Origin of the sequence: Ruegeria sp. HKCCA0235A (assembly GCF_013033235.1) — a bacterium.
Taxonomy (GTDB): Bacteria; Pseudomonadota; Alphaproteobacteria; order Rhodobacterales; family Rhodobacteraceae; genus Ruegeria.
Genome location: NZ_WQDQ01000004.1, coordinates 56,753 through 285,356, shown reverse-complemented (window position 1 = coordinate 285,356; position 228,604 = coordinate 56,753). Strand labels below are relative to the sequence as shown.

The window sequence follows — 228,604 nt, the reverse complement described above, 5'->3', positions numbered from 1 at the left end:
GGCGTTTGCGCTTGATGAGTCGGATGGGTTCGCCCCCTGTCGCCAGGCTGCGCCGGATTGTTTTGCGGAAATGCAGTCGATCGCCCTTGCGGGCAGCGATGCGGCGGCGGGAGCGGCGGTCGCGCAGCGCTTGTCCGAGGCGGCGAGCAACTTCTTCGGCCTCGGCAATCTTTTCTGCCCGTACCAGATCACGTAGATCGCGCCGGGACAGGTTGCGCATTTCGGTGGCGATCAGCTTACCGTCGCCATCACTTTCGGCATCACCGTCACCTCCGTCTGGCGCTGTCGCATCGCCAGCGCCTCCAACGTCTTCTCCTTTGGCATCTCGTGACGAATGTACGCTGTCGTCGCCCTTGGGGTGGGTCGACATTTTCGGCGTGACCTTTGTTCGCACGCGACCGGCATCCATCCAGAAACTATCAAACAGCAAATCAAACCTCTGCGCGTCGTCCTTGCATCCCGTGCAGACGGCCTTGAGTGCGCAACGCGCCTCTTCAGGGTTGGCTGCCTCAATATAGGTCAACGCCGTCAGAGCTGCTTCGGTTTCCTGGACGCCAAGGCGCAGGCCATTCTCCCGCAAATGGGCCACGAACCCTGCCATGCGCGCCGTGGCGCCGGGATCGCGGCCAGCAAAGCGGGTCACGCGGGTCATGCGGCCTTCCCCGCGATGCGTTGTGCCACTTCGCGGGTTATATGTGCGCGATCGCTCTGCGTTTTTAGAAGTGTCGTGAGTGTGGCTTGGAGGGCTGCCGGGTTTTCCGTCAGATCAGCAATCCCTAACCCCATGAGCGCGGCGGCAAAATCCAGTGTCTCCGCGATTCCGGGCACCTTCTCAAGCTCTTCCTTGCGCAGCGTCTGGACGAACCCGATCACCTGATCGGCCAGCTGCGCTTCAATCCCAGCACACCGGGCTTTTAGGATCGCGAGTTCCGTTGTCCGGTCGGGATAATCGACATAACTGAAAAGGCAGCGACGCCTCAGCGCGTCCGACAAGTCGCGGGTGCCATTCGAGGTCAGTATAACTGTTGGCACGGCGGTGGCTTTGATGGTGCCAAGCTCCGGAACGGTGATTTGGTAATCAGCGAGGATCTCGAGCAGGAAAGCTTCGAACTCTTCGTCTGCGCGGTCGATTTCATCGATCAATAAAACCGGAGAAACGTCTTGCGTGATCGCCGACAGCAAGGGGCGCTCCAACAAATACTCACGCGAGAATATCCGATCCTCGACCGCCTTGCCGGCCTCGCCTGCTTCAGAAGACGCACGGATCGCCAGCAGTTGCCGTTGGTAATTCCACTCGTAGATCGCCTGAGAGGCGTCCAGACCTTCATAGCATTGCAGGCGGATCAACTGCGTGTTCTGGGCCGCAGCCAGTACTCGTGCAACCTCGGTTTTTCCTACGCCCGCTGCGCCTTCCAGCAGTAGAGGGCGGCGCAATGACAAAGCCAAATGCAGCGAAACCGCCAGATCGTCTGAGGCGACGTAGTTCTGTTCTACAAGTGCAGATTGGAGATCGGTCCAGGTCATCAGAGCCTCAAGTGGTTTATGAGGCGCGCGCCGCCATCCCTGCCGCGCGCGCCGGAAGCTTAGCCGTGAAGGCCCAGTTCGTTTGCTGTCTTCCAGATCCGCCAGTGATCGTGCGGCATATGGGTGTGACGCAGGCCAAACGCACGGAAGGCATCATTCACCGCGTTAGAGAAACAGGGCACGCCGCCCACATGGGGGCTTTCGCCGACTCCTTTGGCGCCAATTGGGTGGTGCGGGCTGGGGGTAACGGTGTGATCGGTCTCGTAATTCGGCACTTCCCATGCGGTCGGCAGGAAGAAATCCATCAATGTGCCGGTCTTGACGTTGCCCATCTCGTCATAGGCGATCTCTTGCCCCAGAGCGACGGCCAGCGCCTCGGTCAAACCACCGTGCACCTGGCCCTCGATGATCATCGGGTTTATGCGCGTGCCGCAATCATCCAGCGCATAGAAGCGGCGAATGTCGGTCACACCGGTGTCCACATCGATGTCCATCACGCAGACGTAGGCGCCAAAGGGATAGGTCATGTTCGGCGGGTCATAGTAGCTGACCGCCTCCAGACCCGGCTCGATGCCCGGAATGGCCTGATTGTAGGCGGCAAAGGCGATTTCCTTCATCGTCTTGAACTTTTCAGGCGCGCCCTTGACCACGAAACGATCCACGTCGAATTCGACATCATCGTCATGCACTTCCAGCAGGTAGGCCGCGATCATCTGTGCCTTGGCGCGGATCTTGCGCCCTGCCATCGCGGTCGCGGCACCCGCTACAGGCGTCGAGCGCGAGCCGTATGTTCCAAGACCGTAGGGCGCGGTATCCGTATCACCCTCTTCGATGGTAATACTATCCGCCGGCAGGCCGATCTCGGTTGCGAGGATCTGTGCAAAGGTCGTGGCATGGCCCTGGCCTTGCGAGATGGTGCCAAGGCGTGCGATCGCTGAGCCGGTCGGGTGAATGCGGATTTCACAGCTGTCGAACATGCCAAGACCAAGGATATCACAATTTTTGACGGGTCCAGCACCGACGATTTCGGTGAAATGCGTCAGGCCGATGCCCATCAGCTTTCGGGTTTTGCCCGCCTTGAAATCCTCGATCCGTTGAGCTTGTTCTGCACGCAGCCCTTCGTAATTGACGGCCTTTAGTGCCTTGTCCCACGCAGTGTGATAGTCGCCGGAATCATACTCCCACCCAAGCGCGGACTGATAGGGAAACTGCTCTTTCTTGATGAAGTTGATCCGGCGCAGCTCGGCCGCGTCCATGTTCAACTCTATCGCCAGAACCTCGATCATACGTTCGATGAAGTAAGCGGCTTCGGTTACACGGAAGGAGCAGCGATAACTGACCCCGCCCGGCGCTTTGTTGGTGTAAACGCCGTCCACTGCCAAATACGCAGTCGGAATATCGTAAGACCCGGTACAGATGTTCATAAACCCAGCCGGAAACTTGGTCGGGTCGGCACAGGCGTCAAAGCCACCATGGTCTGCGGTCGTGTGGCACCAGAGACCGGTGATTTTACCCTCTTTGGTGGCACTCATCTTACCTTTCATCCAGTAGTCACGGGCAAAAGCGGTGGTCATCAGGTTTTCCATACGGTCCTCGACCCATTTCACCGGAACGCCGGTGACAATCGAGGCCACGACCGAGCACACATAGCCGGGGTAAGCCCCAACCTTGTTGCCAAAGCCGCCACCGATGTCGGGCGAGATCACGCGGATATTGTGCTCTTCAATGCCCGAGATCAGGCTGACCACTGTGCGAATAGCGTGAGGCGCCTGGAACGTGCCGTGCAGCGTGAGCTTGCCGTTGACCTTGTCCATCGAAGCCACGCAGCCACAAGTTTCGAGCGGACATGGGTGCGTGCGATGGTAATACACCATCTCTTCAGCGACCACGTCAGCCTCCCCCATTACCTGCTCGGTCGCATCCTTCTCGCCAACCTCCCAGGTAAAGATGTGGTTAGGGTGTTTGCGTGGGCCGTGGGCCCCATCTGGAATCGCTCCACCTTCGCCCATCAGGTCTTCGCGAAGAACCACGTCGGATTCCAATGCTGCGTGGGGATCGGTCAAAACGGGGAGTTCTTCATACTCCACTTCGACCAGCTCGACTGCATCGGCTGCAATATAACGGTCCTTTGCCACCACAAATGCCACTTCCTGACCTTGGAAGAGCACCTTGCCGTCAGCCAAAACCATCTGCTTGTCGCCCGCCAGCGTCGGCATCCAGTGCAGACCAAGGGGGGCGAGGTCTTCGGCGGTCAGTACGGCAATCACACCGTCCAGCGCCAAAGCGGCCTCGGCATTGATCGACACGATCTTGGCGTGGGCATAGGGCGAACGCACGAAATCACCATGCAGCATGCCGGGCAGTTTGATGTCGTCAACGTAATTGCCTTTGCCTTGGGTAAACCTGGCATCTTCAACGCGCTTGCGTTTGCAACCCATTCCTCCCAGTGCGTCGGCGCGTTCTTCGCGGGTCAGTTCCTTGTTCATTGTGCCGCCTCCTTCGCAGAGTTCATCTCGGCCGCGGCGGCGAGGATAGATTTGACGATGTTCTGATACCCGGTACAGCGGCAGAGGTTACCCGCCATGCCAAAGCGCACCTCTTCTTCAGTTGGGTTCGGGTTTTCTTCCAAAAGCTTAGATGCGCGGGTGATCATACCCGGTGTGCAGAAGCCGCATTGAAGACCGTGGTGTTCTTTGAAAGCTTCCTGCAGCACGTGCAGGCTGTCCGGGTTACCAAGCCCTTCGATCGTGGTGATTTCGGCACCGTCAGCCTGTGCTACGAACACGGTACAGGACTTCACCGATTTGCCGTTCATGGTCACGGTGCAAGCGCCGCAATGCGAGGTCTCGCAACCAATGTGCGGACCGGTCTTGCGCAGTCGTTCGCGCAGGGTGTGGATCAGCAGTTCGCGCGGTTCAGCCAAGAACTCTTGCTCCTCGCCATTCACTGTTAGAGTGAAGTGTTTCTTCTTTGACATGATCTCTCTCCTCAGGCTCTGGCCCAGGCGTTTTCGATCGCACGGCGCAAGATAATCGCCGCTGCGTGACGTTTGAATTCAATGGGACCGCGGTTGTCCTGTGTGGGGTCAATGTCGCCCAACATCGCGTCCACCGCCGCTTTGATTGCCGCATCATCCAGGGACGTGCCGACAAGCGCAGCGCCAGCTTTTTCAGAATGAACCGGTGTATCGCTCAGATTGGTCATCGCGATGGAAGCCGAGGTGCAAGTCCCATTTTCTTTAGTTAAGAGGACCGCAGCAGCCGCAGTGGCGTAGTCGCCGATTTTGCGCTTTTGCTTTTCGTAGGCGTACCCGCCCTTTGGCGCATTGAACTCCACCGCTGTCAGGATCTCTTCATCCTCTCGATCAGTCATATAAGCCGCTTCGTAGAAATCACGGGCCGCCACTTTGCGTTCGCCATCCGGCCCGACCAAAGTGAAAGTCGCGTCCAGACACTGCATCAAGCCCGGCATGTCATTACCCGGGTCGCCGTTTGCAACGTTGCCGCCAACCGTGCCCATGTAACGCACTTGCGGGTCTGCGATCTGCAAAGAAGCCTCGCGCATGATCGGAGCAGCCAACGCCAATTGAGCGTTGTCGATGATGTCATGTTGCGTCGTCATCGCGCCGATGCGGATGCTATCCCCCTCAATGGAGATGCCGCTCAATCCCTCCACATCCTGCAAGTCGATCAGATGTGGCACTTCGGCCATGCGGAGCTTCATCATGGGTATCAGACTGTGCCCCCCTGCGAGCACGCGCGCGTCATCTCCGTGCTCCACAAGTACGGAAAGTGCGTCCGCCAAATCCTTAGGTCTATAATATTCAAAGGCAGCTGGAATCATTGCCTCTCCTCCCTGCAGCAACTGTTCTGGCTGTTAGAGAAGCTCGCGCGATGCCGGGTTGTAGACCCGAGAAAACACTTTGTTTTCGCTAATTTTGCACGAAATGCGCTTCAGGACGCACGAGTTGCGCTGCCTGAATTACCACGCGTTACCCAAAGGCGGTCAGTGCTGCTTTCAGGTTTGATCGGCTGACCGGAACCGGGGGAAGATCGGCCTCACCAAAGGTGCATTGTCCCTTGTCTTTGGTCCGTTCAAACCGCGCGACTTTTTTGGGGTTCACGATATAGCTGCGATGCACGCGCAAAAAGCCAGTTGGCTCCAGCCGTTTGACCGCTTCAGTGATCGGCCAGACGCAAAAGTACTTTTCTGTGCGGGTGTAGACCTGCGTGTAGTGACCATCCGCCCTGACGAATGCAACGTCAGGCGCGGCAATAAAGACCTTGCCTCCGTCTCTTTCACAGGGGATGCGAATAGGTGGGGTCTGATCTGGTGAAGGCTCGTCTTGGGCCACGCCTGTCATCGGGATCTCTGTGGCTTGCATAGGCACAAGATAAGTTGTGCCGACCCACAAAAATGCGCCGAAGATAACAAAGCTCGACAGGATCACCCCAACGGCCATGACTTCGTTGCTGATGACGGGCCCAAACTCTCGGATATCTTTCAAGGCTACAAAATTGGTTCCTGCCATGGCCAGGAAATGCACTGAAAAGACAGCTACGCCAAAACACAGCGTGCCGATCGCGATGGTCCTGTTGGAACGCTCATTATAGGCAATGCCGATCGCGAGAATGCACAGGACAATAGCCAATACCGATGACCCGAGCACACCCTGCAAAGTATAAACGGGTTTGCAAAGCTGCATGCCTGCCATTCCGACATAGTGCATCGCCAAGATGCCCGCGCCTACGATTGCTCCGGCAGCAATGATGATCCCCCTGGAACGCTCAGTGAAATGCAAGAGCACAAGCGCTAAGGCGACCATAAGGATCGCAATAAGCGCAGATGCGAGCGTGATTGCGGCATCATAGTAAAACAGGATGGGCAGCCTTAGGCCAAGCATAGCCACGAAGTGCATTGACCAGATCCCACCACCCAAAGCAACGGCACCCAACGCGATGGCCAACCTGCGTTGTGACAGCGATTTTTCTGACAAATCTCTCGTCAAAGACAATCCCGTGGCCCCAGCAACTAGCGCCACAACGAACGATGTAACCACCAACCAAGGGTTATGTCCGAAGTCCAGAAATTCCATGGGCCGGACAATGCCGCAGCGGATTTCTTAATTCAATCTTTGCCTTTACCTAGCAGAGGTACATCCGGTAGAAACAATTCCTGCACAGCCATTGCAAGCAAGGACCAGAGTCTACCTCAGCGTTTATTGCTCGTTGGGCAGGACTGCTGTGAGATGAGTCATCGACGGCTTTGGGCTCTAACCAGCTTAATGTTCATATTCACACTATAGTCGAACATCCGGTCCAAACCGCCGCTCAAACCCGGCGAGTTAAAGGCGTTCCATCATGACTTTCAGTTTCGGAACCGCTGGAAGGAATAGCCGCAAATTCAATCGGATTCTGATGGCCCGCCGGGACTGTATACCGTAAACAACTCTTTCGGCTCATTCACGCCGCGCAGCATGTAGCGGCCGACCGAGACAAGCTCCTGCGCGCAGGGCTGTGCAGCGCGGGCGACATCGTCCGAGATCAGGATCCTCTGACCCAAAGACCGGTGCATTCCCGCGATGCGGGCGGCCTGGTTGACGGCCGGGCCGATCACAGTGAAGTCCAGCCGGGTCTCGGACCCGATATTGCCATAGAGAATCTCGCCCGAATGTAGGGCCAGCGTATAGTTGGCCACCGGCAGATCTTGCGCGCGGCGCCTTGCGTTCAGTTCATCCATGCGGGACTGCAACAAAGGCACGGCATCAAGCGCGGCACGGGCGTCTTCGTCGATCTCTCCGACATCAAACATTGCCATCAGCCCGTCACCCATGAATTTCAGGATGTTACCGCCCTTGTCATGCACCACACCCACCGCGACGGCCAGATAGTCGTTCAGCATGTCGATGATCTCATGCCCTGGCAGGTCTTCGGACAGCGTGGTGAAGCCTTCGAGGTCGAAATTCCAGATCACAGCATCGATTTGCTGCAAAGACCCGCGCCGAATTTCACCCGACAGAACCCGGCGACCGGCATCCCGTCCCAGATAAACCCGCATCAAATCCTTGGCCAGATCCTGGTTCTTGGCGGATTTGAGCGCCAGCCCCAGATGCGGCAGTACAGATTGTATTTTGTTCAGATCGCTGTCTTCGAATCCGTTCGGTGCGTCGCTAGTCCAGGACATCAGAACACCATCGCTGACCTTCTTCGTGCCGTCGGGGCGCAGTTGACTGGCCCCTTCATATGACAGGCCGGTGGCATAATAGTCTGTCGCTCCGATTTCACGCAGATCATTCAACAAGGGAAAGCGGCTGGGTTCATTATGGTCGACCAGTTTGACCCGGATTTCATCCAGATCTTCATTCAGCAGCGCATAGAGTGGGCTTTGCTGCCAAACTTCGCTGGGCGTTTCCGTGTATTCAAACTTCTCGGATTCACCGCCCGCGCCGTTGTACCAGCTGTAACCGGTACCTCCGTAAACCGGATGCAAGGTCGACTGCGCCGCATGAAAGCGCATCAACGGAATACCCATTTCCACCAATCGGGCACAAAACCCTTCCAACAGCTCTTCTTGCCCGGCGCCCTCTAGCCCCTTGTTGACCAGCCATTCGATCAGGGAATGTGAGAAAACTGAAGCGGAATCTGGCAATGTCATTTTGTTGTCCGTATCAAGTATGATCCCCATTTGGGGGCAGGCCGCGTCAATTGCCATAGGTCAGTCCAAACCAGCCAACCTTTGCAGCATTTGTCGCAACAACGCGGCCTCTTCCGGTTTGAACAGGCCTGACAGTTTCGCATCGTAATTAGCAGCAACGCCGCGCAGGTCACGATACACAGCTTGCCCTGCTGGTGTTAGTGTCAACCATTCCGCCCGCCGATCCGCTTCGTCCCGTGTGCGTTTCAGGTATCGACGCTGTTCCAGCTTGGCGACCGCACGGCTGATTTTGGTTTTGTGCATTCTGGCGCGCTCACCGATTTCCTTGGCGGTCATCTCGCCAAACAAACCCAAATGGAACAATACCCGCCATTCGGTTCTGAGCATCCCATAACGGCCCTTGTAAACTGCCTGAAACTCTAGCGAAGCCCGTTCGGCCGCCTGATTCAGCAGGAAGGGCAGAAAATTTTGCAGATAAAAGTCATCATTTTTTTCGGATTCATCGTGTGTCATGCTTGTTAGTTACAAAATCAACTATTAACCGACAAGCAGCAAACGGAGGAAAACGCAATGAATCGTCCGACTGATCCGCATACGCTGACACAGGCTGCGACGCCTGTCGGAACTCATGCAGGCTATATGCCAGGCTTTGGGAACGACTTTGAAACCGAGGCCCTGCCCGAGGCCCTGCCGCAAGGGATGAACAGCCCGCAACGGTGCAACTATGGTCTTTACGGAGAGCAGCTGAGTGGCACGGCCTTTACCGCCAACCCACCCGAGCGCACCTGGTGCTATCGTATTCGCCCATCCGTAAAGCATTCACATCGTTATGAAAAAATTGACCTGCCCTACTGGAAATCGGCCCCCTGCATTGATCCGGATGTGATCAGCCTTGGCCAGTACCGCTGGGATCCCATCCCGCATTCCGACGAAGGTCTGAACTGGATGACGGGTATGCGGACCATGACGACCGCAGGTGACGTGAACACGCAGGTCGGCATGGCAAGCCACATCTATCTCGTCACGGAATCCATGGTGGATGACTATTTCTTCTCGGCTGATTCCGAATTGCTGGTTGTGCCACAGGAAGGACGCCTGCGATTTGCGACAGAACTGGGAATCATCGACTTGGAACCCAAGGAAATCGCGATCATTCCACGCGGTTTGCTGTACCGGGTCGAGGTTCTGGAAGGCCCTGCGCGCGGCTTTGTCTGCGAGAATTACGGTCAGAAGTTTGAACTGCCGGGGCGCGGACCAATCGGTGCCAACTGCATGGCTAATCCGCGCGACTTCAAGGCACCGGTGGCCGCTTATGAGGATCGTGAAACCCCTTCTACCGTGACAATCAAATGGTGCGGGCAATTCCACACAACCAAGATCGGCCACAGCCCACTGGATGTCGTGGCATGGCACGGCAACTATGCGCCCTATAAATACGACCTGCGCAACTATTGCCCCGTCGGCGCGATCCTGTTTGACCACCCCGATCCGTCGATCTTTACCGTTCTAACGGCTCCGTCCGGCCAGCCCGGCACGGCCAATATCGACTTTGTCCTGTTCCGCGAACGCTGGATGGTGATGGAAGACACGTTCCGCCCGCCGTGGTACCACAAGAACATCATGTCCGAGCTGATGGGCAACATCTACGGCCAGTACGACGCGAAACCTCAGGGCTTTGTTCCCGGCGGCACAAGCCTGCACAACATGATGATCCCGCATGGCCCCGACAGGGAAGCCTTCGATAAGGCGTCATACTCCAACCTGGGGCCGGACAAGCTGGACCAGACAATGTCGTTCATGTTCGAAACCCGCTTCCCGCAGCACCTGACCCCGTTTGCCGCCACCGAAGCGCCGTTGCAGGATGATTACATCGACTGCTGGACATCGCTTGAGAAGAAGTTCGACGGAACGCCGGGCAAGAAATGAGCTTGGATATCTGGATCACCTATGTGGCAACGGTCCTGCTGCTGATGAGCACACCGGGACCCAGCCAGTTGCTGATGTTGTCAAACTCAGCAACTAACGGGCTTCGGCGCGGGCTGTTCACCGCTGCCGGAGATCTGACGGCGAACTTTCTGCAAATGCTGGCGGCGGGGCTGGGCCTAGCCGCCCTGATCGCCACATCTGCAACCGCACTGACGGTCATCAAGTGGTTTGGTGTCACCTATCTGGTTTATCTAGGGGTTAAACAGATCCTAAAGGCCCGTATGTCTGAAGCGCAAACCGCGCCCAAGGCCAGCCGCAAATCGCTTTGGATGCAGGGGTTCATTACTTCTGCCGCAAATCCTAAGGCCGTGGTCTTTTTTGCAGCACTGTTTCCGCTGTTCATTGACGCAGCCCTGCCCTTCTGGCCGCAATTCGCCATTCTGTCGTCTACCTATCTGGTCATGGACGGGATGTTCCTGACCGCATATGGCGGCAGCGCAAGCTGGCTGGCTCGCCGTTTGCAAGGCCCGGCAAAGCTGTGGCTTGACCGCATTGGCGGCAGCTTCATGATCCTCGCTGCTATCTTGTTGGGGCTGAAATCCCTTCGCCCTTCTGCTTAACCAACAAAACAGGGACATCGTATGCCTCTAATGACATCCTGGGTGGCGTCGGCCAATGACGCGACACATCCGTTCCCACTGAATAACCTGCCGTATGGTGTCTTCTCGACCGAAGGTGATGATCCCCGCTGCGGTGTGGCCATCGGCGACATGATCCTCGACGTCACGGCAGCCGAAGCCGAGGGGTTGATCACCCTGAGCGACGAGCCGCTTTTCGACATGCCGTTCTGGAACCCTCTGATGGAGGAAGGCCCAGCCGTCTGGACCGCGCTGCGCGCGCGGCTGATCAGCCTGCTGGCCGAGGGTTCAGATGAACAAGCCAAGGTCGAACCGCTGCTTGTCAAACAAGAAGATGCGGAAATGCGTCTGCCCTTTGCGGTCAGCGAATACACCGATTTCTACGCAGGCCGAAACCATGCCTTCAACGTGGGCACCATGTTCCGGGGGCCGGAAAACGCCCTGCCGCCGAACTGGCTGCACATTCCCATTGGTTACAACGGCCGCGCATCTTCGGTCGTGGTTTCAGGCACGGATATTCGCCGCCCCTGGGGTCAGTTGAAAGCCCCCGATCAGGACTTGCCCGCCTTCCTGCCCAGTCGCCGTTTTGACATCGAGCTTGAGATGGGCGCGATTGTCGGAACGCCCTCGGATGGTCCGATCACCGTGCAGGAAGCGGATGACAATATCTTCGGTTACGCGCTTCTGAATGACTGGTCTGCGCGCGACATTCAGGCATGGGAATATCAGCCGCTGGGCCCGTTTCAGGCAAAGGCCACGGCAACCTCGATCAGCCCGTGGATCGTGACCAAGGCGGCGCTGGAGCCATTCCGCTGTGATACGCCGCCCCGCGAGTTCGAGCTGCTGGATCACCTCAAGGATTGCGGCCCGATGCTCTATGACATCGATCTGGCGATCACCATGGCACCTGCCGGACAACCCGCCACGACGATTGCCCGGACCAATTACAACCAGATGTACTATTCCGCTGCGCAGCAATTGGCGCATCACACCACATCAGGATGCCCCATGAACACGGGCGACCTGCTGGGATCGGGAACCATTTCCGGGCCAACCAAACCTGAACGTGGCTCGTTGCTGGAGCTTAGCTGGGGCGGCAAGGAACCTCTGACATTGGACAGCGGTGAAACCCGCAGCTTCATCGAGGATGGCGACACGTTGACCCTTACCGGCGCAGCTCGTGGCGACGGCTACACGATCGGCTTCGGTGAATGTGTCGGCACCGTTTTGCCCGCTCTTGAAAACCCATATTCACGATAAGGAACCCACCATGGCCAAGGCATTCGCGTCCCAGGGGGACATGTCGGAAAAAAAGATCAGCTTTACTGAAGTCGGAGAAGGGCTTTATGCCTTTACTGCTGAAGGCGATCCGAATTCGGGTGTGATCATCGGTGACGACAGCGTGATGATCGTCGAGGCGCAGGCGACTCCGCGTCTGGCAAATAAGGTTATCGAATGCGTGCGTTCCGTCACCGACAAACCGATCACGCATGTGGCCCTGACCCACTACCACGCAGTGCGTGTTCTGGGCGCAAGCGCGTTCGGCGCGCAGCAGATCCTGATGTCGGACATGGCCCGCGCCATGGTTGTCGAGCGGGGTCAGGAAGACTGGGACAGCGAATTCCAGCGCTTCCCGCGCCTCTTTGAAGGGCATGAAAGCATCCCCGGCCTGACATGGCCCACCACCACCTTCAGCGATACGATGACGGTGTATCTGGGCAACCGCCGGATCGACCTGATGCATCTGGGCCGCGCGCATACGGCAGGCGATATCGTCATCCATGTGCCGGATCAGAACGTGATGTTCACCGGCGATATCGTCGAATATCACTCGGCCTGCTATTGCGGTGACGGTCATTTCAGCGATTGGGGTGACACGTTGGACGAGATCAAGTGGTTCGATGTCGACGCCATCGCACCGGGGCGCGGCGATGCGCTGGTTGGCAAGGACATGGTGAATGCGGCCATCGAGAACACCCGCGATTTTGTCGAAAGCACATACCGGCCGGCGGCGAAGGTCGCGGCGCGCGGCGGGTCCCTGAAAGAGGCCTGGGACGCAGTCCGCGCTGAATGTGATCCGAAGTTCGCCGACTACGCAATCTACGAGCACTGCCTGCCGTTCAACGTGGCCCGCGCCTATGACGAGGCGCGCGGCATTGACACGCCCCGCATCTGGACCGCCCAGCGCGACCTCGAGATGTGGGAAGCCCTGCAAGGCTGACGAAAAACGGTCGAGTTTGATCCAGATCGTTTTTTGCGGCGGGATTCGATGAAACCATAAACTAAGACCTCCGGCGCCCGTCGCCGGGGGACAGGACATGCAGCACATCGGTGCATCTGTTTCGGGGGGGAGCCCATGAACAAGATCTTTGAAACGCCGCTTTACGGATATAAACGCAGCCCGGATCAGGACAGCCCGACGCCCGTCAGGCACAAGGTCATCGTGATCGGTGCGGGGCCGGTTGGTCTGGCCGCCGCCATCGATCTGGCCCAGCAAGGGGTCGAAGTTGTGGTTCTGGACGAGAATGACAAAGTCAGCTTCGGCAGCCGCGCCATCTGTTTTTCTCAGCGTACGCTGGAAATCGCAGACCGGCTGGGTTGCGGCCAGCGATTGGTCGACAAAGGCGTGCTGTGGGACCGGGGCAAGGTCTTTTTCGACGACCGTCAGGTCTATGATTTCAACCTTCAGCCGGACGAAGGTTATGCCAACCCGGCCTTCATCAACTTGCAGCAATACCATTTTGAAAACTTCTTTGTGGAACGCGTGCGCGAGTTGCAGGCAAAAGGCGCACCGATTGAAATTCGCGGGCGCAACAAGGTTGACGCAATCGGTACGCACGAAGATCATGTTCGGCTGGAGGTCGAAACCCCCGAAGGCCCCTATACACTCGAGGCCGAATGGCTGATCGCCTGCGATGGTGCCGCGTCGCCCACCCGGCGCATGCTGGGCATCGATTTCGAAGGGCGTGTTTTCGAAGACAATTTCCTGATCGCGGACGTGATCATGGATGCCGATTTCCCCTCGGAACGCTGGTTCTGGTTTGACCCGCCGTTCAATCGCGGGCAATCCGCGCTTTTGCACAAACAACCCGACAATGTCTGGCGTATTGACCTGCAACTGGGTTGGGACATCGACAAGGAACGCGAAAAGCGCCCCGAGAATGTGATCCCGCGCCTCAAGGCGATGCTGGGCGATGACGTCGAGTTTCAGCTGGAGTGGGTCTCAATCTATACGTTCCAGTGCCGCCGCATGGAGAGCTTCCGCAAAGGGCGTGTCCTATTCGCCGGCGACAGCGCGCACCAAGTCAGCCCCTTTGGCGCGCGCGGTGCCAATTCCGGCCTGCAAGACACTGACAACCTGTGCTGGAAACTGAAACTGGTGCTGGATGGGAAAGCCCCAGAAAGCCTGCTGGACAGCTACAACGCGGAACGCGTGCACGGGGCTGATGAGAACATCCAGAAATCCAGCCGCTCCACCGATTTCATCACGCCGAAATCCGAAATGTCGCGGGTTCTGCGGGATGCGGTTCTGGACCTCAGCGAGAAGTACGAATTTGCCCGTCCGTTGGTGAATTCAGGACGCCTGAGTCAACCTTGCACCTATGACGGCTCGACCCTGAATTCTGCCGACGCGCTGGATGGCCCAGCCGAAACGCGCCCCGGCTCGGCCTGCCCGGATGCGCCGCTGGGTGATGCGTTCCTGTTGCCCAAACTGGCAGGCAAATTCACCCTTTTGACGATTGATACGGATGCCCCAGAAGTGCTGGAAGAAGACGGGGTCGAGGTCACGCGGTTGGCGCTGTCGGTCAAGGATGACCAGACCCTGGCGCTGAAACGTCGCTATCTGGGCGACGCAACCAGCGCGGTTTACCTGATCCGTCCTGATCAGCACGTGGCGGCGCGCCGGGACAGTTATGAAGAAAACAGTTTCCGCCATGCAATCCGCAGAGCCTGTGGCAAGGAGTGAGCGCGATGTCTGACCTGATCCTATCCCCGAATATCGACGATGCTGACGACTTCTATGCCGAGCTGCTGGCCGCGCATGAAGGGCTTGAAAAAGCCGGCAGTGACGCGCTGAACGCCCGACTGGTTCTGGTGCTGGCCAATCACATCGGCGACAAGGCGGTGTTGTCTGACGCTATTCGCGCCGCCACCCTGGTCGACAAGTGACGGATTCGAATGTGAGCAAAACCGTCCTTTATGACTATTGGCGGTCCTCGGCCAGCTATCGGGTGCGGATCGCTCTGAATCTGGCCGGGATCGACTATCGCGCGGTTGTCGTCGACCTGGTGGGCGGCGAACACAAGGGCGATGCACATATCGCGCGAAATCCACAAGGGTTGGTTCCGGTGCTGGATATTGACGGGCAGCGGCTGACACAGTCTCTGGCCATTCTCGACTATCTGGACAAGACACGTGAATTGAACCTTCTGCCCGACGATGCAGCAGGGCGCGCGCGCGTGCAGGCGCTGGCCTATGCGATTGCGGTGGACATTCACCCTGTTTGCAACCTTTCAGTTGCTCGCCATGCGACCACCCTCAGCAAAGACCCGACCGACATGCCCGGAGAGTGGATGCGGCACTTCATACGGCCGGGGTTGCAGGCCTTCGAGACCATGTTGGGTGAGTTTGAACAAACCCCCTATTGTGTCGGTTCACAGCCCGGCCTCGCCGACATCTGCCTGATCCCGCAGATCTACAATGCACGCCGGTGGAAGGTCGACCTGTCGGACATGCCGCGTCTGCTGGGTGTCGAAAAGGCCTGCGCCGATCACCCCGCATTTGTCGCGGCGCATCCTGACAGGCACGCACCCCAATAAGCTTGCACAGGTCCTGTGTGCCGGTGTGCCTAGGCGTCCGTCGCAATCGGACTTAGCTTTGTTTCATCAAAGCAAAAGAGGTTCTGATGCCCGAGATCACCGGATACCACGCCCATGTCTATTACGACGCCGACACGCAGCACACGGCGCAACAGGTCTGCGAAGAGGCCGCCCGTCTGTTCCCCGTCCGGATGGGACGCATGCATAGCCGCAATGTCGGCCCCCACCCGCGCTGGAGCTGCCAATTGAGTTTTGCGGCTGATGCCTTCGATCAGGTCACTCCGTGGTTGATGCTGAACCGCCGGGGCCTTACGGTTTTCACCCACCCGGAAACCGGAGACCATCTGGCCGATCACCGCGATCGCGCGATCTGGATGGGTGAAATGCTGGATCTGGACCTGTCGATCTTTGACACGCTTCAGCCCAGCGCCCGCGCCTGATCCCGCAGAACGAATTTCTGCACTTTGCCGGTTGAAGTCTTCGGCAGGGTGCCAAACACCACGGTCTTGGGCGCTTTGAAATGGGCCATGTTGTCCCGGCAAAAGGCAATCAGCTCTGCCTCGGTCGCGGTTGTACCGGGCTTCAGCTCGACAAAGGCACAGGGGGTTTCGCCCCATTTCTCGTCTGGCCGGGCCACAACCGCGGCTTCCATGACTGCCGGGTGTTTGTAGAGAATGCCCTCGACCTCGACGGAGGAGATATTCTCGCCGCCTGAAATGATGATGTCCTTGGACCGGTCTTTGAGCGCGATATAGCCATCCGGATGCATGACGCCCAAATCGCCGGATGCGAACCAGCCGCCCTTGAAGGCCCCATCGGTGGCATCAGGGTTCTTGAGATACCCTTTCATCACCACGTTGCCCTGCATAAAGATCTCGCCCATGGTTTCGCCATCCGCGGGCACGGGCTCCATCGTTTCGGGATCGGCCACCATCAGGCCAGACAACGCCGTATACCGCACGCCCTGCCTTACTTTCAGGGCAGCACGGTCTTCGGGTCCCTTGTCGTTCCATTCATCCTTCCACGCACAAACGACCGAGGGCCCATAGGTCTCGGTCAGGCCATAAACGTGCGTGACCTCGACCCCCATAGCTTCCATCGCTTCGATCACGGCGGCCGGCGGCGGAGCGCCCGCGGTCATAACCTTGATCTGATGGTCAAAGTCTTTCAGTTCATCCGGCGCGTGGGCCAGCATGTTCAAAACGATGGGAGCACCGCAGAAATGGGTGACCTTCTCATCACGGAATGCCACATAGATCGGCTCGGCACGCACGGCGCGCAGACAGACGGACACGCCCGCATTGGCGGCCATGGCCCAGGGGAAGCACCATCCGTTGCAGTGAAACATCGGCAAGGTCCACAGATAGATCGAATGCTTGGGCATATCCCAGTCCAGCAAATCCGATTGTGCATTCAGCGTGGCGCCGCGGTGGTGATAAACCACGCCCTTGGGATTGCCCGTTGTGCCGGACGTATAGTTCAGCGTGATCGCGTCCCATTCATCCTCGGGCAGTGACCAGTCAAATTCGGGGTCTCCCTCTGATATCAGGGCGTCATAGGTCAGGCTGCCAAGCCTTTCACCGCCTTCAAAGCTGGGATCCTCGATGTCGATTACCAGAATATCATGATCAACCTGCTCCAGCGCCTCTTTCACGACGCCGGAAAACTCGGGGTCAACCAACAAGGCCTTGGCTTCGGCGTGGTTCAGGATGAAAGCGACTATCGGAGCATCCAGACGCGTGTTGATGGCGTTCAAAACGGCACCCGCCATGGGCACACCAAAATGCGCTTCGTACATCTCGGGGATGTTTGCGGCGATAATTGAAACGGTATCACCCTTTCCGATACCCCGCGCATTCAGGGCCCCCGCCAGCCGGCGGCACCTGGCATAGGTTTCAGCCCAAGTATACCGCCGCTCACCATAGACGACCGACGGGTAATCGGGATAAACCTGCGCCGTGCGCTCAATGAAAGAGAGGGGCGACAAGGGTGTGTAATTCGCCCGGCATTTGTCCAAATGACGCTCATAGATATTCGTCGCTACCAACTGCTGATCCTCCCTGCACTCGGTTTGCGCGACTTGAGCACAAACTTGGTGCTCTGACAAATCCGTAGTATTACGATACCCTTATTGACTGGCAATACGGGATGGTGCGATCTGGCCCTACTTAGATCCGGCCATTCGCGGTGATCTGAAGCATCTTAAACATATGCCGGGGCACGCCATTTCCGCACCCCGTGCACCGCACCTCACTGAAAGGACTTGTCATGGACGGCACGTTCAACGAAAACGATCTTTCCCGCGTGGTCGAAGCCGACCGCGCCCATATCTGGCATCATCTGATCCAGCACAAACCCTTTGAAACCAATGACCCCCGCATCATTGTCGAAGGCAAGGGCATGCGCGTCTGGGACCAGAAAGGCAAAGAGCATCTGGATGCGGTTTCCGGCGGCGTCTGGACTGTCAACGTCGGCTATGGCCGCGAATCGATCTGCAAGGCCGTTTACGACCAGCTGATGAAGCTGTGCTATTTCGCCAATTCGGCCGGCTCTATCCCCGGCGCGATCTTTGCCGAGCAACTGATCGACAAGATGCCTGGCATGAGCCGCGTGTATTACACCAACTCGGGCTCTGAAGCGAACGAGAAGGCGTTCAAGATGGTGCGCCAGATCGCGCACAAGAAGTACGGCGGCAAGAAGACCAAGATCCTGTATCGTGACCGCGATTATCACGGCTCGACTCTGGCGACCATGTCGGCAGGCGGTCAGGACGAGCGCACCGCACAATACGGCCCCTTTGCGCCTGATTTCGTGCGCGTGCCCCACTGCATGGAATATCGCAAGCACGAACTGGACGGCGCCCCCGAAGAGAACTTTGGCGAATGGGCCGCAGATCAGATCGAACAAGTCATCCTGCGCGAAGGCCCCGACACCGTCGGCGCACTGTGCCTCGAGCCGGTGACCGCAGGTGGCGGCGTGATCGAAGCGCCCGAAGGATACTGGCAGCGCGTGCAGGAGATCTGCAAGAAATACGACGTGCTGCTGCATATCGACGAAGTTGTCTGCGGCGTGGGCCGCACCGGCACATGGTTCGGTTATCAGCAATACGGCATCAAGCCGGATTTCGTGACCATGGCCAAGGGCGTCGCCTCGGGCTATGCCGCGATTGCCTGCATGGTCACCACCGAGGAAGTCTTTGACATGTTCAAGGATGATGCTTCGGACCCGATGAGCTATTTCCGCGACATCTCGACCTTTGGTGGCTGCACTGCCGGTCCGGCGGCTGCGATCGAAAATATGCGCATCATCGAGGATGAAAACCTGCTGGGCAATTGCGCGGCCATGGGTGACCGCATGATGGGCAACCTTCAGGCGCTGATGGAAAAACACAAGGTCATTGGCGACGTGCGCGGCAAGGGCCTGTTCCTGGGTGCCGAGCTGGTCGCAGACCGTACCAGCAAAGAGCCTGTGGACGAGAAACTGGCACAGGCGGTTGTGGCCGACTGTATGAACCAGGGCGTGATCATCGGTGTCACAAACCGCTCGATCCCAAGCCGCAACAACACGCTGTGCTTCTCGCCCGCCCTGATCGCCACGGCTGATGACATCGACCAGATCACCGACGCGGTCGATGGCGCGCTGGGGCGTGTGTTCGGGTGAATTCCCTCAATGAATTTACGAAAACCGGCGCTGAATGCGCCGGTTTTTTTGCGTTCGCGTGGCATCTACGCGGGCTCTCCTGCCATTCGTCTAATTTCTCAGACTTCTGAGAATTCGTTGATAGAACGCGCCGTGTGCATCTTCAGCGGTAGGTTCGGTGATCAATTCCCAATCCAAATCCAGTGTTCCAGCCGGAACTAGTTGCCGCGCGATCTCGGCTGGTGTGGTTTCATCGCTGGTTCCGTTCTCCCAATCGTGAAAAGCCGATGAGTATCGAACGACCGCCCCGCTGGTGGGCAAATCGAGCGAACCTCCCTCGGCAAAAAACGTCAACCCGTCACCCATTTCTTCCCCTATGAGCTTGAGCCTAGGTCCCAATCGATGTTTGAGGATGGCGACAAAAACTATCGCAGCCGAAAACGTGAATTTATCGACAAGCACAACAACCTGCCTGCTTGCGTTTTCAGAGATGGCGTCGATCAAGGGCATCGTTTTGAGAAAGTCGCCACCGGTGTTTCCACGAATGTCAATCAAGAGCGTTTTTTCCGAGCAAACGCTTACTTGTTCTGCTGCACCTGAGATGGCTTTCGGCAGCGCACCTTCTCCTGAATCGAGAAAACTGGGCAACAGTATCGCAAGCCCAAGTCCCCGCCAGCCCTTAGTCTCCACAAGTCTCTCGGGTGTCCAAGCCGGATCGCTCCGGCCATGCTCGTTTCTCGGGTAGAGCGTTGATGCAGGAACCGTATGACCGTTTTCCACTTCGAATTCGGATATCTGACCGTTCTCGTCTTGCACGCGATACTCGGTCGTTTCGTCTTTTGAGGAAAAACCGAGACGAGCCAAAGCATAGGGCCACACGAGTATAATCGATCCGATTACCCGTTTCCTTTGGCGCGTTCCTGCCAGAAATGTTTCTGAGGCGGCTTCGATTTGGCTTAACGGTGTGCCGTTGACTGCAACCAGCTTTCCTCTGGGCGCAGTTGTTTCTGGTGCCGTACCAACTAACTGGATGGCAGTTCCGATGCTCACGAATCTCAGCGGGAGCACCGAGATGGCATCATTCGGAATCAGCCGCGTGTGCCCGTTGTCGGGAAGCGCCAGTAGGCGCATTGTTGAAAACAGAAAGGCCTCTTTTAGACCTTCTGAAGCGTATCTTCGGGCATCACTAATGCAACTGTCTATCGCCGTCTTTTCGATCCGCCGAAAGCTGGGATCGCGTGGCAAGGCAGTTTCCAAAACTTGCTCAAAGTCTTGTATCAGCGACATAGTTTAAGGTGCGCACGACTGCTGGACGATGTCCAGAGTGTGCTTAACACCGACGTCCAATCTATGGAAAACAAAAAAGCCGCCCCAAATGGGACGGCCTTTCTTTCACTGTCTCTCGAAAGAGGGTCAGGCGGTCAGAGCTGCCTGAGCTTTGGCGACGATCGCGCCGAACGCTTCCGGTTCGTGCACGGCCAGGTCGGCCAGAACTTTGCGGTCCACCTCGATACCGGCCAGGTTCAGGCCGTTGATGAAGCGGGAATATGTCAGTGCTTCGTCATGCGAACGGACAGCAGCGTTGATCCGCTGGATCCACAGGGCGCGGAAGTTGCGCTTGCGGTTCTTGCGGTCGCGGGTTGCATACTGGTTGGCCTTGTCTACGGCCTGACGGGCAACCTTGAAGGTGCTCTTGCGGCGGCCATAGTAACCTTTGGCGGCCTTGATGACCTTCTTGTGACGGGCGTGAGTTACGGTTCCACCTTTAACGCGGGACATCTCTTAATCTCCTCTTAGTGGTCGTAGGGCATGTAGCCCTTGACGATCTTGGCGTCGGGGGCGGACAGGGTGGTGTTGCCACGGGCGTCGCGAATGAACTTTTTGGTCCGCTTGATCATGCCGTGCCGTTTGCCGGCCTGGCCAGCAAGGACCTTACCGGTCGCAGTCACCTTAAAGCGCTTTTTGGCGCTCGACTTGGTCTTCATCTTAGGCATTTCCGTCTCCTTTTTCGGGTTCGGTTCCAGACGCGACTCGGCATGCCATCTCGGCCGGTCACGCGATCAGAAGCGCCGTTTACGCAAGTTCGGTCATACTGGCAAGGGGGTTTGGATCAGATTCTGCGCTTTTTGCCGGCTGATCGGGCACTGGGGCGACAAAGGCCGCCCCAGTGATTGGGTTTAGTGTTCGAATTTCCGGATTTCACCGGTTTTCAGGCGCTCGGAATACGAGGCCAGCTCCTGACGCACCACTTTCATCAGGAAGTAGAGCGCAAAGACGTTGACCACCGCCATCGCAAAGATCGCCGCATCCGAGAAGTCGATGACCGGGCCAAGGTTGGCTGCGGCACCGATGACGACGAAGATGCAGAAGATGATCTTGAACACCAGCTCTTTGGTGTGGCCCTCACCGAACAGGTAGGTCCAGGCCTTGAGGCCATAGTAGGACCAGCTGATCATGGTCGAGAAGGCAAACAGGATCACCGCAACCGCCAGGATATACGGGAAGAAACTGAACGCGCTGCCGAAGGCGGCAGAGGTCAGGCTGACACCCGAGTTGCCGTCAACAGTGGCAATCGCCGTGCCGGCCTCATTCAGCATGTAGTTTCCGGTTTCCGGATCGATGATCAATTGCTGGGTGATGATGATGACCAGAGCGGTCATTGTGCAGATCACCACGGTGTCGATGAACGGTTCCAGCAAGGAAACGAAGCCTTCCGTGATCGGTTCCTTGGTCCGAACAGCCGAGTGCGCAATCGCTGCCGAGCCAACACCCGCTTCGTTCGAAAACGCCGCACGTTTGAAGCCCTGGATCAGCGCCCCGACCATGCCGCCTGCAACACCCAGACCGGTGAAGGCGCCGGCGAAGATCTGACCAAAGGCCCAGCCGATCATATCCGCATTCATCAAGATGATGACCAGAGCGGTCAGAACATAGAGAATGCCCATGAACGGTACCACCTTCTCGGTCACCCGTGCGATAGACTTCAGGCCACCAACGATGACCATGAAAACAACCGCTGCGAAGACCAGCCCGGTAATCCAGCCCGGATAGTCACCCACGATTCCCGCGATCTGCTGATGCGCCTGATTGGCCTGGAACATGTTGCCCCCACCCAGCGCGCCAAGGATACAGAAGATAGAGAACAAAACCGCCAGGATCTTGCCACCCGGCAAGCCCAGTTCGTTGAACCCTTTGGACATATAGTACATCGGGCCACCCGAAACGGTGCCGTCTTCGTACTCGTTGCGGTACTTCACGCCCAGCGTACATTCGGTGAATTTCGACGCCATCCCCAGGAGACCCGCCAGGATCATCCAGAAGGTTGCACCCGGTCCGCCGATGCCGACGGCAACAGCAACACCCGCGATATTCCCCAGACCGACCGTACCGGAAAGCGCTGTGGCCAGAGCCTGAAAATGGCTGACCTCGCCCGCATCATTGGGGTCGGAATAGTCACCTTTGACAAGACTGATTGCGTGGCCAAAAAACCGCATCTGCACAAAAGCAAAATACAGCGTGAAAACCGTCGCAGCGATCACCAGCCACATCACGATCCATGGGAAACTGGTCCCGGGGAATGGCGCGAAGATGAAGCTGACGAATGGACCGGTCAGATTAGCGAAAGTCTGGTTGATTTTTTCATCAAGCCCCGGAGCTTCTTGCGCAAAGGCAGGGCTGGCGACAATAGCGGCTGCCATTGAGGCGCCGAGTTGTTTAAGCATTCTCATTTTGTCCCTCCCTTCAGTTCACAACCGTGACCGGAACATCGGCATGCATCACAAGGTTCTGGGTCGAGCTGCCGAAGATACGTTTCTTGATCCCGTCCGCCGAAGACCGGCCGACAACGATCTGCGAGCCGCCCATTTCCATTGTAATGGCGTTCAAGGTCTCGGCCACGTCGCCGTGGCGAACAACACCCTGCGCTTCAAAACCAGCCTCTCTGAGGGCCTCAACGGCAGGTGTCACGATCCGCGACGTTGCCAGATCAACCTCTTCTTCCCGTCGCTTGTGACGCTGCGCGTTTTCTTCCGGTGTCTGAAAGGTGTAAGGGGACCATTCAATCACATAAGCGACCACCAGTTCACACGACCCGATCAACTTTGCCAAATCTTTGGCAAAGGTAATCACGCGCTCACCGGTCTCTGTCCCGTCGAGTCCTATGACAATCTTTGTTGTCATGTCGTTCCTCCATTATTTTTCATTTGGCCGAGGCCCGTGCCCCCGGCAGGGCAGCCGGAACTTGGAACTTTCAATAAGACCGCCCTTTGGTAAGTATCAGGAATTTTCACTAGGAATTGGGGATTTTTTTGGTCTATATTCAGTGGAAATTGTCGTTTTACACTAAAATAACAGGAAGTTTTACTGATTAGTAGAGAATTGGACAATATCGATCAACGCATCCTGCACGAGCTTGAGGCCAATGGCCGGCTCTCAATAGTTGAGCTTGCGGCGCGCGTAAACCTTACAAACACGCCCTGTTCCGAACGTGTGAAACGGCTGGAAAAGAACGGCTATATCAAGGGCTACAGCGCCATCGTCGACAAAGAGAGAATGGGGCTGGCTCTTCTGACCGTCGTACAGGTTTCGTTGACCGCAACGGCCGAGCAATCCCTGGAAAAATTCAACGAGGCCGTACGCGATGTGCCGGAAATCGAAAGCTGCCTGATGGTGGCAGGGTCGTTCGATTATCTTCTGACTGTCCGCACCCGCGATATCGCGCATTTCCGGATGATACTGGGTGAGAAAATCAACAAGCTGCCCGGGATTCACCAAACCAGCTCATTCACGGTCATGGAGGCCGTGAAAGAGTCTGTTGGCCAAAGGGTGCCCGGGCTTTGATGCCCGTTCTGGTTATTCGGGATCCGTGCTGTAGATCAGTCGCTCGTCACAGGGCGCCACGCGCAGAATGTTGGTGGTACCCGGTACGTTGAACGGCACCCCGGCGGTGACAACGATCTGGTCGGTTTCAGTTGCAAAGCCCCCTGCCCTTGCGGCGCGCGCTGCGTTTACAACCGCGCTTTTGAACCGTTCAAGCTCGGGCGTCATGACGCAGTTGCAACCCCAGCTCAGGCAGAGTCTGCGCGCCGTTCCCATCAGCGACGTCATCGCGATAATCGGAACACCGGGACGTTCGCGCGCGGTCAATGCGGCTGTCGTGCCACTTTGCGTAAAGCAGCAGATCGCCTTGATATCGGTTTTCTCGGCTATTTCACGCGCGGCGGCAACAATCCCGTCCGCAACGGTGGTGCCCTTGGCGGTACGCGAGGCCGCGATGATCTGCGTATACGTCGGGTCGGCTTCAACTTCGATGGCAACCTTGTTCATCGTCTGCACCGCTTCGATCGGATACGCACCGGCTGCCGATTCCGCGCTGAGCATGATGGCATCGGTGCCTTCGTAGATCGCCGTCGCAACGTCCGACACTTCGGCACGGGTCGGCATCGGGCTTTCGATCATGCTTTCCAGCATCTGTGTGGCGACGATGACGGGCTTGGCTGCCCCGCGGCATTTACGGACCAGTCGTTTCTGGATCGGAGGCACGGCAGAAACAGGCAGTTCCACGCCCAGGTCGCCGCGTGCCACCATGATCCCGTCCGACGCATCAAGAATATCGTCAAACGCCTCAACTGCCGCAGGTTTTTCAATCTTGGACAGGATCGCTGCGCGGCCATCCGCAAGCGCGCGAGCCTCGAAAACGTCCTTGGCGCGCTGCACGAAGCTCAGCGCCAACCAGTCCACACCCAGTTGGCAGACAAACTCCAGATCCTCTCGGTCCTTGGCCGACAAAGCCGCCAGCGGCAGCACCACATCAGGAACGTTGACACCCTTGCGGTTCGAGATCGTGCCACCCACCTCGACCGTGCAATTTGCAAAATCCTGCCCGCAGTCCTGAACGATCAGTCGGATCTTGCCGTCATTCACCAGCAGGCGCGCGCCCGGCTCAAGCGCCGCGAAAATCTCGGGATGCGGCAGGCAGACCCGGTTGATGTCGCCCGCAGCAGGGTCGAGGTCGAGCCGGAAGGACGCGCCTTCTTCCAGCTCCTCGGCCTCGTTGGCAAAGACACCAACGCGCAGCTTGGGGCCCTGAAGGTCGGCCAGAATGGCAATCGGGCTGTCCAGATCCTTTTCCACCTGCCGAATGATCTTGTGCCGTTCGCGGATCTCATCATGGCTGCCATGGCTCATGTTCAGACGAAAGACATCCGCGCCAGCCTCGTGCAGGGCACGAATCGTGTCATAGTCATTTGACGCTGGCCCCAGCGTCGCCACGATTTTCACATTTCTCAGGCGTCGCATTGGCATAGACCTCCTTACGTCATCTCAAGTTTGCAGATCAGCTTCCGCGAAATGTTACCGCAAACATCATCTCGATGCTTATTGCGCAATTCCCTTTTCAAAGCAACTGCCCTACACCAGCGGCAAACAAGATGACAGGCTCATGACATACACTCCATTTTTCGTCCACGGTGCGGACCGCCCGTCTCGCTGGCTGATTACATGCGACCATGCAACCAACACTGTTCCCCCAGACGTAAATGGCGGCGACCTCGGTCTGCCGCGCGAGGATATGGAACGCCATATCGCCTATGACGTCGGTGCGTATGAGGTGTCGAAACACTTGGGCGAGATCCTGAACGCACCGGTGATTGCCGCCAACTTCTCGCGGTTGGTCATCGACCCGAACCGGGGTGAAGACGATCCCACGCTGTTGATGAAGCTCTATGACGGGTCAATCATACCCGGAAATCGCCATGCAGATGATGACGAGCGCGAACGTCGTCTGAATATGTGCTACCGCCCCTACCACGAGGCACTGGCACAAATGGCGGCCCTGCCCCATGCTGTGATCGTTTCGATGCATTCCTTCACCCGCCAGCTGCGCGGTCGTGAGCCGCGCCCATGGCACATTGGCGTGCTGCACACCTCGGACGAGCGGTTCTCTGGCCCGCTGATCGAAAGGCTTCAGGCCGAGGATGATCTGTGCGTTGGCGTCAACCAGCCGTATACCGGAGTTCTGCCGGGGGATGCGATTGACAAACATTGTACCGCGTTCGGACGCCCCAACGCACTGATCGAGCTGCGCAACGACTTGATCGCAGACCATACAGGTCAAAGGGAATGGGCCGAGCGATTGGCGGTGATCCTGCAAGATGCATTGGAAGCCAGCGACCTTTGACCGCAAGTCCTGCGCGTGCTTTTCCGCGCATCACGCTGTTGTGAGCACGGCCTTCATTTCCCATATCAACTGGGAAAGGGAGTCATCATGACACAAGAGTTTTTGACGACGTTTTTTTTGGTTGGATGGCCGTGCTCAATATCGCGGTGCTTCTGTTTACCACCCTGATGGTTTTGCTTTTGCAGGATTGGATTGCCGACATTCACGGCAGGATGTTTCGGATGGAACGCCCGGATGTGAAACGCGCCTATTTCAGGTATCTTGCGAACTACAAAATCCTGACGCTGGTTTTCTGCATCGTGCCGTGGCTGGCATTGAAACTGATGTGAAAAGGCGCTTCGGCACGTCCGTTTCTTGTAACGGGTCCACTGGATTGTTAGGTCAGAAGCAACTCAATCGCCATCCGGAGCCAGATCATGGACAAGCAAACCGAAATTGAACTTCAGGCTGCCGCATTTCGCCGGTTGCAAAAGCACCTGATGGAAGACCGCACGGACGTTCAGAACATCGACATGATGAACCTCGCCGGGTTTTGTCGCAACTGCCTGTCGCGCTGGTATCAGGAAGCGGCAAACGAAAAGGGAATCGAACTGGGCAAGGATGAAGCCCGCGAGATTTTCTACGGCATGACGATGGATGAATGGAAATCGAAATATCAAACCGAGGCCAGCCCCGAGAAACAGGCCGCCTTCAAGGTTGCGTTCGAAGAAAACGTCGGCACGAAAGACTGACAACGCAGAGCTCAAAAAGGCCCGCCGATCCGGCGGGCCTGTTGATTTGGATTTCCGTTTCAAGCTGTTGTGCCACGCCCGCCATACGCTTATTCGAGGCCCCTGGCCCAGACCGACAGATCAGAAGTCATGCGAAAAGCCCGTTTGCCTTGCCAAAATCAAGGTAGCACCTTTTGCTACGCAGGTTGTCGAGCACGTCTTCGCCGACGGAATTAGTATCTGAATGATACTCGGTAATTCCGGTGCCCTCTAACATACGATTCATCAAGTTGAACAAACCGCAAACTTGTATAGCGTCAAACAGCGCATTCTCGGACCAGCCGGCATCGTAGACTGCTTTTGCATCGGCTTCAGTCATGCGGGAGGGGCTGGTTGTTAATTTCCCGGAATAAGCCAAAATGGGTTTTAGACTGTCGTCGATATCCGCGCTTTCAAGATCATCCATCAAATCCTCGATGGTGCTGACATCAATGCCGAAAGCCTTGGCATGCGCGGTGTGCGCGCCATGACAAAAAGCGCAGGCGTTCAATCCGGAGACATAGGCTGCAATGATCTCTCGTTCCGCGATGCTGAGTTCACTGTCGCCCCGCATGACACGATTTTGGTACTCTGCCAGAGGTCCAAGTTTCTCCGGGAAAGCGCGATAGACGTGGCCCAGATTCGCGTCTTCGGGCAGGGACGGAAACAGGTTTTTCATTTCAACCTCTCGAAAATCAGTATCTTGCATCCTAGCTGGGCTCCGGGCTTTCGCAAACAAGCACCCTTTTGCATGTCGCAAGGCGGCATGGATTAGTTGGTGTTATCCCCGAGTATTGCAGTCAATTGCCGCGTTGCACGGTGTCAGAGTGCGCAAACTGTTGGCTAGCTTTAGGCATGCACGGATTTCCTGAACCTGTTTTGGAAGCTGTGGAAGCCTGTGACTGATGATCCAGCCATTGCCGCAAACACGGGGGTTCCGGGTGGTCACAAGACGTTGGACACCTAGCGTGATTTGGCCTTCAATCCACGCTCCTTGCCCAAAACAGACATCTTTAGCAGTCACATTACGATCCTTCACGAACTCTGGGTTCGGTCAGGTACCGAGCCGCTCGCCCACTATTGGAGCTGCAAAATATCCGGAACACAGAGTTTTCTTTTGGCCGGCATTTTATCCGCACCATCAGATCGTTTCAGCCTTTTCGGCCCATCCTTGACCTTGACGTTCGGCTTGGACAATGGACCCTTCAAAGTCACTGGCCAGGGGCTTTTCGAAAGGGGTTCGCCAATCTTTCGGGGTTGCAGATTCAAATCCAGAGATTTTCCCGCCACATTAACATCGCCAAAAACAACAACCTGGACATGATCTGTTTCCAGGGTGGTTTGTTTGGTCGAAAAATTTCCATTTGAAATATTGATCGGCGCGCGCAAGCATACGATTGGCGCAACCTTTTGTTTTTCTTTTGTAAATACCCAAGGCAAAACCCCAAGCCCCGCCAAATCCAGAAGCTGCGTTTCGATAGAGCCATCCCGCATTGAAACTGTGGCGCTGCCATTCATGGTGTTGGCAAAGTGTTTTGGTGAATCAGTTCCGCCGGTCACCGAAAAATCAGCATAGATCGTACCGCTGGCGCCCTTTTTGAAGTTCAGATTGTGGAGGATGTCATCCAGCTGCCAGCCGCCCGCCTTGCCGGTCAAAGTAAGCAGATGCGCGTCATTCGACAGATCCATTTGCCCGCTGACGTCGAAATGGGCGCCTCCGTATTCAAACTTCAACGGCCCGGCCTTAAGCTCTTCTTCGTTGAGGGTCAGATCACTCTGCAAACTGCTTATGCCTCTGGCGCCTTCGATATGCCGAAGATCAATATCAACATCCATATCCATACCGGACAAGAGAATTGAACGGCCGATAGGTTCAAGCGTCACATCTCTCAGCGGACCGGTGGCACTGTCTTCTTGATCGGCATCTTCCTCGTCCGCCTCTGAACCGCCTAACTTCCTCAACTGTGCGACGGCCTGAATGATGGTACGGATCTGATCTACCTTGATCAGCTCACTTTCAAGAGTACCCCGCAATACAGGGTCACTTGTTGCATCATCAAGATCGGCCACGATTTGCAGGGCAGAGTCGGCTACCTCGACAGCAGCATTTGCGTTCCAATCAGTGCCCTGGCTGACAAGCCCGATTTCAAACCGCGCAGGACCGGTTTCGACACGTTCAAGTGACAGCGCCTCCAACAGATCCGCCCCGGATGGAACATCGACATCAATTGCCAGATCCAGATCCTCGAATTTGAGCACGTTCTTGACCTTGCCATGCACCTCGAGATTCCAGACTTCCGTTTCGCTTGTCCGGCCATCCAGATTCGTTAAAGTCAGCTGATTTATGCCGCCGTTCAAATGAAAGTTGCCGGAAAACCTGCCAAGCTGGTCGTCCGGCCCCAACAACTCTGGAGAGATCAGACTGCTTGCCGGAATATCCATCAGACCTTCAGCTGATATGCCTTGCAACCTCAGCGCATCATCGACCGAGCCGTTCAAAATGACAAACGGATCAGCGGGGTTCCCAATTCTCAGGTTGATGCTTCCAACACGCAAGGCGCCTTCGGGTGTTCTGGATAGCTCGGAAAACTTGATTGGAGGCGGGCCTTCGCCCGAGGTGTCCAATGTGAACCCGTTGGTTTTGATAACCATTTGTCGCTGAGGAACCTGCCCAGGAACACTGTCCATTACCATATCAACCGCAACAAGTTTAAGATCATATCGTGATGCGGCGGGGGCTGGTTCAGCATTTTCCGGGTACAACCGAATACGTGTTGTCAGCGATACATCTTCGGGGTTTCCCAATTCCCCGATTTGCCCGTTCAGCGAGAGGCTTTGACCACCATCCAACTCCGCCAGCACGGCCAGATCATCGATGCGGGAAGTGCCATTCGCCGTATGGAACGTTGCGCCAATACGCCCAGAGCCTTCCAATACTCGATCAAGTTTCAGGATGTCGAGAAGCTGACCAAGTTCCACAATCTCTATAGTCGTCCTCACCTCAAGCCCGGCTTCCTGAGGGACTTCTTCGGCAAGAATAGAGACTTGTTCAAAAACCGCTGTTATCCGAAACGGGTCTTCCGCTGGAAACGTTCCGCTGAGCTCAAACCTCTCGCCGTTCAGCGAACCTTCCCCAGCCGCAGAGGCCGTGTTGGTTTGATCGTCACGCTTCAAAAGCAGTTCAGGAAGCTGCAGATTCAGTTCAATCCCATTCAATTCATTCTGATAAAAAATGGTGATGTCGGTCAGGTCAACTGTGCGGTCCGACAGAATTCCGGCGACCGGTAGCATAGGAGGTTTTGCGGTTTGCGAAGCTGCTGCATTCGGTTGAGAAACAGAGTGCCAATTTCCAACGCCATCCTTGTCAGTGATCAGGTTCAGGTGAAAACCCGAGATAGAAAGGTCACTTAGAGAAAGCTTATTGTTCCAGAGGTCACGCGCGGAAACCTCGAATTCAAGTTTGTCGATTGCCGCCAGCTTCGCATCTGCTTCCGGCGCCCCGGGTAGTACCAACCCCGCCGCTGATATCTGCAACTGCGGCCCCAGACCGAGACGCACTTCATCTTCTATTCTGACGTCCTGACCAAGTTTCTTACTGATCAGGCTCTCAACAAAAGTGGCCCTGACAGAAGAAAACAACGCGGAGGACAGGAATAGCCAGGCCGCAAAGACAAAAACAAGCGCAACAGCGCAACAAATGAAAACACCTTTGACAACGTATCTCACGCTTCTCTCCCACGGCTCCAAGTCAATCCTGAGCATCCTCATCAGACTGGTCCAAGTTGATTGTTAGTGCATCATCGGCCTGTAATCCATTGAGATGATGGATTTAGGGTCAGGATGCATTGATTTTCGCGGCGCTGCGTGATTCACGGCTCCAAAAACGGAGCGGTTACATGAACGACCTTTATTGGCTGACAGACGAGCAGATGGCCAAGCTTTCTCCTTTCTTCCCGAAGTCGCACGGCAGGCCACGCGTCGACGATAGAAGGGTGCTGAGCGGGATTATCTTTATCAATCGCAATGGGTTGCGTTGGCGAGATGCGCCCAAGGAATACGGACCTCACAAAACGCTATACAGCCGGTGGAAGCGTTGGAGCGAGAAAGGCATCTTCGCACGAATGATGGCTGGTCTGGCCGCTGAGCACGGTGAAAAGAAAACGGTCATGATAGACGCCACATATCTAAAGGCCCATCGTACGGCGTCCAGCTTGGGCGTAAAATAGGGGGGCGTGGCCGCCTGATTGGCAGAACCAAAGGCGGCATGAATACAAAGCTGCACGCTATCTGTGATAGCCAAGGTCGCCCGCTCAACCTGTTCGTTACCGCTGGGCAAGTCAGCGATTACATCGGTGCTCGGGCTCTGCTCAGCAGCATACCAAACGTGGATTGGCTGCTCGGAGACCGAGGCTATGACGCCGACTGGTTCCGAGATGCGTTGAAAGACAAAGGAATACGCGCCTGCATCCCCAGTAGAAAGCAACGCAAGACGCCAGTCAAATACAACAAACGCCGGTACAAACGGCGCAACCGGATTGAGATCATGTTCGGCAGGCTCAAGGACTGGAGGCGCGTCGCGACACGCTACGACCGTTGTCCCAAGGTCTTCCTATCGGCCATCGCACTCGCAGCAACCGTCATATACTGGTTATGAATCCTGACCCTAGGGCTGCGATATTTGAGGTCTTCGCCCTAGGAGGCAGTGCTCTGTTCCAATCCGTGGCCAGCGTTTTTCTTGGCTCCAAAAGACATCGCTGTTGGCAGCTGGTTGAAACGCTGTTCCCAATGAACCGGCCTTAGTTCATGCCCAAGGCTTCTTTGTACATCTCGATGACAGCCTCTTGCTCGGCAATATCATCCTTATCTCTTTTTCTGAGAGAAATGATGCTGCGAAGAGCCTTCACGTCGTAGCCGCGCGATTTACTCTCTGCGTACACTTCCTTTATTTGATCCGCGATGTCTTTCTTTTCCAATTCCAGGCGCTCGATACGCTCAACAAATTGGCGCAACTCCCCAGAGGTGACCTTGTAACTTGCTTCTGCTTCTTCCGACATGCTCATCCAATTCTTCCCAATTCTGGATCATCACCGCTAAGAGAATACAGTTCATACCACCTGTATTCGCCTCAAGCTTTGGTTGCTACACACAAAACAGTTCTCGAGAGGCAGAAGCAACGACGTGCCCGGGCCTCGGCCATGGCTTTTTTCCGTTGTTCCACCGGCTTGTATTCACCGCATCCAGCCCCTCAAACCGTTCGATGAACTGGCACGGCTCATCGGCAGTTACGCGATAGTTGGCGGCAGTCTGATCTTTGATGATGCCTTCCATACGCGTCCGTCCCAAGGGCTGAAATCTGATGCAGGAAGCCGGATACAATGCCGCCGCCCGGGTCGCAAGCACCCAATCCCACCCAATCCCCAAGCGCACTTGTACGGCGTGATCCGTTCCGGTAAGCGCGGGGGTAGTTCACGAAGAGATGTAGGGCACCATGTTCGAATTCATCACTTGGGGCGGCGCAGCCCTTTCTCTGACCGGCCTCGCCGGCCTGATCTGGTGTATTCTTCGCGTGATGAAAGCGCGCAAGGCGGGTCTGTCAGACGACGAACTGCGCGCGACCGTTCAGGGCGTTTTGCCCTGGAACTTGGCGTCTTTGTTCCTGTCCGTCCTTGGATTGATGCTGGTCATCCTCGGGATATCCTTTGGATGACCACTTGTTTCAAATCGGCAAGTTGTCGAACTGCGCTTCCATAGCGTCTTCACACAGGGCTGCATCCAGACGCCGCAGGCGGGACGGCACCTGCATCCCCTGCTGTCGCATACGGTCGACAACCTTGCTCACACTCGGCTGAAGCGCCAAACGCGTATCAAGGCACGCATTTCTGAGCTCTTGTTCAAGCCGTTCTGCTTCGGAATAAAGACTTGTCGATGTCATAATACCCTCCCAAGTGTCGCCAGTATCCCAGATATAGGTAACGGGAATAAGACCCGCTGATATTAACCTGAAATTGTGCGGGATATTGCCCAACACATTCGCGTTTTCGGCAATCCGGCGCGGATGGGCTAAAGTTTAAGCTGATTTAATCGTGAATGCCTTGACGCGCATCAAACACAGGTTCGATGTTGCATCACATTCCATTTTACATATATGATAACGACAACCGATACGGAGGAAATCATGACACCCGCAGTGAAAGCGTTTTTTGACGATCAAACCTTCACGGTGTCCTACGTTGTTCATGAACCGCAAGGGCGTGCCTGCGCCATCATCGACAGTGTTCTGGATTTCGATCATGCTTCGGGGCGCACAGAGACAAAATCGGCTGACGCAATCATCGGCTTTGTGCGCACGCACGATCTAAAGGTTGAGTGGATTTTGGAAAGCCACGTTCACGCCGATCACCTGTCTGCGGCCCCCTACCTGCAACAGGAACTGGGTGGCAAAATCGGAATTGGCGCTCAGATCGTCACCGTGCAGGACACGTTCGGCAAAGTCTTCAATGAAGGAACCGAGTTCCAGCGCGATGGTAGCCAGTTCGACGCCTTGTTCTCGGAGGGGGACAGTTTTCACATTGGGCAGATGCGCGGCGATGTACTTCATACCCCGGGCCATACCCCGGCCTGCTTGACCTATGTGATAGGCGACGCCGCCTTTGTGGGCGACACGCTGTTCATGCCGGATTTCGGCACGGCGCGCTGCGATTTTCCCGGAGGCTCCTCAGCCACATTGTTTGAATCGATCCAGAAAATCCTATCGCTGCCGGACGAAACGCGCATTTTTGTCGGGCACGACTACAAAGCGCCGGGCCGAGATGAATACGCCTGGGAGACGACGGTAGGTGAACAGAAAGCGCTGAACGTCCATATCGGACAAGGACGCAGCATCGAAGAATTCGTGGAAATGCGTGACGCAAGGGACGCCACCCTTGCCATGCCGCGCCTGATCCTGCCCTCTTTGCAGGTCAATATGCGGGCGGGGCAAATGCCGCCCGCCGATGAGCAAGGCGATGTATTCCTGAAGCTGCCGGTGAACAAAATCTGACGCAAGTCAAGTCACTCTAAAAAGGATTATCCCACATGAACATCGAGTGGATCTGGGGGCTGTGCGGTGGCCTGCTGATTGGCCTGGGCGCAGCCGTGTACCTGCTTGGAAATGGCAGGATCATGGGTGCAAGTGGCATTTTGGGTGGCCTTGTCGACGGTGAGGCCCGCGACAACAAAGCCGAACGCCTGGCCTTCATCGCCGGATTGATCGGAATGCCGCTTCTGCTGCGGCCACTGATCGCCCCCGAGGCCCAAACGCATCTCACCAGCAATCTGGGCCTTGTTGTTGTGGCCGGGCTTCTGGTCGGTGTGGGAACGCGTATCGCCAATGGCTGCACGTCGGGTCACGGGGTCTGTGGCATCTCGCGATTTTCTCTGCGCGGCATCGTGGCCACCGTATTCTATATCCTTGCCGGCGGAATGACCCTCGTCCTGCTGCGCCATGTTTGGGGGTTGATCTGATGCGCCTTTTGATTGCTTTGCTCGCAGGATCCCTGTTCGGTGCCGGATTGTTGGTTTCGGGCATGACGGACACGACCAAGGTTCAGGGCTGGCTGGATGTTTTCGGAAACTGGGACCCGACCCTGGCCTTTGTGATGGGCGGCGCCATCCTGCCGATGCTTGTGGCCTGGAGGCTGATCTCTGGGCGCAAGGCATTGACCAGAGGCGATTTTCCACCTCCTCCGAGGTCCGAGGTTGATCGCAGGCTCATCATTGGTTCCGTCCTGTTCGGAATGGGCTGGGGCTTGGCCGGCCTTTGCCCGGGACCGGCGATGGCCTCGCTGACATATGGTGGTTTGGGTGGCTTGGTCTTCCTGATCGCGATGGTTGCAGGCATGTTCATCGCGCCAACGCTGGGGGCGCAACTGGACAGAGCCGCAAACGCGGCCTAAGGATTTGGCATGGAGATTCGACCGATCACGCCCCGCTATGCTGTCTCGCCGCAGATCACTGTAGAAGACGTCCCGGCAATTGCCGAGGCAGGCTTCGTCAAGGTGATCTGCAACCGGCCCGATGTTGAGGTTCCCGCGATCATGCAATCCGACGCGATCGGTGAAGCCGTCCGTGCGGCAGGCATGGAATACGAGGTGTTGGAGCTGACCCACCAGACCATGACGCCCGAGATTGCAAAGCAGCAGCGTGACCTGGCAGAAAGCTGCGATGGCCCGGTTCTGGCTTATTGCGCCTCGGGCACTCGGTGTTCGGTGGTCTGGGCCCTTGGTCAATGCGACCGCATGAGCACGGACGACATTCTGGCTGCCACGACAAATGCCGGGTATCAACTGGAAAACCTGCGCCCTGCCCTGGAACACTTCCGCAGCAAGGCAGGCTAGACCCTATTCCGTGCTGGGATTCGTGTCGGTCGCGTCAAGGCCAGCCAATTGCGAAATCTCTGCGACCATGCGTTCGGAATCGTTCAGTGACAGATCGTTGTCCGTCAGGTCCAAACCCGCGTCCTCTTTTTCCGGAGGCATGACATCCACCGCGCCGGAAACCGGTTCGACCAGGCCATCGTGCGGCTGCATTCTCCCTCGGCTCTCGATGAACTCCTGCGCGTCGTCCCCCGACAAGGCGGGCAGGGTCGAATGTTCGTTCAACCGAACGGCGCGCAACCCACCACATTGACCAAGGCGGCCAATACCCGTTGGCTTTCGGTCGATGGTCAATATCTCAGTTCTGTCCAGACGCGCCCCGCGCAATGGCAAAACACATCCAGGTTGAATTTCTAACAGATCGGACAATGGCAGCGACATCCGGCACAAGACGGCGTTCAGTTCCGCCCGCACAACACCCGATGCCTGCTCGAGTCGGGGACCGGCCGGGTCCGAGACCTCCTCTGCCTTTTCCGGGGTGGCAGGATGCTCTGGAAGAAAGATCGAGATCTGTCCCTGCTGCGCCCCGCCGGCCAGATCAACCGTCAGATCGAAGACGCGGTATTCATCTTCAGTCATGGCCAACGACAAGCCGCGCGAATCTTTCGCACGTGCCGCGAACTCATATCCCGTCAGGCAGACCTCCTCGGCCGCAGCGTCTATGGAGCCGGCGGACAAGGTCAGAGCGGTTTCGATAAATGGCACCACCATGGCGGCATCCGTATCCGTGAAGGCCCTTGGGTCGGGATCACCGGGCAGTACGTGACCGATGGTCTGGGTTTGCACAACGGCGGACACCACGTGCGGGCTCAGGCAAATCCCAGCGCGCGCCTCCGGCCCGTCAAACACCAACATCAGCCAATCCTGAGCGACTGATTCCACCATGTCATCCTGCGTGCGGTTGGCCTGTTTTGCCCCGATGACGGCCAAGGGAAGGTTCAATCGCTCACTTGCTGCCCGCGCAAACCCCAAGCGCAGCGCCCGCAGAACCGAACGCGGGCGATCGCCCAGATCTTTTCGTCCAACAGACAGTTTACGCGCCAAAGCAGCGCTGACGGTTTGTGACATGGCGCCCGATCACCAGTTGCTTCAATAACTGGCTATTGGTTTACCCTGCCGAGCGTTACGAAGTTCTTTATGGCCGTGTCATTGCGCGGCCTGCTGGAATGCCAAAGGCAGGCTGACCCGGAATGCCGCGCCGCCCTGCCCGGGCAAGTATGTGATCTCACCGCCCAACCGTTGCATGATCTCGCGGCAAATGGCCAAGCCCAGACCTGCGCCCCCTGCCTTGTCGACCCCGACTCGGGCAAATTTCTCGAACACCATCGAACGCGCGCCGGGGGGAATGCCGCTGCCGTTGTCGATGAAATCGATGATGACCCTGCCGCCGACGTCGTGGGCTGAAATGACCAATACCGGATCTTCCGCGTCACAGTATTTCTGCGCGTTCGAGATCAGATTGATGAACACCTGCCCCAACCGGTCCAGATCCGTATGCAGGCGCATTCGCTCTGCCGTAAGAGTCCGCCGGACCATGATTTTCCGCTCTGCTCCGGCCAGTGCGCTGGACACCGCCCGGTCCAGAACCGAACGCAAACTGTCATCGCTGAGGTTCAGATTGACCTGCCCGTTTTCCAGCACGCTCAAGTCCAGCAGATCGTCGAGAAGCCGGGTCAGGCGCAAGGCCTCATCGTGAATGATTGCAGCATAGCGGGTCTGCTCCTCTCGGCTCAGGCCCTCTGTATCCCGCATGATCTCGGAAAACGCTCGGATCGAGGTCATCGGCGTGCGCAACTCGTGACTGACCTGGCTGAGGAAGCTGTCTTTTTGCTCGGAAATCTGCGTCAGTTTGGTGTTTGCTTCACGCAGTTGGCGCGCCGTGCGGGACAATTCGGACGACTTCTCTTCCAACCTCCCCGAATACTCCAGAAGCTGCGCCGATTCATCCGCCACCGCCAGCAGATCTTCTACGGAAACTGAAGACCCACCGACGATCTGAGCGATCATCGCATGCGCCGTGGCGGTTCCGACCGACCCGCTCAACTCTCTCTCCAGACGGTTGAGGAAACCCGGGGTCGGTTCCGGCATATGCGACCGGCCACCCTGTTTTTCAGCCTCAGCCTGAAAGAACTCCTGCGCCGGGGCGGTGCCCAGAATACGCTGTGTCATGATCATCAGGTCTTCACTTTGCGCCACCGAACCGGACCAGCCACCCGGTGAAACCGAGTGATCAAAAACGTTGACGAACTGCGCGCCCTGCAAACGCTCCAGAGGGCTGGGGAAGCTCAGCAGGGACGCCACGCAAAAGGCAATGGCATTGAGGGACAGAGACCACATCACGGTATGGACCATCGGGTCGATCCCTTCGATCCCGAACAGGGCATGAGGACGCAACCAGGCAAGGCCGAACAGCCCATTCTGCATGACGGCCTCCGGCATCCACGGCGCGCCCATACCCGGCAACAACAACGTATAAATCCACAATGAGAAACCGACGCTCAACCCGACAAGTGCCCCTGTGCGGGTTGCTCCGCGCCAGAACAATCCCCCGACCAAAGCAGGCAGGATCTGCGAGATGCCCGCAAAGGCGATCAATCCGATCGAGGCCAGTGCCGCACCCCCGCCGGACAACCGATAATAGAAGAAACCCAACGCCATGATCACGGCGATGGAAACACGGCGCGCTATCAAAACAATGCTGCGCACATCGCCCGAGACTGACCCTGTTCCTTCATGCGTGCTCAGCCAAATCGGCATGACCACATGGTTCGACACCATCGTCGACAAGGCCATTGCGCTGACGATGACCATCGACGTTGCGGACGAAAACCCGCCGATAAAGGACAGCATGGCCAACCAGTCATTGCCCTGCGACAGCGGTACCGTCAGCACGAACAGGTCGGGATTGGCCCCCTCTGGCAACAGGTCCAGACCAACGACGGCAATTGGCACGACAAAAAGGCTCATCAAAAGCAGATAGAGCGGAAACGCCCAGGCGGCGGTTCGCAGATGGCTTTCGTCATCGTTTTCGACCACCATCACCTGAAACATGCGCGGCAGGCAGATAAAGGCCGCGGCGGACAGGAATATGAAAGTTGTCCAGCGCCCGGCATCGACGTTCCACTGTCCGATTTCCGAGGCATCTATCCGCTCCATCATCGGGCCAACGCCACCGGCAATGCCCCACACCACAAAAACGCCCACGGCGATAAGAGCAAACAGTTTGACAACGGCTTCCACGGCAATGGCGGTGACCACACCGTGGTGACGCTCGTTTACGTCCAAATTACGCGTACCGAAGAGAATTGCGAACACGGCCAGCCCCGCGGCGACCCAGAAAACGCTGGCCCCTTCGCGATACAGACCTGATGGATCGGCTTCGGCGAATATCGAAAATGACAGGGTAATCGATTGCAACTGGAGCGCGATGTAGGGTGTCCCGCCAAGCACGGCAAGAACGGTCACACACACGGCAAGCGTGTTCGACTTGCCATAGCGCGATGACAACAGGTCCGCGATCGAGGTCACCCGCTGACTGCGCCCGACCCTAACCAGCTTGCGCAATCCCCACCACCAACTGACCATCACCAGGGTTGGGCCAAGGTAAATCGTTACAAACTCCAACCCGGACCGCGCGGCATTGCCCACCGCACCATAGAATGTCCATGCCGTGCAATAGATCGACAGCGACAACGTATAGATCAGGGGCGACCGCAGCCACTTGCCCCGCCCTGCCGCAGCCATCCGGTCAGCGGCGAAAGCCACGGCGAACAAGAAAACGACATAGCCAAGGCAGACCAGGATCAGCGTGTTAATGGTTGCCATCACTCAGCGTCCGCGTCCTGATCCTCGCGCACGCCCAAACGGCGGGCGGCAATTCCAAAAAACAACCCAACCACGATCAGCGCACCCCAGCAGACAAAGATGTAGTACATTGCTGAAGACAGGGGGACAGCCTCGCCCTTGCCGGGCTGATCGGGCCACAACAACGGAAGCGCCAGCAGCGCCGCCCCCAAGAACGGCAGCAGCCGCGCCGCATCCGCCAGCCTACGTCGGCGATAGCTTTGACGTTCGAGAAAAAGCGAGGGCCGTGCACCCTGTGGTGCGTCCTTTTTGCCCTCGCCAGACATCATATCCGTGTCGCCTGCGCGTGAAGATCGCGCACGGCCGTCAGAACTTCGGCATTGGAAAACGGTTTGGTCATGAAACGGCTGACGCCTGCGTTTTCCGCCATTTCCCTGTCGCGCGATTGACCGCGCGCCGTCAGCATCAAAACCGGCAAACCTGCCAGCTCTTCCATCTCTCGGATGTCCCGCAGGATATCCATGCCGCTCTTGCCCGGCAGCATGACGTCCAGAATGACCAGATCGGGCTGTGCCCTCTGAATCACCTGAACCGCATCCGTGCCATCGCCATGCGTGTCCACCTGCCATCCCTCGCGGGTCAGCAGAAACCGGATTGCCTCGGCAATGTTCGGCTCGTCCTCGATCAACAGAACCTTACGGCTCATATTTTCAGTTCCTCCCCAAGACCGTTCCTCCATCCTCAGATCGGTCCCCGCCAGATTAAGCCTTCTGTCGGGAAAGTGTCAAAAGCCTTCGCTCAAAATCGACGGTTCGCGGCGGGCCTTGCAAGCATTGCTGGGACAGACGCGGCAGTTCGGCCCGACTTGCGTGACCGGAGCGTCACCTGCCGCCTCGTTGCCCGAACGGACCAGCATAACCGAGCGATAAACGGGATCCTGATCATACCCCAATACCGCATAAGGCCAAGCATAGGCGAAGCATTCGAATTCAGCCGGGGTCCGCCCCATCTGGACAACCTGCTTGCGCACCGGAACAAGTGGGCGGCTCAAAGCCGTGAACAACGGCCACAGCGGGCAAACCTCACCATGCCGCGCCAAAGCAAAGCCCGGGATCGGCTTGATGAACAATACGCTGCCGGATGCATCGCACAGCACCATGCCAACCGGCTGCGGCAACACGTCATCGGGTATGAACGCCAATCGACGCAGAACGGTGGCGACGTCCACGGAAAAGCGATAAGCCAACGCGATGGGATCCGTGTCGCCTTTTTGCAGACTTGATCGAAGAGCATCCAGCGGCAAAGCGATTGCATCATCGCGATACATCTTCAGAACTTCACGCGCCACAGTTCGGGCAGCCGACGTGTTGAGACCGCTCAGATCAACGGCATCCACGTCCTCGCCCTGTTCCAATTCCGGAAAACTGTACCTGCGGGTTTCGAAGAACGCTTCGACCTCTTCAAGCGGAACACCGCGCGGATCAATTGACGAGTCGCTTTCGTCCAGAAAGGTTACAAGTGCCTTTGAACTGCCGGCCAGCCGCTCTGCATCCTGGTGCAGGTTTTTGTGAAATCGCTCTCGCCACTCTGCCTCGATGTCCTCTGTGTCTGCAAGAATTGCCGCTGTTGAACGAATCGCCGCCGCCGTTGACAGCACTTCGTGCATTGATGCCGCAAGATGCGGGTCATGAGTCAGCCGGTCCGACAATATCTCGACATTCCGCTCAAGCGAAACAACCCGGCGGTGCATCTGCGCAAGAACTCCGGCCCATCCGGGAAAGCGCCCGGCAAATTCCTCCAGCCCGTCCACTTCGGCCTGCTGCCCGACGGCGTCATCCGCCGCCTCCCGCAGGGCCGACACAAGGGTTGCCTCGATCCCCTGTGTCAGGACAGAGGGTTCGACGAAAAGCGCAGACGCAATATCCACCAGCAATTTGCCACCGATCCGGCGGCGGTTATGTTCGATCAGATTCAAGTAGGACGCGGATATCCCGGCAAGGCGGGCAAGTTCTGCCTGCCGAAGCCCGGCAATCTGCCGTCTTTCCCGAATACGGCTTCCCGTCAACATATCACGCATGATCGTATTCTCCTGACCAGGATTCAGCCTCTTTTTTCAGAACATATCATGTATTTCTTTGGTTTACCGAGGGATTTTCAAACCATATTTACAATCTTGACAAAAGTGGCAGCCGCCAATGCGCATCACTGGCCACAAGAAACCGCATCTCCCCTTCAATTCCGCGTGGTTTCCCGGCACGATAAGCGGATGAGTGACCCCGCCTTTGAATACGCACCGATCGGGCTTGTTGAGCTGGAAAACCGGATCATCAGACGCTGCAATCTGCAATTCGCCCGCACTTTCGGCGGGGAAGAGGCCGATTACCGCAACATGCCGCTGTTGCATCTCTATCCCTCGGTCGCGGATTGGGAGAGGATCGGGGAACGCAGCCTGCAAGTGATGCGAGACACCGGGTATTATACGGATGAGCGCGTCATGCGGCGGCGCAATGGCGATCTGTTCTGGTGCCGCGCACGTGGCCGCTCTTTGACGCCCGATGACCCGTTCCGCCATGGAATCTGGAGCTTTTCCGACATCTCGGAAGAACGTCCCCTTGTCGAATTGACCGTTCGAGAACGCGAAGTGGCGATCCTGTCCTGCCGTGGCCTGTCCGCCAAGGAAATCGGTGCCGAACTGGGCCTGAGTTACCGCACAATCGAAGCCTATCGCGCCCGACTGCTTGAGAAATTCGGCGCCCGCAAACTGTCTGAGCTTGTCGCCAAATTGTCAGGGATGCCTCTGTAACCTGTCCGCCCCTTTAAATTATACGGGATTCCCGCCTGTGATGGTGCGAGTCGGCGCTTTTCATGCACCGCCGCTTAGCCTATAACCCTGCGTAATTTGATCAGAGCCCGCAAGAAACAGACGGGCCAAAGGGGAACCGTCGAGGACACTCATGACAGACACCAAACACGAAGCGGATGTGGCATTCATCAAGGCTCTGGCCGAGTTGCTGCGTGACAATGACCTGACCGAATTGCAGGTCAAGCGCGAATATGGCGAGGAGGACAGCCTGAACGTGCGCGTAAGCCGCATGACACAGGCCGCAGCCGCACCAGTTCAGGTTGCCGTCCCTGCGGCAGCACCAGCTCCTGCCGCTGCTGCTGCGGCTGCGCCTGCCGTGGCCGAAGCCCCGGCTGCTCAGGAAGATCCGGCCAGCCACCCTGGCGCGGTGACCTCACCCATGGTTGGAACCGTCTACATGCAGCCCGAGCCCGGCGCGCCCGCGTTTATCTCGGTCGGCGCTTCCGTGTCCGAAGGCGACACGCTGCTGATCGTCGAAGCGATGAAGACCATGAACCACATCCACGCGCCCAAATCGGGCACGATCAAGCGTGTTCTGGTCGGCGATGGCGACGCTGTGGAATTCGGTACACCTCTGGTCATCATCGAGTAAGGCGGGCCCATGTTCGACAAGATCCTGATTGCCAACCGAGGCGAGATCGCCCTGCGCGTCATCCGCGCCGCCCGCGAGATGGGGATTAAGACGGTAGCCGTCCACTCCACCGCGGACAGCGACGCAATGCATGTGCGCATGGCGGACGAATCGGTCTGCATCGGCCCCCCGCCCAGCCCCCAAAGCTACCTGTCCGTGCCCGCGATCATTTCGGCCTGTGAAATCACCGGTGCGCAGGCGATCCACCCTGGCTATGGCTTCCTGTCCGAGAATGCCGAGTTCGTGCAGATTGTCGAAGATCACGGCATCACGTTCATCGGCCCCACCGCGGAACACATCCGCGTCATGGGCGACAAGATTACGGCCAAGGACACGATGAAGGCTCTGGGCGTGCCTTGCGTGCCGGGATCAGACGGCGGCGTGCCTGATCTTGCGACGGCCAAGAAGATCGGTGAGGAATTCGGCTATCCGGTCATCATCAAGGCTACCGCAGGCGGCGGTGGTCGCGGCATGAAAGTTGCGATGAACGCTGACGAAATGGAAAGCGCCTTCATGACTGCGCGGGCCGAGGGCAAGGCCGCTTTTGGCAATGACGAAGTCTATATCGAGAAATACCTGACCACGCCGCGCCATATCGAAATTCAGGTGTTTGGCGACGGTAAAGGCAAGGCTGTTCATCTGGGCGAACGGGATTGTTCGCTTCAGCGGCGCCACCAGAAGGTGTTCGAAGAGGCCCCCGGCCCCTGCATCACACCCGAAGAACGCGCCAGGATCGGTAAGATCTGCGCGGATGCGGTCGCGAAAATCAACTATATCGGTGCCGGCACCATCGAGTTCCTCTACGAAAATGGCGAGTTCTATTTCATCGAAATGAACACTCGACTTCAGGTGGAACACCCAGTCACCGAAGGTATCTTTGGCGTCGATCTGGTGCGCGAACAAATCCTTGTCGCAGCGGGTGAACCGATGTCGTTCGGTCAGGACGATCTGGAAATCAACGGCCACGCCATCGAGGTTCGGATCAACGCCGAAAAGCTGCCAAATTTCTCGCCCTGCCCCGGCAAGATCACCGCGTACCACGCGCCGGGGGGCCTTGGCGTTCGAATGGACTCGGCTCTCTATGACGGGTATTCGATTCCACCCTATTATGACTCTCTGATCGCCAAGCTGATCGTGCAGGGCCGTGACCGGGCCGAAGCGCTGGCCCGACTGGAACGCGCACTGGGGGAATTGATTGTCGACGGTATCGATACCACGGTCCCTCTGTTCCACGCACTGTTGCAGGAACCCGATCTGCGCAGCGGCGACTACAACATCCACTGGCTGGAGCGCTGGCTTGCGGAGAACATGGAACAATAGTCACCAAGGACCGGAGGGCCCCTGCCCTCCGGTTGCCTCATACCTGACATGAGCCTGTCCCCCGAACTTTTGTTGCATGGCTATTCCATCGGTATCTTTCCGATGGCCGAGCATCGCGATGACCCCGAGCTGTTTTGGGTCGATCCCAAGTTTCGCGGCGTCTTTCCACTGGACGGATTCCACATTTCCCGAAGCCTGGCGCGCCGTATCCGAAACTGCGGGTTCGATATCTCGATCGACCAGGACTTTTCCGGCGTCGTCGACGGGTGTGCCGACAGGGCAGATACCTGGATCAACGCCGAACTTCATGACCTGTACCGTCAGTTGCACCAAACCGGGCATGCGCATTCACTGGAAGTCTGGGAAGACACCGTTCTGGTGGGCGGCGTCTATGGCGTGACCCTGGGCGCAGCATTTTTCGGCGAAAGCATGTTTTCAAGACGCAAAGACGCCTCGAAAATCGCCCTCGCCTATCTTGTGGACCGCCTGCGGCAAACCGGCTTCCGCCTGTTTGACACGCAGTTTCTGACCGCGCATCTGGCATCTTTGGGCGCAATCGAAATTCCGCGCAGCGCCTACAAGAAAGAGCTGGAAGAGGCCTTGAACCACAGCGCCGATTTCTCGGCACCGCTGAATCAGTCGGCGGCAGGTGTGATACACCGTATGACCCAAACGTCATAACGCGCGTGATCCAGCGCGTTCAACGCGGGGGAGGTTGCGATCATCCAACCGTCAAACAGCTGATCGGCCTTTCCGCTCTCCCAGACGGTCAGATAGGCGAACGCGTCGCCCGTTGGATTGTCAACGGGAAAACGGCAATCTCCCAAGGCAACATCCAGCCCAAAAACCGCTGCCGTCTCGCCGGTTTTCAATTCAACATCGACAGTCTGGCCGTTCACCTTGTCGAGGCCCCGCAACATTGCCCCGGGTCCAGATTGAACTTTCTGCTGCGCAGCCGCACCAGTGGCGGCCAGCAACAAGGCAAGAAACGCGGCGCGTATCATTCGCTGCCGTCTCCGGCTACGAACTTGACCAGAAGAGAAATCAGGCTGACCGCGCCCTGCGTATCCTCGATCTCATCGCCGGGATCAAAGTAGAATGGCGACCCACCGGGCATCACCTCGACGAAATTGCCCCCCAGCAGACCTTCTGAGGAAATGACAATGGCACTGTCGTCCGGCACCAGAATCCCGTCCGCAATCGTGAAAGTCGTGTCTGCGCGGTAGGTTTCAGGGTTCAGGGTGACGCCCGTTACGGTTCCGATCTTGACGCCGGCAAGGCGAACATCCGTGCCGACACCCACCCCCTCCAGAGATCTGAAAGACGCACCCAGTTCATATCCAGCAGCCCCTTGCGACAAGCCCGTCGATTGGCTGGCATAGACACCAAATGCCACAGCACCGGCCAAAACGACGCCGCCGACAAGAACTTCGGTCCAGTTATGGGTCGACATTATCGCCTCGTTTATTCCGGGCTCCAGGCCTCATAGTCCTTACGTTCAACCGGTTCCGCGCGACGCAGAGATCCGGCAGGAGCATAGGCCAGCGCGGTGCCGGTCAGGTTTTCCTGATGTGGTTTTTCCCAGGATTTATGCGGCAGCGGTTTATCTGTCGGAGGTTCGTCCCAAGTGCGATGCAACCAACCATGCCATTCAGGATCAACCCGGCTGGCTTCGGCCTCGCCATTGAAGATAACCCAACGCTTGCTGTCATCGGCATTGCGATAGAACACGTTGCCTTCATTGTCTTCGCCCACTTTCACGCCCTTGCGTGCAGTGTAGATCTGAGTGTTCAAAGTTGACCCATTCCACCAGGTCACGGCTCGCAAAAGACTGTTCAGGATTCCCATCGGGTGCCTCCGGCATTTCGTCGAAGAAAGGTATGGACCAAAGGCCCGCCAAGGTCCAGTGCCCCTGATACCACCTGCGTCACTCCGGCAGAAAGGCGGTCACTTCGATCTCGATCCTGTATTTCGGATCAATCAAACCGCATTCAATCATTGTCGCTGCCGGAGGATTGGTGCCAAAAGTTTCGGCCAGGATCGGCCAGCACGGCTCGAACTCGTTGCGATCGGGCAGCATGTATGTGACCCGAACCACATCGTCAAAGCCTGCGCCCGCCTCGGCCAGCGCCTTGCCGATGATGTCCAGCGCAGACCGGCATTGCGCCACCACGTCCTCGCCCTGCCCGACTGTCCCGGCGACGTGAACCCATCCGCCCGCGACCACCGCACGGCAGTACCCGACCTTGGCTTCGAACTCACCGCCCGAAGAAATGCGCTTCACTGCCATAATTCGTCACCTTTGTGGTTCGAAAACTTGCTGAAGCTTCCGCCGCCTAACTGCGCCGACACCCATGTGCGAGCGACGGATCCACAGCTTCATCTGGCTAAAAATATCCCGGGGGGATGCCCGAAGGGCAGCGGGGGCAGAGCCCCCTGAACCGGTTCAAGTGAAGTCCCACCGTCGCGGCAAATAGCCCGGCCTCAGCCCGCCGAGGCCGATTCCTTGGCCGCATCGGCATAGATGAACAGCGGCTGCGCGTCGGACATCACCGCCTCTTCGTTCACCACAACCTCGCTGACATTTTTCATGCCCGGCAGTTCGAACATGGTGTCCAGCAGAATATCCTCGAGAATAGACCGCAGGCCGCGCGCACCGGTTTTGCGCTCGATGGCTTTCTTGGCAATCGCTTTCAGCGCGTCATCGGTGAATCCCAGCTCAACATCTTCCAGTTCGAACAGACGCTGGTATTGCTTGACCAATGCGTTCTTGGGTTTGGTCAGGATGGTCACCAGCGCGTCTTCATCCAAATCCTCAAGCGTCGCCAGAACCGGCAGACGACCGACGAATTCCGGGATCAGTCCGAATTTCAGCAGATCCTCGGGTTCCAGATCCTTGAATATCTCACCCACACCGCGGTCGTCATTGTCGCGCACATCGGCACCAAAGCCCATGGCCGAGCCTTTGCCACGTTGCGCGATGATCTTGTCCAGACCCGCGAATGCACCGCCACAGATGAACAGAATGTTCGTCGTGTCCACTTGCAGGAATTCCTGCTGGGGATGCTTGCGGCCACCCTGTGGGGGGACGCTGGCCACTGTCCCCTCCATCAATTTCAGCAAGGCCTGCTGCACGCCCTCACCCGACACGTCACGCGTGATCGAAGGGTTTTCGGATTTGCGGGTAATCTTGTCGACCTCATCGATATAGACGATGCCGCGCTGCGCGCGTTCGACGTTGTACTCACTCGCCTGCAACAGCTTGAGGATGATGTTTTCGACATCCTCACCCACATAGCCGGCTTCGGTCAGGGTCGTCGCGTCGGCCATGGTAAACGGCACATCCAGAATACGCGCCAGCGTTTGCGCCAGCAGCGTCTTACCGCAACCGGTCGGACCGATCAGCAGGATATTCGACTTTGCCAGCTCGATATCGCTGCCCGCTTTCTGAGCGTGGTTCAAACGCTTGTAATGGTTGTGAACGGCCACCGACAGAACCCGCTTTGCCGTGGCCTGACCGATTACATAATCGTCCAGTACTTCGCAGATATCCTTGGGCGTCGGAACACCGTCAGATGACTTCAGCCCGCTGGCCTTGGTCTCTTCGCGGATGATGTCCATGCACAGCTCAACACATTCATCACAGATGAAAACTGTGGGGCCTGCGATCAGCTTACGGACTTCATGCTGGCTTTTGCCACAGAAGCTGCAGTAGAGCGTGTTTTTACCATCGCCGCCTGAATTCGTCGCCATGATCTACCTTTCGGGCTTCGTCCCTGCGCCCCTTTTCGGGGGCGCTTACACCTGTGTGTGCAGCTTAGGCCAGCACTCTGGCGGCTACAATCTCAAAATGACCCCCGCGCCGGTGACGCGGGGTATTGGCCTCAGGCCTCTTCCGTATCCATTTTCGCTCGGTTTTCGACGATCTCGTCGATGTGACCCCATTCCTTGGCCTCTTCCGGGCTCATGAAATTGTCACGATCCAGCGCTTTTTCGACGGCCTTTTTCGTCTGCCCCGTATGACGTACGTAGATGTCATACAGGCGATCCTTCAGCTTTTGCGTCTCGGCCGCGTGAATCATGATGTCGCTGGCCTGGCCCTGGTATCCGCCACTGGGCTGGTGCACCATGATGCGGCTGTTGGGCAGTGAAAAGCGCATTCCCTTCTCGCCCCCGGCCAAAAGGACCGAGCCCATTGAAGCCGCCTGACCGATCACCAATGTGGAACATTTTGGCTTGATGTATTGCATTGTGTCGTAAATCGACAAACCGCTGGTCACCACCCCGCCCGGCGAGTTGATGTAGATCGAGATTTCCTTGTTGGGGTTTTCCGCCTCGAGGTGCAGCAATTGCGCCACAACAAGATGGCTCATCCCATCATGAATCGGTCCGTTGATGAATATGATCCGCTCTTTCAGCAGGCGGGAGAAAATATCATAGGCGCGCTCGCCCCGGCTGGTCTGCTCAACGACCATGGGAACAAGTGTATTCATGTAGGTTTCTACGGGATCGAACATTCGTAACCTGCCTGTTTAGCTATGGATCGGGACAATATCCCAACAAGTGTTACCTGAGTCTTAGTGTCGGCTAAGGGGGGCTGCAAGGGGGGCAAGTGAGAACGCTGACCGAATGTCGATCATCATCAATCGTCAAGGCGAACCATCTGTTGTTTCCGGCAACGATCCGCAGATCGCCTTAAAGTGAATCATCTGCCCCCTCGCGTTGCGGGAACGTTCAATCCGAATTCCCCTTTCATACATCACGCTATTTTGATTCATACATATAGAAATGAATGTACGAAACGTGTACTGAAGGGTCTCACACTCACGCCTCTTTACGTAACGGAAACAACACCCGGCCAACGGGTTTGCAAGGAACTCAATCGATGGCACTTCCTCAGCTGTCCAATGACATGTCAAAAGAAGATTTTGACCGCATGGTCACCAACGCGACACGCGCTTCCAATTTTCTTAAGGCAATAAGCCACGAAGGCAGATTGATGATCCTCTGCCATCTGGTGTCCGGTGAAAAATCCGTCACCGAACTGGAAGAATTGCTGTCCGCCAGACAAGCCGCTGTATCACAGCAACTTTCCCGTCTGCGACTTGAAGGGTTGGTGATACCTCGCAGGGAAGGCAAAGCCATCTATTATCGTCTGGCGGATGATCGTCCCCGCCGCATGCTCGAAGTCGTTTACGAACTCTTCTGCAGCGACGACCGGACCTAGGAACTGGCTCCGGCTGATAAAAGGTGCTACCGAAAAACAATCGAGCACCAAAAAACAATCGAGCACCAAAAAACAATCGAGCACCAAGGAGACGAACATGATCCGCGTAATTCTGATGGGCCTGAGCCTGTTTGCACTGACTGCCTGCGAAACCGCCAAAGGCGCCGGCAAGGATATCGAAAAAGCCGGAGATGCCATCCAAGGCGCAGCAACCGACGTGCAGGAAAGCCTGTAATACACTTTATTTTGCGCCGCGCGCGGGCCTTCTCTCAATATATAGTTGAAAGACATGGCATGCCGCGGTAGCTTTCCCTTACAGGTGCATAGACGCGGCATTGCATCATCTGACGCTAAATCGGGGCTCTTTCGCACACGCAGAAGAGCCCCGGTCCCTTTCGGCAGGGGTGAGTGGTAGCCTGTATGAAACCGAAATCCGGCAAAGGAAAAGGCGCCAGGTGCGCAGACGCGGTCTTTGCATGCATCCTTTCGGACACTCCTGACGCCTTACCGGGTCGATGCGCTCCGAAGAGCACCCGATCCAGTTGCTACAGCCCCCTGAGAGACTGCAGCGACTGCATTGTCCCCGAAGAGACATCACAGCATGCATCGGCCTTCTGAGAAGGTAACCATCCGACTTGGGCATGAAGCCCTTACTCGGCTGATCACCCACCGGTAAGCCATTGCAGTTCAACGCAAATCCTAAGATCCAGTCTCTCTGCCAAGACCCCCGGGCCTTTGCGTCCCACCTTCGGTTCCGAAAAACCTGTGTGGTTTTCAGACTGTTGCAGCATGCCTTGTATCTGACAAGAAAATAGCACCGCAGCATGAAAATTAGACGGGGATAAACTGTTGGTATCTGCCGGGAAATCTTTGTGGATAATCCGAGAAGTTTCGACTCCACGCATGTTTGTCCCGGGACATTTTCAGGCCTGAACCTGAGCCCGATTTTTGGCCCAATGCTGCGGGCGCAAAGGCCACCGTACGCGCCATTAGTTGAGAATCGCAGGATTTGTACAACTCTCGGACCACCAATCTTTCGAATCGTACATACGGAGATTCGCCGATGCGTTGCACCATTTCCCATGCGCGCGCCCATTTGGGCGCTCTGGTCACCCGCGCACAGGACCCGCGAGAAGTGATCATACTGACCCGGCACGGTAAACCGCTGGCCGCTCTGGTCTCGGTCGCCGAAGCGAAGCGGATCTGGCATTTGCAGGATGATGACGAAATCGGGTGGAAACATCCGCTGTCGGGCATTCGCGGGATGTGGTCGCGGGGACGCAACATCCCCGGAATGGAACCGGGACCGGACGGCAGCTATGTCACCGCGCGCGAAGCCGCGCTGAAGGTTCGCGAAATCCAGATGACCCGTGCCGAGGAACGCCGCATTCTTGCGCGGGGTGGTCTGGATCCTGTCGCAGCAGGTGAACTGGCCGCCCGGCCCGTCTCCTCGCTGTGGAGACGATTGTTTCGTTTTTGAGAAGCGGTCCGACCCGCGCGTGGCAACCTACTAACCTCCGCCGCAGTCAAAATTGCAGCAGCGATACTTACCCCCTACAATCGCCCGGGCCGGACACGCTTCAGTTCACCTGACGTTCCAGAACGGTGCTGTAGGTCGTTCCGTTCCGCAGGCTACGGAAATCGGCAAAGATCTTGCCGTCTTCGTACCGCGCATCGATCAACGCATTCGCGCCGATCAGCAGAGGTGAGGTTTCGACGATGCCGATACTGCCCGTCCCATCGAGGCTGATGGTGCCGGTGGCCTCGTACTCATTCCAGTCGGTATCGCCATCGCGACGCCATTTGCTGTGCCCCCAGAAAACGTTGCCGTCCTGAAGCTGCACATCCAGCATCCATTCGGCCTGATTGAACCGGGGCTGATCGCCTTTGTAGTAATGGCTGGGCTGGACAGTCGTGTAAGACCCCAGCCAGGTGCCGCGCAGGTCGGGCGTGGTATCGGCCAGCGCGGCCGTTCCAAGGGCGAGGGTCGTGGCCAAAGCGGCTGCTCCGGCAGTCATATATCTGGTCATGGGCTCTCTCCTTCTGTCTGGTAAACAGATTGGGAGCGCCCGGGCGGGTTACAACTTACTTAAGGGAAACTTCATGATTGGTTCAGCGGCGGCTTAGAATGGGGCTTCAGGCCCAGGCAAGAGCTGTCCCGACAATGACCAGCGCAATGCCAATCCCCTCGCGATAGGAAAAGTTCTCGCCAAACAGGAAATACGAGGCGATGGCGATCAGCACGACCTCGGCCCCCAGAATGCCGGTATAGATGATGCCCAATCGTTCGTTGCGCAGCGCGGCAAGTTCCAGCGTTGCGGCGGCCAGCAGCGTGGCAACAATCAGAAGGGTCAGACCAACCCCGGGGATCTTCCACCAGAACTTCATCGCGATCATGGCAACGGAATAGAGGCCAGCCGATCCAAGCGCGATAAGGGGGATTATGGATGTCGACATTGGAGCCTCCTGCGGAGAGTTTCCGGTGGGTCAATTGTAGCAGGTCGGGGAGATTGGGGATGTGAGGTTGGTCACACCCACTGGGAGTGACGGGTTGGGTACACCTGTCCCGGCGAGTGAACCAAACCCTTGCTAAGCTAAAACAAACGGATATAAATTGCCCAAAAGAGGGGATTAAATGAATAATATTGCTGCATTACGGGTAAATGAGTTCAACGACGAAACAATATTAAAGATGTTTGGCGCGCAGGCCGCTGAAGATGAAAATTTTGATAGACTCAAGGGCTATTTCGTGCGGAACAAAGCCTATGAACGTCTTCGCGCTGATATTAAGCTTCGCCTGCTAGTTGGACACAAAGGCATTGGCAAAAGCGCGTTGTTAAAAATGGCGCACAATGAAGAAATTGATGCCGGAATCCTTTCAATCTGGCTTCAACCCAATGATATTTCCAAGGCCTGGACTGTCGAGGGCCAGTTCGTTGAGCGTGTTGAAAAAATCAAGCAGAATATTTTAAAAATAATTTCCGAAAAAAGCTTGGAAGCAATAAACATTTTTGGCACCGACGCAGGGGATAGTGCTGTAGTTAAATCCGTTCGGCAACTTGTGCCACTGATATTAAAAGCTGGAGGGAAGTCCGACGAAGCATCAATCGATGCAAAATTGTATTCAAATTTTAAGAAGCACCCAAGAATAATTGTTCACATTGATGACATTGATCGCGGATGGTCAGCAAACAGCAAGGACGTCGAAAACATTTCCGCACTGATCAATGCCGCCCGAGACATTGTCAATTCAGATGAAACTTTGACTTTTCGAATAGGATTACGCACCGATGCTTATAATTTGGTTCGAGAGCATGACGAATCCGGAGATAAGTTTGAGCCTTATAAAGTTCCGATAGTGTGGAGCAACCATGACATTTTGGTTATGATGGCTAAGCGAGTTTCCAACTATTTCGGCCAAGCAGTCGAAGAAGGCGATTTGAACAGAAAGAGCCAAAAGGAAATATCGAAGTACCTCTACCCAGTTATTGAAGAGAATTTCATCGGTACTGGACACTGGGCAAATAGACCAATACATAATGTACTGCTTTCTCTTACGCGAAGGAGGCCACGTGATTTAGTTAAATTGCTGTCGGGTGCGGCACAAATGGCTGACACGCATCGTAGTAACAGAATTTTCACCAATCACTTGGAGGAGAGCTTCCCTGAATACTCAAAGGGTAGAATTTCAGATTTAATTTCTGAGTTTGGAAGCGAGCTCCCGAAAATCAAAGATGTGTTGTACTCTATGAAACCTACAGCTAAGGAAATCCGAGCAAAGGAAAAGCGCTTTCTGTACACAAATGACGAAATAATAAAGAAACTAAATGGGATAGCTGCAAATCAGAATGTTTTCTTCGCAAAGGGGACAAAGGCTTCCGGCCCCACTCTCCTTGAGTTTCTCTATAAGATTGATTTTGTTATTGCGCGAAAAGACGCGATTGGGGAAATAGATAGGCTTTACTATCAAGACCATTCAAATCTGGTTTCCACAAAAGCTGATTTCGGATACAAATGGGAAGTGCACCCAGCATATCGCTGGGCGCTGAACCCATCAAAGGTTGACCAACTGCTTTCCGATGTAGATGCGTAGGCTCACCCATCCATCTTCAAAGCTGAAATAAACGCCTCCTGAGGGATATCCACCTTCCCGAACTGACGCATCTTCTTCTTACCCGCCTTCTGCTTGTCCAGCAGTTTGCGTTTCCGCGTGGCGTCGCCGCCGTAGCATTTCGCGGTCACGTCCTTGCGCAAGGCGGACAGGGTCTCGCGCGCGATGACCTTGCCTCCGATGGCGGCCTGGATCGGGATTTTGAACATGTGGCGCGGGATCAGGTCTTTGAGCTTTTCGCACATCGCCCGGCCCCGCATCTCGGCCCGGTCGCGGTGGACCATGGTTGACAGCGCGTCGACCGGTTCGTCATTCACCAGCACCGACATCTTGACCAGATTATCCTCGGTATAGCCGGTCATCTGGTAGTCGAACGAAGCATAGCCCTTGGTCACCGATTTCAGGCGGTCGTAGAAATCAAAAACAACCTCGTTCAGCGGCAGGTCATAGACGACCATGGCGCGGCTGCCCGCATAGGTCAGGTCCAGCTGGATGCCGCGGCGGTCCTGACACAGTTTCAGCACATCGCCGAGGAATTCGTCGGGCACCAGAATGGTCGCCTTGATGCGCGGTTCCTCGATATGGTCGACCTTCGACGGGTCGGGCATGTCGGCGGGGTTGTGCAGCTCGATCATCTCACCGTCTTTCATGAAGACGTGATAGATCACCGACGGCGCGGTGGTGATGAGCTCGATATCATATTCGCGTTCGATACGGTCGCGGATGACCTCAAGGTGCAGAAGGCCCAGGAAGCCGCAGCGGAAGCCAAAGCCAAGCGCTGCCGAGGTTTCCATTTCGAACGAGAACGAGGCGTCGTTCAGGGCCAGCTTGTCGATCGCATCCCGCAGGTCTTCGAATTCGGAACTGTCGACGGGGAAGAGGCCACAGAACACCACCGGCTGCGCGGGTTTGAAGCCGTCCAGCGCGATTTCAGTGCCGTTGCGGTCATTGGTGATGGTGTCGCCGACACGGGTGTCGCGGACCTGCTTGATCGAAGCGGTCAGGAAGCCGATCTCACCGGGGCCTAAGGAGTTAACCATTTCCATCTCAGGCCGGAAGACGCCGACGCGGTCGACATGGTGCAGGGTGTTGTTCGACATAAACTTGACCCGCATGCCCTTTTTCAGCGTGCCGTCCATGATGCGGACCAGAACGATGACGCCGAGATAGGCGTCGTACCAGGAATCCACCAGCATCGCCTTAAGCGGCGCGTCCAGATTGCCCTGCGGCGCGGGCAGTTGCTGAACGATGGCCTCAAGCGTTTCGTGGATGCCCTGCCCAGTCTTGGCGCTGACCTGAATGGCGTCGGTCGCGTCGATGCCAATCACATCCTCGATCTGTTCGGCCACGCGGTCACAGTCGGACGCGGGCAGGTCGATCTTGTTCAGCACCGGCACGATCTCATGATCCGCGTCGATGGCCTGATACACATTCGCCAGCGTCTGCGCCTCAACTCCTTGGGTCGAGTCCACAACCAGCAGAGAGCCTTCGACCGCGCGCATGGACCGGCTGACCTCATAGGCAAAGTCCACGTGGCCGGGGGTGTCGATCAGGTTCAGCACGTATGCTTCGCCATTGTCGGCGGTATAGTCGATGCGAACCGTGTTGGCCTTGATGGTGATGCCGCGTTCCCGCTCGATATCCATGCTGTCGAGCAGCTGTTCCTTCATGTCGCGATCCTTGACTGTTCCGGTCTCTTGGATGAGCCGGTCAGCAAGGGTGGATTTGCCATGGTCGATATGCGCGACGATGGAGAAATTGCGGATATGAGCGAGGTCTGTCATGGAGTGGGATATGTCGGGAGTTTTGCCGCTCGTCAAGCGTTGAAGCGTTGCAAAAAAAGGTCCCACCCGCGCCTTTCTGTTCAGCGGCATTTACCCGAAATCAGTGAATAGTTAAGATGATCGCATCATCTGGCTGTTTCAAAAACAGAAAGCAGGGAAGACTTGGCCGATTATTCGATCTTTGTGTTGGGTGAAGGTCAATTGTCCGTCTCTGTGGCGCAGGGTCTGGACGGGATCAATCAGGGCACGGGGATACATCTTATTGGCGAGACGATTACCATAAATTCGCGCGCCGCGACCGAAGTTTTCATCACGGATGCCGGATCGGACACCAACTTTTCCGACAATGATGGCAATCAGCGGTTAAACGGCGATCAGACAATCGATGGTACGCTTTTCGCCAGCGGCACGCGTGTTGAAGCCGAATATGGTATTACTTTGACAGATGGGACAACCACGTGGCAGGCGGTTGCGTTCAACGTGAACAACTCATCACCGGCATATGGAACCGTCGAGGGCATCGCATTCATCGGCGGACCCGGACAGTTTCCACCAGCCGGAGTGCCTCTGACGGTCGTCAGTACGCAAGAAGGCCCAAGCTTCGCATCAAACGCATATGTCAGCCCCATTTGCTACTGCCGTGGGACACTGATCGAAACCAAATCCGGATACCGCCCCATCGAAATGCTGAAGCCGGGTGATGAGATTTGGACCCGTGACAATGGCTATCTACCTGTCATCTGGACGGGCGAACAGGCTGTCATCACAGCCGGACGTTTCAGAATGGTCGAAATTCCCGAGGGAACGCTTTCGAATTTCGCGCCTTTGAAAGTGTCACAGCAACACAGAATGCTGGTTACGCACCCTTTGGCTGAAATCCTTTGTGCAGAGAACGAAGTGTTTGTTCCAGCCATCAGCCTTGTTGATGCGGGCATTGCTACATTGTGCAGAGAAAACAGTGCAATTTACCATCATCTGCTGCTTGAGACACATAATGCCATCATCGCAAACGGGGCGATTTCCGAAAGCCTGCTGCTGGTACCATCCACCAGCGGCCAGAACCCGGATGATCTGTTCTTTCGCAGCCTGGTCGATCAGGATACATATGCCGTTGAAACCGCGAGGCTGACGCTGAAGAGAAAAGAGGCAACATTCCTGATCAACAGCATCTTGTCCGTTGATCCAAACTCCAGTTTGATTCATACTTCGCCGCAGGCCGAGAGGGGCGCAAGATCCCTCCGGGCAGGCAAAAACGAGGCATGAGCATGAAACAGTTACTCTTAATCGCATTTTGTGCGGCATCGCTGACGGCTGTGGCTCCGGTTGCGGACGCGGCGCAGATCAAGCGGGCGTGTCTGGCGTCGGATCGGTCAGCAGCGACGCGGGATCGGTGCAGTTGCATCCAGCGCGTAGCAGATCAGGCGCTTACCCGCAGCGATCAGAAAACCGTGGCCAAGTGGTTCACTGACCCCCATCAGGCGCAACAGTTAAAGATGTCGCAGACCGCGCGCGATGATGCGCTGTGGGACCGGTATCAGAACTTTGGCCAGATGGCACAGGCGATCTGCAGCTAAGCCCTTCTGAAACCTTGACCTGATCCACGCTGCGCCCCAGAAAGGCGCAGCGAAAGGTGTATCTTATGGTGATGAAAGGGCTGACCCTGCGGGGCCTTGAGGTGTTCGAGGCTTTGGCGCGGACGGGATCGGTGGCACAGGCCGCCGAGATCACGGGGCTCAGCCAGCCATCCGTTTCCCAACAGTTGCGCAATCTGGAAAAGGCTCTGGGCACCGAACTGGTCGATCACGGGCGCCGACCGATGCGCCTGACACAGGCCGGGCGCAGCTTTCTGGTGCGCGCCGAGGCGGTTCTGGCCGAGCTGCAAATGGCACAAAGCGAATTGTCGGTCATGGATCTGGGGCATCTGACCACTTTGTCCATCGGGCTGATCGACGACTTCGACAATGATCTGACCCCGCGGTTGGCCACGTTGCTGGCAGACAGTCTGACCCGATCGAATTTCAAACTGATCACCTTGTCGAGCCTCGATCTGTTCGAGGCCTTGGCCGAACAACGCCTGCATATGGCCGTCACCGCCCATAGCGGAGAAGTGCTGGAGGGGGTGGTCGAGTACCCTCTGGTCCGGGATCCGTTCATTCTGGTTGCGCCTCAGGGGGCGGGCGGAGTGGAGGCTGTGCAGAACAGCCTGCCGTATCTGCGCTATGCCCGCGAGCAATTGATCAGCCGGCAGATCGAGGCGCATATGGCGCGCGGCGCGCAGGAGTTCGAGGAACGGTTCGAGATCGGCTCGCACATGGCGCTGATGGCCATGGTTGCACGGGGTCTGGGTTGGGCGATCACGACGCCGCTGGGTTTCATGCGCGCCGCGCGGTTCCATGACGGGCTGGAGGCCCACCCTGCCCCGTTCGGGGATTTCTCGCGCAGCATATCATTGCTGGCACGAACGGGCTGGTCCGATCAGGTACCGCAGGAGGTGGCGGGTATGACACGGCGTCTGATGCAGAATCAGATCGTTGACCCGGCTTTGGCCAAACTGCCCTGGCTGAGCGGATCGCTGCGGGTGATCGGCGGTTAACTGTCCAGATGGGCGGCAAGCCCATCGACCGCTGCTTCGATCAGGTCCAGAGCGCCATCGAAATCCCGCGTGTAATATGGGTCAGGCACATGATCCGCGCCGGCTTCAGGGGCGAAATCGGTCAGCAGGCGCACCGGGGTGTCACTGCCGGCGGGGCGCAGATCCTCGATATCCGCGATGTTGTTGGCGTCCATGCCCAGGATCAGGTCGAAGCGGTCGAAATCGGCAGCGGTGAACTGGCGGGCGCGCAGGTCGCCCAGATAGATTCCCCTGACCTTCGCCGCGGCCTGCATCGGGCCATAGGGCGGGTTCCCCGCATGCCAGCCCATGGTTCCGGCACTATCGGTTACGTGATGCGGCGCGCGGGCGCGAAAAACGCCCTCTGCCGCAGGCGAGCGGCAGATATTGCCCAGGCAGACAAAGAGGATACGGTGTGACATGTACCATGCTGTACCGCGCGGAGGAGAAATGGAAAAGATCGTGATTCTGACCGGGGCCGGAATATCCGCCGAAAGCGGGTTGAGCACCTTTCGCGATGAGGGTGGATTATGGGCCCAGCACCGGATCGAGGATGTCGCCACGCCGGAAGGATTCGCCCGCGACCCTGCACTGGTTCAGGGGTTTTACAATGCGCGGCGGGTTCAGGCCTCCAAGGTGCAACCCAATGCCGCTCATGAAGCACTGGCCCGGCTGCAACGTGACTGGCCCGGAGACGTCGTGATTGTCACCCAGAACGTGGACAGCCTGCACGAGGCGGGCGGCGCAAAGGATGTCATCCACATGCACGGAACTTTGGCGGGCGCGCTGTGTTCAGCCTGTGGCCATCGCTGGACCGCCCCGCCCGAAATGGCGGTTGGGGAATCCTGCCCCGCCTGTGCGCGGCCCACGGCCCGGCCCGATGTGGTCTGGTTTGGAGAGATACCCTATTACATGGACGAGATTTATGACCATCTGTCCAGCGCGTCGATTTTTGCCGCCATTGGCACCTCGGGTCAGGTTTATCCGGCGGCAGCGTTCGTGCACGAGGCACAAGCAGCGGGCGCTCGGACGATCGAGATCAATCTGGAACCGTCACCGGGCGCATCCGGGTTTGACGAAAGACTTGTCGGCAAAGCGACCCAGACAGTTCCGCGATGGGTCGGGCACCTTCTTGCACCGCATAGTTAAAGTACAGACAACACTCGCTTAATTCGGTTAGACTGCCCCCGAAACGACTGGAGGACAAGACATGACGGATCAGGACCCCCGGACTGGTGAAATTCTGGATGAAGGCAGCATGGCCGGGCGCGACATGCTGGGAGAGCAGCTTTCTGGCCTGTGGTGGACCTTTCTGCTGCGCGGAGTATTGGCCGGGCTTGTCGGTATTGCAGCACTGTTCTGGCCGTCTGGCAGCATCGCGTTGCTGCTGCGGCTGGTTGGTGTGCTGCTGATCCTCGATGGTGGCCTGACGCTTTTGGGCGTTGGGCGTCGTGGGGTAATGGGCGGCGCTGCAATCGGCGCGCTTCTGATCGGGCTTGTCCTGCTGATCTGGCCGGAAGGGACGGTCAAACTGGCCTTTTTCCTGATGGGCGCATGGGCGCTGATCATCGGGATCGGCTCGCTGGCGGCATCTGGGCAAATGCACGAGAGAGACCCTCAACGCGGCTCCATGCGCGTTTCGGGTTTTGTCGCGCTTGTGGTCGGACTTGTTTTGATGATCTGGCCAGCGGTCGCGCTTGTTGCGCTGGGATGGGGCATCGCCTTTTCGGCGCTGGCCATTGCCGCGGTCATGTTCTGGCTGGCGTCCCGATTCCGCCAGGCCGGTGACCGTGTTGGTATGAAAACCGTCAACAAATAGCACCAACGGTGGCCGCAGGAACAACAGGCCGGGCAATGCCCGGCCTGACGCATGGATGACGGCCGCAGCGCGGCCTGAAGACAGGCGTTGCCCTAGTTCGAATGAGATCCGTGTCCGCCCATGTCCTGACGCTCCAGATCGACCGGGATTTCGATCTCAACCTCGCCAGCCTTTTCAAAGATCAGCGTCACCGGAACCATGGCGTCCTGCTCGAACGGTTCGGTCAGCCCCATGAACATCACGTGGTCGCCGCCACGTTTCAGCATGTGGGTTTCACCTGCCGGAATGGCAAAGCCTTCCTCGACATGCACCATCTTGGCCACGCCATTGTCGTCGACTTTGTGGGTGTGCAGTTCAACCCGGGCAGCGGCATCCGACGTCACGCCGACCAGACGGTCGTCCGCATCGCCCAGATTCTGGATCATCATGAACGCGGCGCCTGCCTTGGCGGTCTTTCCCGACGACCGGGCATAGGCGTCATCAACTTTGATAGTGCCTTCGGCAAAAGCAGGCATGGCCAGGGTCACGGCGGCCAAGGTTGCAAACAGAGTAGTTTTGAGGGACATCGTGCCTCTCCTGTATTGTAGGTTTGAAAAAGTAGTGTCTTCAAACACGTACAGGCGGCGCGCGCGCCGGAGTGCCGGGGACCGGCAAGGCGATTTGATTGACCAGATGTCGCAGCGGCGCTATCTGCGCCCGCTCTGGCGCCATAGGCATGGGCGGCTGGGCAACGGCGACCGCGCCCATCAGGGACAGTGCGTAATCCGGGCAGTAATGCGGTGGCGCGGTGGGCTGTCCGTCTTCGTCCATATAGACAACGACCGGACCGGTGCCTGTGCACAACACCATCTGACCCACGGCCCTGTCCATGCCGCGGGACACGGCAAGGCCCTGCCCGGTCAGAACCAAAAGCAGGGACAGAACATAAGGCAGGAATCGTGTTATGGCTGGTCTCATCCTGACCCGGGTATAGGTCACTCGGCAGAGTAGCTTCAAGCGCCAAAGGGTCGCGCTTGAAGCTGGTGTCAGTAATCAATTCCCGGTCTTTTCACCTTGCTTGTATTGAAGCTGGTGTGGGAACGATTCACCCTGCGCTGCATCCGCGTACAAGCCGAAATTGCTTTGCGAAAAACCGCGGCCAGAAACAGGAAAAGGTAGAAACTTTTTAACGTCATAGTGAGGCCCCCGCCTGATGAATGACAGTGACGATAGGTCAGATTCGGCATTCCGTATGTGAAGCAATTCACCAATAGCGGAAAATAATTTCGAAATTGAAAACAGTGTCGGGCTGCAGCGGGCGGCTCAAAACGAAAAAGCCCTGCACCTCAGAGGTGCAGGGCCTGAAAATCAATAAGCGAAAAGGCTTAGGCCGTGGCTTGCGCCTTGGCGATTTCCTTCTTCACTTTCAGTGCGTTCGCCGACAGTTCTTCATCCTTGGCTTTGGCCAGGAATGCGTCCAGACCACCGCGGTGGTCAACCGAACGCAGAGCGGCTGCCGAGATGCGCAGCTTCACGCCCCGGCCCAGGGTCTCGGACTGCAGGGTAACGTCATTCAGGTTCGGCAGGAAACGACGACGAGTTCTGTTTTTGGCATGGCTGACATTGTTGCCAGTCATCGGGCCTTTTCCGGTCAGTTCGCAACGGCGCGACATGGTTTCTTCCTTTGTTTCTGGAGGCCGGGCACAAAGCCCTCGGCCAAATCACAAGGGGCACAACCCGAAGTCGCGCCCGAAAACTGGTTGGATGCGTGTAGTGGGAATCGCAGGAAGGGTCAAGACGGACCGAACGAATTCTTTCATTTTGCGCACGCCTTTGAAACCTTGCCCCCTTTCACCCCGTCAGCTCAGCGTGCCAAGCAGTTCCTCGGCCGCGCGGGCCGGGTTCAGACGCCCGGCCGAGACTTCGGCGTTCAGGCGTTCCATCTCGGCCTTGGCCTGCGGCGTGTCGAGCCGGGCCAGAAGGGCATGGCGGACTTCCTGATCGAACCAGTATCGCGCCTGGGCGGCCCGGTTGGCTTCCCAGATACCGTTGTCGCGGCGCCACCGAGTCAGGGATTGCATCTCGTCCCAGGCTTGTTCCAGCCCCTGTTCTTCGACCGCTGAAACGGTCATTGCCTTGGGGAAACCTTCAGGATCCTGCGGGCGCTTGCGCAGCAATCGCAACGCACCGGCATAGTCTGCGCATGTCCGGGTCGCCGTGGCCTTCAGGTCGCCATCCGCCTTGTTGATCAGGATGATATCGGCCATCTCCATGATGCCACGTTTGACACCCTGCAATTCGTCCCCACCCGCCGGGGCCAACAGCAACAGAAACAGGTCCGACAATTCGGATACCACCGTTTCGGACTGCCCGACGCCCACGGTTTCAATCAGCACCACGTCATAGCCTGCGGCCTCGCACAGGGCGATGGCCTCGCGGGTCCGTCGGGCAACGCCGCCGAGATGGCTCTGGCTGGGGGAGGGGCGGATAAAGGCGTTCTTCTCGCGGCTCAGGCGTTCCATCCGGGTTTTGTCCCCCAGAATCGAGCCCCCTGAACGGGCAGAGCTGGGATCGACTGCCAGAACCGCGACACGCAGCCCCTGCCCCGTCAGCATCATGCCAAAGCTTTCGATGAAGGTGGACTTGCCCACCCCGGGCGTACCCGACAAACCGATCCGGAGCGCCTGACGCCCCGACCCTGCGAGCCGGGCCAACAACTCGCTGGCCTGTGCACGATGATCGGCGCGGTTGCTTTCCGCCAGAGTGATCGCGCGGGCCAGCGCCCGACGCTCGCCCTTCAAAATCCTGTCGCTGAGGCTGTCTGTCTGCATTCTTGTCCCGATCCTAGAGGCAGGAATAGTTGCCGCGCTCGGGGGGTGTTTGTCCAGACCGCAGGTCGCCGGAAATGCGATCAAAGCGAAAGCTGCGTCAATTCGTGCGTCGCTTGGCCGTTCAGGGTTGGACCTGCAGCCCCGGTGTCACCAGAACGCGCCGGCGAGAGAACTGGACGACACCAGCATGATCGCGGATAAGAGCCGGATGACGATACGCCTGCCCATCGACGACGCCATTCCCGAACTGCTGGACAGATTGCGCGCGCAGGGTCGCGCGGTATTGCAGGCCCCACCGGGGGCGGGCAAGACCACGCGGGTTCCCCTGGCAATGCTCGAGGCGGGTCTGTGCGATGGCAGGATCGTGATGCTGGAACCCCGGCGGCTGGCGGCCCGGGCCGCGGCCGAGCGGATGGCCGAGACGTTGGGAGAGCGCGCGGGACAGACCGTGGGCTACCGTGTACGTGGCGAGGCGAAAGTGTCGAAAGACACCCGGATCGAGGTGGTGACCGAGGGCATCCTGACCCGGATGCTGCAATCCAACCCGGATCTGCCGGGAATTGGCGCGGTGATTTTCGATGAATTCCACGAACGATCTCTGAACGCCGATCTGGGGCTGGCCTTGTGCCTCGAGGTGACCGACGCATTGCGGGACGATCTGATCCTGCTGGCCATGTCAGCCACGCTGGATGCGGATCCCGTCGGCGCGTTGATGGCGGCCCCTCTGGTCACATCGGACGGGCGCAGCTTTCCGGTTGAGACGCGCTGGCTGGATCGGCCATTGGGGCCGCAAGCGCGACGGTTGGATGCGTTGATCGATCTGGTGGTGCAAGCCGAGCGTGAGACGCGAAAATCCGGCGGCGGAATTCTGGTTTTCCTGCCGGGAGAGGGCGAAATCCGACGCGCCGAAAGCCTTTTGAACAGACGGTTGCCCGACAGTTGCGTGGTGCGCCCGTTATTCGGAGCCATGCCCTTTGCAGCCCAGCGTGCCGCGATTGCCCCGGTGGAACATGGGCGCAAAGTCGTGCTGGCGACGTCGATTGCCGAAACCTCGCTGACGATCCCCGACATCAAGGTCGTGGTGGATATGGGACAGGCCCGGCGGGCTCGGTTCGATCCGGGATCGGGCATGTCCCGGCTGGTGACCGAACGGGTGACCCGGGCCGAGGCCACACAGCGCGCGGGCCGGGCCGGACGGGTGGCCGAAGGGGTGTGTTACCGACTCTGGTCGAAGGGGGAAGACGGTGCCCTGGCCGCCTACCCGCCCGCCGAGATCGAAGCGGCGGACCTGACCGGGCTGGCGCTGGAGCTGTCCCTGTGGGGCGCTGACGCGGCCGATCTTGCCTTTCTGACTCCACCTCCCGAGGGGACGATGGCCGAGGCGCGGGCTTTGCTGACAATGCTGGGCGCACTTGATACCAATTGGCGGATCACCGATCATGGGCGCGCCCTGGCGGCACTGCCCTTGCATCCCCGGTTGGGGCACATGCTTGTGCGGGCCGGTCCGAACGCCGCCCCGTTGGCAGCGTTGATGGCCGAGCGTGACCCCCTTCGCGGTGCGCCGGTGGATATCACCCTGCGGCAAGAGGCGCTGCGCGACCCCCGGGCTTTTCAGCGCAACAGGGTCTGGCAGGTCAACATGGGCGCAGTGGATCGGATCAATGCCGAGACCAGACGTCTGCGGAAACAGGTCAAGGGCGACTCGGTCGATCTGAGCCCCGCCGCCATGGCTGCGCTGGCCTATCCTGACCGCATCGGGCAGCGGCGCAAGGGTGACGCGCCGCGCTATGTGCTGTCAGGGGGGAAAGGCGTTGTTCTGGACAGTGCGGATTCACTGGCTAGCGCTCCGTTTCTGGTCGTCATCGACACGGATGGCAACCCGCGCGAGGCGAAGGTCCGGATGGCCACCCAGATTTCGGAACGCGACATCCGCGATCTGTTCGCGGATCAGATCGGCTGGGTCGAGACGTGCGCCTGGTCCAAGCGCGAGCGGCGGGTCGTGTCGCGGCGGCAAGAGCGGTTCGGCGCGATCACGTTGGACGACCGCATATGGAAGGACGTCCCGGACGACGCCGTGGCCCGCGCGATGCTGGATGGGATACGCGATCTTGGCCTGCGGCTGGAGGGTGCCGCCGCGCGCCTGGCCGCCCGTGTCGAACTGGTGCGCGCCGATGGCGTCGATCTGCCCGATTTTTCGGTCGCAGGCCTGATGGCCGACATGGAGGACTGGTTGCTGCCCATGCTGTCAGGGGTCAAAAGCGCTGAAGACTGGAAGAAATTCGACCTTTTGCCCGCCCTGCGCGCGCGGCTGGACTGGGCGCAGACGCAGGAACTGGACCGGCACGCTCCGGGGTCATTTGAAACGCCGCTGGGGCGCAAGGTGCCAATTGATTACAGCGCGGCCGTGCCGGAAATCTCGGTCCGTTTGCAGGAAGTGTTTGGCGTGACCCAACACCCGGCGATCGGCGGCCAGCCTTTGAAGATCACTCTGCTGTCACCGGCGCAGCGCCCGATCCAAATAACGCGTGACCTGCCCGGTTTCTGGGCGGGCTCTTACGCGGATGTACGCAAGGACATGAGGGCGCAATACCCCAAACACCCCTGGCCCGAAGACCCGACCCAGGCTGATCCCACGCTGAGGGCAAAACGCAGACGTGACTAGAGCCGTCAGCAAAGCCCGAGCCTTGCCCATAATCCACAAAACAACCCAGAAAACCCTCAAAAATCGGCCAAACCCGGCCAAAACTGGAAGGTTTAATTGAAACTCACCATTTCCGTTGTTAAGTCGTATCAACTTTGAAGGCATAGAGTAGACTGACAAAATAACTGATGAATGCATGGCTGCAAAATATCTGGGAAGAGGTAGGACGTCCGCTGTTCCTGCGCCCCCGACGGGTGCAGTTTGCGGCGTTGTGCACCCGCACTCATGATGGGCAGGATCAGGTCCTTCTGATCACCAGCCGAGACACCAAACGCTGGATCATCCCGAAAGGCTGGCCCATCGATGGTTTGAGTGGCGCGGAAACCGCCCTCCAGGAGGCCTGGGAAGAGTCCGGGGTGCGCGCGGATGCGGTTCACGATGAACCCATCGGCCAATTCACTTACGACAAGATCCTCAAAGACGGATCGGCGCAACCGGTATTGACCAATGTCTACAGGATATCGGTGCGTGCGCTGGCCGATGACTTTCCCGAGGCCGATCAGCGCGAACGCGGCTGGTTTTCGCCGGCTGAAGCGGCCACCCTGGTGCAAGAGCCCGAGCTTCAGGCCCTGTTGCGCAGACTGTAAGGAATTCGCAACATTTCGATGGCACCCAGCTTGCCTGAGCAGCCGGATACCGTTAGTGGCGCACGATCCTTCACTATCTGACCAAGTTCATGTCTGACACGAATCCGAAACCACGCTGGCAAACGTTGGACAGCGACCTGCACCGAATTTCGCGGGTCGAAACCGCCAACATCCATGTCGCGCGCCACCTGCTGGCACCGGGGGTCGCACTGGCCTTCATGGCGCTTGCCGGGCTGACGGCGGCGGTCCTGTTCGGTCGGGCGGATGGCAGCCATGTCGTGGTCGCGGCGGCCGCGTTCGGGGCCTATATGGCGATCAATGTCGGTGCCAATGACGTGGCCAACAACATGGGCCCAGCGGTCGGCGCGAATGTGCTGACCATGGGCGGCGCCATCGTGATTGCCGCCATTGCCGAAAGCGCTGGTGCGTTGCTTGCGGGGGGTGACGTGGTCTCGACCATCTCAAAGGGGATTGTCGACCCCGCCTCGGTGCAAAACAGCGAGGTGTTCATCTGGGCCATGATGGCGGCGCTGATATCTTCGGCCATGTGGGTCAACCTGGCGACCTGGATCGGCGCCCCTGTGTCCACAACGCATTCAGTCGTGGGCGGGGTGATGGGTGCAGGCATTGCAGCAGCGGGCCTGAGCGCGGTGAGCTGGGGCACGATGAGTGCAATTGCAGCCAGCTGGGTGATTTCGCCGATGCTCGGGGGGGCGGTTGCCGCGGCTTTTCTGGCGCTGATCAAGTCGAAAATCCAGAATCAGGACGACAAGATTGCCGCCGCGCGAAAATGGGTACCTATCCTTTTGGCGGTGATGGCGGGGGCATTTGCCACCTATCTGTCCGTCAAAGGCCTGCAACGGATCGTGCATATCGATCCCAAGATGGCCCTGTTGATCGGGTTGGGCGTGGGGCTGCTGACCTGGTCCGTGACCGTCCCGTGGGTCAAACGCAGATCCGAAGGGATGGAGAACCGGACCCGGTCGCTGAAAACGCTGTTTGGCCTGCCGCTTGTGATCTCGGCCACGTTCCTGAGCTTTGCCCACGGCGCAAATGACGTGGCCAATGCGGTCGGCCCGCTGGCCGCGATTGTCCACGCGGTCGAGTTCGGAGAGTTCGCCGCGAAAGTTCCAATCCCGCTTTGGGTGATGATCATCGGAGCGTTCGGGATTTCCTTTGGTCTGTTTCTGTTCGGCCCCAGGCTCATCCGGATGGTGGGCCGCCAGATCACGAAGCTGAACCCGATACGCGCCTTTTGCGTCGCCCTGTCGGCGGCGATCACCGTGACTCTGGCCAGCTGGCTTGGCCTGCCGGTCAGTTCGACCCATATCGCCGTTGGTGCCGTCTTTGGCGTCGGCTTCTACCGCGAGTGGGATTCCGAGCGCCGGCGCAAGCGGGGAAAGCTTCAACGCACAGCACAACACCTTGCCCCGGAAGAATACCGCCGTCGCAAGCTGGTACGGCGGTCGCATTTCATGACCATCGTGGCCGCGTGGATTGTCACCGTGCCCGCCGCCGCAACCATGTCGGCCGTCATTTACTGGGTGCTGACCGCGTTCGCCTGAGGGTTGACGTCAGAGCCTGATCTGTTCCGGCGACAACGGGTGATCGGGTGCATGTTTGATCAGGTCGGACACCTGCGTGCAGATGGGTGTCGGCACTCCGGTTTCGTGACCCATCCGGATGATGTGACCTTGCAGGCTGTCAATTTCCGTTTGCCGCTCAGCCATGAGGTCATAGGCCATGGACGTTCGCGCGCTCGGGTCGATTGTCAGCATCCGGGCCGCGATCCTGGTGAACAGCGGTGTCGGCAGCCGCAGAATATGCGGGGTCATCCATGCCGGAAGCGGTGTGGTCGAGGCTACGGGATGACCCGCCGCCTTGAGGACGGTCAGCGCCTCGGACATCTGATCCGCCATGAGATTGCGCCAGTCGCGGTTCATCAGCTGATCCACCAGCGTGAGGCCAGACAAGGCATTGAGCGCATTGTTCAGGTTGATCACCAGCTTGCCCCATTGCACGGCTTCGATCTGGTCGCTGGATATGACGGGAAGGTCTGCGCTGCTCAGCTGCGCGGCCAGATCACCAGCGCCGCTTTGGATGACGATCTCTCCGGACGTGGCCCGATGATAGGTGGCGGGGGCAGTCGGCACCACGTTGAACGGAACCATTCCGGCGCGTATGTCGCGCCCGGGAAGGGCATTGCGCAATGTTGCGGCAGCTTCGATACCGTTTTGCCAGGACAGGATCGGGGCATCCTGCCGCGCAAAGCGCTCAATTTGCTCGGCCATGTCTGCGGTTGCACCCGATTTGACGGTGACGATGACCAGTTCGGCCTGATCCAGACAGGCCGGATCTTCGCTGAGCGTCAGGCCCCCGGTCGGAATCGTGACGTCAAGGCCATCAAAGTCAGTGACCTTCAGCCCGTGCTCTCGGATCGGGTCCAGCACACGGGCGCGGCCCAGCAAGGTCACGGAGTGCCCCGACCGGGCCAGCAAAGCACCACAGTAACAGCCGATGCTGCCCGCGCCTGCAAGGACAAGTTTCATGATACCCCCTCCGGTACACCCGAAAAGGATCACCGCAAACGTCCCGTGACACAAGCCCGCTTGCCCCCGACGTCACGCGCTAGCGGGCCAGCCGGGGTTTGGTGCGCTCAAGCTCTTTGGAAATAGGGATAAATTCCTGATCGTCACCCGGAGGCAGTTGAAATGCACCATTGGCCCAATCGGCGTTTTTCCACTCATGGGTTGCGGTTTCGATCTTTTCCTTCGAAGACGAAACGAAATTCCACCAGATGTAGCGGTCTTCATTCAGGGTCGCTCCGCCCAGCAGCATCAGCCGCGCGCCCAGCGCACCGGCCTTGACAGACAGCTTGTCCCCGGGCCGGAACACCATCATGCGGCCCTCGTCAAACCTGTCACCCGCGATTTCGACCGAACCTTGCGTGACATAGACACCTCGATCTTCGTGGTCGTCAGGCAGAGGCAAAGACGCGCCGGGTTCCAATTGCACGTCGAGATAGAAGGTTTCGGACAGCATCGTGACCGGGCTGGTCTCACCATAGGCTGAACCCAGGATCAACCGGGCGCTGACGCCTGCATCCTGAATATGCGGCAACGCGGCCTGTTTGTGATGTTCGAAACCCGGGGCCATATCCTCATGCGCTTCGGGCAAGGCGATCCAGGTCTGAATGCCGAACAGGCTGTGTTTCCTGCCGCGTGTTTCGTCACTGGTGCGCTCGGAATGGGTGACACCACGCCCTGCAACCATCCAGTTGACCTCGCCGGGATAGATCATCTGATGTGTGCCAAGGCTGTCGCGGTGCTCGAATTCGCCCTGGTACAGATAGGTGACCGTGCCCAGTCCGATATGGGGGTGGGGCCGCACGTCGATGCCGCCTTCGGTGATGAATTCAGCGGGGCCCATTTGATCGAAAAAGATGAACGGGCCCACCAACTGTCGTTTTACCGAAGGCAACGCGCGGCGCACTTCGAACCCTCCCAGGTCACGGGCACGCGGGATGATTAATGTGTCCAGCGCCGGATTCTCCGAGATGCAGTCCGGATTGTGTGTCGGGTTCCAACTCATTTCAGCTCTCCCTTCGTTGCAGATGGTCAGGCCACCCGCGTTCACTCAGGTAAGAAATAGCCACGCAAAGCAGCCCATAAAGTGCACAATCGCACAGATTGAGTGCGGCGCCGTTCCAATCAACGCGGCCAGAGTTGCGGGAAAAACGGCCCGTCAATCCGATCCCCCTCGCCATAGCCTGCCGCCTCGAACTGCGCGCGCTCGTCCTTGGCCCAGTCGCCGCGATACCGGATGACACCATCAGGTGCCGTCATGCGAAGGGTGAAGCGCCGCACCGTTTCCGACGGCGTGGTCGAGGACAGCCCGCCATGCAGCGTTCGCATGTCGAAAAAGATACAATCCCCAAGCTCCAGATCCCATTGCAGCAACTCATACGCGCCGGGGTCGGCATTGACATCGGGTGGCGGGTGATAGGTCAGCCCGGCGACTTCGGTGGGCTCATAGCTGGGATGTCCATCGGCAAACCGCACCCGCATGAACAGCTTGTCCCATAGGTGTGAGCCCTTCACGAATGCGATGCCGTTTTCCTTGGTCACGGGTTCCAGCGGCAGCCAAAGGACGCACATCGTGCCTTCGAAGTCGAAGTACGACAGGTCCTGATGGAAGGGCGGGCGCGAGGTCGAGCCGGCCTCGCGCAGGAACCAGTTGTCCATGACAAGGTTAATGGATGGCGCCCCCAGCAACCCGGCGGCAAGCGGTGCGCAGGGGGACTTGTGAACGAATTCGTTGAATTGCGGGATTTTGTTCCAGGCCCAGTAGTCTTCGTAATAGCCCGGGGCGTTCGGATCCTTGGTATGACAGGTGAAATTATCGGTCGGCGTGTCAAGGTCGGCGTCGATACCTGCGCGCAGCAATGACAACCAATCGGATGAGAATTTCGACCGCAGAACAACAGCACCATCGCGTTGGAAGGCGGCAATGTCTTCCTGTGTAACCAGATCTGCTGTCGTCATGGAATGAACATCCCGATGTGGTTCGGTGGCCCCGAGCATCGCACCACGCACCGCCAGAGGTCAAAGAGATTCGTTTCGACGATCCGGAATCACTCACAGAACCGTGAGGGCGCGGGGATCCAACCGCGCACGGCCTCGGATTTTGAAAGAAACATGCTATGTTTCAGATGGAAGCCGCAGACTGACAAGATTGGATCGCGTATTGGAGGTTTCTCGATGACAGATGCGTTGCTGTCCCGTCGTTCCCTGATCACCCAAGGTGTTGCCGTTTTGACAACCGGCGCCACAGGGCTTTTGGTGCCTGCCCGCGCAGCCGGGATTGCGCCGACGCCTTCGATGCGGGGCGGATCGAACAACTATCGCCCCGGTGCGCCAATCGTGGACCGGATCGGTGGCGGCGGGTTCTGGATGACCGGCACCGTACGACGGGCGGGCGATGGCGCTCCCCTGCCCGGCCAGCGCATTCAGATCTGGGCCCATACCACAGAAGGGCACGAGCGTGACCCGCAAAGCCATGGGGCGACCTTGACGGATGAAAAGGGTGAATTCCGCCTGGAAATGCCGCAGATCGTTCCTGCATTCGGTCAACCGCACGGGCATCTGGCCTATGACAGCGGCGCGTTCGAAACCGTGTTCCTGCGGCCTGTGATGTCCAGTTCCAAAGACAAGACACTGGCTGCGCATTTCGTGTTGCAACCGCTCTGATCCCGGTGATCCGAACCGGTGTCATTTGGGCGACCCTGATCGCCGCCCTTGCCGTTCCTTTAATCGCTGCGGCAGGCAGCCCGTATCTTGCCTGGCGCGATCCAACCTATATCCTCGCCGGGTTTGCCGGAATTCTGAGCTTGGGTCTGCTGTTGCTGCAGCCGCTTCTGGCCGGAAGATACCTTCCGGGCTTGTCCGCAGTGATGAGCCGCCACATTCACCGCTGGATCGGTCTGACCCTGGTGCTGGCGATTGTGGTCCATGTCGCGGGGTTGTGGCTTACCAGCCCGCCGGATGTGGTGGATGCGTTGTTGTTCGTATCGCCAACGCCGTTCTCGGCCTGGGGTGTCATTGCCATGTGGGCCGCTTTCGGGGCGGCCCTGTTAGGGGTCTTCCGCAAACGTCTGCGCCAGCGCTTTCGTCTTTGGCGGCTGAGCCACACCGCACTGGCCGGGGTGACGATTGTCGGCAGCCTTGTTCACGCCATGCTGATCGAAGGCACGATGGAGATCGTAACCAAAACAGCGCTTTGCGCACTGGTCCTCTTGGCGAGCGCAAGTACGCTCGCCAAATTGAAAGTGTGGGATATCCGTCGACGCCCTTAGACGCCCAGGCACCAGCGCATCACCGCCTTTTGTGCATGCAGACGGTTTTCGGCTTCATCAAAAATGACCGAGTTCGGTCCATCCATGACCTCGGAGGTCGCTTCTTCCTCGCGGTGGGCCGGCAGGCAATGCATGAACAGCGCATCCGGTTTGGCATGCGACATGAGTTCAGCATTGACCTGATATGGACGCAGCATGTTGTGGCGGCGCTCTTTGGCCGACTGGGAATCATGCATCGAAACCCAGGTGTCCGCGACGACGAGGTCCGCGCCTTCCACCGCTTTGTGCGGATCTCTTTCGATCACGATTTTCGAACCTTTCTGGCGGGCAAACCCCATGAACTCTTCTTCCGGGTCAAGCTGAGCGGGGCCGGTGAAGGTCAGATCGAATCCGAATTGTCCGGCGGCGTGCAGGAAGGAAGCGCAGACATTGTTGCCATCGCCGGTCCAGACCACCTTTTTGCCAGCGATGGGGCCGCGATGTTCCTCGAATGTCAGAACGTCGGCCATGATCTGGCAGGGGTGGGTGCGGTCGGTCAGGCCGTTGATCACCGGCACGTCCGAGTATTCGGCCATTTCGGTCAGGATGGTTTCATCAAAGGTGCGGATCATGATCATGTCGACATAGCGCGACAGCACGCGGGCGGTGTCGGCGATGGTTTCGCCGTGACCCAGCTGCATGTCCTTGCCGGACAGCACCATGGTCTGCCCGCCCATCTGGCGCACGCCCACATCGAAAGACACGCGCGTCCGCGTCGAAGGTTTTTCGAAGATCAGCGCCACCATGCGATCTTTCAGCGGCTGTTCGTCGTCAGGGGCGGCCTTGGGGCGACCCAAACGCGCCTGTTTCATCACGCCCGCCTGATCGATCATGGCCCGCAGATCGGTGGAATCGGTTTTGTGGATATCAAGAAAATGGTTCATGTCGGTTCGTTTCCTGGCTGTCGGTTGCCGGTGGCGCTGCCCCCGGACCCCCGGGGTATTTGGGAAAAGATGAAAATCAGGCGGTTTGGAGCTGGGTCTCGATCTGCCGGGCGGCCTTGTCGAGGCGGATAATGGCCTGAGCGATATCGTCCTCGGTCAGCGTGAGGGGCGGCAGCAGGCGGATCACGTTGTCGGCGGCGGGAACGGTGATGACGAGGTTGTCATAACCTGCATTGACCACGTCGATATTGGCAGGCTTGCACTTGAGGCCGAGCATCAGGCCCGATCCGCGCACCTCTTCGAACACCTCAGGGTGATCGGCGATCAGGGCTTCGAGCTTTTGGCGCAGCAGGCCCGCCTTGCGGTTGACGCTTTCCAAAAAGGCGGGTGTTGCCACATGATCGATCACCGCGCAGCCCACCGCGCAGCCCAGCGGGTTGCCGCCATAGGTCGAACCGTGGGTGCCCGCAGTCATGCCGGATGCCGCGTCCTCGGTCGCCAGTACCGCGCCCAGCGGGAAACCCCCGCCGATGCCCTTGGCGACCATCATGATATCAGGGGTGATCCCAGCCCATTCATGGGCAAAGAGCTTGCCTGTCCGGCCGACGCCGCACTGGACTTCATCAAGGATCAGCAGCAGCCCGTTGTCGTCGCAGATCTGACGCAGTGCCTTGAGTTCGGCGTCGGGGACGGGGCGAATACCGCCCTCGCCTTGCATGGGCTCGATCAGGATCGCGGCGGTCTTGTCGGTGATGGCGTCGGTCACGCCGTCGAGGTCTCCGAATGCCACATGCACGAAACCCGGCAGCAGAGGGCCGAAGCCCTTGGTCATTTTCTCGGACCCGGCAGCAGCGATGCCGGCTGACGACCGGCCGTGGAAGGAACCGTCGAAAGTGATGATCTCGACCCGCTCGGGCTGAGCTTTGTCATGGAAATACTTGCGGGCCATTTTCACGGCCAGTTCGCAGGATTCCGTGCCGGAGTTCGTAAAGAAAACCGTATCGGCAAAACTGTGTTCCACCAGCTTGTCAGCCAAGGCCTGTTGCTGAGGAATGTTGTACAGGTTCGAGACATGCCACAGCGCATGGGCCTGGTCCGTCAGCGCGGCCACCAATGCCGGATGGGCGTGGCCCAGCGCGTTCACGGCGATCCCTGCGCCGAGGTCCAAGAAACGTCGGCCATCCGCCTCGGTCAGCCAGGCGCCTTCGCCCTTCACGAAGGTCAGGTGCGCACGGTTATAGGTCGGCAGAACGGACGGGATCATGGGATCATCCTTTTAAGGTAGTATGAGCCTCGTGAGTGATACACGAAGGCCCTGTTCGTCAACAATTTTGGTGAGGTCTGTGCCGATTTGCCGGGCACATGAGATCAAACAGGCCGGTTACGCAAAGATGCGTCGGCGTCGGAGCAGTTGGATATGCACATGTTTGATCATGGCCGACCGTATAGCGATGCTTGCGCAGGTTGGGAAGCCGGTATTTTGCAGGGATCGAATTTTGCCCTTGCCAAAGCCTGTGCAACCGCGCACCGCTTGGCCATGTTCGAACCCAAGCACCACAATCCTCCGCTTGCCGCTGCGCTGATTTTTGTCGCCACCGCCTTTATCGCCGCGACGACGCTGCTGGCCAAGGCGCTGGGGACGGATGCGTTGGGGCCGCCCTTGCATGCCATGCAGATCAGTCACGGGAGGTTTCTGTTTGCCTTGCTGGCGATTCTGCTGGCGGTTGCAACTCTGCGGCCCCGGTTGGTGCGGCCCCATTGGGGGCTTCACGTCGGGCGGACCAGTTTTGGCTGGGCGGGGGTGACATTGATGTTCGCATCGGTTGCCTTCATTCCGATGGCGGATGCGACGGCCATATCCTTTCTGAACCCTGTCTTTGGTATGGTGCTGGCCATTCCTCTGCTGCAAGAGCGGGTTGGTCCTTGGCGCTGGCTGGCGGCGGCTGTCGCCTTGACGGGCGCGATGATCCTGCTGCGCCCGACCCCCGCCAGCTTTCAGCCCGCAGCCCTTCTGGCGCTGGCGGCGGCTGCGCTGATCGGGATGGAGCTGATTTTCATCAAAAAGCTGTCCGGGCGCGAGCCACCGATGCAGATCCTGCTGATCAACAACGCGATGGGTTTGCTGATCGCCACTTTAGCCGTCAGCTTCGTCTTTCAGATGCCGACCCCGCAGCAGTGGGCGGCATTGGTGGGGATCGGCGTTCTGATGGCCTGTGCGCAGGCCTGTTTCGTCAACGGAATGGCGCGGGCGGATGCATCCTTTGTGGCCCCGATCAGTTATGCCACGCTGATCTTTGCCGCCCTTTACGACTTTGCGGTCTTTGATGTGATCCCCGACTGGATCAGTCTGGTCGGGTCTGCAACCATCCTGGCCGGCGGGCTGATCCTGGTCTGGCGAGAAGCGGTGCGGCGCCGTGCCTGAGAGCCTGCCCCGCACGGCGGGAACGGGTGGGTCTGTATCCCGGCCTTTGCAACCAGCCGCGATGGCCAGGCCGCCCTAAGCCTTGAGGCGATATCCGGTGCGCAGCATCAGCCAGGTGATGGCTCCGATCACGAAAGTCGCAAACGTACATACCGCCATCCCCAGCCACGGAGAGCTGTCGGACACTCCGATCATTCCATAGCGCAAACCATCGATCAGATAGAACACCGGGTTCAGGTGGGTCAGGCGGTTCAGCACGGGCGGCAGCGCCTCGACCGAGTAGAACGTACCCGACAGGAAGGCCAGCGGCGTGACGATAAAGTTGGTGATTGCTGCCATCTGGTCGAACTTGTTGGCGAAGATACCGGCAAACAGGCCCAACGCGCCCATTAATGCCCCACCCAGAACAACAAAGGTCAGCGCGATCAGGGGGTGCTGAGGCGCAATGGAGAGCAAGACCAAGAACGCAATCGAGATCACCAGTGCGATCATCACGCCTCGGGCAATACCACCCGCGAGGTAACCCAGCAGAATCTCGAGCGGTGACAGCGGTGGCATCAGGGTATCGACGATATTGCCCTGCACCTTGGCGATCACCATGGAGGACGAGGTATTGGCAAAGGCATTCTGGATCACGGTCATCATCATGATCCCCGGTGCCAGAAACATCACAAACGGCACACCCATGACATCGGGCCGGCTGGGTCCGATGGCGATGGTGAAGATCAACAGGAACAGCCCCGCCGTAACCAGTGGTGCCAGAACCGTCTGCGTCCAGACGGCCAGAAAACGCAGGGTTTCGCGCTGCGCCAGCGTGTACAGGCCCATCCAATTGACTGCTCCGAAGCGACGCGCGGTCTGATCTGCGGGATTTTGCATGATTTGCCCTCAACCTGATTCGAAGACAGCTTGTAACTCGGGCAGCAGTGTTTAGAATAGGGGGCTGAGACGAATTCCCAAGGCGGCCCGAATCCGGGGCCGCTTTCCGCTTTTGAAAGGCTAACGATGTCCTGGACAGACGAGCGTGTTGAACTGCTGAAGAAGATGTGGGGCGAAGGCCAGTCGGCCAGCCAGATTGCCAAGGAACTGGGCGGCGTGACCCGCAATGCGGTGATCGGCAAGGTGCACCGCCTGGGCCTGTCGAACCGGACGGCAGGCGCATCCCCGGCCAAGGCGGAACCGAAAGAAAAACCGGCGCCCGCCCCAAAGGCCGAGGCCAAGCCCAAACCTGCACCCAAGACCGAACCGGCGCGTCCGGCCCCGGCCCCGACCGCCGAAGCGAAACCGGTCGTTCCGGCCCGCCGTCAGATTATCCCCGCCGGTCAGCCGCTGCCACCGCAGCCATCGGCCAACGAGATCAGCCCCGAGGCGCTGGCCAAGGTCAACGAGGTTGAAAAGAAAGCCAAGAAGCTGACTCTGATGGAATTGACCGAGAAGACCTGCAAGTGGCCCGTGGGCGACCCCGCGACCGAGGATTTCTGGTTCTGCGGCCTTCCAGTTGAGGCGGGCAAACCCTATTGCGAGGCGCATGTGGGAGTGGCCTTCCAGCCGATGAGCTCGCGCAGGGATCGTCGGCGGTAATTGCGAACACAAGAACCTAAATCATGTCTATGGAACGTGAAAAGGGCGCAGGCGTTTCGCCGCGCCTCTTATCGGAGGCGTTGCATAGTCAAAAACGACGCAAGGCGTAACGGGTTCTTACAAAGAAAACACCCTCGCTGAATGCTGCGAGGGTGTTTTAGTTCGGAGCGTCAGCTTTGCGGACAATGCGGACCTTATGGCCCGAGCGACTGACCCGTCAGGATAGAGCTATCTCCAAACGGTCCAACGCATTGGGCGGCCACACCTCATCGAATTTGTAAAATTCCTCAAAGATAGGAATGTCTTTGCTGAGTGGCACCCAAGCCTGCTTGCTGTTGGTGAAAATCTGTACATTCGGAGGACATTGATCCGGGTTGTTCAATGTTCCGACACGCACGTACCTTAGCTTGCCAAGGCGGATCATGTAGCTGCTAAAAACGGCGACGCCACAATCCCTACAGCGCGTAATGATCTGACCTTTCCCGCTTGGAGTAGAGAGCTCATGTTCAGTGATTGGCCCCTCAAACTGCACGCGATCAGCCTCAATGATGGCGTTCAAGACGTAGGCCGCTCCGGTTTGTCGCTGACATTCGCCGCAGTGGCAGCAATGCACGAACATGGGTGGTGACGTCATCTGATACGTTACGGCTCCGCAACCGCATTTCCCCTTGATCATTGTTTCCCCCTAATTGCTTCCTTGCATTCAAGCCATCGCTCTTATTGAACCAGTTCATAATGCTTGATCGAACGCGACTCGACCAATTCGGCTTCCGCCGGATCGATATGCGGGCTCTGGTAGTTATCGCCGACAAAAGCCTTTAGTGACTCCAGGTTTTCCCAAATCATCACAAAGCTGAACTCTCGCGGTGTGTCAGCACGTGCGGCACCAGGAAACACTTGAACGATGCCCTTGGTACCTCTCATCAAGGGGATAGCTGTTTCATGGAAGAACTTGCTGAACTCTTCCTCTTTGCCCGGCCGTGTCACGACCTGAAAAATACGCATGATCATTCATCCGACCTCCGTAAAGTACGGTTCCTGAATGTATGAGCGCCTCTGGTTCTGCGAACATATCATTTCGTTCCGAGATTGTCTGCTTTGGGCTCGAACCTGACATTGAAGTGCCGGTGATCTTGGAGTCACTGGCACATGGCAGCCTTTCACTGCGCGGGATGTGTCGGCAGGTTCGGCATCGCGACCCATCCGGGCAGTTCGTCCGGCGAAACTGAAACATGCAGGCGTTCTGAAGGGTCCTGCCCGACCTTGCGGTGCTTTCGCAGCAGGAAAATCTTGCCCCAGCCGCGCCATGTGCCAACCGACGGCGCATGGGGGTCAATGGGAAACCGATCGCGCCAGCCGTCGGGCAATGTCAGACCGTGCAATTCCGCCTTGTCCAGCATCCAGATCAGGGAAATGTTGCTCAGCGGCCGCGCCTCTTCGTAGCCGTTCAATTGGCCACCTATGTCGCCATGGGTTCCACGGAACCAGACCTGCTCCACATGGCCCTTGAACTCGGGCGTGCAGGTCCACAGAACTGGTTCGAACACTTCGCGCGTCTCATCCAGCGCCAAAGCGTGATACCCGTGGCGGGTGACCGGGCCCAGCTGATGGTTGTGAAAGGCGTGCTTCTCTTCGGCCCAGCGCCACAGCAGCGGCAGACGCAAACCCAGCGCCTTGACCGTGTCCCAGACGCCGATCATCTCGATCTCGACCCCGTCGTGGCAGAAACGTCGGCGGAATTCGCTGGCGGCGATGCCGTCTGGATTGCATTCATAGTGGCGATACGCTTGCAGTATGTTTCGCTCGGTGGCGTGTTCCGCCTTGAGCAGGCCGATCATGTCGATCACGCCGGCCAGACTGCGCACGCCATAGGCACCGCGCGAATAGCCGATGAAAAAGATCTTGTCGCCCGGCTTGTAGCGGGACGCCAAATACCCATAGGCGCGACGGATCTGGCGGTTGATGCCCCGGCCCATCATCACGTCCAGCGAGGACTTCCAGCTTTCCCACTGCACGCCTGCCTCGTAGAACACCGAAACCTTGCTGCCCATCTCGCAGCACAGGCGAAATGTCTGACCGGCGTGGGTTTCAAACCCCGGTACCAGAGTGGACATGGTGCCATCAAGAATGATGACATGGCTGATCGGTTCGCGGTGCCGCGTCTCGGCGGAATGCTCGGACCTCAAAGGACGCCCGAGCCATCCCAGAACCTTTCTACTCAGCCGCGACAGATTCATGCGTCAGCAATTCCCATACTTTGTGAGGTGTGAAAGGCATGTCCGCCTGCCGCACCCCGTGGTCCCAGAGCGCATCCTGAACCGCGTTCGCGACAGCGGCCAGTGCGCCCACGGTGCCAGCCTCGCCACACCCTTTCATCCCCATCGGGTTCGAGGTTGACGGAACCGGCGCCGAGGTAAACTTAATCATGGGTATGTCGGTTGCACGGGGCAAGGCGTAATCCATAAACGAAGCCGTGAGCAGTTGCCCATGTGCATCGTGCACGACATGTTCGGTCAGGGCCTGGCCGATACCCTGCACCACCCCGCCATGCACCTGCCCTTCGGCCAGCATCGGGTTGATAAGATTGCCAAAATCGTCAACCACCGTGTAGCGATCCACCCAGGTTTCGCCGGTGCAAGAATCGATCACGACTTCGGCAACATGCGCGCCGTTCGGGTAGCTGCGCGCATCCAGATTGGCGCGGGCCTCATGTTGCAGCAGATCCGTTCGACCATCGGCACGCGCCATCTCGGCGGCTTCGGTCAGGGTCGGCGTCAGGTTGGAGCCCGGCGCTCGGAATGTCTCGTGGTCAAAACTCACATCATTTTCCTCTACCCCCATCTTATCGGCAAGATAAGGCGTGAATGCGGCGATCATCTTGTCAATCGTGGCCAGGGTGGCCGTGCTTTGCACCGTGACCGAGCGGGACCCGCCAGTGCCGCCGCCATGGGCAAGCCGGTCGGTATCGCCCTGAATGACGGTGATCTTGTCCATGGGGATACCCGTCTGATCTGACAGGAACTGGGCGTAGACCGTCTCATGCCCCTGCCCGTTCGATTGTGTGCCGACGTAAAGATTCACCGTTCCATCCTCGCAAAACGCGACCTTCGCGTTTTCGGAAGGGTCCCCCAAAATGCTTTCGATATAGTAACAGAGACCCTGCCCCCGGATCAGACCGCGTTCGGCATCCGCAGCTTTGCGGGCCTCGAACCCTGTGGTCTGGTCGGCCGCGCGGGTGAAAACCATGTCGAAATCGCCGACATCATACGTTTCGCCGGTGGAAGTGGTGTAGGGGAAATCGCCGGGGCGGATGAAATTCCTGCGCCGCAGTTCCCATGGGTCAACGCCCAGTTCACGCGCGGCGCGGTCCATCGCGCGTTCAAGCACGTAAATCGCCTCGGGGCGGCCCGCACCGCGATACGCATCCACCTGCGTCGTGTTCGTATAGAAGCCTTCGACCCGCAAATAGGTGGTCTGAACGTCATAGACACCCATCAGCACTTTGCTGAACAGGCTGGTCTGGATCGCCTGACCAAAGTGGCTGTTGTATGCGCCAAGGTTCACCTTGCTGTGGACCCGATAGGCGGTGATCTTGTGATCGGCGTCGAAGGCCAGCTCGGCCAGCGAGGTCAGATCGCGGCCATGATGATCAGACAGCATCGCCTCGGATCGGTCGGACATCCAGTGCACCGGCTGACCCAGCTTCATCGCCGCCACGGAGACGCAGAAATATTCAGGGTACGGCATGACTTTCATACCGAAACCACCACCCACATCCGGGGTCGTGACGCGTATGTCGTCCGCATCCAGTTTCAGTTTTTGTGCCAGTTGGGCCTTCATCGCCCATACGCCCTGACCTCCGTAGGAGAAATGCAGGCGCCCCTCGGACCAGTTCGCCTGACATCCGCGCGGCTCCAGCGAACTGATGATGACCCTGTTGTCGGCGACGTTCAGCGACACGGTATGCGCGGCCGCCTGAAAGGCTGCCCGGGTCGCGGTTTCGTCGCCCAGCCCCCAATCGAAAGCACGGTTCTCGGGCGCTTCCGCGTGCAGGATCTCGCCCCCGGCCTCGACGTCCAACTTGGCCGGGCGCTCTTGCGTATCCATCCAGATCAATTCAACCGCGTCCTGCGCCTGCGTCAGGGTATCCGCAATGACAACTGCCACCGGCTCGCCCACGAAACGCACGCGATCCCTGGCCAGCATGTGCCGATCGGGCGCAGCGGCCCTGGACCCATCCCGGTTCTGCAAGACCGCCGCATTCAGAACCGTGTCGATGCCTGATGCGGCCAGATCGTCCAGCGTCATGACCAGCCGAACACCGTCGGCAGCCCGCGCGGCATCGACATCCAGAGAGGTGATGTCACCATGCGCCACCGGGCTGCGGAAGAATGCGGCAAACAAAGCGTTCCCGGGTACCGCATCATCCATGTAACGCCCCTGCCCGGTCAGGAACCGTTGATCCTCGGTCCGTTTCACCGGCTGGCTTCTGCCGAACTTTTCCATGGGTGGCCCTCCTGCGCGATATCAGGGGCGAGCCTAGCCCGCGACCCGGCGATGTCCAGCGGGGTTCACCGAAATTCGTTTGCGCCCAAAGGATGTTCGGCTAGCCTTTGGCCATGAGCTGGACGCATGAAACCGTTTTTCCCTTCTCTGCCCCGATGACCAGCGGGCAGTCGACCACACATGACGTTTATGTCGGAGGCGAAGGCCCACCGATCCTGATCCTTCAGGAACTGCCCGGGATCGGACCCGAAACGCTGGCGTTGTCCGCCAAGCTCAACGCATCCGGCTTTCGCGTCTACCTGCCTCATTTGTTTGGAACCTATGGCAAGGTTGAAATGGCAAAGAACATGGCCCGTTTGTTCTGCGTGCGGCGCGAGTTCAACATTTTCGCCCGCGGCAGGCAGAGCCCCATTGCAGGATGGATGCGCGCCCTGACCCGTGAGATCAAGCAACGCGAAAACAGTGCCGGTGTGGGCGTCATCGGCATGTGCCTGACCGGTAGTTTCGCCCTGACCCTCATGGCCGAAGACGCCGTTCTGGGCGGGGTAGCTAGCCAACCTGCGCTGCCGATCCTCGGGGGCCGCCATCTGCATATGAGCGCTGAAGACATCAGCGCGGCCTCTGCGGGTATGGCCGCGAAAGGCCCCGGTCTGGCGATGCGGTATTCCGAAGACAAGCTTGCACCAAAGAAACTGATGCGGGCGCTTGAACAGGCATTCGGCAATCTGCTGGAAACCGTCGAATATCCCGGCAAGGATCATTCGCTGCTGACGCTGGATTTCCATGAACCCGCCTATCAACGCGTTGACGCCTATTTCAAAGCACGCTTTGGCGTGGCTTAGGCGCACTAGGCCTTCCCCTTGCCGCGCGCATTCGCTATTGCAGGCGCTGACCCGAATTTGTTGACGCAGGACGCATCCCATGGCGATGGAAAAGACATTCAACGCGGCCGAAGCCGAGGCCCGCATTTATGAGGCCTGGGAACAGGCCGGAGCCTTCAAGGCAGGCGCGAACAAATCGCGCTACGAGAGCTTTTGCATCATGATCCCGCCGCCGAACGTGACCGGTGCGCTGCATGTGGGCCATGCGTTCAACAACACCCTACAGGACATTCTCATCCGCTGGCACCGCATGCGTGGCTTTGACACGTTGTGGCAGCCCGGCCAGGACCACGCCGGCATCGCAACCCAGATGCAGGTCGAAAAGATGCTGGCCGCCACCCAACAACCCAGCCGCAACGAATTGGGCCGCGAAAAGTTTCTGGAGAAAGTCTGGGAATGGAAGGGTGAATACGGCGGCACCATCATCGAGCAGCTGAAACGCCTCGGCTCTTCCTGCGACTGGTCGCGCAACGCCTTTACCATGGCCGGTGCGGCGGGCGACCCGCGTACGGGTCACGAAAACAGCCCCAACTTCCACGACGCGGTCATCAAGGTTTTTGTCGACATGTACGACAAAGGCCTGATCTATCGCGGCAAGCGGCTGGTCAACTGGGACCCGCATTTCGAAACCGCGATTTCGGACCTCGAGGTCGAGAATATCGAGGTTGCCGGCCATATGTGGCACTTCAAGTACCCTTTGGCGGGCGGTGAGACATATGAGTATTTGGAAAAAGATGAAGATGGGAATGTGATCTTCCGCGAGGAGCGTGATTATATTTCCATTGCCACCACCCGCCCCGAGACCATGCTGGGCGACGGCGCGGTCGCGGTGCACCCCTCGGACGAACGCTATGCGCCCATCGTCGGCAAGCTGTGCGAAATCCCGGTTGGTCCGAAAGAGCATCGCCGCCAGATCCCGATCATCACCGATGACTACCCCGACCCGAATTTCGGCTCGGGCGCGGTGAAGATCACCGGCGCGCATGACTTCAACGACAACATGGTCGCCAAACGCGGCGGCATTCCGATGTACCGCCTGATGGACACCAAGGGCGCGATGCGGGCCGATGGGGCCCCTTATGCCGAAGAGGCAGGCAAGGCACAGGAATACGCGCGCGGCCGCGCCTTCACCGAGAACAAAATCGACGCGATCAATCTGGTGCCGGATCATCTGCGCGGCCTCGACCGGTTCGAAGCGCGGGCCAAGGTGGTGGAAGAGATCACGGCTGATGGTCTGGCTGTGATGACCCGCGCGGATGATCCGCGCCTGGGATCAACCGCTTTGAAGCCGGATCAGGAAGGCGCCGACACGCTGGTGCCGCTGGTCGAAAGCAAACCGATCATGCAGCCCTTCGGCGACCGGTCGAAGGTGGTGATCGAGCCGATGTTCACCGATCAGTGGTTCGTCGATGCCGCCAAGGTCGTCGGCCCCGCGCTGGACGCGGTCAAGGACGGCGCGGTCAAGATCATCCCCGAGTCGGGCGAGAAGACCTATTACCACTGGCTGGAAAATATCGAGCCCTGGTGTATCAGCCGCCAACTGTGGTGGGGGCATCAGATTCCGGTTTGGTATGGTCTCGACCTGTCGGCGGAAGACTTCATTGACGACGAGAATGATGGCGACCTTGATCTGGTTGAATTGGGTCGTTTGCTGAACGAAGGCGGCATGCTGCACCGTGGCAATGTTATGGAATGTGCCGCGAGCTTCGAGGCCGTTACCGAAAAGTTTCTTGACGACAATGCGGACATTCCCAGCCCTCTGAGCCACGCGACCGTGATCGAAGTCGCCGACAAGCAGGAGGCGATCCATCGGTTCGCCGAAAGCCTGGCGCAGTACGCCGTTGAACAGGATCCGACCAAGCTGGTTTACCCGGTCTGGCGCGACCCTGACGTGCTGGACACGTGGTTCTCCTCCGGCCTGTGGCCTATCGGCACGCTGGGCTGGCCCGAACAGACCGAAGAGTTGCAGCGCTACTTCCCCACGGACGTTCTGATCACCGGTTTCGACATCCTGTTCTTCTGGGTCGCCCGGATGATGATGATGCAGCTGGCCGTGGTCGATCAGATCCCCTTCCACACCGTCTATCTGCACCAGCTCGTCCGCGACGAGAAGGGCAAGAAAATGTCCAAGACCACCGGCAACGTCATTGACCCGCTGGAGATTGTGGACGAATTCGGCGCCGACGCGCTGCGCTTTACCAACGCGTCTATGGCGGCGATTGGCGGCGTGCTGAAACTGTCCCGCGAACGCATCACCGGTTATCGCAACTTTGGCACCAAGCTGTGGAACGCCGTCCGCTTTGCAGAGATGAACGAGGTTTTCACCGATGCCGTCCCGCAGCTGGACGTTGCCGATCTGAAACCCAAGGCCGCCGTGAACCGCTGGATCATCGGCGAAACCGCCCGGGTGCGCGAAGAGGTCGACGCGGCGCTGGGCAGTTACCGCTTCAACGACGCGGCGAACGGGCTTTATGCCTTTGTCTGGGGCAAGGTCTGTGACTGGTATGTGGAACTGTCCAAACCTCTGCTGCAAGGCGATGACGCCGAGGCCCAGGCTGAAACCCGCGCCACCATGCGCTGGGTTCTGGATCAGTGCCTGGTCCTGCTGCACCCGATCATGCCATTCATTACCGAGGAACTGTGGGGCCTGACCGGCACCCGCGCCAAGATGTTGGTGCATGCCGACTGGCCGACCTATGCCGCCGCCGAACTGGTCGATGCCGACGCGGATCGCGAAATGAACTGGGTGATCTCGGTGATCGAGAACACCCGTTCGGCCCGCGCCCAGATGCGCGTTCCGGCCGGTCTGTACGTGCCGATGCTGGTGACCGAGATCGACGCCCACGGCCAGGCCGCCTGGGACCGGAACGAGGCGCTGATCAAGCGACTGGCCCGGATCGACAGCCTGACCAAGGCCGACACGCTGCCCAAGGGCACCATCTCTATCGCGGCGCCCGGCGCGTCCTTTGGCCTGCCGCTGGCGGATATCATCGACATCGGCGCGGAAAAGGAACGGCTGGAAAAGGCCAAGGGCAAGCTGGCCAAGGAACTTGGTGGCCTGCGTGGCCGTCTGAACAACCCGAAATTCGTGGCCTCGGCCCCCGCAGAGGTCGTGGAAGAGGCCAAAGCCAACCTCGCCGCCCGCGAAGAGGAAGAGGCGAAACTGAACGAGGCGCTGGCCCGACTGACCGAAATCGCCTGATCTTCATCTTTTCACAAATACTCAAATCCGGAACCCCGCCGCGGCCACAACGGCGGGGTTTTCTTTTGCACGCTCGGGCCTTGCCCGACCCTGCCCCTGCTTGTTAGCAATCAGCGAACACATTTCTCCGAGGCCGTCATGACGCACAATGCCCCACCGCTCCAGACAGTCTCGACCGGGCTGGTTGTGGCAATCGTCGGTTTTTTCAGCTCTTTCCCGATCGTCTTGCAGGGGTTGGCGGCGATGGGCGCGTCCCCGGCGCAGGCGGCGTCCGGATTGATGATGGCGGCGATCGCCATGGGCCTGACCGCCATCGTGCTGAGCCTGTGGTACCGACAGCCGATCAGCGTGGCCTGGTCCACGCCGGGTGCGGCCCTACTGGCGGTTTCCGCCACACCTGCGCTGGGGTTTGCCGAAGCGACAGGCGCGTTCCTTTGTGCAGGGGCTTTGACCGTGTTGGCCGGGCTGTGGCGACCATTGGGGCGAATGGCTGCGGCTATACCGACGACCCTGGCGCAGGCCATGTTGGGGGGCGTCTTGCTGCCGCTTTGCATATTGCCCTTTCAGGCAGCGGTTGACCTGCCATGGCAAGCCTTGCCGGTAATTCTGACATGGTTCATCGCCGGCCGGATCAACCGCCTGTTTGCCGTTCCGGCTGCGGTCGTGGCAGCGGCAGCCGTCGTCGTTCTGAACGCCGGGGACGCGTCGCTGACGCCGAAGCAATGGATCGCGGCTCCGGTCTGGACCACGCCCAGCTTCTCTGTGGCTTCGGTCATCGGGATTGCCGTGCCGCTGTTCATCGTCACGATGGCGACCCAGAACATCCCCGGCATCGCGGTGATCCGCAGCTTTGGCTATGCGCCGCAGACCGGCAAACTGTTCTCGTCCGTGGGTTTTTCCAGCATCTTGTCTTCTCCGTTCGGTGCCCCCGCCACCTGCCTTGCGGCGATCACCGCTGCGATGTGCGCGAACGAGGACAGCCACCCCGACCCCGCGCAACGCTATTGGTCTGCCGTGATGGGTGGATTGTTCTATTGCCTGTTCGGGGTGTTCGCCGTGGCGATTACCGGGTTCGCCATTCATGCCGATCCACTGTTGATGGGCACGCTGACCGGTGTTGCGCTGATCGGGGTGATGGCCAATGCCACATCCGTCGCGCTGGAAGTTCCGGCCGAGCGCGAAGCGGCCATCCTGACCTTTGCCATCACTGCATCAGGGATCACCGCGTTCGGGCTTGGTGCGGCGGTCTGGGGCTTGCTGGCAGGCGGGATGGCCTATCTTGTGAAACTACGCTTTCGCTAAACGGGTTCAAACCGCACTTCAAAGCAAGTATGAAGAGGCCATGTTTGGAGCGTTGGGAAAACTGGTCGAGCGCCAGATCAAGAAAGCCCAGGCCGAGGGTCAGTTGCAGGGCCTCGAGGGCGAAGGCCAACCACTGCCTGACCGGTCATCCGAGGCATTGAGCGATCCGGCCACCGCCGCCAGCCATCGGATCATGGCGCAGGCAGGCGTGTTGCCGGAAGAATTCGACATCAAAAAGCAGCTCGACACAGCGCGGCACGATTATGCGACCCTGACGGGCCCCGCCGAGCGTAAGGCCGCAATGGCCCGTATCGCCGATCTGGAAATGCGCTACAATATGGCCCGCGACGCACGGCGGGCCTTCATGCGGTGATCATTTGAACACGGGCTTGCGGCCCTGCATCTGCGCCATGACAACTTCCATCTGGTCGGGTTTGCCAATCAGTTCCACCTGCTCAGCGGATTCCGCCATCAGAATGTCTGCGCGGGACTGAGTTTCGGCAACCTCGATCAGACGCTTGGCAGCACGGATGGCCGAAGGGCTTTGACCCGCGATGTTTTCGGCAATGGCCAACGCTTCGGTCAGCGGATCGTCGGACAATTGCGTCACAAGGCCCCACTCCGCCGCCTGCGGCGCACCGATCGGGCGGGCCGTGTAGGTCAGCAGCCGCAGCACGTCCGACCGGACCAGCCGGGGCAGCAGAACCATTCCGCCCATATCGGGAATGATGCCCCATTTCATCTCCATCACGGCCAGTTTCGCTTCGGGATGTGCGATACGGATATCCGCGCCCAGCGCGATTTGCAGGCCACCGCCATAAGCCACGCCCTGAATTGCGCAGATCACCGGAACCGGTACGCGACGCCAGATCAGCGCCAGCTCCTGCATCTCGTTGGCGTCTTCATGGCTGCGGGTCATCAGCCATTCCGTGGGGTCCATATGGGCCATCTTGGCAAAGCTTGCCATGTCGAGCCCGGCGCAAAAGCTTTTGCCTTCGCCGGACAGAACCACGGCACGGGCGTCCGACGCAGCGACCTCTTGCCCAGCGGACAAAAGCGCCTTGATCATTGCATCATCCAGCGCATTCATCTTGTCGCCTCGGGTCAGAGTGACATGGGCAACGTGGTTTTGATAGGCAACGGATACGCGTGACATGGAGGACCTCCGGTAATTCAATCGTGACAAACATGCCCGGACAGAGGGCCAAATACCACTGCGACGTCAGGGCATGTCGCTGACGGGCATTCGCCCGAACCACGGGGAATCGAGGGTCATGACATAGAACTGATCCCCCGCAATCTTGCCCCCGGTCGTGATGCCCAAGCGGCCTTGCGGGTCCTGTAGCGTGCGCAGGATCGTTCCGTCGCCATCGAACTGCACCATCATGCCGCGATGGATCGGCGCGGGGCGCACTGCCGGACCCAATCGCCAGATCACCTTGCGCAGGAACGGGTACGGCATCAGCGCCTCGGACGGGACACGCGGGCTGGCAAAGGCCATCCAATAGGTGCCGTCGCCCTGAGCCTCGAGGTTGTCGGGATAGCCGGGCAGGTTTTCCAGCAGGATCTCTTGCTGCCCTGCATTTGGTCCGGTCAGCCACAGCTTGTGCACGCGCGCGCGACCTGTTTCCGCGATCAGCAGAAAATCCTCGTCAGGTGAAAGTGCGACACCGTTGGTATAGACAAAGCCCTCGGCGATTTTCTCGGTGCGGCCATCGGGTGTGCGACGCGCGACGTAACCCGTATCGGACTGTTCCCAGATGGTGAGGACAGAGGTCGGTTTGGTCCCGCCCATGGTTTCAGGATCGAAGCGGTCAGATGAATTCGAGAAGTAGATCGTGCCATCCCGCGCCAGATCCAGCTGGTTGGCGTAGATCACCGGGGCGCCGTTGATGTCACCTACCAGCGTGTCCAATGTGCCCGGACCGGTCCAACGCATCACGCCCCGATAGCTGTCAGCGATGAAAAGCGCGCCATCCGGTCCGGCCTTGAGGCCCAGGGGACGCCCACCAAGTTGGTCAACCTCGACCGGTTCCGCCCCGTCGATGCGGTAAAGGGTACCTGACAGGCTGGTTGTGTAGATCGTGCCATCTGGCATGACGGCGATGTCTTCGGGCCCGATCTCTTGACCCGGCAGGCGGATCAGCTGCGCCGCGTCCAGTGCCGTATTTTCAACGAAATCCCCGACAAACCCGGCATCTTCCGGCATTTCGACGGCGGCAGGTTTTACCGGGACCGGCCAGATCAGAAGATAGGCGAGCCCCAGGAGAATAACGATCGAGAGAATGCGCATCTGCGCTCCTTTATTCATACTTCTATTCCAGCGTGCCCAACGCCTGTGCGCGCTTGCTCATCGATCGGGCTTGGGGTTATCTGCGGACATGACCGGACCTCGATACACCCCGCTTGCCCAATCCCTGCCCGCCACCGTGCCCTTTGTCGGCCCGGAAACGCAAGAGCGCCAGCGCGGCGCGTCCTTTGTGGCCCGACTGGGCGCCAATGAGAGCATTTTCGGCCCCTCGCCCCGCGCGACCCAGGCCATGGCGCAAGCCGCGTCAGAGATCTGGATGTACGGTGACCCCGAAAACCATGACCTGCGCCATGCTTTGGCCGACCATCACGGCGTATCGCCGGAAAATATCGTCGTGGGCGAAGGTATTGACGGGCTGCTGGGCTATCTGGTGCGGCTGATCGTCGGGCCCGGGGATGCGGTTGTCACCTCGGACGGGGCCTATCCGACCTTCAACTATCATGTCGCCGGGTTCGGCGGCATTCTTCACAAAGTGCCGTATTCAGGTGATCACGAGGACCCCTCGGCGCTTTTTGCCAAGGCAGCTGAGGTTGGTGCCAAGCTGGTCTATCTGGCCAATCCGGACAATCCGATGGGCAGCTGGCATTCCGGCGCGGACATCGTGGCTGCCATGGATGCCTTGCCTGATGGGTGCCTTCTGGTTCTGGATGAGGCCTATGTGGAATGTGCGCCCGAAGGGACGGCGGCACCTGTCAGTATAGATGATCCGCGCGTAATCCGGATGCGGACCTTCTCGAAGGTCTATGGCATGGCGGGTGCGCGGGTTGGCTATGCCATGGGCACGCCAGATCTGATCGCGGCCTTCAACAAGGTGCGCAACCATTTCGGCATGAACCGCGCCGCACAGGCCGGTGCTTTGGCGGCTTTGCAGGATGGCGCGTGGCTGGAGCATGTTCAGGCGCAGATCGCAGAGGCGCGCGCGCGGATCGGTACGATTGCCCGGGAAAACGGATTGGCGGCCCTGCCTTCGGCCACCAATTTCGTGGCGATTGACTGCGGGCGCGACGGGGATTTTGCCAAGGCCGTGCTGGACGCCCTGGTGGCGCAGGGGATTTTTGTCCGAATGCCGTTCGCGGCACCGCAGAACAGGTGCATTCGGGTGAGCTGTGGCCCGGCGTCTGATCTGGATGCGTTCGCCGCCGCTTTGCCCGAGGCGCTCGCGGTTGCGCGGGTGCGCTGATTGATCCCTTTGCGCCCAGTCGGACAGCAAAGGGGGGCTGTCTGCCCCCCATCGCGCCAAGGCGCGATTCCCCCCGAGGATATTTTTGGCCAGATGAAGAGGCGGATCCTGCGGAGACGCCCGAAGGGTGTCAGGCCGCCAGCACGGCGGCGGCGGCTTCGAGGGCCCCCTTTCCACGCGATATGTCAAGTGCAGCCATGCCCGTTTCCACACCGCCCAGAATCGCCATGACCATCTGCCCGTTGATATGCCCCATATGACCGAGACGGAAACAGCTGTCATAATCCTCCATCCCCAAGCCGATGCCCAATGTCAGGCCCAACCGGGTTTCGGTGAACGTACGCAGGGCCGTGCCGCGACCTTCCGTCAATCGCAGGGCCGTGACGGCGTGGCTGCGAAAGGCACGGTCGGCGACGTTCAGGTACAACATGCCGCCTTCGGCCCAGGTCTCACAGGCCGCCCAGATGGCATTGGCCAGGCGCTCATGGCGGGCCCAGACCTGTTCGATCCCCTCTGCATGGATCAGGTCAAGCGCGGCGCGCAGGCCGTAGAGGTGGTGCGTGGGCGCGGTGCCGTTGAAATACTGATAGAACAGATCTGGATTAGCGCGCGGCTGCCAGTCCCAATACTGCGAAACGCGCGGCATGGTGGCCCGTTTGGCTTGTGCTTTCTCGTTGAAGAAAACAAAGCCGATGCCCGCCGGGGTCATCAGGCCTTTTTGGCAAGCGGCAACTGTGACATCGACGCCCCAGCCATCCATCTCGAACCTGTCACAACCCAACGAGGCAATGCAGTCTGCCATCAACAGCGCCGGGTGCTGCAAGTCGTCCAGAAGCCTGCGCAGCGCCGGGATGTCGTTCCGGATCGAACTGGATGTATCCACGTGCACCGCCAGAACCGCCTTGATCTGGTGGTTTTGATCCGCACGCAACGCGTCTGCGATCCGGTCGAATTCCCAGGCTGACGAGGTGCCGAAATCGATCAATTGGACCTTTGCCCCGATCCCTTCGGCCATTTCTGCCCAGCCGTGGGTGAATCTGCCCGAGGCAGGGCCCAGAACGGTTTCGCCGGGGGCGATCACGTTGGACAGTGCCGCCTCCCAGGTGCCGTGGCCATTGGCGATATAGATGGCGACATTGTGCTTGGTGCGGGCAACCCGGCACAGATCGCGCGTCAGGCCGGGCATCATATCAATAAGTTCGCCATCATAGATGTTGGGCGACGGGCGGTGCATGGCTTGCAAAACCGCATCCGGCATGACCGAAGGGCCCGGAATGGCCAAATATGCCCGCCCCTGGGAAAGGGAAACTGTCTGTGTCATGGGGTCAACCTGTATGAATTGACACCCACATTACCGAGGGGTCGCGCAGCGTCAATCCGCCAGCTTCGATGCCTCGCGCGCAAGTGTTTCGATCCCGGCCCAGTCGCCGGTTTCGACCATTTGCTTCGGCGCGACCCAGCTTCCGCCAGCGCAGACCACGTTGGACAACGACAGGTAGTCGCGGGCGTTGGTTGGGGACACACCGCCCGTAGGACAGAAGCTGATCTGTGGCAGCGGCGCGCCGATCGCCTTCAGCGCAGGTGCGCCACCTGAGGCCTCGGCCGGGAAGAATTTCAGCATGTCATAGCCCTTTTCCAGCAACGCCATCGCTTCACTTGCCGTGGCGGCTCCGGGCAGCAGCGGCAGGTCTTCGGCCTCGCAGGCCGCGATCAGGGCATCCGTGGCGCCGGGGGAAACGCCGAACAGCGCGCCGGCCTGTTTGGCAGCCCGGACATCATCGGGCGTGACCAGCGTGCCTGCACCGACCACGCCGCCGGGCACTTCGGACATGGCCTTGATCGCATCCAGCGCCGCCGGGGTGCGCAAGGTCACCTCAAGCGCGGGCAAGCCGCCGGCGATCAGCGCCTCGGCCAGCGGGCGGGCCTGTGCGGCGTCATCGACAACCAGCACCGGAACAATGGGCGCCAGGGCGCAGATTTCGCGGGTGCGTTGAGTTTTGGACATCTATTACGCTCCAAATATGCTGGCGCCAGTGTCGGCGGACCCGACATTCTGCCGGAACGCAGCGAAGAGATCGCGCCCGACACCGTGTTGGTTGGCGGAAAGGTCGGCGGTGGCGGGGGACCGGTCCAATACCCCTTTGGTCAGGATTTCCAGGTCGCCGTTGACCGCGTCGACACGCAGGATATCACCGTCTTGCAGGTAGGCGATGGGCCCGCCGTCCAGCGCCTCGGGGCAGACATGGATGGCGGCGGGTACTTTGCCGGATGCACCCGACATGCGACCATCTGTGACCAGCGCCACCTTTTGCCCCCTGCCTTGCAGGATCGACAGTATCGGGGTCAGAGAATGCAGTTCAGGCATCCCATTGGCCTTTGGCCCCTGAAAGCGGACCACGACGATGACGTCATCTGTGAACTCTCCGGCCTTGAAGGCGGCTTTTACCTCATCCTGATCGTGGAACACCCGCACGGGTGCTTCGACGACCTGATGTTCTGGCGCGACGGCTGATACTTTCATGACCCCGGTGCCCAGATTACCGGTCAGGCGCGACAGGCCCCCGGTGGGCTGGAACGGGTCATTGGCCGGGCGCAGGATCTTTTCGTTCAGGCTGTGTCCCGAACCATCCTGCCAGATCAACTCACCATCGATCAGTTTGGGTTCCTTGGTATAGTTGTGCAGCCCCTGCCCTGCGACGGTCAGCGTGTCCGGGTGCAGCAAGCCTTGTTCAAGCAATGTACCGATCGTGTACCCAAGTCCGCCGGCCGCGTGGTAATGGTTCACATCCGCCAGGCCGTTGGGATAAACCCGCGCAACCAGCGGAACCACAGCGGAAATATCGGAAAAATCCTGCCAGTCCAACACGATACCACCAGCGCGCGCCATGGCGATCAGGTGGATCAGCAGATTGGTTGAACCACCGGTCGCCATCAGACCGACGATGCCATTGACGAAAGCGCGTTCATCCAGAACCTGACAGACCGGTGTATAGCTGTTGCCCAGCGCGCTGAGCGACAGGGCACGGCGCGCGCCTTCCTCGGTCAGGGCGTCACGCAGCGGGGTATTCGGATTGACGAAGCTGGAACCCGGCAGGTGCAGCCCCATAAACTCCATCAGCATCTGGTTGGTATTGGCGGTGCCATAAAAGGTACAGGTGCCGGGGCCGTGATAGGCCGCCATTTCAGCCTTCATCAGCTCTTCGCGGCCCACTTCCCCGGCGGCGAATTTCTGTCGGACCTTGGCTTTTTCGTCGTTCGGCAAGCCGCTGGTCATCGGGCCTGCGGGCAGGAATACGGCCGGCAGATGGCCAAAGGCCTGCGCGCCGATGATCAAGCCGGGCACAATCTTGTCACACACCCCAAGAAAAACAGCCGCGTCATAGGTGTTGTGGCTAAGCGCCACACCGGTTGCCAGCGCGATGACGTCGCGCGAGAACAGCGACAGCTCCATCCCCGCTTCGCCCTGGGTGACACCGTCGCACATGGCTGGCACACCGCCTGCCACCTGTGCCGTTCCGCCGGCGGCGCGGATCGCGTCGCGGATCAGGGCGGGATAACGTTCAAACGGCTGATGGGCCGAAAGCATGTCATTATAAGCGGTGACAATGCCCAGATTGCCGGCGGTGCCGGTGGCCATCGATTGCTGATCTTCGCCTGCGCCCGCATAGGCATGGGCCTGACCGCTACAGGACAGATGCGCACGGGCAGGACCCTTGGATCTGGCCTGCTCCATCCGTTCAAGATGTGGGCCGCGCAGATCGGCGCTGCGGTCGATGATCCGTTTGGTGACATCGGAAATGACTGAGTGAACCATGATTACCCTCCGATCTGACGCCAGCGGCGCCCGTCGCGATGCATCAGCATCAATGCTTCTTCGGGGCCTGAACTGCCCTGATCGTATCGGGATGGGCGGTCTCCGCGCTGCTCCCAGCCCTGAATGATGGGATCGACCCAGGCCCAGGCGGCCTCGGCCTCGTCCCCACGCATGAACAGTGTCTGATCGCCACGGATGACATCCATGATCAGCCGCTCATAAGCGTCGGGGGCTTGCGCTTCGGCCCCAAGTGCATCGGCAAAGCTCATGTCCAGCGCAACATCCGACAGCCGGAAGCCCCCCGGCCCCGGATCCTTGATCGTGGTGCGCAGGGTGATGCCTTCGTCAGGCTGCAACCGGATCACCAGAACGTTTCCGTGCAGAGGGCCGACATTGGGAAAAATCGTGTGCGGCGGATCGCGGAAGAACACCGCGATTTCGGATTCCCGCGCGCGCAGACGCTTGCCAGTGCGCAGATAGAACGGCACACCTGCCCAACGCCAGTTGCCGATATGAACCTTGAGGGCGATGAAGCTTTCGGTTCGGCTGGCGGGGTTGCCGACATGATCGACATAACCGCCCTCGCCCTTTTCGGCCCGGTACTGACCGCGCGCGATGTCAGACTGGGCCACGGGCTCGAGCGCTTCGATCACCTTGACCTTTTCGTCGCGCACCGCGTTGGGTGAGAATTTCGACGGCGGTTCCATTGCGGTCAGACACAGCAACTGAACCAGATGGTTCTGGACCATGTCCCGCATTGCGCCGGACTGATCGTAATAGGCCCCGCGCCCTTCGACGCTTACGGTCTCGGCCACCGTGATCTGCACGTGGTCGATATGGGTCGAATTCCAGAGGGGTTCGAACAGCGAGTTGGCAAAGCGCAGCGCCATCAGGTTCTGCACGGTCTCTTTGCCCAGATAATGGTCGATCCGGTAAATCTGATGTTCTTCGAAACAGGCACGCAAGCCTTCGTTCAGCGCCTTCGCCGAGGCAAGATCGTGCCCAAATGGTTTTTCGACGACAATGCGGCTGTCCGGTGTCGCAAGACCGGCGTCATGCAGCCGCTGCGCTATACCCGAAAAAAGGCTTGGACCAACGGATAAATAAAAGGCCCGCACGACGTCTTCGCGCATCCGTTCTTTCAGATCGGACCACCCGGCCTCGCCCAGCGCATCCACGGGCACATATTCGACATGGGCAAGAAACTGATCCAATGTTTCCCGGGAAAAACCGGGCGCGAACTGTTCCATCGATTTGCGGACCTGATCGCGAAACCCGTCATTGTCGATATCAGAGCGTGCCGTACCGATGATCCGCGCGCCGTCGGGCATTTGGCCGACCTCAAAGCGATGGTACAGGCCCGGCAGGATTTTACGCTGCGCCAGATCGCCGGTCGCACCGAAAAGCACCAGATCAAATGGCTCTACCGGAATTACGCGTGAAACCATCACAGGCTCCTTCTGAATTTGCCGATATCAGCTTAGCACGGCGTGATTCCGCGCAAAACCTGACATGTTATCGCTAACACTGCCTGTCTATTAGAAAGCCGCCCATGAAAAATCAAGCACAGTTTGAAGAAACCGTGCCGTTTAGCGCATCAGGTCTGATGGCGCAGCCAGTCCATGACCGCAGGACGCACCGATTGCTCTCCGCGGTGGCGCGCGTCAGCGATGATTTTGCGAACCTCCGCCAGATTGGACCGCAACAGCAGGCTTTTGACCGGGCCGATCGAGGCAGGCCGCATCGACAGTGTCCGTATCCCCATCGCCGCAAGGCACAAGGCCTCGACCGGGCGGCCTGCATCTTCACCACAGAAGCTGAGCGGCGTGTCCGAGATATCGCAGCGTTCGACGATGCGTTCCATCAGGCTCAGGAAGCTGACATTCAGCGTGTCATAGCGGCGCCGGACCAGTTCGTTCTCACGGTCAGCGGCAAAGAAGAATTGCTTTAGATCGTTCCCGCCAATCGAAATGAAGTCCACTTCGTCAAAGAACTTCTGCGGCGCAAAGGCCAGCGACGGCGTTTCCAGCATCGCGCCAACTTCAAGCATCTCGGGCAGCACATGACCCAATCGCTTTTCCCGCTCGATGGTTTTGTTCACTTCCCAGCGGGCTTCGCGATATTCCTCGGCCTGCGCGACAAAAGGGAACATGATGGTCAGCGGTCGACCATTGGCCGCGCGCAGCAGGGCCTGCAACTGCATCCGCATCACGCCGCGCTTGTCCAGACCGACCCGAATGGCGCGCCAGCCCAGCGCCGGGTTTGGTTCCGCCACGTGCTTCATATAGGGCAGAACCTTGTCCGACCCGATATCGAGTGTGCGGAATACCACCCTTTTGCCACCAGCCGCGTCCAGAACGCGCTGATACTGGCTGACCAGTTCTGACCGTTTCGGCATCTGGTTGCGGATCAGGAATTGCAGTTCAGTGCGGAACAGGCCAACGCCCTCGGCGCCCGAGGTGCCAAGCGATGGCAGGTCGGCCATCAGACCTGCATTCATCACAAGGTTAATCCGCGATCCGTCCCGCGTCACGCAGGGTGTTTCGCGGATCGACGCATAACGTTCCTGCGCCTTTGCCTGCATCGCGATCTTGTCGCGGAAGGCACTGACCACGCTGTCTTCCGGGCGCAGATGCACAACACCTTGATCACCATCCACCAGAATGTGATCTCCGTTCAGGGCCTCGGTGGTGATCCGGCCCACATGCACGACCAAAGGAATCGCAAGCGCCCGCGCAACAATCGTGGCATGACTGCCGACAGAGCCTTCTTCAAGCACGATCCCCTTCAGCGCCCGTCCGTATTCCAGCAAGTCGCCGGGGCCGATATTGCGCGCGATCAGGATCGGATCGGGTGGCAGATCAGCACTGTCCGTCTTGCCTTGCCCGGTCAGGATGCGCAGCAGGCGATTGCTGAGATCGTCCAGATCCGCAAGACGTTCACGCAAGTACGGATCGGTGACCTGCCCCATGCGCGCCCGGGCCTGAGATTGTTCTTTTTCGACCGCAGCTTCGGCGCTGAGACCCAGGGCTATGTCTTCCTCCATCCGCCGCATCCAGCCTTTGGAATTGGCAAACATGCGGTAAGCTTCCAGAACCTTCAGCTGTTCCTTGTCGCCGCCCTGCGAAATTTCGAGCATCTTGTCGACGCCGACGCGCAGTTCCTCCACCGCTTCGACCAGACGTTCGCGCTCTTTGTGCGGGTCTTCGGCAATGGGGTTGGTAACCACCACGCGGGGTTCGTGCAGCCAGACATGCCCTTCGGCAGACCCTTCCTGCGCCGGGCCGCCGCGCAGCAGAACCGATTGCTGGTGCAGGGGTGACAGGGCCGCGCCTTCGCCGACAAAAGCCCCAAGCTCGGCCATTTCGGCCAGAACCATGGCCACCACTTCCAGCGCATAGACCTCATCGGCGGAAAACTCGCGCGCCTCGCGGGACTGGACGACCAGAACGCCCAGCTTTTCCCCAAGGCGTTGAACCGGCACACCAAGGAACGAGGAAAATCGTTCCTCGCCGGTTTCCGGCATGTAACGAAAGCCCTTGGCCGACGGCGCGTCGGCGGTGTTGACGACCTTGCCGAACTTGGCGACCCGCCCCACAAGACCTTCGCCCATGCGCATCCGGGTTTTATGGACCGCTTCCGGAGACAGCCCCTCGGTCGCGCAAAGTTCCAGCGTGTCTTCATCGCGAAACAGGTAGATGGAACACACTTCGGCCCTGATACTGTCGGCAATCAGGTGCGTGATCCGGTCAAGACGTTCCTGACCGGCGGCTTCGCTCGCCATTTCTTCGCGCAACCGCCGCAGCAGCTTGCGGGATTCTGTTTCCGTGCCGTCCGCCATGGCCCAACCGATTTAGTGTGTCAGGCGATACCTTTGGCCGATAAGCTCAGGCCGCCTTGTCCAGTTCAAAGGCATCATGCAGTGCCTGAACAGCAAGTTCCATGTATTTCCTGTCGACAAGCACGGAAATTTTGATCTCGGAGGTTGTAATGACCTTGATGTTGATCCCCTCATTCGAGAGCACCTTGAACATCTTGGCCGCCACGCCCGATTGCGAGCGCATCCCGATACCCACAACCGAAACCTTGCAGACATCAGTGTCTGCAACCAGTTCGGCGTAGTTCAGCTCGCCCTTTTCCTTGATCGCCAGCAGCGCTTTTTCGGCGCGGGCCACCTGATCGGTGGGACAGGAAAAGGTCATGTCCGTGCGCCCCTCGTCCGAGATGTTCTGGACGATCATGTCGACATTCACCCCCTCTTCGCTGAGCGCCGAGAAGATGGTCGTGGCGATGCCCGGTCGGTCGGCCACGGAAACAACGGTCATCTTGGCTTCGTCGCGGGAATAGGCCACACCGGCCACAACATTGGATTCCATAATATCCTCCTCGTCGCAGACCAGCGTGCCGGCCTCATCGGATTGTTCTTCAAAGCTTGAGAGAACGCGCAGTTTCACTTTGTATCGCATCGCAAGTTCGACCGAGCGGGTTTGCAGAACCTTGGCACCAAGCGACGCCAGTTCCAGCATTTCTTCGAACGAGATGCGGTCCAGCTTACGTGCCTTTTCGCAGATGCGCGGATCGGTGGTATAGACGCCATCAACGTCCGTATAGATGTCGCAGCGTTCGGCGTCGAAGGCTGCTGCAAAGGCAACCGCCGTGGTATCCGACCCACCCCGGCCCAATGTCGTGATCCGGCCTTCCGGGCTGATGCCCTGGAACCCGGCAACCACGGCAACACGCATACCTTCGCTGAATTTCTGGTTCAGGTTCTCTGTCGGAATTTCTTCGATCCGCGCCTGACTGTGCGCGCTGGTGGTCAGCAGCGGCACCTGCCAGCCCTGCCAGCTGCGCGCGGGGATGTCCATTTCCTGCAAGGTCAGGGCCATCAGGCCAGCGGTTACGTTCTCGCCCGAGGACACGACGGCATCGTATTCCCTGGCGTCGAACAGAGGCGACGTTTCGTTCACCCAGCCCACAAGCTCGTTGGTCTTGCCCGACATGGCCGAGACGATGACGATCACGTCATAGCCCTTGGCAACTTCAACGCCGATACGTTTGGCGGCGCGGCGGATGCGGTCCAGATTGGCGACCGATGTGCCGCCGAATTTCATTACGAGTACGGGCATGGGGGCAAAAGTCTCCGCGCCTTGGATTAGAAGTTCCGTGCCTCATAAGCGAGGGGCACCGCAAGGGCAAGGGCGCAAAGCGGTCGCCCCTGCGGCGCAGGGCCGCTTTACATTGCACTGGCGCAATGTCAGCCTAAGGACACCAACCAGATCAAGAGGTTCTTCATGTTTCGCCTAGCCCTCGCCTTTGCCCTATTGTCGTCGCCTGCACTGGCCCAGGTCGCGAGTGTCGCCGGGACAGATGGCAAGAACGCGCTGGGCGCAATACCCTGCGCTGCAAATGCCGGTGATCCCGTACAAAGCTGCCACGCGGAACTGCGCCGCCATGACGACGGAAACATAACGGTCGCAGTGGCCCTGGGAGGCGGACATGTGCGCAATATCTATTTCAAGGATGGCGTGCCGGAATCCAGCAATTCGACCTCGAAAATTTCACATGAAACGCGAGGCGATATGATGGTGGTCTACATTGAACCTGGTGAGGTCTTCGAAATCCCCAAAGCCGCATTGACCTCTCAGTAGGCGTGCGGTTGCCCGTCATAGGTTTCAAAACAGCCCGTTGTGCTTAGAGACAAGGCATCAAATCGTTCAATCAGGCCGGATACGGCCTGATCCACATCGATATCCGCCGCTGCACCGCCCATATCCGTCTGAACCCAGCCCGGATGATAGATGCCGACGGCAATCCCGTCATCTTTGAGATCCATCGCCAGATTCCGCCCAAGGTTCAGAGCCGCCGCCTTGGATGCGCGATAGATGTAACTGCCACCCGGTGCAAGCGTGTGCGACGCCATTTTCGACGAAAGGATCGCAACTTTGCCGCCCGCGGCGCGCAGGTTGGGCAACAGGGTCTGTATCGTCAGAAAAACCCCCGTGACATTTACCGCAAAGCTGTGCGCCCACATGTCGGCCGGATAGCCATCGATCGAATGCCCCTTGTCCAGATACACGCCGGCATTGCAGACCAGCAGGTCGACAGGCTGGTCTTTCATCTGTTCTGCCATGGCTGATTGCTGCACGGGATCGGCCACATCCAGACGCACCTGCATGCTGCCGTCACGCGCCGTCCCAGTGACTTTGTCCCCCCGGTTCACGTAACCCTTTGCCAGGGCTTGCCCGATGCCGCGATTGGCGCCGGTGATCATGATGTGCATGATCAATTGGTCTTTCTGCTGGGGACAAACGGCAGCGGAGCCACCGGCACGCCATCTTCGATTAGGGATTTCGCCTCATCCAGCTTGGCTTCTCCGTAAATGGCACGCTCCGGCGCCTCGCCCAGATGAATCTTGCGCGCCTCGCTGGCGAAATCTTTCCCGACATAATCCGAGTTTTCTTCGACATAGCGGCGCATCTCGGCCAAAACCTTCTCGATTTCGGGCGATGGCGTTGCAACGTCGACCTTTTGTTCCGGGGCGGAACGGATTTCACTTTCCTTCCGGGCATTCCGCGCCGGGCGGACGCGTGGCGTCATGACCGCTTTCTCAACCTGTGTGCACCCGCAAACCGCGCAGGTGACCATACCCACAGAGGCCAGCTTGTCATAGGCTTCTGCGGATTGGAACCAACTGTCGAAACTGTGGCCTTCGCTGCATTTCAACGCGTATTGAATCATGTTCAGTCCAAAAAAACGATTGGCGAATAGATACCGATCAAGGTGACAATATCAAGCCTATCAGATGCTACTTTAATGTGAGTACGGCTTAAAGTCGCGCAACAATTCAGCAAGCTCATGAGAATCGACCTTTAGCGCTGCTTTTTTCGGCGAAAACCATTTGCGCCTACGCTCGGTCTTTTCCGGGTATTCCTGCGACACAGTGCTTACATGCACTGGAAAAACATCCACCAGACACAAGGATGGGGGCCGGTTAGAATGATGTTTGTGGTGCAGGAACTGCCCCAGTCGCGCCCCGTTGATCCGGCCAGATACACCCGCCTCTTCCCAAGCCTCTTGCAATGCGGTTTCCTGCGGGCTCAGACCGGGGATGAGCCATCCTTTGGGAATGATCCATCGCCGCGACTTGCGTGTCGTGATCAACAGAATCTTGGGACGGCCGCGCTTGATCCGGAAACATAAAGCCGAGGATTGCCGCAAAACTGGCTGCCTTGCAGCTTTTGGAAGGTCATGAAGCAACAATCGTGCTTTCATCGAGCGACGCTCCCTTTCGGTCGAACGTCAGCCATCCAAATTGGTACGCTCACCTAATCTAGCGGCCGACACCTGCAATCATACCACATGATGTATCACACGCCAAGTCACTCACGTCGCCCAAGATATCGCCTACATTCGGGCAGAAAGCCGCCGTGCCAGATCCTCATGGGGGATGTCAGCGTCAATTGCCAGCCGGCGCAAACCGAAATGCACGCGCGCTATTTGCTGATAATAGCGCGTGTAGACATAGTTCGTGCCACCGCCGGCCAATGCCCCCAGCACAGGAACGGACTGGGCTGCAAGCTTTTGCCCCAGTACTATCGAAAAACGCGGCGCAACGGCGGCAATCAGGCGTTGCATGGCCGGTCCGGTCAGGGTCAGCCGGACCGAGAAAAAACCCAGGTCCGCCCCATCGTCATGCGACAATGGTCCCGCTGCCGACAAGACGCGGACGCAATCGAACTTTACGTTTTCGGCAGAGGGATCAAACCCCTCGCGCGCCGCAGCCCCCTGAATGGCACGTAGCAGCATCGCGGTTGTCGCGGGCAGCTCCATCAGGGCTGTCGAAACACCGCCCAGCCCCCCGGCCGCACCCATGGCAGTCGTCACTGCGGTATTGACCCAGGGCTGCTGATCAGGAACCGCGCGCCGCGAACCCTCGGCCGCATGCATCGCCAGCCATAACGCCTGCTCGGTTGCGCCTGTCAGGCCATTCCGAACGGGTTCTGGCAATTGCTCCAGCAATGACTCGGCTGATCCTCCAAGTTTGTTGAGAAGTTTCACGCCAGCCCCTCCGGCGGATCGGTAGTGATCCGCCAAACGATCCAGTTCGGCCTCGGTATCCACGTTTTCAACAAGAACAACGTTCTGCATTCACGCCCTCCTGCCTTTCAACATCGGCGTTGCGCAGCATGGTTTCAATAGGTCAGCGGCTCCAACGTGTCACCGCGCCCTGAACCCCGGACCAGGCGCCGGGCACCAGTTCCAGCCCCAAAACCCGGTCAGGGTTGGTGGGCGGAGGCATCTCGACCGCGTGCAATCGCGTGAAACCGAACCGGCTGTAATAGGGTTCATCCCCGACCAGCATGACCCTTTGCCAACCGCGGGTTCGCCCCGCTTCGACCCCTTCATGTATCAGGTATCCGCCCAGACCCTCACCTTGGTGCGTGGGATGCACGGCAACCGGCCCCAACAGCAGAGCGTCGTGATCACCGACATGAACCGGCCAGAACCGGATCGCACCGGCCAGAATCCCCTGACCGTCACGCGCAACCAGAGACAGGTCCGCAACCGGCGGCACGTCATCGCGCAACCGGTACGACGACAAAGCCTCACGACCCGGTGCAAAACACAGGTCATAAAGGGCTTCGACCTCCCACCAGTCGTCCGGCTCTTCCGGCCTGATCCCGAATTGCTGCACCCTGCCCTCTTTTACTTGCTGGAAATCGCCCTAGCACTTCGCTACGCCTTGGGCAAACGCTTGGAGTTCAGATGTTCTATCGCCCCGAAGACGGTCACGGCCTTCCGCACAACCCGTTCAATGCCATTATCACGCCGCGCCCGATTGGCTGGATCTCGACCCGGGATGCGGATGGGGTCAACAATCTGGCACCCTATTCCTTCTTCAACGGCGTTGCCTATACGCCACCGCAGGTCATGTTTGCCTCGACCGGCACCAAACAGGATCAGAACGCCGGCAAGGACAGCATCGCCAATATCGAGGCCACGGGCGTGTTTTGCGTAAATGTCGTGGCCCATGCGCATCGGGACGCAATGAATGCAAGTTCCGCCGGGTTGCCGAAAGAAGTTGATGAGTTTTCGCATGCCGGGCTTTCACCCATAGAATGCGAAACCATACCCTGCGCACGGATCGAAGGGGTCCCAGCTGCGTTGGAATGCAAGCTGACCCAGATCGTCACGCTGCCCGGTGAAGCCAATCGGGTGGTGTTTGGTGAGGTGACAGGTGTGCACCTGCACGACGATCACATTCGGGACGGCAAGTTTGACGTGACCTCGTTCCAACCTTTGGCGCGGCTCGGGTATCGAGATTACTCTGTCGTTTCCGAGTTGTTCAGCCTTTCGAGACCGGATGACTGATGCCACTGCCTGACGCTGCGCGCCGATATCCTGTCACTCTGCCAGATGGTACGGAACACAGAGGAACAGCCTTTCTGTCACAGGTGATCAACCACCCCAGAATTCAGGTGGGCGATTACACCTATGCGTCAGATTTTGACGCGCCCGAGGATTGGGCCAATCGTTTGGCGCCTTACCTTTTCGAGTTCTCGCGTGAAAAGCTGGTTTTGGGAAAGTTTTGCCAAATTGCCCATGGCGTCCGCTTTGTGACAGCTTCGGCAAATCACGCAACGGATGGGATAACCTGTTTTCCCTTTCCGGTTTTCGATCCGGAACGGATGCTGGAATATCAGCCAGACGTCCGGGACACCCTAGTCGGCAATGATGTCTGGATCGGCTATGGCGCGCTGATCATGCCAGGAGCCAGTATCGGTGACGGAGCGATAATTGGTGCGGGTTCAGTTGTTCGCGGGACGATCCCGCCTTATTCGGTTGTCACCGGCAATCCTGCCGAGGTGATGCGGTATCGTTTTGACGCCGACAAGATCGAGCGGTTGCTTGCTTTGAAGTGGTGGGATTGGCCAGCCGAATTGATCATCGAAGCCGAAAGCGTCCTGCTGAGGGGAGATATCGAAAACCTGGAGCGTCTGGCCCTTTGAAAAAGGCGGCTTGTTCAGCCGCCTTTCAAAGTCAGTGCCCGCCCAGAATGCCGGTGCGGACAGAGTAATCCACCGCCAGTTCGTAATCCGGATCATCATCACTGTCGACCATGAGGTGTCCCGCTTTTTTCAGCAGTTTGTGACAGTCGCGGCTCAGGTGACGCAGCATGACCCGTTTGCCTGCCGCCTCGTATTTTGCGGCGATGTTTTCGATGGCTTGCAAGGCGGACTGATCCACCACGCGGCTTTCGGCGAAGTCGATGATAACGGTTTCGGGGTCGTTCGGGACGTCGAACAGTTCGATAAAGCCGTCAGAAGACCCAAAGAACAGCGGCCCCTGAATTTCATAGACTTTCGCGCCTTTCTCGGTCTCGGAGTCACGCGTGACCGCGTGAATGCGCTTGGCATTGTTCCAGGCATAGGCCAGCGCCGAGACGATGACGCCGACCACAACGGCAACGGCCAAGTCCTCCATCACCGTTACGACTGTGACCAGAACGATGACGAACGCATCGGTCATTGGTACTTTGCGCAGAATTTTGAACGAGTTCCACGCAAAGGTGCCGATCACAACCATGAACATCACGCCAACCAGCGCGGCCAGCGGGATTTGTTCGATCAGGGGTGATGCGAACAGGATGAAGACCAGCAGGAAAAGCGCTGCTGCAATTCCGGCAATACGAGTACGCCCGCCGGATTTCACGTTGATCATCGACTGCCCGATCATCGCGCAACCGCCCATGCCGCCGAAAAATCCGGTCACGATATTCGATGCGCCCTGCGCGATGCATTCCTGAGACGCCCCACCACGCTTGCCTGTGATCTCACCCACAAGGTTCAGGGTCAGCAAGGATTCGATCAGGCCGATGGCGGCCAGAATGACTGCATATGGCAGGATGATCTCAAAGGTTTCCCAGTTCAGAGGAACCATTGGAATATGGAAGGAAGGCAGGCCGCCTTCGATCGATGCCAGATCGCCGACGCGCGGCACATCAAGGCCAAAACCGATCACGATTGCCGCGACAACCAGAATACCAGCCAGCGGCGCAGGAATGATGCGTGTAATCCGGGGCATGACCCAGATCACTGCCATTGTCAGCCCGACAAGACCCAACATGGTGTAAAGCTGCATCCCGGACAACCATTCGCCGCCGCCCATGCCATGACCGGTATTTTCCATGGTTCCGGGCACTTTGAACTGCCCCATCTGGGCAAGAAAGATCACGATGGCCAGACCGTTCACAAAGCCCAGCATGACAGGATGCGGCACCAAACGGATGAAGCGCCCCCAATGCATCGCCCCGGCGATGACCTGAAGGAGTCCCATAAGAACAACGGTCGCGAACAGGTATTCAACCCCATGTTCGGCCACCAGTGCCACCATGACAACCGCAAGCGCGCCGGTCGCGCCCGAGATCATGCCCGGCCGTCCACCGATCAGTGCGGTGATCAAACCGACCAAAAACGCCGCATAAAGACCGACCAGCGGGTGCACACCCGCCACAAAGGCAAAGGCCACCGCCTCGGGCACCAGTGCAAGAGCAACAGTCAGGCCGGACAGCAGCTCGATCCGCAGGCGTGAGACGGTCAGCCCTTCATCTGGAACCCAGCGCAGATCGGGAATGGCGAGGCGATTGGCAAAGCTTGCCAGCAAGGCTCGGGGCATCAGACAGTCCTATAGGATTATATGTTCGCGCGAAGGCGTCGTTGTAGCTGGCGCGCCGGCATTGAGCTACTGCATAAAACGGGATGCAGCCATGCGTGTGACGCATACGTGACGCTCGCGGCAAGTTGATTTGCAGAACCATGATGAAGCCACAACATGTGAGGCCATGCGTTGGATCCTCTTCTTACTGTTCCCGGCCCTTCCCGTCCTTGCACAGGATTTGGATGGCAATGACACGGCCGGCAACTGGCGGGTAACGCATCACGAGATTTTCGGCATCTGGAATTCGATCTGTGACGAGCGCGAAGAAGACAACACCCTGCGGCAGCGGTGCTACATCCGACGGGCAGAAGTGTTTTCCTTTCGGCCAAAATTTGCGGCACAGTTCGTTTTCATTACGCCCGAACCTGAAGGTTTCAAAGTTGAATTCGGGATCGAGCCGGGCACTTTCTTCAACCCATCCGGATTTCGCATCGACAACGGCGAAGAAGCCATATGGCGCACGCGGCGCCCCGGATGCCTGACCGGGCTTGGCTGTACCTTCGAAGACCAACGCGCCAAGGCGCTTTTGGACGCCATGCTGACCGGCGATGCGTTCCGCTTTGTGTTCCGAGACCGGCACGGACAATCACAGGATCTGACCTGGTCTCTGGGCATGTTTGGCGCGGCCTGGGATGATTTCACCGTGCAATCGCAGCAGCGCAACCTGTTGACGATACGGGAATAGGCCTCTTGTCAAACCTCGGCTGAACCCGCACAAATTCAACATCAGTTATTCAGGCGGAGCAGGACAGTGACCCAAACCAGGATAGCCGTCATCGGCGGATCAGGCATCTATGACATCGATGGGCTGGAAAACCCGGAATGGGTAGAGGTTGAGACCCCTTGGGGAACGCCGTCAGACCAGATCCTGACAGGGTCGCTTGACGGTGTCGATATGGCCTTTCTGCCACGTCATGGGCGCGGTCATGTGCATTCACCCACCGATGTACCTTATCGCGCCAATATCGATGCGCTGAAACGGTTGGGCGTGACGGACGTGATCTCGGTTTCGGCCTGCGGATCGTTCCGCGAACATATGGCTCCGGGTGACTTCGTGATTGTCGATCAGTTCATCGATCGCACTTTTGCACGGGACAAGAGCTTTTTCGGAACGGGCTGCGTTGCCCATGTCAGCGTTGCCCATCCCACCTGCCCACGCCTGTCTGACGCATGCGAGACGGCAGGTAAGGCCGCCGGCATCACCATCCACCGGGGCGGCACCTATCTGGCGATGGAGGGCCCCCAGTTTTCCAGCCTTGCGGAATCCAGGATGTATCGCGAGCAATGGGGCTGTGACGTGATCGGCATGACCAACATGCCCGAGGCGAAACTCGCCCGCGAGGCCGAGCTGTGTTACGCGTCGATCGCGATGGTCACCGACTATGACAGCTGGCACCCGGACCATGGCGAGGTGGACGTGTCCACGATCATCGCCACCCTGACCGGCAATGCCGACAAGGGCCGCACACTAGTCAAGGGCCTGCCATCCCTTCTGGGGGCCGAACGAGCACCCTGCCCGCATGGCTGCGACCGGGCGCTGGAATACGCAATCCTGACCGCACCGGAAAACCGCGATCCGGCGCTTTTGGCCAAGTTGGATGCGGTGGCCGGGCGTATTCTTTAGCGCCGCTTCAGGGCATGCGCACCATGGCTGTCAGCAGGTCCTTTTCCCGGATGACGTTCAGCAAATCCCGAACCCTGACATCAACTGATTGCCCGTAGCTTTTCGGGCATTCGGGATTCGGATCTAATCTGGCGTCTGGGTTGACACCGTCGCAATGCATCAATTGTGAAAAATCGCCCACAGTGATCCCGGCGGGTCGAAAATTCACACCGATCGTGACTCTCTGCACCCTGTCGCGACCCGGGAACGCGCCCGGTTGCAATGTGATCAGTTGCGTTTCAATCAGCGATTTCGTGACAACACACACCCTGTCGCGCGCCATCAAGGCCGCAACCATCTCACATGCGCAATCATCTTCTGTATTTGGCATCACGTTGGTGTTCTCAAGCCTTGAAACAGTTCCCTCAAAGGCGACACGTCGACTTGCCGAAGACATTTCATGCCCAGGCGCAGTGGCGCTTTCAGCGTCGGAAAACCAAGACTTTACAAGTTCGACCAACTGAACAAAATTCGGAAGCGCCTCGGTCAGGCCGTTCACATATTCGGAATGCTTGTAATATGTATTTTTGTCGTCCGCATCAATTTCAAGCGGACACAGCCTGGTCATACGCTGCCCGTCGGCCGAGACACGCACCAGATCGCCGGATTCAAACGGTGCGGCGTTCAACAGGACGTTCATCCCGTTATACTTCACCACGTCCCCTTTGTGCACGTCCGACATAACGAAATAGGCAAACCAACCCGCCACGAAAAACCCTGCCACCAAGGCAACCGAGACCAGTGTAAAAACTAATTTACGGGTCATGTCGCACCTATGGTTTTGGGCAACAAAAACCGTTTCCACAGGCATATTTGCCGGGCTCGCATAGAGCCAGGGACACTGAGGGAACGCTGATCAAGGATACGCAGACAAGCACGGAAAAGAAAAACTTCATATCTAAACTCCTTAAAAAGTAACATCATAGCATAAAACACTGCGCAAATCGAATCTCACCGAAGGTCAACCAGAGTGACTGATCCAAACAGAAATTTGGCGGACGCAGTAATTGTCATGCCGTTGCAGTTTGGATAAGCAGAACGTCAGGAATCTGTTTCGAGAATAATCTTATGCAACTCGATCTCTGGCTGGCCTTTGTTGCCGCATCCACCGCCCTGCTGCTGATCCCCGGCCCGACGGTGTTGCTGGTGCTCAGCTATGCCCTGTCCAAGGGGCGCAGTGTCGCCGTCGCGTCCGCCACAGGTGTTGCGGTGGGCGATCTTGTGGCCATGACCGCATCTTTGCTGGGGCTTGGCGCGCTTGTTCTTGCATCGGCAACCCTGTTTTCCGTGCTGAAATGGGTCGGCGCAGCCTATCTGGTCTGGCTTGGGGTCAAACTGTTGCGCAGCGCACCGGCCGGTGGATTGAGCACGGTCGACACCGGGCGGGATGTCACCGCGAGCAGAGTATTCGGCCACGCAGCCGCCGTTACTGCCCTGAACCCGAAATCCATCGCCTTCTTCGTTGCCTTTGTGCCGCAGTTCATACGCCCTGCTGAACCACTTGGACCTCAGTTCGTCATCCTGATTGCCACATTCGTCGGGCTGGCCTGGTTGAATGCGTTGGCCTACGCGCTTTTGGCGGACAGGTTGCGGCGGCTTATCGGTCGCGCCAGCGTGATCACTGCGATGACACGGTTTGGCGGGTTGACGTTGATCGGCATGGGTATGGCCACGGCGGTCCTACGCCGACCGGCCTGACACCGCATCAGTCCTCGGCGTGCTCTTTCATGAATCCACGGATAAATCTGCGGATTTCGCGCGCAGCCGACGTGTCCAGTTCCTTGCAAAGCTCGACAAACGAGTCACGTTCATCCCTGTCGAGGCGCAAGACCAACTGACTGTTTTTCTTGGTCGATCCTTTGCCTTCATTCCTGGCCACGTGTATTTTCCCAACGAAGTTATGCTCTATCTGTCGATGCCGTGTAATCCATAGCATAGTTTTTGCCGTTATCGGGCACTTAACGGCAAGGACAGGAAATTGACAATGAACCTTGCCACTTTCGGGCCGTTCTTGAGCCAATTCCTCGCAATTGAGGCCGACCGCGCCTGTGACCCGGGTACGTCGAATTGCAAACCAAACAGATTGCCCATTGCGCTTCCGGAAATCCGAGCGCGGGGGGCTGTTTGGAACAGGTGGCAGCAAGCAAGCAAATGGGACGGAGACTTATCTTGGCCAGCGCATGGTTGCCTCGGTTTATTGGCCTGCTCAACGCTGCAACCTCACTCCCGTGCTGATCCGGCCGTGGAATTGTTCCTTGCATGGCCAACCCTCTTGGGCCAAACACAATACCTGTGTTTGACGCTAAAAGGTTGGTCCATGTCCAGAAACAAATCTGTCAAAGATTATATCCGAACCATCGTCGATTTCCCCCATGAAGGGATCATGTTTCGGGATGTGACAACTCTGTTTGCCGACCCCCGTGGGTTTCGGATGGCGATTGACCAGATGTTGCACCCCTATGCCGGTGAGCGGATCGACAAAGTGGTCGGGCTCGAAGCACGCGGCTTTATTCTCGGCGGTGCGATTGCACATCAGTTGAGCGTCGGTTTTGTCCCGATCCGCAAGAAGGGCAAGCTGCCGGGCACGACAATCAGTCAGGACTACAAGTTGGAATACGGAGAGGCGATCGTCGAGATCCATGACGATGCCATCCAACCCGGTGAAAAAATTCTTGTGGTTGACGATCTGCTGGCCACGGGCGGAACCGCAGCGGCAGGTATTAAGTTGATCGAACGGCTTGGGGGCGAAATCGTCTCGTGCGCCTTCATCATTGACCTGCCCGAACTTGGCGGCAGCAAAGTGTTGGAAGAGATGGGCATGGACGTGCATGTCCTGTGCGAATTCGAAGGACTCTGACCAGGAGTTTTTCACAAAAACGTGACTGGAAACTGAAAACCGGGCGGGCTTAGCGCGGTTTTTGCGCCGATCAAGGCGCAAAACGGATCAATACAAGTGATCTTGTGGTCAGGTTGCCCCGTACTCTAGGTGATGCTGCTTGAAGCATTTCAACCTAGGGAGTTTAGCTCATGTTCCGCAAATTCGCCGCCGCCGGTGTCGCCTCGATCCTGTTCAGCACTGCTGCATTCGCCGATGGTCACGGCAAGGACATTGTCGACACAGCCGTCGCCGCTGGCAGCTTTGAAACACTCGTCGCGGCAGTTCAGGCCGCCGAACTGGTGGACACACTCAAAGGCGAAGGCCCGTTCACCGTATTTGCCCCCACCGATGACGCGTTCGCGGCTTTGCCCGAAGGCACCGTCGAAAACTTGCTGAAGCCCGAAAACAAGGATCAGCTGGTGGCCATTCTGACCTACCACGTCGTGCCGGGCAAAGTGATGTCAGGTGATCTGAGCGATGACATGACGGCTGCAACCGTACAAGGCGGCGATATCACGATCGATCTGGATTCGGGTGTGATGGTGAATGACGCCAACGTGGTTCAGGCCGACATCGAAACCAAGAACGGCGTGATCCATGTGATCGACAAGGTGATCCTGCCTGCCTCGTAAGAAACAATCGGGCACGGTCCGACGCTCGGGCCGTGTTCACCCTTTCAATACCGCGCCGGGATTCATGATGCCCTGCGGGTCTAATGCCAGTTTGATAGCCCGCATCGCGCCCAGCTTGGCTGGATCGCCATAGCGTTCCAAATCGTTGGTCTTGAGGCGCCCGACCCCATGTTCGGCACTGACTGATCCGTCGAAGGCGTAAACCAGATCATGGACGGCCTGCTTGATCGCGCCTCTTTGATCATCAAATTCCGATCGGTGCCGCCCTTTGGGCGGGAACACGTTGTAATGCAGATTGCCGTCACCAAGATGGCCAAAGCAATTGATCCGGAAGGGCCCCAAGCCTGCAATCAATTTTCTGCCTTCGCAAATGAAATCGGGAATTCTGGAAATCGGGATCGAGATATCATGGCTCGACACTGACCCGATCAAACGATTGGCTTCGGGAATGCGTTCACGCACCGCCCACAAATCGGCCCGCTGCGCTTCACTTTGGGCGATTACTCCGTCCTGAACCTGACCAAGCTCTTCAGCGCGAACAAAGAGTCCCTCCAATGCGGCAAATGGTGAATGCCCGTCAGCCAGACCCAGCTCGATCAATACGCTCCACTCCGGGGGCGAGGCGAACGGTTGACGGACATCCGGCAGAACCTCGGTCAGGAAATCAAGCCCCTGCCGGTGGATCAGCTCAAACGTGCTGACGGCCTCACCCACCTTGTCCCGCGCCAAAGCCAGCAGGTCGATCGCCGCTTCAGGAGAAGCCACATGAAACACCGCCGTCCCTACACCGGCAGGTCGTGGGAACAGCTTGAGCGATGCGGCAGTGATGATCCCCAGCGTCCCCTCGGCCCCGATCAGCAGGTTGCGCAGGTCATAGCCGGTGTTGTCCTTTCGCAGCCGGCTGAGGCCGTGCCAGATCTCACCATTGGGCAGCACCGCCTCAAGCCCCAGGCACAGGTCGCGCGCGTTGCCATACCGCAAAACGTTGACGCCCCCTGCGTTGGTCGACAGGTTGCCGCCGATCCGGCAGGATCCTTGTGCCGCCAATGACAAAGGAAACAAAAGGTTTACCGCCTCGGCTGCGACCTGAACATCTTGAAGAATGGCCCCGGCTTCGGCGACCAGAACGTTCTCGGTTGGAAAGACACACCGGATGGCGGTCATCCGTTCCAACGAAATCACCAACGGCGCAGGCCCCGCCGACATCACCTGACCGCCGACCAGGCCAGTGCCGCCGCCATATGGAACGATCGGAACCTGTGCCTGCGCTGCCAACCTGACCAGCTGCGCCACCTCATCGGTGTTGCGCGGCAAGGCCAGCAGACCTACCCGTCCCGAAAAACGCCCACGCGGTTCTTCCAAATACCGTTCCTCTACTGGGCGCAGGACACCGTCGCCCAGTTTCGAACGGAGCAGCGCGGCAAAACGGTCATCAGCGGGGTTCAAACTCATACGCCTCCAATGCCCAAGCGATGCGGTTGCCGCAAGCCTTATTCAAGATCAATCAGATAGCGCGGCTCAAGCACCACAACCGTAGGGCGGTCCGGAAGGTTCCGCAACGAAACGGTGATCTCCGAAACCCCGTCGCGCTCAACCGGAAATGTATCCCTGATATCCACCAGGAACCGATCCAGCGAGAACTGCGAGAACCAGTGCATCGGAATGATGACAGAACTCTTCAGCCGTTTCAGAACCGCAATCATATCGGGCAGAGGCATGGTGGTTCCGCCATCAACGGCGGCCATGACAACATCCAACCGCCCGAGCGCGGCAAACTGCTCATCCGACGGGACATGATGCAAATGCCCCAGATGACCTATGCACAACCCCTCAACCTCGAACACAAAAATTGAATTGCCGCGTTCTTCGACCCCACCATAAACAGACCGGATATCGGTCGAGACATTGCGCACCAGCATCTCACCCAGATCCAGATGATGCTCGATACCTTTCCCAAACTCTCCCCACCCCGGAAGAACATGCGGAATGGCCGGGTCGGGATGCGCCGTCCAATGCGTGCCGTGGGCATGGTTCATCGTCACCACGTCAGGGATGAGGTTTGCGCTGCCGATAAATCCGGTAAAATCGGTCACCGCATTCAGCCCGCCGCGGGTCTGGATCATGAAAGAGGCATGCGCGATATAGCTGATCCGCACCGAGAATTCCGGCACCGGATCCTGCCAGGCCGCCCTGTGCAGATACTCGATTCCGGGTGCCGCATCGGCAATGGCGACACAGTGACTTGGCCGACGCTCCTGCGCAGCGGCCCCGCCCGAAATCACCATCAATGCCGCAATCAACCAGCGCATACTCCGAGTGTAGCGCAGAACGACGACAAGTCATGCCCCTTGTTCATCTGGCCCCAAATATCCCGGGGGAGGCGCGGCTTGCCGCGACGGGGGCAGCGCCCCCTATCCCGCGTCGGTTCTTCCGCGCCGGTCGGACCGCAGGCTGGCATAAAGAACATGCGTCCGCCACCGCCCGTTGATTTGCAAATACGACTGCGCCACGCCCTCGTATTTGAAGGCCGAACTTTCCAGCAATCCGCGCGACGCCCGGTTTTCCGGCAGGCAGGCGGCTTCGATCCGGCTCAGGTCCAAACGGGTAAAGGCATGGTGAACCATCGCGCCGATGGCTTCACGCATATACCCTTGTCGGGCAAAAGCCTGACCGGTCCAATACCCCAATGTGCCCGCCTGCGCGGGACCGCGCCGAATGTTGTCCAGCGTGATGGCCCCAACCAACACGTCATCCTCGCGGCGAAACAGAAAAAGCGGGATTGCCGTCCCGGCCGCTACCGAACGTTGTGCCCAATACACACGGTTGGTAAAGGATTTGCGGCTCAGGTGGTCCTTGGCCCAGATCGGTTCCCAAGGTGTCAGATAGTCTTTCGAGGCCCGCCGCAACGCGGCCCAATCGTTGAAGTCGGAATGTACTGGCGGGCGCAGGCTGAGCCGCGCAGTCTCGAGTTTCAGCTTGCGTCTGCCCAACAGCATCACGCCGCCCGCCTCTCCTGTAGTTCGGCCAATGTCGGCGCCCCCGAAACCGGCCCGTACAGCGCCAAAGCGGCAGGTGCGTTGACGGCCATCTGCTCGGCAAATACGCGCACATCTTCGGTGCTGACCGCATCAATCCGGGCCACCGTATCTTCCAGAGACGGGACCCGCCCCCAGATCTGAACCAGCCGCGCCAAGCGTTCGGCCCGGTTTGACGGGCTTTCCAGCCCCATCAACATCCCGGCTTTCATCTGCGCACGGGCACGGGCAACCTCTTCCGTGGTCATGTCCTCTGCTGCGCGCTTCATTTCGTCGATGGTGATAGTGGCAAGCTCTGCCACCTGATCTGCCGAGGTACCGGCGTAGATCGTCGTCGTACCGGTATCGGCATAGGCACCGGTCTGGGCAAAGATCGTATAGCACAGCCCGCGCGACTCGCGCACCTCCTGGAACAACCGCGAAGACATGCCACCCCCCAAAGCGGTGGAATAGATCTGCGCCGTATAGATCGCATCGTCGCGATAGCCCGGGCTTTCCAGCGCAAGTGCGAAATGGGCCTGCTCCAGCACCTTCTCCTGCCGCGCTTCACCACCGGTAAAACGCGCAGGCTCGGCGATCAGCCCGGTGCGTGGTTGCAGATGACCGAACATCTCTTCGGCCATTTTCATCAGCTGAACGTGATCCACGGCACCGGCAGCGGACAGGATCATCTGATCGGGGCCATAATGCTCGGCCACGAACCCCGACAGATCCTCGCGCGAGAACGCACTGACCCGCTCGGATGGTCCCAGAATGGTGCGGCCCAAAGGCTGGTCGTGATAGCTCTGCTCCTGCAACCAGTCAAAGATCACATCGTCCGGCGTGTCATAGGCCTGGCCGATCTCCTGAAGGATCACGCCGCGCTCAACCTCGATTTCGCGCGGGTCGAAAACCGGGTTCAGAACGATGTCGCCGATCACGTCCATCGCCAGCGCCACGTCGTCCTTCAGAACGCGCGCGTAATAAGCCGTTACCTCGCGCGAGGTATAGGCGTTGATATACCCGCCCACATCCTCGATCGCCTCGGCGATTTGCAGCGCCGAACGTCGCTCGGTTCCCTTGAACGCCATATGCTCAAGGAAATGTGCGATGCCGTTCTGTTCGATCCGCTCATGCCGCCCACCGGCGGTTACCCAGATGCCGATGGCCGCAGATTGCAGCCCCGGCATGTGTTCACTGACGATACGAAAGCCGTTCTTCAGTTGGTCTTGTCTGACAGTCACTCGGCGATGTGCCCTTTGATATGATCCTCGATGGCGCCCAGATCGTTGGCGATCCGGGTCACCCGTTCCGGACGTTCATACAGATCAGACATGCGGGATGGAAGAGGCGGATGCACGTCGCTCGCCTTCTCGACTGCGGCAGGGAACTTGGCGGGATGCGCAGTGGCCAAGGTGATCATCGGGGTATCGGTGGCACGGTGGTCTTGGCCGACCGTGATCCCAACCGCAGTGTGGGGGCAGACCAGTTCCGCGCTGTGGGCAAGCGTATGCCTGATCGTCGCCAGCGTTTCGCCTTCGGACACCCGGCCCGAGTCGAAAGTCTCGCGCAGCGCTTCCATCGCGCCCTGGCTGACATTGAAGCCGCCATTTTTGAGCTCATCCATCAACTGCGCCACGGCACCGCCGTCCTCGCCATAGGCGTAATACAACGCCCGCTCAAAGTTCGAGCTGACCTGAATGTCCATCGACGGGCTGATCGAGGGGATGGTGTCGCCCTTGAAATACCCCTCACCCGACAGACACCGGTGCAGGATGTCGTTCTGGTTGGTTGCCACGACCAGACGATCGATGGGCAAGCCCATGCGCTTGGCCAGATAGCCCGCGAAGATGTCGCCGAAATTGCCGGTCGGCACGGTGAAGCTGACCTTGCGGTGCGGCGCGCCGAGGCTGACGGCGGCCGAGAAGTAATAGACGATCTGCGCCAGCACCCGGGCGAAGTTGATCGAGTTCACACCCGCCAGCTTGACCCCGTCGCGGAAGTCGAAATCGTTGAACATGTCCTTCAGCGCAGCCTGACAATCATCGAAATCGCCATCCACGGCCAGAGCATGAACATTGCTGTCCGCAGGCGTCGTCATCTGGCGGCGCTGCACCTCTGACACGCGGCCATGCGGGAACAGGATGAATACATCCACGGCATCCAGCCCCCGGAAGGCCTCGATCGCGGCCGAGCCGGTGTCACCGCTGGTGGCGCCGACGATGGTCACGCGGTCATTGCGCCGCTTCAAGGCCACCTGGAACAGCTGGCCGATCAACTGCATGGCAAAGTCCTTGAACGCCAGCGTGGGCCCATGGAACAGTTCCAGTAGAAAATGGTTCTCGTTCAACTGCTTCAATGGCGCGCGGGCGTCATGACCGAACCCTTCATAAGCGCGGGCAATGATCGCTTTGAACTCATCCTCAGCAAAGGAGCTGCTGACATAGGGCCACATCACACGGAATGCGATGTCTTCATAGGGCAGACCAGCAAGCGCCGCGATCTCGTCATGGCTCATCACAGGGATCTCGGCGGGCAGATAAAGCCCCCCATCGCGGGCCAATCCGGTCAGCATCGCCTCTTCAAAGGTCAGTTCTGGCGCTTGGCCACGGGTCGAGATGTATTTCATTGCTCTTCACTCTCAGAAGGGGCGCGATTGCGCCACAGGAAATAACCGGTCATCACAGCCCAGACCAGAGCCAAGCCAAACCAGGTGATTGCATATTGCAGGTGATCGTTTGGAATCCCCGCCGTATCCACCGGCAAAGGCATCACGTTCGGGTCGGTCTGAGACCGCGCGATCAGCAACACCGGCTCGGCCCCCAAAGCGGCGGCCAGATTGGGCACGTCCCGGGCAAACCAGATGTTGTCGTCAATATCGGGCTCGGGCGTATAGCTGTCGACCTCATCCGGCCAGTGCAGGTTGCCGCTGATCTCCATCGGGCCGGTCAGACGCGGCGCTTGTTTCGCCGTTGTCCGCACAAAACCCCGATCGACCAGAATTGTGCGGTCCTCGGTGCTGAACGATTGGATGATGCGATACCCTGCCCCGACCTGTTTGACCGAAACAAGCACATGGATTTCGCCTGGTTCCATCTCACCCGAAACCGTTACCGGAAGGTATTTGTCGGTGTCCTCTGAAACATGCCTGGGCAAGGCGATGGGGTCGGCTGAAATGCGGCTTTCGATCTCTGCCAACAGCTCCTGTTTCCAGGCCAGACGCTGCGTCTGCCAGATCCCCAGCGACAGCAGAACGCCCAAACCGGCGAGGCCGAAGATCAGCAGGAACAGAATGCGGCGCATGGCAGGGTCGAACCTCGTTTCAGGAACCGGCGTCTTGTTAAGGGGCGTGTGGGCCAAATTGCAACCACGCAATTGTATGGGGCGCAATCTTGCGCCCGGAACAGAGAAAAAGCCGCCCCTCTAGGGCGGCTTTTGCAATTTGATCAGCTGATCGGGCTTACATCAGCGGGGCCTGTCCCCAGATGTAGACCGCGAAAAACAGGAACAGCCAGACAACGTCAACGAAGTGCCAGTACCAGGCCGCCGCTTCGAACCCGACATGCTTTTCCGGTGTGAAGTCGCCTTTGAGGGCCCGGATCAGGCAGACCGACAGGAAGATGGTGCCGATGATGACGTGGAATCCATGGAAACCGGTCGCCATGAAGAAGTTCGAATAGAACTGATCATCGCCAAATTTCCAGCCTTCATGGGCCAGCAGCTCGTAATACTCGAACGCCTGCAAACCGGTAAAGGCAATGCCCAGAACGATACCGATGGCCAGGCCGTTGATCAGCGCTTTGCGGTCGTTGTCATGCACCAGCGCGTGGTGCGCCCAGGTAATAGCACAGCCTGACAGCAGCAGAACCAGAGTGTTGATCAGCGGCAGGTGGAACGGGTCAACCGCGTGGATGTCCGGCTGGATGTATTCGGTGCCGGCATAGTCGTACATCGGGTACATGCGATGTTTGAAGAACGACCAGAACCAGGCAAAGAAGAACATCACCTCGGACATGACGAACAGGATGAAACCGTAGCGCAGTCCGATGCGAACGACAGGGGTGTGATCCCCCTGGCGGCTTTCGACAACAACTTCGGACCACCAAGCGAACATGGTGTAAAGAACTGCGACCAGACCGGCCCAGAACATCCACGGGGTCAATCCGTGCATCCAAAGGACGGCTCCGAACAACATCACAAAGCCGCCGACAGCTCCGATCAGAGGCCAGATCGACGGGGCCAGAATGTGATAATCATGGTTTTTAGCGTGTGCCATCAGCGTCCCTCACCTACAGGCGTTAGTTCGTGTTTGTTTCTGCCTGCGCTTCAAGGGCGGCATAGCCCTCTGGCAGGTCAATTTCGTAGAATGTATACGACAGCGTGATCGTATGAACATACTTTGCTTCAAGATCTTCGACCATTTCAGGATCGACGAAGAAGGTCACCGGCATCTCTACCCGCTCGCCAGGTTGCAGCACCTGCTCTTCAAAGCAGAAACAGGCAATTTTTTGAAAATACCCGCCTGCCGAATAGGGTGCCACATTGTATGAGGCCTGACCCGCTATTGGACGATCCGTTGGGTTGTAGGCCTCATAGAAAGCCAGTCCGGTCTCGCCGATGCGCACTTCCATCTCGCGAACGACCGGTTTGAATTCCCAGGCCATGTTTTTGGCCTTGGACGCATCAAACCGTACGGTGACCGTGCGGTCCAGAATGTCTTCGGGGGCGGCTTCGGCCACACCGGTTGTACCGCCAAATCCGGTTACGCGGCAGAACCAGTCGTAGAATGGTACCGCCGCCCAGGCCAGGCTGCCCATCAGGACAACCACACCCACGGTTTGAGCGACCGTTTTCTGTGGACCAGACAAAGCCATCAGTTCTGGACCTCCTGTGTGGCCATATTGAAATCAGTGCCCGAGACCTTGACGACCGTCAGGCCAAAAATGATCACGATAAAGGCAACCAGTGTCAGTCCAACGCCCAGATTGCGGCTGAACCGTCGCTGATGCAGTTCATGGCTTTTGCGCAGGCTCATGACCATCCTCCCAAACCATAGGGTTTCAGCAAGGCTTCGGCCAGAATAGCGCCGAAATGCAGGAAGAGGTAGAGCAGCGAAAGCTTGAAAAAGCTGCGTTCAACCTTGAAATTATCGGCCTCCGAGTCATCCTCGGTCCGACGCGAAATTTGCCAGGCGCCGCGCAGAAACAACGCGTTCAACACCAAAGCCACAGTCAGATAGACGGGACCACCGATGCCAGAAAATGCGGTTCCCACCGCCAGTATCGCCAGCAGGGCCGTGTAGACGAGAATGTGCACACGCGTTGCTCGGCGGCCATGTGTCACGGTCAGCATGGGCACGCCCGCATCGTCATAGTCCGAGCGCATGAACAGGGCCAGAGCCCAGAAATGCGGCGGTGTCCACATGAAGGTCAGGGCAAACATCAGCCACGGCTCAACCGCCATGGACCCGGTAGCAGCCACCCAGCCGATCACCGGAGGGAAAGCGCCCGCCGCACCACCGATCACGATGTTCTGCGGCGTCGAGCGCTTCAGCCACATCGTGTAGACAACGACATAGAAAAAGATTGTGAAGCCCAGAAACGCACCCGCGAACCAGTTGGTCGCAAGGCCCAGCATGATCACCGACAGGCCCGACAGGGTCAGGCCGATGGCCATCGCCTCACCCTCTTCCACCTTGCCGGAGGGGATCGGACGACCTTTGGTGCGTTTCATTACCTTGTCGATATCCGCATCCCACCACATGTTCAGCGCGCCCGATGCGCCGCCACCGATGGCGATGAACAGAATGGCGCAGAACCCAACAAAGGGGTGGACCGGAACCGGGGCCGCCAGCAGACCGACCAGCGCCGTGAACACGACCAGAGACATCACGCGCGGCTTCAGCAGGGCGAAGTAATCGCCAAAGCTGGCCTCGTCCGCGTGGGCGGTCGCTGTGCTGGCATTGATGCTTGCGTCGGTCATCTCGGGTCCTTCTGGGGCGAAAGCTGCGCGGTCAGCCCGCACAGCCTGCATTTCGTGCCAGGCGGGCTTCAACCCGCCCTCAGTGTGCTCAGTTCGATGCAACCTGATAGCTTTGCGGCAAACCGGCATATTCTTCGATCGCGCCTTGCAGCCACTGGTCATACGCTTCCTGGCTGACGACTTTCACGGTGATTGGCATATAGGCGTGGTCTTTGCCGCAGAGTTCCGAACACTGACCGAAGTAGATGCCTTCCTTCTCGGCCTCGAACCACAGTTCCGCCAGACGCCCGGGCACGCCATCCTGCTTTACGCCGAAGGATGGGATGGTCCAGGAGTGAATCACATCAGATGCGGTAACCTGCATCACGATAACCTTGCCAACCGGAACAACAACGGCAGTGTCCGTGGCCAGCAGCCATTCGTCATCGCTGTAACCCGCATCTGCCAGCTTCGCGCGCATGGCATCGTCAAGCACAAACGGGGTCACGTCGGCGTCAGCCGGGCGCGCGCCCTCGTCCAGAGTGGCCGGATGGCCCAGCAGGTAGCTGTCGAAGGCAAAATCGTGATCAACATATTCATAGGTCCAATACCACTGGTTGCCCACGACTTTGATGGTGATATCGCCTTCCGGGATCTCCTGCTGTTTGAACAGAACCGGCAGCGAAAACGCACCGATGAAGACCAGAATCAGGATGGGGCCAAGGGTCCATGCAATCTCAACCGGGGTATAGTGCGAAAAACGTGCCGGTTTCGGGTTAACGCGTTCGTTGTAACGCACGATGCAATAAACCAGCAGGCCGGCAACCAGCAAGCAGATAACGGTGATGATCACCAGAATCATGCCGTCCAGACGCTGAATTCCTGTGGCAAGGCTGGTGGCTGCCGGCTGAAAGCCCATACCGCCGTCAACCGGTTTGCCAATAATCTCAAGCTCCTGAGCCATGGCTGGAAGGCTGGAGAGGGCTGTCATAAACCCTGAAAGCATCAAAGCATTCTTCATGTTCTGTCCTGATCGTTTGATCTTTGCGTCCCTGGCGAAAAGGTGTGAATCGGTCGCACCTCTCCCGTTGTCTTTGGCCGCGTTAAAAACCATATTCCGTCGGGTAGATAAAGCAAAATGCTTGCGTCAAACAGACGCTATTTTTGATCTGGATCAAACCCGAAAGGTCCCAACCCATGTCCGACGCCCCGTTTCGCCCGTTTGAAAGCGCTCTACCGCACGATGAAGCGCTTGCCATTTTGCGCTCGGCCACGGACGGTGCCGAGGACGGAGAGCTGTTTGTCGAGCGGCGAAAATCCGAGTCTCTCGTGTTCGATGACGGCCGTCTGCGCACCGCGTCTTACGATGCGTCGGAAGGGTTCGGGCTGCGTGCAGTACAAGGTGAAGTGGCTGGATATGCGCATTCCACAGACGTTTCGATTCCTGCCCTGAAACGGGCGGCGGAAACGGCAAGACTGGCTGTCGGGGATGGCGGCGGGGTCTTGGCGGATGCTCCGCGCTCCACCAATACGCGCCTCTACACGGACGAAGACCCGATTGATTCTGCCGCGTTCCCGGTCAAGATCGAGACATTGCGTGAGATCGACGCCTTCGCCCGCGATCTGGACCCGCGTGTGGTTCAGGTCAGCGCCACGATCGCGGCAGCCGTGCAAGAAATCGAGATTCTGCGCCCTGACGGTGTGATGGTTCGCGATGTGCGCCCCATGACCCGCGTGAACGTATCGGTCATTGTCGAACAGAACGGACGCCGCGAAAGCGGATCCGCCGGTGGTGGTGGCCGGGTTGGCCTGAGCGGGTTGATCGACCCCGCCGACTGGCAGGCCAAGGCCCGCGAAGCCCTGCGTATCGCACTGGTCAACCTGGACGCAGTTCCTGCGCCGGCCGGTGTCATGGAAGTTGCGCTTGGCCCCGGCTGGCCCGGCATCCTGCTGCACGAGGCCATCGGCCACGGCCTGGAAGGCGACTTCAACCGCAAGGGCAGCTCGGCCTTTGCCGGGTTGATGGGGCAGCAGATTGCTTCAAAAGGTGTGACCGTGGTGGATGACGGCACGATTGCTGATCGTCGCGGTTCGATCACCGTGGATGATGAGGGCACGCCCAGCGCGCGCACGGTGCTGATCGAAGATGGCGTGCTGACCGGCTACATGCAGGACCGCCAGAATGCGCGGCTGATGGGGGTTGCTCCTACGGGCAACGGGCGGCGGCAGAGCTATGCGCACAAACCCATGCCGCGCATGACCAACACGATCATGCTGGGTGGCGAAGCCGACCCGCGGGCCCTGGTAGCCGATATCAAGGACGGTATCTGGGCGGTTGGATTCGGCGGCGGTCAGGTGGACATCACCAATGGCAAGTTCGTTTTCTCGTGCACCGAGGCGTATCGTGTCGAAAACGGCAAAATCGGCGCGCCGGTCAAGGGCGCCACGTTGATTGGTGACGGGCCATCGGCCTTGAAACGTATCCGAGGGCTGGGCAACGATATGGCGCTGGACCCCGGCATGGGTACTTGTGGCAAGGACGGACAATGGGTGCCGGTAGGTGTTGGCCAGCCGACCGTCCTTATGGACGGGCTGACTGTCGGCGGTTCGGCCGCCTGAGTCGGACGCGGCGCAGTCCAAGAGGCGCAGGGTTAACCCAGCGTCTCTTTTTTCCGAAGATCGCCTTAGGTGACCAAAGCGCCCTTTCTGATTGAGCATTATTTATTTTACTTATTATCAATATGTTATATGCTTTCCCCCGACAGAATTGCAAAAAATCACTTCTAATTTTCAACGATTCACAAGCTGTTAACTGCCTGTCCCGTAAACCAGTTCTGCAACAAGGCGGAGCAACGGATGACCGAAGAGCAGCTTTCTTCCAATCACCCCCCACTCCCACCCACCACGGAAGAGGACCGGTTCTCGTGGCTTCGTCTGTTGCGTTCTCGCAAGGTCGGTCCGGTGACATTTCGTCGGCTGCTTCGCGAACATGGCTCAGCGCAGAACGCGCTGGCCGCGCTGCCTGAAATGGCACGCGCCGCCGGTATAAAAGGGTATGAAACCTGCCCCCCCGGCGTGATCGAGGCGGAACTCAGGGCCGCAAAAGCCGCTAAAGCGCGGCTTTTGTGCCTTGGGTCCGCTGAATTCCCCGCGGCCCTGGCTGAACTGAACGAAGCCCCGCCGCTGCTTTGGGCGATCGGAGACGTTTCGCTGCTGCAAAAACCAGCAATTGCGATGGTCGGCGCGCGAAACTGTTCCTCGCTCGGCGCGCGGATGGCACGTGGCCTGGCCACCGAACTGGGCAGCAAAGGGCACGTTATCGTCTCGGGCTTGGCGCGTGGCATCGATACAGCCGCGCATATGGCCGCGCTGGAAACCGGCACGGTGGCAGTCATGGCCGGTGGCGTTGATGTGATCTATCCGGCCGAAAACACGGAACTGGCCCATGACATCGCGTCCCGCGGCTTGCGGATTTCGGAACAACCGATGGGCGTGACACCCCAGGCCCGGCACTTTCCACGCCGAAATCGGATCATTTCGGGGCTTGCGCAGGCGGTTGTCGTCGTCGAGGCTGCCGCCAAGTCCGGCAGTCTGATCACGGCACGGGACGCACTGGATCAGGGGCGCGAGGTTCTGGCCGTTCCGGGCCATCCGTTCGATGCGCGGGCCGCCGGCTGCAATCTGTTGATTCGTGATGGCGCCACACTTGTCCGATCCGCTGAAGACGTTGTTGAAGCCTTGCCGCGGCAGGACGACCTGTTTTCTCGACCAATCGAACCGCGCTCGGAACCAATTGCGCGTCCTGCAAGAAACCTGCACGAGCAAATCATCGCGCGGCTTGGCCCCTCACCCATCGCCGAGGATCAATTGCTGCGGGATATCGCGGCCTCGGCCGGTGAGCTTGGACCGGCGCTGATCGACCTTGAACTTGATGGGCGAATCCAACGTCAGCCCGGAGGTCTGCTGTCGCTGGCAAGTTGATCGAACCCTCCTTACGGCGTGCCCACTTTGTTAAGATCAGTGGTAGCGCACTGAAATCACGGCGCTTTTCCATCCACGAAAGGAACGCATTGACAATTCCCGCTTGCCCCACACATTTTGCACCACCATAGAAGGCGCCAAATTCGTCGAGCGAGGTTTCCCCTTAAATGCCCGTAGTTGTTGTAGAATCTCCGGCCAAAGCAAAAACAATCAATAAATACCTGGGCCCCGACTACACAGTTCTGGCCTCTTACGGCCATGTGCGGGACCTGCCGCCAAAGGATGGATCGGTCGATCCTGAACATGACTTCTCGATGAAATGGGAGGTCGGCAACGACAGCCGCAAGCATGTCAAGGCCATTGCCGACGCGTTGAAAGAAGACAATGCGCTGATCCTCGCCACCGACCCCGACCGCGAGGGCGAGGCGATCAGCTGGCACCTGCAAGAGGCGTTGACCAAACGCCGTTCGATCAAGAAGGATACGCCCGTCAGCCGCGTCACCTTCAACGCCATCACCAAGGACGCCGTGACCGAGGCGATGCAGAACCCGCGTCAGGTCGATATGCCGTTGGTCGAGGCCTATCTGGCCCGCCGCGCGCTGGATTATCTGGTGGGTTTCAACCTGTCTCCGGTTTTGTGGCGCAAACTGCCAGGTGCGAAATCGGCAGGTCGCGTGCAATCCGTCTGTCTGCGCCTGATCGTCGAACGCGAAATGGAAATCGAGGCATTCAAGCCGGTGGAATACTGGTCGGTTCGGGCGCTGTTCGAGACACCGCGTGGGCAGACCTATGAGGCGCGTCTGGTCACGCTGGCCGGCAAGAAGCTGGACAAGCACGATCTGGCCAATGCGACGCAGGCCGAGCTTGCGGTTCAGGCCATCACCAGCCGCGCGCTGAGCGTGACTTCGGTCGAGGCCAAACCCGCCGCCCGCAACCCCAGCGCGCCGTTCATGACATCGACCCTGCAACAGGAAGCCAGCCGCAAGTTCGGCATGGGCGCGCGCCACGCAATGCAGGTGGCGCAGCGGCTTTATGAGGCCGGGTACATTACCTATATGCGGACCGACGGCATCGACATGGCGCCTGAGGCCGTGGCAGCCACGCGCGAAACAATCGCAGATCGCTACGGTGCTGAATATGTACCGGACAGCCCGCGCATGTATAAGAACAAGGCCAAGAACGCTCAGGAAGCTCACGAGTGTATCCGCCCGACGGATATGTCGCGCGATGCCAAGGCGCTGAAGGTCACGGATGAAGATCAGCGCAAGCTTTATGATCTGATCTGGAAACGCACCATCGCCTGTCAGATGGCTGCCGCGCGTCTGGAGCGCACCACCGTCGAGGTCGGCAGCGACGACGGTCAGGTCGGCCTTCGCGCCACGGGCCAGGTGGTCATGTTCGATGGGTTCATGCGGGTGTACGAAGAAGGCCGGGATGACGTCGCGGATGAGGATGAAAAGCGTCTGCCACAGATCACGCAGGGCGATCCGGCCCGTTTTGCCAAAACCTCTCTGAAGGATCAGTTTGCCAAGGCGACCAGCGAAAGCGGCGATAAGATCGCGAAAGAAGCAATCCTGTCCAAGAACGAATCCGTTCTGGCCCTTCAACACCACACCCAACCGCCCCCGCGCTATACCGAAGCGACACTGGTCAAAAGGATGGAAGAGCTGGGGATCGGGCGCCCATCAACCTATGCCTCGATCGTAACGACGATCCAGGACCGGGAATATGTCCGCAAGGACAAGAATAGGCTGATCCCCGAGGAAAAAGGCCGGATCGTCACGATTTTCTTGCTGAATTTCTTCCGGCAGTATGTAGGGTATGAATTCACTGCCAATCTGGAAAAAGAACTGGATGACGTCAGCGCCGGGGAGCGAGACTACAAGGACCTGCTGGGCAAGTTTTGGCGTGATTTTTCAGCCGCGATTGGCGAGACATCAGAACTGCGGATTTCGGAAGTGTTGGACAAGCTCGACGAAGCTCTGGCTCCGCAGCTCTACCCGCCGCGCGAGGATGGGTCCGATCCGCGTATCTGCCCGAAATGCGGCACCGGTCAGTTGCACCTGAAGACCTCTCGTACGGGTGGGTTCGTTGGGTGCGGGAACTATCCGGAATGTACCTATACGCGCCCGATTGCCGGTGAAGGCGCGGAAGGTGACGAAAGGCTGCTGGGCGAAGATGCCGGGGATGAGATCTGGTTGAAATCCGGCCGCTTCGGTCCTTACGTTCAACGGGGCGAACCCACGCCCGAGAACAAAAAGCCCCCGCGCGCATCCCTTCCGCGCGGGTGGAGCAAGGATGACATGGATCTGGAAAAGGCGCTGACGCTACTGTCCCTGCCTCGTCAGATCGGCGAACACCCCGAAGGCGGCATGATCAGCGCGAATTTCGGGCGGTTCGGGCCTTACCTGATGCATCAGCTGCCGGAGGAGCCGAAGCCGGTCTATGCCAATCTGAAAGACCCCAATGACGTGTTCGAAATCGGCATGAATCGCGCCGTTGAGTTGCTGGCCGAAAAACGGGCAAACCCTGGTCGTGGGCGGCGGGCCGCGGCAAAACCTCTGAAGGAGTTGGGTGAGCATCCCGATGGCGGCGCGATGCAGGTTCTGGACGGGCGCTATGGGCCTTATGTGAAATGGGAAAAGGTCAACGCAACGATCCCCAAGGACATCAAACCCGAGGACGTGACGCAGGAAATGGCCATTGAGCTTGTCAACGAGCGCGCTGCCAAGAAAGGCACCAAGAAAAAGGCAACGTCCAAAAAGAAAGCAACCACCAAGAAAGCAACAACCTAGGCTGACAGGTGGTCGGGGTTGAAAAAGCCCCCCCGCAATCGCCGTTTCGGCATTGCGGGAGGGCTGTCAGCGAATTACCTGGGCTGAGGGCCGCACCGCACTTCGAGCGTCGTCTGCCAGTCTTCCGAGCTGCTTGAGCTAGGATAGTAGCCGGGTGCGCTGCCTGAGTTCTGGGCAGCAGCGGTCAGGACATCGATGATCAGGGCTGCATTCTTGTCCACCCCCTGATAGCCGGTATCGCTGGCCAGAACGAAGGCCTCTTTACCCTGCTGTGCGCACCGTGCGTTGGCGGTTGAAATTGCAGATTCAAGTGAAGACTTCTCAGAATAACCGGTTCCTATAACTTTGATCTTGTTATCGTCGAGCGGAAGCACGGTCGCTTGCTCAGGCTCACAGGCTGACATAGCCAAAAGCGCAACACCTGCGACCGTTCCGACCCAAATTCGTTCCATGTTTTCAATCTCCTATAAAGGTACGTCGCTTATGCTGAACCGTCCGGTTCATTGCAACAGCTCATTTCACTGGTAGAAATACCACCTCCCCCTTGGTTTCATTGACTTCCCCGTGACACGGCGGCACAACCAGCCCATCACCATGTCATTGGGGGAGTTTTCCATGAAGAAAGTCTATGCCAATGCCACCGAGGCGCTCGATGGGGTGTTGTCGGATGGCATGCTGATTGCCGCAGGCGGGTTTGGCCTCTGCGGAATTCCGGAACTGTTGCTTGAGGCCATCAGGGACTCGGGCGTCAAAGACCTGAGCTTTGCGTCGAACAATGCCGGTGTGGACGATTTCGGAATCGGCATCCTGTTGCAGACCAAGCAGGTCAAAAAGATGATCAGCTCGTATGTCGGTGAAAACGCCGAGTTCATGCGCCAGTATCTGAGCGGTGAGCTGGAACTGGAATTCAACCCCCAAGGAACATTGGCCGAACGGATGCGCGCCGGTGGCGCGGGCATTCCGGGCTTCTACACCAAGACCGGCGTCGGCACCGTGATCGCCGAAGGGAAAGAGCACAAGGACTTCAACGGCGAGACCTACATTCTGGAAGAAGGCATTTTTGCCGATCTGGCCATCGTCAAAGCCTGGAAGGCTGACGACACCGGCAATCTGGTTTTCCGCAAGACCGCCCGTAATTTCAACGTTCCTGCTGCGACCTGTGGTAAGATCTGCGTTGCCGAAGTGGAAGAGATCGTTCCGCGTGGTTCGCTGGACCCCGACTGCATCCACCTGCCCGGTATCTATGTGCATCGCATCATTCAGGGCGAACACGAAAAGCGCATCGAACAGCGCACCACCCGCAAGAAGGAGGAAGCATAATGCCCTGGGACCGCAATCAGATGGCCGCACGCGCGGCAGAGGAACTGGAAGACGGCATGTATGTGAACCTGGGCATCGGGATCCCGACGCTGGTGGCAAACTATGTGGGTGACAAGGACATCACTCTGCAATCGGAAAACGGCATGCTGGGCATGGGCCCCTTCCCTTTTGAGGGCGAAGAAGACCCGGACCTTATCAATGCAGGCAAGCAGACGATCACAGAACTGTCCCGCACGGCCTATTTCGACAGTGCCACATCCTTCGCCATGATCCGCGGTGGCAAGATCGCTGCGGCGATTCTGGGTGCCATGGAAGTAGATGAGAAGGGCGATCTGGCAAACTGGATGATCCCCGGCAAGCTGGTGAAGGGCATGGGCGGCGCGATGGACCTGGTTGCAGGCGTCGGCCGAGTGATTGTCGTGATGGATCACACCAACAAGCATGGAGACAGCAAGGTCCTGAAGGAATGCACCCTGCCACTGACCGGAAAGGGCGTCGTGGATCGCATCATCACCAATCTGGGTGTGCTGGATGTGGTTGAAGGCGGTCTGAAAATCGTCGAACTGGCGGAAGGTGTCAGCGAAGACGAGCTGCGCGCCGCAACGGAAGCGACAATCGTTTCCTGATCAAATGGAAAGGCCCGCCGGATCACGGCGGGCCTTATTAGTTGGACGTCTGAAAAACACAGCCATCAGAAATCAGGTCTGGCGGCGTTGCGCACAAAGCCCGCGCGATCTGAAACGCGGCGAGGACTTTTGGCACGTAGTCCCGAGTTTCAGCATAGGGTGGCACGCCGCTGTGTTTGCGCACGGCCCCCTCTCCCGCGTTGTATCCAGCCAATACAAGTATTGGATCATTCCCGAACTCTTCCATCAGCCAGTTGAGGTATTTCACACCGCCCGCAATGTTCTCAGAGGGCTTAAGGCTGTCCTTTACCCCGAATCTGGCCGCTGTCGCGGGCATCAATTGCATAAGCCCCTGTGCGCCTGCGGAACTGACCGCGTCTGCACGTCCGGCCGATTCCACCGAGATGACCGCAAGCACCAGCGCAGGTGAAACATTAGTTCCCACAGTGGAACGGAGGATATCGATCCCGCGTTCCTTTGCGATATCTTGCAGCGATTGCAGTCGCGGTGATCTCACGTTGGTTGCGGCCAGGGCGTTGATCGCCGCGTCAAGCCGCCCAGCCCCGCGTTCATCAATGTGCGGTGAAATCCGGCTCCAGAAAGCCTTGTACGATCCTTTGGGATCTCGTTTGACTTCCGCACCCGGCGCTGGCAGCGGGGCGACTTTGGTACGCGCGATGATTTCCGGGACTACCAGTTCAGTGCCCGTGCTGGGCGCTGAAGGGTTAGCTGCGTGTTCTTCCGGAGTGATCTGCACGGTCACACGCGGACGTTCACCGGGTTTTGGGGCTTTGACGCGCTTGTATACGCCGCGCGGCTCTGTCTCGGTCGCATTTAAAGATGCGGTGCCCGATATCAGAAACGCCAGCACACCGGCGCATTTAAGTGCGTTCCGGAGATTCATTTGCCTGCCTCATGTTTTCTTTTTAGGCGATTTGAACCCCGAATCTTCCCGCAAGGCCAGAAAAACAAAGCGAAATGGGGCAGTTTCGCCTCATTTGGCGCAATTTTGCATCGCTATAGAGCCTTTGCTTCAACCGTTGTGATTTTTTTATCTTTTATTTTCAGGACGTTATAAAAAATATAACCAAAAAGTTAAACCATGCGAAAAAAAATCTGTGTTTGGCCCAATTCCTGCCACGCCCAACGGTCAAACATAGTCCCATACCGAGACGGACATGAGCGGACTGAGAGAGAAAGCTCTGAAAGACGCCTAGGTTTGTTAAACTCTTTTTGATCCTTTAGGAGGGACGTAACATGATCAAGTTCATCAAGAACTTCCGCAAAGACGAAGACGGCGCAGTAACAGTTGACTGGGTTGTTCTGACCGCAGCAGTCATCGGCCTGGCCGCCGTTGCTTATCAGCAGATCTCGGCTGGCGCCACTGGCCTGGCAACCGGCGTAAACGAAGCGCTGAACGCCGCATCGCTGAGCACCGGCAGCAACACCGCGACAGGTGGTATCACCGGCGAAGGCAAAAGCAACTAAGTTGCTGATCTAGAGAATTTCCAAGGCCGCGCTCATCGGGCGCGGCCTTTTTTATGATCTGAAACTGCTCCATCCCAAGTTCGCTGGAGCCTGCCCGCGCGCAAGTTGTGAAGGCAATCGCGACGATCATGGCGTTTTGCTGTAATTGCCGCGTTTCTTCTGCTCCAATCAATTCGACTAACGCGCGAAACCTGGTAGGAGCTCAAAATTTCCCTACGAAATCAATATTTAGCCCAACTTTCGCCATCCATGCGAACCAGTTTTAGGCCAACCTGTTGTTAGCACTGACGCGACGTATTTGGAGATAAGCACATGTTAAGGTTCCTTAATCAGTTCAAATCTGACGAAGCAGGAGCGGTGACAGTTGACTGGGTGGTGTTGACCGCAGTGGTCATAGGATTGTCGGGCGCGACCTACCTTGTAATAAGCTCAAGCGTCGACAGCATGGGCGGCAATATCAACGGGGCCATGAACAGCGCCGTCGTCAGCACCGGCTCGAATACTGCACCTTCTGGTATTATCACGGCGGGAACTGCCGGCGGCGGCTAAGTTGCAGCTGGTGCGCGCTCTGGCTGGTTTCCAAAAACGTCTTGCTTAACCCTTTCGAAGCAAAGCGCTGCGCCCGTTGGGTGCAGCGTTGTTTTGTTACGCTCGGTCCGCTGGCAATCATGGGAAAGGTAACAATAACCATGCGGAATTGTGCGGAAGAAGGCGCAGAAATCTGACAATCAGGCATTTTTGTCCCACATTTCGACACAATTTGCGGTTAGCAAATAGGCTGTTTCAATGTGGTTCCTTGGCCGCTAAGTATTCGACCAAACAAAAGAATGAGGTACACGCATGCGAGCAGTTTTCGGACTTGTCCTGATTGTCGGCGTTGCACTGGCCGGGGGCGCCGTATACATGGCGCGAAACTATATCGCGGCTTACCAAAGTGAACTGGCACGCCAAAGGCTTGCTGCGGAAGAGGCTCTGGCCAATGCCAAAGTCGATGTTGTTCCGACAGTCACTGTATTGGTATCGAACCGCGCCCTTAAATACGGCGAGCGGTTGACGGAGGAAGATATCCGCGCAGTTGACTGGCCGGAAAACGCGATTCCGGAAGGTACATTCACAGAGCTCACAGCCCTGTTCCCCGAAAGCGGCGCAAATGAACGTTTCGTTTTGAGGGCAATGGAAAAAGACGAAGCGATCATGGAGGTCAAGATCACTCGTCCAGGCGAAAAGGCCGGCCTGACGTCACGTCTGGAAAAAGGTATGCGTGCCTTTGCGATCAGCGTTGACGTAGCTTCTGGCGTTTCAGGATTCCTGCGGCCCGGCGACAGTGTCGACATCTATTGGACCGGTTCCAGTGGAACCATCGAAGGGAACAGCGGCGGAATTACCCGCCTGATCGAAACCAACGTGCAGCTCATTGCCGTCGATCAGACCGCTGGTTCAGACGTCACCAACACAACCATTGCACGTACAGTCACGGTCGCAGCCACACCTGAACAGGTCGCGGCTTTGGCACAGGCTCAGAACACGGGGCGTCTTTCCTTGGCTCTGGTTGGGGTACAGGATGAGTCCGTTGCCTCTACGATTGAAGTGGATCAGCGCAAGCTGTTGGGAATTCAAGAAACCGCGCCGGAACCAGAAGCAAAAGCCGAAAGGGTATGCACAACACGTATTCGCCGCGGTGGCGAAATTGTAAATGTGCCTATCCCCTGCACAAATTGACGCCAATTCAGAACGTTACAGGTTCAGAGCCGCGCCCTTGGTGCGGCTCATTTTTTTGCGGATGTTGCCAATTCCCCACATAAGGAAACTTACGGAAACCATTGATTATTGCAATAAATTCGGATTTCGCGCAGTCTCTCCTCCCATAGGGCATAAGACCCAAAAAAACGAGGCGTGATCGGAGAGGCAGGTCACATGACAATACGTACCTGGATCAGCGCAACCCTGCTGGGGTTGTCGCTTGTTATGGGCCCCATTGGCGACACCGCCTGGGCTGAAACTTTGCGCGTGGTGAAAAAAGGGACTGTGGAAACACTGGACGTCCCGATGAACCGCGCAATTGTCGTAGAAAGCGAACAACCTTTCGCAGAGCTCAGCATTGCCAACGCAGGCATTGCAGACATCTCTTCTTTGTCGGAGCGCACGATCTATGTTCTGGGCAAGGCGCCCGGCCTGACTACGCTGACACTGTTTGACGGCGCGGGCAATCTTTTGGCCAATGTCCGCGTCCGGGTCGCACCGGATGTTACAGAATTCAAGGAACGTCTGCGTCAAATCCTGCCCAACGAACCCATCGAGGTTCGCACAGCCAATGATGGCATTGTTTTGTCCGGTACGATCTCCAGCTCGGCCAAACTGGCGCGCGCGCTGGAACTGGCTGAACGGTATGCCCCCGAGCGCGTCTCGAACCTGATGTCGGTCGGTGGTGTGCAGCAGGTCATGCTGAAGGTCCGCTTTGCAGAGATGAACCGCTCGGTCGCCAAAAGCCTGACAGCGTCGCTTGGCTTCGGTGGAAGCGACGTTACCGGAGGCTTTAACACGCTCAACAACCAGTTCGCACTGAACAACGCTTTGGCGAACAACATTCCGGCAGTTCAGGCCAATACCGGTGCCATCCTGTTTGGGTTTGGCGCGGGTTCGACGCAGGTTCGCCTGTTGCTGGAAGCGCTGGAAACCAAGGGGCTGGCCCGCAGCCTGGCCGAGCCGAATCTGTCCGCGCTGTCCGGCCAGGAGGCATCGTTCCTAGCCGGTGGCGAAGTTCCCATCCCGGTACCGCAGGATGACGGCGTTGTGGCCATCGAATACAAAGCCTTCGGCGTTGAAATGGACTTCATCCCACGCGTCGTGGATGGCGATCTGATCAACCTTGAGATGGGCACGGCTGTTTCGAGTATCGACAACAGCTCGGATTTTACCATCAACGGGGATTCGGTTCCTAGCTTCATCACCCGCAGGGCCAAAACAACGATTGAACTTCGCGATGGTGAAAGCTTTGCCATTGCAGGCCTGATCCAGGACGATTTCGCGGATCTGAGCAACCAGATCCCATGGTTGGGGGATGTGCCGGTTCTGGGCGCGTTGTTCCGCAGCGCCAACTACCAGCGCGAGCAAAGTGAACTCGTCGTTATCATCACCGCGCATCTGGTTTCACCGACTCGGGGCGAAACTCTTGCGCTTCCAACCGATCGGGTCAAACCGCCCAGCGAATTTGACTTGTTCTTGAACGGCCAGGTGGCGCGCACACAGCGCACGGGCGCCGGCGGAGCGTCAGAAGTTGCCAAGCAGAACTTCGGCAGCTCCTACGGCTACGTCCTAGATTGATCAGGAGGATAGGACCAATGCATAAGTGGATCATCACACTGGGTCTTTCGGTCGCTGTCGCCGCATGCACCCGCGAGGCCGGGTACGAGATCGATACAGGCACTTTCGGGAACGCGACGCTCAACAACGTCCAGGTACAAAGCGGCGAATTAACCTACGCGCAGATTCTCAGCCGCCGGTTTGCCGCGGATGTACCCAGCCAGGTAAACTTTGCGTTCAACAGCTCGCAACTCGATGCTTCGGCTCAGCGCATTCTTTTGCAACAGGCTGACTGGATCAAGCAGTTCCCCGAGGCCCGGTTCCGCGTTTACGGACATACGGATGCTGTGGGGTCGGCCAGCTACAACAAAAGCCTTGGCCTTCGCCGCGCTCAAGCAGTCGTCGCGTTTTTGGGGCAGCAGGGTATCTCGCGCTCACGGCTTGAGGCGGTGGTATCGTTTGGCAAAACGCAACCGTTGATCGCAACGCAAAACAGGGATCGCAGGAATCGCAGAACGGTCACTGAAGTTTCGGGATTCGTTGATCGCAACCCGCAGCTTCTGGACGGCAAGTACGCTCAGATCATTTACCGCGAATATGTGGAAAGTGCGACCGCTGTAAGCCAGATTCAGGAAGTGAACGCCCAAGACGCTGGCAGCGGTGGATAATACGTTTGAAATGGGCGACATCGTCGCCCATTTCCCTACAATTGGTTCTTTTGCGCCCAATTCTCGCCCAACTTCAAAGCAACATTGTGAACAATAGGGTGACCTGCGGCCAAATTTGACCGTATTGGGGCGACAGCACATCAATCTGGCGGATTTCGTTCATATGACATGCTGAGCCCTCACGACGAGGATAGTGTTTATGACCAGCGCGACGCCGCAAGACGACAATACTGCAATCTTGGCCTGCACCATCAGTCGGGATGTTCAGAATTTCGACCTTCTGATCGAAGACATGGAAGCCATCTTGGGCGAACGCTGGGGAGACCTGGGATTTGCAGAAGCGTTGGCCTTTTTCAGCCAACCCGAAGCTGAAACGCTGGAATTCGTAGCACTGGCGATCGACGGAGAAGACGAAGACAACCTTTCTCTGCTAGGTGAGATAATCACTCAAGCCAATGAAAAAAAAGTAAAAGTTGTTCTGATCGCCGAGGATGTTACTCCGGCATCCCTGCACCAACTGTTGCGCAAGGGTGCTGACGAGTTCGTGCCCTATCCTCTTCCCGAAGGCGAATTGCAGGAAGCCATTGAGCGTATGAAGCAGCCCGACCCGGTTGCCGTTGCGCAAGCAGCCGCCGTTCCTTTGGCCGGCGGCGCGTCCAAAGAAGGCGCTTTGTTTGTCGTTCAGGGCCTGGCAGGTGGTGTCGGCGCAACGACACTGGCCGTTAACCTGGCCTGGGAACTGGCCTGTGCCTCTGACAAAGACGCGCCGACCGTGTGTCTGATCGATCTGGACCTGCAATACGGGACCGTTTCCACCTATCTGGATCTGCCGCGACGAGAGACCGTGTTTGAAATGCTGTCGGACACCGATGCGATGGACAGCGAAGTATTCTCGCAAGCCCTTCAAACATATGAAGAAAAGCTTCAGGTTTTAACCGCACCCTCCGATATGGTGCCACTGGACTTGATCACTCCGGAAGACATTCAGCGCGTGATCGACATGGCGCGCGCGCATTTCGACTATGTCATTGTCGACATGCCAAAAACGCTGGTCCTGTGGTCGGAAACAGTTTTGCAGGCCGCCCATGTGTATTTCGCCCTGATCGAGCTGGACATGCGGTCCGCCCAGAATGCCCTGCGCCTGAAGCGTGCGTTGCAGGCAGAGGAACTGCCATTCAACAAGCTGCGTTTCGCGTTGAACCGAGCGCCGAAATTTACCGATCTGAACGGGAAAAGCCGCGTGAAACGCATGGGGGAAAGTCTTGGAATCTCCATCGACCTGCTGCTGCCTGATGGTGGCAAACCGGTCATGCAAAGTGGGGATCATGGTCTGCCTCTGGCAAATGCGGCCGCCAAGAACCCGTTGCGCCGGGAAATCGCAAAGCTGGCGAAGTCGCTTCACAGCCTCGGCAGCAGTGCCGAAGAAGCTGCGTAACATCATCCCAAAGGGGGGATAAGCCGTGTTTTCAAGATACAAAAAGCAACCTGCAGCGCAGCCCGTCAAAACGCCGGCACAACCGGCTGAAACAACGGCGTCTTCTGCACAGGCGACACCTGTTGCGACCGCGGTGGCACGCAAACCCGTGAAAAAGATTGCAGGTGAGGTCGCAAGTTCAGACAAAGACCGAAAACGCAAGGAGCGGTTGGGTGAGATCAAGATCGAACTGCACCGCGAGCTGCTGGAGAACCTGAACCTGGCAGCGCTGGAAAACGCCGGCGAAGCCGAGTTGCGCACTGAAATCAGTGCTATCGCCAGCGAAGTTCTGGAAACAAGAAACATTGTTCTGAACCGCGAAGACCGGTCCCAACTGAACAAGGAACTGTATGACGAGGTAACGGGTCTCGGCCCGCTTGAGGCGCTGCTTCAGGACGATTCGGTCAACGATATTCTGGTGAATGGTCCACAACAGATTTTTGTGGAACGTGCCGGCAAGCTGGAACTCAGCGACATTACCTTCAAGGATGAAAAGCACCTGATGCGGATCATCGACAAGATCGTGTCCGCCGTGGGCCGCCGCGTCGATGAATCCAATCCGTATGTTGACGCCCGTCTGGCCGATGGATCGCGTTTCAATGCCATGGTGCCTCCGATCGCGGTGGACGGATCGCTTGTTTCCATTCGTAAATTCAAGAAAGACAAGCTGGGCATTGATGATCTGGTCAATTTCGGTGCGTTCACCGAAGAAATGGCCGCGTATTTGCAGGCCGCCGTGTCCACCCGACTGAATATCATCGTTTCCGGGGGTACGGGTTCGGGTAAAACAACCACGCTCAACGCCCTGTCCAGCTTCATCGACGATGCCGAGCGGATCCTGACCATCGAGGACACGGCGGAACTTCAGCTGCAACAGACGCATGTGGGTCGGATGGAAAGCCGCCCGCCCAACGTGGAAGGCAAAGGTGAAGTCAGCCCGCGCGACTGTCTGAAAAACGCCCTGCGTATGCGTCCTGACCGCATCATCGTGGGTGAGACACGCGGCGCCGAGGTCATCGACATGTTGCAGGCCATGAACACCGGTCACGACGGATCGATGACCACGATTCACGCCAACTCGGCCCGTGACGGCATTTCACGTCTGGAAAACATGATCGCGATGGCCGGGATCGAAATGCCGATCAAGGCGGTCCGCAGTCAGATCGCCTCGGCTGTGAACCTGATCGTGCAGGCCAGCCGCCTACAGGACGGTTCACGCCGGATGACCTCGATCACCGAGATCACCGGGATGGAAGGGGACGTGATTTCCATGCAGGAAATCTTTCGTTTTCAACGCGTTGGCCTGACACCAGACAACAAGATCATCGGGCATTTCACCGCCACTGGCGTCCGCAGCCACTATTCGGAACGGTTCCGTCTGTGGGGCTTTGACTTGCCAGCGTCCATCTACGACCCAACCACAATGTAGGAGAACCAGGTATGCAATTGCCTATGGAGGCGATCATTTATGTCGCCATCTTTGTGGGGGTTCTTGCCTTGGTCGAGGGCATCTATCTTGTCGCCTTCGGCAAGTCCATCAGCCTGAACAGCCGGGTCAACCGACGCCTGGATATGCTGGAAAAAGGTGCCGGACGCGAACAGGTGCTGGAGCAGCTGCGCAAAGAGATGCAGCAGCATATGAAATCGCAGAGCATTCCTCTGTACTCACTTCTTGCCGACAAGGCGCAAAAGGCTGCAATCGCGTTCTCTCCCCGTCAATTGATCATGATCATGGGTCTGGTATCAGCCATGGCCTTTGTGGGTTTGAGCATTGGCACCGCTACGGACACGGCACTTCGTATCGTTGTTTCCATCGCAATCGGCATCGGCGGCGTTTACGCCTGGGTCAACCACAAGGCCAAGAAACGCATGGGTATGATTGAAGAACAACTGCCCGATGCGGTTGAGCTGATGGTTCGATCTCTGCGTGTTGGCAATCCATTTGTGTCGACGATTCAGGTGGTTGCAAACGAAGTTCAGGATCCGCTGGGAACCGAATTTGGCGTTATCGCTGATGAATGTGCCTATGGTCGCGATGTGGGCGAGGCGCTGAAGGACATGGCTGAACGATTGGACATGCAGGATATGCGCTTTCTTGCCGTAGCCGTGGGTATTCAGCAGCAATCCGGCGGCAACCTTGCCGAAATTCTGGCCGGATTGGCAAAGGTGATCCGCGCTCGTTTTCGCCTGTTCCGTCGCGTCAAGGCGATTACGGCCGAGGCACAATGGTCCGGCAAGTTCCTGTCCGGGTTTCCCGTTGCCTGTCTGATTTTCATCTTGGTCAAAGATCCGGGCTATTACGACGAGGTGCTGGATCACCCATGGTTTATTCCCGCGTGTTTTGTTGTCGCCATCCTGCTGACATTGAACCTGATCGTCATGAAAATCATCACCAACATCAAGGTCTGAGGGCAGCACAATGGAATTCCTGACCAGCATCAATGACCTGTTAACCCAGCACCTGGGCGAATTCGGCCCCCTTATCATTGTCGGCGTACTTGGCCTGCTTATGGTTCTGGTCGCTGTCACACTGATGATGAAGCAGCCGGAAGACCCCCTGAAGAAACTGCAAAGATCGAATGCGGCTCCTCCAAAGCAGAAAAAAGGGAAGAAAGAGCAGCTTCGAAACTCAAGCCGAAACGAGCAGCTTGAGAAGTTCGCAACATTCCTTGAACCCAAGAACGAAGAAGAATACTCGGCCGTCGAGCTGAAGCTGCGCCAGGCGGGCTACAGGTCGAAGGATTCGGTTCGGTTCTTCCACTTTGCGCAGTTTTCCTTGGGTATCCTTGGTATTCTCATTGGTGTTCTGCTGGTCACGGTCTTTTCCGGCGGCCAGGAATTTACCGGAACACAGATGATGATCCGGGTGCTTGTCCCCGGCGCGATTGGCTATTTCGCACCAAAATACTGGATCACGCGCCGGGTTGAAGAACGGAAGGAAGCAATTACCGCTGGCTTTCCTGATACGCTCGATTTGATGCTGGTCTGTGTCGAGGCCGGTCAATCGCTTGATCAGGCCATCGTTCGCGTTGCCAGCGAAATGAGTGCGTCATATCCGGATATCGCGCAGGAATTCGAAACTGTCGCGCACGAAATGAAGGCTGGTAAGGACAAGGACACCGTCCTGCGTGATTTCGGCGTGCGATGTGGTGTGCAGGATGTGAACTCTTTTGTCACCGTTATGATCCAATCGGCGACATTTGGTACATCGATTGCCGAGGCGTTGCGGGTTTACGCCGGCGAGATGCGCGACAAACGCGTGATGCGCGCCGAGGAGGCCGCGAACAAGTTGCCGACCAAGATGACTCTTGTCACAATGATGCTGACGGTCCCGCCGCTGCTGATTATTCTGGTTGGCCCGTCGGCGAATGTTATTTCGAGTTTTGGACGCTAGGTCGGATAGAACCATATGAAAGCTGAATTCAGGTGCTTCCCTTCCGGGTTTCGCCGAATGCTCCGGGCCACCATGGTTTTTGCCATGGTGGCTTCTTGCACAGAAGGCCTGTCATCCAACGGATTGGATGCACCGGGAATTGACGCCAAGGGTCAAGCAGAGGACAACATCGAGGTCGGAAACAGATTGATGGCCGCCGGAGAATACGAACTGGCGCTTGAAACCTTTACCCGGGCCGCGCTTGAACAGGGTATGACGCCCCAGGTCCTGACTTCTCTGGGTACCGCAAATGTGGGGCTACGCCGCTTGGGACAGGCCGAAAAACTGCTGCGCAGAGCCGTCGAAGACGACACGGACTGGCCGGTTGCCTGGAACAATCTCGGCGTCCTGCTGATGGAAAAACAGGAATACCCCGAGGCCGCGCAAGTGTTTCAGCGGGCCTATGCACTAGACAATGGCGAAAGTGACGCAATCCGGGACAATCTGCGCTTAGCGCTCGCAAAAATGGAAAATCCTGTTAATAATACCCCACAAGAACAACAAGAATACACACTGGAGCAGCTTGGCGACGGGCAATTCACGCTACGCAAGATCCAGTAATTGAGGCGAGAGCAGTAAAGGACGCAAAAAATGCGCCAGCAATTCTTGATTCCGAGTGTTGTTATCAGTGGTCTGATCCTGTCGGCCTGCGCAAAGGAAACCGAAGAGGAAAAGGTTGAACGAACGTTTCAGGAAGTGAACGTTATTGACGAAACAAACCTGAATGATGTGCTTCTGAGCGCCGCAGATCCAAACGAAGCAGTGACCTATTTCCACGGTGCAGCGCTCAAGAACCCGGACCGGATCGATCTTCAGCGCGGACTGGCAATTTCTTTGGGCCGTGCCAAACGCACGACCGAGGCCGTGACCGCATGGAAGCGCGTCACAACGATGAAGGGCACGAACGCCGCGGACAAGGTTGAATACGCGGACGCCTTGGTCCGAAACGGCGACTGGTCGCAGGCCAAAACGGTTCTGGATTCGGTTCCCCCCACCTTTGAAACCTTCAAACGGTATCGACTCGAGGCAGTCGTTGCGGATTCCCGGAAAGAGTGGAAACGCGCGGATCATTTCTATGAAACCGCTGTCGGGCTGACGACACGTCCGGGCAGTGTGATGAACAACTGGGGCTATTCCAAATTGACTCGCGGCGAATATGCCGAAGCGGAGCGGTTGTTCTCGGAAGCGATCCGACAGGACAATTCGCTGTTTACCGCCAAGAACAACCTGGTTTTGGCCCGATCGGCGCAAGGCAACTACAGCCTGCCAGTCGTCCCGATGACTCAGGTCGAGCGGGCGCGTCTGCTCAACACGATGGGTATTTCGGCAGTCAAGCAGGGCGATATAACCACCGCCAAGAACCTGTTCCGCGAAGCCATTTCAACCCACCCGCAGCATTTCGACGAGGCGGTCCGCTCGCTTCGGGCGCTTGAAGGGGCCTGACACATGCAAATACCCGCAGTGGCAGCGGCCTGGTTTCTGCCGTTTGTGCTGCCGATCTGCTTTTACGTGGCCTTCACGGATATGCGTGAGATGCGGATCAAGAACCATGCAGTCCTTGCGCTGACGCTGGTTTACATCGTGATAGGTCTGATCGCCATTCCACCCTGGTCTACAGGCAGCCTCAGCGGCAATCTGGGGCCGATCACCGTGTCTATGCCGATCTATTTCTGGCAATTGCTGCATATCGTTGTGGTTTTGGTTATCGGTATCTTCCTGAATGCCGCGGGCACCATGGGCGCAGGCGATGCCAAATTTCTGGCCGCCGCTTCGGCGTTTGTCTGGCTGGGCGATCTGAGAATTATACTGATGATCCTGACCGCCTGCGTTCTGGCTGCCGTGGTCACACATCGTTTGGCCAAAATCACAAGGTTGCGCACGATCGCGCCGCATTGGGAAAGCTGGAGCCGGGGCAAGCAGTTTCCGATGGGTTTCGCCCTGGGCGGATCATTGGCCATGTACCTGATTTTGGGTACTGTTCTCGGATCGTAAACTATCATCAGCGCGCCTTGTCGCTGCCTTTGTCCCGCCACAAAGCTGGTTCATTTTTCTTCAAGACGCCCTTTTTCGGGTTCTTGGCGTGACAAATTGATGGACGAGCACCGCGCATGAATATGCAGAATTCCTCTGTTATGGCCCCCCCTGCCCCCAAGGGTTTGGGCGAAATGAAGCTTCCGCTTGTAATGATGCGGGACATCCTTCTGAAGACGGTTTTTCGCAAAAACGCGAGCACGGTATCTGAAGTGGCCGAAGCGATCTGTCTCCCGGGATCGGTAACTCAGGAACTGGTCGATATCGCGCGCGATCAGAAACTGCTTGAAGCGACCGGGACACTGAACGCCAACAGCGGCAATGAGATGGGGTATCAGCTGACCGATGCAGGCAAGGCCCGTGCGCTGGATGCGCTGAGCCAATCCGAATATTTCGGCGCGATGCCGGTGCCGCTGGATGTCTATCGCGAGCAGGTCAAACGCCAGTCGATCCGAAATATTCAAGTCACGCGAGAGCAACTGGTTGGCGCAATGGGTCATCTCGTTCTGCCCGACAGCCTGCTGGACCATCTGGGCCCGGCGGTTAGCGCGGGCCGGTCGATTCTGATGTACGGTCCTCCGGGCAACGGTAAATCCTCGATCTCGAACGGCATCCGGGATGCGTTGGGTGATAACGTCTATGTGCCCTATGCTATCGAATATGCAGGTCAGGTGATCACGGTCTATGACCCGATCGTGCACACGGCGATCGAACAGGAGCCGGACGACCCCAACAGCCTGCGTCGTCGCAAGCGGTTCGATTCTCGCTATGTGCAATGCGAACGCCCTACCGTCGTAACCGGTGGTGAGCTCTCGCTCAGTATGTTGGATCTGGTCTACAATCCGACCGCCCGAACCTATCAGGCCCCGTTGCAACTGAAATCCACCGGTGGCATTTTCATCGTAGATGACCTTGGCCGTCAGGCCGAACCGCCGCAGGCGCTGGTCAACCGTTGGATTGTCCCGCTTGAAGAAAACAAGGATATCCTCGGCCTGCAATCAGGTGAAAAGTTCGAAGTTCCGTTTGACACGCTGGTCATCTTCTCGACCAACTTCCACCCCAATGAGATCTTCGACCAAGCGGCCTTGCGCCGGATCTTCTTCAAGATCAAGATTGACGGCCCCAATCAGGAGAACTTCCTGAAGATCTTTGCCATGGTGGCCCGCAAACGCGGAATGCCTTTGGATGAGGCGGCATTGGTGCACCTGTTGAAGGTCAAGTACCCGACCATCAACAATATTTATGCCAACTACCAACCGATCTTCCTGATTGATCAGATGATCTCGATCTGCGAGTTCGAAGGCATCCCTTATCAGATGAGTCCGGACCTGATTGACCGTGCCTGGGCCAACATGTTCGTAAAAGACGAGAAAATCGTCAAATAACGCCGTGCCAATCCCTCCTCCGGGCGGGTAATCTGCAACCATGACGCAGATTCCCGCTCGGATTGGTACGTGGTTCTCCTCCAAAGACTGGTCCATCCACCCACATCAGAAAGAGATGTTCGACCGGGCGAAGGAACCGGCAACCCTGCTGATCGCCCCAACCGGTGGCGGCAAGACCATGGCCGGATTTCTGCCTTCCCTGTCCGAGCTGGCCGACGTTGGCCACAACGGTTTGCATACGCTCTATGTCTCGCCGCTCAAGGCGCTGGCGGCGGATATCAAACGTAACCTGCGCACCCCGGTGGATGAGATCGGCCTGCCCATCCGGATCGAAGATCGCACCGGTGACACCTCGGCCACGCAGAAAAAACGCCAAAGGGCCGATCCGCCCCATATCCTGCTGACCACACCGGAAAGCCTTGCACTGCTGACCTCGTACGAAGATGCGCCGCGCATGTTCGATGGGGTACAGCGGATCATCGTCGACGAAGTCCACGCGCTGGCGGAAAGCAAGCGCGGCGATCAGCTGATGCTGGCCCTGGCACGTCTTCAGCGCCTCAACCCGGGTCTGCGTCGTGTAGGCCTCTCAGCCACAGTCGAAGACCCCGCGGCAATTGCCGGCTTTCTGGCGCGCCACCCGGACCCCTGCCAGATCGTGCAGGCCGATCCCGGCCCGGACCCGGACATCCAGATGTTGGAAACAACGGAAATGCCGCCCTGGTCCGGCGGAGGCGCGGCCTATTCGATTCCGGCTGTGCTGGACCAGATCCGGCGGCACAAGACCACTCTGATTTTTCACAACACCCGCGCGCAGGCCGAGATCTACTTTCACAATCTATGGCTGGCGAATGACGACGGCCTGCCCATCGGCATCCATCATGGCAGCCTTGACCGACAGCAACGCGAGCGGGTCGAGGCCGCGATGGTGCGTGGCGAATTGCGTGCCATCGTCTGCACCGGCAGCCTCGATCTGGGCATTGATTGGGGCGATGTCGATTTGGTGATTCAGATCGGTGCGCCCAAGAACGTCAAGCGGCTGGTGCAAAGGATTGGTCGGGCCAACCACCGCTACAACGCGCCTTCCAAGGCGCTGCTGGTTCCTGCGAACCGTTTTGAGGTTGTCGAATGCGTCGCTGCGCTCGAGGCTGCCAAAGCCCATGAACTGGACGGAGAACCCCGAGGCCCCGGCCCCCGCGATGTGTTGTGCCAGCACATTCTGATTGCGGCCTGTGCCGGGCCCTTTGACGCTGATGATCTATATGCCGAGATGACATCCGCCGGACCTTACGCACAGTTGACCCGACCCGAGTTTGACGCCTGTCTGGATTTCTGTGCCACCGGCGGCTACGCCTTGCGCGCCTATGATCGATGGCAAAGGTTGCAGAAGCGTGCCGACGGGCAATGGCAATTGCGCGATCCTCGCGCAGCGTCGCGCATTCGCATGAATCTGGGCACGATTCAGGACACGGATACACTCAAAGTTCGCCTTAAACGCAGCCGTGGCGGTAAACCGTTGGGCGAAGTCGAGGAAGCCTTTGCTGCTTCGCTGACCTCCGGCGATACCTTCCTGATCGGCGGACAGATCGTACGGTATGAAGGTCTGCGCGAAATGGTGGTCGAAGTCAGCCGTCGCGCCGATCGCAAACCAAAGATCGCGACCTTCTCGGGCACGAAATTTGCGACCTCAACGCAACTCAGCGACCGCATTCTGCGCATGTTCGCCCAAACTGACTGGCCGCACCTGCCCTCCCATACGGCTGATTGGCTGGACTTGCAGCGTCAAATGTCCCGCCTGCCTCAACGGGATCGTCTGCTGATCGAAAGCTTTCCAAGCGACGGGCGAGAGCATCTGTGCGTATACGGATTCGCTGGCCGCAACGCGCAACAAACACTGGGGCTGCTGTTGACCAAGCGGATGGAGGATACCGGTTTGGCGCCGCTGGGGTTTGTCGCCACAGACTATGCCACGCTGATTTGGGGTTTGGATGCGGTCACTGACCCACGCCCTTTGTTTCAACCCGAAGCGCTGCGTGACGGGCTGGACACATGGCTGGCAGGCAACGCAGTCATGAAGCGTACCTTTCGCGCGTCGGCCACGATTGCCGGTCTGATCGAACGCAACATGGCCGGGCAACGGAAAACCGGGCGGCAAGCCACGTTTTCGTCAGATATTCTCTATGACACTTTGCTGAAATATGATCCCGATCATCTGTTGATGCAGATCACCCGCGAAGAAGCCATGCGCGGGTTGGTTGACTTCGGTCGGATCGAGGCAATGCTGGCGCGCATCGGCGACCGCATCGACCTGCTGCGTCTAGACCGCGTTTCCCCACTGGCCGCGCCGCTGTTTCTTGAGGTCGGAAAGGTGCCTGTCAAAGGGGCCGCCGAAGAAAGGCTGCTTGCAGAAGAAAGCGCGCGCCTGCTGGAAGCCGCCGGGCTGGACCAGCTTTGATTCCCTTGCGCAAGATGTGGAATCAGGCCAAGAACGTATCATGAACGTGTGCAAGTTTTCCTTTGCAGGCCAGCAACTCGCTGCGTTGCCGTCTGGCGCATTATGGTGGCCGGCGCGGCGACTGCTCTGTGTTTCGGACCTGCATCTGGGAAAATCCGAACGTATGGCCCGTCGGCGCGGGGCTACGCTGCCGCCTTATGACAGTCGCGAAACGCTTGACCGGCTGGCCCGCGATCTGGAACACACCAACGCCGAAACCGTCATCTGCCTGGGTGACAGCTTTGACGATCTCGAAGCGGCCCAGGCCTTGCCCAACACAGAAGGGTTGAGGATTGCGACTTTGCAGGCCGGGCGCCAATGGATCTGGATCGAAGGCAATCACGATCCCGGCCCGATCGAGATGGGGGGCTCTCATCTGGTCGAATGGCAGTGCGGCCCTCTCGTCTTTCGTCACATCGCCCAGGATCGGCCGCAAGGTGAAGTTTCAGGCCATTTTCATCCGAAAGCACAGATTCGGACGAAAGGCAGGCACATTTCCCGACCTGCCTTTCTGCTGGACAGAAATCGGCTGATCCTGCCTGCCTACGGAACTTACACCGGGGGGTTGCGCAGTTCGGATCGGGCACTTTCCGATCTCATGGGCTCGGACGCCATGGCCATTCTGACGGGCCAGCAACCACAGATGATTCCAATGCCGCGTTGAGTTCAGATCAACCCGTCTTCTTCCAATTTCGGTTTGTACTTGCGGCTTACTGGAACCAGATCGCCGTTCATCAGGCGCAAAAAGGTTTTGCCCCCCGATTTTTCAACCCCTACGATGGACGCGTCCACCACCCAATGTGAACGGTGCGAACAGTGTCCGGGAACCGGCTCCATCTCGGCAATTGCGTCCGTAAAGCGTGAGCGGACCGTGAACGTGCCTTCCGAAGTGACAATATCCACATTGTGGTCCCTGACCGTCAAACGATGGATTTGACCATGGAAGTCAGGCGGCAGACGCCTGATCAGGCGCGGCCTCTCGGTTTCAGGTGTCGAGGCCATCAATGGGTTCAGATCATTGCGTTGCACAAGAACCAAGCCCGTTGCAAACAGGACCCCATATACCGCGACGGTCTGGGCGCCTGGTGCCATGTGACCTCCGCAGGTGAACAGGATCCATGCCAACATCCAAAGGGACGGCGTGAACAGAACCAGGATCAGTGCCGCGAATGCCAGATCACGGACAGGAACATTCAACAGAACGGGGTTTTTCTGCATCAAGTTGCGCGCCAACCCGGTGACTGTCAGGGCAAGAACCATCACCCCGGTCCAGAAAAGAAGACGCAAACCGAAGCTCAGATCCGCGACCAGAAACGGAGGAAACGCGTAGGCAAGCAATGGAAGAAAGACAAGGCCCGCCGTCACTCGCTGTGGGGTGCAAGCATTCCGAATAGTGTTTATCCCAGACGTCATACCGCTTTTGTGCATGACTTAACAAAATTCAACCTTAGCACGACAAGCACTGAAGCACCTTACCTGTAACCAACTGGGAATACAGCGATATCACGATTTTTTAAGCTGTCAAACCCATTCAGGGCAAATTGACTGGAGCGTCCGATGATTGTCCCGCGAAGTCATGCACAACCGAGGAATGTGCCGGGCCGACAAGATCGACCCGACCAGATTACCTTACGCCGTCAAACCTTCTGGTTCGGGCAGAGCGTTGGCGCGGCAGCACGCAGTCAAAGTGTTGGCCAACAGGCATGCAATGGTCATCGGACCTACACCCCCCGGAACCGGAGTGATGGCGCCAGCACGCTGGGACGCGCTGGCATAGTCCACGTCACCGACCAGCTTGTTCTTTCCGTCGCGTTCGATGCGGTTGATGCCTACATCGATCACGGTCGCGCCTTCCTTGATCCAGTCACCCGGCACCATTTCCGGACGCCCCACGGCAGCCACGACGATGTCGGCGCGGCGTACGACGTCCGGCAGATCCTTGGTGCGCGAATGCGCGATGGTCACGGTGCAGCTATCGCCCAGCAGCAGCTGCGCCATCGGTTTGCCCACAATGTTCGAGCGACCGATCACAACGGCGTCCATGCCGGAAAGCGAACCGTGGTGGTCACGCAGCATCATCAGGCAGCCCAGCGGGGTGCAGGGCACCATCGACTTCTGACCGGTGCCCAGCAGGCCCACGTTCGAAATGTGGAAGCCATCCACATCCTTGGCCGGGTCGATCGAGTTGATCACCAGATCCTCGTTCAGGTGTTTGGGCAACGGCAACTGGACCAGAATGCCATGCACGGCCGGGTCGTTGTTCAGCTTGTCAATCAGCGCCAGCAGATCTTCCTCGGATGTATCGACGTCCAGCTTGTGCTCGTACGAATTCATGCCGACTTCAACGGTCATTTTGCCCTTCGAACGGACATAGACCTGGCTGGCGGGGTCTTCGCCCACAAGAACCACGGCCAGGCCGGGGGTGATGCCGTTTTCTTCTTTCAGCTTTGCGACCTGATCGGCAACTTGACCGCGCACTTTTGCGGCAAAGGCCTTACCGTCGATAACCTGAGCTACCATACTTCGATCCCTTCTTTCAAAAAACGGATCGGGCGCACAGAACGCCCGGTCAGTCAGTCGGTGCCAATCACGCGCTCTTCGCGTGCAATCGACCAGTCAATCAATATGCGCCATAGCTTCTCGGCCAGATCCGGGTCCATCCCCAGCGCGTCCGAACTTGCACGCACGCGTTGCACCACCTCTTCGACACGTTCCGGGATTCGGGCCGGAAGGCCCTCGCCCGGTTTCAGCTGCGACGCGCGGTCAATATATGTCGCGCGCGTTACCAACATTTCGATCAGTTGGCGATCCAGCTTGTCGATCTCAGCCCGCAGCTCCTGCATCGTGTTGCAGTTCTGAGGCGGTGTCAGAGTGGGCATCGTCATCTCCTCATGGCCCGGGAATGAATCCCCGGACCACGAGATGTCCTATTCGGCGGCTTAGAACAAGCCCTCGATCTCACCTGCGTCATTGAGGCAGATGGTTTCGGCAGCCGGCTTGCGGGGCAGACCAGGCATGGTCATGATCTCGCCGCAGACGACCACGATGAAGCCCGCGCCCGCGCTCAGGCGTACCTCGCGCACCGGAACCGAATGGCCCGTGGGTGCGCCCCGCAGGGTGGGATCGGTCGAGAAGGAATACTGCGTCTTGGCCATGCAGACCGGCAGGTTGCCATATCCGGCTTCTTCCCATTCACGCAGCTGGTTGCGGATCTTGTTGTCAGCCAGAACCTCGTCAGCGCGGTAGATACGCTTGGCGATGGTTTCGATCTTCTCGAACAGAGGCATATCGTCGGGGTAGATCGGTGCGAAGTTCGCGGTGCCGCCTTCGACGATTTCGACGACTTTCTCGGCCAACGGCGCAGACCCTTCGGAACCCAGTTCCCAGTGACGCGACAGAACCGCCTCGACGCCGTGCTCGCCGCAATAGTCTTTCACCGCCAGAACTTCGGCATCGGTATCGGTGACGAAGTGGTTGATGGCGACGACAACCGGTACACCGAAGGATTTAACGTTCTCGATGTGACGGCCCAGGTTGGCACAGCCTGATTTGACGGCCTCAACGTTTTCCGCACCCAGATCGGCCTTGGCAACGCCGCCGTTCATCTTCATCGCGCGCACGGTCGCAACCAGAACAACTGCCGACGGGGCAATGCCCGCCTTGCGGCATTTGATGTTCATGAACTTCTCGGCACCCAGATCCGCACCGAAACCGGCTTCGGTCACGACATAGTCGGCGACTTTCAGAGCGGTCTTGGTCGCGATGACCGAGTTACAGCCATGCGCGATGTTCGCGAACGGGCCGCCATGGACGAAGGCCGGGTTGTTTTCCAGCGTCTGCACCAGGTTCGGCTGCATCGCGTCCTTCAGCAGAACGGTCATTGCGCCTTCGGCCTTGATGTCACGGCAGTAGACCGGTGTCTTGTCGCGGCGATAAGCAACGATGATGTCGCCCAGACGCTTTTCCAGGTCTTTCAGGTCGTTCGCCAGGCAGAGGATCGCCATGACCTCGGACGCCACGGTGATGTCAAAACCTGCCTCACGCGGGAAGCCGTTCGACACACCACCCAGGCTGGCGGTGATCTGACGCAGGGCACGGTCGTTCATATCGACCACGCGGCGCCACGCGACGCGGCGGGTGTCGATCTCTTGCTCGTTGCCCCAATAGATGTGGTTGTCGATCATTGCCGACAGCAGCGAGTGAGCCGAGGTGATGGCGTGGAAGTCACCGGTGAAGTGCAGGTTCATCTCTTCCATCGGAACGACCTGCGCATAACCGCCTCCCGCGGCGCCGCCCTTCATGCCGAAGTTCGGGCCAAGCGAGGCTTCGCGGATACAGATCATCGCGTTCTTGCCGATGCGGTTGAGACCGTCACCCAGACCCACTGTGGTCGTGGTCTTGCCCTCACCTGCCGGGGTCGGGTTGATGGCAGTCACCAGGATCAGCTTGCCGTCTTCGCGGTCCTGCACCGAGTTGATGAAGTTCTGGCTGACCTTCGCCTTGTCATGGCCGTAAGGCAGCAGATCCGCAGAGTCGATGCCGATCTTGGCACCGATTTCCTGAATCGGCTTTTTGTTCGCTTCGCGGGCGATTTCGATATCGGATTTGTAGCTCATTGGCCGGGGTCCTTGATTGAATACCGTGCAAAACCGACGCGGGGCGTCGGCGCTGTGCATTCCATACCCTTGTGTACAATCCCGATAGCCATGGATTCCGACATTCTGGCGTCGCGAAGCGTCGTAAGTTCGTTTCAGGGGTTTCTAATCGGAAACAAGCCTGTTTTCACAAACCCACGCAGGTTGATCCGGAACAAACAGTTTCAGCCGATCCCCCAGTTGAATGCGCCCCGGGCGTTCGACCCATCCCGTGACGCCCCGACGCCCGACCGCCGCAGGTTTGAAAGCCGCGCCATGCCCCGGTTGATCCGCTTCGATCTCGCGCCCCGGCAGAACACAAGGGGCGTTTTCCATGTCCACCGTTATCGTCGCCCCGCTTGTTGCCTGAAGACGTGAAGACGGGGGGATATGTGAAAAATCCGGGATTCCGCGCAGCACAATGGAAGCCCCAAGATAGGACGGATCAAGCTGATCCAACCCCATGTCCTGCGCAATTTGCTGCAACTCCTCTTCGGACAAAACTGAAAGCTGACGCACGTTTCGAATTTCAGTGCCTTTCGGGTAAAGGTTCGAGACCCTGACACAGGACGCCCGATTAAGGCCTTCGTGGCGCTCACCCTTCACGCCGTCAAAACCCAGATCCAGCGTGTCAACAGCCTTGGCCCGTAAAGAAGTTCCCACAGAGACATGGCCAAGCCAGACTGCTTCGGCGGCAAATTCGGTTTCACGCAAAAATGGCATAGCCTTCCCTTTTCGCTCTTTTTCTTGCGTGCATATTGCCAGGCAAAACACCGATGAAAAGAAAAAAGACCCGGACGATGCGCCGGGTCTTTTTTGACTATGCGGTGGGTTCGGGCTCCATCCCGCCATCGGGCGGAGATTTCTTGGCCTTTGTCTTGGGAATCGCCGTGACACTGGGCGCGCTGCCTTCATCCGGCTTGTCGCCTTCGTCATCATCCTCGGTGGGTGATTCACCATTCATGACACGCTTGATCTCATCACCCGTCAGGGTTTCGTATTCAAGCAAGCCCTGCGCCAGGCGTTCCCATTCTTCGCGCTGTTCGGTCAGAATCTGGTGCGCGCGCTCATAACCCTGCTGGATAAGGCGTTTCACCTCTTCTTCGATCAGCTCTTTCGTATGCGCCGACACCGAGAACCCTGCGGTGTTGCCCTGATAGCCTTCGTGCGCCTCGGCATAGTCGATGTTACCGACCTTATCCGACATGCCCCAGCGCATCACCATGGCACGCGCCAACTGGCTGGCCTGCATGATGTCCCCGGCCGGGCCGTTCGAAACGTGGTCTTCACCGTATTTGATAACCTCGGCGGCTTTGCCGGCCATGGTCATGGCCAGCTTTTCCTCACACTCATCACGGTGGTAGTTCAGGCGATCCATTTCAGGCAGAGATACAACCATACCCAGCGCACCACCGCGCGGAATGATTGTGGCTTTGTAGACAGGATCGCACAACGGCAGGGTCAGGCCGACAACGGCATGGCCCGCCTCGTGATAGGCGGTCTTTTCCTTCTGGTCCTGGGTCAGCACCATCGAGCGGCGCTCGGCGCCCATCATCACCTTGTCCTTGGCGTTCTCAAAATCTTCCATAGTGACAAAGCGGCGACCCACGCGGGCGGCCATCAACGCAGCCTCGTTCACGAGGTTCGCCAGATCGGCCCCCGAGAAGCCCGGCGTACCGCGCGCAATGATGCGCAGATCGACATCGGGGCCCAGAGGCGTCTTACGTGCGTGCACGCCCAAAATCTTCTCGCGGCCTTTGATGTCAGGGTTGCCAACGGTCACATTTCGGTCAAAGCGGCCTGGACGCAGCAGCGCCGGATCCAGAACATCTTTGCGGTTGGTGGCCGCCAGAATGATCACGCCTTCATTGGCCTCAAAGCCGTCCATCTCAACCAGCAACTGGTTGAGGGTCTGTTCGCGCTCGTCATTACCACCGCCGTAGCCAGCGCCACGATGGCGACCCACGGCGTCGATCTCGTCGATGAAGACGATACAAGGCGCATTCTTCTTGGCCTGTTCAAACATGTCCCGGACACGGGATGCACCGACGCCGACAAACATCTCGACGAAGTCGGACCCCGAAATGGTGAAGAACGGAACGCCTGCCTCACCCGCGATGGCGCGGGCCAGCAATGTTTTACCAGTACCCGGAGGACCGACCAGCAGCGCGCCTTTCGGGATCTTGCCGCCAAGGCGGCTGAACTTCTGTGGATTGCGCAGGAATTCGACGATCTCTTCCAGCTCTTCCTTGGCTTCGTCGATGCCCGCGACGTCGTCAAATGTGACGCGGCCATGCTTTTCGGTCAGCATCTTGGCCTTCGACTTGCCAAAGCCCATCGCACCGCCTTTGCCGCCGCCCTGCATCCGGTTCATGAAATAGACCCAGACACCGATCAGCAGCAGGAACGGCAAGAGCGTGATCAGGAAAGACTGGAAGCCCGACTGCTGTTGCTTGACCGCCTGAACCGGGATGTTCTCATCGATCAAAAGCTTGGTGACCTCGGCGTCGCCGGGTTTGATCGTGACGTAAGTCGCACCGCTTTCGGTCGTATAGCGGATCTGTTCGCCGTCCAGCGTCACGTTCTTGACTTCACCGCTTTGCACGGCGCCGACGAAATCGGAATAAGTTCTTTCATTGCTCTGAAGCGTTCCGCCCGGTCCACTGAACAGATTGAACAGTGCAAGGATCAGCAGAAACAGAACGACCCAAAACGCGATATTGCGAGCGTTGCCCAAGGAAATTCTCCCAAAAGTTCCGGCAGGTGAGGAGCTGCCAAGTTACCTCTTAAAATAGAGAGGATTGTGGTATGTTCAATGCGATAAAAAAGATGCGTAGAACTCGGGCCATTCCGGCGTCGTGTCCGCGCGCCATCCGTTCGCAAATCCCGCAAGCGGAGCGGCCAGCACCGCGCCCCCCTTCCAGACTGCGGGCGTCGCACTCAAGGCCAGCCTGGGCCGGCCTGTTTCGCGCCATTCGGGCACCTGTCGCAGCCCGTCTTCACCCAGAGCGCGGATCTCGGCACCGGAAATCTCGGGCCCGGTCAAGACCCATTTGCCATCCCAAACTTCGTCACGTGCTGAAATCCGAGCCTCCACGGCCTTGAATTCCCTGCAAATCCAAACACTCATCCCTTCCGGGACCAACAGGCAACCGCTGAGCGACCCTGCCCGCCCGTCGGTTATGGCCTTCATGGCCTGCTCGACCGCCGCCTGACGCGGGGGATATCCCTGCCCTGCGATCCAGGCAAGGCATCCAAGCAACACGCGGCGTCGGATTTCCTTGGGCAATGCGGCAAAACCGGCCCTGTCCACCTTCACGTCGCTTTGTTCGACCTGGGCGACATTCCGTGCGGATTCCTGCGCAAACACACCCAGGGCTGCATGGGCCTGCGCCAGATTTTCGGCCACTCGCGACAATGAAAGCGCGTCAATTCCCAGTGGTTTGAGGCCGGACACGGCCTCTCGTGCCTTGATCCGGTCGAAACGAGGGTCCTGATTCGACGGATCTTCGACCCATGTTGCGCCGATACCGGTCAGGTAGGTTCTCAGATCCTTGCGTGTGATCCCCAGCATTGGCCGCAGCAATGTCACACCTTCCCATTGCCGGCTTGCCGACATGCCGGACAGTCCCGTAACACCTGATGAACGACCCAGTCGCATCAGCAACGTTTCTGCCTGATCATCCGCCGTGTGCCCCAACGCGATAGCGTCGATTCCGCGCTGTTGCGCCCAACCGGCAAGCAGGCTGTAACGCGCCTTGCGGGCCTCGTCCTGAACATTGCCCGATCTGTCCCAACCCGCCCAATGCAAAATGTCATGCGGCAGCCCCAAAGCAGCGGCCTGGCGCGACACTGTCACGGCCTCCTGCGCTGCGTCGGGGCGCAAGCCGTGATCGACCGTGGCCACAAAAAGGGCGATCTCTTCGTTTTGGGCGACTTGATGCAAAAGATGCATCAACGCGACGGAATCCCCACCGCCCGAGACCGCCACGCCCAGTTTAGGCGGAAGCCTTTCGGGAAGCCGGGCGCGAAGCTCTGCAAGCAGGTTTTCGCTGTGACGGTTCAAGAACACCCCAGCGCAGACATCTCTTGCGTCGCATCCGCAAACGCCGGAGCGGATGGAAAGCGCACGCCAACTTCATTGAGCGTGATGCAGGCCTGATCGGTCTGCCCCAGACGCCCCAGCGCCGCGCCCAACTCGAACAGCGCCTCGGGGGCAAATGCTCCTTCGGAATCTCCGGTAAAGCTTGCCAAGAACGCCCGTGCCGCTTCGCGGGTGTCGCCAAGGCCTTCAAGCGCATGACCACGTTTCAGATTCACTTCGGGCGCCAGGGGGCTGCCGGGATAGTTCGTATCAAACTGCGCAAACAAATCAGCCGCAGTCTGGTAATCCCCATCGGCCAGTGCTTGCGATGCCGCGTCGAAATCCGCCCGCTCGCCCACGGCCAGTTCACCCTGATCGGTTTGGGATGGCGTGGCAGGCGTGATAACGGCCGTACCTACATCTGTGCCCTCTCCGCCCAGTGTGCTGGTCGGTTCGCCTGAAATCTCGCAGTTTGCCTCAAGCTCGCACAGGCGGAACTCCAGATCTCCGATGCGATTGGTGCCGTCCGAGACAATGTTTTGCACACGCTGGTTCAGCTGCTCGGTCTGACGGGTCAGGCGTTGCAGTTCCGCTTCAATGGCGTCAACCCGTTCAAGAACCGAACTGCCGGACAAGTTTGGCGCTGGCGATCCTGTGGTGGAAAACTCGCGCTTCAGGCGCTGAATTTCCACATGCAGCACCGTCAGCTCCTGACGTATGTCGGCCAGGGTTTGCTGATCCTGTGCCTGTGCAACACCGGCTGTCGCCATGACCGCCGCCAATACCCATCCTGCCATACGCATTGTCTTACCCCAGTGTTGATCCGGTCAGCACAGTCACTGCGCGGCGGTTCTTGGAATAGCATTCCTCAACGCTGCAAATCTCGATTGGGCGCTCCTTGCCGTAGCTGACGGTTTTGAGACGGTTGCCAGCAACACCACGCGAAATCAGATACTCACGAGCGGCATTTGCGCGACGCGCACCCAGCGCAAGGTTATACTCGCGCGTACCCTGCTCGTCCGCGTGACCTTCGATCGTGGCAACAAAATCCGGATTGGCCAGAAGCCAGTCCGCTTGCCCTTGCAACACGGTCTGCGCCTGTGGTGTCAGGGTGGACTGGTCCACGGCGAACAGAACACGATCCCCGACGGTCTGCTGGAAATACGCAGGCGAACGCGGGTCACTGGGCGAGCCCGGTACAATTGCGCCTGTGCCGCCGGCACCGCTGCCGCCCAAGGCGGATGGGTCATTGTTCGTACAGGCGGCGATCACACTCAGCGCGCCCAACGCCAGGACTTTGCTCAATACATTCATTTCAAGTGCCTCGTGTTTTGATTGTTGCCGCCTGTCTACCACAGGGACGATTCGTTGTGAACTTTGCTGCGATCAATTCTGTAGTGGGCCCCATGACGGATCACTGCCGCCATCCGGTGTACGCACCGGGCGCAGGTTGCGGCCCGAGATATCCACCGAATATAGCGAGGCCCGGCCGCTGGCGCCCTGCGTTTCACGGGTGAACATGATGACGCGGCCATTGGGCGACCAGGTCGGGCCTTCGTCCAGAAACGAGGCGGTCAACAAGCGTTCCTCTGATCCGTCCGTGCGCATCACCCCGATGTGGAAGCGGCCCTGGTTTTGCTTGGTAAAGGCAATCAGATCGCCGCGCGGCGACCATACCGGCGTGCCATAACGACCCGAGCCAAAGCTGATCCGCGTGGCCTCGCCGCCATTCGCGGGCATCACGTAAAGCTGCGGCGTACCAGAACGGTCGCTTTCAAACACGATCCGGCTGCCATCCGGCGAATAGCTGGGAGCGGTTTCAATCGCCGGCGTGTTGGTCAGACGAGTGCTTTGCCCCGACGCCAGATCCATTTTCCACAGGTCCGTGTTTCCCCCCTGAATCAAGGAATACACGATCGACCGGCCATCCGGCGAAAAGCGGGGCGAGAAGCTCATGGTTCCGTCCTGCGTCTTCAGTTCCCGTCGTTTGACGCGGCCCACATCCAGAACATAGATGCGCGGGCTGCCGCTTTCATAGCTGGTGTAAAGCAACCGATCGCCATTGGGTGAAAAGCGCGGCGCCAGAACGATTGCCGCACTGTCGGTCATGTACTGCACGTTCGCCCCATCGTAATCCATGATCGCCAGACGTTTCAGGCGTTGGTTTTTCGGTCCACTTTCCGAAACAAAGGCCACGCGGCTGTCAAAATATCCGCCCTCGCCTGTAATCCGGCTGTACACCTGATCGGCCACTTTGTGAGCCATGCGCCGCCAGCCCTCGGTGGTGCCTGCCAATTGCAGCCCATTGCCCAATTCCTGACCCGAAAACACATCCCAGACCCGGAATCGAACCGTGAGGTTCTTGCCCGAAACATTGACTGCCCCCGTGATCAGCGCATCGGCATTGATCGCTTTCCAATCGGCAAACTGAACCGGAGCCTCAAAGCTGCTGACCCGACTGATGAAGGCATCCGAAGAGATCTCGCGAAACAACCCGGTTCCTGTCAGATCAGCCGCCACCACGCGCGAGATGTCCTGTGCATATTGCGCCGCTGACGGGCCATCGGGAACAAAGTTCGGCACCGCAAAGGGCAATGGTTCGATAATGCCCTGGTCCAATTCCAGCCGCAGGGGACTGTTCTGTGCAAGAGCCGGCGTAGACATCAGCGTCAGGCCGACAAAGAGGCTGGTCAGAAGTTTCATCATTTGATCCGCATCCTCTCGGGATTGAATGTAATCTCAACATCCTGCCAATGAGCGTATTTGTCAGCAGGCAAGTCATATCCTCTGGCCCCGCAGCGCAAAATCGCGCGCCGAGCGGCCTGATAGGCCTGATTGGCCGCGCCAGCAGACCCACCAGAACTGTCCAGCATCCGAATGCTGCCATCCACAACCGTACCATCACGGTTTAGCGAAAAAGCCACAACGACCACAGTACTCAGTGCATCCGTAGACAAAGAGCCCACATTCCAGCACTTGGACACGGCCAATCGCATCGCGTCCTTCTCGCCGCTGGTCAGTGGTGGGCCGGATGGCTGGGTTCCACTGCCCAAGGCTTCGGCCAGAGCGTCATTGATCGCGGCCTCGTCGGCCTGCGCGTTCGGTTCGGGCGCCGCCTCGGGCGTCTCTGCCACAACGGGTTCGGGCGGTGGGCTTGGGCGGTTCGGACGCACCCGCGGTCGCGGAGACGTAAGCGGAGACTGCTCTTTGGTTTCCTCTGCCTCGGTCACGATCTCGGGGGCCGCTTCTTCCGGCGCGGTCTGATCCTGTTGTTCCTGCTGAACCTCGGCGCCCTCATCCAGTGAAACGGGCGGCGTTTCGAAATCATCCGGTTTTGCCTCGGGCGGTGGTGGCGCTATGGCCTCGGGGGCAACACGATCGGACGGGCGAGGCTGCGCCTCGGGCCCCGGAGGCACAGGCTGTGCGACAGGTTCGACCTCGGGCTCTGTCAGTACCGGCAGCTCATCCGTCACGTCCGGTTCCGGCGGTGCTTCGACGATAACGGGCGCAGGCTCGGGTTCGGGTTCGGCAGGCACGACGGGTTCAGGGCGGGGCTGTTCCTCGACCACAGGTTCTGGCGGCGTGCTATCAGCCTGTGGTTCGGGCGGTTGTTGCAATGCCGCCGGCACCTCTGGGATCTCAGGCGCATCCCGCTGGGCCGTCATGGCCGCGAATTGTTCAACGGTGATCACGGACACATCCTGTACGGCCATCGGCAAAGGCTCGGACCGGAAGGTGCCGCCGAAAAGCGCCACTCCGATCAGGCTGACATGCGCAATCGCCGAAATCTTGGTGCCGGTATCCACCGTGCGCCCTCACTCTCCACCTTCGTCCAGCGTCGGCCCGCCCGTATCGGTCACAAGCCCAACGTTGGAAAACCCGCCCGCGTTCAGCGCGCCCATGACCTGCATGACCTGCGCGTAAGGAATCGCGCCATCGGCGCGCAGGAAAACCCGGTCACTGCTCCGCTCAGCGGCGATGGCCCGCAGCTTGCCGATCAGTTCCTCGCGCAACACGTCTGTTGTCTGGATCTGCACACGTCCATCTGCCGTCAGGGTTACGGTCAAAGGTTCTTCATTGTCACCGGGCAAAGCACTGGCGGCGGTCTTGGGCAGATCTACCGGAACACCGACGGTCAGCAATGGCGCGGCCACCATGAAGATGATCAGCAAAACCAGCATGACATCCACAAACGGGGTCACGTTGATCTCGGCCATGGGTTGCGCGCGCCCGCGACGCCGACCGCGTCTGCGCCCGTTTCCACCCGAGGATTGCTGAACCGCCGCGCCCATTGTCAGCTGTCCAACTGACGCGACAGGATGGTCGCGAACTCGTCGGCAAAGGCTTCGTAGCCGCCAACGATGCGGTCACAGTCTGCACTGAGCTTGTTGTAAAAAATAACCGCCGGGATCGCGGCCAGAAGGCCGAGCCCCGTTGCCAACAGTGCCTCGGCAATACCCGGGGCCACGACCGCCAGATTGGTATTCTGCTGTTCGGCGATTTCGATAAACGCATTCATGATGCCCCAGACGGTACCAAACAGGCCGATGAACGGCGCAGTCGATCCAACCGTGGCCAGGATTGGCAGACCTTTCTGCAAGGTCTCTGCCTCTTTCGCTATGGCCACATCCATGGACCGGTCTATCCGCGCGGTCGCTCCGGCAATCAATCCGCCATCATTTCGGTGCGACCTGCGCCATTCGATCATTCCGGCAGCAAAAATCTTTTCAGAACTGCCATCCGGCTGGGTTCCGATCTGCTCGAACAGCTCGTCCAAAGGGTTGCCGGACCAGAAGCTCTCGTCAAATGCCTGCGCCTCGCGACGGGCCGCGCGGTAATTGATCAGCTTCTGGATGATGATGCCCCAGGACCAGATGGATGCACCGATCAGCATCAACATCACCAATTTGACGATAATGGTCGCGCGGGCATACAGCCCCCACATGGAGAAATCGATCTCCTGCGCCAGCGCCAGCGTTTCAGCTTCCATGAACCTGCTCTTTGTTTTTGCCTGACGGCCGTTTGTTTGGCCTTGTTTTGCCAAACGCTAACGCAGTTGGGGCTGAAATGCCAACAGAACCACCCGTGACCCGCAAATTGTTACATCAATGCGCGAATCTCTGCCGGAAGCCGGATCGGCCTGCCATCCTTGTTGATGCAAACGGCAGTGACCGAGGCGCGAAAAATCTCGGTCTCGCCGCGCCGGACCAGCTGCGCCATGGTCAGCCGCACACCCGAGATTTCCGTAACTTCGGTTTCGACGATCAGTTCGTCGTCGAACCTGGCGGGCGAAAGGTAATCGGCCTCGACCCGCCGCACGACCCAAACAATGCCCTCTTCCCGCATCGCGTTCTGGTCATTGCCCAGATTGCGCACCCAATCCGAACGCGCACGTTCGATATACCGCAGATAGTTCGCGTGATAGACGACGCCGCCCATGTCGGTGTCTTCATAATAAACGCGAACCGGATAGGTATGTTTCATTGCAGTGGCTCCAACCGGGCAAACAACCTGAGCGCATGAGACGCATCCTGCGCCGAACCCGGTAAAACCGGATCGTAAGCAGCCCGAATCAACGCAGCAATATCGGGGCGCAGGATCGTCGTTTCGCCCGCCACGGCCAGCGGAGATTGCGTCCGAAACGCAGTATCGGACCAAAGCAGGATGGTCTGCACCACCTGGCTCAGCGCCAGCGTTTCCGCCGGTACCTTGGACAACTGCTTGTCCATGCGAAGAAAAACAAAAGCCGCACGGATCGCGCCGTCTTCTTCGAACCGGAAAATGCGGTACTGGTTTGCATCCGCTTCAACCAAGCGCCCGACCAACGGTGCCAGATCCGGGATCAGACGATCAAGATCCGGCACGTCCAGCAGCTCTTGCCAATCCCGGAAGAAGAAGACCATGCAGTTGGCACCAAGTTCGGGGTCGGTTTCGGCCATTTTGTGACCGGCCAAGGTGACAACCGCCTCGAAGGCGCCCTTCACAGTGGACAGCGTTTCGTCTTCAACACCAAACACAATCGGCACGATGGGTCGTCCCCAACGGGCAAACAGAAACTCACCGCTTTCGCGCGTGAACAGCGCCTCAATTTCTTCCGGTGTCACGGTCAGGCCTTCATCTTTTCGAAAATACTCTCGCCGAAGGCATAAAATTTCCAAGCGCAAGCTTCAACCGAACAGATCGCTTTGCCGTTTGGGTGCATTCATGCCCAGATGCGTCCAGGCCTTTTGCGCCAACATCCGCCCACGCGGTGTTCGCTGGATCAACCCCTGTTGCAACAGAAAGGGCTCGATCACTTCTTCCAGCGAGTCCCGGCTTTCAGACAAGGCGGCTGACATCGTTTCGATCCCGACAGGACCACCACCATAATTCTCGGCGATCAGTTTCAGATACCGGCGGTCCGCACCATCCAGTCCCAAATGGTCCACACCCAGCCGCGTCAAGGCTCCGTCAGCCAGTTCGCGGGTGATCCGCCCATCTCCTTCGACAATGGCGAAATCCACCACCCGGCGCAGCAGACGTCCGGCGATGCGCGGTGTACCGCGCGACCTGCGCGCAATCTCTCGCGCGCCCTCATCATCCGCCGGAGCGCCGAGTTTCCGCGCGTTTCGGGTGACGATCTCATGCAGTTCGTCCACAGTGTAGAACTGCAACCGGGTCGGAATACCAAACCGGTCGCGCAAAGGTGTGGTCAGCAAACCCATGCGCGTCGTGGCCCCGACAAGCGTGAAGGGTTGCAACTCGATCCGAACCGTTCGCGCGGCGGGCCCCTCGCCGATCACCAGATCAAGCTCGAAGTCTTCCATCGCGGGGTAAAGCACCTCTTCCACCACCGGGTTCAGGCGGTGGATTTCGTCGATGAACAAGACATCCCGCGCTTCGAGATTGGTCAGGATCGCAGCCAGATCGCCCGCTTTCGCCAGAACCGGCCCGGACGTCATGCGAAAATTCACCCCCAGTTCACGCGCCATGATCTGCGCCAGCGTCGTCTTGCCCAACCCCGGAGGGCCATGGAACAACGTGTGATCCATCGCCTCGCCCCGTTGGCGGGCAGATTGGATGAAGATGCGCAGATTGGCGCGTGCCTCGGCCTGACCGATGAACTCATCCAAGCCCTGCGGGCGCAATGCGCGGTCATTGTCCTCGGGCAATGGGTCCGGGCGCACAGTGGGATCAGCGTCTACCATTCATTCAGCCTTTCGGAGCCAGCAATTGCAGGGCAGCACGGATCAAACCCGCTTCGTCTGCATCCGGGTTGTTGGCGGCCGCCTCGGCAACCGCGGCTGCTGCATCCGACGGCCCATAACCCAGATTGGACAAGGCTGACAGCGCACCCGCTGATGCCGCAGCGGCCCCGGAGGCCGGTTTTGGCGTTCGCTTCGCAACAGGCGCTGCCTCGACAGGCTCGACAACTTCGATCGAAGGGCCATCCATCGCATCGGTCACCGTGCCACCCATGGCCATTACGCCCGGCGCCTTGTCCTTGAGATCCAGAACGATCCGCTGCGCCGTTTTCGGCCCCACGCCTTTCGCCGCCTTGACCGCCGCCCAATCTCCCAGTGCGATTGCGCGGCTGACACCGTCCGGCCCCAGCGCGCTGAGGATCGCCAGAGAGACTTTCGCTCCGACCCCCTGAACCGAGCACAAAAGGCGGTGCCATTCCTTCTCGACTAGCGAGAGAAAGCCATAAAGCTGCATCAGGTCCTCGCGCACGACCATATCCGTATAGATCGAAACCGCCTCGCCCACACCCGGCAGTGCGGCCATGGTCCGATCAGAGCAATAGACGATGTAGCCAACGCCACGCACATCGATCAGCACGTGATCCGCCGCGCGGTAGTCCAAGCGACCTGTCAGTTTGCCAATCATGCCCGCACCTCTTTCACACGCACCTGTTGCGTCTTGCCGTAATAGGCATGGCAGATCGCAATCGCCAGAGCATCTGCCGCATCCGGCCCTTTGGGCTGACATCCGGGCAATTGCAGTTTGACCATGTGCAGCACCTGCTCTTTCTCGGCATGACCCACACCAACCACGGTCTTTTTGACGCGGTTGGGTGCGTATTCCCCCACCGGCAATCCGGCCTGTGCCAGCGTCAGCAGCGCAACACCCCGCGCCTGGCCCAGTTTGAGCGTACCGGCGCCATCCTTGTTCACAAAGGTCTGTTCGATGGCCGCCTGGTCCGGTCGGTGATCGGCGATGACTTCGACAATCTGGTTGTGAAGAGACAACAGCCGCTCACCCAGATCATCCCCATCCGACTTGCACAAACCGTTGGCCACATGGCTCAGGCGGCTGCCATTTGATTCGATGACGCCCCACCCCAGGGTCCTAAGCCCCGGATCAATGCCCAGAATTCGCATGTTTTGCCTCGGCCTGCTCGGGTTCTGTGATCTTTTTCCAACGCCTAGCACGAAGCGTGAACATTTTCCAAGCGAATTGACCCAAGGCCTGAAAACGACACACCTGTCCCATGGGCGACTCAACGCGCCATTTGCGACTTCAAAAAGTCTGAATTCGACACTTTTGTGAACGCGTTTTCACCAATTTTTTAAGGGGATTTCATCCTTTTGCAGCATTGCAGGAAACGCATAGGACACATGCAAAAACTGAACTTGTGCAGGTGATTTGGCGGCACTAGATGCCGGGCAGATCGCAAGACTGCAAAGTGAACACCAACCAGAAGGAAACAGGATATGGCTGCACTGGACACCACCCGCTTCGCCTCCACTGGCTCGTTCGGCCTCGTTGGCCGTATCGGCGCATTTTTCGTATCGGCCGTGAACGCCGCCGTCGAATGGAATGACGCCCGCGTTACCCGCAACGCGCTGACCGGTCTAACCGATCGTGAACTGGAAGATATCGGCCTGTGCCGTGGCGACATCGACGCCATCGCCCAAGGTCGCCGGTGATACCGACCACCACTCGCATACGCCCCTTCCTCCTCCCTTGAGGGGCAAACAGAAACACCGCGCGCCCCGGGCACGCGGTGTTTTTCGTCCGAAAACTGAGTCAAAACTGAGATTCAGTATAAAATCTTGTTGAGTTGCACGGCAATCGCCTGCGACACCGGGTCAATCTGCATCACCCAGGCACCTGCTTTTTCGACCGATGTGCCTTCGTTTAAACTGTCGATCCGATATTGGTATCCGGTCGGGCCAAGGCTGGACAAAAGAAACGCCTTGAACGCCACAACACTCAGAAGCGTAAGCAACAGCACCCTGGCCGGCACTGCCGAGCTTACCCGCTGCGGCTTCATGACGACCAGACCATCCTTGCGCATCGTCGCGCGATAGCCACGGCTCATCTTTTGATGTTTTTTGTTCAGGCGATTAACGCGCTGAGTGAACTCCAGTTGTTTACCCGTCATGGCAGCCTCCAAAAACCGCCCCCCTCGACTTCAGTCAGAAAACGGTAAAAAGAGATTACGACAAAAACGTGGCAAAATTCCACAAAACTCCTGCAAATGGCCTAGTTTGCGCCCTGTTTCATTAAGATTAGGGTCGTCCATTCACCAATCTCATCCCTATGGGTAAGATTGAATTCATTTTGAGAATAAACGGACACCACATCATCGGCCTGTTCGTTGAGGATCCCCGACAGGATTGCATACCCTCCGGGACGCAGATTCGCCGCGATTTCCGGCGAGAGGGCGACCAGAGGACCTTTGAGAATATTGGCAAAGATCAGGTCATAGGGCGCGTGCGCCCTGAGATCGGGGTGATCGAAACCAGCGGCTTCCACGCACCGTACGGCACCGGACATCCCGTTCGCCTTGAGGTTGGCTTCGGCCACGTCAACGGCCACTTCATCAATGTCACTGGCAATGATGTCGCCGTCCCAAACCCGGGCTGCGGCCATGGCCAGAACGGCGGTGCCGCAGCCGATATCCGCCACTTTCGTCGCGGTGAACCCTTCGTCCAGCAATCTGTCAAAGGCCTTGAGGCAACCCAACGTCGTACCATGGTGGCCGGTGCCAAAGGCCATTGCGGCCTCGATCAGCAATGGAATGCGACCTTCGGGCAGCTTGTCGGCATCGTGGCTTCCATAGACAAAGAAACGCCCCGCCTCGACGGGCGCAAGCTCGCGTCGTACATGCGCAACCCAGTCGGTTTCCGGCAGCTCTGAAACAACAAACGGTTTGGCGTCGAATGCCGCGGCCAGAACCGCCAGTGCGGTCTCGTCGGGGGCTTCGGTGAAATATCCGCCGACCTCCCACAGGCCGGAGCCGTCTTCGACTTCGAACACACCAACGCCGGTTGGCTCTGGCTCCAGACGTTCCATCGCCTCGCCCAGACCTTCGGCGGCCTTCTTACCTGTCAGCGTCGTCAGTGCGGTGAATGTGGGCATTGGGGCCTCCTGTCTCGATTGACACCGCGCCTAGGACGCCGCGCCGTCAAGGTCAAGCGCCGAGACCTATTCCGCAGGGGCCGGAGCGTATTTGGTCAGGATGGTCTCGTTGCCAGGCTCGGGGTGACGCGGGATCAACAGGGACAACAGCAGCGAAACGATCGCCATCGCCGCGGCCAGGCCAAACACAGCGCCCGGCGACACGACCCAAAGCAGGCCAAGCAAAGCGGGCAAAAACACCGCCGCAATATGATTGATCGTAAAGGCCACCGCAGCGGTCGGCGCGATATCAGCAGGGTCGGCGATTTTCTGGAAATAGGTTTTCAACGCCAAAGCCAGCGCAAACAGCACGTGGTCGATCACATAAAGGATTGCCGCAAGCAGAACACCCCAGCCGAACCAATAGATGCCGCCATAGGCTGCGAACACGATGGCCAGACCGGTGTATTCAAATATCAGCGTGCGCCGCTCACCGAACTTTGCCACCGCCTTTCCCAGCAATGGGGCGGCCATCATGTTGATCATCAGATTGATCAGATAGAGGCTGGTGAGCTCATGCACTTCAAAGCCGAATTTCTCGACCATCATGAACCCGGCAAAGACGACAAATATCTGCCGCCGCGCGCCTGCCATGAACTGCAATGCATAATACAGCCAATACCGGCGACGCAGGATCAGCTTCTTGGTCTGCGGCGTGGGCGCATCGAATTGCGGATAGGCGAACAGACAGAACAGGGCCAGCACAGCCGTAACTCCACCCGACGCCATGAATACAAAGTTGTAGGACAGATCAAAGCGATCCCAGGTCAGTACGATCAGCCCATACACCACCATGGTCGCCGCCGATCCCATCGCAACCAGCCATCCCAGCACCTGCGGAGCACGATCCTTGGGCAGCCACTGCAATTGAAGCGACTGGTTCACGGTCTCGTAGTAATGGAACCCGATCGAGCTAAACAAGGTCACAAACAGCAACCCGCCCAGGCTGGGGAACCACGCGGTCACCGCCGTTGCGACACCAAGCATTATCAGAGAGATCATCGCCAGCACCTGCTCGCGAATGAAAATGATGACGGCAATCACGCCAACCGCCAGAAACCCCGGAATCTCGCGCACTGTATGCAGCAGACCGATATCCGCGCCATCAAAGTTCGCCACCTCAATAACAAAGTTGTTCAGCAGCGCGCTCCATGCGTTGAACGCAATGGGCATGGTCAGCGCCATCATGAACAACAGCGTGATGGGGCGGCGCCAGAACGGCAGGCTCTGCGCCTCGGTAAGGGGCATGGGTTTCAGCATGAGACCCCTCTACGCCCATTTCGCTGCTTTGGCGAGAGGGAAGCGGTCTGCGCACAATCACCCTGCACAGATGCAGAGGTCAGTAAAAATTCTGTGGGTCGATATCGACGGTCAGGCGGATATCGCCCTTCAGACGCAATGGGGCGATCCAGCGGGCGATGGCATCCTGAATCGGCGCCCCTTTCGGTGCTTTCACCAACAAGCGCACTCTGTGGCGGCCGCGTATACGCGCAATGGGTGCAGGCGCGGGGCCAAAGACCTGAGCACCGATGGCGCGCAGGGGCGCATCGTTGCGGGCCATTGCATTGCCGATATCGAAGACCGGTCCGACCTCGGGGCCCGACAGCACGATCCCGGCCATGCGACCATAGGGTGGCACGCCTGCTGCCTGTCGACCCGCTGCCTCGGCTTTCCAGAACCCTTCCTCATCACCCGACAGGATGGCCCGGATCACCGGGTGTTCCGGTTGAAAGGTCTGCAAAAGCGCCTGCCCCGGCTTGTCCGCCCGTCCCGCGCGCCCAGCCACTTGCCGCATCAATTGAAACGTACGCTCGGCCGCACGCAGATCCGCGCCGTGCAGGGAAAGGTCAGCGTCAATCACACCGACCAATGTAAGCTTGGGGAAGTTGTGCCCCTTCGCCACCAATTGCGTACCGATGATGATGTCGGCATCCCCGGCGGCGATCTCTTCAATCTTGGCTTTCAATGCCCGGGCTGAACCAAAAAGATCGGAACTCAGCATCGCGATTTTCGCCTCCGGGAAGGTCGCCTCGGCTTCTTCCGCCAGCCGTTCGATCCCCGGCCCGACCGGGGCCAGCTTGCCCTCCACGCCGCAGGAGGGGCAGGCTTCGGGCATCGGCTTGGTTTCGCCGCATTGGTGGCACATCAATCGCTTGAGAAACCGGTGCTCGACCATGCGTGCGTCGCAATGATCACAGGCGATCTGCTCGCCACAGGCCCGGCACAAGGTGACCGGCGCATAGCCACGGCGGTTGATGAACAACAGCGATTGTTCACCTTTTTCGATCCGCTGCTGTACCGCTTGCCGCAAAGACGGAGAAACCCACGTTCCGGGCGGCATCTGCTCGGCCCGCATGTCGATGGGCTTCATCTCGGGCAATACCGCCGCTCCGAAGCGCGAGGTCAGGTCAAGCCTTTCGTACTTGCCCGCCTCGGCATTGGCCCAACTTTCCAGCGAAGGTGTCGCACTGGCCAGAATCACCCGCGCGCCACAGATCGCCGAGCGCAGAACCGCCATGTCGCGTGCGCTGTAGTGCACGCCGTCTTCCTGTTTGTAGGACGTGTCGTGTTCTTCATCGACCACTACAAGCCCCATATCGCGAAATGGCAGAAACAGCGCCGACCGGGCGCCCACGACCAGTTGCGCATTGCCCTGCCCGACCATCCGCCAGACCCGCCGCCGTTCCGTCATGGTTGCGCCGGAATGCCATTCCGCCGGGCGCGCACCGAACCGCGCCTCGACCCGGGTCAGAAATTCTGCGGTCAGGGCAATCTCGGGCAGCAGAACCAAGGCCTGCCGCCCCATGCGCAACGCCTCGGCCACAGCCTCCAAATAAACCTCGGTCTTACCAGAACCGGTAACTCCTTTCAGCAGCGTGGTGCCGTAATCGCCGGTCCGCTGCCCGGCCTGAAGCCGTTCGACCGCCGCTGCCTGATCCGCTGTCAGGTCTTTCCCGGGAAGGTCCGGATCAAGATGAGGATAAGGCAGGTCGCGCGGGCTGTCCTCTTCGCGCACGGCGCCTTGTTGGACCAACCCTTTGACAACGGATGACGTTACACCCGCCTGCTCGGCGAGTTCCTTCAAGGTAAAAGCCAGCCCGCCATAGTCGCGCAATACCCCCAGAACCCGGGCCCGGGCGTCTGTCATACGGTCTGGTTGACCTTCACCCGGCCGATAGACCTTGCGCATCGAGGGCGGATCACTCAAGCCCGGTGCCCGCGTCGCCAGACGCAGCATCGCAGGCATGGGTGTCAGAGTGTAATCGGCAACCTTTTCCAGAAACACCCGCATCTCTTCACGCATCGGTGCAACATCTAGAACCCGGATCACCGAGCGCGCCTTGCTCAGGTCAAAGCCGCCCTGCCCCGGCCCCCAAACCACCCCCAGAACCTTGCGCGGGCCCAAAGGAACCTCGACAAAAGCGCCCAGAACGCACCCGCCTTCGGGCGCCTTGTAATCCAGCGTCCGGTCAAGCGGCTGCGTTGTAAGCACCGCAACCAGCTCTCCTTGGTCGAAAAATCCGTTAGCGCTCACGGCATATCCTTCGCAGGGGGTTCCAGCAGGGGTCTCTTTGAGGTAAAGCCATCCGCGACCAAGGCCAACCCATCAAAGGACTGCCCTCATGAAATTCTTCGTAGACACCGCCGAAATCGACGCCATCGCCGAACTGAACGATCTGGGCATGGTGGACGGCGTAACCACCAACCCTTCGCTGATCCTGAAATCGGGCCGCGACATTCTGGAAGTAACCAAAGAGATTTGTGAGCTGGTCGACGGCCCGGTATCGGCAGAGGTTGTCGCCACCGAAGCTGACGACATGATCGCCGAAGGCCGCAAACTGGCCAAGATCGCGCCGAATATCGCCGTCAAAGTGCCGCTGACATGGGCCGGCTTGAAAACCTGCAAGACGCTCAGCGACGAAGGCCAGATGGTCAATGTGACACTCTGCTTCTCGACCAATCAGGCGATTCTGGCTGCAAAAGCGGGCGCGACATTCATCTCGCCATTCATCGGACGGCTTGACGATATCAACCTCGACGGCATGGATCTGATCGCAGACATCCGTCAGGTCTATGACAACTACGGGTTCGAGACCGAAATCCTTGCTGCATCGATCCGCACCGTCAACCACGTGACCGACAGCGCCCGCATCGGGGCCGATGTGATCACCGCACCGCCTGCCGTGATCAAGAAACTGGCCGACCATCCCTTGACGGACAAAGGCCTGGAAACCTTCCTCGCGGACTGGGCTAAAACCGGTCAGAAGATCCTCTGATCCCAGACCCGACCGCGCGGTGCCGAAAGGCGCCGCGCCCGGCCCAACGGCCAAATGTCTGATCTGTGATCAGGCATGGCGGGCGGGAGCCCCTTGCCACAGCATACAAGGAAATCCACCTTTGCGTGCATTTTTTCCAAGGCAAATCCGGTCCGGCATGTTATAAGCCGCGACAACAAAAAAAGACCGGACGGGACATGAGCAGCACCCCCAAACTCGAGGATAACCTCCGCGCGGCAATTCTGGCCGAGCCGGATGTCGTACTGGACGACAAAGACCTGATGCAGGCGCTTGTCGCAGCCAACGAGCAAGCGCGCGGCGACAACGTGATTGACCTGCGCGGCATCGCGATGCAACGGCTCGAGGCGCGACTGGATCGGCTGGAAGACACCCACCGTTCCGTCATCGCTGCGGCCTATGAAAACCTCGCGGGCACCAATCAGGTCCACCGCGCCATTCTGCGATTGCTGGAACCTGTCGAGTTCGAAGATTTCCTGCGCACGCTGGGCGCCGATGTGGCGGACATCCTGCGCGTCGACAGCGTTACGCTGGTTCTGGAAACAACCGTGGTTCAGAACGATCCCGCAATCGACACGTTGGGCGGGGTCCTGACGATTGCGGAACCCGGTTTCATCGACCGGTACCTGACCATTGATCGCGGCGGTCCTGCGCGGGATGTGATCTTGCGGGAAATCCATCAGCCGAGTCGGCGTATTTTCGGGTCACAGGCCGATCAGCTTCGTTCCGAGGCCTGCCTGAAGCTGGACCTCGGGGCCGGTCGCCTGCCTGGCATGATCGTCATGGCCGCCCGCGACCCGCGGCATTTCACACCGCAGCTGGGCACCGATCTTCTGGCCTTTTTTGCCGGCGTGTTCGAACGCTCGATGCGCCACTGGTTGTCGTGAGCCTGATCTCGCCTGCCTGCCGCGACGCGCTTCAGCATTGGCTGGACAGCCTGAGCGCACTGGCCGGACGATCCGAGAATACGCTAAACGCCTATCGTGGCGACGTCGTCGAGTTTCTGTCGTTCATGACCCTGCATCACGCCGAACGGTATGGCCTGAAGGCGCTGGAACGGATCACAGTGTCGGATATGCGCGCCTGGATGGCGGATCAGCGCGGCGCGGACGTCAGCGCGCGGTCTTTGGCGCGTAAACTGTCGGCGGTCAAAAGCTTCTACCGTTGGCTGGCAGAGCGTGAGGGGTTCGAGCCCACCGCCGTTCTGTCCACCCGCGCGCCGAAATTCACCAAGAAACTGCCCCGGCCACTGGCCGAAGATGCAGCCCGCGCCATGATCGATACGGTGGAACTGCAATCCACATCCGACTGGGTCGCGGCGCGCGACGTCGCGGTTGTGACGCTGCTGTACGGATGCGGCCTGCGCATATCCGAGGCGCTGTCCCTGACCGGAGCGGACGTGCCTTTGCCCGCCACGCTGCGCATCGTCGGGAAAGGCGACAAAGAACGGGTCGTACCGGTTCTTCCTGCCGCCCGCGAAGCGGTCGACAGATACCTGAAGTTATGCCCCCATCCACAAGCACAGGACAAAGCCCTATTTCGAGGTGTCCGTGGCGGGCCATTGAACCCACGTGCAATCCAAGGGGTTATGGCCAAGGCGCGTATGCAATTGGGGTTGCCCTCAACCGCAACACCCCACGCGATGCGGCACAGCTTTGCCACCCACCTGCTGTCAGCCGGAGGCGACCTGCGTGCCATCCAAGAGCTTCTTGGCCACGCCTCCTTGTCGACGACGCAGGCCTATACGGCAGTGGACACTGCGCGGTTGATGGAGGTCTACAACCGCGCGCATCCCAAAGCCTGACGTGCACATGACTCGAAAACCCGGGCTTTTGGTTTGCATCTCGGACGCGCATCAGTCATGACGCTCGCATGACACTCAGATTCAAAGCTCTTTCCGTTCATCTCTTTACAGCAACAGGCGCTGTTTTTGCCATGCTGGCCATGCTGGCTGCCGTTGAAGAGAAATGGAGCCTTATGTATCTTTGGCTTGTCGTGTCTTTCATTGTAGACGGTATCGATGGCCCGCTGGCGCGACATTATCACGTCAAGCACAACGCGCCCGAGTTCGACGGCGTTCTGCTGGATCTGATCATCGATTACCTGACCTATGTGTTCATCCCGGCCTTTGCCCTGTTCAAATCGGGGCTGATGGACGGCTGGACCGGATGGTTCGCGATCATCGTCATCACATTTGCCAGTGCGATGTATTTCGCGGATACACGCATGAAAACCAAGGACAATTCCTTTTCCGGTTTTCCCGGGTGCTGGAACATGTTCGTGATCGTGATCTTCGCGCTGGAACCGAATTTCTGGATCATCCTGCTGCTGGTCACCCTGCTGTCGCTGGCCATGTTTCTACCGCTGAAATTCGTTCATCCCGTGCGCACCGAGCGCTGGCGCAGCCTGACTTTGCCGATGGCGCTGGCATGGACGTTCTTCGCGGGTTGGGCCGCATGGGTCGATTTTCACCCGGAAAGCTGGGCCCATTGGGGGCTGGTCATCACCAGCCTGTACCTGACCTTCGCAGGCATCGCCCAACAGGTTGTTCCGCAGCGCCGCGCCTGACGCAGCGCTGCCCGTCCCGTTTTACAGAACGTCCTGCACCTCGAATTCGGTGCCGTTATGGGTAAAGACGTCGCCCTTTTGCAGACCTGCCATCGCCAGATATATCGGGCTTTGGGTTGAAATGCCCATATAGGTCTTGCCATCCACTTCAAACCGCGTTGTTGAAACACACACAACAAATCTGCGGTTGTTGAACTTGATCACAGCTCCTGGCCTGACCGTGTCGGCAAGGCTGAAATCGGTATTTTCGATGACATCAATCTTTGCATGATGCGCATGGACCGGGGCATCAAAGGCAGCCGCCAGATCGGCATTTTCCCGCGATGCGGCGATGTCATCCTTGTCGTGACCTTCCCGGTCGTCCAACTGGGCATCTTTCAAAAACGCATCGTAATGCGCCTGCGCCGTTGCAAGCTCTTGCGCTTCAAGCGACATCAACCGGTCTATAATGGCCTTCTTGCGGGCTGCACGGTCTTGTTCAGTGGTCATGCAATGCGGTCCTTCAAATTCAGCAACTGTTACAAGTTGTGTCTGCAAAAAGCGGATTGCAACCGAATTTCGACGCTCAGATCAAAAGACCTGCCGCCCGCTCATGCCGCAACAGGGCAACTTTCGTCTCAACACCACCGTCGCCCGAAAAACCGCCCAAGCCATTTGCGGCCAGTACCCGGTGGCAGGGAATGATCACGGGAATGGGGTTTGCTCCGCAGGCTTGGCCAACCGGCTGGGCGGGCTGCCCCAGTTCTTTGGCGATATCGCCATAGGTGCGCGTTTCTCCAAGCGGGATGGCATAGATCAGGTCACAGACCTGCTTTTGAAACTCTGATCCGTCAATGCGATACGGCAGATCGAAACGGTCAAGCCGCCCTTGATCATAGGCCCTCAACTGGGCGGCGGCTTCGCGCAGCAGCGCAGTCGGCTCACCCTCGTCCCTGCCGTTCCAGACAAGCCGTGTAAGGGCTCCGTCTGTTTCTTCAACACCAAGTCGTCCGAACTGAGTTTCAACGGAATTCATCGCCATGGACCGACGGTTTCAGATCAAAGCGCCAAGCACAAGCGCGGGAATGTGCAAGACCACGCAAAAAGTCATTTTTGGGCATTGGCGCCATTCGTGATACGCTCCTGCCGTTACTTAAAGAGATTTTGGAGAACGCAATGGGTCGACATTTGATCCTCACGGTACATGGAATCGGTGAACAAAAACCCGGCGAAACCGTCGATCAGGTCGTTGGCGCAGCAACAACCTGGCTGGATGGAAACCCCAGACCACCGATCGAAGTCGAACGCGGCATGATCGAACTGGCCGAATCCACCTTCGACGGAAATCCAAGAAATGCAGAGCTGTTCGAAGTCAATCTGCGCACGGTGACTGACCCGGCTGTTCCTCAGGACAAGGCCCTGTTTGCCGAAGTTTATTGGGCTGATCGCTCTCCGGCCCCGAAAGGAGCGATCAAAACCGTGCTGGACCTGATTTGGGTCGTTCTGGCGTTGGGATATCTGGCGATGGACAATGTCGAGCAAACCCACATCCGCAAAGGCGTTGCCTCGGACCAGCCCAATGGCAGGAATACACTTGCGGCACAGCTGGTACATCTTTTCACATGGATCTTCTTCGGTGCGGTTGCGACGCTGAACGTCTTTTTGTTGATTGGTGCCGCAGCGGTCATGACCGACCGGATACCTGTCTCGGTTTTCCAGAACCCTGCCCTGTTGTTCTGGCTTCTGTTCGGGCTGTACGCCGGCGGGGCCATTGTCGGGCTGGGGCAAAGCCGATCGGCGCCGACCTATCTCAGGCGGGTCTTCTGGCGTGGAATGCTCGCAATGGGAACAGCACTGACTCTGTGCCTGGTCATTGGGCCGCTGGGCCTGAAATTGTGGGTCTGCGTCCCTTCCGACACGGGAAATTGCCCGCCGGCCCTGGAGCAATTCGTGGCGTTTCAGGTTTTTCTGCTGTCCATTTTCTGGGCCACTCTTATCTTCCTGACACTCATTCTTTACGCGTTGTCCGCCTGGACGCTGCAGATCAATGACACACTTTCAGAGCACAGGCGGCTGTACCCCAGCATCTGTGCAGGCATGCTGGTTTTCTGGATGTTCTTCATTTCCGGCCTCTGGTTGACCATAGAGCAATTGCTGGAAACTGTTTCGGGCCTGTCCGGCGGTCAGCTGCAACGTCTTTTTGAAAGCAATTTGAACGAGTCCATCGAAACTCTCAGCGTGGCCTTTGTGGCCATCGTTCTGTTGGGGTTCGTTGGCGTCGGGCTTTTTGCAGGTCGCAAAACGTACAAGGCCAACCTTCACACCCGCAGCGGTCTGATTAGCCGGGCGATTGTAAACCGGCTGGCGCAGTGGGTCTTTCTGTTTGGTACAATCGTGCTGGTTCTGGTCACGATCCGAGAGATCGCAGCCAACCAGAGTTTTGAGGCCGCATGCAACGTGGGCATAGGTGAAACCAACCCGATCTCTTGGGCTTTGGACAGGTTGGCCTGTTCGCAAGGCGAGATCGGCCTGATCGTTCTTGGCGCAACTGCGTTGATGTACCGGTTTTCTGATTTTGTTTCCGCCGGGCTGGGCGTTGCACGGGATATCGTTACCTACGCCATTCGTGACAAATGCTATCTGGGAAAAGATCTGGAAACGCGACAACGCAACTATCCGGATCGCAAGGCGATAGACGAACGTTTCTATCGCACGTTGTACTATGTTCTCGATATCTTTCCAGCGGATCATATTACGGTGATATCCCATTCGCAGGGCACCGTGATTGCCACACAGATGCTTGCTGACCCACGCGTCCAGAGACGCATCGGCGGGCGGACTTTGACACTCATCACGATGGGCTCTCCGGTCACGCATATCTATCAGCGCTATTTTCCCGAGATGTTCACCATCACCGCCAGTCAGTTGAACGCCTCGTGGTTCAACATCTTCCGGCAGGACGATTTTGTCGGAACCGAGATCGAGGGTGGTCTCATTTTTGCAAATCGAAACATCCCGGTCGATCCCGGCGGGCACACCGGTTACTTTACGGACTATCAGGTTTGGAAAGCCCTGTCAGATCCCGCGATTGGCTTTGATCTGTTCAATCCAACACCGCAGCCTGTGCAGACATAGCCCTAAATGCCCCCCGACTGAATTCGGGGGGCGCGTTGATTTATCCCAATGCCTCATTGCAGCGCCCGCAGACGCCCGCGTGGGTGTGGCGGCCCACATCAGGCAGGATTTTCCAGCAACGCTGACATTTCTCGCCTTCTGCTTTTTCGAACACGACGGCAACGCCTTCGATTTCCGGCACACGGAACGCCTCGGCCGGGGCGGGATCGCCGGTCACGGTCAGGCCCGATGTGATGCACATGTCGTCCACGTCGAACGTGGCCAGCAGATCGCGGGTATCGCCATCCTCGACATGCACGATCGGTGCCGCCTCGAGGCTGGAGCCGATCACTTTGTCCTGACGCTGAACCTCCAGCGCGGCAGTCACGGCCCGGCGCACACGACGCACCTTGGCCATGTTGGCCTCAAGCTCGGCATCGCGCCAATCGGCGGGTGTGTCCGGAAAGTCCACCAGATGGACCGAACTGTCGTCGCCCGGGAACCGCTCCAGCCAGACCTCTTCCATGGTGAAGACCAGAACCGGGGCCAGCCAGGTGGTCAGACGGTGGAACAGGATATCCAGAACAGTGCGCGCGGCGCGGCGGCGTGTGCTGTCTCCGTCGCAGTACAGAACATCCTTGCGAACGTCGAAATAGAAGGACGACAGATCAACCGTAGCAAAGTTGAACACGGCGCTGAAAACACCCTGGAAGTCAAACGCGCCATAACCCTTGCGCACCTGCTCATCCAATTCCGCCAGACGGCTGAGAACCCAGCGTTCCAGACGCGGCATATCCTCGGGCGCGACGCGGTCGGCCTCGGTGAAGTCGGCCAATGAGCCCAGCATGAACCGCATGGTGTTGCGCAGACGGCGATAGCTGTCGGCGGTGCCTTTCAGAATCTCCGGCCCGATCCGCTGATCGGCGGTATAGTCGGTCTGCGCCACCCACAGGCGCAGGATATCGGCGCCGTATTGTTTGACGACCTCTTCCGGCACGATGGTGTTGCCCAGCGACTTGGACATCTTGTTGCCTTTGGCGTCCAGCGTGAAGCCATGGGTTACTACATTGCGGTAGGGCGCACGACCCTTGGTGCCACAGGCTTGCAGCATCGAGGAATGGAACCACCCGCGATGCTGGTCGGTGCCCTCCATGTAGACATCGGCAATGCCATCCTCGGTCCCGTCCTCGCGATCCCGCAGAACGAACGCGTGGGTGGAACCCGAGTCAAACCACACATCCAGAACGTCAAAGACCTGATCGTAGTCGTCAGGATTGACGATTCCGTCGAGGATCTTTTCCTTGAAGCCGTCCGTGTACCAGACGTCTGCGCCGTCCTTTTCAAACGCCGCCTTGATGCGGGCGTTGAGTTCGGCGTTGCGCAGCAGGTAATCCGCATCGGTGGGCAGAGCGCCCTTCTTGGTGAAGCACGTCAGCGGCACACCCCATGCACGCTGGCGCGACAGAACCCAATCCGGGCGTGCTTCGATCATCGAATACAGACGGTTGCGGCCGGACTGCGGCGTCCACTTCACCAGCTCGTCAATCGACCGCAGGGCACGTTCGCGGATGGTGTCGCCCATCTCGCCCATACCGTCATCCAGCTTGCGGTCGACGGATGCGAACCACTGAGGCGTGTTGCGGTAGATGATCGGAGCCTTGGAGCGCCACGAATGCGGATAGCTGTGCTTGATCTTGCCGCGCGCCAGCAGCCCGCCGACCTCGGCCAGCTTGTCGATGACCGCCTTGTTGGCGTCACCCTCGCCGCCCTTGCGGGACAGGATGTATTTGCCGCCGAAGAACGGCAGGTCAGCGCGGAACGAGCCGTCATCCATCACGTTATAGGTGATGACCTGCTCCAGCATGCCCAGATCACGGTACAGCTCGAATTCCTCCATCCCGTGGGACGGTGCACAATGGACGAATCCGGTGCCTTCGGTATCGGTCACAAAGTCAGCGTCGCGGAAATCGCGGATGTCGTCCCATTCACCGTTGCCGCCTTCGGCCCCGGCCAACGGGTGAAGCAGTTGAACGCTCTCCAATTCGTCAGCGGTCACGTCGCGCACACGGGTCCACTGATCGTCGTTCAGACGGGCACGGCCCAGTACATCGGCGGCCAGGTTGTCGGCCAACAGGAACCTGTCGCCTACCTTGGCCCAGCATTCCTCGGGCGTGTCAGTAACTTCGTAGAGACCGTAGGAAATGTCCTTGCCATAGACGACGGCCTTGTTCGACGGCATGGTCCATGGGGTCGTCGTCCAGATCACCACATAGGCATCATCCAGATCGCCCGCATTCACGACCTTGAACTTCACCCAGATTGTGAAGCTTTCCTTGTCGTGATACTCGACCTCGGCCTCGGCCAGCGCCGTCTTTTCGATCGGCGACCACATAACGGGTTTCGAGCCCTGATAAAGCGTGCCGTTCATCAGGAACTTCATGAACTCGTCCGCGATCACGGCTTCGGCGTGATAGTCCATTGTGATATAGGGATCGGCCCAGTTGCCGGTGATGCCCAGACGCTTGAACTCTTCGCGCTGGATGTCGATCCAGCCTTCGGCGAACTTGCGGCATTCCTGACGGAAGTCGACAATGTTCACCTCGTCCTTGTTCTTGCCCTTCTTGCGGTACTGTTCCTCGATCTTCCATTCGATCGGCAGGCCGTGACAGTCCCAGCCGGGGACGTATCGCGCGTCAAAGCCCATCATCTGATGGGAGCGCACGATCATGTCCTTGATGGTCTTGTTCAACGCGTGGCCGATATGCAGATGACCATTCGCGTAAGGGGGGCCATCGTGCAGGGTAAAGGGTGTGCGGCCCTTTTTCTCGCGCAGGCGGTCATAGACGCCGATGGTCTCCCACCGTTCCAGCCATGCGGGTTCGCGTTTCGGCAGGCCGGCGCGCATGGGGAAATCGGTTTTGGGCAGGTTCAGCGTGTCTTTGTAGTCAGGTGTCTGGATCGTGTCGGCGCACATTTGGGGCGTCCTTTGGATGATCTGGTCGTCTATTGGATCGAAGCGGTCGGTGCGAAGTCTCAAACACCTTTGCCCGGCGTCTCAGGAGGTCAGAGCGCCGGGGATATAATTCGAATAATGATGGCCATCCGGTCATGCATGACCGCGCTTATATGACGCCTGCACCTAATGGTCCAGAGGTTCTGCCCGCTGCAGCGAATGGCGCAGTTTCGCCCACCGGTTAAGCCACGCAAGACCGGCCAGCGCAAGGCCCAGCGCCAACAGCGAAAACACCCGGATCAGGCCCCCCAGACCGGCGATGTCGATCAGGAAGACCTTGGCAACCGCCAACCCGATCACCGCCAGCCCGGCCTTGCGCATCAGGTCGGATCGGCGGGCCAGAGATTGATAGAACAGAGCGGCCCCGATCAGCAGTAGAACGATGGTATAGGTGTAGAGCTCGGGCTGCGTGACGCCGTTGCCTTCATACATACCCGCCGCGCCCTGCCAGACGTGACGGATCGCCAAACCCAACCAAACTGCGGCCAACACCCCTGCAACGGCAAAGCTTGCTTGCATGATCGGTTTCGGCATTTCCCGGATCCTCCAGGCCGAACCGCCGATGGCCAATGCGGGCAACAGATAGGCAACGGCCAGCGTATTCAAAACCGGCGCCCCCAGCACCGGATCTGCATTCGGATCAAACAAGGGGTTCTGGTCCGCCAATGCCAGCAACAGATAGAATAGGCCATGAGCCGCAAAGAACAGAGCAAGCAGGTATCGCAAATAGTTCAGCTTGCCACCCAGCCCGAACCTCTGCACCTGCGCGAACGCAAGCAAAAGCCAGATGACGGCCAGCAGACCCAGGCCCCAATGGCTGTTGTCAGCGCCGCCCTCTCCGAAGCCTTCGAGCCAACGCAGCAGCAGCAATGAAAGAAGGATACCCGCTGTCGCCCAGGCCGCGCTTTCCAGCAGCAGCGCCGCCAGAGGGCGCTTCAACGGACGCAAAAGCCACCAGCCCACGACAAATCCCAATGTGGCCGCGCCATAGACCATCGCCATCTCAGACACCGGAGCGGAATTGGCCCAGTCCAGCCCGGGATCAAGCACCAGACGCACCGTGACGGTAAAGACACCCGCCCAGATGAACCAGCTCATCGGCGGCAGGATGAACCTGCGGTCCAACGCTGCGGCAACCACGACACTGGCGACCAGAGCAACCGTGAGCGCCGATGAACTGAGCACGATGACGCAAGCGAACACCAGACACGACAGCGCGGACAGAGTGGCCAGAGCCGCTCGCATCCGGTCATCGCCGTCAACACGGGCAAAACGTTCTGCCAGAACCACCATCAGCACCGCCAGTGCGATCGCATGGAGCGCCCAGGGGTAGGCTCCGATCACCGAAGCCGGATGCCAGCCTACTTCCAGCGCGATGGCCAGCACAGGGGCAAAAAGCGCGGCTCCTCCGGCCCAGACGGCGCGATACTGGCTTGTCGTGAATGACCGCCAGGCCATCAGGGCCGACATCAAACCTCCCAAGGCGACCAGAACAGTCACCACCATCGGATAGTCGGCCTCGGGTGTTTCCGCGTAAGTGCCCGCGAACCTGTCCAGAACCGCGCCGTTCTCAAGCCCGTGAGAGGCGACAAAGACCACCAGACCGGCCGCAGGCAGGACAGTCAGGTCCCGGAGGGCCGGTGCATCCTTGGCCCATAGGAGCAACGCCAGAACGAGGGTGGACAACAAGCTGACGCCCAACCAGAATTCGGGTTCCGTATCCGCCCAATGCCAGGACAGGATCACCGTACTTGCCGCGATGGCCCCGGCGGCCAGTCGAGTTGGGAATTCGGGCCAGGGGCGGGCCTTTGGGCGGCGGATCATCTCAGACAGCATGGGGCCCGCGTGATTAGGCCAAATGCGCCGCAACGGGATGGCGGTTGCCAAAAGCGCCAGCACCGTTGCGGCGATCAGGTATCCCGATTCCGTACTCGGCGCCCCGGTCACCAGAAGCAGGTTCGCCGCATAGGCCCCGAACAGCGTCAGGACCGAGATCCATGCCCAGCGCCGTACCGTGTCGATACCCAGCCCCAAGACGGCAACCAGCAGGAAATACGCATAAAGCCAAGAGGGATCATCAGACGCGCCCCCATCCAAGAAAGGAGCGGCAAAGGCTCCGATCAGACCGACCGCAGCCAGCAGCGGACCGTGGAACCACCCCAGAACGAGGCCCACCAGCGCGACAACGACCATCCCTGCCAGTGCCGTTTCGGCACCGATCAGGTTGTACAGCTGGCGCGCGGACAGGATCGCCCCGAACAAAGTGACAAGCCCGGCACCGGAAAAGACCGAGGGCAGATAGGCGGTTGCCACCGCTTCGTCATCACCGAACTTGCGGCGCAGGACTTCTCCTCCGAGGATCAGAACCGTGCCGAAACCCAGGGCAGCGACGACACGGGCCGCCGGCGGCAGCAAACCGTTTTCGACGCCGTATTGCACAAGGAAAATACCGGCCAATGCCAGAGACAGGGCCGAAACCACATAAAACCAGTTCTCGCGCAGCCACGCGCCCAAAGCCGCAAACCTGTCATGGCGAAACACGACAGCCGGAGAAGAAATCTCTGCATCCTGAGCGTCGGCACTGTTGTCTTCCTGCCGTTTTGGAGCCGACCAAGGTGCCGGCCTGCGCGGCTTTTCTTCAGCAGCAGGTTGCGGTGCAGGCGTTTCCTGTTCCGGTTGCGGCAGGACCGTCGCATCGCCTGAGGCCAAGGCGTTAATTTGCGCTTCCAGCTGCTCTACTCGGCGACGCAAACGGGAATGCCCGACCAAAAGTGCGATCAATGTCACAGGGATGGCCAGAACAATCAGGCCAACAAGAACAAGCAGCGATTCCAACCGAGTCTCCGATCCTTTTGGAGGTCAGGCTATCTTGAGCCGTCCGAAAGTGACAGTCAGGAAAGCTGTGATCCGATCTAAAGCACCGAAATCGCTGGACGCGCGATCGTCGGCCTGAAAAGGTCCGGGGTCTGCGGTAACGCCTGCCGCAACAACCGTCATCCCAGCGGCGCAAAATTTATGGGTGGAACAAGGACCCGACGAGATACGCGATCAGCGCGGCCAGCCCGCCGATCAAAAACGTCTCGATCCCCGACCGCCACCAGGGGGCCAGTGACCACCGGCTTTTGAGCGCGCCAATCGCAAAAAAGACAGCCATGGTCATCCAGGCTGAGATCGCAAACGCGTTCGGCACGGACGCCAGGAACGGCAGCAATGGGATCATCCCCGCCACCAGAAACGCAAAGAAGGTGGCCAATGCGGCTTTCATCGGATGCGGGTCGACACTGCCCAGACCATATTCACCTTCGATCATCAGGTTGATCCAGTTTTCGTTGCTCGAGGTGATCTCTGCCGTGGCATCGATCAGAATGTCGCCAGACAGCCCTTTTTGCGCAAGGATCTCTCGCACTTCTTCGCGCTCACCATCCGGGTACAACGCAATGTGGCGTTCCTCGACCGCGCGGATGCGGCGAATGTTGTCCAGCTCGGCCTTGGTGCCCGAATAATTGCCCGCCGCCATCGAAAATCCGTCAGCCAGAACATTCGCCAGGCCAAGCGCCACGATAACGAAAGGGGAAAGGCCTGCCCCTGCAACGCCTGCCACGATGGCAAATGTGGTGACGGACCCGTCGATGCCGCCATAGACGACATCGCGCAACACGCCGCGGCCGGGCGGCGCGTTGATCCGTTCGGCGATTTCCTGCGGGCTGTGACCGTGATCCGTCATGGCTGGCTCCTTTGACACATTCAGTGTGCCGAAGCGCAGGCCGGGGCGCCTTGCTTTGGATCAACCCTTGGAAAACAGGCCCTGCAAGGCGCGCTTGATGATGCCCCGCGTCGAAGGTTTGTGCCTGTCCGAGAAGGGCAACGGGCGGCACACCTCCATCGCGGCCACACCCACACGAGCGCTGAGGGCCCCGTTGACCAGACCCTCTCCGAACCGGCGTGACAGTTTGCTCAGAACGGAACCGCCTAGGACGGGCTCCAGCAGATCATCGCCGACTGCAACCGCCCCTGTCGCCACCAGATGCACAAATACACTGCGGGTCAGACGCCAGCCGCCCAACGTACCCGCGCGCCCGCCATAGATTTCGGCAACCCGGCGGATCATCCGCAATGACGCGGCCAGCGCGGTTATCACATCCGCAAGCGCCAATGGCACCAATGCGGTCACGGTTGCAACTTGCCGGGCCGCGGCCTCGACCTCGCGGCTGGCGGCTTCGTCCAGAGGCGCCAACAGCTCAACTTCGGCAAATTCCAGCAGAGCTGACGCATCGAACTGATCCGCCATCCGCTCGGTCAATCGTTCGCGGCCCCAGCGCGTGTCTTCCCGGCCTTTGTAGAATGCGATGATACGATTGGTGACTGCGCGGGCCTGAGCCAGATCGTCCTCAGCCAACGCGGCATCTGCGGCCCGGCGCAGGCCATCCACACGGGACAATCGCCCCAATGCGGCCAGTTCACGGATTGCGATCATAAGCGCCACAAGAACCAGAGCGGCGATCAATCCGGTTACGATCCAACCCAAAAAAGGCGTTCGCGCCACCAGCGAAGTTGCAAAATCCCACGCGGCCACCGATACGGCCGCCCCGATCACCGCCAGAGCAAGCCCCCAGAACCAGCGTGCCAGAGCCGATGGTCTGCGCGCCGCCAGCCGCGCCGCGCCTTGCATCGCCTGCCCTTGTGGTTGCGCGATGTCCGGCACCGGCGGGGCCTTGGCGACATCGGCAGGGGGCTCATCCGTTTCAAGATCGATCAAAACCGGGCCTTTAGCCATCGATCACATCCTCGCTGCGCCAGACAAACCGTATGTCCGGCAGGTTTTCGTCGTTGTCCGCCCCATCGCTGCGGGCCACCTCGGCAAAGCCGTTACGTTCATAAAACCGGCAGGCTCGGGCATTGTTCTGAAACGCGTACAAGCTCAGCTCTGAGCGGGCCGATTTGGCGTGATCCAGCAATTGCCGACCAATCCCGCAGCCCCGAACCGAAGCATCCAGATAAAGCGAATGGATTTCATGACCGTCGAGCGCCAAAAAGCCAACAACGCCGGCCTCGGTTTCGGCCACGGTCACCCATTCCAGATCAATCATTCGACCACAGAAAGCGATCGTCTCGGCGCAGCTGTGCAATTCAGGCATCCAGTCGTTTTCCAAGGCGAAACCGTGCAGGATCGACCCGATGGTGCCCGCATCCGTCGGGCGTGCGTGGCGTAGAATTGTCGTCACAACCGATCTCCGATCAAGAACTGTGCCGCCCTGTCCAGCCGGATATGCGGCGGGCCATCACCGGGTCTCAGCGACAGTTTCGCCGGGGCAAAGGCCATGAAGCCATAATCTTCGCCCAACCACGCATCAGCCCCGTTTCTGGCCGGACCCAACAGATGCGCTGGATCCTCGGGCAATTCTCCCGGGTAGAAGGCGGCCTGTTTGCCGCTCTCCAACAGGGTACCCCGAACGCATGGCAAGTCTGTCCCGTCGTGGTGGCGCAGTTCTTCGGTCGTGGCACGCAGCGAAGCCAGAGACAGGGCCTCGGTCCGGGCTCCGGCGAAATTCGCCCGATCACGCGCCTCACGCGTCAACGCCTCGATAATCGCGGTCAGGCGGGGGTGCTGCATGTGGTGCAGGTGGTCCGCTTTTGTCGCCGCAAAAAGGATGCGTTCAACCCTTTTGCCCAGCAGCAATTGGCTGAGCCACGCGTTTCGGCCGGGGCGAAAGGCCGACAGGATATCAGCCATGGCGCGGCGCATATCCTCGACCGCCTGAGGACCTTTGTGAATAGCGCCCAGCGCATCGACCAGAACCACCTGCCGGTCGATGCGCGAGAAATGATCGCGAAAAAACGGTTTCACGACCTGGGCTTTATAGGCTTCAAATCGCCGTTCCATCTCGCGTTGAAGCGTTCTGCGCCGCGACGGGCCAGACACCACCAACGGCGCAAAGGTCAGAACCGGAGATCCGGCCAGATCCCCCGGCAGCAGGAACCGCCCGGGGGTACAGTCGTAATACCCCGCTTCACGCGCCTGATTGAGATAGGTCGTGAACGACGATGCCAGCGCCTGCGCGGTCGGCTCGTCATGCGCGCCGGAAGGGTCTGCGGCATTGACCTGCCCCAGATACTCGACCGCCTCCGAGCGGGCCTCGATACGTTCCAGTGTTTCCCGAGACCAGTCTGCATAAGACTTGTCCAGCAGGGCCAGATCCAGAAGCCATTCGCCGGGGTAGTCGACGATGTCCAGATGAACGGTGCGCGGTCCCTGCAAGCCGGCAAGCAAGCCGGCTGGGCGGGCTTTGAAGGACAGGCGCAGCTCTGACACCGCGCGCGTGCTGTCCGGCCAGTGCGGTGTCGGACCCGTTAGGGCGGACAGGTGCGTTTCATAATCGAACCGGGGCACGGTGTCATCCGGCTGCGGTTGCAGATAGGCGGCATTGATCCGACCTTCCTGCTGCGCAACCAACCCGGTCATGCGCCCCCGATCCAGCAGGTTCGCCACCAGCGAGGTGATGAAAACCGTCTTGCCCGACCGCGCCAACCCGGTGACACCCAGGCGGATGACAGGCTCAAAAAACGTCTCGGATACGCTGTCGCCGATGGTTTCGACGCCGCGCACAAGACTGTCTGCCAGAGATGAGATGACCAATCCGTCGCCCCGCAATTATCGTTTCACCCAAGATAGGTAGCGGGTACCGCACATACCAGCGCTTTCGCCCCCTTGCCCGTTCCCGCGCCGCGCTGTACCAGCGGCACATGCCCAGATACGCGTTGAAAGTCGAATACCAGGGGGAACCGTTTGCCGGATGGCAGCGGCAAAAGGATCAGCCGTCCGTGCAGGGCGCAATCGAACAGGCCCTGTCCCGTATCCAGCCGGGTGCGCATACGATTGCGGCCGCAGGGCGCACCGACGCCGGCGTTCACGCGTTGGGTCAGGTCGCCCATTGCGACATGGCCAAGGACTGGGACCCGTTCCGCCTGTCCGAGGCACTGAACTATCACCTCAAACCGCAGCCGGTGGCGATCGTGGACGCCGCGCGCGTGACCGACGATTGGCACGCGCGGTTTTCAGCGGTCGAACGGCAATACCTGTTCCGCATCCTGATGCGACGCGCGCCTGCAACCCATGACAAAGGGCAGGTTTGGCAGATCAACCATCCGCTGGATGTCGAGGCCATGCAGGAAGGGGCGAACATGCTGCTGGGTCGCCATGATTTCACGACCTTCAGGTCGTCGATTTGCCAGGCGGCCAGCCCGGTCAAAACTCTGGATGAGTTGCGGGTTGAACAGGTTCAGGGCTTTTCCGGCCCCGAGGTTCATTTCCACGTAAGGGCTCGGTCATTTCTGCACAATCAGGTGCGCAGTTTCGTCGGAACGCTGGAACGTGTGGGCGCCGGAGCGTGGACCCCGGAAGAGGTGCGCGAGGCGCTGGAAGCTGCCGACCGTGCGGCCTGCGGTCCAGTGTGCCCGCCGCAGGGGCTGTATCTGGCGCGGGTCGGGTATCCGGAACCGGTTTTCGACTGACCTAAATCGCACGCAGCAGCAAACCACTTGCGATCACGGCAATGATCAGCCCGGCCACCAGTTCGATTGTTGGGGCCAGCACCGACGCGAACCGTGTGGCTGAGGCTGAGGCCAGCAGACCTCCGCGAAGGCCAAAGGACGTCCATCCCACCAGTGTCGTCACCAGCGCCGTGCCCAATGCCATGGCAAAAGCCCCGGCGATACCGACCATCGCGATGCCCATCTGCCACGTCAGAATCAGCACGAACAAAGCCCCTGTGCACGGTCGTGCCGCGATGCCCGCAATCAGGATCAGGGCCTCGCGCAGTGAACCCACATTTGCAACTTCCTGTGCGGTCGGGCCATGGCGGTGGCCGCAATCTGAACAGACTTCTCCATCGTGGTGGGGGTGATGCGAGTGATCGTTTTCCTGATGATGGTGATCATGGGGCGACGTGGTTCGTCTCTTTGCAAAACTGCGCAAGGACCGGGCCACCAGCCAAAGACCGATAAGGGCGATCGCTCCGTAGCTTATCGGAGCCATGACCTGTTCCGTCGTTCCAACAAGGCTTTCACGGGACATCTGGAACACCAGCACCCCGGCATAGACCAAGACGACGGCCGTCACCGCCTGCCCCAGGCTGGACAATACACTGATCGCCGACAACCGCCAGAAGGCGACACGCCGACCCAAACCGTAACCCCCGATCAGGACCTTTCCGTGGCCGGGGCCGATGGCATGAAAGAACCCGTAGGCGAAACAGACTGTCAACAGCGTTGCCACCGCCTCGGGTTGCTCGGCACGCGCGGCACGCAAGGATCGGGCGATCTGGTTCTGGAATTCTCGTTGCTCCCCCGCAGCCCAGGCCGCAAGACTGTCAAAGCCTCCGCTGCCCCAAAACCAGAGCAGCAGTACAATCGCCAGGCCGACAGGCAGGATCAGGTAGCGGGACATGAAACGCGGATCTCGCTCGCAAAACGTTCACCTACCAGAGGGATGTCATTTTCCTCGAGGTCATAGTCGGCGTCCAGGGTCAGCAGAAAGGCCTGCATCTGGGCCAGTTCGCCGTCGATATCCGGGTCAAACCGGTCAATCTGGCACGCGGCGGGGCCCGTCACGGTCACGGGCCGCGTCACCTCGTAGGCGGTATAAAACGTCTCATCAAACGCTTTCGCAGACAGCGCCGCGGCCGCGACGGAACCGGCCTCCACCGCCCTGAGATGCGTGGTGACAACGCGTCCGTCTTCAACTGTCGCCTGCGCCTCCATCGGGCCCGACAGCGCGACATGGTTTCCGTCTGCGGTAACGACAAGATCGCCGTTATATCCTTCCACCCACTGCGTATCGAACCCGGTCAGGAACCGTTCTTCGCTTTCCGTCAGAACGCCGTCAGCATCCTGATCCAGCTTCATGTCTTCCAGAACCAGCAACGAGTAGAATTCGTCATACGCCCAGGTCACGCGAACATGGGTCAGTTGACCAGCGTCATCCACGACGAACTCCAGCCCGGTATCAATGAAGACATGCGGGTGGGCGTTGGCCTGCATCGGTAAACAAAGGATCAAAGTGGTTATAAGGTAACGCATAGGCGCAAGATAGGTCTCCCTCCGCGTGGCGGCAACGACATTTTCACTCCCGATGCGAAATCCGGCCCACCATCAGGTCGGCGGAAACAGAACCAGTGTTTGCAGCGCTGTGCCCACCGGACCTTGTGTATCAAAGAGGACGGACTGAGACATGCCGATGCCTGAAGGCTGCCAATGCGAAATCGATTTTGAGGCCAGCCAATCCGAAACCGGTTCACGGTGGATATGCACAGTCAGGTCCGTATTCATGAACCCCATTTCCGTGGTCGGCGCATTCCATGAGATACCGTTTCCGCAATCGGCCAACGGGCACAGGGCCTGTATGGGCGATTGATCCTCGCCTTGCAAAAGCTGCGGAGTACGCATCCAAATCGTTTTGGGTCCGGCCCCCTGTTTTCCCCCTGCGGGATAGCGAATATCGCTGTAATGGGCAAAGCCTGGCAGGTCGTGGCGAATTTCACCTATCGGGAAAGGGCCATCGACAACGTCCTCTATTCTCGGCGCATCCATTTCGACATTCGGCACCTGCCCCAGATCGCGCCGCAACAGGTGCATGGTTGTTGCCGTGGCGCACAACGTATCGTCGAGATCGTGCACCGTGACCCGCGTAGTCCCGAGCGTCTTTGTGTGGCGCGTGGTCTCTGCCGCAACGCGAAGCCCGGCCAGCGGGAGCGGCCTCAGCAAATCGACAGTCAGTCGGGTCAGCATCTTCTCGGGGCCGATTTCGGTTTCAGCGGCCCGAACGATCAAACCGCTGACCGGCCCCGCGTGGCAATGTGCGGCAGACCAAGGCCCGCGCGCTGCATCGTTGCCAACAAACGCCCCGTCCTCGCGTTGATGAAAATAGGTCGTGTTAGTAAAGTCGAGCGCTTCGGCCATGTGATCCTCAGGTCTGTTCTTGCGCAAATCGTTTCCGTTTGTCTGAAGCCAGGCGTTCAAACACTTTCCCCGTTCCGACTTTGGGGGCGAATTTGTTTGACACGCTGGCCTTGCGATCAGTTTCGCCATCACCGCCAGGGACACATGCGTCATCCATCCGAGTGACCTCGGCCCCGGTCATATCAGCAACGTCTTGCAGATGATCATGAATTTGCACGGCCAGGCTGAATGTCATGTTTTCGGAAATGTCCCACTGAAGCACCGGGTCCGGGCTATACTTTTGCCGCAAGGATGGCTTAACTGCCCGGGCCCTGTCCACCGCAGTGACGGGACGTCACCACATCAAACATATGCAGGAGCCGCACATGGCGTTGTTGATCGAAACCGGGCTGTCCAACTGGATAAGTGATGACGAAATTGCCCGCAGTTTACAGGCGGTGTTGCCGGATGCGGATATACGCACCGCCGAAACGCTGGGCAATCCGGATGACATAACGATGCTGGCCGTGGTTGACATGCAACGTGACCACCCGACGCGACTGCCGAACCTGAAACTGGTTCAAAAGCTGGGCGCAGGGGTCGAGACCATTGTCAGCCATCCCGGCCTGCCCGGCCACGTGCGCATCGCCCGCCTGAAGCCTGACGCCCCGGCACAGGGCATTGCCGAGTGGTTTCTGGCCTATATCCTGCGCGCTCAGCGACACATGGCGTTTCACGAAGCGGCTCAAACCCGCGCCGAATGGTCCCCGCGCGCACCGGTTTTTACGCCGGACACCGTGGTCGGTGTTCTGGGTCTTGGCCACATCGGCGCCCGCACCGCGCGGATGCTGCACGCCGTGGGCTTTCAGGTCATGGGCTGGAGCCGGACGCCCAAAGCCATTGAAGGCGTAACTTGCATGCACGGGCAGGACGCGTTGCCCGCGCTTCTTGGCCAATGTGACCACGTTTGCGCCATCCTGCCCTCGACCCCTCAGACCGCTGGCCTGTTTGATGCCCGGATGCTGGCGGCGATGAAACCCGGTAGTCAGTTGCTGAACGCGGGGCGCGGAAATCTGATTGATGAGGACGCCCTCATCGCGGCACTGGAAGCAGGGGTTCCGGGGCATGCCGTGTTGGACGTCACCTCGCGGGAACCTTTGCCACAAGACAGCCCGCTATGGCGCCACCCCGGCGTGACGATCACTCCACATGTTTCAGGCTGGCATCTGGGCGACGCCTTGTCGGATGTGGCTGAAAACTTCCGACGCCTCAGTTCCGGCGTGGCCTTGCTGCATGAAGTCAATCGTGATCAGGGCTACTGAATTCTGAGCTGATAATCAGGGCGTAAGGATCCAATTGCCGTTGCCGTCGTTGCAGCGGCGGGTTCGAATTTCCCTGCTCTGATCACCGCCTTCCGGCTGAATCACATGCTGAAGACCAACGCAATTTCCCTGTACCGATCGCACCCGGACTGTCCCCTTGGAACCCGTGTCGTCATTCTTCCATGACCGTTCCTGGCCCACGGAAGGCGTACCGCTGGTCAAAAGCGCGTTCGAGGCTGCGTTGACCACTTCGAAATCTGCCGGAGACAACCCCATCTCGGCTATGATTCGAGAAAGGGGCTTGGCCTCGACCACAGTGCTCATCAATAAAATGCCGCATGCGGCGATGGCGGTAAAACATGGGGCATTCATGGCGGCCTCGCAGAGCTGAAATCATTTGTGGTCAAGGTTATACCTCTAATCCGGCAGGGCCAAGCCCCTGACGCGAACCTTCAAAACACCCCGGAAAGACCTGTCTGCGAGACTTTTGTTCGCAAGCCGGCAACGCGGGCGATCCGGGGTGGTTCGGGCATTGGCGGCACAGGGACTGCAACCGACATTTGCCATTGCCCACAGCTCGCCGGTAACACCTTTCCGACGGGGTGGCGTCGCAAATTTCTGACCTTGGGGCTTCACAGGCGGGCCGGAATTTGCTGAAATCCAAGTAAATTCTGATTTTGAGCATTGGAGATTGTTCCATGAAACTACGCCCTGCCCTGCTGGCCGTCGCAGCACTCGCTTCATCCGCGGCCCTTTTTGCATCCCCCATCTCGGCCAAGGAAGAAACCAAATCCGTGTTCGTCATGAGCCGCACCTGGGCGGTGACACAGGTTTCCGACGCGCCGGTCGTTTATCGCGCCACGCGTGACAACAACAACCTCAACCCATTCGGTCCGCCACCGCGCCTGCGCACCGTTCAGGCCATTGCCGCGATTCAGCAGGCAACCGGGTGCAAACCGATCGTGGCCAGCATGTATCAGAACATCTCGGGCCAGTTTTTCTCGCAGGTCAGCTGCAACTGACACGGCGTCAGATCAGGCATTGAGGTCGCCCGACCGGCCTGCCATAGCTTGCGCATGAAACTCGCGATTAACGGATTCGGCCGCATTGGCCGCACGATCCTGCGGCAGGTTCTGGCCCTGCCGGAAGGGGCAGATATCGAGTTGGTGCTGATCAATGACATCGCGCCGCTGGACACCTGTGCATACCTGTTCAAATACGACAGCACATTTGGTCCCTATCCCGGCGATGTGTCCGCAGGGGACGCCGCGCTGATCGTGGATGGGCACTCAATTCCCATGACCCACAGCGATGATCTGTCCCGCGTTGATCTGTCGGGCGTTGACGTCATGCTGGATTGTACGGGTATCGCCCGCAGTTCGGACGTTGCGCGTCGCGGTTTGTCTGCGGGCGCAGGCAAAGTACTGATTTCAGGCCCCTCCCCCGCTGCTGATGTCACCATCGTTCTGGGTGCGAACGCAGACCAGTTGGGCAGCGCCCGGATTGTGTCAAACGCATCCTGCACCACAAATGGGCTGGTGCCACTGGTCAAGGTCATCGACGATATCGGCGGTGTTGCATCGGGGCACATGACCACCATCCACTGCTATACCAACAGCCAACCGATGGTGGATGCGCCGCGTGGCGACCTTGCCCGTTCTCGGGCTGGGGCGCTGTCGATGGTTCCGACCACATCGAGCGCGATGCACCTTATCGATGTCGTCCTTCCGCATCTGGCCGGGCGTATCTCGGGCGCGGCTGTCCGCGTTCCAACGGCAAGTGTGTCAGCCGTGGACCTCGTGGTCACATTGCAGCGCGGTATGAGCGCCGAGATCTTCGATCGAGCCCTGAAGCAGGCCGTTGCTGCATCCCCAGTGCTTGGCTGGACTGATTTGCCACTGGTCTCGTCCGACCTGCGGTCCCGCCCTGAATCGCTGGTTGTTGCCGGGCCCGAGACCCGTATGGTGGGTGAAAATCAGGTCAGGGTCTTTGGTTGGTACGACAACGAATGGGGCTTCTCGGCGCGAATGCTGGACGTGGCCCGCCTTATGGCAGCCGAATAGCCGGGCGGCAACCTCAACACGATTTGGCCGAAAAAATTCTCGTCTCATGTATAATTCCTTTCCCCATCCGCTTTCAGATGCTCTAACCTGAATTCAAAGGGCCGTGCACGACACGGACAAGAGAACTGGATTTGGGACAGTTGGGGCAATTCATGCAAAGGAGCAAGCGGCAATGCCGTCTGGGGCGCTGGCTGATGGCCACAGTTGTGACTTTGGCCCCAACCACGCTGGCGGCACTGGAAACCTCACTTTCGGCCCCCGGCGCATCGAAAGAACTGGTTGATCGCCTCAAGGAGACATCCTCGGTAACCACTGCTGAGGAACGCGGCCTCGACACCCCGCTTGAAATCCTCTCGGCAGCCTTGTCGGATTACCGTACGATCGTGCAAATCCTTTACGACGAAGGGTATTTCAGCCCGGTCGTCAGCATCAAGCTTGATGGACAGGAAGCGGCCGAGCTGAGCTCTCTCACGGTGCCTGCACAAATAAACCGTGCTGCGATTACCGTTGAAACCGGGCCAAGCTTCAAATTCGGCACCGCCACTGTCAAGCCCCTGGCCCCTGAAACCGAACTCCCCGAGGATTTTGCCCCCGGGAAACTGGCGACGACCGGTGCCATTCAACAGGCCTCCTCGGCCGGTGTTCAGGGTTGGAGGAACGCTGGTCACGCAAAAGCCGGAATTGCGGGTCAGACAATCATCGCGCGCCACGCCCAAGCCCGTCTGGATGCCCAGATCGACCTTGATCCCGGGCGCAGGCTGACATTTGGCAAGATGTTCATCAAGGGCGATTCAGATGTGCGCCACAGATCCATCGAAAAGATCGCCGGGTTCCCAAGTGGAGAGGTCTATTCCCCTGAGAAAATCCAGAAGGTGGGAACACGGTTGCGCCGGACCGGCACGTTCAACGTGGTCTCGTTGCAGGAACGAGAGACTCCAAACCCCGATGGCACACTGGATTTCGACGCCACGTTCGAAGACCTGCCCAAACGTCGGTTGACCTTTGGTGTCGAACTGGCCTCTCGCGATGGTGTTGATGTGACCGCGACGTGGACCCATCGCAATATGTTCAGGCGCGCAGAACGTCTGCGCTTCGAAGTGGCGGTTCGAAATATTGGCGGTGCAGAGGATATTGATGGCCGGATCGGGTTGCGTCTGGATCAACCTGACCGGCTTGGCCCGGATGACAACACCTTCTGGAGCGCCCTGCTGGAACGCCGCAACACGGAAAACTATAATGTAACGGTGGCTTCGCTGGCCTATGGTGCGCGCCGCACTTTTTCCGACAACTTATATGCCGAGGCATCCGCCGGGTTTCAGCTGTCAGACGCCGACGACGCATATGGCACTGGTCGCAAGTTCAGGTATTTCATCCTGCCCTTCCGGTCTGAATGGGACAAACGCGACAGCAAAGTCAGCGCCACACGCGGATTCTATCTGGACTCGCAAGTCATGCCCTTTGTCGGAATATCCGGTACGGATACCGGCCTCCGCCTTTTCTTTGATGGGCGGGCCTATACAAGCCTGGGGACAGGGGGGCGGATCGTTTTGGCCGGTCGCGCGCAGCTGGGATCCGTGATTGGCCCACCTGCCGATGGCGTCACGCCTGACTTTCTGTTCTTCTCGGGCGGTGCGGGAACCGTTCGCGGGCAACCCTATGAAAGCCTTGGCATTCCGGTCGGGACCGGCATCGCGGGCGGCAAGTCATTTATTGGCTTGTCCGGCGAGATCCGTGGCAAGGTTACTGACAGCCTGTCGTTGGTCGGGTTTTATGACTACGGTGTCGTCGATACGTCTTCCTTTGTCGGCAGCGGCGCGCAAGAAGATCACTCGGGCGCCGGTATCGGCGTAAGATACGATCTGGGCGGGTTTGGCCCCTTGCGTCTTGATCTGGCCTATCCTGTCAGCGGTCCCACCGGGGACGGGCTACAGTTCTATATCGGGATAGGACAGGCATTTTGAGACGGTACCTTTCATATCCTCTGCTGATCGGCGCGCTGGCAATCGTGCCTGTGGCCGGACATCCGCAGGAGGACGAAGGCGGCAGCATGATCGAGCGGTTCCTGCAGGATACCCTGTCGGGCGAGGATCAGAACGTTACTGTCAAAGGTCTGCAAGGTGCACTGAGTTCACGTGCCACGATTGCCGAGATCACCGTTGCCGATGACGAAGGGGTCTGGCTGACCATAAAAGATGCCGAACTTGACTGGAACCGACTGGCTTTGATCCGTGGGCGGTTCTCGGTCAATGCCCTGACGGCGCAAGAGATCGACGTTGCCCGCGCGCCTGGCACCACCACCAAAGACACGCCGCCGCCAACCGCAGAGGCAAAAGGCTTCCAACTGCCTGAACTGCCGGTTGCCATCGAAATCGGTGAAATTCGCATCGACGAGTTGGCTTTGGGCGAGCCCCTGATCGGAGTGGCCGCAGAACTGGCGGTTAGTGGCAACCTGTCACTGGCCGACGGGACGCTGGACACCAACCTTGATATCACACGGCTGGACCGGGCAGGTGATGAAATCAAGTTGACAGCGGGCTTTCAGAATTCAAACAGCCAAATTGATCTTGACCTTCAGGTGACAGAGGCAGCGGGCGGCCTGATCTCGACCGCTCTTAAAATGCCGGATACCCCGCCTATCGCGCTGACAGCGAAAGGATCCGGACCAGTGACCGATTTTACGGCCGATATCGGTCTCAGCAGCGATGGTCAGCCTCGGGTGACGGGTCAGGTTCGGTTACGCTCGGCCCCGACTGCCGCGGCCAGCGCGGAAGAGGGCATTGCGTTTACTGCCGATCTCGGCGGTGATTTGACACCTTTTGTCGCTGAAGAAATGGATACGTTTTTCGGTGCCAAAACACAGCTCTATGTGGATGGGCGAACCCAACCTGAAGGTGCGCTGGAAATTGACGAGCTTGAGATCTCGTCACAAGCACTGAACCTGAAAGGCCAGTTACAGTTGGCGGCAGGTGGGCGATTGCAACTCGCAGCCCTGCAAGGACGCATAACGCCGCCGGAGGGTGAAAGGGTAACTCTTCCAGCTTCGGGCGGTGACACGTCCGTTGGAGCAGCACAGATTTCAGCGCTGTACGACGAAAAAAACGGCAATCATTGGGATCTGAGCCTGACTGCAAACGCCGTGCAGGCCGAGCAGGTTGATTTGGAGCGCGCGCAAATTACTGCTCACGGGACCCTCGAACAGGGCGCAGTGCTAAAAATCAATGGCAACCTGCAGGCCGCGTTGGACGGTATTGACCTGGCGGACAAGGCCCTGAATGCAGCAATTGGCGACCTCGTCACTCTGGATGGCACTTTCGAATATGGCAGTGACCAATCCCTGAACCTGACCGGTCTCGAACTGGTTGGTGCGGATTACGAATTGGGCGTCGACGCATTGGTCAGCGGCCTGTCCACCGGTCTGGCCGTCGACGGCACCGCCACTTTGGAAGCCGCGGATCTGTCCCGGTTTTCGGAACTGGCCCAACTGGAGCTGGGAGGCCAGGTCTCGGCCCGTCTAAACGGTCAAGGCTCGCCACTGGAAGGCAGTTTCGACGGCACACTGGAGGTCGAAGGAACCGACCTCTCGACCGGGCGTGATGACATCGATCCGGTGATCAAGGGCAATACAACAGTAACGCTCGACGCCAGGCGCGGTGCAGATGGCGTAACCATCCGAGATTTCACCCTGATCGGTGATACCTTGCGCGCCCAGGCCGACGGCACGGTAACGACCCCTGATGGCAACGTGACGATTGATGGTCAGGCGACGGTCAATTCCCGGGACCTGTCCGTGTTTTCCGGCCTTGCCGACCGCGAGCTTGGGGGTGCGGTGCAAGCAAAGCTGAACGGAAAGGGAACCGTTCAGACGCTGGAGTTTGACGGAACGGCCAGCGTATCGGGCCGGGATATCAAAACCGGTCTAACCGAGATCGACCCGCTTTTGGTCGGTCGCAACGAGATCACGTTCGACGGTGCGCTGAGCCAAGAACAGATTGTTATCCGCGACGCATCGGTGAACGGTTCAGCCCTGACCGCCAAGGCCTCTGTTACCATAGACGATCCAAGGAAAGCCCTTGCCATTGACGGGCAGGTCAATCTGAACATCCCGGACCTGTCACCGTTTTCAAGCCTTGCAAAACGCGATCTGGCAGGGGCGATCCGTGCGGATATTGCCGGCAAGGGCGCAGTCGGCAGCAAAGCGTTCGACGTAAAAGGCAATTTGGCGGCGGACGATTTCAAAACCGGGATCGACGCCGTTGACGACCTGATCCAGGGGCGAACGAACCTGACCGTGGACGCGATGAACAACGATGAAGGCCTGGATATCCGTACGTTCCAACTGATTGGAACCGCCCTTTCAGCGAATGCATCGGGCAAGCTGAACCGAGACGCCGGCGGTTTGGACTTTTCCGCCAAACTGGATGACCTTGCCCGTCTGTCGCAAACCTTGTCCGGCCCGCTGAACCTGAGCGGGAACGTCGCTCCGACCGGCTCTGGACTGGAAGGCACTGCTCGCCTGGACGGGCCTGACAGCTCTTACGCCAGCCTTCAAGGAACGGTCGGCCAGAATGGCTCGGCTGATGTGGATTTTGACGCCAAACTGAACCGGATCGAGCGGTTCGTTCCCGAATTTCCCGGCACTGTGGCAGCAAAGGGAACGGCCAAACGCGATAACGGTGTCTGGACGATTGACGCCAAGGCGCAAGGGCCTGCCGACATAGACACCACGTTGGCCGGCACTCTTGATGAAACCAGCAGTCAGGCGGATCTGAAGGCACAGGGCGGCATCAACCTTGGGATCGCGAATGTCTTCATCACACCCAACAAGATCGACGGGTCGGCGCGCTTCGATCTGGCACTCAAAGGTGCTCCGGCGCTGGCGTCGCTGAGCGGTTCGGTCACCACTTCGGGCACATCCCTTGCCATTCCGGGTGCTGGTCAGACCATTACCGGGATCAGTGGTCAGGTGGATCTGGCGCAAAGTCGCGCAAACATTACACTGAATGGCGGAGTTCGGGCGGGCGGCAACTTTACCGTCAACGGGCCTGTTGACCTGACCCCTCCGTTCAACGCCCAGATTACCACCACCCTGAACAACCTGGTGCTGACAGACCGGTTGCTGTATGAAACCACCCTGAACGGTCAGATTGCCATGACCGGGGCGTTGGCCGGAAACAGTTCGCTTGCCGGTCAGATCACGTTTGACGAAACCAACATCAACCTTGCCGCCGCGTCCGGCGCGGTAGGCGCGGCACCTATCCCGGACATCCAGCACATCAACGAAAGTCGCGCCGGTTTCGTCACCCGAGAGCGGGCCGGATTGGTCGTGACCGAAGGATCGGAGAAAAGCGCATCCCGTATTGCGCTGGATATTAGCCTGCTTGCACCCAAAGCGGTTTTCGTCAGAGGGCGCGGGGTGAACGCTGAACTGGGTGGTCGAATTTTCATCGGCGGCACCACTGCCTCTGTCGTTCCGTCCGGTCAGATCGAACTGATCCGGGGGAATTTCGACATTCTGGGCCGCAGATTGGCACTGACCAAGGGGATCGTCACGTTGCAGGGCGACCTGACCCCGTATATCGAGTTCGAGTCTTCAGCCAGCACGTCTGACGGCACCGCAACGATCGAAATAGCCGGCCCGCTGGATTCACCTGAGGTCAATGTGTTTTCCGACCCCGAACGTCCGGCTGAAGAAGCACTGGCAATGTTGCTGTTCGGGAACCGGTTTTCAGAAATCTCGCCTTTCCTGATCGCGCAAATGGCAGCATCACTGGCGCAGCTTAGCGGTGCGGGAGGGGATGCAACCAAAGGTCTCCGCGACTCCACCGGAGTCGACACGGTCGACATAGGAGCTTCGGAAAGCGGCGCGGGCCGTTTGGGCGCGGGCGCGTACCTGGGTGAAAACCTCTATACGGACTTCACCGTGAACACCGAAGGTGACACCGAAGTGAACCTGAACCTCGATGTCACGGACAATTTCACGGTGCGCGGTACGGTCGATGGCCGAGGAGAGACGGGCGTGGGTGTGTTCTTCGAGCGTGACTACTGACCAACAGTCAAAAAAGAAACCGAGTTGAGCCTCCCGTTCATGTCGCACGAGCAGGTGACGGGTGTTCAAATTGTCTTGTCGACGCCTGATTCCGATTTCGTTGGTGGTAGCGATGCAATCGCCAGCGCGGAAATTTGCGTGGTGCCGCGGCCAATTTAAAACCCGACGAATTGCCGGGGCAAGTCAGATGGGGCAATCGTTTGAACGACGGCGCAGCAAAGAAAAAAGCGGCCCCCTTCCAGAGGCCGCCCTTGTTCAGTCTGGCCGCGATCTTACTCCGCTGCCATCGCATCCTCGATCTTTTCGACACGAATGGCCGAGAATTTGAACTCGGGGATCTTGCCGTAGGGGTCGATGGCCGAGTTCGTCAGGATGTTCGCCGCCGCTTCGACATAGGCAAACGGGATGAACACCATGTCTTCGGCAATGGCCCGGTCGGCGCGCACCATGATTTCAATCGAACCACGACGCGTGGTCAGGCGGATCATTTCGCCCGGCTCAATCCCCATCAGCTTCAGCGTGCGCGGGTTCATCGAGCAATTGGCCTCTGGCTCGACCGCGTCAAGAACCTTTGCCCGGCGGGTCATTGAACCGGTATGCCAATGTTCCAGCTGACGGCCGGTGGTGGCAATCATCGGGTATTCATCATCGGGCGCCTCATCAGGCGGGATGACATTGGCCGGAGTGAACCTTGCTTTACCACCCGCGCGGGGGAAACCATCGCCGAACACAATAGACTGGCCGGGATCGGTTTCGCTGAGCGACGGATAGGTGATCGTCTCGTTTTCCAGCCGTTCCCACGTGATATTGTCAAGCGACTCCATGGTCAGTTTCATCTCGGCAAAGACCTCGGACACATCGGAGTAGTCCCAGTTCAGCCCGATGCGCTGCGCCAGTTCGACCGTGATCTTCCAATCCTCGCGCGCCTCACCCGGAGGCGCCACGGCCGGACGGACACGTTGCACCTGACGGTTGGTGTTCGACACCGTGCCATTCTTTTCGTACAGCGCCGAGGCCGGCAGGATGATGTCGGCATAGTTCGCGGTTTCGGTCAGGAAGATGTCCTGCACGATCATCAGGTCCAGCTTGGCCAGGGCCTCACGAGCGTGGCCAACATCCGGGTCGGACATAGCCGGGTTTTCACCCTGAATGTACATGCCCTTGATGTTGCCCGCATAGGCTTGGTCAATGATCTCGGTGACGGTCAGACCCTTCTCGTTCGAGAAATCGTCCGATTTCCAGATATTGGTAAACTGCGCGCGAATGCCGTCATCTGTAACTGTTTTGTAGTCCGGCAGGAACATCGGGATCAGGCCGGCGTCTGATGCGCCCTGCACGTTGTTCTGGCCCCGCAGAGGGTGCAGACCCGCGCCGGGTTTGCCGACATTCCCGGTCATCAAGGCCAGTGAGATCAGGCAGCGCGAATTGTCGGTGCCGTGGATATGCTGGCTGACGCCCATGCCCCAGAAGATCAGACCAGCCTTGGCTTGCGCAAAGGTGCGCGCAACGCGACGCAGCTGATCCGGTTCGATGCCGCAGATCGGCGCCATCGCCTCGGGGGTGAACTGGCGCAGATGCTCCTTCTCGGCCTCCCAGTTCTCGGTCCAGCGGTGGATGTACTGGCTGTCATACAGCTCTTCCTCGACGATCACGTTCATGATCGCGTTCAGCATCGAGACATCGGCACCTGGCCGAAATTGCAGCATTTCGTCCGCAAATTTGCGCATGCCGACACCGCGCGGGTCCATCACGATCAGCTTGCCGCCGCGCTTGGCGAACTGCTTGAAATAGGTCGCCGCGACGGGGTGGTTCTCGATCGGGTTGGCGCCGATGATGATCGCCACATCAGCATTCTCGATCTCGTTGAAGGTCGCCGTCACCGCGCCCGAGCCCACGTTCTCGATCAGAGCGGCCACAGACGACGCATGGCACAGACGGGTGCAGTGGTCGACATTGTTGTGTTTGAAACCCTGACGGATGAACTTCTGGAACAGATAGGCCTCTTCGTTGGTGCATTTGGCCGAGCCAAAGCCCGCAACGCTGCGCGGGTCTTGGTCGCGCAGGGCCATCAGTCTGGTGGCCGCCAGATCCATCGCTTCTTCCCAGGTCGCTTCGCGGAAATGGGTCGACAGGTTGCCGGGATCAACGTTCAGACCTTTTGCCGGTGCATCCTCGCGCCGGATCAGCGGTTTGGTCAGGCGATGCGGGTGGTGGATATAGTCGAACCCGAACCGGCCCTTGACGCACAGACGGCCTTCGTTGGCGGGGCCGTTGATGCCCTCGACATATTTGACCTTGCCGTCCTTGACCTTGAGGCTGACCTTGCAGCCCACCCCGCAGAAGGGGCAGACGCTTTCGGTTTCGGAATCGTAATCCTTGCTGTCGCCGTGCTGCTGGTCGTCCAGCACGGTGGCGGGCATCAGAGCGCCGGTCGGGCAGGCCTGAACACATTCACCGCAGGCCACACAGGTCGAGGCCCCCATCGGGTCGTTCTGGTCGAACACCACCTGCGCGGTATGCCCGCGCCCGGCCATGCCGATCACGTCATTGACCTGTACGTCGCGGCAGGCGCGGACGCAGAGGTTGCAGTTGATGCAGGCATCCAAATTGACCCGCATCGCCACATGGCTGTCATCCAGCAGCGGAATCTTCTCGGGCTCTTTCGCCGGGAAACGGCTGTCGCTGACATCGTTCAGCTTGGCCATGTCCCAGAAATGGCTCGAGGCATCGTGCGGCTGCTCGGGCTGGTCGGCCACCAACAGTTCCATGACCATGGAGCGCGATTTCTCGGCGCGGTCGGTGTCGGTTTTCACCACCATCCCGTCAACCGCCGGACGGATGCACGAGGCGACCAGCGTACGCTCGCCCTCGACCTCGACCATGCAGGCGCGGCAGTTGCCATCGGGTTTGTAGCCCGGCGCCGGTTTGTGACACAGATGCGGGATCACCAGTCCACGGCCATTGGCCGCTTCCCAGATGGTGGTGCCTTCGGGCACGGTGACGTCATCGCCGTTCAGGTTGAAGGTGACGGTCTTGTTTGGGCTTGCATCAAGCATGGCTCTGTCTCCCTCAGATTTCTTCAGCGAAGTGTTTCATGACCAGACGGATCGGGTTCGGGGCCGCCTGCCCCAGACCGCAGATCGAAGCGTCGCCCATCACCTGGCACAGATCTTCCAGCAGATCGGTGTCCCACTTGTCGGCCTGCATCAGCTTCACCGCCTTTTCGCAGCCCGCCCGGCAGGGCGTGCACTGGCCACAGCTTTCGTCCTCGAAGAACCGCAGCATGTTCAGCGCCGCATCACGGGCCGTGTCCTGATCGGACAGAACCACAACCGCAGCAGACCCGATGAAGGTGCCCAGCGGCTGTAGTGTGTCAAAGTCGAGCGGGACGTCGTCGATGCTGGAGGGGAGAAGACCTGACGACGGCCCGCCCGGTTGATACGCCTTGAACACATGACCTTCGGCCATGCCCCCGGCTGCATCAATCACGTCAAGAATGGTCGACCCTGCCGGCAGCAGGTAAACGCCCGGCTTGGCCACCCGGCCCGAGACCGAATAGCTGCGCAGCCCCTTGCGGCCATTCTTTTCAACCGAATTGAGGATCTCCGGACCTTCCCGGCAGATTTTGGACACCCAGTAGAGCGTTTCCACGTTGTGCACCAGCGTCGGGCGGCCGAATACGCCGACCTGCGCCACGAAGGGCGGGCGATGACGCGGCAGGCCCTTTTTGCCCTCGATCGACTCGATCATCGCGGATTCTTCTCCGCAGATGTAAGCGCCCGCGCCGCGGCGCAGGTCGATATAGCCTTTCTCGACGATCCCGGCCTGTTCCAAAGCCGCGATCTCGCGCCGCAGGATTTCCAGAACGGCTGGATATTCGTCACGCATGTAGATAAAGCAGGTCTCTGCCTGAACCGCCCAGGCGGCGATCAGCATCCCTTCGAGGAAAACATGCGGCGTGCGTTCCAGATAGTAGCGATCCTTGAAGGTGCCGGGTTCGCCCTCGTCCCCGTTCACGGCCAGATAGCGCGGGCCGTCATTCATGCGGACAAAGCCCCATTTCTTGCCCGACGGGAAACCTGCGCCGCCCAAACCGCGCAGACCCGAGGCCAGAACCTGTTCCTGAACCGCTTCCCAGTCGCCGCCCTCGCGCAGCTCTTTCAGCTTGGCGTAACCGCCGTTCTCGACATAGGTCGCGAAGGTCTCATAGTCGGGCAGATGGGCATGAGTGTCGCCCGCAGCAATCGAAGCCTGCACCTTTTCAGGGGTCGCGTGGTCAATATGGTTGTGCCCGATTTCCAGCACCGGTGCCGTGTCGCAGCGCCCCATGCAGGGCGCGCGCAGAACGCGCACTTCGGACGGGTCCAGCCCATCCTCCAGCGCTTTTTTCAACTGCTGCGCACCAGCCATTTCGCAGGACAGGGAATCACAGACGCGAATGGTCAGCGCGGGGGGCGGTGTTTCACCTTCTTTCACCACGTCGAAATGGGCATAGAAGGTCGCGGTCTCGTAAATCTCGGCCTGGCCGATCCGCATCTCGACGGCCAGCGCGGCGATATGGTCGGCGCTGATATGGCCGTGCGTGTCCTGAATCAGGTGCAGAAACTCGATCAGCAGGTCGCGGCGGCGTGGGCGGTCGCCCAGCAGGCGCGCAATTTCGGCCTGTGCTTCATCCGTGAACTGTCGGCCTTTGGGCGTGTGCCGCCCCTTGCCTTTACCTGACTTCCAGACGCCCTTGGGTGCGCCTGATGGCTTGGTGTCTAATGGTGCCATGATGCCCTCCGATCCAGGCCTCGTGTCTCATCAGGCCAGCATATCGTCAAATCGCTTTTTGCAATCGCACGATAACGACATCTTATCACCGTAAAGACGTCACCACAGCGCGCAGTGCCTGCACCGTTGGCAGTTCAGGGTCTCGGCTCAGGGTGGCCAGACAGATCGGTTTACTTACAATCGGATCGACCAGCGGCAGCACCTTTGTCCCCTGCAACTCGCCCAGTGCCCGAATAAGCACACGCGGCACAACCGTAGCAGCCAGCCCCTCGCGTGCCATCACCATCGACGCGGTAAATCCACTGGTTTCGGCGACCACGTCCGGGTGCAGCCCCTGTTCGGCAAAGATACGATCCAGAATACGCCGGTTTTGCATCTGCGGCTCGAGCAGGCTCAGCGGAAATTCAGCCACGCGCGCCCAAGGCAAGGGGCCGGTTTCGTCCGTCATGTGTGACGGAACCAGCAGAACATAGGTTTCCTCGTACAAAGGTTGCACCTGTCGCAGATCAGTCCCGATGCTGTCGCCATATGTTATCCCGGCGTCCAGACTTCCTTCGTCCAGCCGGTGTTGAATGGCGGTGGCAGACATGGTTTCGATGCGCGTAACGATGCGAGGATGGGCTTGCCGAAAGCGTTTGGTAAGACGCCCAGTAAAGGCGATGGCCGTCGGTATCACGCCAAGGATCAGCGTGCCGGTGATCTCGCCCCTGGTGGCCAGCACCTGCTGTTCCAGTGCTTTGGTGTCATCGAGAATACGCCGCGCCCGTTGGACGATCATCTCGCCCTCTTCGGTCAGGCCCTGAAACCGGTTGGCGCGGCGGACGATGGACACGCCCAGCCGATCCTCGAGGTTGCGGATGCGCATGGAAAAGGCGGGCTGCGAAATCCCACACTCTTCGGCGGCCTTGGCGAAATGGCGGTGCCGCGCCAACGCGCTGAGCAGTTGCAGGTCGCGGATTTCGATCATGATTCAAATTTCCAACATCAGGCCAAAGACCACTCTAACTGCATTACCGCACAGAGAAAGCACCGTCTTTCAGCGCGGGCGCGTCGGAAACTGGTGCTTTGTCGTATAAGATTGCCCACCATTAATGGGGGCTGGGAACAAGAAGGCGAGGTACCGCATGACCGCTGTAGACGTATTTCAAAAACTGTTTGACGCGTATGTTGGATGCTACCGATCCCGAAACGCAGCTGGGTGCGCATCGTTTTTCGCCAAAGACGCAGAGCTATACTCACCTTTTGGTCCCGCAGCCAAAGGACGAACGGCCATTGAAACAATACACGCGGAATGGCTGGAGGAAGGTGGCGAGGACAAAGTCATCGAAGTCGTGCAGGCTGGCATAGACGGCCAAATCGGCTGGTGCCTTGCGACTTTCCGCGAAGGAACGACAGATGACGGCACATCTCTCAACGTTTTGTACAGACAGCCGGACGGCGGGTGGCTGATTCGACAATGCAGCTTGAACGAAACGCCCTGATGTCGGCACAGGGCAAATGGCGTCAGGTGTTGAACAGGAAATGCATCACGTCGCCATCCTTGACGATATAGCTTTTCCCCTCGGCCCGCATCTTGCCTGCCTCTTTCGCCCCCTGCTCGCCGTTGCAGGCGATGAAGTCGTCATAGGCGATGGTCTCGGCGCGGATGAATCCCTTTTCGAAATCACCATGAATGACACCAGCCGCCTGCGGTGCAGCGGTGCCGGTGCGGATGGTCCAGGCGCGGGCCTCTTTCGGGCCGACCGTAAAATAGGTTTCCAGTTTCAGCAGGTCGTACCCGGCACGGATCAGACGGTCGAGGCCGGGCTCTTCCAGACCCATTTCCTCAAGGAACATCTGTGCCTCGTCCGCTTCAAGCAGGCTGATCTCTTCTTCGATCTTGGCGCTGATGATGACGTGAGAGTTGCCTTGGGCGGCAGCCATCTCGGCGACTTTCGCCGAGTATTCGTTGCCTTCAGCGGCTTCTTCCTCAGACACGTTGCAAACATAAAGAACCGGCTTGGTGGTCAGCAGCTGCAACATCTTCCAAGCTTTGGCATCCTCGTCCGAAACCTCGACCAACCGTGCAGGTTTGCCGCTCTCCAGGATCTTTTGCGCTTCGGCAAGCAGGCGGTCCTGCTGTTGGGCCTCTTTGTCATTGCCTTTCAGCTTGCGCACCAGGTTGGCACGGCGCTTTTCGATGCTTTCCAGATCGGCCAGCATCAGCTCGGTCTCGATGGTCTCGGCGTCGGCCACAGGATCGATGCGGCCTTCTACATGGGTCACGTCGCCATCTTCGAAACAGCGCAGGACATGGGCGATGGCATCGACCTCGCGAATATTTGCCAGAAACTGGTTCCCCAGCCCCTCGCCTTTCGAGGCCCCCTTCACCAGACCGGCGATATCCACGAATGTCATGCGCGTCGGGATGATCTGTTTTGACGACGCGATTGCGGCCAACTTGTCGAGCCGCTCATCCGGCACGGCCACATCGCCGACATTGGGCTCAATCGTGCAGAACGGGAAGTTCGCGGCTTGCGCGGCAGCGGTTTTGGTCAACGCATTGAACAGGGTCGACTTGCCCACGTTCGGCAGACCCACAATTCCCATCTTAAAGCCCATAACGGCCTCCTGCATAGAATACGAGCGCAGCTTCTATGCAGGTCCGCATCAATGCGCAAGTGATTGCCGGGGCTACTTTGTTTGAGTCCCTTCGGCCACATCACGAAATTGTTCTCAAATCGTGTTCTTGTCGGTCCTGAAAAACGAAGGGTAGGATGAACAATTAACATAGCGCGACCAAATTAAATGGCAGAATATAATGGAAAAACTACTTCTTGCAGCCGTACTGACGGTCTCTACATTTGCTACAGCCCAAGCTCAGACGGTTGTTTTTGGTGCCGGGTATTCAGATTTTTCCGAGGCGACGTCCGAAGATCAGGCACTGATCGCTCTCGAGTACCATCACACTCCTTTTCACCAGGCAACTCGGTTCAGTGCTGGCTGGGGTGCTGCGTTTTCTGTGGACGAAGACGGGGATACGCATATCGGTGTGGGGCTGGTCGGACTGTATTCTCTGGGTGAGCGCTGGTTCGTCGAAGGCAGTGTCATGCCGGGGTACTTCAATGCCAGCAACGACCAGAACGACCTGGGCGGAGACTTTCAGATCCGCAGCCTTTTGGGTCTTGGATATAACCTGAACAACGGCAACAGAATGTCAGTTGCGATCACGCACAAATCGAACGCCAGCACCAATGATGAGAACCCTGGTGTAAACGCGGTTCTGCTGCGGTACCATCTGGGCTTCTGAGCTATTCCTGCGTTGGCGGGATTGATTTTCGGTCAAAGTTTCTGCACACGGGTCCAAACCCGATTGCAAGGACATCCGATGACCCGTATCGACGCTAAGTTTGCCGCCCTGAAAGCCGAAGGAAAGAAGGCTTTTGTTGCCTATGTGATGGCAGGGGACCCAGACTATGACACCTCGCTCGACGTGGTCAAAGGCCTGCCCGGCGCGGGTGTGGACATCATCGAACTTGGTTTGCCCTTCACTGATCCGATGGCGGATGGCCCCACCATTCAGGCGGCCGGTCAACGCGCGCTGGACGGCGGGATGACGTTGCAGCGCACATTGGATCTGGCGCGCGCGTTCAGGGAAACAGATGACACGACACCAATTGTCCTGATGGGGTACTACAACCCGATTTACAGCCGCGGTGTCGAGGCTTTTCTGGCCGATGCCAAAGATGCCGGTATTGACGGGCTGATCGTTGTCGATCTGCCGCCCGAGGAAGACGAAGAGCTTTGCCTGCCTGCTCAGGCGGCCGGGCTGAACTTCATTCGTCTTGCAACACCTACCACGGATGACCAGCGCTTGCCGCGCGTTCTGCAAAACACCTCGGGCTTCGTGTACTACGTCTCAATCACTGGCATCACCGGCGCGGCCGAGGCGCAGGCAACGGATGTGGCCCCCGAGGTTGCCCGCATCAAGGCCGCTACCGAGCTGCCGGTGATCGTGGGCTTTGGCATCAATACGCCCGAGAAATCCCGCAATATCGCGTCCGTGGCAGATGGTGCCGTAGTCGGATCGGCGATCGTCAGCCAGATCGGCGCAGGCAAACCGGTCGAGGAAGTTCTGGATTTTGTAAAGTCCCTGTCGGATGGCGCTCATAGCGCCTGATCCGGCAGATAACACAACACACTCGAAAGCCTGCCGCAGACTGTTCTGGGGCAGGCTTTTTTGACTGCCCGCCGCCGGGCCAGATCATTGCAGGCTTTGACATGCATTGGTAAGGAAAACGAACCAGTAAGTTCGGAGGTCTGAGTCATGCCTGTGATAACCAATATTGAAGACCTCAGGCGCATTTACGAGCGTCGCGTGCCGCGGATGTTCTACGACTACGCTGAAAGCGGCAGTTGGACGGAACAGACATTCCGCGAAAACAGTTCCGATTTTGAAAAGATCCGCCTGCGTCAGCGGGTTGCCGTTGATATGTCCGGGCGTTCAACTGCCTCGGAAATGATCGGCCAGAAGGTGTCGATGCCGGTCGCGTTGGCCCCGGTCGGGTTGACGGGGATGCAGCATGCGGACGGAGAGATGAAGGCCGCCAAAGCCGCTGAGGATTTTGGTGTTCCCTTTACCCTTTCCACAATGTCGATCAACTCGATCGAAGACGTGGCCGAGCACACCGATAAGCCGTTCTGGTTTCAGCTCTACACGATGAAGGACGCTGACTATGTCAGCCGTCTGATCCAGCGGGCCAAGGACGCCGGGTGTTCGGCGCTGGTGATTACGTTGGATCTGCAGATTCTGGGCCAACGGCACAAAGACCTGAAGAACGGCCTGTCCGCACCCCCCAAGCTGACCGCGAAGACCATCGCGAACCTGATGACCAAATGGGCCTGGGGCATTGAAATGCTGGGTGCCAAACGGCGCGAGTTCGGCAATATAGTGGGACATGTGCAAGGTATCTCGGACGCGTCTTCACTGGGGGCCTGGACCGCTGAACAGTTCGACCCCACCCTCGACTGGAGTAAAGTCGAAAAACTGATGGAACAGTGGGGCGGAAAGGTGATCCTGAAAGGGATACTCGACGCGGAAGATGCCAAAATGGCTGCCAAGCTTGGGGCCGATGCCATTGTCGTGTCGAACCATGGCGGGCGTCAATTGGATGGTGCGCTCAGCTCGATCCGGGTATTGCCCGAAATCATGGACGCTGTCGGCAATGATGTCGAAGTGCATCTGGACAGTGGTATCCGCTCGGGTCAGGACGTGCTTAAGGCATTGGCGCTGGGGGCCAGGGGGACGTATATCGGACGCGCATTCGTTTATGGGCTGGGCGCCATGGGCCAGAGAGGCGTCACCACCGCGCTGGAGGTGATTCAGAAGGAACTTGATACAACAATGGCGCTGTGCGGTGAAAAAACCGTCGGCGCGCTGGGGGCGCACAATCTTCTGGTACCAGAAGATTTCGGTGGTCGCTGGCAAGGCTGAGCCCGCGGGAGATTTGGGGCTCTGCCCCCGCCGCCCGTTCCGGGCGTCTCCCCCGGGATACTTGTGGCCAGATGAAACAGCGGACCCTTCACTGATCTGGCGAAGAACACTTCGGAGCGCGCAGCTGAGCCCCTCAGAACGGCAAGCTGTGAATTACCCCTTTCCAAACCGGATGAATCGAGATAAGGACGCGGCTTCACGCGGGTATACAGCCTTGGAGGATACCCGCCCTAACATTGGAGAATTATCATGGCTGGAGAGATTCCTGATCTCGTAGCTCTGGAACGGACGGGGACAGGCAAGGGCGCCGCTCGCAAAACACGCCGCGAAGGCATGGTTCCGGGCGTTGTGTTTGGCGGCGACAAAGATCCGCTGCCGATTCAGATTCCGTTCAACGAACTGTTCAAGCGCCTGAAGGCCGGTCGCTTCAAGTCGACCCTGTGGAACCTGAAGGTCGAAGGCCATGAAGACGTTCGCGTCATCTGCCGCGACGTTCAGCGCGATGTCGTCAAAGACCTGCCGACACACCTGGACCTGATGCGCCTGCGCCGGACCACCAAGATCGCGCTGTACATTCCGGTTGAATTCATCAACGAAGATGAAGCCCCCGGCATCAAGAAGGGCGGCGTGCTGACCGTTGTCCGCCCGGAAGTCGAGCTGTTGTGCACCGCAGGTGACATTCCTGAGAAGATCACCGTTGATGTGGCCGGAATGAACATCAACGACGTCGTCACCATTTCGTCGGTTGACCTGCCCGAAGGCACCAAGCCGACCATCGACCGCGACTTCGTGATCGCGAACGTCTCGGCACCGACTGGTCTGTCCACGAGCGACGACGAAGAAGGTGAAGAAGCGGAAGTTGCAGTCGACGAAGTCGAAGTCGTCGGCAAAGAAGAAGAATAAACCCGGATCAAACGTCTGGATTTTGAAACGGGGTTCTGACGAGCCCCGTTTTTTTATGGTCAACACGCGCAGCGCTGGCTGGATTTCCATGGCAATTCCGGGCATCACATAGCCTCGAGGCTACAGAGGCGGAGCTTGGTCATGAAACTCTTTGTCGGATTGGGAAACCCGGGGCAGAAATACGCCCGGAACCGGCACAACATCGGGTTTATGGCCGTGGACCGGATTGCGGAAGACCATGGGTTTGGCCCATGGAAATCCAAGTTTCAGGGCGAAATCTCGGAAGGGCGGTTAGGGTCTTCAAAAATCCTGTTGCTGAAACCGCAGACCTTCATGAACCGGTCCGGTCAATCCGTGGGTGAAGCGATGCGGTTCTACAAGCTCGAGTCCACTGATGTTGTCGTGTTCCATGACGAGTTGGACCTCGCCCCAGGCAAAGTGCGGGTAAAGGCGGGTGGTGGGCACGCTGGGCATAATGGTCTGCGTTCGATCCACGACCATATAGGCGCAGCCTATGACCGTGTCCGGCTTGGGATCGGACATCCGGGCCGCAAGGAAATGGTCTCGGCTTATGTTCTGAGCGACTTTGCGAAATCCGAGAGTGACTGGCTGGACGACGTTCTTCGGGGTGTTTCGGACGGCGCGCCCCATCTGGCCCAGGATGATGGTGGAAAATTCATGAACGCGGTGGCCCTGCGCACTGCTCCGCCCCGGTCGTCCAAGACGGCGGCTCCGAAAGCTGAAACCGCATCTAAGGCACCTCCGAAGCCACCGGCCGACGAACGGTCGGCCATGCAGAAACTGTTGGACAAGTTCAAATAGCGCCCCGCCCTCTTTCCGTTACGTCGGCGTTGCGAAAGTGGGATGTCCGCGTTCCAATACACGCAAACAAGGGAGGCTATGCGATGCGGTCCATACTGAAGTGGGTTCTGCGCATTGTGCTGGCGCTGGCTTTGGCCGCCGCTGCCGTTGGGCTTTGGAAACGCGAAGAGTTACAGCGCCTGATGGCGGTGAACTCTCTGTTTGCCGAGGACAAGATCGTTCACAACTTTTCGCATATGGATGAAGCCTTTCTGACCGTGGATCTGCCGCGTGGAAACGCCCCAACATGGGAACTGCCCTACGGCGAAGGTTTCGATCTTCCGGAAGGCACCGACACTTGGATCAATGAACGCTCGGTCACTTCTTTGCTTATCATGCAGAACGGCAAGATCCGGTTCGAGGAATACTATCTGGGCACCGGTCCCGATGATCGTCGGATTTCGTGGTCAGTGGCAAAAAGTTATCTGTCGGCGCTTTTCGGCATTCTCCTGCAAGAGGGCGCAATCGATTCATTGGATGATCCCGTCGTCAAATACGCCCCCAAACTTGCAGGCAGCGCATATGACAGGGCGACAATTCGGAACGTTCTGAACATGGCCAGCGGCGTCACGTTTGACGAAGATTATCTGGACCCAAAATCTGACATCAACAGGATGGGCCGTGTGATTGCCCTGGGCGGTGAACTGGACGATTTTGCAGCCTCATTGCAGGACAGTTTCGCGCCCCCCGGTGAAACCTGGCAATACGTTTCCATAGACACGCATGTATTGGGCATGGTGATACGCGGGGCGACCGGTCGCAGTGTCGCGGATCTTTTGACGGAGAAAATCCTTCAGCCCCTGGGCCTTGAGCGTGACGGGTACTATGTCACTGACGGCGCTGGTGTCGCCTTTGTTCTGGGCGGATTGAATTTCACGACACGTGACTTTGCACGGTTCGGGCAAATGATCCTGCAAGATGGGAAATTGAGCGGCCGGCAAGTGGTGCCCGCCGACTGGATATTCGAGGCAACTCAACCCAGCGCCCCGACCGCTCAGGGGAAGATTGGATATGGGTACCAGTGGTGGATCCCGCGCGGCGCCCATGAGGGAGAGTTTCTGGCCCGGGGCGTGTATGGGCAATACATCTATTTCAACCAACCTCGCGGCGTTCTGATTGTGTCTACCGGCGCTGATCGGAAATTCCGCGACACTGGCGTAAACGACCAGAATATCGAAATGTTCCGCAAGATCGCAGAAAGCCTGTAAGGTGTGTTCATGCAGAAACAAGACAGTATCAATGTACTCGGCGGCGTTCTGGCGCCCTGCTCACGCGATCCTCTGACCGGGTTCTTTCGGGATGGTGCGTGCAATACCTGCCCCGAGGATCAGGGCAGCCATACCGTTTGTGCCGTGATGACGGCCGAGTTTCTGGCATTCTCGAAATATGTCGGCAATGATCTGAGCACGGCTCGGCCCGAATTCGATTTCCCGGGCCTCAAGCCCGGTGACAGCTGGTGTCTGTGTGCCGGCCGGTTCCTACAGGCCCATGACGAAGGATGCGCGCCAAAGGTTCACCTGGAGGCGACCCATCAACGCGCGCTCGAGATTGTGCCGCTTGATATCTTGCTTCAGAACAAGGCGAATGCCTGAAAGCCATTGCGCCCGGGGCGAGACGTGATCCGCGATCCAGTTTCGCCCCAAGGTCAGAATGCCATTTGCCAGATCAGGCTGATGCTGTAGTTTTCGAAACCGCTTTCACCAATGCCATCGTAGAACACGTTTGCTGCAAGCAAGCTGTTGTTTTCCAGCCGGTAGTCCAGGCCCAGATCCGCGCGGGCACGGGCGGTATCGCCAATCGGTGTCACGCCCGGGGCGGTCCCGGTACCCGAAGTCGTGCTCCAAATCCCAGAAAGCCCACCCGTCAGCATCATCTCTCCTCGTGACACTTGCAACGGGTGACTGAAATCGACACCCAACCGTGCCGTCGTCAAACTGAAATCCTGCTGTGGAATCAGATTGCCCAGGCTGTCGGTATAAGCTTTCTGATCGTCGCTGGCATAACTTACGTCCAGCAAAGGCATCAATGTCAGGGCGCCACGCTTTATCTCACCGGTTACGCGCGACTGGACCAGCCAACGGTCACTGTCGAAACTGTCCTCGTAGGTGCCAAACGGAGAGATGTTGTTGTCGGCCTGACCATAAAGAACGCGCCCTTCAAGAAACACCGAATGATTGGGCAATTTTGCCACTGCATAAGGACCAACCAGCCAGCCCGTACCGTCCACGCTGGCCGGGCCGTTTTCCGTTTCGGCATAGTCGAACTGAAGCATGGCACCGATCAACAGGTTCGAATTGATCTGGCGATGAGCCCCGACAACTGCCAGTGCATAGGAGTTGTCAAAATCATCCTGCGAACTCCAGTTACCGGTCACACTGAACCAGACGGGGCGCGCCGGATCACTGGCGAAATTCAGATACCCCGAGCCCTGCGTGACCGAAGCGTCCAGTACACCCGACCCCGAGCCTTGCAGAAACTGGGTCAGTTTCGGCTGGTTCGACACAAGGCTGTTGGCCCGGGCGTTCTGGAACGCCTGAATCTGACGTTGAGCATTTGTCACGGCTTGAAGCGTGCTGACCCTGTTTGATTCAAGGTTCAGATTCCCAGCCGCGTCCGAGAACACCCCCGCCGGAATGAAAAGCTCGATGGTGCCGTTGTTCTGGGGCGTCAAAGTGGCGACATAGCTGGTGCCGGACCCGGTCAGAGTGGCCGTTGCATTGGTGACGGACAGGTCGCCCCCGGTGAAATCGGTGCTTGGTTCGCTCAGGGTAATGGTTGCTTGAAACGTTCCGCTGCCGGTCGGCGTCAAGGCCCCGATCGTTGCAGTTGGTTGTGTCGTATCCACCAGAACGCGCGTGTTGACGATTTGAGTGTTCGTTACACCGGACAACGCGATCTCATAGCGATAAAGCGGCCCACCGGCGGTTTCGCGCGCGGTGAACGTAATCCCCATGTATCCGTCTGCCGCATATGTGGAATCCGCGCCATCCTGACTGAGAATGGTTGCGCCGATATAGCCAAGGGAGGCAAGGCCGGCGGGCGTGATCGCACTCTGGTTCAAAATGCCGTTGTTGAAATAGAAACTGCCGCCGGGAACCTGCCCCGACCCCCCCAGAGAAACAAAGGCCGTGCCGGTAAATGGGATATTGTTGAAAAAGATGCTTCCCCCGTTCGGCGTCGGAACCGAGGTTATGATGAAGCCGCCACCAAGAGCCGCACCCTCTTTCGCGCTTCCGATCATGAGTGCTGAAATCAGAAAACAGAGGCACAACAGCCTCGAAATAACGGACCTAACCATTTTACCTCCTACAACACCGCGAGGGCGCTAAGCACCAGGGCGCCCGGGCAAAGACACTGTGCCCCGAACCACGTCATCCATTGTCCCATCCATTGCAGAGACGTCCCCTGAACCGGCCGCAACTACGCCAGTTACCCAATAGTTAATTCAATTTGGAGACACTGTATAGAATTGGAAGCAACTCAACTTTGGCGTGCGGGCCACATGGCCATGCATAAACCGCAAGGCAAAGGCGAAAAATGCCGGAAAGCACTTCGAAGCACGTTGTTTTCAGGGAGTCTTCTCGGCAAGACGTCACAACAAGCCGTGACTTTGCAAGTCATATGCTCAAGATATGCCGGATACAGACCCTCGGCTTTGACGGGATATTCGCAACAATCTCGGGCAGGGGTCGCAACTGGCAGTTGTTGGGAAACAAATGCAGGCACAATGATCGAGGTTTCACAGCAGCCGGCGATTCCTCGGGCTTCTGTGTTGTCCTTACATGCGCATTGGCGGCGGCCCTTTTTGCAGGGCAACCTGATTTCGGCGGACATGTCACATGTTTGACTATCCCGCCTGTCCTGCCTTGGAATTATTGCTTTCAGGTCTGCTTGAGCCATCGACCCCAAGACAGAGCAACCGGGACATGCCGCCCCGGTTCACACTCAGTCCGCCGTACGGCCTTCGGTGTCTGACATATCGAAGTTCAGATATTTGGCTACGGTCTGAACGTCCTTGTCTCCACGACCGCACATGTTCATGCAGATCAGGTGATCCTTGGGCAATTCCGGTGCGATCTTCATCACATGGGCCAAAGCGTGGCTTGGTTCCAGCGCCGGGATGATCCCCTCGGTTGCGCAGCACAGCTGGAACGCCTCGAGCGCTTCCTTGTCGGTGATCGAGACGTAATTCGCGCGTCCAATTTCGTGCAGCCAGGAATGCTCGGGCCCGATGCCCGGATAGTCCAGCCCGGCCGAGATCGAATAGCCTTCAAGAATCTGGCCATCGTCATCCTGCAACAGATAGGTCCGGTTGCCGTGCAACACGCCCGGCCGACCGCCGGTCAGCGAGGCGCAATGCTCCATTTTCTCGTTCACACCTTTTCCGCCCGCCTCGACGCCAATGATGTTGACGTCCTTGTCGTCGAGGAAGGGATAGAACAGACCCATCGCGTTCGAACCGCCGCCGATTGCCGCGATGATCGTATCCGGCAAACGGCCTTCAGCCTTCATCATCTGCTCTTTCGCTTCCTTGCCGATGATCGACTGGAAATCGCGGACCATTGCCGGATAGGGGTGCGGTCCAGCCACGGTGCCGATGCAGTAGAACGTGTCGCGCACATTAGTCACCCAGTCGCGCAGCGCGTCATTCATCGCATCCTTGAGCGTCCCACGACCCGAGGTCACAGGGATCACCTCGGCCCCAAGAAGACGCATGCGGAATACGTTCGGAGCTTGCCGCTGCACGTCGTGCGCCCCCATATAGACAATGCATTTCAAGCCAAACTTGGCACATACGGTGGCGGTGGCCACGCCGTGCTGCCCTGCCCCGGTTTCAGCAATGATCCGGGTCTTGCCCATACGCCGCGCCAGAATGATCTGACCCAGCACGTTGTTGATCTTGTGCGCGCCGGTGTGGTTCAGCTCGTCACGCTTCAGATAGATCTTGGCACCCCCCAGATGCTCGGTCAGGCGTTCCGCAAAATACAGCGGCGAAGGACGACCCACATAGTTTGCCCACAGGTCATCCATTTCGGCCCAGAACGTCGGATCATCTTTGGCCTTGTTGTATTCCTCTTCCAGCGACAGGATCAGCGGCATCAGAGTTTCACTGACAAAACGCCCGCCGAAGATGCCGAAACGTCCCTGTTCGTCAGGGCCGGACATGAAGGAATTGAAAAGATCGTTGGCCATGGGTGTCTCCCTCGTCGTATCTGTTGTTCATAGGTGGTGGCAGCGGGATTTGCCATGGGCAAAACGCATCATTCCACAACCTGCGTGTTTTGACGCCAGACCTGAATCGCCTGTTCCGGCGAGGGCACACCAATGCACGGAAAATGATGAAACCTGTTCACATCCGCCAAACGATCGGCTGCCAACACGGCACGCCTGTGGGGGCCGGATTGGGAAAATGTCAGCATTGCTTCAATGTCTTGCCAGACACTGAATGAAAAATAGATGCCATCCTGCCTGAACAAGTCAGCGTGCAGGCACAATGGGTCGCCTTGCGCCTGCCGACAGGCCTGTCCCGCGCGCCAGAAAAACTCCGGCGCATGGTACCAATGTTTCAAGGAAACGCCCCCGATTGCTGCGAGCATGCTCAACCCCTCTGTTTCGAGGGATACGCAACAAGATCTTTTTCAGATCACCTGAGAGCCGATGCAAAGTCGCGGATCAGGGCCGCATCTTTCACACCCGGCGCGCTTTCGACACCGGATGACACATCCACCTGCTGGGCACCTGTCATCCGGACAGCTTCGGCAACGTTCAGGGGTGTCAGGCCACCGGCCAGCATCCAGGGTCGCCGCCAGTATTTCCGTCCGGCCAACAGCCGCCAGTCAAAGGCCAACCCGTTGCCGCCCGGCAATTCAGCCTCTCTGGGCGGTTTCGCATCGATCAGCAGTTGATCGGCCACCTCCGAGTAAAGATCGATGGCCGCCAGATCCTCGGCCTCGGCCACTCCTATGGCTTTCATCACCGGCAAACCAAATCGCTCGCGAATTTCGGAAACCCGTTCGGGCAATTCCTTGCCATGCAGTTGAAGTATATCAAGCGGTACAGTCGAAACGATGCCGTCCAATTCTTCGTCAGTGGCATTCACCACCAAAGCCACCTTGGCAACGCCAACTGGGACCAGATGCGCCAGTTCTGCGGCCCGCGAAACATCCAGATTGCGTGGCGATTTCGGAAAGAAAACGAACCCAACATAGCCTGCCCCGGCGTCTGCCGCAGCGCGCACGTGATCCGGTGCGGTCAGACCGCAGATTTTGAACCGAACATCAGGCATATCGGTCAGGCTCAGCTCGCCTCATCCAGAATGGCAAGCACGTCGTCCTTGCCTTCGTTTTGCTTTTTCTTGAGTTTCTTGACTTCGCGCTCAAGCTTGCGCACTTCGGTTTTCTTCACGGTCGCGTCGCGGCGGTGCTTGTGTTCCCGCAGCCATTCCCACAGGAAACCAATAACCAATCCTGCTGCAACACCCCCTAAAACCACCATAAACAGCGGCAGTGACGCGCTGAGATTAAAACCCAGAAGCTCGGCCAGAGCATCCGGCATCAGTTTCAGTTCAACGGACTGAACATTGGCAAGAGACACGGAAATCAGGATGATCCCGAGAGCCGCCAGAAAAGCATATCGAAGGTAACGCATCATGGTGTCAGGCTTTACCGTTCAATCGATCCCTGAGCAACTTGCCAGTTTTGAAAAACGGTACACATTTTTCTTCGACCTGCACTGTCTCGCCCGTGCGCGGGTTGCGCCCAACACGTGCGTCGCGTTTCTTCACGGAAAAGGCACCAAAGCCCCGCAGTTCGACACGGTCACCGCGCGCCATGGCGTCTGTGACTTCTTCGAATACGGTGTTCACGATCCGCTCGACATCACGCTGATAGAGATGCGGGTTTTCGTCAGCGATTTTCTGAATCAATTCTGAACGGATCATGCGTGATACCCTCCCAGGCAGCCGGTGTGACAGGTCTACTGTTTTGACAGTATAGGAAAAAACCCGGAAGGGGGGAACGGATACTCTGAGTTTTGAGGCTTTATTTTGCCACATTCTCGCGCGAAATTTTATCTGTCAGGCCAATTTCCACACTTAATGCGCGATCAATCCCCTTATTAACCCTGCGGTTCGGAACATATTGATTCGCAACAAAAACGGCCCCGCACTGTCGTGCGGGGCCGAAATTCATGCTTGGGATACTGCCTTGGCTCAGTCGCCGGATTTCAAGGCTGCACCCAGGATATCGCCCAGCGATGCGCCCGAATCGGAAGAACCGTACTGTTCCACGGCCTCTTTCTCTTCGGCGATCTCGCGCGCCTTGATCGACAGGCCCAGACGACGGGTCTTGCTGTCGACGTTGGTGACGCGGACGTCGACCTTGTCACCGACCGAGAAACGCTCGGGGCGCTGTTCGGCACGGTCACGCGACAGATCCGAACGACGGATGAACGACTTCATGCCTTCGTATTCGACCTCGATGCCGCCATCTTCGATCGCGGTGACTTCGACAGTGATGACCGAGCCACGCTTCACGCCGCCCACGGCTTCGGCGAACTTGTCACCGCCCAGGGCTTTGATCGACAGCGAAATACGCTCTTTTTCGACGTCAACTTCCGAGACAACCGCCTGAACGACATCGCCCTTGCGGTAGTTCTGGATCGCATCCTCGCCACGCTCGTCCCAGGACAGGTCGGACAGGTGAACCATGCCGTCGATGTCGCCTTCGAGGCCAATGAACAGACCGAATTCGGTGATGTTCTTGACTTCGCCTTCGACCTCGGTGCCCTCGGGGTGGGTTTCTGCAAACACTTCCCACGGGTTGCGCTGAGTCTGCTTCAGGCCCAGAGACACGCGACGCTTGGCGCCGTCGATTTCCAGAACCATGACGTCGACTTCCTGGCTGGTCGAAACGATCTTGCCGGGGTGGACGTTTTTCTTGGTCCAGGACATCTCGGACACGTGCACCAGACCTTCGACACCGGCTTCCAGCTCGACGAACGCGCCGTAGTCGGTGATGTTGGTAACGCGACCCTGATGGACCGAGCCCAGCGGGTACTTGGCAGCAACCAGATCCCACGGATCTTCCTGCAGCTGCTTCATGCCCAGGCTGATGCGGTGGGTCTCTTTGTTGATCTTGATGACCTGAACCTTGATGGTTTCGCCGATCGTCAGGATCTCGGACGGGTGGTTCACACGGCGCCATGCCATGTCGGTGACGTGCAGCAGGCCGTCAACGCCGCCCAGGTCAACGAATGCACCGTACTCGGTGATGTTCTTGACAACACCCTCGACGGTCTGACCTTCGGACAGGTTGCCGATGACTTCGGCACGCTGTTCGGCACGCGATTCTTCCAGGATGGCGCGACGCGAAACAACGATGTTGCCACGGCGGCGGTCCATTTTCAGGATCTGGAACGGCTGCTTCAGACCCATCAGCGGGCCAGCGTCGCGCACGGGGCGAACGTCAACCTGCGAGCCGGGCAGGAACGCAACTGCGCCACCCAGATCGACGGTGAAACCACCTTTGACGCGACCAAAGATTGCACCTTCGACGCGCTGGTCGTCGGCATATGCTTTTTCCAGACGGTCCCATGCCTCTTCACGGCGGGCCATCTCGCGCGAGATGACGGCTTCGCCACGGGCGTTTTCTGCGGCACGCAGGTAAACTTCGACCTCGTCGCCTACAGCGATTTCAGGGGCTTCGCCGGGATTTGCGAATTCTTTCAGATCAACGCGGCCTTCCATTTTGTAGCCTACGTCGATGATGGCTTGGCCGGCTTCGATCGCCAGAACCTTGCCTTTGACAACAGACCCCTCTTCGGGTGTGTCCATTTCGAAGCTTTCATTCAGGAGGGCTTCGAATTCCTCCATGGATGCGTTAGCCATGTGGCGTTGTTTTCCTTTACAATACGTTTTTGCTGGCCGAGCGGTTGTCTCCGCCGGTCTTGTTTCATGATGTCTTCAGGCGTGATCCGGTGCGCCCCTGAGCAAACAAACACAAAGGGCCGAGGTAACTCGGCCCTGCTCAGAAACGTCATCCGGACGTTGACCGCCCTTGTATCGACAGCGCGCGTATAGGCGGATTCCCCGGTATGTGCAAGGGCAAAGCCCATATTTTCAAGGTTTGGCGGCTCTGTACCCAGGCGCGTTGCCGGTTTTGAAGGTCCAAACCCCGGCATCGCGCCGCAGCATGGCCTGTTCAATTGCGTCCAGTCGCATCAACGCTGCGGATGGGTTGCGCGCACCTCCGGCCCGGTTCCAGATTTTTTGCGCAGAAACGGGGCTCCACGGCAAGCTTGCCGAGGCCAACCACAGGCGCAGCCCTGACGGCAGAGAGTCGTAGACCTGCATAGGCGCCGCCTGTCGTCTCCGACGTTTGAGGGTACTCCGCAAGTTCCGACCCCTTGTTTGCCCTTGTTTCTTATGTTGTTGCAATACGGTCGCCTTTCGCAATGTGTATGTAATTACATTACATATCAACAAAGCACACGGAAGTAAAAAAGACGGGGAGTTTGCTCCCCGCCTTTCCTGCAAACACTCCCTGCGCGACGGGCAGGAAGCAGTCAGAACAGTTGCAGATCCTTTTTGCCGCTTTGGATTTCAGCAAAGTTCGGCATGTTCTCGATGACAACAGGGGCTGGCGCCGTGCCCGGCATCGCCACTGTCGGCTTCATTGCCGCCGCCATTCCAAAGGCAGGTTGATCAAGTTCCCCCCGGATATCGCGCAACAGTGTTTTGTGATCCGGCATGGATTTAACGATCTTCGCCAGATCCATTTTGGCGTTCTTCATACCCTGGAACCAAATCGGTTTCTTCAACGGTCGAAGACGATCACGGATGCCCGAACCATAGCCCGTATCATAAACCTGTTTGCCCAAAAGAACGGTCTGATAAACGCGGCTGTCAAACAAAGTGGCGAACTCGATATCGTGATCCATCGGCAGGCGATACTGCCACAAGTCAAGATTTTCGGCCAACCGATCCGGTATCTTCATCTCGGTGCGCGCATCGATCCAGTATTGGTCATCGGTACGGTTGCCCAACCGATAGTGCAAACAGATGAATTCCAGAACCTCATTATAGAGCTTGTCCATCTGCCGATTGTATCTGTCCCTCAGCGAAGGCTCGATGTCTCGCGTGGGCAAATGCTCGGCGAACCAGCGTATCGCATGGTCAATCATGTGGATCGCCGTGCTTTCCAGCGGTTCAATGAACCCGCCGGACAGGCCTATGGCCACGCAATTCTTGACCCAGGCATTGCGCACGCGACCGACGCGCATCGGGATCACGCGCGGTGTCAAACCCTTGCCGCTGTCTCCCAGCCACTCAAGGTATTCGTCCGCCGCCTGATCATCCGTGCGGTGTGCCGACGAATAGACATATCCTGTGCCCACACGGTTAAAAAGCGGCACGCGCCACGTCCAACCCGCGCCCAAAGCAGTGGATCTGGTGGCGCTTTCGATCTTGTCAGGATCCGGATGCTCGATCTGCAACGCCAAGGCCCGATCATTGGGCAGGTAGTCAGAGTAATCCAAAAATGGCTCACCAAGTGCCTTGTTGATGATCAGCCCACGGAACCCGGTGCAATCCACGACCATCTCAATGTCATGGCGGCCTTTTGCCTCGAGCATGAGATGACTGACATTGCCCTGTTCATCCAACTCGACCGTTTGCACCTCATCCCGGATATGCTCCACTCCGCGCTTCGTGCAGACCCTGGTCAGCATGCCTGCAAACTTTACGGCATCCAGATGATAGGCATAACCAAACCGTTGTTCGAATTCCGGCTGCCCCAACTGACGCGCGCCCTTACACAAACGGGCCAGATCATCATGCGGCGATATGGACTGCGTGAAATCCCTGTCGCCATTGCCGAAGCGCAGGAAATACTCGGCAGCCTCTAGCCCCTCAAGCATCTGGCCGTGCGCAAAGGGGTTCATATAGTCGATGCGATTGCCCTTGGCGTCATTGTTCCAATTGCAGAACTTCACACCCAGCTTGAAGGACGCGTTGGTCTCGCGGAAGAAACTCCGCTCTGAAATACCCGCCTGACGCAGCGTGACAGGCATCCGCGGAACCGTGGCCTCACCCACCCCCACGGTCGAGATGTTCGGGCTTTCGATCAGGCAGATTTGCGGTCGACCCTTGGGCGCCGACGTGCGGGAAAACACCATGTCCAGGATCAGCGCGGTCATCCATCCAGCCGTACCGCCACCCACGATGGTGATTTTGTTCAAACGATTGTTCATGTAGTTTTGTCCCTGTTGGCTTGGGAATTTTTTGCTGCGCCCCTGTTTTTTTGCGGGTTGTGTCGCAGCTTTCCCTTTTCGCTGGGAAGAAACTATAACAGCTTTCCTGAATCCATCTAGGGTCTATGACGCACCGGCCTGAAGGCCCGTCCGCGCAACGTCGGCCTATCAGCTGGCGTCACGCCAGTCCCATATTCACGATGCAGTCAGATCTCTTCGCCTTTCTTCAGCAGTTCCTCAATCAACTCACGTTGCAGATCGGTGCTGTCGCCGCCTCCGAACTCTGCCGCACCGCCGGAATACAGGGTGCCATATGTCCTGGCGATGTTCACAGTCTGGGCCAGCCCCGAGATCAGCTGGTCTTTTTCCAACAGGGACAACGGGTGGATAAACGCAGCCCACAAGGTGCCATTGGCAATCGCATAGCGGGCATCCAGCGTGCTGTCGAAATTGGCCTGCATCATTCGGATCAAGTCTTCCTCCGACAGCGCATCGGCGCTGCGGATCGGGACCATGGCCCGCATCCGATCCGCATTGGTGTCGGTGATGACCAAGACCTCCACCCCTGCAATCGTCAATTGAAACCCGGGGCCGCTCGGCTCTGCTTCGGGGTCAAGCGCAAAAAGAATGTTGCCCAGCCGTTCATACGTCATCGGCGGCTCAGCTTCGGGTGGGCTTTGCACGGGCTCTTGCGCGGCAAGGCTTCGGGCAATGAAAACAAGAATGAGGGCTAATCGGATCATGATGGCACTCCTGCGGGCATTCTTTCAGCATAGGTACGCAAAACCACACTGACCAAACAAAGCTTGGTGAACGCACCTTCTGGACATTCAGATACCTGTACGATCTGCAATATCTGATGGCCTATCTGAGATTACACGTCCAGCTCTCATCCCCTAACTATGTTTCACCGGTCGACGATCCGATCGACCCGAACCCAGAACCAAGAGGAAACGTGTAATGAAAACTATCGTCTTCACCGCCCTGGCAGCCGCCATCGCCCTGTCCACTCCGGCTTTTGCCGCGGACGAAATCAACGTGTCGAACGGGATCTCGGCCGCAGGTGCCCCGCTTGCCGCACATGGGGTCGATCTGGTTGCTTTGGTCAATGATGGCAACCCGGTCGAAGGCTTCGCCACTCATTCGGCAACCTATGACGGCGCATCCTATTACTTCACCACCGCCGCCAACCTCGAGGCGTTCGAGGCGAACCCGGAGGCCTACCTGCCGCAGCATGGTGGGTTCTGTTCATTCGGCGTATCGGTCGGCAAGAAGTTCGACGGAGACCCGGATCAGTACCTGGTCGCAGATGGAAAACTGTACCTGTTCCTGAACGCCGAAACCCGCGCGGCCTTCATGAAGGACGTTCCCGCCACCGCAAAAACGGCGGACGAACAGTGGGCAAACATCAAGAGCATCGCCGTAGGCGAGCTGTAAATGTCGCCCCTGCCTGCGACGTCAGCGCGTCGCGGGCAGTTTTGCGCTTATGATTTCAAGCGCTTTGGCCAATGCAGCCTCGATACTGAGGTCCGTTGTGTCCAGTTGCACTGCATCCTCAGCTGGCTTCATCGGCGCAGCGCTGCGCTCTGCGTCGCGGGCATCCCGCTCTTTGACATCTGCCAGAACCTGTTCGCGCGTCACGTCAGCACCTTTTGCACTGAGTTCCAGAAACCGGCGTTCGGCTCGCACCTCTGGGCTGGCTGTTACAAACAGCTTCATCTCGGCATTGGGACAAATCACCGTCCCGATGTCGCGCCCATCCAAAACGGCTCCGCCCGACCTTCGGGCAAAGGCGCGCTGAAAATCCACCAAGGCGGCGCGAACCTCGGGGATCACCGCCACTTTGGATGCGGCCTGCGCGATTTCAGCCGTGCGCAGATCACCCTGCTCAAGCTCTTCGGCGGTCAGGGCCTGCGCTGCTTCAAGCGCGCCAAACCCTTCAAGAGTGCGCCGCCCAACGGCGCGATACAGCAAGCCGGTGTCCAGATGCGCGAACCCGAAATGCGCCGCAACGGCCTTGGAGATCGTGCCCTTGCCCGCAGCCGCAGGTCCGTCAATGGCGACAGTGAAGCTCACCTGCGCTCTACCTTTGCACCAAGCAACGCCATCAACGGTTCAAAAATCGGGAAGGATGTCGCGATCGGACTACCATCATCCACGCTTACCGGGTTCTGCGCGCCCATGCCCATCACCATGAAGGACATGGCAATGCGGTGATCCAGGAAGCTTTCGCACGTCCCGCCGCCCGGAACCTTGCCGATACCCAACCCTTCGACCGACCACCAGTCGTCACCCTCGTTGACCGTGACGCCGTTGGCGCGCAGACCGCGTGCCATGGCATCGATGCGGTCGCTTTCCTTCACCCGGAGTTCCTTCACTCCGCCCATCATCGTGGTGCCCGTGGCGTTTGCGGCAACCACGGACAAAACGGGGTATTCGTCGATCATCGAGGCCGCGCGTTCAGGCGGTACGTCAATACCCTTCATGTCTGGCGAGTATTTCGCGCGCAGATCGGCAACCGGCTCGCCGCCCTCTTCGCGCTCGTTTTCATAGGTCAGGTCGGCGCCCATCTCGCGCAGCGTCGTGAACAGGCCCGCGCGCGTGGGGTTCAGGCCGATACCCGGCACCAGAACGTCCGAACCGGGCGTGATCAGCGCCGCGCAAACCGGGAAGGCCGCGCTGGACGGGTCGCGTGGAACGGCGATGACTTGCGGCTTCAATTCCGGGCGCCCCGTCAAAGTGATGACCCGGCCTTCAACAGTGTCTTCCACGGTAATTTCGGCACCGAAACCGGACAACATCCGCTCGGAATGATCGCGCGTCGCCTCTTTCTCGATAACCACGGTTTTACCGGGGGCATTCAGCCCCGCCAGCAGAACGGCGGATTTCACCTGGGCCGAGGGCACCGGAACTTCGTACCGGACCGGAGTCGGGTCCGACGCACCGACGATCGTCATGGGCAAACGCCCCCCCGAGCGGCCCACGGCCTGCGCCCCAAACAGCGCAAGCGGATCCGTTACCCGCGCCATGGGGCGCTTGTTCAGGCTGGCATCACCAGTAAAGGTTGCCGTAATCGGCGAGGTCGCCATGGCACCCATGATCAGCCGGACTCCGGTGCCGGAATTGCCGCAGTCAATCACCTGATCCGGTTCGGCAAACCCGCCGACGCCCACGCCATGCACCGTCCATTCGCCGCCGCCATGATCTGTGACTTCGGCCCCGAAGGCCCGCATTGCCTTTGCGGTGTCCAAGACGTCCTCACCTTCGAGCAACCCCGAGATCCTGGTCTCGCCCACAGCCATCGCGCCAAGGATCAACGACCGGTGCGAAATCGACTTGTCGCCCGGCACCTCTGCCGTGCCGGTCAGCGGGCCGCAGGGATGCGAAGTCATCGGGATGGGCGTTCCGTGTCCGGACATGGGGGCTCCTTTTGCGCTATCAGTGCTCAAGCCGATTAGCGAATTGGCACCGGTTGGTCCAGCGGCAATCAGTCATTGCGGCGGAAGGTCAGGTAGTGGGGCGTGCGACCTTCACGCAAGGCTTTCTGCTCGTAGCGTGTGGAAATCCAGTCGTCCCACGGCTCGCGCCAATCTGCGGGGCGCTCGGCCAGCCACTCGAACCCGGCGCGGGGGACTTCCTCGAGTGTCTGCCGCACATAGTCGGGGATGTCCGTGGCGACCCGGAAGATCGATCCGGGCTTCAAGACCTTTGCCAACGGTTCAAGATGTTCCGGCGTCACGAAACGGCGACGATGATGCCGGGTTTTGGGCCACGGGTCAGGATACAGAAGGAAGGCCCGCGATATACTGGCCTCTGGCAGCACGTCGAACAGGTCTCGGGCATCGCCGGGATGCACAGCAAGGTTATCAACCTCCGCCTGCCGAATTTTGCCCAGCAGCATGGCAACGCCGTTGATATAGGGCTCGGCCCCGATGATGCCGATGTCGGGGTTGCTTTGCGCCTGATGAACCAGATGCTCGCCGCCGCCAAAGCCGACTTCCAGCCAGACCGGCTTGCCGCCGAACAACTTGTTCAGGTCCAACGGCCTGCGTTCGGGGTTTGTATCCCAATCCACCGCACCGGGCGACAAAGCCGCCAGATCTTCGTTCAGATAGGTCTTTTGGCTGGGCTTCAGGGTCTTGCCCTTGAAGCGGCCATAGAAGTTTCTGCGCGGGCGTTGTGGGGTCTCGGTGCTCATGGCGGTCGCCATACTGCGCGCCAGAGAACGTTGCAAGGGCGCGCGGTACACACGAGGAAAAAGCGCGCCCTGAAAGGCGCGCTTTGTGTTGTTCAGATCAGACTGCGGACTTCAACGCATCGACCAGATCGGTGCGCTCCCAGCTGAACCCCCCATCATCGCTCGGCTGACGACCAAAGTGGCCGTAAGCAGCAGTGCGCTGATAGATTGGCTTGTTCAGTTGCAGATGCTGGCGAATGCCGCGCGGCGTCAGATCCATGACCTCACCCACGGCTTTCTCGATAGCCGCATCCGCCAGTTGGCCGGTTCCATGCGTGTCGGCATAGATCGACAGCGGCTTGGACACGCCAATCGCATAGCTCAGCTGAATCGTGCAGCGTTCGGCCATGCCCGCCGCCACGACGTTTTTGGCCAGATAGCGTGCTGCGTATGCTGCCGAACGGTCAACCTTGGTCGGGTCTTTGCCTGAGAACGCGCCGCCGCCATGAGGGGCCGCGCCGCCATAGGTGTCCACGATGATCTTGCGCCCGGTCAGGCCCGCGTCACCATCCGGTCCGCCGATAACGAATTTGCCGGTCGGGTTGACGTGCCATTCGGTTTCGGCCGACAGCCAGCCGTCAGGCAGGGTTTCGCGGATATAAGGCTCGACGATGGCGCGGATATCATCCGAAGACAACGCTTCATCCAGATGCTGCGTAGACAGAACGATCGAGCTGACGCCGACCGGCTTGCCGTCGCGATAAACGACTGACAGCTGCGACTTTGCATCAGGGCCCAAAGCAGGTTCGGTACCATTCTTGCGTACTTCCGCCAGTCGCCGCAGGATAGCGTGCGAATACTGGATCGGTGCGGGCATCAGCGCCGGAGTTTCAGTCGTGGCATAACCGAACATGATGCCCTGGTCGCCGGCACCCTCGTCCTTGTCATCCGCAGCATCAACGCCCTGAGCGATATGGGCGGATTGTTCGTGCAGCAGATTGGTTACTTCGACGGTTTCGTGGTGAAACTTGTCCTGCTCGTAACCGATGTCTTTGACACAGTCGCGGGCGATCTGTTCGATGCGTCCCATGTAATCGTGCAGCTTGTCTTGATCAGACAGACCTACTTCGCCACCGATCACAACCCGGTTGGTCGTGGCGAAGGTTTCGCAGGCCACACGGGCTTCTGGTTCTTCATTGAGAAATGCATCAAGGACAGCATCCGAGATGCGGTCACAGACCTTGTCGGGATGCCCTTCGGAAACGGATTCCGAAGTAAATGTATAGTTCTGTCGGGACATAAATGCGCTCCATTAGGGGTTTCTCCGCCACGCCAGGAAGCCGTTGTGACAGGTCACAGACGCATACGCTCGCTTAAAGATGGGGTCAATCTTAAATTATTTGGTCAGGCGACGGATGTTGAACCACGCCAATGCAGCAAGAAACAATAGCAGTCCAAGAACAGGGCTGTCCCCGATGCGGGAATAAACTGTTGGCTGATGTGGCTGCGGCAGGATCGCATCCACGTAACCCGCCTTGCCCAGCGCCAATGAGGCCGTGACCTGACCCAATGGGTTAATCATGGCCGATATGCCGGTATTGGCCGAACGGATCATCGGCAGACCCTGTTCAATTGCCCTCATCCGGGCCTGTGCCAGATGCTGAAACGGTCCCGAACGCGTTCCGAACCACGCGTCATTGGTGATCTGCAACAAAAAGTCCGCCCGACCCGCCGCCCCGTTCACATCCTGCGGGAACACGGCTTCGTAACAGATCAGAGGCAGCGCCTTTCCCAATTTGCCAAGGCCCAAGAGCTCGGGCCCCGGCCCTGCGCTGAATCCATGCCCCGTCGTCGCCGCCATCCCATAAATCCCAAAATGGCCCATCAACTCGCCAAAAGGCACATATTCTCCAAACGGGGCCAGATGGTGTTTGTCATACAGACCGCCCTGCTGCCCGGCTTCATCCAGATAGACCATCGAGTTGAAAATCCTCGGGCCGTCTCCGCGCTGGATCCCCAAAACCACGGGCGTACCCTGAGCGGCATCCGCAATGGCCGTCAAATACGGTTGCGCGCTGCCCAGCCAGGCTGGAACTGCAGTCTCGGGCCAGACGATCAGGTCCGGTCTGGGCAAAGCGGCGGAATATTCAATCTGACGGGCAAAGAACAAGGGCGCATATGCCGGGTCCCACTTTTGGTGCTGCGGGGCGTTGGGCTGAACAACACGAACTGTGTGCGGGCCTTCCTGCACTATTGGCCGCATCGACGCATAGCCAGCTGCCAGCGCCGCCGCCGCAGCTGTAAATCCCAGTGGACGGAGCAGTGCCCGCAAGCGTCTTTCCTGAACCAGTGCCGCCCCTATCGGAAACGCCGCGGCAAATGTCAGCGCATTCAGGCCATACGGCCCTACCAGAGACAGCAATTGCGCCACGGGCGTATTCACCCAGATTTGCGCCACTCCGCCCCAGGGGAACCCGGTCAGCACGTATCCCCGTGCCAGTTCAGCCAGCGACAGCGTCGCGATCAGCAAAACGCTTTGCTGCATGGCGGTCGCGCCAACATGCCGCGCCAGTCGAAACGCAACCGCCCAGAACAAGGCGAGCCCGCCGGCCATAAACACCAGCGCAAACGGTGCCATCCAGGCGTGGCGCTCTGCATCCACCTGGAAAGGCTCGATGATCCAGCTGAGCCCATGGGCAAAATAGCCGGTGGCGAAGAACCAGCCGATCCACCCCGCGCGAGCACGGGTTTCACTGCCAAGGAACACCGGAACGATCAAAACCAGTGCAACAACCGTAGCGCCCCAATACCCATGCGGTGCCTGGCCAAAAGCGCCGAAGGCGCCCAGTGCGGCGGCGGCAAACAATCTCAACGATGACGGCCAGCCCCGGACAGGCGTCATGCAGCGACGTCCGGCAGCATGACGCGCAACCGTTTGATGCGTCGCGGGTCGGCTTCAATCACTTCGAATTCCGGCCCTTCCGGATGAATCACGACCTCACCCCGTGCCGGAACACGCCCGGACAGCATGAACACCAGCCCCCCCAGCGTGTCGATGTCTTCTTCATCCACATCCTCGTGGCTGGTCAAGGATCTGCCGATCTCGGCCTCGAAGTCCTCAAGCGGCACACGTGCCTGCACAACGTAACAGCCGGGCTTTTCCTGCACCCAAAGCTGATCTTCGTCTGCATCGTGTTCGTCCGCGATCTCACCCACGACCTGCTCGATCAAGTCTTCGATCGTCAGCAGCCCGTCGACGCCGCCATACTCATCAATCACCAACGCCATATGGCGACGTTCGGTCTGCATCTTTGTCAGCAGGACACCGATCGGCATTGAAGGCGGCACAAACAAAAGCGTGCGCAACATGGATTTCAGGTCAAACTTGTCGGCACCGCCATTGAAACCATGGGTCAGTGCGAAGTCCTTGAGGTGAACGAAGCCCAACGGCGTATCCAGCGTTCCTTCATAGACCGGGATTCTGGACAACCCACTGCCCCGGAACACGTCGGCCAGTTCATCCTTGGTGATGGTAGAAGGAACCGCGATGATCTCGGCCGTTGGAATGGCCACGTCTTCGACGCGCATCCGGCGCAGGTTCATCATCCCGTGAGGCCGAGCTGCCGCTGCGCTCTGCCCATTGATCACCGGGCTTTGCTGAGTCTCATGACCCGAAAACGCGTCGAAAATTCGGGAAATAAGCCCGCTTTTCTCTTCTGTATCATTGCCGCTGTCCTGAGGTTGCGCGCTTTGCGCTGCCCTAGAACTGCCGTCTGTTTCGCCCATTACCTTGTTCCAACTGATCGGGTCACCTGACCCACCTTATGCCTTATATGGGTTATCTATACCCAATTTGCCAAGTATCTCGACCTCAATCCCTTCCATCAAAGCGGCATCGGGGTCACGAATGTGATCATATCCCAGCAAATGCAACGTTCCGTGAACAAGCAAATGGATGACGTGATCGTCAATGTCCCTGCCCGCCTCATCCGCCTCACGCGCGCAGGTGTCGAAGGAGATCGCAATATCGCCCAAAGGAATTTCACCGGTGAAATCCGGCTTTGGCGGATGCGGCGCTTGCCCGGATTCGTCCGGGGCCAAGTCTTCTGCCGGCCAGCTCAGAACATTGGTGGCGGCTGGTTTGCCGCGAAACTCGGCGTTCAGCTCCGAAATGCGCGCATCATCGCATCCCAGAACGCTGATCTCGCAAAGCTCAGGGTCCAGTTCCGCATGGGACAGGACGGCGGATATCGCTTGCCGCGACAAAGCTTCAAGCCCTTGCCACCGGTCGTCTTCGACAGTGAGTTCCAGATTCATCTTATCGCACAACAGCCCTGTGAATGAGCCTTGCAATCAACTGGTTTCGCGGCCCGCATCCGCCTCATACGCCTCGATGATCGCGGCCACAAGCGGGTGGCGAACCACGTCCTTGGTCGTGAAATAGTTGAAACTGATGTTGGGGATCGTTTTCAACAGTCTTTCGGCATCCTGCAAACCCGACTGAACGCCGCGTGGCAAATCCACCTGAGACCTGTCGCCGGTGATTACCATACGGCTGCCTTCGCCCAGACGAGTCAGGAACATCTTCATCTGCATGGTCGTGGCGTTCTGTGCCTCGTCCAGCACCACAAAAGCATTGGCCAACGTGCGTCCACGCATGAACGCCAGCGGCGCTATTTCGATTCGCTTTTCCTCGATCAGCTTGGCCAGCTGCTTGCCGGGCAGAAAATCGTTCAGCGCGTCGTACAGCGGCTGCATGTAGGGATCGACCTTGTCCTTCATGTCACCGGGCAGATAGCCCAGTTTTTCACCCGCCTCGACCGCCGGACGGCTGAGGATGATTCGATCCACATGCCCGCCAATGAACATCGACACGCCCACCGCGACAGCCAGATAGGTTTTCCCCGTGCCAGCAGGCCCAATGCCAAATGCAAGCTCATTTTGAAACAGTGACTGCACATAAGCTTTCTGGGCGTCCGTGCGCGGTTCCACCAGTTTCTTGCGGGTTTTGATCTCGACTGAACCGCCCTTGAACATTTCCAACTGATCGCCGTCGCGGCTGCCGGTCCCCTGTTCCGAACTAC

Annotated in this window: 225 protein-coding genes and 1 riboswitch (2 of these 226 cut by a window edge); of the genes, 93 read left to right on the top strand and 132 right to left on the bottom strand. The window is 58.6% G+C overall.

The genetic code is table 11. The features are described 5' to 3' along the window. From GOW56_RS09475 to GOW56_RS09440, 8 genes are all read right to left on the bottom strand, one after another. A protein-coding gene (locus GOW56_RS09475) for a VWA domain-containing protein (protein ID WP_171205709.1) crosses the window boundary here: on the bottom strand, positions 1–652 show its 5' portion. 536 nt of this gene lie to the left of the window's left edge; 652 of the gene's 1,188 nt are visible here — the first part of the coding sequence; it begins with the start codon at positions 650–652; the stop codon falls past the left edge of the window. After that, positions 649–1,524, bottom strand: coding sequence for a MoxR family ATPase (locus GOW56_RS09470; protein ID WP_171205708.1), 876 nt, complete (start codon positions 1,522–1,524; stop codon positions 649–651). The genes GOW56_RS09475 and GOW56_RS09470 overlap by 4 nt, the downstream gene beginning before the upstream one ends. Positions 1,525–1,583: 59 nt before the next feature. Next, the gene (locus tag GOW56_RS09465) at positions 1,584–4,010 is read right to left on the bottom strand and encodes an aerobic carbon-monoxide dehydrogenase large subunit (protein ID WP_171205707.1); all 2,427 of its coding nucleotides are present in this window, start codon (positions 4,008–4,010) and stop codon (positions 1,584–1,586) included. Next, complete coding sequence (locus GOW56_RS09460) at positions 4,007–4,501, bottom strand: (2Fe-2S)-binding protein (protein ID WP_152457016.1); 495 nt, start codon at positions 4,499–4,501, stop codon at positions 4,007–4,009. Before GOW56_RS09460 ends, GOW56_RS09465 begins: the two co-directional genes overlap by 4 nt. Positions 4,502–4,512: 11 nt before the next feature. Then, positions 4,513–5,367: a xanthine dehydrogenase family protein subunit M gene (locus GOW56_RS09455; protein WP_171205706.1), complete on the bottom strand. Its 855-nt coding sequence runs from the start codon at positions 5,365–5,367 to the stop codon at positions 4,513–4,515. A 148-nt stretch (positions 5,368–5,515) separates the two neighbouring features. Next, positions 5,516–6,532, bottom strand: coding sequence for an MHYT domain-containing protein (locus GOW56_RS09450; RefSeq protein ID WP_371807893.1), 1,017 nt, complete (start codon positions 6,530–6,532; stop codon positions 5,516–5,518). Between the two features lie 395 nt (positions 6,533–6,927). Beyond that, entirely contained in the window at positions 6,928–8,178 is a 1,251-nt protein-coding gene (locus tag GOW56_RS09445) for an adenylate/guanylate cyclase domain-containing protein (RefSeq protein ID WP_171205704.1), read from the bottom strand. A 60-nt stretch (positions 8,179–8,238) separates the two neighbouring features. Continuing rightward, positions 8,239–8,691, bottom strand: coding sequence for a MarR family winged helix-turn-helix transcriptional regulator (locus tag GOW56_RS09440; RefSeq protein ID WP_171120356.1), 453 nt, complete (start codon positions 8,689–8,691; stop codon positions 8,239–8,241). A 57-nt stretch (positions 8,692–8,748) separates the two neighbouring features. Between GOW56_RS09440 and hmgA the strand changes: the two genes are divergently transcribed. From hmgA to GOW56_RS09400, 8 genes are all read left to right on the top strand, one after another. Continuing rightward, on the top strand, positions 8,749–10,104 hold the full coding sequence (hmgA, locus tag GOW56_RS09435; protein ID WP_152457011.1) for a homogentisate 1,2-dioxygenase: 1,356 nt from the start codon (positions 8,749–8,751) through the stop codon (positions 10,102–10,104). Beyond that, entirely contained in the window at positions 10,101–10,724 is a 624-nt protein-coding gene (locus tag GOW56_RS09430) for a LysE family translocator (RefSeq protein ID WP_171205703.1), read from the top strand. The genes hmgA and GOW56_RS09430 overlap by 4 nt, the downstream gene beginning before the upstream one ends. A 21-nt stretch (positions 10,725–10,745) precedes the next feature. Further along, the gene (fahA, locus tag GOW56_RS09425) at positions 10,746–12,002 is read left to right on the top strand and encodes a fumarylacetoacetase (protein ID WP_171205702.1); all 1,257 of its coding nucleotides are present in this window, start codon (positions 10,746–10,748) and stop codon (positions 12,000–12,002) included. A gap of 10 nt (positions 12,003–12,012) precedes the next feature. Continuing rightward, on the top strand, positions 12,013–12,963 hold the full coding sequence (locus GOW56_RS09420) for an MBL fold metallo-hydrolase (RefSeq protein WP_039541551.1): 951 nt from the start codon (positions 12,013–12,015) through the stop codon (positions 12,961–12,963). Between the two features lie 135 nt (positions 12,964–13,098). Next, positions 13,099–14,709, top strand: a complete 1,611-nt coding sequence (locus GOW56_RS09415) for an FAD-dependent oxidoreductase (RefSeq protein WP_171205701.1) — start codon at positions 13,099–13,101, stop codon at positions 14,707–14,709. Positions 14,710–14,714: 5 nt separating this feature from the next. Continuing rightward, a complete protein-coding gene (locus GOW56_RS09410; protein WP_171169266.1) occupies positions 14,715–14,912 on the top strand; it encodes a DUF2783 domain-containing protein in 198 nt (65 codons plus the stop codon). Between the two features lie 11 nt (positions 14,913–14,923). Then, positions 14,924–15,562: a maleylacetoacetate isomerase gene (gene maiA, locus GOW56_RS09405; protein ID WP_171120367.1), complete on the top strand. Its 639-nt coding sequence runs from the start codon at positions 14,924–14,926 to the stop codon at positions 15,560–15,562. An 86-nt stretch (positions 15,563–15,648) separates the two neighbouring features. Further along, positions 15,649–16,002 carry a DOPA 4,5-dioxygenase family protein gene (locus GOW56_RS09400; RefSeq protein WP_171205700.1) on the top strand — a complete coding sequence of 118 codons (354 nt, stop codon included), beginning with the start codon at positions 15,649–15,651 and terminating at the stop codon, positions 16,000–16,002. Here the strand turns inward: GOW56_RS09400 and GOW56_RS09395 are convergent. Continuing rightward, the gene (locus GOW56_RS09395; RefSeq protein ID WP_171205699.1) at positions 15,981–17,609 is read right to left on the bottom strand and encodes an acyl-CoA synthetase; all 1,629 of its coding nucleotides are present in this window, start codon (positions 17,607–17,609) and stop codon (positions 15,981–15,983) included. The two genes, GOW56_RS09400 and GOW56_RS09395, sit on opposite strands and share 22 nt — an antisense overlap. Before the next feature lie 221 nt (positions 17,610–17,830). Between GOW56_RS09395 and GOW56_RS09390 the strand changes: the two genes are divergently transcribed. Further along, positions 17,831–19,222, top strand: coding sequence for an aspartate aminotransferase family protein (locus GOW56_RS09390; RefSeq protein WP_171120373.1), 1,392 nt, complete (start codon positions 17,831–17,833; stop codon positions 19,220–19,222). Positions 19,223–19,312: 90 nt separating this feature from the next. On the opposite strand, the gene GOW56_RS09385 is transcribed toward GOW56_RS09390, so the two are convergent. The 5 genes from GOW56_RS09385 to GOW56_RS09365 all read right to left on the bottom strand — a co-directional run bounded on the left by GOW56_RS09385 (position 19,313) and on the right by GOW56_RS09365 (position 23,380). Further along, positions 19,313–20,488, bottom strand: coding sequence for a peptidase S41 (locus GOW56_RS09385; protein ID WP_171205698.1), 1,176 nt, complete (start codon positions 20,486–20,488; stop codon positions 19,313–19,315). Between the two features lie 126 nt (positions 20,489–20,614). Next, a complete protein-coding gene (gene rplT / locus GOW56_RS09380; RefSeq protein ID WP_152457001.1) occupies positions 20,615–20,980 on the bottom strand; it encodes a 50S ribosomal protein L20 in 366 nt (121 codons plus the stop codon). A gap of 14 nt (positions 20,981–20,994) precedes the next feature. Then, positions 20,995–21,195, bottom strand: a complete 201-nt coding sequence (gene rpmI, locus GOW56_RS09375) for a 50S ribosomal protein L35 (protein ID WP_171205697.1) — start codon at positions 21,193–21,195, stop codon at positions 20,995–20,997. Between the two features lie 183 nt (positions 21,196–21,378). Next, positions 21,379–22,929 (bottom strand): sodium:alanine symporter family protein, encoded by a 1,551-nt coding sequence (locus tag GOW56_RS09370; protein WP_171169277.1) that lies wholly within the window; start codon positions 22,927–22,929, stop codon positions 21,379–21,381. 13 nt (positions 22,930–22,942) lie between these two features. Then, on the bottom strand, positions 22,943–23,380 hold the full coding sequence (locus GOW56_RS09365) for a universal stress protein (protein ID WP_152456999.1): 438 nt from the start codon (positions 23,378–23,380) through the stop codon (positions 22,943–22,945). A gap of 198 nt (positions 23,381–23,578) precedes the next feature. Between GOW56_RS09365 and GOW56_RS09360 the strand changes: the two genes are divergently transcribed. Next, positions 23,579–24,040 carry an Lrp/AsnC ligand binding domain-containing protein gene (locus tag GOW56_RS09360; protein ID WP_174831778.1) on the top strand — a complete coding sequence of 154 codons (462 nt, stop codon included), beginning with the start codon at positions 23,579–23,581 and terminating at the stop codon, positions 24,038–24,040. A gap of 12 nt (positions 24,041–24,052) precedes the next feature. Here GOW56_RS09360 and pyk read toward each other — a convergent pair whose 3' ends face one another. Beyond that, a complete protein-coding gene (gene pyk, locus GOW56_RS09355) occupies positions 24,053–25,498 on the bottom strand; it encodes a pyruvate kinase (RefSeq protein ID WP_152456997.1) in 1,446 nt (481 codons plus the stop codon). 142 nt (positions 25,499–25,640) lie between these two features. On the opposite strand from pyk, the gene GOW56_RS09350 reads away from it, so the two are divergent. From GOW56_RS09350 to GOW56_RS09340, 3 genes are all read left to right on the top strand, one after another. Then, positions 25,641–26,378 (top strand): N-formylglutamate amidohydrolase, encoded by a 738-nt coding sequence (locus GOW56_RS09350; protein ID WP_171120379.1) that lies wholly within the window; start codon positions 25,641–25,643, stop codon positions 26,376–26,378. 131 nt (positions 26,379–26,509) lie between these two features. Continuing rightward, on the top strand, positions 26,510–26,707 hold the full coding sequence (locus GOW56_RS09345) for a DUF6868 family protein (RefSeq protein WP_371807892.1): 198 nt from the start codon (positions 26,510–26,512) through the stop codon (positions 26,705–26,707). An 87-nt stretch (positions 26,708–26,794) separates the two neighbouring features. Continuing rightward, positions 26,795–27,109: a DUF1244 domain-containing protein gene (locus tag GOW56_RS09340; RefSeq protein WP_152456994.1), complete on the top strand. Its 315-nt coding sequence runs from the start codon at positions 26,795–26,797 to the stop codon at positions 27,107–27,109. Between the two features lie 127 nt (positions 27,110–27,236). Here the strand turns inward: GOW56_RS09340 and GOW56_RS09335 are convergent, their stop codons facing one another. Together GOW56_RS09335 and GOW56_RS09330 are read right to left on the bottom strand one after the other, a co-directional pair. Further along, positions 27,237–27,836: a carboxymuconolactone decarboxylase family protein gene (locus tag GOW56_RS09335; RefSeq protein ID WP_254447187.1), complete on the bottom strand. Its 600-nt coding sequence runs from the start codon at positions 27,834–27,836 to the stop codon at positions 27,237–27,239. A gap of 368 nt (positions 27,837–28,204) precedes the next feature. Then, the gene (locus GOW56_RS09330; RefSeq protein WP_171205695.1) at positions 28,205–30,853 is read right to left on the bottom strand and encodes an AsmA family protein; all 2,649 of its coding nucleotides are present in this window, start codon (positions 30,851–30,853) and stop codon (positions 28,205–28,207) included. 170 nt (positions 30,854–31,023) lie between these two features. On the opposite strand from GOW56_RS09330, the gene GOW56_RS09325 reads away from it, so the two are divergent. Beyond that, positions 31,024–31,781, top strand: a protein-coding gene (locus tag GOW56_RS09325) for an IS5 family transposase (protein WP_171205694.1) whose coding sequence is annotated in 2 segments (ribosomal slippage) — positions 31,024–31,351 and positions 31,351–31,781 — 759 coding nt in all. Because the reading frame shifts where the segments join, the coding sequence is not laid out codon by codon here. A 142-nt stretch (positions 31,782–31,923) separates the two neighbouring features. Here GOW56_RS09325 and GOW56_RS09320 read toward each other — a convergent pair. Then, the gene (locus GOW56_RS09320) at positions 31,924–32,187 is read right to left on the bottom strand and encodes a DUF2312 domain-containing protein (RefSeq protein ID WP_152457363.1); all 264 of its coding nucleotides are present in this window, start codon (positions 32,185–32,187) and stop codon (positions 31,924–31,926) included. Between the two features lie 428 nt (positions 32,188–32,615). Here GOW56_RS09320 and GOW56_RS09315 point away from each other — a divergent pair, with 428 nt between their 5' ends. Further along, the gene (locus GOW56_RS09315; RefSeq protein ID WP_171117671.1) at positions 32,616–32,834 is read left to right on the top strand and encodes a hypothetical protein; all 219 of its coding nucleotides are present in this window, start codon (positions 32,616–32,618) and stop codon (positions 32,832–32,834) included. A 9-nt stretch (positions 32,835–32,843) separates the two neighbouring features. Here the strand turns inward: GOW56_RS09315 and GOW56_RS09310 are convergent, their stop codons facing one another. After that, complete coding sequence (locus tag GOW56_RS09310; protein ID WP_152457361.1) at positions 32,844–33,059, bottom strand: hypothetical protein; 216 nt, start codon at positions 33,057–33,059, stop codon at positions 32,844–32,846. Positions 33,060–33,302: 243 nt separating this feature from the next. Between GOW56_RS09310 and GOW56_RS09305 the strand changes: the two genes are divergently transcribed. The 4 genes from GOW56_RS09305 to GOW56_RS09290 are packed head-to-tail and all read left to right on the top strand — an operon-like array spanning position 33,303 to position 35,502. Continuing rightward, the gene (locus GOW56_RS09305; RefSeq protein ID WP_171205693.1) at positions 33,303–34,166 is read left to right on the top strand and encodes an MBL fold metallo-hydrolase; all 864 of its coding nucleotides are present in this window, start codon (positions 33,303–33,305) and stop codon (positions 34,164–34,166) included. Positions 34,167–34,201: 35 nt separating this feature from the next. Next, complete coding sequence (locus GOW56_RS09300; protein WP_171205692.1) at positions 34,202–34,630, top strand: YeeE/YedE family protein; 429 nt, start codon at positions 34,202–34,204, stop codon at positions 34,628–34,630. Further along, positions 34,630–35,061 (top strand): DUF6691 family protein, encoded by a 432-nt coding sequence (locus GOW56_RS09295; protein ID WP_171205691.1) that lies wholly within the window; start codon positions 34,630–34,632, stop codon positions 35,059–35,061. Before GOW56_RS09300 ends, GOW56_RS09295 begins: the two co-directional genes overlap by 1 nt. A 9-nt stretch (positions 35,062–35,070) precedes the next feature. Further along, positions 35,071–35,502 carry a TIGR01244 family sulfur transferase gene (locus GOW56_RS09290; protein WP_171117662.1) on the top strand — a complete coding sequence of 144 codons (432 nt, stop codon included), beginning with the start codon at positions 35,071–35,073 and terminating at the stop codon, positions 35,500–35,502. 3 nt (positions 35,503–35,505) lie between these two features. Here the strand turns inward: GOW56_RS09290 and GOW56_RS09285 are convergent, their stop codons facing one another. From GOW56_RS09285 to GOW56_RS09265, 5 genes are all read right to left on the bottom strand, one after another. Beyond that, positions 35,506–36,609, bottom strand: coding sequence for a FliM/FliN family flagellar motor C-terminal domain-containing protein (locus GOW56_RS09285; protein ID WP_171205690.1), 1,104 nt, complete (start codon positions 36,607–36,609; stop codon positions 35,506–35,508). Between the two features lie 78 nt (positions 36,610–36,687). Next, entirely contained in the window at positions 36,688–39,366 is a 2,679-nt protein-coding gene (locus tag GOW56_RS09280) for a sensor histidine kinase (RefSeq protein WP_171205689.1), read from the bottom strand. Continuing rightward, positions 39,366–39,674: a hypothetical protein gene (locus GOW56_RS09275; protein ID WP_254439984.1), complete on the bottom strand. Its 309-nt coding sequence runs from the start codon at positions 39,672–39,674 to the stop codon at positions 39,366–39,368. Before GOW56_RS09275 ends, GOW56_RS09280 begins: the two co-directional genes overlap by 1 nt. After that, positions 39,671–40,051 (bottom strand): response regulator transcription factor, encoded by a 381-nt coding sequence (locus tag GOW56_RS09270; protein ID WP_152457354.1) that lies wholly within the window; start codon positions 40,049–40,051, stop codon positions 39,671–39,673. Before GOW56_RS09270 ends, GOW56_RS09275 begins: the two co-directional genes overlap by 4 nt. A 78-nt stretch (positions 40,052–40,129) precedes the next feature. Then, positions 40,130–41,422, bottom strand: a complete 1,293-nt coding sequence (locus GOW56_RS09265) for a helix-turn-helix domain-containing protein (RefSeq protein WP_171205688.1) — start codon at positions 41,420–41,422, stop codon at positions 40,130–40,132. Positions 41,423–41,611: 189 nt separating this feature from the next. Here GOW56_RS09265 and GOW56_RS09260 point away from each other — a divergent pair, with 189 nt between their 5' ends. The 4 genes from GOW56_RS09260 to aat all read left to right on the top strand — a co-directional run bounded on the left by GOW56_RS09260 (position 41,612) and on the right by aat (position 44,840). Continuing rightward, positions 41,612–42,148, top strand: coding sequence for a LuxR C-terminal-related transcriptional regulator (locus GOW56_RS09260; RefSeq protein WP_152457352.1), 537 nt, complete (start codon positions 41,612–41,614; stop codon positions 42,146–42,148). A 151-nt stretch (positions 42,149–42,299) separates the two neighbouring features. Then, positions 42,300–42,800: an acetyl-CoA carboxylase biotin carboxyl carrier protein gene (gene accB / locus GOW56_RS09255; protein ID WP_152457351.1), complete on the top strand. Its 501-nt coding sequence runs from the start codon at positions 42,300–42,302 to the stop codon at positions 42,798–42,800. 9 nt (positions 42,801–42,809) lie between these two features. Then, complete coding sequence (gene accC / locus GOW56_RS09250) at positions 42,810–44,159, top strand: acetyl-CoA carboxylase biotin carboxylase subunit (RefSeq protein WP_171117652.1); 1,350 nt, start codon at positions 42,810–42,812, stop codon at positions 44,157–44,159. 48 nt (positions 44,160–44,207) lie between these two features. Continuing rightward, positions 44,208–44,840, top strand: a complete 633-nt coding sequence (gene aat, locus GOW56_RS09245) for a leucyl/phenylalanyl-tRNA--protein transferase (RefSeq protein ID WP_174829383.1) — start codon at positions 44,208–44,210, stop codon at positions 44,838–44,840. Here the strand turns inward: aat and GOW56_RS09240 are convergent. The 6 genes from GOW56_RS09240 to GOW56_RS09215 all read right to left on the bottom strand — a co-directional run bounded on the left by GOW56_RS09240 (position 44,795) and on the right by GOW56_RS09215 (position 48,676). Then, complete coding sequence (locus tag GOW56_RS09240; RefSeq protein WP_171205687.1) at positions 44,795–45,163, bottom strand: DUF2155 domain-containing protein; 369 nt, start codon at positions 45,161–45,163, stop codon at positions 44,795–44,797. The two genes, aat and GOW56_RS09240, sit on opposite strands and share 46 nt — an antisense overlap. Continuing rightward, positions 45,160–45,612, bottom strand: coding sequence for an outer membrane lipid asymmetry maintenance protein MlaD (gene mlaD / locus GOW56_RS09235; RefSeq protein WP_170345068.1), 453 nt, complete (start codon positions 45,610–45,612; stop codon positions 45,160–45,162). Before mlaD ends, GOW56_RS09240 begins: the two co-directional genes overlap by 4 nt. A gap of 11 nt (positions 45,613–45,623) precedes the next feature. Continuing rightward, positions 45,624–46,007: an NADH:ubiquinone oxidoreductase subunit NDUFA12 gene (locus GOW56_RS09230; RefSeq protein ID WP_152457346.1), complete on the bottom strand. Its 384-nt coding sequence runs from the start codon at positions 46,005–46,007 to the stop codon at positions 45,624–45,626. Positions 46,008–46,086: 79 nt separating this feature from the next. Then, positions 46,087–46,449: a RidA family protein gene (locus GOW56_RS09225; protein WP_171117647.1), complete on the bottom strand. Its 363-nt coding sequence runs from the start codon at positions 46,447–46,449 to the stop codon at positions 46,087–46,089. A 194-nt stretch (positions 46,450–46,643) separates the two neighbouring features. After that, positions 46,644–47,912, bottom strand: coding sequence for an ATP-dependent Clp protease ATP-binding subunit ClpX (clpX, locus tag GOW56_RS09220; RefSeq protein ID WP_171117645.1), 1,269 nt, complete (start codon positions 47,910–47,912; stop codon positions 46,644–46,646). A gap of 131 nt (positions 47,913–48,043) precedes the next feature. Then, complete coding sequence (locus GOW56_RS09215; protein ID WP_117869644.1) at positions 48,044–48,676, bottom strand: ATP-dependent Clp protease proteolytic subunit; 633 nt, start codon at positions 48,674–48,676, stop codon at positions 48,044–48,046. A gap of 368 nt (positions 48,677–49,044) precedes the next feature. On the opposite strand from GOW56_RS09215, the gene GOW56_RS09210 reads away from it, so the two are divergent. The 3 genes from GOW56_RS09210 to GOW56_RS09200 all read left to right on the top strand — a co-directional run bounded on the left by GOW56_RS09210 (position 49,045) and on the right by GOW56_RS09200 (position 50,866). Further along, positions 49,045–49,386: a helix-turn-helix transcriptional regulator gene (locus GOW56_RS09210; protein ID WP_152457343.1), complete on the top strand. Its 342-nt coding sequence runs from the start codon at positions 49,045–49,047 to the stop codon at positions 49,384–49,386. Between the two features lie 97 nt (positions 49,387–49,483). Beyond that, entirely contained in the window at positions 49,484–49,621 is a 138-nt protein-coding gene (locus GOW56_RS09205) for an entericidin A/B family lipoprotein (protein WP_152457342.1), read from the top strand. Between the two features lie 828 nt (positions 49,622–50,449). Further along, positions 50,450–50,866, top strand: a complete 417-nt coding sequence (locus tag GOW56_RS09200) for a type II toxin-antitoxin system Phd/YefM family antitoxin (protein ID WP_171205686.1) — start codon at positions 50,450–50,452, stop codon at positions 50,864–50,866. Positions 50,867–50,966: 100 nt separating this feature from the next. Here GOW56_RS09200 and GOW56_RS09195 read toward each other — a convergent pair whose 3' ends face one another. Both GOW56_RS09195 and GOW56_RS09190 read right to left on the bottom strand, forming a co-directional pair. After that, positions 50,967–51,416: a hypothetical protein gene (locus tag GOW56_RS09195; RefSeq protein ID WP_152457340.1), complete on the bottom strand. Its 450-nt coding sequence runs from the start codon at positions 51,414–51,416 to the stop codon at positions 50,967–50,969. 106 nt (positions 51,417–51,522) lie between these two features. Then, the gene (locus tag GOW56_RS09190) at positions 51,523–51,843 is read right to left on the bottom strand and encodes a hypothetical protein (RefSeq protein WP_171205685.1); all 321 of its coding nucleotides are present in this window, start codon (positions 51,841–51,843) and stop codon (positions 51,523–51,525) included. Positions 51,844–52,021: 178 nt separating this feature from the next. On the opposite strand from GOW56_RS09190, the gene GOW56_RS09185 reads away from it, so the two are divergent. Next, positions 52,022–53,479, top strand: coding sequence for a P-loop ATPase, Sll1717 family (locus GOW56_RS09185; RefSeq protein WP_171205684.1), 1,458 nt, complete (start codon positions 52,022–52,024; stop codon positions 53,477–53,479). 2 nt (positions 53,480–53,481) lie between these two features. Here the strand turns inward: GOW56_RS09185 and lepA are convergent, their stop codons facing one another. Further along, on the bottom strand, positions 53,482–55,281 hold the full coding sequence (gene lepA / locus GOW56_RS09180) for a translation elongation factor 4 (protein WP_171205683.1): 1,800 nt from the start codon (positions 55,279–55,281) through the stop codon (positions 53,482–53,484). 162 nt (positions 55,282–55,443) lie between these two features. Between lepA and GOW56_RS09175 the strand changes: the two genes are divergently transcribed. From GOW56_RS09175 to GOW56_RS09165, 3 genes are all read left to right on the top strand, one after another. Further along, positions 55,444–56,544 (top strand): Hint domain-containing protein, encoded by a 1,101-nt coding sequence (locus GOW56_RS09175; protein WP_171205682.1) that lies wholly within the window; start codon positions 55,444–55,446, stop codon positions 56,542–56,544. Positions 56,545–56,546: 2 nt separating this feature from the next. Continuing rightward, positions 56,547–56,855 carry a hypothetical protein gene (locus GOW56_RS09170; RefSeq protein WP_171170739.1) on the top strand — a complete coding sequence of 103 codons (309 nt, stop codon included), beginning with the start codon at positions 56,547–56,549 and terminating at the stop codon, positions 56,853–56,855. A gap of 65 nt (positions 56,856–56,920) precedes the next feature. Then, the gene (locus GOW56_RS09165) at positions 56,921–57,874 is read left to right on the top strand and encodes a LysR family transcriptional regulator (RefSeq protein ID WP_171205681.1); all 954 of its coding nucleotides are present in this window, start codon (positions 56,921–56,923) and stop codon (positions 57,872–57,874) included. On the opposite strand, the gene GOW56_RS09160 is transcribed toward GOW56_RS09165, so the two are convergent. Then, positions 57,871–58,314, bottom strand: coding sequence for a low molecular weight protein-tyrosine-phosphatase (locus tag GOW56_RS09160; protein ID WP_171205680.1), 444 nt, complete (start codon positions 58,312–58,314; stop codon positions 57,871–57,873). The two genes, GOW56_RS09165 and GOW56_RS09160, sit on opposite strands and share 4 nt — an antisense overlap. 28 nt (positions 58,315–58,342) lie before the next feature. On the opposite strand from GOW56_RS09160, the gene GOW56_RS09155 reads away from it, so the two are divergent. Beyond that, positions 58,343–59,041, top strand: coding sequence for an NAD-dependent deacylase (locus tag GOW56_RS09155; protein WP_171117625.1), 699 nt, complete (start codon positions 58,343–58,345; stop codon positions 59,039–59,041). A 61-nt stretch (positions 59,042–59,102) separates the two neighbouring features. Then, positions 59,103–59,711: an HdeD family acid-resistance protein gene (locus GOW56_RS09150; protein ID WP_171205679.1), complete on the top strand. Its 609-nt coding sequence runs from the start codon at positions 59,103–59,105 to the stop codon at positions 59,709–59,711. A 92-nt stretch (positions 59,712–59,803) separates the two neighbouring features. Here the strand turns inward: GOW56_RS09150 and GOW56_RS09145 are convergent, their stop codons facing one another. The 4 genes from GOW56_RS09145 to meaB form a co-directional block, all read right to left on the bottom strand. After that, positions 59,804–60,277 carry a copper chaperone PCu(A)C gene (locus GOW56_RS09145; protein WP_152457330.1) on the bottom strand — a complete coding sequence of 158 codons (474 nt, stop codon included), beginning with the start codon at positions 60,275–60,277 and terminating at the stop codon, positions 59,804–59,806. 40 nt (positions 60,278–60,317) lie between these two features. Beyond that, positions 60,318–60,668, bottom strand: coding sequence for a hypothetical protein (locus GOW56_RS09140; protein WP_171205765.1), 351 nt, complete (start codon positions 60,666–60,668; stop codon positions 60,318–60,320). 407 nt (positions 60,669–61,075) lie between these two features. Continuing rightward, positions 61,076–61,363: a 50S ribosomal protein L28 gene (gene rpmB / locus GOW56_RS09135; protein ID WP_050603240.1), complete on the bottom strand. Its 288-nt coding sequence runs from the start codon at positions 61,361–61,363 to the stop codon at positions 61,076–61,078. A 186-nt stretch (positions 61,364–61,549) separates the two neighbouring features. Further along, a complete protein-coding gene (gene meaB, locus GOW56_RS09130) occupies positions 61,550–62,521 on the bottom strand; it encodes a methylmalonyl Co-A mutase-associated GTPase MeaB (protein WP_171205678.1) in 972 nt (323 codons plus the stop codon). 187 nt (positions 62,522–62,708) lie between these two features. Between meaB and hrpB the strand changes: the two genes are divergently transcribed. The 3 genes from hrpB to GOW56_RS09115 all read left to right on the top strand — a co-directional run bounded on the left by hrpB (position 62,709) and on the right by GOW56_RS09115 (position 67,374). Beyond that, complete coding sequence (hrpB, locus tag GOW56_RS09125; protein WP_371807891.1) at positions 62,709–65,183, top strand: ATP-dependent helicase HrpB; 2,475 nt, start codon at positions 62,709–62,711, stop codon at positions 65,181–65,183. 167 nt (positions 65,184–65,350) lie between these two features. After that, positions 65,351–65,809: an NUDIX hydrolase gene (locus GOW56_RS09120; RefSeq protein WP_171170752.1), complete on the top strand. Its 459-nt coding sequence runs from the start codon at positions 65,351–65,353 to the stop codon at positions 65,807–65,809. An 89-nt stretch (positions 65,810–65,898) separates the two neighbouring features. Beyond that, positions 65,899–67,374 (top strand): inorganic phosphate transporter, encoded by a 1,476-nt coding sequence (locus tag GOW56_RS09115; RefSeq protein WP_171205676.1) that lies wholly within the window; start codon positions 65,899–65,901, stop codon positions 67,372–67,374. Between the two features lie 9 nt (positions 67,375–67,383). On the opposite strand, the gene GOW56_RS09110 is transcribed toward GOW56_RS09115, so the two are convergent. From GOW56_RS09110 to GOW56_RS09100, 3 genes are all read right to left on the bottom strand, one after another. Beyond that, entirely contained in the window at positions 67,384–68,358 is a 975-nt protein-coding gene (locus GOW56_RS09110) for a 2-dehydropantoate 2-reductase (RefSeq protein ID WP_171205675.1), read from the bottom strand. A 79-nt stretch (positions 68,359–68,437) separates the two neighbouring features. Beyond that, a complete protein-coding gene (locus GOW56_RS09105; RefSeq protein ID WP_171205674.1) occupies positions 68,438–69,400 on the bottom strand; it encodes a pirin family protein in 963 nt (320 codons plus the stop codon). Positions 69,401–69,519: 119 nt separating this feature from the next. Next, the gene (locus GOW56_RS09100; protein WP_152457306.1) at positions 69,520–70,353 is read right to left on the bottom strand and encodes a phytanoyl-CoA dioxygenase family protein; all 834 of its coding nucleotides are present in this window, start codon (positions 70,351–70,353) and stop codon (positions 69,520–69,522) included. Between the two features lie 216 nt (positions 70,354–70,569). Here GOW56_RS09100 and GOW56_RS09095 point away from each other — a divergent pair, with 216 nt between their 5' ends. Further along, the gene (locus GOW56_RS09095) at positions 70,570–71,058 is read left to right on the top strand and encodes a twin-arginine translocation pathway signal (RefSeq protein WP_152457305.1); all 489 of its coding nucleotides are present in this window, start codon (positions 70,570–70,572) and stop codon (positions 71,056–71,058) included. A gap of 8 nt (positions 71,059–71,066) precedes the next feature. Beyond that, a complete protein-coding gene (locus GOW56_RS09090) occupies positions 71,067–71,663 on the top strand; it encodes a ferric reductase-like transmembrane domain-containing protein (RefSeq protein WP_371807895.1) in 597 nt (198 codons plus the stop codon). Here the strand turns inward: GOW56_RS09090 and argF are convergent. Then, positions 71,660–72,586, bottom strand: a complete 927-nt coding sequence (argF, locus tag GOW56_RS09085) for an ornithine carbamoyltransferase (protein WP_152457303.1) — start codon at positions 72,584–72,586, stop codon at positions 71,660–71,662. The two genes, GOW56_RS09090 and argF, sit on opposite strands and share 4 nt — an antisense overlap. Positions 72,587–72,662: 76 nt before the next feature. Next, positions 72,663–73,850: an aspartate aminotransferase family protein gene (locus tag GOW56_RS09080; protein WP_171205673.1), complete on the bottom strand. Its 1,188-nt coding sequence runs from the start codon at positions 73,848–73,850 to the stop codon at positions 72,663–72,665. Between the two features lie 273 nt (positions 73,851–74,123). Between GOW56_RS09080 and GOW56_RS09075 the strand changes: the two genes are divergently transcribed. Continuing rightward, complete coding sequence (locus tag GOW56_RS09075; RefSeq protein ID WP_171205672.1) at positions 74,124–75,008, top strand: DMT family transporter; 885 nt, start codon at positions 74,124–74,126, stop codon at positions 75,006–75,008. A gap of 75 nt (positions 75,009–75,083) precedes the next feature. On the opposite strand, the gene GOW56_RS09070 is transcribed toward GOW56_RS09075, so the two are convergent. Further along, positions 75,084–75,887: an ABC transporter permease gene (locus GOW56_RS09070; protein WP_171205671.1), complete on the bottom strand. Its 804-nt coding sequence runs from the start codon at positions 75,885–75,887 to the stop codon at positions 75,084–75,086. A gap of 126 nt (positions 75,888–76,013) precedes the next feature. On the opposite strand from GOW56_RS09070, the gene GOW56_RS09065 reads away from it, so the two are divergent. Further along, positions 76,014–76,589 (top strand): GcrA family cell cycle regulator, encoded by a 576-nt coding sequence (locus GOW56_RS09065; protein WP_152457300.1) that lies wholly within the window; start codon positions 76,014–76,016, stop codon positions 76,587–76,589. A 217-nt stretch (positions 76,590–76,806) separates the two neighbouring features. Here GOW56_RS09065 and GOW56_RS09060 read toward each other — a convergent pair whose 3' ends face one another. From GOW56_RS09060 to GOW56_RS09045, 4 genes are all read right to left on the bottom strand, one after another. After that, positions 76,807–77,265: a GFA family protein gene (locus GOW56_RS09060; protein ID WP_171205670.1), complete on the bottom strand. Its 459-nt coding sequence runs from the start codon at positions 77,263–77,265 to the stop codon at positions 76,807–76,809. A 41-nt stretch (positions 77,266–77,306) separates the two neighbouring features. Then, positions 77,307–77,600 (bottom strand): putative quinol monooxygenase, encoded by a 294-nt coding sequence (locus GOW56_RS09055; RefSeq protein ID WP_152456701.1) that lies wholly within the window; start codon positions 77,598–77,600, stop codon positions 77,307–77,309. Positions 77,601–77,749: 149 nt separating this feature from the next. Further along, a complete protein-coding gene (locus GOW56_RS09050; RefSeq protein ID WP_171205669.1) occupies positions 77,750–78,826 on the bottom strand; it encodes a DUF2235 domain-containing protein in 1,077 nt (358 codons plus the stop codon). After that, positions 78,804–81,095: a xanthine dehydrogenase family protein molybdopterin-binding subunit gene (locus tag GOW56_RS09045; RefSeq protein WP_171205668.1), complete on the bottom strand. Its 2,292-nt coding sequence runs from the start codon at positions 81,093–81,095 to the stop codon at positions 78,804–78,806. The genes GOW56_RS09050 and GOW56_RS09045 overlap by 23 nt, the downstream gene beginning before the upstream one ends. Before the next feature lie 113 nt (positions 81,096–81,208). Between GOW56_RS09045 and GOW56_RS09040 the strand changes: the two genes are divergently transcribed. The 4 genes from GOW56_RS09040 to GOW56_RS09025 all read left to right on the top strand — a co-directional run bounded on the left by GOW56_RS09040 (position 81,209) and on the right by GOW56_RS09025 (position 86,853). Next, positions 81,209–81,937, top strand: coding sequence for a dienelactone hydrolase family protein (locus GOW56_RS09040; RefSeq protein WP_171205667.1), 729 nt, complete (start codon positions 81,209–81,211; stop codon positions 81,935–81,937). A gap of 79 nt (positions 81,938–82,016) precedes the next feature. Next, the gene (locus GOW56_RS09035) at positions 82,017–85,178 is read left to right on the top strand and encodes a valine--tRNA ligase (RefSeq protein WP_171205666.1); all 3,162 of its coding nucleotides are present in this window, start codon (positions 82,017–82,019) and stop codon (positions 85,176–85,178) included. A gap of 138 nt (positions 85,179–85,316) precedes the next feature. Further along, positions 85,317–86,480, top strand: coding sequence for a benzoate/H(+) symporter BenE family transporter (locus tag GOW56_RS09030; protein WP_171205665.1), 1,164 nt, complete (start codon positions 85,317–85,319; stop codon positions 86,478–86,480). A 40-nt stretch (positions 86,481–86,520) separates the two neighbouring features. Further along, positions 86,521–86,853 carry a DUF1992 domain-containing protein gene (locus tag GOW56_RS09025; protein ID WP_171117581.1) on the top strand — a complete coding sequence of 111 codons (333 nt, stop codon included), beginning with the start codon at positions 86,521–86,523 and terminating at the stop codon, positions 86,851–86,853. Here the strand turns inward: GOW56_RS09025 and GOW56_RS09020 are convergent, their stop codons facing one another. Both GOW56_RS09020 and GOW56_RS09015 read right to left on the bottom strand, forming a co-directional pair. Beyond that, positions 86,854–87,636: a crotonase/enoyl-CoA hydratase family protein gene (locus tag GOW56_RS09020; RefSeq protein WP_171205664.1), complete on the bottom strand. Its 783-nt coding sequence runs from the start codon at positions 87,634–87,636 to the stop codon at positions 86,854–86,856. Between the two features lie 66 nt (positions 87,637–87,702). Then, complete coding sequence (locus GOW56_RS09015; protein ID WP_171205764.1) at positions 87,703–88,773, bottom strand: SMP-30/gluconolactonase/LRE family protein; 1,071 nt, start codon at positions 88,771–88,773, stop codon at positions 87,703–87,705. Positions 88,774–88,861: 88 nt separating this feature from the next. On the opposite strand from GOW56_RS09015, the gene GOW56_RS09010 reads away from it, so the two are divergent. Then, positions 88,862–89,971 (top strand): pyridoxal phosphate-dependent aminotransferase, encoded by a 1,110-nt coding sequence (locus tag GOW56_RS09010; RefSeq protein ID WP_171205663.1) that lies wholly within the window; start codon positions 88,862–88,864, stop codon positions 89,969–89,971. Positions 89,972–90,101: 130 nt separating this feature from the next. Here GOW56_RS09010 and GOW56_RS09005 read toward each other — a convergent pair whose 3' ends face one another. The 6 genes from GOW56_RS09005 to GOW56_RS08980 form a co-directional block, all read right to left on the bottom strand. Further along, on the bottom strand, positions 90,102–91,292 hold the full coding sequence (locus tag GOW56_RS09005; RefSeq protein WP_171205662.1) for an alanine--glyoxylate aminotransferase family protein: 1,191 nt from the start codon (positions 91,290–91,292) through the stop codon (positions 90,102–90,104). A 51-nt stretch (positions 91,293–91,343) separates the two neighbouring features. Further along, positions 91,344–91,976 carry a bifunctional 4-hydroxy-2-oxoglutarate aldolase/2-dehydro-3-deoxy-phosphogluconate aldolase gene (eda, locus tag GOW56_RS09000; RefSeq protein ID WP_171205661.1) on the bottom strand — a complete coding sequence of 211 codons (633 nt, stop codon included), beginning with the start codon at positions 91,974–91,976 and terminating at the stop codon, positions 91,344–91,346. Between the two features lie 3 nt (positions 91,977–91,979). Further along, positions 91,980–93,785: a phosphogluconate dehydratase gene (edd, locus tag GOW56_RS08995; protein WP_174831776.1), complete on the bottom strand. Its 1,806-nt coding sequence runs from the start codon at positions 93,783–93,785 to the stop codon at positions 91,980–91,982. Between the two features lie 2 nt (positions 93,786–93,787). After that, positions 93,788–95,233, bottom strand: a complete 1,446-nt coding sequence (zwf, locus tag GOW56_RS08990; protein WP_171170799.1) for a glucose-6-phosphate dehydrogenase — start codon at positions 95,231–95,233, stop codon at positions 93,788–93,790. A gap of 149 nt (positions 95,234–95,382) precedes the next feature. Continuing rightward, complete coding sequence (gene ptsP, locus GOW56_RS08985; protein ID WP_171205660.1) at positions 95,383–97,626, bottom strand: phosphoenolpyruvate--protein phosphotransferase; 2,244 nt, start codon at positions 97,624–97,626, stop codon at positions 95,383–95,385. 46 nt (positions 97,627–97,672) lie between these two features. Continuing rightward, positions 97,673–98,911, bottom strand: coding sequence for an aspartate kinase (locus tag GOW56_RS08980; protein WP_171205659.1), 1,239 nt, complete (start codon positions 98,909–98,911; stop codon positions 97,673–97,675). A 165-nt stretch (positions 98,912–99,076) separates the two neighbouring features. On the opposite strand from GOW56_RS08980, the gene GOW56_RS08975 reads away from it, so the two are divergent. Beyond that, positions 99,077–99,433: a hypothetical protein gene (locus GOW56_RS08975; protein ID WP_171205658.1), complete on the top strand. Its 357-nt coding sequence runs from the start codon at positions 99,077–99,079 to the stop codon at positions 99,431–99,433. Here GOW56_RS08975 and GOW56_RS08970 read toward each other — a convergent pair. The 5 genes from GOW56_RS08970 to GOW56_RS08950 all read right to left on the bottom strand — a co-directional run bounded on the left by GOW56_RS08970 (position 99,427) and on the right by GOW56_RS08950 (position 102,480). Continuing rightward, entirely contained in the window at positions 99,427–100,065 is a 639-nt protein-coding gene (locus tag GOW56_RS08970; RefSeq protein WP_171205657.1) for an SDR family NAD(P)-dependent oxidoreductase, read from the bottom strand. The genes GOW56_RS08975 and GOW56_RS08970 overlap by 7 nt on opposite strands. Positions 100,066–100,067: 2 nt before the next feature. Continuing rightward, positions 100,068–100,523, bottom strand: coding sequence for a DUF1178 family protein (locus tag GOW56_RS08965; protein WP_171205656.1), 456 nt, complete (start codon positions 100,521–100,523; stop codon positions 100,068–100,070). Positions 100,524–100,595: 72 nt separating this feature from the next. After that, positions 100,596–101,057, bottom strand: a complete 462-nt coding sequence (locus GOW56_RS08960; RefSeq protein WP_171117562.1) for an NUDIX hydrolase — start codon at positions 101,055–101,057, stop codon at positions 100,596–100,598. Positions 101,058–101,189: 132 nt separating this feature from the next. Beyond that, positions 101,190–101,933 carry an EcsC family protein gene (locus GOW56_RS08955; RefSeq protein ID WP_171170805.1) on the bottom strand — a complete coding sequence of 248 codons (744 nt, stop codon included), beginning with the start codon at positions 101,931–101,933 and terminating at the stop codon, positions 101,190–101,192. A 52-nt stretch (positions 101,934–101,985) separates the two neighbouring features. After that, positions 101,986–102,480, bottom strand: a complete 495-nt coding sequence (locus GOW56_RS08950) for a GNAT family N-acetyltransferase (RefSeq protein WP_171205655.1) — start codon at positions 102,478–102,480, stop codon at positions 101,986–101,988. Positions 102,481–102,551: 71 nt separating this feature from the next. Here GOW56_RS08950 and GOW56_RS08945 point away from each other — a divergent pair, with 71 nt between their 5' ends. Together GOW56_RS08945 and GOW56_RS08940 are read left to right on the top strand one after the other, a co-directional pair. Then, the gene (locus GOW56_RS08945; protein ID WP_171170809.1) at positions 102,552–103,157 is read left to right on the top strand and encodes a flavin reductase family protein; all 606 of its coding nucleotides are present in this window, start codon (positions 102,552–102,554) and stop codon (positions 103,155–103,157) included. Further along, positions 103,157–103,795: a CatB-related O-acetyltransferase gene (locus GOW56_RS08940; RefSeq protein WP_171205654.1), complete on the top strand. Its 639-nt coding sequence runs from the start codon at positions 103,157–103,159 to the stop codon at positions 103,793–103,795. Before GOW56_RS08945 ends, GOW56_RS08940 begins: the two co-directional genes overlap by 1 nt. Before the next feature lie 31 nt (positions 103,796–103,826). Here the strand turns inward: GOW56_RS08940 and GOW56_RS08935 are convergent, their stop codons facing one another. Further along, positions 103,827–105,461 carry a SulP family inorganic anion transporter gene (locus tag GOW56_RS08935; RefSeq protein WP_171205653.1) on the bottom strand — a complete coding sequence of 545 codons (1,635 nt, stop codon included), beginning with the start codon at positions 105,459–105,461 and terminating at the stop codon, positions 103,827–103,829. 166 nt (positions 105,462–105,627) lie between these two features. Here GOW56_RS08935 and GOW56_RS08930 point away from each other — a divergent pair, with 166 nt between their 5' ends. Together GOW56_RS08930 and GOW56_RS08925 are read left to right on the top strand one after the other, a co-directional pair. Further along, a complete protein-coding gene (locus GOW56_RS08930; RefSeq protein WP_171205652.1) occupies positions 105,628–106,188 on the top strand; it encodes a hypothetical protein in 561 nt (186 codons plus the stop codon). A 66-nt stretch (positions 106,189–106,254) separates the two neighbouring features. Beyond that, positions 106,255–107,127: an S-methyl-5'-thioadenosine phosphorylase gene (locus GOW56_RS08925; protein WP_171205651.1), complete on the top strand. Its 873-nt coding sequence runs from the start codon at positions 106,255–106,257 to the stop codon at positions 107,125–107,127. A gap of 7 nt (positions 107,128–107,134) precedes the next feature. Here GOW56_RS08925 and GOW56_RS08920 read toward each other — a convergent pair whose 3' ends face one another. Further along, on the bottom strand, positions 107,135–107,932 hold the full coding sequence (locus GOW56_RS08920; RefSeq protein WP_171205650.1) for a hypothetical protein: 798 nt from the start codon (positions 107,930–107,932) through the stop codon (positions 107,135–107,137). Positions 107,933–108,234: 302 nt separating this feature from the next. Here GOW56_RS08920 and GOW56_RS08915 point away from each other — a divergent pair, with 302 nt between their 5' ends. Continuing rightward, the gene (locus tag GOW56_RS08915; RefSeq protein WP_171205649.1) at positions 108,235–108,864 is read left to right on the top strand and encodes a LysE family translocator; all 630 of its coding nucleotides are present in this window, start codon (positions 108,235–108,237) and stop codon (positions 108,862–108,864) included. A 7-nt stretch (positions 108,865–108,871) separates the two neighbouring features. Here the strand turns inward: GOW56_RS08915 and GOW56_RS08910 are convergent, their stop codons facing one another. Beyond that, positions 108,872–109,045 (bottom strand): hypothetical protein, encoded by a 174-nt coding sequence (locus GOW56_RS08910; RefSeq protein WP_171117543.1) that lies wholly within the window; start codon positions 109,043–109,045, stop codon positions 108,872–108,874. Positions 109,046–109,483: 438 nt separating this feature from the next. On the opposite strand from GOW56_RS08910, the gene GOW56_RS08905 reads away from it, so the two are divergent. Beyond that, a complete protein-coding gene (locus GOW56_RS08905; protein WP_152457268.1) occupies positions 109,484–110,023 on the top strand; it encodes an adenine phosphoribosyltransferase in 540 nt (179 codons plus the stop codon). A gap of 170 nt (positions 110,024–110,193) precedes the next feature. Beyond that, positions 110,194–110,676 carry a fasciclin domain-containing protein gene (locus GOW56_RS08900; protein WP_117869700.1) on the top strand — a complete coding sequence of 161 codons (483 nt, stop codon included), beginning with the start codon at positions 110,194–110,196 and terminating at the stop codon, positions 110,674–110,676. Between the two features lie 36 nt (positions 110,677–110,712). Here the strand turns inward: GOW56_RS08900 and GOW56_RS08895 are convergent, their stop codons facing one another. The 11 genes from GOW56_RS08895 to coxB all read right to left on the bottom strand — a co-directional run bounded on the left by GOW56_RS08895 (position 110,713) and on the right by coxB (position 120,672). Next, a complete protein-coding gene (locus tag GOW56_RS08895; RefSeq protein ID WP_171205648.1) occupies positions 110,713–112,128 on the bottom strand; it encodes an FAD-binding oxidoreductase in 1,416 nt (471 codons plus the stop codon). A 38-nt stretch (positions 112,129–112,166) separates the two neighbouring features. Further along, on the bottom strand, positions 112,167–112,985 hold the full coding sequence (locus GOW56_RS08890) for an MBL fold metallo-hydrolase (RefSeq protein WP_171205647.1): 819 nt from the start codon (positions 112,983–112,985) through the stop codon (positions 112,167–112,169). A gap of 102 nt (positions 112,986–113,087) precedes the next feature. Beyond that, the gene (locus GOW56_RS08885) at positions 113,088–113,672 is read right to left on the bottom strand and encodes a GNAT family N-acetyltransferase (RefSeq protein WP_171117536.1); all 585 of its coding nucleotides are present in this window, start codon (positions 113,670–113,672) and stop codon (positions 113,088–113,090) included. Then, on the bottom strand, positions 113,672–114,934 hold the full coding sequence (locus tag GOW56_RS08880) for a pitrilysin family protein (RefSeq protein ID WP_171205646.1): 1,263 nt from the start codon (positions 114,932–114,934) through the stop codon (positions 113,672–113,674). The genes GOW56_RS08885 and GOW56_RS08880 overlap by 1 nt, the downstream gene beginning before the upstream one ends. Beyond that, the gene (thrC, locus tag GOW56_RS08875; protein ID WP_171205645.1) at positions 114,931–116,319 is read right to left on the bottom strand and encodes a threonine synthase; all 1,389 of its coding nucleotides are present in this window, start codon (positions 116,317–116,319) and stop codon (positions 114,931–114,933) included. The genes GOW56_RS08880 and thrC overlap by 4 nt, the downstream gene beginning before the upstream one ends. Then, a complete protein-coding gene (locus GOW56_RS08870) occupies positions 116,316–116,993 on the bottom strand; it encodes an SURF1 family protein (RefSeq protein ID WP_171205644.1) in 678 nt (225 codons plus the stop codon). Before GOW56_RS08870 ends, thrC begins: the two co-directional genes overlap by 4 nt. Positions 116,994–117,150: 157 nt before the next feature. After that, complete coding sequence (locus GOW56_RS08865; RefSeq protein ID WP_152457261.1) at positions 117,151–117,966, bottom strand: cytochrome c oxidase subunit 3; 816 nt, start codon at positions 117,964–117,966, stop codon at positions 117,151–117,153. 22 nt (positions 117,967–117,988) lie between these two features. Then, positions 117,989–118,564, bottom strand: coding sequence for a cytochrome c oxidase assembly protein (locus tag GOW56_RS08860; RefSeq protein ID WP_152457260.1), 576 nt, complete (start codon positions 118,562–118,564; stop codon positions 117,989–117,991). Beyond that, the gene (locus GOW56_RS08855; RefSeq protein ID WP_171205643.1) at positions 118,564–118,725 is read right to left on the bottom strand and encodes a hypothetical protein; all 162 of its coding nucleotides are present in this window, start codon (positions 118,723–118,725) and stop codon (positions 118,564–118,566) included. The genes GOW56_RS08860 and GOW56_RS08855 overlap by 1 nt, the downstream gene beginning before the upstream one ends. Continuing rightward, positions 118,722–119,672, bottom strand: a complete 951-nt coding sequence (gene cyoE / locus GOW56_RS08850) for a heme o synthase (RefSeq protein ID WP_171205642.1) — start codon at positions 119,670–119,672, stop codon at positions 118,722–118,724. The genes GOW56_RS08855 and cyoE overlap by 4 nt, the downstream gene beginning before the upstream one ends. An 88-nt stretch (positions 119,673–119,760) precedes the next feature. Continuing rightward, entirely contained in the window at positions 119,761–120,672 is a 912-nt protein-coding gene (gene coxB / locus GOW56_RS08845; RefSeq protein WP_152457258.1) for a cytochrome c oxidase subunit II, read from the bottom strand. 176 nt (positions 120,673–120,848) lie between these two features. Here coxB and tldD point away from each other — a divergent pair, with 176 nt between their 5' ends. The 3 genes from tldD (at position 120,849) to topA (ending at position 126,427) form a co-directional block, all read left to right on the top strand. Then, positions 120,849–122,270, top strand: a complete 1,422-nt coding sequence (gene tldD, locus GOW56_RS08840) for a metalloprotease TldD (protein WP_171117528.1) — start codon at positions 120,849–120,851, stop codon at positions 122,268–122,270. A gap of 237 nt (positions 122,271–122,507) precedes the next feature. Next, the gene (gene dprA, locus GOW56_RS08835) at positions 122,508–123,632 is read left to right on the top strand and encodes a DNA-processing protein DprA (RefSeq protein WP_171170834.1); all 1,125 of its coding nucleotides are present in this window, start codon (positions 122,508–122,510) and stop codon (positions 123,630–123,632) included. Positions 123,633–123,799: 167 nt separating this feature from the next. Further along, complete coding sequence (topA, locus tag GOW56_RS08830; RefSeq protein ID WP_171205641.1) at positions 123,800–126,427, top strand: type I DNA topoisomerase; 2,628 nt, start codon at positions 123,800–123,802, stop codon at positions 126,425–126,427. Positions 126,428–126,501: 74 nt separating this feature from the next. Here topA and GOW56_RS08825 read toward each other — a convergent pair whose 3' ends face one another. Next, positions 126,502–126,879 (bottom strand): hypothetical protein, encoded by a 378-nt coding sequence (locus GOW56_RS08825; RefSeq protein ID WP_171205640.1) that lies wholly within the window; start codon positions 126,877–126,879, stop codon positions 126,502–126,504. 163 nt (positions 126,880–127,042) lie between these two features. On the opposite strand from GOW56_RS08825, the gene GOW56_RS08820 reads away from it, so the two are divergent. Then, positions 127,043–127,747 (top strand): CoA transferase subunit A, encoded by a 705-nt coding sequence (locus tag GOW56_RS08820; protein WP_152457253.1) that lies wholly within the window; start codon positions 127,043–127,045, stop codon positions 127,745–127,747. Further along, on the top strand, positions 127,747–128,373 hold the full coding sequence (locus GOW56_RS08815) for a CoA transferase subunit B (RefSeq protein WP_152457252.1): 627 nt from the start codon (positions 127,747–127,749) through the stop codon (positions 128,371–128,373). Before GOW56_RS08820 ends, GOW56_RS08815 begins: the two co-directional genes overlap by 1 nt. 37 nt (positions 128,374–128,410) lie before the next feature. Here GOW56_RS08815 and GOW56_RS08810 read toward each other — a convergent pair whose 3' ends face one another. Then, a complete protein-coding gene (locus GOW56_RS08810; protein ID WP_171205639.1) occupies positions 128,411–129,277 on the bottom strand; it encodes a lytic transglycosylase domain-containing protein in 867 nt (288 codons plus the stop codon). 353 nt (positions 129,278–129,630) lie between these two features. Between GOW56_RS08810 and GOW56_RS08805 the strand changes: the two genes are divergently transcribed. The 15 genes from GOW56_RS08805 to pdeM all read left to right on the top strand — a co-directional run bounded on the left by GOW56_RS08805 (position 129,631) and on the right by pdeM (position 145,307). Next, positions 129,631–129,861 carry a Flp family type IVb pilin gene (locus GOW56_RS08805; RefSeq protein ID WP_117869713.1) on the top strand — a complete coding sequence of 77 codons (231 nt, stop codon included), beginning with the start codon at positions 129,631–129,633 and terminating at the stop codon, positions 129,859–129,861. Positions 129,862–130,173: 312 nt separating this feature from the next. Beyond that, positions 130,174–130,410 carry a hypothetical protein gene (locus GOW56_RS08800; RefSeq protein ID WP_171170690.1) on the top strand — a complete coding sequence of 79 codons (237 nt, stop codon included), beginning with the start codon at positions 130,174–130,176 and terminating at the stop codon, positions 130,408–130,410. A 291-nt stretch (positions 130,411–130,701) separates the two neighbouring features. Further along, positions 130,702–131,580: a Flp pilus assembly protein CpaB gene (cpaB, locus tag GOW56_RS08795; protein WP_171117516.1), complete on the top strand. Its 879-nt coding sequence runs from the start codon at positions 130,702–130,704 to the stop codon at positions 131,578–131,580. A 195-nt stretch (positions 131,581–131,775) separates the two neighbouring features. Beyond that, positions 131,776–133,182, top strand: a complete 1,407-nt coding sequence (locus GOW56_RS08790) for a type II and III secretion system protein family protein (RefSeq protein WP_152457248.1) — start codon at positions 131,776–131,778, stop codon at positions 133,180–133,182. Positions 133,183–133,199: 17 nt separating this feature from the next. Then, on the top strand, positions 133,200–133,829 hold the full coding sequence (locus tag GOW56_RS08785) for an OmpA family protein (protein WP_152457247.1): 630 nt from the start codon (positions 133,200–133,202) through the stop codon (positions 133,827–133,829). Between the two features lie 199 nt (positions 133,830–134,028). Further along, positions 134,029–135,264 carry an AAA family ATPase gene (locus GOW56_RS08780; protein ID WP_152457246.1) on the top strand — a complete coding sequence of 412 codons (1,236 nt, stop codon included), beginning with the start codon at positions 134,029–134,031 and terminating at the stop codon, positions 135,262–135,264. A gap of 25 nt (positions 135,265–135,289) precedes the next feature. Then, positions 135,290–136,732, top strand: coding sequence for a CpaF family protein (locus tag GOW56_RS08775; protein ID WP_171170842.1), 1,443 nt, complete (start codon positions 135,290–135,292; stop codon positions 136,730–136,732). Positions 136,733–136,743: 11 nt separating this feature from the next. Then, complete coding sequence (locus GOW56_RS08770; protein ID WP_152457244.1) at positions 136,744–137,712, top strand: type II secretion system F family protein; 969 nt, start codon at positions 136,744–136,746, stop codon at positions 137,710–137,712. Positions 137,713–137,722: 10 nt separating this feature from the next. Next, a complete protein-coding gene (locus GOW56_RS08765; protein ID WP_171117514.1) occupies positions 137,723–138,697 on the top strand; it encodes a type II secretion system F family protein in 975 nt (324 codons plus the stop codon). A gap of 57 nt (positions 138,698–138,754) precedes the next feature. Beyond that, the gene (locus tag GOW56_RS08760; protein ID WP_371419729.1) at positions 138,755–139,297 is read left to right on the top strand and encodes a tetratricopeptide repeat protein; all 543 of its coding nucleotides are present in this window, start codon (positions 138,755–138,757) and stop codon (positions 139,295–139,297) included. Positions 139,298–139,327: 30 nt separating this feature from the next. Next, on the top strand, positions 139,328–140,179 hold the full coding sequence (locus GOW56_RS08755; RefSeq protein ID WP_171205638.1) for a lipopolysaccharide assembly protein LapB: 852 nt from the start codon (positions 139,328–139,330) through the stop codon (positions 140,177–140,179). 3 nt (positions 140,180–140,182) lie between these two features. Next, positions 140,183–140,728 (top strand): prepilin peptidase, encoded by a 546-nt coding sequence (locus tag GOW56_RS08750; protein WP_171205637.1) that lies wholly within the window; start codon positions 140,183–140,185, stop codon positions 140,726–140,728. Positions 140,729–140,844: 116 nt separating this feature from the next. Continuing rightward, the gene (locus tag GOW56_RS08745) at positions 140,845–142,152 is read left to right on the top strand and encodes an ATPase (RefSeq protein ID WP_152457240.1); all 1,308 of its coding nucleotides are present in this window, start codon (positions 140,845–140,847) and stop codon (positions 142,150–142,152) included. Between the two features lie 40 nt (positions 142,153–142,192). Continuing rightward, positions 142,193–144,604, top strand: a complete 2,412-nt coding sequence (locus tag GOW56_RS08740; protein WP_171205636.1) for a ligase-associated DNA damage response DEXH box helicase — start codon at positions 142,193–142,195, stop codon at positions 144,602–144,604. A 40-nt stretch (positions 144,605–144,644) separates the two neighbouring features. Further along, positions 144,645–145,307 (top strand): ligase-associated DNA damage response endonuclease PdeM, encoded by a 663-nt coding sequence (gene pdeM / locus GOW56_RS08735; RefSeq protein WP_171205635.1) that lies wholly within the window; start codon positions 144,645–144,647, stop codon positions 145,305–145,307. A gap of 2 nt (positions 145,308–145,309) precedes the next feature. Here the strand turns inward: pdeM and GOW56_RS08730 are convergent, their stop codons facing one another. From GOW56_RS08730 to ruvC, 18 genes are all read right to left on the bottom strand, one after another. Beyond that, the gene (locus tag GOW56_RS08730; protein ID WP_253285386.1) at positions 145,310–145,930 is read right to left on the bottom strand and encodes a LytTR family DNA-binding domain-containing protein; all 621 of its coding nucleotides are present in this window, start codon (positions 145,928–145,930) and stop codon (positions 145,310–145,312) included. Positions 145,931–146,272: 342 nt separating this feature from the next. After that, positions 146,273–147,163, bottom strand: a complete 891-nt coding sequence (gene folD, locus GOW56_RS08725; protein WP_171205634.1) for a bifunctional methylenetetrahydrofolate dehydrogenase/methenyltetrahydrofolate cyclohydrolase FolD — start codon at positions 147,161–147,163, stop codon at positions 146,273–146,275. Between the two features lie 53 nt (positions 147,164–147,216). Next, positions 147,217–147,522 (bottom strand): chorismate mutase, encoded by a 306-nt coding sequence (locus GOW56_RS08720; protein WP_171117503.1) that lies wholly within the window; start codon positions 147,520–147,522, stop codon positions 147,217–147,219. Between the two features lie 60 nt (positions 147,523–147,582). Next, positions 147,583–149,259 (bottom strand): formate--tetrahydrofolate ligase, encoded by a 1,677-nt coding sequence (locus GOW56_RS08715; RefSeq protein WP_171205633.1) that lies wholly within the window; start codon positions 149,257–149,259, stop codon positions 147,583–147,585. A gap of 144 nt (positions 149,260–149,403) precedes the next feature. Further along, positions 149,404–150,000, bottom strand: coding sequence for an MOSC domain-containing protein (locus tag GOW56_RS08710; RefSeq protein WP_171205632.1), 597 nt, complete (start codon positions 149,998–150,000; stop codon positions 149,404–149,406). Positions 150,001–150,097: 97 nt separating this feature from the next. Then, the gene (ftsH, locus tag GOW56_RS08705) at positions 150,098–152,014 is read right to left on the bottom strand and encodes an ATP-dependent zinc metalloprotease FtsH (protein WP_171205631.1); all 1,917 of its coding nucleotides are present in this window, start codon (positions 152,012–152,014) and stop codon (positions 150,098–150,100) included. A gap of 75 nt (positions 152,015–152,089) precedes the next feature. Further along, positions 152,090–153,349, bottom strand: coding sequence for a tRNA lysidine(34) synthetase TilS (gene tilS / locus GOW56_RS08700; RefSeq protein WP_371807890.1), 1,260 nt, complete (start codon positions 153,347–153,349; stop codon positions 152,090–152,092). Then, positions 153,340–154,164, bottom strand: coding sequence for a tol-pal system protein YbgF (ybgF, locus tag GOW56_RS08695; protein ID WP_152457230.1), 825 nt, complete (start codon positions 154,162–154,164; stop codon positions 153,340–153,342). The genes tilS and ybgF overlap by 10 nt, the downstream gene beginning before the upstream one ends. Positions 154,165–154,168: 4 nt before the next feature. Then, positions 154,169–154,675, bottom strand: coding sequence for a peptidoglycan-associated lipoprotein Pal (pal, locus tag GOW56_RS08690; protein WP_152457229.1), 507 nt, complete (start codon positions 154,673–154,675; stop codon positions 154,169–154,171). 72 nt (positions 154,676–154,747) lie between these two features. Further along, the gene (gene tolB, locus GOW56_RS08685) at positions 154,748–156,067 is read right to left on the bottom strand and encodes a Tol-Pal system beta propeller repeat protein TolB (protein WP_171117493.1); all 1,320 of its coding nucleotides are present in this window, start codon (positions 156,065–156,067) and stop codon (positions 154,748–154,750) included. Beyond that, positions 156,064–157,167 carry an energy transducer TonB gene (locus GOW56_RS08680; RefSeq protein ID WP_171205630.1) on the bottom strand — a complete coding sequence of 368 codons (1,104 nt, stop codon included), beginning with the start codon at positions 157,165–157,167 and terminating at the stop codon, positions 156,064–156,066. The genes tolB and GOW56_RS08680 overlap by 4 nt, the downstream gene beginning before the upstream one ends. Before the next feature lie 9 nt (positions 157,168–157,176). Next, positions 157,177–157,653 carry a protein TolR gene (tolR, locus tag GOW56_RS08675; RefSeq protein ID WP_152457226.1) on the bottom strand — a complete coding sequence of 159 codons (477 nt, stop codon included), beginning with the start codon at positions 157,651–157,653 and terminating at the stop codon, positions 157,177–157,179. A 2-nt stretch (positions 157,654–157,655) separates the two neighbouring features. Next, positions 157,656–158,351 (bottom strand): protein TolQ, encoded by a 696-nt coding sequence (tolQ, locus tag GOW56_RS08670; RefSeq protein WP_171205629.1) that lies wholly within the window; start codon positions 158,349–158,351, stop codon positions 157,656–157,658. Between the two features lie 110 nt (positions 158,352–158,461). After that, positions 158,462–158,845 carry a tol-pal system-associated acyl-CoA thioesterase gene (gene ybgC / locus GOW56_RS08665; protein WP_171205628.1) on the bottom strand — a complete coding sequence of 128 codons (384 nt, stop codon included), beginning with the start codon at positions 158,843–158,845 and terminating at the stop codon, positions 158,462–158,464. Next, positions 158,842–159,465, bottom strand: a complete 624-nt coding sequence (locus tag GOW56_RS08660; protein WP_171171017.1) for a hypothetical protein — start codon at positions 159,463–159,465, stop codon at positions 158,842–158,844. Before GOW56_RS08660 ends, ybgC begins: the two co-directional genes overlap by 4 nt. Positions 159,466–159,528: 63 nt before the next feature. Further along, positions 159,529–160,548, bottom strand: a complete 1,020-nt coding sequence (gene ruvB / locus GOW56_RS08655) for a Holliday junction branch migration DNA helicase RuvB (RefSeq protein ID WP_171205627.1) — start codon at positions 160,546–160,548, stop codon at positions 159,529–159,531. Positions 160,549–160,552: 4 nt separating this feature from the next. After that, positions 160,553–161,230 (bottom strand): Holliday junction branch migration protein RuvA, encoded by a 678-nt coding sequence (gene ruvA / locus GOW56_RS08650; protein WP_170344968.1) that lies wholly within the window; start codon positions 161,228–161,230, stop codon positions 160,553–160,555. Continuing rightward, entirely contained in the window at positions 161,227–161,724 is a 498-nt protein-coding gene (ruvC, locus tag GOW56_RS08645) for a crossover junction endodeoxyribonuclease RuvC (RefSeq protein ID WP_170344967.1), read from the bottom strand. Before ruvC ends, ruvA begins: the two co-directional genes overlap by 4 nt. A 333-nt stretch (positions 161,725–162,057) precedes the next feature. On the opposite strand from ruvC, the gene GOW56_RS08640 reads away from it, so the two are divergent. Next, positions 162,058–162,273 (top strand): DUF1127 domain-containing protein, encoded by a 216-nt coding sequence (locus GOW56_RS08640; protein WP_152457219.1) that lies wholly within the window; start codon positions 162,058–162,060, stop codon positions 162,271–162,273. Between the two features lie 113 nt (positions 162,274–162,386). On the opposite strand, the gene GOW56_RS08635 is transcribed toward GOW56_RS08640, so the two are convergent. From GOW56_RS08635 to GOW56_RS08620, 4 genes are all read right to left on the bottom strand, one after another. Next, the gene (locus tag GOW56_RS08635; protein WP_224857539.1) at positions 162,387–162,743 is read right to left on the bottom strand and encodes a hypothetical protein; all 357 of its coding nucleotides are present in this window, start codon (positions 162,741–162,743) and stop codon (positions 162,387–162,389) included. 89 nt (positions 162,744–162,832) lie between these two features. Continuing rightward, complete coding sequence (locus GOW56_RS08630; protein ID WP_171205626.1) at positions 162,833–163,711, bottom strand: 50S ribosomal protein L11 methyltransferase; 879 nt, start codon at positions 163,709–163,711, stop codon at positions 162,833–162,835. A 66-nt stretch (positions 163,712–163,777) separates the two neighbouring features. Further along, positions 163,778–165,010 (bottom strand): MFS transporter, encoded by a 1,233-nt coding sequence (locus tag GOW56_RS08625; RefSeq protein ID WP_171205625.1) that lies wholly within the window; start codon positions 165,008–165,010, stop codon positions 163,778–163,780. Between the two features lie 79 nt (positions 165,011–165,089). Continuing rightward, the gene (locus tag GOW56_RS08620; protein ID WP_171205624.1) at positions 165,090–167,285 is read right to left on the bottom strand and encodes a primosomal protein N'; all 2,196 of its coding nucleotides are present in this window, start codon (positions 167,283–167,285) and stop codon (positions 165,090–165,092) included. A gap of 88 nt (positions 167,286–167,373) precedes the next feature. Between GOW56_RS08620 and fsa the strand changes: the two genes are divergently transcribed. The 4 genes from fsa (at position 167,374) to GOW56_RS08600 (ending at position 170,613) form a co-directional block, all read left to right on the top strand. Further along, positions 167,374–168,027 (top strand): fructose-6-phosphate aldolase, encoded by a 654-nt coding sequence (fsa, locus tag GOW56_RS08615; protein WP_117869747.1) that lies wholly within the window; start codon positions 167,374–167,376, stop codon positions 168,025–168,027. A 197-nt stretch (positions 168,028–168,224) separates the two neighbouring features. Then, positions 168,225–168,932, top strand: coding sequence for a DUF484 family protein (locus GOW56_RS08610; protein WP_152457214.1), 708 nt, complete (start codon positions 168,225–168,227; stop codon positions 168,930–168,932). Continuing rightward, complete coding sequence (locus GOW56_RS08605) at positions 168,929–169,849, top strand: tyrosine recombinase XerC (protein ID WP_171205623.1); 921 nt, start codon at positions 168,929–168,931, stop codon at positions 169,847–169,849. Before GOW56_RS08610 ends, GOW56_RS08605 begins: the two co-directional genes overlap by 4 nt. Before the next feature lie 68 nt (positions 169,850–169,917). After that, entirely contained in the window at positions 169,918–170,613 is a 696-nt protein-coding gene (locus GOW56_RS08600) for a phosphatidylcholine/phosphatidylserine synthase (RefSeq protein ID WP_152457212.1), read from the top strand. Positions 170,614–170,634: 21 nt separating this feature from the next. On the opposite strand, the gene GOW56_RS08595 is transcribed toward GOW56_RS08600, so the two are convergent. Together GOW56_RS08595 and GOW56_RS08590 are read right to left on the bottom strand one after the other, a co-directional pair. Beyond that, a complete protein-coding gene (locus tag GOW56_RS08595; RefSeq protein ID WP_152457211.1) occupies positions 170,635–171,102 on the bottom strand; it encodes a hypothetical protein in 468 nt (155 codons plus the stop codon). Between the two features lie 76 nt (positions 171,103–171,178). Further along, complete coding sequence (locus GOW56_RS08590) at positions 171,179–171,634, bottom strand: methylated-DNA--[protein]-cysteine S-methyltransferase (protein WP_171205622.1); 456 nt, start codon at positions 171,632–171,634, stop codon at positions 171,179–171,181. A 134-nt stretch (positions 171,635–171,768) separates the two neighbouring features. On the opposite strand from GOW56_RS08590, the gene GOW56_RS08585 reads away from it, so the two are divergent. Next, positions 171,769–173,727 (top strand): hypothetical protein, encoded by a 1,959-nt coding sequence (locus tag GOW56_RS08585; RefSeq protein WP_171117468.1) that lies wholly within the window; start codon positions 171,769–171,771, stop codon positions 173,725–173,727. Positions 173,728–173,767: 40 nt separating this feature from the next. Here GOW56_RS08585 and ileS read toward each other — a convergent pair whose 3' ends face one another. The 6 genes from ileS to GOW56_RS08555 all read right to left on the bottom strand — a co-directional run bounded on the left by ileS (position 173,768) and on the right by GOW56_RS08555 (position 183,353). After that, positions 173,768–176,680, bottom strand: a complete 2,913-nt coding sequence (gene ileS, locus GOW56_RS08580) for an isoleucine--tRNA ligase (RefSeq protein WP_171205621.1) — start codon at positions 176,678–176,680, stop codon at positions 173,768–173,770. A gap of 165 nt (positions 176,681–176,845) precedes the next feature. After that, positions 176,846–179,554 (bottom strand): DUF2339 domain-containing protein, encoded by a 2,709-nt coding sequence (locus GOW56_RS08575; RefSeq protein WP_171205620.1) that lies wholly within the window; start codon positions 179,552–179,554, stop codon positions 176,846–176,848. Positions 179,555–179,732: 178 nt separating this feature from the next. After that, positions 179,733–180,443 (bottom strand): VIT1/CCC1 transporter family protein, encoded by a 711-nt coding sequence (locus tag GOW56_RS08570; RefSeq protein WP_171170878.1) that lies wholly within the window; start codon positions 180,441–180,443, stop codon positions 179,733–179,735. A 60-nt stretch (positions 180,444–180,503) separates the two neighbouring features. After that, on the bottom strand, positions 180,504–181,493 hold the full coding sequence (locus GOW56_RS08565; RefSeq protein ID WP_171205619.1) for a YcjF family protein: 990 nt from the start codon (positions 181,491–181,493) through the stop codon (positions 180,504–180,506). Continuing rightward, positions 181,486–181,941 carry a GNAT family N-acetyltransferase gene (locus GOW56_RS08560; RefSeq protein ID WP_171205618.1) on the bottom strand — a complete coding sequence of 152 codons (456 nt, stop codon included), beginning with the start codon at positions 181,939–181,941 and terminating at the stop codon, positions 181,486–181,488. The genes GOW56_RS08565 and GOW56_RS08560 overlap by 8 nt, the downstream gene beginning before the upstream one ends. Continuing rightward, positions 181,938–183,353, bottom strand: coding sequence for a YcjX family protein (locus GOW56_RS08555; protein ID WP_171205617.1), 1,416 nt, complete (start codon positions 183,351–183,353; stop codon positions 181,938–181,940). The genes GOW56_RS08560 and GOW56_RS08555 overlap by 4 nt, the downstream gene beginning before the upstream one ends. Positions 183,354–183,460: 107 nt before the next feature. On the opposite strand from GOW56_RS08555, the gene truA reads away from it, so the two are divergent. Next, the gene (truA, locus tag GOW56_RS08550; RefSeq protein WP_152457202.1) at positions 183,461–184,228 is read left to right on the top strand and encodes a tRNA pseudouridine(38-40) synthase TruA; all 768 of its coding nucleotides are present in this window, start codon (positions 183,461–183,463) and stop codon (positions 184,226–184,228) included. Between the two features lies 1 nt (position 184,229). Here truA and GOW56_RS08545 read toward each other — a convergent pair whose 3' ends face one another. The 3 genes from GOW56_RS08545 to GOW56_RS08535 all read right to left on the bottom strand — a co-directional run bounded on the left by GOW56_RS08545 (position 184,230) and on the right by GOW56_RS08535 (position 186,673). Next, entirely contained in the window at positions 184,230–185,162 is a 933-nt protein-coding gene (locus GOW56_RS08545) for a nickel/cobalt transporter (RefSeq protein ID WP_171205616.1), read from the bottom strand. Then, complete coding sequence (locus tag GOW56_RS08540) at positions 185,147–185,794, bottom strand: DUF1007 family protein (protein ID WP_171205615.1); 648 nt, start codon at positions 185,792–185,794, stop codon at positions 185,147–185,149. The genes GOW56_RS08545 and GOW56_RS08540 overlap by 16 nt, the downstream gene beginning before the upstream one ends. A gap of 72 nt (positions 185,795–185,866) precedes the next feature. After that, positions 185,867–186,673 (bottom strand): thioesterase family protein, encoded by an 807-nt coding sequence (locus GOW56_RS08535; protein WP_171205614.1) that lies wholly within the window; start codon positions 186,671–186,673, stop codon positions 185,867–185,869. A 365-nt stretch (positions 186,674–187,038) separates the two neighbouring features. Between GOW56_RS08535 and GOW56_RS08525 the strand changes: the two genes are divergently transcribed. Then, positions 187,039–187,974 (top strand): glyoxylate/hydroxypyruvate reductase A, encoded by a 936-nt coding sequence (locus tag GOW56_RS08525; protein WP_171170889.1) that lies wholly within the window; start codon positions 187,039–187,041, stop codon positions 187,972–187,974. A gap of 15 nt (positions 187,975–187,989) precedes the next feature. Here GOW56_RS08525 and GOW56_RS08520 read toward each other — a convergent pair whose 3' ends face one another. After that, a complete protein-coding gene (locus GOW56_RS08520; protein ID WP_171205613.1) occupies positions 187,990–188,346 on the bottom strand; it encodes a hypothetical protein in 357 nt (118 codons plus the stop codon). Between the two features lie 326 nt (positions 188,347–188,672). Between GOW56_RS08520 and GOW56_RS08515 the strand changes: the two genes are divergently transcribed. The 4 genes from GOW56_RS08515 to GOW56_RS08500 all read left to right on the top strand — a co-directional run bounded on the left by GOW56_RS08515 (position 188,673) and on the right by GOW56_RS08500 (position 196,083). Then, on the top strand, positions 188,673–188,996 hold the full coding sequence (locus tag GOW56_RS08515; protein ID WP_170344942.1) for a hypothetical protein: 324 nt from the start codon (positions 188,673–188,675) through the stop codon (positions 188,994–188,996). A 54-nt stretch (positions 188,997–189,050) separates the two neighbouring features. Continuing rightward, positions 189,051–190,037: a type I glyceraldehyde-3-phosphate dehydrogenase gene (locus GOW56_RS08510; protein WP_171205612.1), complete on the top strand. Its 987-nt coding sequence runs from the start codon at positions 189,051–189,053 to the stop codon at positions 190,035–190,037. A gap of 152 nt (positions 190,038–190,189) precedes the next feature. Then, a complete protein-coding gene (locus GOW56_RS08505) occupies positions 190,190–191,998 on the top strand; it encodes an autotransporter assembly complex family protein (RefSeq protein ID WP_171205611.1) in 1,809 nt (602 codons plus the stop codon). Then, positions 191,995–196,083 (top strand): translocation/assembly module TamB domain-containing protein, encoded by a 4,089-nt coding sequence (locus tag GOW56_RS08500; protein WP_254447185.1) that lies wholly within the window; start codon positions 191,995–191,997, stop codon positions 196,081–196,083. The genes GOW56_RS08505 and GOW56_RS08500 overlap by 4 nt, the downstream gene beginning before the upstream one ends. Before the next feature lie 272 nt (positions 196,084–196,355). On the opposite strand, the gene fdhF is transcribed toward GOW56_RS08500, so the two are convergent. From fdhF to GOW56_RS08485, 3 genes are all read right to left on the bottom strand, one after another. After that, complete coding sequence (gene fdhF, locus GOW56_RS08495; RefSeq protein ID WP_171205610.1) at positions 196,356–199,139, bottom strand: formate dehydrogenase subunit alpha; 2,784 nt, start codon at positions 199,137–199,139, stop codon at positions 196,356–196,358. A 13-nt stretch (positions 199,140–199,152) separates the two neighbouring features. Further along, positions 199,153–200,856 (bottom strand): NAD(P)H-dependent oxidoreductase subunit E, encoded by a 1,704-nt coding sequence (locus tag GOW56_RS08490; RefSeq protein WP_171205609.1) that lies wholly within the window; start codon positions 200,854–200,856, stop codon positions 199,153–199,155. An 85-nt stretch (positions 200,857–200,941) separates the two neighbouring features. Next, positions 200,942–201,823, bottom strand: a complete 882-nt coding sequence (locus GOW56_RS08485; protein ID WP_152457190.1) for a LysR family transcriptional regulator — start codon at positions 201,821–201,823, stop codon at positions 200,942–200,944. A 157-nt stretch (positions 201,824–201,980) separates the two neighbouring features. Between GOW56_RS08485 and GOW56_RS08480 the strand changes: the two genes are divergently transcribed. Further along, positions 201,981–202,337, top strand: a complete 357-nt coding sequence (locus GOW56_RS08480) for a nuclear transport factor 2 family protein (RefSeq protein ID WP_171205608.1) — start codon at positions 201,981–201,983, stop codon at positions 202,335–202,337. A gap of 22 nt (positions 202,338–202,359) precedes the next feature. Here GOW56_RS08480 and ychF read toward each other — a convergent pair whose 3' ends face one another. Next, positions 202,360–203,457, bottom strand: coding sequence for a redox-regulated ATPase YchF (gene ychF / locus GOW56_RS08475; protein ID WP_171205607.1), 1,098 nt, complete (start codon positions 203,455–203,457; stop codon positions 202,360–202,362). Between the two features lie 199 nt (positions 203,458–203,656). On the opposite strand from ychF, the gene GOW56_RS08470 reads away from it, so the two are divergent. From GOW56_RS08470 to GOW56_RS08440, 7 genes are all read left to right on the top strand, one after another. Then, entirely contained in the window at positions 203,657–204,145 is a 489-nt protein-coding gene (locus GOW56_RS08470; protein WP_171117433.1) for an acyloxyacyl hydrolase, read from the top strand. Between the two features lie 78 nt (positions 204,146–204,223). Next, positions 204,224–205,015, top strand: coding sequence for a tryptophan synthase subunit alpha (trpA, locus tag GOW56_RS08465; RefSeq protein WP_171117431.1), 792 nt, complete (start codon positions 204,224–204,226; stop codon positions 205,013–205,015). Between the two features lie 147 nt (positions 205,016–205,162). Continuing rightward, on the top strand, positions 205,163–206,329 hold the full coding sequence (locus GOW56_RS08460; RefSeq protein WP_171205606.1) for an alpha-hydroxy acid oxidase: 1,167 nt from the start codon (positions 205,163–205,165) through the stop codon (positions 206,327–206,329). A 249-nt stretch (positions 206,330–206,578) separates the two neighbouring features. Beyond that, on the top strand, positions 206,579–207,232 hold the full coding sequence (locus tag GOW56_RS08455; RefSeq protein ID WP_171117427.1) for a 50S ribosomal protein L25/general stress protein Ctc: 654 nt from the start codon (positions 206,579–206,581) through the stop codon (positions 207,230–207,232). Positions 207,233–207,373: 141 nt separating this feature from the next. After that, positions 207,374–208,054 (top strand): aminoacyl-tRNA hydrolase, encoded by a 681-nt coding sequence (pth, locus tag GOW56_RS08450; RefSeq protein WP_171205605.1) that lies wholly within the window; start codon positions 207,374–207,376, stop codon positions 208,052–208,054. Between the two features lie 83 nt (positions 208,055–208,137). Beyond that, on the top strand, positions 208,138–209,301 hold the full coding sequence (locus GOW56_RS08445; protein ID WP_171205604.1) for a serine hydrolase: 1,164 nt from the start codon (positions 208,138–208,140) through the stop codon (positions 209,299–209,301). Positions 209,302–209,310: 9 nt separating this feature from the next. Further along, on the top strand, positions 209,311–209,685 hold the full coding sequence (locus GOW56_RS08440) for a DUF2237 family protein (RefSeq protein WP_171117420.1): 375 nt from the start codon (positions 209,311–209,313) through the stop codon (positions 209,683–209,685). Positions 209,686–209,738: 53 nt separating this feature from the next. Here GOW56_RS08440 and GOW56_RS08435 read toward each other — a convergent pair whose 3' ends face one another. The 9 genes from GOW56_RS08435 to GOW56_RS08390 all read right to left on the bottom strand — a co-directional run bounded on the left by GOW56_RS08435 (position 209,739) and on the right by GOW56_RS08390 (position 220,086). Next, complete coding sequence (locus GOW56_RS08435) at positions 209,739–211,391, bottom strand: Ig-like domain-containing protein (protein ID WP_171205603.1); 1,653 nt, start codon at positions 211,389–211,391, stop codon at positions 209,739–209,741. Between the two features lie 647 nt (positions 211,392–212,038). Further along, positions 212,039–213,286, bottom strand: a complete 1,248-nt coding sequence (trpB, locus tag GOW56_RS08430) for a tryptophan synthase subunit beta (RefSeq protein ID WP_171170912.1) — start codon at positions 213,284–213,286, stop codon at positions 212,039–212,041. Positions 213,287–213,737: 451 nt separating this feature from the next. Beyond that, complete coding sequence (locus tag GOW56_RS08420) at positions 213,738–214,379, bottom strand: phosphoribosylanthranilate isomerase (RefSeq protein WP_171205602.1); 642 nt, start codon at positions 214,377–214,379, stop codon at positions 213,738–213,740. Between the two features lie 11 nt (positions 214,380–214,390). After that, positions 214,391–214,741, bottom strand: a complete 351-nt coding sequence (locus GOW56_RS08415) for a lipopolysaccharide assembly protein LapA domain-containing protein (protein ID WP_171205601.1) — start codon at positions 214,739–214,741, stop codon at positions 214,391–214,393. A gap of 7 nt (positions 214,742–214,748) precedes the next feature. After that, entirely contained in the window at positions 214,749–215,033 is a 285-nt protein-coding gene (ihfB, locus tag GOW56_RS08410; RefSeq protein WP_050603110.1) for an integration host factor subunit beta, read from the bottom strand. A 270-nt stretch (positions 215,034–215,303) separates the two neighbouring features. Beyond that, positions 215,304–216,980 carry a 30S ribosomal protein S1 gene (gene rpsA, locus GOW56_RS08405; protein ID WP_068337749.1) on the bottom strand — a complete coding sequence of 559 codons (1,677 nt, stop codon included), beginning with the start codon at positions 216,978–216,980 and terminating at the stop codon, positions 215,304–215,306. A 231-nt stretch (positions 216,981–217,211) separates the two neighbouring features. Continuing rightward, a complete protein-coding gene (locus GOW56_RS08400; protein WP_256368156.1) occupies positions 217,212–217,487 on the bottom strand; it encodes a DUF6525 family protein in 276 nt (91 codons plus the stop codon). A 170-nt stretch (positions 217,488–217,657) separates the two neighbouring features. Beyond that, a complete protein-coding gene (locus tag GOW56_RS08395; RefSeq protein ID WP_171205600.1) occupies positions 217,658–219,343 on the bottom strand; it encodes a tryptophan halogenase family protein in 1,686 nt (561 codons plus the stop codon). Between the two features lie 206 nt (positions 219,344–219,549). Continuing rightward, positions 219,550–220,086 (bottom strand): hypothetical protein, encoded by a 537-nt coding sequence (locus GOW56_RS08390; RefSeq protein WP_171117406.1) that lies wholly within the window; start codon positions 220,084–220,086, stop codon positions 219,550–219,552. A gap of 217 nt (positions 220,087–220,303) precedes the next feature. On the opposite strand from GOW56_RS08390, the gene GOW56_RS08385 reads away from it, so the two are divergent. Beyond that, entirely contained in the window at positions 220,304–220,780 is a 477-nt protein-coding gene (locus GOW56_RS08385) for a YHS domain-containing (seleno)protein (RefSeq protein WP_171205599.1), read from the top strand. Between the two features lie 21 nt (positions 220,781–220,801). On the opposite strand, the gene cmk is transcribed toward GOW56_RS08385, so the two are convergent. The 8 genes from cmk to GOW56_RS08345 form a co-directional block, all read right to left on the bottom strand. After that, complete coding sequence (cmk, locus tag GOW56_RS08380) at positions 220,802–221,419, bottom strand: (d)CMP kinase (protein ID WP_171205598.1); 618 nt, start codon at positions 221,417–221,419, stop codon at positions 220,802–220,804. Beyond that, entirely contained in the window at positions 221,416–222,762 is a 1,347-nt protein-coding gene (gene aroA / locus GOW56_RS08375) for a 3-phosphoshikimate 1-carboxyvinyltransferase (RefSeq protein ID WP_171205597.1), read from the bottom strand. Before aroA ends, cmk begins: the two co-directional genes overlap by 4 nt. Before the next feature lie 68 nt (positions 222,763–222,830). Beyond that, complete coding sequence (trmB, locus tag GOW56_RS08370; RefSeq protein ID WP_171170929.1) at positions 222,831–223,541, bottom strand: tRNA (guanosine(46)-N7)-methyltransferase TrmB; 711 nt, start codon at positions 223,539–223,541, stop codon at positions 222,831–222,833. 97 nt (positions 223,542–223,638) lie between these two features. Then, positions 223,639–224,820 carry a methionine adenosyltransferase gene (metK, locus tag GOW56_RS08365; RefSeq protein ID WP_171205596.1) on the bottom strand — a complete coding sequence of 394 codons (1,182 nt, stop codon included), beginning with the start codon at positions 224,818–224,820 and terminating at the stop codon, positions 223,639–223,641. A 5-nt stretch (positions 224,821–224,825) separates the two neighbouring features. Further along, positions 224,826–224,875: riboswitch (SAM-SAH riboswitch) on the bottom strand. Between the two features lie 41 nt (positions 224,876–224,916). After that, positions 224,917–226,422 carry an apolipoprotein N-acyltransferase gene (gene lnt / locus GOW56_RS08360; protein WP_171205595.1) on the bottom strand — a complete coding sequence of 502 codons (1,506 nt, stop codon included), beginning with the start codon at positions 226,420–226,422 and terminating at the stop codon, positions 224,917–224,919. Next, on the bottom strand, positions 226,419–227,306 hold the full coding sequence (locus tag GOW56_RS08355) for a hemolysin family protein (RefSeq protein WP_171170935.1): 888 nt from the start codon (positions 227,304–227,306) through the stop codon (positions 226,419–226,421). Before GOW56_RS08355 ends, lnt begins: the two co-directional genes overlap by 4 nt. Positions 227,307–227,342: 36 nt before the next feature. Next, positions 227,343–227,837 (bottom strand): rRNA maturation RNase YbeY, encoded by a 495-nt coding sequence (ybeY, locus tag GOW56_RS08350; RefSeq protein ID WP_171205594.1) that lies wholly within the window; start codon positions 227,835–227,837, stop codon positions 227,343–227,345. A 36-nt stretch (positions 227,838–227,873) separates the two neighbouring features. Beyond that, positions 227,874–228,604: the 3' portion of a PhoH family protein gene (locus GOW56_RS08345; protein ID WP_171205593.1), read on the bottom strand. The gene runs 292 nt beyond the window's last position; only the last 731 of its 1,023 coding nucleotides appear in the window; its start codon lies off the right edge, out of view — the gene reads right to left on this strand; it ends in the stop codon at positions 227,874–227,876.

Coding starts and splice junctions, on each gene's coding strand:
- GOW56_RS09470 (WP_171205708.1), bottom strand. CDS start 1,524: ATGACCTGGACCGATCTCCAATCTGCACTTGTAGAACAGAACTACGTC.
- GOW56_RS09465 (WP_171205707.1), bottom strand. CDS start 4,010: ATGAACAAGGAACTGACCCGCGAAGAACGCGCCGACGCACTGGGAGGA.
- GOW56_RS09460 (WP_152457016.1), bottom strand. CDS start 4,501: ATGTCAAAGAAGAAACACTTCACTCTAACAGTGAATGGCGAGGAGCAA.
- GOW56_RS09455 (WP_171205706.1), bottom strand. CDS start 5,367: ATGATTCCAGCTGCCTTTGAATATTATAGACCTAAGGATTTGGCGGAC.
- GOW56_RS09445 (WP_171205704.1), bottom strand. CDS start 8,178: ATGACATTGCCAGATTCCGCTTCAGTTTTCTCACATTCCCTGATCGAA.
- GOW56_RS09440 (WP_171120356.1), bottom strand. CDS start 8,691: ATGACACACGATGAATCCGAAAAAAATGATGACTTTTATCTGCAAAAT.
- hmgA (WP_152457011.1), top strand. CDS start 8,749: ATGAATCGTCCGACTGATCCGCATACGCTGACACAGGCTGCGACGCCT.
- GOW56_RS09430 (WP_171205703.1), top strand. CDS start 10,101: ATGAGCTTGGATATCTGGATCACCTATGTGGCAACGGTCCTGCTGCTG.
- fahA (WP_171205702.1), top strand. CDS start 10,746: ATGCCTCTAATGACATCCTGGGTGGCGTCGGCCAATGACGCGACACAT.
- GOW56_RS09420 (WP_039541551.1), top strand. CDS start 12,013: ATGGCCAAGGCATTCGCGTCCCAGGGGGACATGTCGGAAAAAAAGATC.
- GOW56_RS09415 (WP_171205701.1), top strand. CDS start 13,099: ATGAACAAGATCTTTGAAACGCCGCTTTACGGATATAAACGCAGCCCG.
- GOW56_RS09410 (WP_171169266.1), top strand. CDS start 14,715: ATGTCTGACCTGATCCTATCCCCGAATATCGACGATGCTGACGACTTC.
- GOW56_RS09400 (WP_171205700.1), top strand. CDS start 15,649: ATGCCCGAGATCACCGGATACCACGCCCATGTCTATTACGACGCCGAC.
- GOW56_RS09390 (WP_171120373.1), top strand. CDS start 17,831: ATGGACGGCACGTTCAACGAAAACGATCTTTCCCGCGTGGTCGAAGCC.
- GOW56_RS09385 (WP_171205698.1), bottom strand. CDS start 20,488: ATGTCGCTGATACAAGACTTTGAGCAAGTTTTGGAAACTGCCTTGCCA.
- rplT (WP_152457001.1), bottom strand. CDS start 20,980: ATGTCCCGCGTTAAAGGTGGAACCGTAACTCACGCCCGTCACAAGAAG.
- rpmI (WP_171205697.1), bottom strand. CDS start 21,195: ATGCCTAAGATGAAGACCAAGTCGAGCGCCAAAAAGCGCTTTAAGGTG.
- GOW56_RS09370 (WP_171169277.1), bottom strand. CDS start 22,929: ATGAGAATGCTTAAACAACTCGGCGCCTCAATGGCAGCCGCTATTGTC.
- GOW56_RS09365 (WP_152456999.1), bottom strand. CDS start 23,380: ATGACAACAAAGATTGTCATAGGACTCGACGGGACAGAGACCGGTGAG.
- pyk (WP_152456997.1), bottom strand. CDS start 25,498: ATGCGACGCCTGAGAAATGTGAAAATCGTGGCGACGCTGGGGCCAGCG.
- GOW56_RS09350 (WP_171120379.1), top strand. CDS start 25,641: ATGACATACACTCCATTTTTCGTCCACGGTGCGGACCGCCCGTCTCGC.
- GOW56_RS09340 (WP_152456994.1), top strand. CDS start 26,795: ATGGACAAGCAAACCGAAATTGAACTTCAGGCTGCCGCATTTCGCCGG.
- GOW56_RS09335 (WP_254447187.1), bottom strand. CDS start 27,836: ATGCAAGATACTGATTTTCGAGAGGTTGAAATGAAAAACCTGTTTCCG.
- GOW56_RS09320 (WP_152457363.1), bottom strand. CDS start 32,187: ATGAGCATGTCGGAAGAAGCAGAAGCAAGTTACAAGGTCACCTCTGGG.
- GOW56_RS09315 (WP_171117671.1), top strand. CDS start 32,616: ATGTTCGAATTCATCACTTGGGGCGGCGCAGCCCTTTCTCTGACCGGC.
- GOW56_RS09310 (WP_152457361.1), bottom strand. CDS start 33,059: ATGACATCGACAAGTCTTTATTCCGAAGCAGAACGGCTTGAACAAGAG.
- GOW56_RS09305 (WP_171205693.1), top strand. CDS start 33,303: ATGACACCCGCAGTGAAAGCGTTTTTTGACGATCAAACCTTCACGGTG.
- GOW56_RS09300 (WP_171205692.1), top strand. CDS start 34,202: ATGAACATCGAGTGGATCTGGGGGCTGTGCGGTGGCCTGCTGATTGGC.
- GOW56_RS09295 (WP_171205691.1), top strand. CDS start 34,630: ATGCGCCTTTTGATTGCTTTGCTCGCAGGATCCCTGTTCGGTGCCGGA.
- GOW56_RS09290 (WP_171117662.1), top strand. CDS start 35,071: ATGGAGATTCGACCGATCACGCCCCGCTATGCTGTCTCGCCGCAGATC.
- GOW56_RS09285 (WP_171205690.1), bottom strand. CDS start 36,609: ATGTCACAAACCGTCAGCGCTGCTTTGGCGCGTAAACTGTCTGTTGGA.
- GOW56_RS09280 (WP_171205689.1), bottom strand. CDS start 39,366: ATGGCAACCATTAACACGCTGATCCTGGTCTGCCTTGGCTATGTCGTT.
- GOW56_RS09275 (WP_254439984.1), bottom strand. CDS start 39,674: ATGATGTCTGGCGAGGGCAAAAAGGACGCACCACAGGGTGCACGGCCC.
- GOW56_RS09270 (WP_152457354.1), bottom strand. CDS start 40,051: ATGAGCCGTAAGGTTCTGTTGATCGAGGACGAGCCGAACATTGCCGAG.
- GOW56_RS09265 (WP_171205688.1), bottom strand. CDS start 41,422: ATGCGTGATATGTTGACGGGAAGCCGTATTCGGGAAAGACGGCAGATT.
- GOW56_RS09260 (WP_152457352.1), top strand. CDS start 41,612: ATGAGTGACCCCGCCTTTGAATACGCACCGATCGGGCTTGTTGAGCTG.
- accB (WP_152457351.1), top strand. CDS start 42,300: ATGACAGACACCAAACACGAAGCGGATGTGGCATTCATCAAGGCTCTG.
- accC (WP_171117652.1), top strand. CDS start 42,810: ATGTTCGACAAGATCCTGATTGCCAACCGAGGCGAGATCGCCCTGCGC.
- aat (WP_174829383.1), top strand. CDS start 44,208: ATGAGCCTGTCCCCCGAACTTTTGTTGCATGGCTATTCCATCGGTATC.
- GOW56_RS09240 (WP_171205687.1), bottom strand. CDS start 45,163: ATGATACGCGCCGCGTTTCTTGCCTTGTTGCTGGCCGCCACTGGTGCG.
- mlaD (WP_170345068.1), bottom strand. CDS start 45,612: ATGTCGACCCATAACTGGACCGAAGTTCTTGTCGGCGGCGTCGTTTTG.
- GOW56_RS09230 (WP_152457346.1), bottom strand. CDS start 46,007: ATGGGAATCCTGAACAGTCTTTTGCGAGCCGTGACCTGGTGGAATGGG.
- GOW56_RS09225 (WP_171117647.1), bottom strand. CDS start 46,449: ATGGCAGTGAAGCGCATTTCTTCGGGCGGTGAGTTCGAAGCCAAGGTC.
- clpX (WP_171117645.1), bottom strand. CDS start 47,912: ATGGCGACGAATTCAGGCGGCGATGGTAAAAACACGCTCTACTGCAGC.
- GOW56_RS09215 (WP_117869644.1), bottom strand. CDS start 48,676: ATGTTCGATCCCGTAGAAACCTACATGAATACACTTGTTCCCATGGTC.
- GOW56_RS09210 (WP_152457343.1), top strand. CDS start 49,045: ATGGCACTTCCTCAGCTGTCCAATGACATGTCAAAAGAAGATTTTGAC.
- GOW56_RS09205 (WP_152457342.1), top strand. CDS start 49,484: ATGATCCGCGTAATTCTGATGGGCCTGAGCCTGTTTGCACTGACTGCC.
- GOW56_RS09200 (WP_171205686.1), top strand. CDS start 50,450: ATGCGTTGCACCATTTCCCATGCGCGCGCCCATTTGGGCGCTCTGGTC.
- GOW56_RS09195 (WP_152457340.1), bottom strand. CDS start 51,416: ATGACCAGATATATGACTGCCGGAGCAGCCGCTTTGGCCACGACCCTC.
- GOW56_RS09190 (WP_171205685.1), bottom strand. CDS start 51,843: ATGTCGACATCCATAATCCCCCTTATCGCGCTTGGATCGGCTGGCCTC.
- GOW56_RS09185 (WP_171205684.1), top strand. CDS start 52,022: ATGAATAATATTGCTGCATTACGGGTAAATGAGTTCAACGACGAAACA.
- lepA (WP_171205683.1), bottom strand. CDS start 55,281: ATGACAGACCTCGCTCATATCCGCAATTTCTCCATCGTCGCGCATATC.
- GOW56_RS09170 (WP_171170739.1), top strand. CDS start 56,547: ATGAAACAGTTACTCTTAATCGCATTTTGTGCGGCATCGCTGACGGCT.
- GOW56_RS09165 (WP_171205681.1), top strand. CDS start 56,921: ATGGTGATGAAAGGGCTGACCCTGCGGGGCCTTGAGGTGTTCGAGGCT.
- GOW56_RS09160 (WP_171205680.1), bottom strand. CDS start 58,314: ATGTCACACCGTATCCTCTTTGTCTGCCTGGGCAATATCTGCCGCTCG.
- GOW56_RS09155 (WP_171117625.1), top strand. CDS start 58,343: ATGGAAAAGATCGTGATTCTGACCGGGGCCGGAATATCCGCCGAAAGC.
- GOW56_RS09150 (WP_171205679.1), top strand. CDS start 59,103: ATGACGGATCAGGACCCCCGGACTGGTGAAATTCTGGATGAAGGCAGC.
- GOW56_RS09145 (WP_152457330.1), bottom strand. CDS start 60,277: ATGTCCCTCAAAACTACTCTGTTTGCAACCTTGGCCGCCGTGACCCTG.
- GOW56_RS09140 (WP_171205765.1), bottom strand. CDS start 60,668: ATGAGACCAGCCATAACACGATTCCTGCCTTATGTTCTGTCCCTGCTT.
- rpmB (WP_050603240.1), bottom strand. CDS start 61,363: ATGTCGCGCCGTTGCGAACTGACCGGAAAAGGCCCGATGACTGGCAAC.
- meaB (WP_171205678.1), bottom strand. CDS start 62,521: ATGCAGACAGACAGCCTCAGCGACAGGATTTTGAAGGGCGAGCGTCGG.
- hrpB (WP_371807891.1), top strand. CDS start 62,709: ATGATCGCGGATAAGAGCCGGATGACGATACGCCTGCCCATCGACGAC.
- GOW56_RS09120 (WP_171170752.1), top strand. CDS start 65,351: ATGAATGCATGGCTGCAAAATATCTGGGAAGAGGTAGGACGTCCGCTG.
- GOW56_RS09115 (WP_171205676.1), top strand. CDS start 65,899: ATGTCTGACACGAATCCGAAACCACGCTGGCAAACGTTGGACAGCGAC.
- GOW56_RS09110 (WP_171205675.1), bottom strand. CDS start 68,358: ATGAAACTTGTCCTTGCAGGCGCGGGCAGCATCGGCTGTTACTGTGGT.
- GOW56_RS09105 (WP_171205674.1), bottom strand. CDS start 69,400: ATGAGTTGGAACCCGACACACAATCCGGACTGCATCTCGGAGAATCCG.
- GOW56_RS09100 (WP_152457306.1), bottom strand. CDS start 70,353: ATGACGACAGCAGATCTGGTTACACAGGAAGACATTGCCGCCTTCCAA.
- GOW56_RS09095 (WP_152457305.1), top strand. CDS start 70,570: ATGACAGATGCGTTGCTGTCCCGTCGTTCCCTGATCACCCAAGGTGTT.
- argF (WP_152457303.1), bottom strand. CDS start 72,586: ATGAACCATTTTCTTGATATCCACAAAACCGATTCCACCGATCTGCGG.
- GOW56_RS09080 (WP_171205673.1), bottom strand. CDS start 73,850: ATGATCCCGTCCGTTCTGCCGACCTATAACCGTGCGCACCTGACCTTC.
- GOW56_RS09075 (WP_171205672.1), top strand. CDS start 74,124: ATGTTCGAACCCAAGCACCACAATCCTCCGCTTGCCGCTGCGCTGATT.
- GOW56_RS09070 (WP_171205671.1), bottom strand. CDS start 75,887: ATGCAAAATCCCGCAGATCAGACCGCGCGTCGCTTCGGAGCAGTCAAT.
- GOW56_RS09065 (WP_152457300.1), top strand. CDS start 76,014: ATGTCCTGGACAGACGAGCGTGTTGAACTGCTGAAGAAGATGTGGGGC.
- GOW56_RS09060 (WP_171205670.1), bottom strand. CDS start 77,265: ATGATCAAGGGGAAATGCGGTTGCGGAGCCGTAACGTATCAGATGACG.
- GOW56_RS09055 (WP_152456701.1), bottom strand. CDS start 77,600: ATGATCATGCGTATTTTTCAGGTCGTGACACGGCCGGGCAAAGAGGAA.
- GOW56_RS09050 (WP_171205669.1), bottom strand. CDS start 78,826: ATGAATCTGTCGCGGCTGAGTAGAAAGGTTCTGGGATGGCTCGGGCGT.
- GOW56_RS09045 (WP_171205668.1), bottom strand. CDS start 81,095: ATGGAAAAGTTCGGCAGAAGCCAGCCGGTGAAACGGACCGAGGATCAA.
- GOW56_RS09040 (WP_171205667.1), top strand. CDS start 81,209: ATGAGCTGGACGCATGAAACCGTTTTTCCCTTCTCTGCCCCGATGACC.
- GOW56_RS09035 (WP_171205666.1), top strand. CDS start 82,017: ATGGCGATGGAAAAGACATTCAACGCGGCCGAAGCCGAGGCCCGCATT.
- GOW56_RS09030 (WP_171205665.1), top strand. CDS start 85,317: ATGACGCACAATGCCCCACCGCTCCAGACAGTCTCGACCGGGCTGGTT.
- GOW56_RS09025 (WP_171117581.1), top strand. CDS start 86,521: ATGTTTGGAGCGTTGGGAAAACTGGTCGAGCGCCAGATCAAGAAAGCC.
- GOW56_RS09020 (WP_171205664.1), bottom strand. CDS start 87,636: ATGTCACGCGTATCCGTTGCCTATCAAAACCACGTTGCCCATGTCACT.
- GOW56_RS09015 (WP_171205764.1), bottom strand. CDS start 88,773: ATGCGCATTCTCTCGATCGTTATTCTCCTGGGGCTCGCCTATCTTCTG.
- GOW56_RS09010 (WP_171205663.1), top strand. CDS start 88,862: ATGACCGGACCTCGATACACCCCGCTTGCCCAATCCCTGCCCGCCACC.
- GOW56_RS09005 (WP_171205662.1), bottom strand. CDS start 91,292: ATGACACAGACAGTTTCCCTTTCCCAGGGGCGGGCATATTTGGCCATT.
- eda (WP_171205661.1), bottom strand. CDS start 91,976: ATGTCCAAAACTCAACGCACCCGCGAAATCTGCGCCCTGGCGCCCATT.
- edd (WP_174831776.1), bottom strand. CDS start 93,785: ATGGTTCACTCAGTCATTTCCGATGTCACCAAACGGATCATCGACCGC.
- zwf (WP_171170799.1), bottom strand. CDS start 95,233: ATGGTTTCACGCGTAATTCCGGTAGAGCCATTTGATCTGGTGCTTTTC.
- ptsP (WP_171205660.1), bottom strand. CDS start 97,626: ATGGCGGACGGCACGGAAACAGAATCCCGCAAGCTGCTGCGGCGGTTG.
- GOW56_RS08980 (WP_171205659.1), bottom strand. CDS start 98,911: ATGCCCGTACTCGTAATGAAATTCGGCGGCACATCGGTCGCCAATCTG.
- GOW56_RS08975 (WP_171205658.1), top strand. CDS start 99,077: ATGTTTCGCCTAGCCCTCGCCTTTGCCCTATTGTCGTCGCCTGCACTG.
- GOW56_RS08970 (WP_171205657.1), bottom strand. CDS start 100,065: ATGCACATCATGATCACCGGCGCCAATCGCGGCATCGGGCAAGCCCTG.
- GOW56_RS08965 (WP_171205656.1), bottom strand. CDS start 100,523: ATGATTCAATACGCGTTGAAATGCAGCGAAGGCCACAGTTTCGACAGT.
- GOW56_RS08960 (WP_171117562.1), bottom strand. CDS start 101,057: ATGAAAGCACGATTGTTGCTTCATGACCTTCCAAAAGCTGCAAGGCAG.
- GOW56_RS08955 (WP_171170805.1), bottom strand. CDS start 101,933: ATGCAGAACGTTGTTCTTGTTGAAAACGTGGATACCGAGGCCGAACTG.
- GOW56_RS08945 (WP_171170809.1), top strand. CDS start 102,552: ATGTTCTATCGCCCCGAAGACGGTCACGGCCTTCCGCACAACCCGTTC.
- GOW56_RS08940 (WP_171205654.1), top strand. CDS start 103,157: ATGCCACTGCCTGACGCTGCGCGCCGATATCCTGTCACTCTGCCAGAT.
- GOW56_RS08935 (WP_171205653.1), bottom strand. CDS start 105,461: ATGCCCCGAGCCTTGCTGGCAAGCTTTGCCAATCGCCTCGCCATTCCC.
- GOW56_RS08930 (WP_171205652.1), top strand. CDS start 105,628: ATGCGTTGGATCCTCTTCTTACTGTTCCCGGCCCTTCCCGTCCTTGCA.
- GOW56_RS08920 (WP_171205650.1), bottom strand. CDS start 107,932: ATGACCCGTAAATTAGTTTTTACACTGGTCTCGGTTGCCTTGGTGGCA.
- GOW56_RS08915 (WP_171205649.1), top strand. CDS start 108,235: ATGCAACTCGATCTCTGGCTGGCCTTTGTTGCCGCATCCACCGCCCTG.
- GOW56_RS08905 (WP_152457268.1), top strand. CDS start 109,484: ATGTCCAGAAACAAATCTGTCAAAGATTATATCCGAACCATCGTCGAT.
- GOW56_RS08900 (WP_117869700.1), top strand. CDS start 110,194: ATGTTCCGCAAATTCGCCGCCGCCGGTGTCGCCTCGATCCTGTTCAGC.
- GOW56_RS08895 (WP_171205648.1), bottom strand. CDS start 112,128: ATGAGTTTGAACCCCGCTGATGACCGTTTTGCCGCGCTGCTCCGTTCG.
- GOW56_RS08890 (WP_171205647.1), bottom strand. CDS start 112,985: ATGCGCTGGTTGATTGCGGCATTGATGGTGATTTCGGGCGGGGCCGCT.
- GOW56_RS08885 (WP_171117536.1), bottom strand. CDS start 113,672: ATGCTGTTGGGCAGACGCAAGCTGAAACTCGAGACTGCGCGGCTCAGC.
- thrC (WP_171205645.1), bottom strand. CDS start 116,319: ATGAAATACATCTCGACCCGTGGCCAAGCGCCAGAACTGACCTTTGAA.
- GOW56_RS08870 (WP_171205644.1), bottom strand. CDS start 116,993: ATGCGCCGCATTCTGTTCCTGCTGATCTTCGGCCTCGCCGGTTTGGGC.
- GOW56_RS08865 (WP_152457261.1), bottom strand. CDS start 117,966: ATGGCACACGCTAAAAACCATGATTATCACATTCTGGCCCCGTCGATC.
- GOW56_RS08860 (WP_152457260.1), bottom strand. CDS start 118,564: ATGGCTTTGTCTGGTCCACAGAAAACGGTCGCTCAAACCGTGGGTGTG.
- GOW56_RS08855 (WP_171205643.1), bottom strand. CDS start 118,725: ATGAGCCTGCGCAAAAGCCATGAACTGCATCAGCGACGGTTCAGCCGC.
- cyoE (WP_171205642.1), bottom strand. CDS start 119,672: ATGACCGACGCAAGCATCAATGCCAGCACAGCGACCGCCCACGCGGAC.
- coxB (WP_152457258.1), bottom strand. CDS start 120,672: ATGAAGAATGCTTTGATGCTTTCAGGGTTTATGACAGCCCTCTCCAGC.
- tldD (WP_171117528.1), top strand. CDS start 120,849: ATGTCCGACGCCCCGTTTCGCCCGTTTGAAAGCGCTCTACCGCACGAT.
- dprA (WP_171170834.1), top strand. CDS start 122,508: ATGACCGAAGAGCAGCTTTCTTCCAATCACCCCCCACTCCCACCCACC.
- topA (WP_171205641.1), top strand. CDS start 123,800: ATGCCCGTAGTTGTTGTAGAATCTCCGGCCAAAGCAAAAACAATCAAT.
- GOW56_RS08825 (WP_171205640.1), bottom strand. CDS start 126,879: ATGGAACGAATTTGGGTCGGAACGGTCGCAGGTGTTGCGCTTTTGGCT.
- GOW56_RS08820 (WP_152457253.1), top strand. CDS start 127,043: ATGAAGAAAGTCTATGCCAATGCCACCGAGGCGCTCGATGGGGTGTTG.
- GOW56_RS08815 (WP_152457252.1), top strand. CDS start 127,747: ATGCCCTGGGACCGCAATCAGATGGCCGCACGCGCGGCAGAGGAACTG.
- GOW56_RS08810 (WP_171205639.1), bottom strand. CDS start 129,277: ATGAATCTCCGGAACGCACTTAAATGCGCCGGTGTGCTGGCGTTTCTG.
- GOW56_RS08805 (WP_117869713.1), top strand. CDS start 129,631: ATGATCAAGTTCATCAAGAACTTCCGCAAAGACGAAGACGGCGCAGTA.
- GOW56_RS08800 (WP_171170690.1), top strand. CDS start 130,174: ATGTTAAGGTTCCTTAATCAGTTCAAATCTGACGAAGCAGGAGCGGTG.
- cpaB (WP_171117516.1), top strand. CDS start 130,702: ATGCGAGCAGTTTTCGGACTTGTCCTGATTGTCGGCGTTGCACTGGCC.
- GOW56_RS08790 (WP_152457248.1), top strand. CDS start 131,776: ATGACAATACGTACCTGGATCAGCGCAACCCTGCTGGGGTTGTCGCTT.
- GOW56_RS08785 (WP_152457247.1), top strand. CDS start 133,200: ATGCATAAGTGGATCATCACACTGGGTCTTTCGGTCGCTGTCGCCGCA.
- GOW56_RS08780 (WP_152457246.1), top strand. CDS start 134,029: ATGACCAGCGCGACGCCGCAAGACGACAATACTGCAATCTTGGCCTGC.
- GOW56_RS08770 (WP_152457244.1), top strand. CDS start 136,744: ATGCAATTGCCTATGGAGGCGATCATTTATGTCGCCATCTTTGTGGGG.
- GOW56_RS08765 (WP_171117514.1), top strand. CDS start 137,723: ATGGAATTCCTGACCAGCATCAATGACCTGTTAACCCAGCACCTGGGC.
- GOW56_RS08760 (WP_371419729.1), top strand. CDS start 138,755: ATGCTCCGGGCCACCATGGTTTTTGCCATGGTGGCTTCTTGCACAGAA.
- GOW56_RS08755 (WP_171205638.1), top strand. CDS start 139,328: ATGCGCCAGCAATTCTTGATTCCGAGTGTTGTTATCAGTGGTCTGATC.
- GOW56_RS08750 (WP_171205637.1), top strand. CDS start 140,183: ATGCAAATACCCGCAGTGGCAGCGGCCTGGTTTCTGCCGTTTGTGCTG.
- GOW56_RS08745 (WP_152457240.1), top strand. CDS start 140,845: ATGAATATGCAGAATTCCTCTGTTATGGCCCCCCCTGCCCCCAAGGGT.
- GOW56_RS08740 (WP_171205636.1), top strand. CDS start 142,193: ATGACGCAGATTCCCGCTCGGATTGGTACGTGGTTCTCCTCCAAAGAC.
- pdeM (WP_171205635.1), top strand. CDS start 144,645: ATGAACGTGTGCAAGTTTTCCTTTGCAGGCCAGCAACTCGCTGCGTTG.
- folD (WP_171205634.1), bottom strand. CDS start 147,163: ATGGTAGCTCAGGTTATCGACGGTAAGGCCTTTGCCGCAAAAGTGCGC.
- GOW56_RS08720 (WP_171117503.1), bottom strand. CDS start 147,522: ATGCCCACTCTGACACCGCCTCAGAACTGCAACACGATGCAGGAGCTG.
- GOW56_RS08715 (WP_171205633.1), bottom strand. CDS start 149,259: ATGAGCTACAAATCCGATATCGAAATCGCCCGCGAAGCGAACAAAAAG.
- GOW56_RS08710 (WP_171205632.1), bottom strand. CDS start 150,000: ATGCCATTTTTGCGTGAAACCGAATTTGCCGCCGAAGCAGTCTGGCTT.
- ybgF (WP_152457230.1), bottom strand. CDS start 154,164: ATGCGTATGGCAGGATGGGTATTGGCGGCGGTCATGGCGACAGCCGGT.
- pal (WP_152457229.1), bottom strand. CDS start 154,675: ATGAATGTATTGAGCAAAGTCCTGGCGTTGGGCGCGCTGAGTGTGATC.
- tolB (WP_171117493.1), bottom strand. CDS start 156,067: ATGATGAAACTTCTGACCAGCCTCTTTGTCGGCCTGACGCTGATGTCT.
- tolR (WP_152457226.1), bottom strand. CDS start 157,653: ATGGGCGCGGCGGTTCAGCAATCCTCGGGTGGAAACGGGCGCAGACGC.
- tolQ (WP_171205629.1), bottom strand. CDS start 158,351: ATGGAAGCTGAAACGCTGGCGCTGGCGCAGGAGATCGATTTCTCCATG.
- ybgC (WP_171205628.1), bottom strand. CDS start 158,845: ATGAAACATACCTATCCGGTTCGCGTTTATTATGAAGACACCGACATG.
- ruvB (WP_171205627.1), bottom strand. CDS start 160,548: ATGGTAGACGCTGATCCCACTGTGCGCCCGGACCCATTGCCCGAGGAC.
- ruvA (WP_170344968.1), bottom strand. CDS start 161,230: ATGATTGGCAAACTGACAGGTCGCTTGGACTACCGCGCGGCGGATCAC.
- ruvC (WP_170344967.1), bottom strand. CDS start 161,724: ATGCGAATTCTGGGCATTGATCCGGGGCTTAGGACCCTGGGGTGGGGC.
- GOW56_RS08640 (WP_152457219.1), top strand. CDS start 162,058: ATGGCTGCACTGGACACCACCCGCTTCGCCTCCACTGGCTCGTTCGGC.
- GOW56_RS08630 (WP_171205626.1), bottom strand. CDS start 163,711: ATGCCCACATTCACCGCACTGACGACGCTGACAGGTAAGAAGGCCGCC.
- GOW56_RS08625 (WP_171205625.1), bottom strand. CDS start 165,010: ATGCTGAAACCCATGCCCCTTACCGAGGCGCAGAGCCTGCCGTTCTGG.
- fsa (WP_117869747.1), top strand. CDS start 167,374: ATGAAATTCTTCGTAGACACCGCCGAAATCGACGCCATCGCCGAACTG.
- GOW56_RS08610 (WP_152457214.1), top strand. CDS start 168,225: ATGAGCAGCACCCCCAAACTCGAGGATAACCTCCGCGCGGCAATTCTG.
- GOW56_RS08600 (WP_152457212.1), top strand. CDS start 169,918: ATGACACTCAGATTCAAAGCTCTTTCCGTTCATCTCTTTACAGCAACA.
- GOW56_RS08595 (WP_152457211.1), bottom strand. CDS start 171,102: ATGACCACTGAACAAGACCGTGCAGCCCGCAAGAAGGCCATTATAGAC.
- GOW56_RS08590 (WP_171205622.1), bottom strand. CDS start 171,634: ATGGCGATGAATTCCGTTGAAACTCAGTTCGGACGACTTGGTGTTGAA.
- GOW56_RS08585 (WP_171117468.1), top strand. CDS start 171,769: ATGGGTCGACATTTGATCCTCACGGTACATGGAATCGGTGAACAAAAA.
- ileS (WP_171205621.1), bottom strand. CDS start 176,680: ATGTGCGCCGACACGATCCAGACACCTGACTACAAAGACACGCTGAAC.
- GOW56_RS08570 (WP_171170878.1), bottom strand. CDS start 180,443: ATGACGGATCACGGTCACAGCCCGCAGGAAATCGCCGAACGGATCAAC.
- GOW56_RS08565 (WP_171205619.1), bottom strand. CDS start 181,493: ATGGCTAAAGGCCCGGTTTTGATCGATCTTGAAACGGATGAGCCCCCT.
- truA (WP_152457202.1), top strand. CDS start 183,461: ATGCCCAGATACGCGTTGAAAGTCGAATACCAGGGGGAACCGTTTGCC.
- GOW56_RS08545 (WP_171205616.1), bottom strand. CDS start 185,162: ATGTCCCGCTACCTGATCCTGCCTGTCGGCCTGGCGATTGTACTGCTG.
- GOW56_RS08540 (WP_171205615.1), bottom strand. CDS start 185,794: ATGCGTTACCTTATAACCACTTTGATCCTTTGTTTACCGATGCAGGCC.
- GOW56_RS08535 (WP_171205614.1), bottom strand. CDS start 186,673: ATGGCCGAAGCGCTCGACTTTACTAACACGACCTATTTTCATCAACGC.
- GOW56_RS08525 (WP_171170889.1), top strand. CDS start 187,039: ATGGCGTTGTTGATCGAAACCGGGCTGTCCAACTGGATAAGTGATGAC.
- GOW56_RS08520 (WP_171205613.1), bottom strand. CDS start 188,346: ATGAATGCCCCATGTTTTACCGCCATCGCCGCATGCGGCATTTTATTG.
- GOW56_RS08515 (WP_170344942.1), top strand. CDS start 188,673: ATGAAACTACGCCCTGCCCTGCTGGCCGTCGCAGCACTCGCTTCATCC.
- GOW56_RS08510 (WP_171205612.1), top strand. CDS start 189,051: ATGAAACTCGCGATTAACGGATTCGGCCGCATTGGCCGCACGATCCTG.
- GOW56_RS08505 (WP_171205611.1), top strand. CDS start 190,190: ATGCAAAGGAGCAAGCGGCAATGCCGTCTGGGGCGCTGGCTGATGGCC.
- fdhF (WP_171205610.1), bottom strand. CDS start 199,139: ATGCTTGATGCAAGCCCAAACAAGACCGTCACCTTCAACCTGAACGGC.
- GOW56_RS08490 (WP_171205609.1), bottom strand. CDS start 200,856: ATGGCACCATTAGACACCAAGCCATCAGGCGCACCCAAGGGCGTCTGG.
- GOW56_RS08485 (WP_152457190.1), bottom strand. CDS start 201,823: ATGATCGAAATCCGCGACCTGCAACTGCTCAGCGCGTTGGCGCGGCAC.
- GOW56_RS08480 (WP_171205608.1), top strand. CDS start 201,981: ATGACCGCTGTAGACGTATTTCAAAAACTGTTTGACGCGTATGTTGGA.
- ychF (WP_171205607.1), bottom strand. CDS start 203,457: ATGGGCTTTAAGATGGGAATTGTGGGTCTGCCGAACGTGGGCAAGTCG.
- GOW56_RS08470 (WP_171117433.1), top strand. CDS start 203,657: ATGGAAAAACTACTTCTTGCAGCCGTACTGACGGTCTCTACATTTGCT.
- trpA (WP_171117431.1), top strand. CDS start 204,224: ATGACCCGTATCGACGCTAAGTTTGCCGCCCTGAAAGCCGAAGGAAAG.
- GOW56_RS08460 (WP_171205606.1), top strand. CDS start 205,163: ATGCCTGTGATAACCAATATTGAAGACCTCAGGCGCATTTACGAGCGT.
- GOW56_RS08455 (WP_171117427.1), top strand. CDS start 206,579: ATGGCTGGAGAGATTCCTGATCTCGTAGCTCTGGAACGGACGGGGACA.
- pth (WP_171205605.1), top strand. CDS start 207,374: ATGAAACTCTTTGTCGGATTGGGAAACCCGGGGCAGAAATACGCCCGG.
- GOW56_RS08445 (WP_171205604.1), top strand. CDS start 208,138: ATGCGGTCCATACTGAAGTGGGTTCTGCGCATTGTGCTGGCGCTGGCT.
- GOW56_RS08440 (WP_171117420.1), top strand. CDS start 209,311: ATGCAGAAACAAGACAGTATCAATGTACTCGGCGGCGTTCTGGCGCCC.
- GOW56_RS08435 (WP_171205603.1), bottom strand. CDS start 211,391: ATGGTTAGGTCCGTTATTTCGAGGCTGTTGTGCCTCTGTTTTCTGATT.
- trpB (WP_171170912.1), bottom strand. CDS start 213,286: ATGGCCAACGATCTTTTCAATTCCTTCATGTCCGGCCCTGACGAACAG.
- GOW56_RS08420 (WP_171205602.1), bottom strand. CDS start 214,379: ATGCCTGATGTTCGGTTCAAAATCTGCGGTCTGACCGCACCGGATCAC.
- GOW56_RS08415 (WP_171205601.1), bottom strand. CDS start 214,741: ATGCGTTACCTTCGATATGCTTTTCTGGCGGCTCTCGGGATCATCCTG.
- ihfB (WP_050603110.1), bottom strand. CDS start 215,033: ATGATCCGTTCAGAATTGATTCAGAAAATCGCTGACGAAAACCCGCAT.
- rpsA (WP_068337749.1), bottom strand. CDS start 216,980: ATGGCTAACGCATCCATGGAGGAATTCGAAGCCCTCCTGAATGAAAGC.
- GOW56_RS08395 (WP_171205600.1), bottom strand. CDS start 219,343: ATGAACAATCGTTTGAACAAAATCACCATCGTGGGTGGCGGTACGGCT.
- GOW56_RS08390 (WP_171117406.1), bottom strand. CDS start 220,086: ATGATCCGATTAGCCCTCATTCTTGTTTTCATTGCCCGAAGCCTTGCC.
- GOW56_RS08385 (WP_171205599.1), top strand. CDS start 220,304: ATGAAAACTATCGTCTTCACCGCCCTGGCAGCCGCCATCGCCCTGTCC.
- aroA (WP_171205597.1), bottom strand. CDS start 222,762: ATGTCCGGACACGGAACGCCCATCCCGATGACTTCGCATCCCTGCGGC.
- trmB (WP_171170929.1), bottom strand. CDS start 223,541: ATGAGCACCGAGACCCCACAACGCCCGCGCAGAAACTTCTATGGCCGC.
- metK (WP_171205596.1), bottom strand. CDS start 224,820: ATGTCCCGACAGAACTATACATTTACTTCGGAATCCGTTTCCGAAGGG.
- lnt (WP_171205595.1), bottom strand. CDS start 226,422: ATGACGCCTGTCCGGGGCTGGCCGTCATCGTTGAGATTGTTTGCCGCC.
- GOW56_RS08355 (WP_171170935.1), bottom strand. CDS start 227,306: ATGGGCGAAACAGACGGCAGTTCTAGGGCAGCGCAAAGCGCGCAACCT.
- ybeY (WP_171205594.1), bottom strand. CDS start 227,837: ATGAATCTGGAACTCACTGTCGAAGACGACCGGTGGCAAGGGCTTGAA.